The sequence below is a fragment of the Labrenzia sp. PO1 genome, assembly GCF_012273635.1.
In the GTDB taxonomy this organism is placed as follows: Bacteria; Pseudomonadota; Alphaproteobacteria; order Rhizobiales; family Stappiaceae; genus Roseibium; species Roseibium algicola.
Window position 1 is genome coordinate 564,945 of sequence record NZ_JAAXCR010000001.1, and the last position, 228,922, is coordinate 793,866.

Annotated in this window: 214 protein-coding genes, 1 tRNA gene and 2 other RNA genes (2 of these 217 only partly in view); 89 read left to right on the forward strand and 128 right to left on the reverse strand. The window is 59.2% G+C overall.

Translation table 11 applies throughout. The annotated features are described in order from the left end of the window. The 4 genes from HCG46_RS02715 to mdoH all read left to right on the forward strand — a co-directional run. Positions 1-858, forward strand: the 3' portion of a protein-coding gene (locus tag HCG46_RS02715; protein ID WP_168684494.1) for an NAD(P)/FAD-dependent oxidoreductase. Its footprint begins 252 nt before the window's first position; the window shows 858 of its 1,110 coding nt (coding positions 253-1,110); its start codon lies off the left edge, out of view; the stop codon is at positions 856-858. A gap of 199 nt (positions 859-1,057) precedes the next feature. After that, positions 1,058-2,650 carry a glucan biosynthesis protein gene (locus HCG46_RS02720; RefSeq protein ID WP_228148032.1) on the forward strand — a complete coding sequence of 531 codons (1,593 nt, stop codon included), beginning with the start codon at positions 1,058-1,060 and terminating at the stop codon, positions 2,648-2,650. Continuing rightward, positions 2,647-3,015, forward strand: a complete 369-nt coding sequence (locus tag HCG46_RS02725; RefSeq protein ID WP_023000565.1) for a hypothetical protein — start codon at positions 2,647-2,649, stop codon at positions 3,013-3,015. The genes HCG46_RS02720 and HCG46_RS02725 overlap by 4 nt, the downstream gene beginning before the upstream one ends. Position 3,016: 1 nt before the next feature. After that, positions 3,017-4,771: a glucans biosynthesis glucosyltransferase MdoH gene (gene mdoH, locus HCG46_RS02730; protein ID WP_023000564.1), complete on the forward strand. Its 1,755-nt coding sequence runs from the start codon at positions 3,017-3,019 to the stop codon at positions 4,769-4,771. A 109-nt stretch (positions 4,772-4,880) separates the two neighbouring features. Here mdoH and HCG46_RS02735 read toward each other — a convergent pair whose 3' ends face one another. The 4 genes from HCG46_RS02735 to HCG46_RS02750 all read right to left on the reverse strand — a co-directional run bounded on the left by HCG46_RS02735 (position 4,881) and on the right by HCG46_RS02750 (position 8,385). After that, on the reverse strand, positions 4,881-5,231 hold the full coding sequence (locus HCG46_RS02735; protein WP_023000563.1) for a ribbon-helix-helix domain-containing protein: 351 nt from the start codon (positions 5,229-5,231) through the stop codon (positions 4,881-4,883). A 237-nt stretch (positions 5,232-5,468) separates the two neighbouring features. Beyond that, positions 5,469-6,062, reverse strand: a complete 594-nt coding sequence (locus HCG46_RS02740) for a DJ-1/PfpI family protein (RefSeq protein ID WP_168684496.1) — start codon at positions 6,060-6,062, stop codon at positions 5,469-5,471. Between the two features lie 425 nt (positions 6,063-6,487). Then, positions 6,488-7,258: a class II aldolase/adducin family protein gene (locus tag HCG46_RS02745; RefSeq protein WP_168684498.1), complete on the reverse strand. Its 771-nt coding sequence runs from the start codon at positions 7,256-7,258 to the stop codon at positions 6,488-6,490. Next, entirely contained in the window at positions 7,255-8,385 is a 1,131-nt protein-coding gene (locus HCG46_RS02750; RefSeq protein WP_168684500.1) for a TauD/TfdA family dioxygenase, read from the reverse strand. Before HCG46_RS02750 ends, HCG46_RS02745 begins: the two co-directional genes overlap by 4 nt. Positions 8,386-8,552: 167 nt before the next feature. Between HCG46_RS02750 and HCG46_RS02755 the strand changes: the two genes are divergently transcribed. After that, positions 8,553-9,452 carry a LysR substrate-binding domain-containing protein gene (locus tag HCG46_RS02755; protein WP_075283538.1) on the forward strand — a complete coding sequence of 300 codons (900 nt, stop codon included), beginning with the start codon at positions 8,553-8,555 and terminating at the stop codon, positions 9,450-9,452. Between the two features lie 10 nt (positions 9,453-9,462). Here HCG46_RS02755 and HCG46_RS02760 read toward each other — a convergent pair whose 3' ends face one another. Both HCG46_RS02760 and HCG46_RS02765 read right to left on the reverse strand, forming a co-directional pair. Beyond that, positions 9,463-10,590 carry a transporter substrate-binding domain-containing protein gene (locus HCG46_RS02760; protein ID WP_353621806.1) on the reverse strand — a complete coding sequence of 376 codons (1,128 nt, stop codon included), beginning with the start codon at positions 10,588-10,590 and terminating at the stop codon, positions 9,463-9,465. A 143-nt stretch (positions 10,591-10,733) separates the two neighbouring features. Then, positions 10,734-11,174 carry a L,D-transpeptidase gene (locus HCG46_RS02765; RefSeq protein ID WP_168684502.1) on the reverse strand — a complete coding sequence of 147 codons (441 nt, stop codon included), beginning with the start codon at positions 11,172-11,174 and terminating at the stop codon, positions 10,734-10,736. A 270-nt stretch (positions 11,175-11,444) separates the two neighbouring features. Between HCG46_RS02765 and HCG46_RS02770 the strand changes: the two genes are divergently transcribed. The 3 genes from HCG46_RS02770 (at position 11,445) to HCG46_RS02780 (ending at position 14,720) form a co-directional block, all read left to right on the forward strand. Then, positions 11,445-12,095, forward strand: a complete 651-nt coding sequence (locus HCG46_RS02770; RefSeq protein WP_055655398.1) for a TetR/AcrR family transcriptional regulator — start codon at positions 11,445-11,447, stop codon at positions 12,093-12,095. Between the two features lie 98 nt (positions 12,096-12,193). Next, the gene (ilvC, locus tag HCG46_RS02775) at positions 12,194-13,213 is read left to right on the forward strand and encodes a ketol-acid reductoisomerase (protein ID WP_006935853.1); all 1,020 of its coding nucleotides are present in this window, start codon (positions 12,194-12,196) and stop codon (positions 13,211-13,213) included. A 319-nt stretch (positions 13,214-13,532) separates the two neighbouring features. Next, on the forward strand, positions 13,533-14,720 hold the full coding sequence (locus HCG46_RS02780) for a GGDEF domain-containing protein (RefSeq protein WP_168684504.1): 1,188 nt from the start codon (positions 13,533-13,535) through the stop codon (positions 14,718-14,720). On the opposite strand, the gene HCG46_RS02785 is transcribed toward HCG46_RS02780, so the two are convergent. Genes HCG46_RS02785 through HCG46_RS02800 form a run of 4 tightly spaced genes read right to left on the reverse strand, consistent with a single transcriptional unit; the run spans position 14,711 to position 17,815 of the window. Then, entirely contained in the window at positions 14,711-15,598 is an 888-nt protein-coding gene (locus HCG46_RS02785; protein ID WP_055655402.1) for a D-alanyl-D-alanine carboxypeptidase family protein, read from the reverse strand. The two genes, HCG46_RS02780 and HCG46_RS02785, sit on opposite strands and share 10 nt — an antisense overlap. A 36-nt stretch (positions 15,599-15,634) precedes the next feature. Beyond that, positions 15,635-16,396 (reverse strand): ABC transporter permease, encoded by a 762-nt coding sequence (locus HCG46_RS02790; protein ID WP_023000553.1) that lies wholly within the window; start codon positions 16,394-16,396, stop codon positions 15,635-15,637. Next, positions 16,393-16,884 (reverse strand): GNAT family N-acetyltransferase, encoded by a 492-nt coding sequence (locus HCG46_RS02795; RefSeq protein WP_075283540.1) that lies wholly within the window; start codon positions 16,882-16,884, stop codon positions 16,393-16,395. The genes HCG46_RS02790 and HCG46_RS02795 overlap by 4 nt, the downstream gene beginning before the upstream one ends. Before the next feature lie 7 nt (positions 16,885-16,891). Beyond that, positions 16,892-17,815, reverse strand: a complete 924-nt coding sequence (locus tag HCG46_RS02800) for an ABC transporter ATP-binding protein (RefSeq protein WP_023000551.1) — start codon at positions 17,813-17,815, stop codon at positions 16,892-16,894. Between the two features lie 245 nt (positions 17,816-18,060). On the opposite strand from HCG46_RS02800, the gene HCG46_RS02805 reads away from it, so the two are divergent. The 3 genes from HCG46_RS02805 (at position 18,061) to HCG46_RS02815 (ending at position 21,334) form a co-directional block, all read left to right on the forward strand. Further along, positions 18,061-18,963 (forward strand): pirin family protein, encoded by a 903-nt coding sequence (locus tag HCG46_RS02805; protein ID WP_168684506.1) that lies wholly within the window; start codon positions 18,061-18,063, stop codon positions 18,961-18,963. Positions 18,964-19,043: 80 nt separating this feature from the next. Further along, a complete protein-coding gene (locus tag HCG46_RS02810; protein WP_168684508.1) occupies positions 19,044-20,195 on the forward strand; it encodes a GNAT family N-acetyltransferase in 1,152 nt (383 codons plus the stop codon). Positions 20,196-20,422: 227 nt separating this feature from the next. Beyond that, positions 20,423-21,334, forward strand: a complete 912-nt coding sequence (locus HCG46_RS02815) for a PhzF family phenazine biosynthesis protein (RefSeq protein ID WP_023000548.1) — start codon at positions 20,423-20,425, stop codon at positions 21,332-21,334. A gap of 24 nt (positions 21,335-21,358) precedes the next feature. Here HCG46_RS02815 and HCG46_RS02820 read toward each other — a convergent pair whose 3' ends face one another. After that, positions 21,359-22,255, reverse strand: coding sequence for an AraC family transcriptional regulator (locus HCG46_RS02820; RefSeq protein ID WP_168684510.1), 897 nt, complete (start codon positions 22,253-22,255; stop codon positions 21,359-21,361). A gap of 175 nt (positions 22,256-22,430) precedes the next feature. Between HCG46_RS02820 and HCG46_RS02825 the strand changes: the two genes are divergently transcribed. Continuing rightward, on the forward strand, positions 22,431-23,195 hold the full coding sequence (locus HCG46_RS02825; protein ID WP_168684512.1) for an SDR family oxidoreductase: 765 nt from the start codon (positions 22,431-22,433) through the stop codon (positions 23,193-23,195). Positions 23,196-23,252: 57 nt separating this feature from the next. Here the strand turns inward: HCG46_RS02825 and HCG46_RS02830 are convergent, their stop codons facing one another. Beyond that, on the reverse strand, positions 23,253-23,423 hold the full coding sequence (locus HCG46_RS02830; protein ID WP_168684514.1) for a hypothetical protein: 171 nt from the start codon (positions 23,421-23,423) through the stop codon (positions 23,253-23,255). A gap of 505 nt (positions 23,424-23,928) precedes the next feature. Here HCG46_RS02830 and HCG46_RS02835 point away from each other — a divergent pair. From HCG46_RS02835 to HCG46_RS02855, 5 genes are all read left to right on the forward strand, one after another. Further along, the gene (locus tag HCG46_RS02835) at positions 23,929-24,432 is read left to right on the forward strand and encodes a molybdopterin-dependent oxidoreductase (protein WP_055655415.1); all 504 of its coding nucleotides are present in this window, start codon (positions 23,929-23,931) and stop codon (positions 24,430-24,432) included. After that, positions 24,429-26,750, forward strand: coding sequence for an ATP-binding protein (locus HCG46_RS02840; protein ID WP_168684516.1), 2,322 nt, complete (start codon positions 24,429-24,431; stop codon positions 26,748-26,750). The genes HCG46_RS02835 and HCG46_RS02840 overlap by 4 nt, the downstream gene beginning before the upstream one ends. Continuing rightward, entirely contained in the window at positions 26,747-27,835 is a 1,089-nt protein-coding gene (locus tag HCG46_RS02845; protein WP_077292372.1) for an HD domain-containing phosphohydrolase, read from the forward strand. The genes HCG46_RS02840 and HCG46_RS02845 overlap by 4 nt, the downstream gene beginning before the upstream one ends. Positions 27,836-28,401: 566 nt before the next feature. After that, entirely contained in the window at positions 28,402-29,958 is a 1,557-nt protein-coding gene (locus HCG46_RS02850; protein WP_023000539.1) for a 2-isopropylmalate synthase, read from the forward strand. Positions 29,959-30,094: 136 nt separating this feature from the next. Next, on the forward strand, positions 30,095-30,640 hold the full coding sequence (locus tag HCG46_RS02855) for an adenylate kinase (protein ID WP_209009290.1): 546 nt from the start codon (positions 30,095-30,097) through the stop codon (positions 30,638-30,640). Positions 30,641-30,725: 85 nt separating this feature from the next. Here HCG46_RS02855 and HCG46_RS02860 read toward each other — a convergent pair whose 3' ends face one another. Next, positions 30,726-31,142 (reverse strand): hypothetical protein, encoded by a 417-nt coding sequence (locus tag HCG46_RS02860; protein ID WP_023000537.1) that lies wholly within the window; start codon positions 31,140-31,142, stop codon positions 30,726-30,728. A 119-nt stretch (positions 31,143-31,261) separates the two neighbouring features. Between HCG46_RS02860 and HCG46_RS02865 the strand changes: the two genes are divergently transcribed. Next, positions 31,262-31,840, forward strand: a complete 579-nt coding sequence (locus tag HCG46_RS02865) for a TetR/AcrR family transcriptional regulator (protein WP_168684518.1) — start codon at positions 31,262-31,264, stop codon at positions 31,838-31,840. A gap of 22 nt (positions 31,841-31,862) precedes the next feature. Here the strand turns inward: HCG46_RS02865 and HCG46_RS02870 are convergent, their stop codons facing one another. From HCG46_RS02870 to miaA, 3 genes are all read right to left on the reverse strand, one after another. After that, positions 31,863-32,408, reverse strand: coding sequence for a GNAT family N-acetyltransferase (locus HCG46_RS02870; protein ID WP_168684520.1), 546 nt, complete (start codon positions 32,406-32,408; stop codon positions 31,863-31,865). A gap of 80 nt (positions 32,409-32,488) precedes the next feature. After that, positions 32,489-33,028, reverse strand: coding sequence for a GNAT family N-acetyltransferase (locus HCG46_RS02875; RefSeq protein ID WP_023000534.1), 540 nt, complete (start codon positions 33,026-33,028; stop codon positions 32,489-32,491). A 210-nt stretch (positions 33,029-33,238) separates the two neighbouring features. Continuing rightward, positions 33,239-34,207 carry a tRNA (adenosine(37)-N6)-dimethylallyltransferase MiaA gene (gene miaA / locus HCG46_RS02880; RefSeq protein ID WP_353621807.1) on the reverse strand — a complete coding sequence of 323 codons (969 nt, stop codon included), beginning with the start codon at positions 34,205-34,207 and terminating at the stop codon, positions 33,239-33,241. On the opposite strand from miaA, the gene serB reads away from it, so the two are divergent. Beyond that, positions 34,191-35,081 carry a phosphoserine phosphatase SerB gene (gene serB / locus HCG46_RS02885; RefSeq protein ID WP_023000532.1) on the forward strand — a complete coding sequence of 297 codons (891 nt, stop codon included), beginning with the start codon at positions 34,191-34,193 and terminating at the stop codon, positions 35,079-35,081. The two genes, miaA and serB, sit on opposite strands and share 17 nt — an antisense overlap. 463 nt (positions 35,082-35,544) lie before the next feature. On the opposite strand, the gene HCG46_RS02890 is transcribed toward serB, so the two are convergent. The 6 genes from HCG46_RS02890 to HCG46_RS02915 all read right to left on the reverse strand — a co-directional run bounded on the left by HCG46_RS02890 (position 35,545) and on the right by HCG46_RS02915 (position 40,723). After that, positions 35,545-37,032 carry a DegQ family serine endoprotease gene (locus HCG46_RS02890; RefSeq protein WP_031269138.1) on the reverse strand — a complete coding sequence of 496 codons (1,488 nt, stop codon included), beginning with the start codon at positions 37,030-37,032 and terminating at the stop codon, positions 35,545-35,547. Positions 37,033-37,163: 131 nt separating this feature from the next. Next, positions 37,164-37,349 carry a DUF2065 domain-containing protein gene (locus HCG46_RS02895; RefSeq protein ID WP_023000530.1) on the reverse strand — a complete coding sequence of 62 codons (186 nt, stop codon included), beginning with the start codon at positions 37,347-37,349 and terminating at the stop codon, positions 37,164-37,166. After that, positions 37,346-38,281 carry a protease modulator HflC gene (locus tag HCG46_RS02900; protein WP_023000529.1) on the reverse strand — a complete coding sequence of 312 codons (936 nt, stop codon included), beginning with the start codon at positions 38,279-38,281 and terminating at the stop codon, positions 37,346-37,348. Before HCG46_RS02900 ends, HCG46_RS02895 begins: the two co-directional genes overlap by 4 nt. Before the next feature lie 2 nt (positions 38,282-38,283). Next, positions 38,284-39,477, reverse strand: coding sequence for an FtsH protease activity modulator HflK (hflK, locus tag HCG46_RS02905; protein WP_023000528.1), 1,194 nt, complete (start codon positions 39,475-39,477; stop codon positions 38,284-38,286). A 232-nt stretch (positions 39,478-39,709) separates the two neighbouring features. Next, entirely contained in the window at positions 39,710-40,183 is a 474-nt protein-coding gene (locus HCG46_RS02910) for a GNAT family N-acetyltransferase (protein WP_023000527.1), read from the reverse strand. Positions 40,184-40,204: 21 nt separating this feature from the next. After that, entirely contained in the window at positions 40,205-40,723 is a 519-nt protein-coding gene (locus HCG46_RS02915; RefSeq protein ID WP_168684522.1) for a dihydrofolate reductase, read from the reverse strand. A gap of 150 nt (positions 40,724-40,873) precedes the next feature. Between HCG46_RS02915 and HCG46_RS02920 the strand changes: the two genes are divergently transcribed. From HCG46_RS02920 to HCG46_RS02930, 3 genes are all read left to right on the forward strand, one after another. Further along, on the forward strand, positions 40,874-41,248 hold the full coding sequence (locus HCG46_RS02920; protein WP_168684525.1) for a TfoX/Sxy family protein: 375 nt from the start codon (positions 40,874-40,876) through the stop codon (positions 41,246-41,248). Further along, complete coding sequence (locus HCG46_RS02925) at positions 41,245-41,928, forward strand: DUF2461 domain-containing protein (RefSeq protein WP_168684527.1); 684 nt, start codon at positions 41,245-41,247, stop codon at positions 41,926-41,928. The genes HCG46_RS02920 and HCG46_RS02925 overlap by 4 nt, the downstream gene beginning before the upstream one ends. A 107-nt stretch (positions 41,929-42,035) precedes the next feature. Then, on the forward strand, positions 42,036-43,394 hold the full coding sequence (locus HCG46_RS02930) for a GH1 family beta-glucosidase (protein WP_168684529.1): 1,359 nt from the start codon (positions 42,036-42,038) through the stop codon (positions 43,392-43,394). Positions 43,395-43,615: 221 nt separating this feature from the next. Here HCG46_RS02930 and HCG46_RS02935 read toward each other — a convergent pair whose 3' ends face one another. Continuing rightward, entirely contained in the window at positions 43,616-44,686 is a 1,071-nt protein-coding gene (locus tag HCG46_RS02935; protein ID WP_168684531.1) for a serine hydrolase, read from the reverse strand. A 162-nt stretch (positions 44,687-44,848) separates the two neighbouring features. Here HCG46_RS02935 and HCG46_RS02940 point away from each other — a divergent pair, with 162 nt between their 5' ends. After that, on the forward strand, positions 44,849-46,234 hold the full coding sequence (locus HCG46_RS02940; RefSeq protein WP_168684533.1) for a multicopper oxidase family protein: 1,386 nt from the start codon (positions 44,849-44,851) through the stop codon (positions 46,232-46,234). Between the two features lie 12 nt (positions 46,235-46,246). Here the strand turns inward: HCG46_RS02940 and HCG46_RS02945 are convergent, their stop codons facing one another. Further along, positions 46,247-47,041, reverse strand: a complete 795-nt coding sequence (locus HCG46_RS02945) for a thymidylate synthase (protein WP_023000520.1) — start codon at positions 47,039-47,041, stop codon at positions 46,247-46,249. A 156-nt stretch (positions 47,042-47,197) separates the two neighbouring features. Here HCG46_RS02945 and ssrA point away from each other — a divergent pair. The 4 genes from ssrA to HCG46_RS02965 all read left to right on the forward strand — a co-directional run bounded on the left by ssrA (position 47,198) and on the right by HCG46_RS02965 (position 48,853). After that, positions 47,198-47,567, forward strand: a transfer-messenger RNA (tmRNA) gene (gene ssrA, locus HCG46_RS02950). A gap of 174 nt (positions 47,568-47,741) precedes the next feature. After that, positions 47,742-48,317, forward strand: coding sequence for an SspB family protein (locus tag HCG46_RS02955; protein WP_023000519.1), 576 nt, complete (start codon positions 47,742-47,744; stop codon positions 48,315-48,317). Between the two features lie 17 nt (positions 48,318-48,334). Further along, the gene (locus tag HCG46_RS02960) at positions 48,335-48,613 is read left to right on the forward strand and encodes a DUF4169 family protein (RefSeq protein WP_168684535.1); all 279 of its coding nucleotides are present in this window, start codon (positions 48,335-48,337) and stop codon (positions 48,611-48,613) included. A 6-nt stretch (positions 48,614-48,619) separates the two neighbouring features. Further along, positions 48,620-48,853, forward strand: coding sequence for a ribbon-helix-helix domain-containing protein (locus HCG46_RS02965; protein WP_152506015.1), 234 nt, complete (start codon positions 48,620-48,622; stop codon positions 48,851-48,853). A gap of 246 nt (positions 48,854-49,099) precedes the next feature. Here the strand turns inward: HCG46_RS02965 and HCG46_RS02970 are convergent, their stop codons facing one another. Both HCG46_RS02970 and HCG46_RS02975 read right to left on the reverse strand, forming a co-directional pair. Next, positions 49,100-52,948 carry an AsmA-like C-terminal region-containing protein gene (locus HCG46_RS02970; protein ID WP_168684537.1) on the reverse strand — a complete coding sequence of 1,283 codons (3,849 nt, stop codon included), beginning with the start codon at positions 52,946-52,948 and terminating at the stop codon, positions 49,100-49,102. Positions 52,949-53,129: 181 nt separating this feature from the next. Continuing rightward, complete coding sequence (locus HCG46_RS02975) at positions 53,130-54,554, reverse strand: FAD-linked oxidase C-terminal domain-containing protein (RefSeq protein WP_152506013.1); 1,425 nt, start codon at positions 54,552-54,554, stop codon at positions 53,130-53,132. A 169-nt stretch (positions 54,555-54,723) separates the two neighbouring features. On the opposite strand from HCG46_RS02975, the gene HCG46_RS02980 reads away from it, so the two are divergent. Then, positions 54,724-55,176 (forward strand): thioesterase family protein, encoded by a 453-nt coding sequence (locus HCG46_RS02980; RefSeq protein WP_197923246.1) that lies wholly within the window; start codon positions 54,724-54,726, stop codon positions 55,174-55,176. Between the two features lie 75 nt (positions 55,177-55,251). Here the strand turns inward: HCG46_RS02980 and HCG46_RS02985 are convergent, their stop codons facing one another. Further along, positions 55,252-57,066: a chloride channel protein gene (locus HCG46_RS02985; protein WP_023014552.1), complete on the reverse strand. Its 1,815-nt coding sequence runs from the start codon at positions 57,064-57,066 to the stop codon at positions 55,252-55,254. A gap of 250 nt (positions 57,067-57,316) precedes the next feature. Here HCG46_RS02985 and HCG46_RS02990 point away from each other — a divergent pair, with 250 nt between their 5' ends. Further along, positions 57,317-58,981 (forward strand): chloride channel protein, encoded by a 1,665-nt coding sequence (locus HCG46_RS02990; RefSeq protein ID WP_023000512.1) that lies wholly within the window; start codon positions 57,317-57,319, stop codon positions 58,979-58,981. A 42-nt stretch (positions 58,982-59,023) separates the two neighbouring features. On the opposite strand, the gene HCG46_RS02995 is transcribed toward HCG46_RS02990, so the two are convergent. Further along, a complete protein-coding gene (locus tag HCG46_RS02995) occupies positions 59,024-60,058 on the reverse strand; it encodes a phytanoyl-CoA dioxygenase family protein (RefSeq protein WP_023000511.1) in 1,035 nt (344 codons plus the stop codon). A 69-nt stretch (positions 60,059-60,127) separates the two neighbouring features. Continuing rightward, positions 60,128-61,942: an aminopeptidase P family protein gene (locus HCG46_RS03000; RefSeq protein WP_168684539.1), complete on the reverse strand. Its 1,815-nt coding sequence runs from the start codon at positions 61,940-61,942 to the stop codon at positions 60,128-60,130. Positions 61,943-62,190: 248 nt separating this feature from the next. Here HCG46_RS03000 and HCG46_RS03005 point away from each other — a divergent pair, with 248 nt between their 5' ends. Beyond that, a complete protein-coding gene (locus HCG46_RS03005) occupies positions 62,191-62,394 on the forward strand; it encodes a hypothetical protein (protein WP_051990144.1) in 204 nt (67 codons plus the stop codon). A gap of 214 nt (positions 62,395-62,608) precedes the next feature. Here HCG46_RS03005 and HCG46_RS03010 read toward each other — a convergent pair whose 3' ends face one another. After that, the gene (locus tag HCG46_RS03010) at positions 62,609-63,499 is read right to left on the reverse strand and encodes a 50S ribosomal protein L11 methyltransferase (protein WP_023000508.1); all 891 of its coding nucleotides are present in this window, start codon (positions 63,497-63,499) and stop codon (positions 62,609-62,611) included. Positions 63,500-63,638: 139 nt separating this feature from the next. On the opposite strand from HCG46_RS03010, the gene HCG46_RS03015 reads away from it, so the two are divergent. Next, positions 63,639-64,205 carry a tetratricopeptide repeat protein gene (locus HCG46_RS03015; protein WP_168684541.1) on the forward strand — a complete coding sequence of 189 codons (567 nt, stop codon included), beginning with the start codon at positions 63,639-63,641 and terminating at the stop codon, positions 64,203-64,205. A 134-nt stretch (positions 64,206-64,339) separates the two neighbouring features. On the opposite strand, the gene HCG46_RS03020 is transcribed toward HCG46_RS03015, so the two are convergent. Together HCG46_RS03020 and ligA are read right to left on the reverse strand one after the other, a co-directional pair. Further along, positions 64,340-66,778 carry a UvrD-helicase domain-containing protein gene (locus tag HCG46_RS03020; protein ID WP_168684543.1) on the reverse strand — a complete coding sequence of 813 codons (2,439 nt, stop codon included), beginning with the start codon at positions 66,776-66,778 and terminating at the stop codon, positions 64,340-64,342. 416 nt (positions 66,779-67,194) lie between these two features. Next, positions 67,195-69,348 carry an NAD-dependent DNA ligase LigA gene (ligA, locus tag HCG46_RS03025; protein WP_168684545.1) on the reverse strand — a complete coding sequence of 718 codons (2,154 nt, stop codon included), beginning with the start codon at positions 69,346-69,348 and terminating at the stop codon, positions 67,195-67,197. Positions 69,349-69,496: 148 nt separating this feature from the next. On the opposite strand from ligA, the gene HCG46_RS03030 reads away from it, so the two are divergent. After that, positions 69,497-69,730 (forward strand): hypothetical protein, encoded by a 234-nt coding sequence (locus tag HCG46_RS03030; protein WP_168684547.1) that lies wholly within the window; start codon positions 69,497-69,499, stop codon positions 69,728-69,730. 86 nt (positions 69,731-69,816) lie between these two features. On the opposite strand, the gene recN is transcribed toward HCG46_RS03030, so the two are convergent. The 20 genes from recN to HCG46_RS03130 form a co-directional block, all read right to left on the reverse strand. Next, positions 69,817-71,484, reverse strand: a complete 1,668-nt coding sequence (gene recN, locus HCG46_RS03035; RefSeq protein ID WP_168684549.1) for a DNA repair protein RecN — start codon at positions 71,482-71,484, stop codon at positions 69,817-69,819. A 122-nt stretch (positions 71,485-71,606) separates the two neighbouring features. Further along, positions 71,607-72,455 carry an outer membrane protein assembly factor BamD gene (locus tag HCG46_RS03040; protein WP_051990129.1) on the reverse strand — a complete coding sequence of 283 codons (849 nt, stop codon included), beginning with the start codon at positions 72,453-72,455 and terminating at the stop codon, positions 71,607-71,609. Between the two features lie 228 nt (positions 72,456-72,683). Next, entirely contained in the window at positions 72,684-73,628 is a 945-nt protein-coding gene (gene lpxC, locus HCG46_RS03045) for a UDP-3-O-acyl-N-acetylglucosamine deacetylase (protein WP_168684551.1), read from the reverse strand. Between the two features lie 257 nt (positions 73,629-73,885). Next, positions 73,886-75,664: a cell division protein FtsZ gene (ftsZ, locus tag HCG46_RS03050; RefSeq protein ID WP_062491483.1), complete on the reverse strand. Its 1,779-nt coding sequence runs from the start codon at positions 75,662-75,664 to the stop codon at positions 73,886-73,888. Between the two features lie 115 nt (positions 75,665-75,779). Further along, positions 75,780-77,102, reverse strand: coding sequence for a cell division protein FtsA (ftsA, locus tag HCG46_RS03055; protein WP_023000498.1), 1,323 nt, complete (start codon positions 77,100-77,102; stop codon positions 75,780-75,782). Further along, on the reverse strand, positions 77,099-77,977 hold the full coding sequence (locus HCG46_RS03060; protein WP_023000497.1) for a cell division protein FtsQ/DivIB: 879 nt from the start codon (positions 77,975-77,977) through the stop codon (positions 77,099-77,101). The genes ftsA and HCG46_RS03060 overlap by 4 nt, the downstream gene beginning before the upstream one ends. Before the next feature lie 23 nt (positions 77,978-78,000). Next, the gene (locus HCG46_RS03065) at positions 78,001-78,927 is read right to left on the reverse strand and encodes a D-alanine--D-alanine ligase (protein WP_023000496.1); all 927 of its coding nucleotides are present in this window, start codon (positions 78,925-78,927) and stop codon (positions 78,001-78,003) included. Continuing rightward, positions 78,927-79,898: a UDP-N-acetylmuramate dehydrogenase gene (gene murB / locus HCG46_RS03070; protein ID WP_168684553.1), complete on the reverse strand. Its 972-nt coding sequence runs from the start codon at positions 79,896-79,898 to the stop codon at positions 78,927-78,929. Before murB ends, HCG46_RS03065 begins: the two co-directional genes overlap by 1 nt. A 12-nt stretch (positions 79,899-79,910) precedes the next feature. Continuing rightward, on the reverse strand, positions 79,911-81,311 hold the full coding sequence (gene murC, locus HCG46_RS03075; RefSeq protein ID WP_023000494.1) for a UDP-N-acetylmuramate--L-alanine ligase: 1,401 nt from the start codon (positions 81,309-81,311) through the stop codon (positions 79,911-79,913). Next, entirely contained in the window at positions 81,308-82,414 is a 1,107-nt protein-coding gene (gene murG, locus HCG46_RS03080; protein WP_168684555.1) for an undecaprenyldiphospho-muramoylpentapeptide beta-N-acetylglucosaminyltransferase, read from the reverse strand. The genes murC and murG overlap by 4 nt, the downstream gene beginning before the upstream one ends. Positions 82,415-82,431: 17 nt before the next feature. Next, complete coding sequence (gene ftsW / locus HCG46_RS03085) at positions 82,432-83,589, reverse strand: putative lipid II flippase FtsW (RefSeq protein ID WP_023000492.1); 1,158 nt, start codon at positions 83,587-83,589, stop codon at positions 82,432-82,434. 1 nt (position 83,590) lies between these two features. Then, on the reverse strand, positions 83,591-84,991 hold the full coding sequence (murD, locus tag HCG46_RS03090; protein WP_168684557.1) for a UDP-N-acetylmuramoyl-L-alanine--D-glutamate ligase: 1,401 nt from the start codon (positions 84,989-84,991) through the stop codon (positions 83,591-83,593). Between the two features lie 4 nt (positions 84,992-84,995). Continuing rightward, positions 84,996-86,081: a phospho-N-acetylmuramoyl-pentapeptide-transferase gene (mraY, locus tag HCG46_RS03095; RefSeq protein ID WP_023000490.1), complete on the reverse strand. Its 1,086-nt coding sequence runs from the start codon at positions 86,079-86,081 to the stop codon at positions 84,996-84,998. Positions 86,082-86,091: 10 nt separating this feature from the next. Continuing rightward, complete coding sequence (locus tag HCG46_RS03100) at positions 86,092-87,522, reverse strand: UDP-N-acetylmuramoylalanyl-D-glutamyl-2,6-diaminopimelate--D-alanyl-D-alanine ligase (protein WP_168684559.1); 1,431 nt, start codon at positions 87,520-87,522, stop codon at positions 86,092-86,094. Continuing rightward, positions 87,519-88,988: a UDP-N-acetylmuramoyl-L-alanyl-D-glutamate--2,6-diaminopimelate ligase gene (locus HCG46_RS03105; protein ID WP_168684561.1), complete on the reverse strand. Its 1,470-nt coding sequence runs from the start codon at positions 88,986-88,988 to the stop codon at positions 87,519-87,521. The genes HCG46_RS03100 and HCG46_RS03105 overlap by 4 nt, the downstream gene beginning before the upstream one ends. 101 nt (positions 88,989-89,089) lie before the next feature. Then, positions 89,090-90,802 (reverse strand): penicillin-binding protein 2, encoded by a 1,713-nt coding sequence (locus HCG46_RS03110; RefSeq protein ID WP_023014553.1) that lies wholly within the window; start codon positions 90,800-90,802, stop codon positions 89,090-89,092. A gap of 10 nt (positions 90,803-90,812) precedes the next feature. Next, entirely contained in the window at positions 90,813-91,166 is a 354-nt protein-coding gene (locus HCG46_RS03115) for a hypothetical protein (protein WP_023000486.1), read from the reverse strand. Between the two features lies 1 nt (position 91,167). After that, complete coding sequence (gene rsmH, locus HCG46_RS03120; protein ID WP_023000485.1) at positions 91,168-92,208, reverse strand: 16S rRNA (cytosine(1402)-N(4))-methyltransferase RsmH; 1,041 nt, start codon at positions 92,206-92,208, stop codon at positions 91,168-91,170. Next, positions 92,205-92,672, reverse strand: a complete 468-nt coding sequence (locus HCG46_RS03125; protein ID WP_023000484.1) for a cell division protein MraZ — start codon at positions 92,670-92,672, stop codon at positions 92,205-92,207. The genes rsmH and HCG46_RS03125 overlap by 4 nt, the downstream gene beginning before the upstream one ends. Before the next feature lie 414 nt (positions 92,673-93,086). After that, the gene (locus HCG46_RS03130; protein WP_209009292.1) at positions 93,087-94,139 is read right to left on the reverse strand and encodes an AraC family transcriptional regulator; all 1,053 of its coding nucleotides are present in this window, start codon (positions 94,137-94,139) and stop codon (positions 93,087-93,089) included. Between the two features lie 125 nt (positions 94,140-94,264). On the opposite strand from HCG46_RS03130, the gene HCG46_RS03135 reads away from it, so the two are divergent. Next, positions 94,265-94,711: a cupin domain-containing protein gene (locus HCG46_RS03135; protein WP_168684563.1), complete on the forward strand. Its 447-nt coding sequence runs from the start codon at positions 94,265-94,267 to the stop codon at positions 94,709-94,711. 94 nt (positions 94,712-94,805) lie between these two features. After that, positions 94,806-96,293 carry an NAD(P)/FAD-dependent oxidoreductase gene (locus HCG46_RS03140; protein WP_168684565.1) on the forward strand — a complete coding sequence of 496 codons (1,488 nt, stop codon included), beginning with the start codon at positions 94,806-94,808 and terminating at the stop codon, positions 96,291-96,293. A gap of 12 nt (positions 96,294-96,305) precedes the next feature. On the opposite strand, the gene rnpB is transcribed toward HCG46_RS03140, so the two are convergent. Further along, positions 96,306-96,728: RNase P RNA component class A (rnpB, locus tag HCG46_RS03145), an RNA gene on the reverse strand. Positions 96,729-97,156: 428 nt separating this feature from the next. Between rnpB and HCG46_RS03150 the strand changes: the two genes are divergently transcribed. The 4 genes from HCG46_RS03150 to HCG46_RS03165 all read left to right on the forward strand — a co-directional run bounded on the left by HCG46_RS03150 (position 97,157) and on the right by HCG46_RS03165 (position 100,890). After that, complete coding sequence (locus tag HCG46_RS03150; protein ID WP_035908842.1) at positions 97,157-97,759, forward strand: hypothetical protein; 603 nt, start codon at positions 97,157-97,159, stop codon at positions 97,757-97,759. Positions 97,760-97,771: 12 nt separating this feature from the next. Then, the gene (locus tag HCG46_RS03155; protein ID WP_168684567.1) at positions 97,772-99,457 is read left to right on the forward strand and encodes a methyl-accepting chemotaxis protein; all 1,686 of its coding nucleotides are present in this window, start codon (positions 97,772-97,774) and stop codon (positions 99,455-99,457) included. A 129-nt stretch (positions 99,458-99,586) separates the two neighbouring features. Next, positions 99,587-100,240, forward strand: a complete 654-nt coding sequence (locus HCG46_RS03160) for a 3-oxoacid CoA-transferase subunit A (RefSeq protein ID WP_077292340.1) — start codon at positions 99,587-99,589, stop codon at positions 100,238-100,240. After that, positions 100,240-100,890: a 3-oxoacid CoA-transferase subunit B gene (locus HCG46_RS03165; RefSeq protein ID WP_023000476.1), complete on the forward strand. Its 651-nt coding sequence runs from the start codon at positions 100,240-100,242 to the stop codon at positions 100,888-100,890. The genes HCG46_RS03160 and HCG46_RS03165 overlap by 1 nt, the downstream gene beginning before the upstream one ends. An 11-nt stretch (positions 100,891-100,901) precedes the next feature. Here the strand turns inward: HCG46_RS03165 and HCG46_RS03170 are convergent, their stop codons facing one another. After that, positions 100,902-102,374 (reverse strand): PLP-dependent aminotransferase family protein, encoded by a 1,473-nt coding sequence (locus tag HCG46_RS03170; RefSeq protein WP_168684569.1) that lies wholly within the window; start codon positions 102,372-102,374, stop codon positions 100,902-100,904. A gap of 84 nt (positions 102,375-102,458) precedes the next feature. Between HCG46_RS03170 and HCG46_RS03175 the strand changes: the two genes are divergently transcribed. After that, on the forward strand, positions 102,459-103,133 hold the full coding sequence (locus tag HCG46_RS03175; RefSeq protein WP_168684571.1) for a pyridoxamine 5'-phosphate oxidase family protein: 675 nt from the start codon (positions 102,459-102,461) through the stop codon (positions 103,131-103,133). An 89-nt stretch (positions 103,134-103,222) separates the two neighbouring features. Here the strand turns inward: HCG46_RS03175 and HCG46_RS03180 are convergent, their stop codons facing one another. The 3 genes from HCG46_RS03180 to HCG46_RS03190 form a co-directional block, all read right to left on the reverse strand. Beyond that, complete coding sequence (locus HCG46_RS03180; RefSeq protein WP_023000473.1) at positions 103,223-103,822, reverse strand: lytic transglycosylase domain-containing protein; 600 nt, start codon at positions 103,820-103,822, stop codon at positions 103,223-103,225. 413 nt (positions 103,823-104,235) lie between these two features. Further along, positions 104,236-105,000, reverse strand: coding sequence for an N-acetylmuramoyl-L-alanine amidase (locus HCG46_RS03185; protein ID WP_075282682.1), 765 nt, complete (start codon positions 104,998-105,000; stop codon positions 104,236-104,238). Next, on the reverse strand, positions 104,997-105,689 hold the full coding sequence (locus HCG46_RS03190) for a DnaJ family molecular chaperone (protein ID WP_023000471.1): 693 nt from the start codon (positions 105,687-105,689) through the stop codon (positions 104,997-104,999). The genes HCG46_RS03185 and HCG46_RS03190 overlap by 4 nt, the downstream gene beginning before the upstream one ends. Positions 105,690-106,055: 366 nt before the next feature. Here HCG46_RS03190 and HCG46_RS03195 point away from each other — a divergent pair, with 366 nt between their 5' ends. Continuing rightward, complete coding sequence (locus HCG46_RS03195; protein WP_209009294.1) at positions 106,056-108,260, forward strand: bifunctional diguanylate cyclase/phosphodiesterase; 2,205 nt, start codon at positions 106,056-106,058, stop codon at positions 108,258-108,260. 19 nt (positions 108,261-108,279) lie between these two features. On the opposite strand, the gene arsH is transcribed toward HCG46_RS03195, so the two are convergent. From arsH to HCG46_RS03230, 7 genes are all read right to left on the reverse strand, one after another. Next, positions 108,280-109,020, reverse strand: coding sequence for an arsenical resistance protein ArsH (gene arsH / locus HCG46_RS03200; RefSeq protein WP_187306537.1), 741 nt, complete (start codon positions 109,018-109,020; stop codon positions 108,280-108,282). Beyond that, positions 109,013-109,426 (reverse strand): arsenate reductase (glutaredoxin), encoded by a 414-nt coding sequence (arsC, locus tag HCG46_RS03205; protein ID WP_168684573.1) that lies wholly within the window; start codon positions 109,424-109,426, stop codon positions 109,013-109,015. Before arsC ends, arsH begins: the two co-directional genes overlap by 8 nt. Before the next feature lie 16 nt (positions 109,427-109,442). After that, on the reverse strand, positions 109,443-109,781 hold the full coding sequence (locus HCG46_RS03210) for a metalloregulator ArsR/SmtB family transcription factor (protein WP_152505994.1): 339 nt from the start codon (positions 109,779-109,781) through the stop codon (positions 109,443-109,445). Positions 109,782-109,848: 67 nt separating this feature from the next. Then, positions 109,849-110,403: a winged helix DNA-binding protein gene (locus tag HCG46_RS03215; protein ID WP_152505993.1), complete on the reverse strand. Its 555-nt coding sequence runs from the start codon at positions 110,401-110,403 to the stop codon at positions 109,849-109,851. A 106-nt stretch (positions 110,404-110,509) separates the two neighbouring features. Further along, a complete protein-coding gene (locus tag HCG46_RS03220; RefSeq protein ID WP_055655492.1) occupies positions 110,510-111,814 on the reverse strand; it encodes a TRAP transporter large permease subunit in 1,305 nt (434 codons plus the stop codon). Further along, positions 111,814-112,371 (reverse strand): TRAP transporter small permease, encoded by a 558-nt coding sequence (locus HCG46_RS03225; protein WP_168684575.1) that lies wholly within the window; start codon positions 112,369-112,371, stop codon positions 111,814-111,816. Before HCG46_RS03225 ends, HCG46_RS03220 begins: the two co-directional genes overlap by 1 nt. 75 nt (positions 112,372-112,446) lie before the next feature. Further along, positions 112,447-113,442, reverse strand: coding sequence for a TRAP transporter substrate-binding protein (locus HCG46_RS03230; protein WP_023000463.1), 996 nt, complete (start codon positions 113,440-113,442; stop codon positions 112,447-112,449). Positions 113,443-113,665: 223 nt separating this feature from the next. Between HCG46_RS03230 and HCG46_RS03235 the strand changes: the two genes are divergently transcribed. Next, on the forward strand, positions 113,666-115,117 hold the full coding sequence (locus HCG46_RS03235) for a glycosyltransferase family 39 protein (RefSeq protein ID WP_168684577.1): 1,452 nt from the start codon (positions 113,666-113,668) through the stop codon (positions 115,115-115,117). 2 nt (positions 115,118-115,119) lie between these two features. Here the strand turns inward: HCG46_RS03235 and HCG46_RS03240 are convergent, their stop codons facing one another. Next, positions 115,120-115,362 (reverse strand): hypothetical protein, encoded by a 243-nt coding sequence (locus HCG46_RS03240; protein ID WP_168684579.1) that lies wholly within the window; start codon positions 115,360-115,362, stop codon positions 115,120-115,122. A gap of 202 nt (positions 115,363-115,564) precedes the next feature. Between HCG46_RS03240 and HCG46_RS03245 the strand changes: the two genes are divergently transcribed. Continuing rightward, a complete protein-coding gene (locus HCG46_RS03245) occupies positions 115,565-119,149 on the forward strand; it encodes a hydantoinase B/oxoprolinase family protein (protein WP_168684581.1) in 3,585 nt (1,194 codons plus the stop codon). Between the two features lie 222 nt (positions 119,150-119,371). After that, entirely contained in the window at positions 119,372-121,126 is a 1,755-nt protein-coding gene (locus HCG46_RS03250; RefSeq protein WP_168684583.1) for a methyl-accepting chemotaxis protein, read from the forward strand. 115 nt (positions 121,127-121,241) lie between these two features. Here the strand turns inward: HCG46_RS03250 and HCG46_RS03255 are convergent, their stop codons facing one another. Then, positions 121,242-121,862 (reverse strand): DUF1062 domain-containing protein, encoded by a 621-nt coding sequence (locus tag HCG46_RS03255; protein WP_081713284.1) that lies wholly within the window; start codon positions 121,860-121,862, stop codon positions 121,242-121,244. Positions 121,863-122,201: 339 nt separating this feature from the next. Next, positions 122,202-122,966, reverse strand: a complete 765-nt coding sequence (locus HCG46_RS03260; RefSeq protein WP_168684585.1) for a DUF2470 domain-containing protein — start codon at positions 122,964-122,966, stop codon at positions 122,202-122,204. 182 nt (positions 122,967-123,148) lie between these two features. Between HCG46_RS03260 and HCG46_RS03265 the strand changes: the two genes are divergently transcribed. Further along, complete coding sequence (locus tag HCG46_RS03265) at positions 123,149-123,589, forward strand: BA14K family protein (RefSeq protein WP_062488097.1); 441 nt, start codon at positions 123,149-123,151, stop codon at positions 123,587-123,589. 170 nt (positions 123,590-123,759) lie between these two features. Here HCG46_RS03265 and HCG46_RS03270 read toward each other — a convergent pair whose 3' ends face one another. Further along, positions 123,760-124,980: an alanine racemase gene (locus HCG46_RS03270; RefSeq protein WP_168684587.1), complete on the reverse strand. Its 1,221-nt coding sequence runs from the start codon at positions 124,978-124,980 to the stop codon at positions 123,760-123,762. 73 nt (positions 124,981-125,053) lie between these two features. After that, positions 125,054-125,842, reverse strand: a complete 789-nt coding sequence (locus HCG46_RS03275) for an extensin family protein (protein WP_168684589.1) — start codon at positions 125,840-125,842, stop codon at positions 125,054-125,056. A gap of 98 nt (positions 125,843-125,940) precedes the next feature. Here HCG46_RS03275 and HCG46_RS03280 point away from each other — a divergent pair, with 98 nt between their 5' ends. Further along, the gene (locus HCG46_RS03280; RefSeq protein ID WP_023000451.1) at positions 125,941-126,567 is read left to right on the forward strand and encodes a LysE family translocator; all 627 of its coding nucleotides are present in this window, start codon (positions 125,941-125,943) and stop codon (positions 126,565-126,567) included. A 5-nt stretch (positions 126,568-126,572) separates the two neighbouring features. Here HCG46_RS03280 and HCG46_RS03285 read toward each other — a convergent pair whose 3' ends face one another. The 29 genes from HCG46_RS03285 to HCG46_RS03420 form a co-directional block, all read right to left on the reverse strand. After that, positions 126,573-127,718 (reverse strand): DUF2336 domain-containing protein, encoded by a 1,146-nt coding sequence (locus tag HCG46_RS03285; protein WP_168684591.1) that lies wholly within the window; start codon positions 127,716-127,718, stop codon positions 126,573-126,575. Positions 127,719-128,467: 749 nt separating this feature from the next. Beyond that, on the reverse strand, positions 128,468-129,067 hold the full coding sequence (locus tag HCG46_RS03290; protein WP_168684593.1) for an NAD(P)H-dependent oxidoreductase: 600 nt from the start codon (positions 129,065-129,067) through the stop codon (positions 128,468-128,470). 132 nt (positions 129,068-129,199) lie between these two features. Further along, positions 129,200-129,454, reverse strand: a complete 255-nt coding sequence (locus HCG46_RS03295; protein ID WP_023000448.1) for a hypothetical protein — start codon at positions 129,452-129,454, stop codon at positions 129,200-129,202. Further along, positions 129,451-129,678, reverse strand: coding sequence for a hypothetical protein (locus HCG46_RS03300; protein WP_205838355.1), 228 nt, complete (start codon positions 129,676-129,678; stop codon positions 129,451-129,453). The genes HCG46_RS03295 and HCG46_RS03300 overlap by 4 nt, the downstream gene beginning before the upstream one ends. A 7-nt stretch (positions 129,679-129,685) precedes the next feature. After that, on the reverse strand, positions 129,686-130,039 hold the full coding sequence (locus tag HCG46_RS03305; RefSeq protein WP_168684595.1) for a hypothetical protein: 354 nt from the start codon (positions 130,037-130,039) through the stop codon (positions 129,686-129,688). Then, the gene (locus tag HCG46_RS03310) at positions 130,039-130,503 is read right to left on the reverse strand and encodes a lysozyme (protein ID WP_168684597.1); all 465 of its coding nucleotides are present in this window, start codon (positions 130,501-130,503) and stop codon (positions 130,039-130,041) included. Before HCG46_RS03310 ends, HCG46_RS03305 begins: the two co-directional genes overlap by 1 nt. Further along, complete coding sequence (locus tag HCG46_RS03315) at positions 130,493-130,708, reverse strand: hypothetical protein (protein WP_168684599.1); 216 nt, start codon at positions 130,706-130,708, stop codon at positions 130,493-130,495. The genes HCG46_RS03310 and HCG46_RS03315 overlap by 11 nt, the downstream gene beginning before the upstream one ends. A gap of 68 nt (positions 130,709-130,776) precedes the next feature. After that, the gene (locus HCG46_RS03320; RefSeq protein ID WP_168684601.1) at positions 130,777-131,049 is read right to left on the reverse strand and encodes a hypothetical protein; all 273 of its coding nucleotides are present in this window, start codon (positions 131,047-131,049) and stop codon (positions 130,777-130,779) included. A gap of 9 nt (positions 131,050-131,058) precedes the next feature. Next, positions 131,059-133,014: a hypothetical protein gene (locus tag HCG46_RS28505; RefSeq protein WP_205838356.1), complete on the reverse strand. Its 1,956-nt coding sequence runs from the start codon at positions 133,012-133,014 to the stop codon at positions 131,059-131,061. Between the two features lie 89 nt (positions 133,015-133,103). Further along, a complete protein-coding gene (locus tag HCG46_RS03330) occupies positions 133,104-134,696 on the reverse strand; it encodes a hypothetical protein (RefSeq protein ID WP_168684603.1) in 1,593 nt (530 codons plus the stop codon). Next, complete coding sequence (locus HCG46_RS03335; RefSeq protein WP_168684605.1) at positions 134,656-135,156, reverse strand: hypothetical protein; 501 nt, start codon at positions 135,154-135,156, stop codon at positions 134,656-134,658. Before HCG46_RS03335 ends, HCG46_RS03330 begins: the two co-directional genes overlap by 41 nt. Positions 135,157-135,159: 3 nt before the next feature. Continuing rightward, entirely contained in the window at positions 135,160-137,592 is a 2,433-nt protein-coding gene (locus tag HCG46_RS03340; RefSeq protein WP_168684607.1) for a hypothetical protein, read from the reverse strand. After that, on the reverse strand, positions 137,589-138,176 hold the full coding sequence (locus HCG46_RS03345) for a hypothetical protein (protein ID WP_055655535.1): 588 nt from the start codon (positions 138,174-138,176) through the stop codon (positions 137,589-137,591). Before HCG46_RS03345 ends, HCG46_RS03340 begins: the two co-directional genes overlap by 4 nt. 21 nt (positions 138,177-138,197) lie before the next feature. Continuing rightward, positions 138,198-138,536 (reverse strand): hypothetical protein, encoded by a 339-nt coding sequence (locus HCG46_RS03350; protein WP_062488068.1) that lies wholly within the window; start codon positions 138,534-138,536, stop codon positions 138,198-138,200. Positions 138,537-138,747: 211 nt separating this feature from the next. Beyond that, entirely contained in the window at positions 138,748-139,785 is a 1,038-nt protein-coding gene (locus tag HCG46_RS03355; RefSeq protein WP_139314137.1) for a hypothetical protein, read from the reverse strand. Positions 139,786-140,163: 378 nt separating this feature from the next. Continuing rightward, positions 140,164-141,072 (reverse strand): hypothetical protein, encoded by a 909-nt coding sequence (locus HCG46_RS03360; protein WP_075282661.1) that lies wholly within the window; start codon positions 141,070-141,072, stop codon positions 140,164-140,166. A 14-nt stretch (positions 141,073-141,086) separates the two neighbouring features. Next, a complete protein-coding gene (locus HCG46_RS03365; protein ID WP_139314136.1) occupies positions 141,087-141,533 on the reverse strand; it encodes a hypothetical protein in 447 nt (148 codons plus the stop codon). 278 nt (positions 141,534-141,811) lie between these two features. Further along, positions 141,812-142,597: a hypothetical protein gene (locus tag HCG46_RS03370; RefSeq protein WP_139314135.1), complete on the reverse strand. Its 786-nt coding sequence runs from the start codon at positions 142,595-142,597 to the stop codon at positions 141,812-141,814. Positions 142,598-142,734: 137 nt separating this feature from the next. Then, positions 142,735-143,646: a hypothetical protein gene (locus tag HCG46_RS03375; protein ID WP_168684609.1), complete on the reverse strand. Its 912-nt coding sequence runs from the start codon at positions 143,644-143,646 to the stop codon at positions 142,735-142,737. Positions 143,647-143,648: 2 nt separating this feature from the next. Then, positions 143,649-143,963 carry a hypothetical protein gene (locus tag HCG46_RS03380; RefSeq protein ID WP_055655554.1) on the reverse strand — a complete coding sequence of 105 codons (315 nt, stop codon included), beginning with the start codon at positions 143,961-143,963 and terminating at the stop codon, positions 143,649-143,651. Further along, positions 143,950-145,653, reverse strand: a complete 1,704-nt coding sequence (locus tag HCG46_RS03385) for a portal protein (protein ID WP_168684611.1) — start codon at positions 145,651-145,653, stop codon at positions 143,950-143,952. Before HCG46_RS03385 ends, HCG46_RS03380 begins: the two co-directional genes overlap by 14 nt. Next, positions 145,653-145,874 carry a hypothetical protein gene (locus HCG46_RS03390; protein ID WP_006936041.1) on the reverse strand — a complete coding sequence of 74 codons (222 nt, stop codon included), beginning with the start codon at positions 145,872-145,874 and terminating at the stop codon, positions 145,653-145,655. Before HCG46_RS03390 ends, HCG46_RS03385 begins: the two co-directional genes overlap by 1 nt. A gap of 324 nt (positions 145,875-146,198) precedes the next feature. Continuing rightward, on the reverse strand, positions 146,199-148,448 hold the full coding sequence (locus HCG46_RS03395; protein WP_168684613.1) for a hypothetical protein: 2,250 nt from the start codon (positions 148,446-148,448) through the stop codon (positions 146,199-146,201). Beyond that, a complete protein-coding gene (locus tag HCG46_RS03400; protein ID WP_023000427.1) occupies positions 148,448-148,927 on the reverse strand; it encodes a hypothetical protein in 480 nt (159 codons plus the stop codon). Before HCG46_RS03400 ends, HCG46_RS03395 begins: the two co-directional genes overlap by 1 nt. A 146-nt stretch (positions 148,928-149,073) precedes the next feature. Beyond that, on the reverse strand, positions 149,074-149,544 hold the full coding sequence (locus HCG46_RS03405) for a hypothetical protein (protein ID WP_075282655.1): 471 nt from the start codon (positions 149,542-149,544) through the stop codon (positions 149,074-149,076). Between the two features lie 108 nt (positions 149,545-149,652). Continuing rightward, positions 149,653-150,141 (reverse strand): hypothetical protein, encoded by a 489-nt coding sequence (locus HCG46_RS03410; RefSeq protein ID WP_168684615.1) that lies wholly within the window; start codon positions 150,139-150,141, stop codon positions 149,653-149,655. 22 nt (positions 150,142-150,163) lie between these two features. Next, the gene (locus tag HCG46_RS28510; protein WP_286145751.1) at positions 150,164-150,289 is read right to left on the reverse strand and encodes a hypothetical protein; all 126 of its coding nucleotides are present in this window, start codon (positions 150,287-150,289) and stop codon (positions 150,164-150,166) included. Next, positions 150,289-150,759, reverse strand: coding sequence for a hypothetical protein (locus tag HCG46_RS03415; RefSeq protein ID WP_152510040.1), 471 nt, complete (start codon positions 150,757-150,759; stop codon positions 150,289-150,291). Before HCG46_RS03415 ends, HCG46_RS28510 begins: the two co-directional genes overlap by 1 nt. Positions 150,760-150,984: 225 nt before the next feature. Further along, complete coding sequence (locus HCG46_RS03420; protein ID WP_168684617.1) at positions 150,985-151,383, reverse strand: rhodanese-like domain-containing protein; 399 nt, start codon at positions 151,381-151,383, stop codon at positions 150,985-150,987. Between the two features lie 79 nt (positions 151,384-151,462). Here HCG46_RS03420 and ftrA point away from each other — a divergent pair, with 79 nt between their 5' ends. Together ftrA and HCG46_RS03430 are read left to right on the forward strand one after the other, a co-directional pair. Next, entirely contained in the window at positions 151,463-152,464 is a 1,002-nt protein-coding gene (gene ftrA / locus HCG46_RS03425) for a transcriptional regulator FtrA (RefSeq protein WP_168684619.1), read from the forward strand. Between the two features lie 335 nt (positions 152,465-152,799). Beyond that, the gene (locus HCG46_RS03430) at positions 152,800-154,416 is read left to right on the forward strand and encodes a radical SAM protein (protein WP_286185195.1); all 1,617 of its coding nucleotides are present in this window, start codon (positions 152,800-152,802) and stop codon (positions 154,414-154,416) included. On the opposite strand, the gene HCG46_RS03435 is transcribed toward HCG46_RS03430, so the two are convergent. The 4 genes from HCG46_RS03435 to HCG46_RS03450 all read right to left on the reverse strand — a co-directional run bounded on the left by HCG46_RS03435 (position 154,413) and on the right by HCG46_RS03450 (position 157,615). Next, the gene (locus HCG46_RS03435) at positions 154,413-155,030 is read right to left on the reverse strand and encodes a hypothetical protein (RefSeq protein ID WP_168684623.1); all 618 of its coding nucleotides are present in this window, start codon (positions 155,028-155,030) and stop codon (positions 154,413-154,415) included. The two genes, HCG46_RS03430 and HCG46_RS03435, sit on opposite strands and share 4 nt — an antisense overlap. Before the next feature lie 74 nt (positions 155,031-155,104). Continuing rightward, entirely contained in the window at positions 155,105-155,671 is a 567-nt protein-coding gene (locus tag HCG46_RS03440) for a hypothetical protein (protein ID WP_168684625.1), read from the reverse strand. Continuing rightward, positions 155,581-157,161: a terminase gene (locus tag HCG46_RS03445; RefSeq protein ID WP_168684627.1), complete on the reverse strand. Its 1,581-nt coding sequence runs from the start codon at positions 157,159-157,161 to the stop codon at positions 155,581-155,583. Before HCG46_RS03445 ends, HCG46_RS03440 begins: the two co-directional genes overlap by 91 nt. Next, a complete protein-coding gene (locus HCG46_RS03450; RefSeq protein WP_055655578.1) occupies positions 157,133-157,615 on the reverse strand; it encodes a hypothetical protein in 483 nt (160 codons plus the stop codon). Before HCG46_RS03450 ends, HCG46_RS03445 begins: the two co-directional genes overlap by 29 nt. A 526-nt stretch (positions 157,616-158,141) precedes the next feature. On the opposite strand from HCG46_RS03450, the gene HCG46_RS03455 reads away from it, so the two are divergent. The 7 genes from HCG46_RS03455 (at position 158,142) to HCG46_RS03485 (ending at position 165,917) form a co-directional block, all read left to right on the forward strand. Then, positions 158,142-159,356, forward strand: a complete 1,215-nt coding sequence (locus HCG46_RS03455) for an ROK family transcriptional regulator (RefSeq protein ID WP_205838357.1) — start codon at positions 158,142-158,144, stop codon at positions 159,354-159,356. Continuing rightward, entirely contained in the window at positions 159,356-160,636 is a 1,281-nt protein-coding gene (locus HCG46_RS03460; RefSeq protein WP_168684629.1) for a M20/M25/M40 family metallo-hydrolase, read from the forward strand. Before HCG46_RS03455 ends, HCG46_RS03460 begins: the two co-directional genes overlap by 1 nt. A gap of 24 nt (positions 160,637-160,660) precedes the next feature. Continuing rightward, the gene (locus HCG46_RS03465; protein WP_077292318.1) at positions 160,661-161,716 is read left to right on the forward strand and encodes a substrate-binding domain-containing protein; all 1,056 of its coding nucleotides are present in this window, start codon (positions 160,661-160,663) and stop codon (positions 161,714-161,716) included. Between the two features lie 137 nt (positions 161,717-161,853). Continuing rightward, a complete protein-coding gene (locus HCG46_RS03470; protein WP_055655587.1) occupies positions 161,854-162,921 on the forward strand; it encodes a substrate-binding domain-containing protein in 1,068 nt (355 codons plus the stop codon). Positions 162,922-162,988: 67 nt separating this feature from the next. Next, positions 162,989-163,942, forward strand: coding sequence for an ABC transporter permease (locus tag HCG46_RS03475; RefSeq protein WP_031269094.1), 954 nt, complete (start codon positions 162,989-162,991; stop codon positions 163,940-163,942). Between the two features lie 14 nt (positions 163,943-163,956). Further along, entirely contained in the window at positions 163,957-165,168 is a 1,212-nt protein-coding gene (locus tag HCG46_RS03480; RefSeq protein WP_168684631.1) for an alanine racemase, read from the forward strand. Next, on the forward strand, positions 165,165-165,917 hold the full coding sequence (locus HCG46_RS03485; protein WP_168684632.1) for an ATP-binding cassette domain-containing protein: 753 nt from the start codon (positions 165,165-165,167) through the stop codon (positions 165,915-165,917). Before HCG46_RS03480 ends, HCG46_RS03485 begins: the two co-directional genes overlap by 4 nt. Before the next feature lie 55 nt (positions 165,918-165,972). Here HCG46_RS03485 and HCG46_RS03490 read toward each other — a convergent pair whose 3' ends face one another. Beyond that, positions 165,973-170,856 carry a choice-of-anchor D domain-containing protein gene (locus HCG46_RS03490; protein ID WP_168684634.1) on the reverse strand — a complete coding sequence of 1,628 codons (4,884 nt, stop codon included), beginning with the start codon at positions 170,854-170,856 and terminating at the stop codon, positions 165,973-165,975. A 609-nt stretch (positions 170,857-171,465) separates the two neighbouring features. Here HCG46_RS03490 and HCG46_RS03495 point away from each other — a divergent pair. The 5 genes from HCG46_RS03495 to HCG46_RS03515 all read left to right on the forward strand — a co-directional run bounded on the left by HCG46_RS03495 (position 171,466) and on the right by HCG46_RS03515 (position 174,886). After that, a complete protein-coding gene (locus HCG46_RS03495; protein ID WP_023000407.1) occupies positions 171,466-171,978 on the forward strand; it encodes a tail fiber protein in 513 nt (170 codons plus the stop codon). 18 nt (positions 171,979-171,996) lie between these two features. After that, complete coding sequence (locus HCG46_RS03500; protein WP_023000406.1) at positions 171,997-172,515, forward strand: tail fiber protein; 519 nt, start codon at positions 171,997-171,999, stop codon at positions 172,513-172,515. A 10-nt stretch (positions 172,516-172,525) separates the two neighbouring features. Beyond that, a complete protein-coding gene (locus HCG46_RS03505) occupies positions 172,526-173,053 on the forward strand; it encodes a tail fiber protein (RefSeq protein WP_023000405.1) in 528 nt (175 codons plus the stop codon). 64 nt (positions 173,054-173,117) lie between these two features. Beyond that, positions 173,118-174,341 (forward strand): hypothetical protein, encoded by a 1,224-nt coding sequence (locus HCG46_RS03510; protein WP_168684636.1) that lies wholly within the window; start codon positions 173,118-173,120, stop codon positions 174,339-174,341. Next, positions 174,338-174,886, forward strand: coding sequence for a GNAT family N-acetyltransferase (locus tag HCG46_RS03515; RefSeq protein ID WP_168684639.1), 549 nt, complete (start codon positions 174,338-174,340; stop codon positions 174,884-174,886). The genes HCG46_RS03510 and HCG46_RS03515 overlap by 4 nt, the downstream gene beginning before the upstream one ends. 57 nt (positions 174,887-174,943) lie before the next feature. Here HCG46_RS03515 and HCG46_RS03520 read toward each other — a convergent pair whose 3' ends face one another. From HCG46_RS03520 to HCG46_RS03540, 5 genes are all read right to left on the reverse strand, one after another. After that, a complete protein-coding gene (locus HCG46_RS03520) occupies positions 174,944-175,237 on the reverse strand; it encodes a hypothetical protein (protein WP_031269092.1) in 294 nt (97 codons plus the stop codon). A 264-nt stretch (positions 175,238-175,501) separates the two neighbouring features. Continuing rightward, positions 175,502-175,885 (reverse strand): DUF6362 family protein, encoded by a 384-nt coding sequence (locus HCG46_RS03525; protein WP_023000401.1) that lies wholly within the window; start codon positions 175,883-175,885, stop codon positions 175,502-175,504. An 86-nt stretch (positions 175,886-175,971) separates the two neighbouring features. Further along, a complete protein-coding gene (locus HCG46_RS03530) occupies positions 175,972-176,136 on the reverse strand; it encodes a hypothetical protein (protein WP_023000400.1) in 165 nt (54 codons plus the stop codon). A 155-nt stretch (positions 176,137-176,291) separates the two neighbouring features. After that, entirely contained in the window at positions 176,292-176,708 is a 417-nt protein-coding gene (locus HCG46_RS03535; protein WP_023000399.1) for a hypothetical protein, read from the reverse strand. Further along, entirely contained in the window at positions 176,708-177,055 is a 348-nt protein-coding gene (locus tag HCG46_RS03540; RefSeq protein WP_023000398.1) for a hypothetical protein, read from the reverse strand. The genes HCG46_RS03535 and HCG46_RS03540 overlap by 1 nt, the downstream gene beginning before the upstream one ends. Positions 177,056-177,233: 178 nt before the next feature. Between HCG46_RS03540 and HCG46_RS03545 the strand changes: the two genes are divergently transcribed. Further along, complete coding sequence (locus HCG46_RS03545) at positions 177,234-177,962, forward strand: S24 family peptidase (RefSeq protein ID WP_167579577.1); 729 nt, start codon at positions 177,234-177,236, stop codon at positions 177,960-177,962. A gap of 216 nt (positions 177,963-178,178) precedes the next feature. Then, positions 178,179-178,502 carry a hypothetical protein gene (locus HCG46_RS03550; protein ID WP_168684641.1) on the forward strand — a complete coding sequence of 108 codons (324 nt, stop codon included), beginning with the start codon at positions 178,179-178,181 and terminating at the stop codon, positions 178,500-178,502. 33 nt (positions 178,503-178,535) lie between these two features. Here HCG46_RS03550 and HCG46_RS03555 read toward each other — a convergent pair whose 3' ends face one another. Beyond that, positions 178,536-179,018 carry a sigma-70 family RNA polymerase sigma factor gene (locus HCG46_RS03555; protein ID WP_023000395.1) on the reverse strand — a complete coding sequence of 161 codons (483 nt, stop codon included), beginning with the start codon at positions 179,016-179,018 and terminating at the stop codon, positions 178,536-178,538. 374 nt (positions 179,019-179,392) lie between these two features. Here HCG46_RS03555 and HCG46_RS03560 point away from each other — a divergent pair, with 374 nt between their 5' ends. After that, complete coding sequence (locus HCG46_RS03560; RefSeq protein ID WP_023000394.1) at positions 179,393-179,755, forward strand: hypothetical protein; 363 nt, start codon at positions 179,393-179,395, stop codon at positions 179,753-179,755. A 67-nt stretch (positions 179,756-179,822) separates the two neighbouring features. Here HCG46_RS03560 and HCG46_RS03565 read toward each other — a convergent pair whose 3' ends face one another. Next, a complete protein-coding gene (locus HCG46_RS03565; RefSeq protein ID WP_168684643.1) occupies positions 179,823-180,770 on the reverse strand; it encodes a helix-turn-helix domain-containing protein in 948 nt (315 codons plus the stop codon). 77 nt (positions 180,771-180,847) lie between these two features. On the opposite strand from HCG46_RS03565, the gene HCG46_RS03570 reads away from it, so the two are divergent. From HCG46_RS03570 to HCG46_RS03595, 6 genes are all read left to right on the forward strand, one after another. Beyond that, positions 180,848-182,008: an acyl-CoA dehydrogenase family protein gene (locus HCG46_RS03570; RefSeq protein WP_023000392.1), complete on the forward strand. Its 1,161-nt coding sequence runs from the start codon at positions 180,848-180,850 to the stop codon at positions 182,006-182,008. 3 nt (positions 182,009-182,011) lie between these two features. Continuing rightward, positions 182,012-184,039: an acetate--CoA ligase family protein gene (locus HCG46_RS03575; RefSeq protein ID WP_168684645.1), complete on the forward strand. Its 2,028-nt coding sequence runs from the start codon at positions 182,012-182,014 to the stop codon at positions 184,037-184,039. Next, a complete protein-coding gene (locus HCG46_RS03580; RefSeq protein ID WP_023000390.1) occupies positions 184,039-184,821 on the forward strand; it encodes a carnitinyl-CoA dehydratase in 783 nt (260 codons plus the stop codon). The genes HCG46_RS03575 and HCG46_RS03580 overlap by 1 nt, the downstream gene beginning before the upstream one ends. A 112-nt stretch (positions 184,822-184,933) precedes the next feature. Beyond that, on the forward strand, positions 184,934-185,851 hold the full coding sequence (locus HCG46_RS03585) for a 3-keto-5-aminohexanoate cleavage protein (protein ID WP_031269089.1): 918 nt from the start codon (positions 184,934-184,936) through the stop codon (positions 185,849-185,851). A gap of 1 nt (position 185,852) precedes the next feature. Further along, positions 185,853-186,617: an SDR family oxidoreductase gene (locus tag HCG46_RS03590; protein WP_168684648.1), complete on the forward strand. Its 765-nt coding sequence runs from the start codon at positions 185,853-185,855 to the stop codon at positions 186,615-186,617. Further along, complete coding sequence (locus HCG46_RS03595) at positions 186,614-188,041, forward strand: carnitine 3-dehydrogenase (RefSeq protein WP_168684650.1); 1,428 nt, start codon at positions 186,614-186,616, stop codon at positions 188,039-188,041. The genes HCG46_RS03590 and HCG46_RS03595 overlap by 4 nt, the downstream gene beginning before the upstream one ends. Positions 188,042-188,123: 82 nt before the next feature. Here HCG46_RS03595 and HCG46_RS03600 read toward each other — a convergent pair whose 3' ends face one another. Beyond that, entirely contained in the window at positions 188,124-189,707 is a 1,584-nt protein-coding gene (locus HCG46_RS03600) for a PAN domain-containing protein (protein WP_168684652.1), read from the reverse strand. A 343-nt stretch (positions 189,708-190,050) separates the two neighbouring features. Between HCG46_RS03600 and HCG46_RS03605 the strand changes: the two genes are divergently transcribed. Next, a complete protein-coding gene (locus HCG46_RS03605) occupies positions 190,051-190,461 on the forward strand; it encodes a hypothetical protein (RefSeq protein WP_077292303.1) in 411 nt (136 codons plus the stop codon). A 123-nt stretch (positions 190,462-190,584) separates the two neighbouring features. Next, positions 190,585-192,423 (forward strand): VWA domain-containing protein, encoded by a 1,839-nt coding sequence (locus HCG46_RS03610; protein WP_168684654.1) that lies wholly within the window; start codon positions 190,585-190,587, stop codon positions 192,421-192,423. Between the two features lie 403 nt (positions 192,424-192,826). Here the strand turns inward: HCG46_RS03610 and HCG46_RS03615 are convergent, their stop codons facing one another. The 3 genes from HCG46_RS03615 to HCG46_RS03625 form a co-directional block, all read right to left on the reverse strand. Beyond that, positions 192,827-193,606, reverse strand: coding sequence for a hypothetical protein (locus HCG46_RS03615; protein ID WP_168684656.1), 780 nt, complete (start codon positions 193,604-193,606; stop codon positions 192,827-192,829). A gap of 83 nt (positions 193,607-193,689) precedes the next feature. Next, on the reverse strand, positions 193,690-194,343 hold the full coding sequence (locus HCG46_RS03620) for an SH3 domain-containing protein (protein WP_168684657.1): 654 nt from the start codon (positions 194,341-194,343) through the stop codon (positions 193,690-193,692). A gap of 101 nt (positions 194,344-194,444) precedes the next feature. After that, positions 194,445-195,098 (reverse strand): response regulator transcription factor, encoded by a 654-nt coding sequence (locus HCG46_RS03625; protein WP_077292299.1) that lies wholly within the window; start codon positions 195,096-195,098, stop codon positions 194,445-194,447. A gap of 51 nt (positions 195,099-195,149) precedes the next feature. Here HCG46_RS03625 and HCG46_RS03630 point away from each other — a divergent pair, with 51 nt between their 5' ends. After that, complete coding sequence (locus HCG46_RS03630) at positions 195,150-197,177, forward strand: sensor histidine kinase (protein ID WP_168684659.1); 2,028 nt, start codon at positions 195,150-195,152, stop codon at positions 197,175-197,177. 22 nt (positions 197,178-197,199) lie between these two features. On the opposite strand, the gene HCG46_RS03635 is transcribed toward HCG46_RS03630, so the two are convergent. From HCG46_RS03635 to HCG46_RS03645, 3 genes are read right to left on the reverse strand one after another with little or no spacing between them, the layout of a single operon-like run. Next, positions 197,200-198,813 (reverse strand): 5-guanidino-2-oxopentanoate decarboxylase, encoded by a 1,614-nt coding sequence (locus HCG46_RS03635; protein WP_168684660.1) that lies wholly within the window; start codon positions 198,811-198,813, stop codon positions 197,200-197,202. Continuing rightward, complete coding sequence (locus HCG46_RS03640; protein WP_168684661.1) at positions 198,804-199,997, reverse strand: pyridoxal phosphate-dependent aminotransferase; 1,194 nt, start codon at positions 199,995-199,997, stop codon at positions 198,804-198,806. Before HCG46_RS03640 ends, HCG46_RS03635 begins: the two co-directional genes overlap by 10 nt. A 10-nt stretch (positions 199,998-200,007) precedes the next feature. Further along, the gene (locus tag HCG46_RS03645) at positions 200,008-200,652 is read right to left on the reverse strand and encodes a TetR family transcriptional regulator C-terminal domain-containing protein (protein WP_031269085.1); all 645 of its coding nucleotides are present in this window, start codon (positions 200,650-200,652) and stop codon (positions 200,008-200,010) included. A gap of 299 nt (positions 200,653-200,951) precedes the next feature. On the opposite strand from HCG46_RS03645, the gene HCG46_RS03650 reads away from it, so the two are divergent. The 9 genes from HCG46_RS03650 (at position 200,952) to HCG46_RS03690 (ending at position 211,238) form a co-directional block, all read left to right on the forward strand. Beyond that, on the forward strand, positions 200,952-201,725 hold the full coding sequence (locus tag HCG46_RS03650) for an ABC transporter ATP-binding protein (protein ID WP_031269084.1): 774 nt from the start codon (positions 200,952-200,954) through the stop codon (positions 201,723-201,725). A 76-nt stretch (positions 201,726-201,801) separates the two neighbouring features. Continuing rightward, positions 201,802-202,581, forward strand: coding sequence for a transporter substrate-binding domain-containing protein (locus HCG46_RS03655; protein ID WP_023000375.1), 780 nt, complete (start codon positions 201,802-201,804; stop codon positions 202,579-202,581). 80 nt (positions 202,582-202,661) lie between these two features. Then, positions 202,662-203,390, forward strand: coding sequence for an ABC transporter permease (locus HCG46_RS03660; protein WP_023000374.1), 729 nt, complete (start codon positions 202,662-202,664; stop codon positions 203,388-203,390). Between the two features lies 1 nt (position 203,391). Beyond that, on the forward strand, positions 203,392-204,207 hold the full coding sequence (locus HCG46_RS03665) for an ABC transporter permease (protein WP_062487980.1): 816 nt from the start codon (positions 203,392-203,394) through the stop codon (positions 204,205-204,207). After that, entirely contained in the window at positions 204,208-205,371 is a 1,164-nt protein-coding gene (locus tag HCG46_RS03670) for a M20 aminoacylase family protein (RefSeq protein WP_168684663.1), read from the forward strand. It abuts the gene before it with no gap. A 592-nt stretch (positions 205,372-205,963) separates the two neighbouring features. Further along, positions 205,964-206,557: a hypothetical protein gene (locus tag HCG46_RS03675; protein ID WP_139314270.1), complete on the forward strand. Its 594-nt coding sequence runs from the start codon at positions 205,964-205,966 to the stop codon at positions 206,555-206,557. A 20-nt stretch (positions 206,558-206,577) separates the two neighbouring features. Then, the gene (locus tag HCG46_RS03680) at positions 206,578-208,554 is read left to right on the forward strand and encodes a caspase family protein (RefSeq protein ID WP_161633241.1); all 1,977 of its coding nucleotides are present in this window, start codon (positions 206,578-206,580) and stop codon (positions 208,552-208,554) included. A 47-nt stretch (positions 208,555-208,601) separates the two neighbouring features. Further along, on the forward strand, positions 208,602-210,785 hold the full coding sequence (locus HCG46_RS03685) for a glycosyltransferase (protein ID WP_168684665.1): 2,184 nt from the start codon (positions 208,602-208,604) through the stop codon (positions 210,783-210,785). Positions 210,786-210,788: 3 nt separating this feature from the next. Further along, complete coding sequence (locus HCG46_RS03690) at positions 210,789-211,238, forward strand: hypothetical protein (RefSeq protein WP_168684668.1); 450 nt, start codon at positions 210,789-210,791, stop codon at positions 211,236-211,238. Here the strand turns inward: HCG46_RS03690 and HCG46_RS03695 are convergent. The 5 genes from HCG46_RS03695 to HCG46_RS03715 form a co-directional block, all read right to left on the reverse strand. Then, complete coding sequence (locus tag HCG46_RS03695; protein ID WP_168684670.1) at positions 211,229-212,050, reverse strand: hypothetical protein; 822 nt, start codon at positions 212,048-212,050, stop codon at positions 211,229-211,231. The genes HCG46_RS03690 and HCG46_RS03695 overlap by 10 nt on opposite strands. A 5-nt stretch (positions 212,051-212,055) precedes the next feature. Then, positions 212,056-213,183: a hypothetical protein gene (locus HCG46_RS03700; RefSeq protein ID WP_168684672.1), complete on the reverse strand. Its 1,128-nt coding sequence runs from the start codon at positions 213,181-213,183 to the stop codon at positions 212,056-212,058. A gap of 62 nt (positions 213,184-213,245) precedes the next feature. Next, positions 213,246-214,109 (reverse strand): glycosyltransferase, encoded by an 864-nt coding sequence (locus HCG46_RS03705; protein ID WP_168684674.1) that lies wholly within the window; start codon positions 214,107-214,109, stop codon positions 213,246-213,248. A 193-nt stretch (positions 214,110-214,302) separates the two neighbouring features. Continuing rightward, positions 214,303-214,572, reverse strand: a complete 270-nt coding sequence (locus HCG46_RS03710) for an autotransporter domain-containing protein (RefSeq protein ID WP_168684677.1) — start codon at positions 214,570-214,572, stop codon at positions 214,303-214,305. Between the two features lie 73 nt (positions 214,573-214,645). Continuing rightward, a tRNA-Ile gene (locus HCG46_RS03715) sits at positions 214,646-214,722 on the reverse strand. A gap of 257 nt (positions 214,723-214,979) precedes the next feature. Between HCG46_RS03715 and HCG46_RS03720 the strand changes: the two genes are divergently transcribed. Beyond that, entirely contained in the window at positions 214,980-216,047 is a 1,068-nt protein-coding gene (locus HCG46_RS03720; protein WP_023014617.1) for an AI-2E family transporter, read from the forward strand. A 150-nt stretch (positions 216,048-216,197) separates the two neighbouring features. Then, positions 216,198-216,944 (forward strand): SIMPL domain-containing protein, encoded by a 747-nt coding sequence (locus tag HCG46_RS03725; protein ID WP_168684679.1) that lies wholly within the window; start codon positions 216,198-216,200, stop codon positions 216,942-216,944. A gap of 98 nt (positions 216,945-217,042) precedes the next feature. On the opposite strand, the gene HCG46_RS03730 is transcribed toward HCG46_RS03725, so the two are convergent. Continuing rightward, the gene (locus HCG46_RS03730; RefSeq protein WP_168684681.1) at positions 217,043-217,630 is read right to left on the reverse strand and encodes a GNAT family N-acetyltransferase; all 588 of its coding nucleotides are present in this window, start codon (positions 217,628-217,630) and stop codon (positions 217,043-217,045) included. Between the two features lie 176 nt (positions 217,631-217,806). Between HCG46_RS03730 and HCG46_RS03735 the strand changes: the two genes are divergently transcribed. Further along, positions 217,807-218,307, forward strand: coding sequence for a cytochrome b/b6 domain-containing protein (locus HCG46_RS03735; protein ID WP_168684683.1), 501 nt, complete (start codon positions 217,807-217,809; stop codon positions 218,305-218,307). A gap of 63 nt (positions 218,308-218,370) precedes the next feature. Here the strand turns inward: HCG46_RS03735 and HCG46_RS03740 are convergent, their stop codons facing one another. Beyond that, positions 218,371-219,468, reverse strand: coding sequence for an FAD-dependent oxidoreductase (locus HCG46_RS03740; protein WP_168684685.1), 1,098 nt, complete (start codon positions 219,466-219,468; stop codon positions 218,371-218,373). 194 nt (positions 219,469-219,662) lie between these two features. Here HCG46_RS03740 and HCG46_RS03745 point away from each other — a divergent pair, with 194 nt between their 5' ends. Continuing rightward, a complete protein-coding gene (locus tag HCG46_RS03745; RefSeq protein ID WP_031268172.1) occupies positions 219,663-220,337 on the forward strand; it encodes a dimethylsulfonioproprionate lyase family protein in 675 nt (224 codons plus the stop codon). 22 nt (positions 220,338-220,359) lie between these two features. Here the strand turns inward: HCG46_RS03745 and HCG46_RS03750 are convergent, their stop codons facing one another. From HCG46_RS03750 to HCG46_RS03765, 4 genes are all read right to left on the reverse strand, one after another. After that, positions 220,360-221,184: a transglutaminase family protein gene (locus HCG46_RS03750; protein ID WP_168684687.1), complete on the reverse strand. Its 825-nt coding sequence runs from the start codon at positions 221,182-221,184 to the stop codon at positions 220,360-220,362. A 10-nt stretch (positions 221,185-221,194) separates the two neighbouring features. Continuing rightward, complete coding sequence (locus HCG46_RS03755; RefSeq protein ID WP_205838359.1) at positions 221,195-222,304, reverse strand: permease; 1,110 nt, start codon at positions 222,302-222,304, stop codon at positions 221,195-221,197. Then, positions 222,297-222,629 (reverse strand): metalloregulator ArsR/SmtB family transcription factor, encoded by a 333-nt coding sequence (locus tag HCG46_RS03760; RefSeq protein ID WP_022997921.1) that lies wholly within the window; start codon positions 222,627-222,629, stop codon positions 222,297-222,299. The genes HCG46_RS03755 and HCG46_RS03760 overlap by 8 nt, the downstream gene beginning before the upstream one ends. A gap of 144 nt (positions 222,630-222,773) precedes the next feature. Continuing rightward, on the reverse strand, positions 222,774-223,439 hold the full coding sequence (locus HCG46_RS03765; protein ID WP_152505863.1) for a TetR/AcrR family transcriptional regulator: 666 nt from the start codon (positions 223,437-223,439) through the stop codon (positions 222,774-222,776). 147 nt (positions 223,440-223,586) lie between these two features. On the opposite strand from HCG46_RS03765, the gene HCG46_RS03770 reads away from it, so the two are divergent. From HCG46_RS03770 to HCG46_RS03790, 5 genes are all read left to right on the forward strand, one after another. Continuing rightward, entirely contained in the window at positions 223,587-224,495 is a 909-nt protein-coding gene (locus HCG46_RS03770) for a shikimate dehydrogenase (protein ID WP_168684689.1), read from the forward strand. Between the two features lie 73 nt (positions 224,496-224,568). Beyond that, positions 224,569-225,576, forward strand: a complete 1,008-nt coding sequence (gene dctP, locus HCG46_RS03775; RefSeq protein ID WP_031268177.1) for a TRAP transporter substrate-binding protein DctP — start codon at positions 224,569-224,571, stop codon at positions 225,574-225,576. A gap of 121 nt (positions 225,577-225,697) precedes the next feature. Beyond that, positions 225,698-226,231 carry a TRAP transporter small permease subunit gene (locus HCG46_RS03780; protein WP_022997926.1) on the forward strand — a complete coding sequence of 178 codons (534 nt, stop codon included), beginning with the start codon at positions 225,698-225,700 and terminating at the stop codon, positions 226,229-226,231. Further along, complete coding sequence (locus tag HCG46_RS03785) at positions 226,228-227,502, forward strand: TRAP transporter large permease (protein WP_168684691.1); 1,275 nt, start codon at positions 226,228-226,230, stop codon at positions 227,500-227,502. Before HCG46_RS03780 ends, HCG46_RS03785 begins: the two co-directional genes overlap by 4 nt. A 17-nt stretch (positions 227,503-227,519) precedes the next feature. Continuing rightward, positions 227,520-228,922: the 5' portion of a bifunctional sugar phosphate isomerase/epimerase/4-hydroxyphenylpyruvate dioxygenase family protein gene (locus HCG46_RS03790; protein WP_168684693.1), read on the forward strand. Its footprint extends 490 nt past the window's final position; only the first 1,403 of its 1,893 coding nucleotides appear in the window; the start codon lies at positions 227,520-227,522; its stop codon lies beyond the right edge, outside the window.

Consider the following 228,922-nt stretch of genomic DNA (forward strand, 5'->3'; position numbering starts at 1 on the left):
GAGCAGATTGGAAAACTGATCGTTGCGTCCAATAACGATCAGTTGGAGCAACTGCAGTCAATCCGTCGCAAAGCGGCGGAAAACGGCGTTACAGATCTCGTATTACTGGACCAGGACAGCCTGAACGAAGCCGAACCGGAGCTTGCCTGCACCGGCGCACTGCATTCCCCCTCCACAGGCATCGTCGACAGTCACGGTTTCATGCTGGCTCTCCAGGGAGAGCTCGAGGCTAACGGCGGTCAGGTTGTGCTGAACACGAGAGTTGCGCGCCTCGAGCGCCTGGCTGATGGCGGTTACCGGGTGCATGCGGAAACGGAGGGAACGGAAACCTATGCCCTCACCTGCAAGGAGTTGATCCTGTCCGCAGGCCACGGCGCACCTGCCCTGGCTGCCGGGCTTGAGGGTGCCAATCCACCGGCCGCCTACCTCGCAAAAGGCAGTTATTTCAAGCTTCAGGGCAAGGCCCCTTTTTCCAAGCTCATCTACCCCGTGCCGGAACCCGGCGGGCTCGGTGTTCACCTGACACTCGACCTGCAGCACCAGGCACGCTTCGGTCCGGATGTCGAATGGGTGGAGGTTGCCGACTACAAGGTGGATCCCGCCCGGGGCGACAGGTTCTATGCCGCCATCCGCAGCTACTGGCCCGGCCTGCCGGACGATGCACTCCTGCCCGACTACTCCGGCATCCGGCCCAAGATCGCCGGTCCGGGTGAACCCGCGGCCGATTTCCGAATTGACGGGCCGTCAGATCATGGCCTTGCGGGTCTGGTCACGCTCTACGGAATCGAATCCCCCGGCCTCACATCGGCCATGGCAATCGGAAGTTACGTTGCCCGGCTGGTTACAATCGGCATCTGAGCGGAACTTTTTTCAAAAAAATATGAAACCAACCGGCTGTTTGGACGTTTGAAAGTCGAACGAACAAGCGTACGATGCTGCATTGCACAGGAATGCCATTTTTTGGACCGGTTTTCTCCATAAAATTGCTGCAGTGCGCGTGCTCATTCAAAAGTGAACCAAAAAGAACACTTTATTTTCAACAAGGTGGCCAATCGTCGTGATCAATCGGCGCACGTTTTTATCGGCAACGGCCCTGGCGGCCGGTGCTCTGGCAGGCGCGGACATCCGCACTGCACTCGCAGCAGAGAATACCGCACCTGCACAAACAGGCGGAGCCTTTGCGGCAGGCGAAGAGTTTAACTTTTCCGCGCTCGTCGAGCGCATGAAAGAAAAGGCCGGGAACGCATTTGCGCCCGATGTACCGGCTCTTCCCGAAATCCTCGCCAATCTCGATTATGACCAGCATCGTGCAATCCGGTTCAATCCCGAAAAGTCCGTCTGGAAGGACACCGGCAGCAACTATCAGCTTCAGGCGTTCCACCCGGGCTGGCTCTACAAGGAGCCGGTGGAACTTTATGAGATCGTCGACGGCAATATCAGCGAACTGCACTTCACCGGCGCGGATTTTGAATATCGCGAGCCGCTGGATCCGGAAAAATTCAAGGATGTGGATCTGCCGGGCATCGCCGGCTTCCGCCTGCACCATCCGCTGAACACTCCGGAATATTTCGACGAGTTGGTGGTGTTCCTGGGGGCAAGCTATTTCCGTGCGCTCGGCAAGGGCAACGTCTACGGCCTGTCCGCACGCGGACTTGCGATCGATACGGCCATCGCCGGACCGGAAGAGTTTCCACGTTTCACGAAGTTCTATCTGGAGCGGCCGACGGACGGCGCTGCCGAAATGCGGCTCTATGCCGAACTGGAGAGCGAGCGCGTTGCCGGTGCCTACCAGTTCACGATCAAGCCGGGCATCAACACGGTTGTGGAAGTGGATGCGCACATTTTCCTGCGCGACGATGTCGAACGCCTCGGAATTGCGCCACTGACTTCGATGTATCTGTTTGGCGAGAACGACCGCACCAACTTCGACGACTATCGCCCGGAAGTTCATGACAATGACGGTCTCTTGATCCTGCGCCAGAATGGCCAGCGTCTGTGGCGGCCGGCCCGCAATCCGGAAAAGCTTGCCCTGTCCTTCTTCAACGAGGAGAACCCGGCAGGCTTTGGCCTGTTGCAGCGCGACCGGAATTTCGATCATTACCAGGACACGGAAGCCAAGTATCAACGCCGCCCGTCGCTGTGGATCGAGCCGATCAACGACTGGGGCAACGGCCAGGTCATGCTGGCGGAAATCCCGGCCGAAAAAGAGATCTACGACAACCTCGTTGCCTGCTGGGTGCCGGAAAACGGCGCCAAGGCAGGCTCCGAACATCGCTTTGCCTATCGGATGATCTGGGGCCGTGAACCGGAACCGGGAACCGAGCTGGCACAGGTAATCGCGACCAGCACAGGGCATGGTGGCGCGGCTGCCTCGGATCCGGACCCGAAACTGCGCAAGTTCGTCGTGGAATTTGCCGGCGGAAATCTGGGTGACATGGGTGCGGAAGCTCCTCTGACACCGAGACTGACCCTGCAGAACGGCAAGGTGGAGCATCAGTTCGTCCAGCGGCTGGAAAGCGGCAGCTGGCGTGCCGTGCTCGATATCGCACGGGACGACGAGGAAATACCGGTCGAGTTCATTCTCGCCCTGCAACTCGACGGCACCGATGTAACGGAAACCTGGATGTATCAGTGGAGTGGGAACAGATGACATCGCATGTGAGTATCGATCAGACGACCAGTCCGACCCTTTTTGCCGACAGTAAGCTGCTTGAAGAAATCAGGACTGTCCTGAAGCGGCCCGACCTTGGCGACGACGTCCTCTTGTCCGTTCTGTCCGGTTCCGCCGCCACGCGCCGTGGTATCGACCATTTTAGCGGCACGCCGCAAGACCGGGCAGCCTTCATCAGGACATTGCCGGTGCCTGCCCCCCGTCACGGGCTGGAAATGCCCCATCACGACCTCAACCCGCCACTGGCCGTGCGCTTTGCCCCGCTTGTCGCCCTGTGGCAACGGGCTGTGCAGCCGCTTGCTCCGCAGTTGAAGCGCGTTCCGGTTCCAGCCAAGGACCGCTGACATGAAGAAGGCCAGCTCCGAAGCCTGGTCGACGGCCTTCCGGCGGCTGGCCATGGCAGTGATCGCCCTGTGCCTGACCACGGGCGCTTCGTACATGTTTGCCATTGTTGTCCAGTCGGACGGTTTCGACTGGCTGGACATCGTCCGCATCGCGCTGATGGCGGTAGCAAGCTTCTGGCTGGCCTGGGGCGGATGTATCGCCCTCTTCGGCATCCTGTTTCCGCCTGAGGAAAGGGCAACCGCAGAAGCTCTGCCTGAAGGTCGCACCGCCGTTCTGCTGCCGATCTACAACGAAGCAACCGGTCCGGTGTTCGCCCGGCTGGAGGCCATCATGAAATCGGTTGCCGCCCTGCCCGCGGCGGACCGCTTCGATTTTTTCGTCCTGTCCGACACCACCAAGGCGGATGTTGGCGAGGAAGAACAGCGTGCCTATGAGCGACTGCTTGTTCGCCAGAACGCCGGTGGCCGCCTGTTCTATCGGCGGCGCGAACAGAACATTGGCCGCAAGGCAGGCAACATTGCCGACTTCCTGACGACATCGGGCGGTGCCTACGACTACATGCTGGTGCTTGATGCCGACAGCCTGATGGATGGCAAGACCATCCTGGAAATGGTCCGGCGCATGGAAGCCGATCCGCGCCTGGGGCTGCTGCAGTCGCTGCCGCAGATCATCGGACTTTCCACCCTGTTCGGACGCCTCTTGCAGTTCGCGACCGGTCTCTACGGGCCTTACTTCGCGCGCGGCCTTGCCGCCGTTCAGGGCGAGGAAGGCACCTTCTGGGGACACAATGCGCTGATCCGCACCCGCGCATTTGCAGCTGCCTGCGGCATGGCTCCGCTTACCGGCAAACCGCCCTTCGGTGGTCACATCCTCAGCCATGACACCGTTGAAGCTGCGCTCCTGGCGCGCGACGGCTGGAAGGTCCGTCTCGACCCGGACCTGACGGGCTCCTACGAGGAAGCCCCCGCCAACATGGTCGACTACGCCAAGCGTGACCGGCGCTGGTGTCAGGGCAACCTGCAGCACAGCCGCATTCTGGCGGCCCCACGCTTCCGCTTCTGGAGCCGGATTTCGATCCTGCAAGGTGTCTTTGCCTACCTGGCCTCGCCGATCTGGTGCATCTTCCTGCTGGCAAGCCTTGCGGCTCCGCTGGTCGCTCCGCCCCCGGTCTACTTCGACGGTCATTCGCCATTCCCGGTCTTTCCGCATCCGGAAACGACCACGGCGCTCGCCCTGCTGTTCGGTCTGGTGGCTTTGTTGATCCTGCCCAAGCTGCTGCTTGTTGCCCGGGCGCTCTTTGGCGGCAACTCGGCGGACTTCGGCGGCCCGGTGCGGCTTCTGATCAGCTTTCTTCTTGAAATCCTGCTGACCTCGATCCTTGCGCCGATCCACATGATGTTTCACTGCCGCTCGGTGTTTCAGGTGCTGACGGGTGCTGACAGCGGCTGGCCGACAGCCGATCGAGACGACGGTTCGCTGCCGATCACCGCGGCGTTTTCCGCCACCTGGTGGATGAGCATTGCAGGCGCCGGCGCAATCGCCTTCTCGCACACCTATGCGCCGGAGATGTTCTACTGGCTGCTGCCTGTTGCCCTGCCACTGGTTGTCGCTCCGCTCCTGGTCTGGATGACGGCATCTGTGCTGCTGGGCAAGGTCACGAAGAAACTGGGGCTCTTCCAGGTCCCGACCGAGGCAGGCCCGGTTGCGGTCGCCGAAGACATGCGTCTGGCGCTTTCGCAAGAAGCGGCTGCCTGACAAGGCGCCGTGTCACCAGCACATGAAAAGCCATCCCTGGTCATCCCGGCAGCGTGGTGCTCGGCCGGGATGACCAAGGAAAGCTCCTGAACTCATTTCAGCGCATGTCTCAGTGAATACGGCCGGTTTCGGCTTCCAGAATACCGTCCGCATCCAGGCCCGCGATAGGCAGGCGCTTGTCGGTCGGCACATCGCCAGACAGCTGCAAGGCCAGGTACCGGCCGCAGCAAACGCGCAGGAAGCTTGTGAAATTTCCGAGATCATGACCCGCGTCGATGCTCTCGTGGTGAAGCTTGGTGATCAGTTGCACCACATTCATGCCGTCCCGTCCGGCGATCTCGTCCAGAACCTTCCAGAAGAAGGTTTCCAGCCGCACCGATGTCACCATGCCGTCAATGCGCAGCGACTTTGTCGTGCTTTCCCAAAGCGTGGAATCTGCCTCGATGAAGAGCTTGCACATGATGTTTCCTTCGTGACGGACTGGCGAGCTGAAATCGCGGAGCTGTCTCGGTATATCAACGCCCGTTATTTGTACTCAGCCTAGTCCGCTTCCCGCGTGCGGGAAAGAGGTCAGGTAGCGTGTAAGTGGCCGGCCCGGGACTTGTCGCGCCCCCTTCGGGGCACCACTCTTGCGTTTTCTCGGACAAGGCAAACGGAGTTGATGGTGCGGGCAATTTGTTGGCCCGCACCGTTTGCCTCAGGCAGCCAGGGAACCCTCGGCCGCACCACTCAGAACCGCATGGAACTGCGACAGCCATGCCGGATGCGCCGGCCATGCAGGAGCGGTAACAAGGTTGCCGTCGGTCACGGCGCCGTCGATTGCGATCTCGGCATAGGTGGCGCCTGCAAGCTCCACTTCCGGACGGCAGGCCGGATAAGCCGAAACGGTGCGGCCCTCGATCACCTTGGCAGCAGTCAGGATCTGCGCGCCGTGACAGATTGCGGCAACGGGCTTGGCCGCGTCCATGAAATGCTTCACGGCATCGATGACAGCCGCATCAAGACGCAGATATTCCGGAGCCCGCCCACCCGGGATTATCAGGGCATCGTAACCGGCAACGTCGACATCGGCGAAGGTCGCGTTCAGCGTAAAGTTATGGCCGCGCTTTTCCGAATAGGTCTGGTCACCTTCGAAATCGTGGATACAGGTGGCGACCGTCTCACCGGCCTTCTTGCCGGGGCATACCGCATCGACCGTGTAACCCATGGCAAGCAACGTCTGAAACGGCACCATGGTCTCATAATCTTCGGTGAAATCACCCGTGATCATCAGGATCTTCTTCGCGCTCATGCTCTGTCCTCCAGCTTGGCAAATTGCGATGGAGAAAGGCTAGCAGTCCGCGGGTTTGAACGGGTATTAGGTCGCTACTACAGGTGAGATTTCTGCAGTTTTGGCGGTTTATTGCAGGAATACTTGCCCGCCCGTCATTTAAGACAAGTGAGGCGGAAGCCGAACGCTGATCCGAACGCAGACATGTTTTTCGGCAAAGCCGCTCCTGCTCAAGATTGAATGATGATCAATGATCAGAAGCTCGCTGAAGCTCGCGCTGACATCTGATTTCCAGCTCACGCGATGCCGCTATGTGCCTTGCGAGCAGGCCCCGGATCTGCGCTGCGCTTGTCCGGGGCGACACCAAGAAGGATTGCCATGCTTTGCCCAAATGCATTTCGCCTCCCCGCATTGGAGAGGCGAAGGCAAGTCGGCATCGACGGATCTCAGTCGCGGTAATCCGGCTCGCTCCGGTCAAGATCACGCTTCCAATAGTCGAAATGGGCATAGCCCATGCCGACATAGGGCTCCCATTCGGCAGCCGTCTTGGCGGCCAGGTTGTCCGACATGATAGCCAGCGGCTGACCGGTCCCATAGGCTTTCAATAGCGTTTCAGCAGCCCGTTCGAAGAAATAGAGATGCTCGAAGGCTTCAGCGACAGAGACGGCGGAAATCGACACCCCGTGATTGCCCATCACAAGAACCGGCTTATCGCCGAGTGTTTCGGCAATCCGCCTGCCCTCCTCCGCCTCGTCAGCCATGCCGCCGAAGCCGAGATCAACCGCAACCTTGCCGAAGAAACGCGCGGTGTTCAGGTCGATCGGTTTCATCGACGGATCCTGCAGCGTCGCCAGCGCGGTCGCATTGGGCGGGTGACAGTGGAACAGCACCCGCGCCTTGGGATTTTCCCGGTGAACCGTGCCGTGGATGCACCAGGCGGATGGGTCTGGGGCATTTTCACCCGCCATCACGGTGTCATCATTGGCATCGAGCAGCAACAGGTCGCTGGCCCTGATTTCCCCGAAATGTCGCCATTTGGGGTTCATCAGGAATTTCGAACCATCTTCGGAAACCGCGGCGCTGAAATGATTGCCGACGGATTCGCTCCAGCCGAATTTTACCGCCAGACGAAAGGCAGCTGCGAGGTCTTCCCGCAAGGCCTGTTCGCTTTGCCGGTTCGGGTCAGCCCCGAAGCGTACATCCGTAACGACACTCATTTGAAACGTCCTTCCCCGGACAGGATCCGGTAAGTGGAGCGCAGCTCGCCCCTGTCGGTATAGCAGCCACGCAGGTGCCGATTGCCGCTGGTTGCCGAATAGGCAGCGCGACCGTGCACGATGCGGTGATTGTCGAAGACAATACATTCGCCCGCATTCAGACGGAACCGCATCAGGTATTTGTCGTCCCGCATCATCCGTCCGAAGCGGCAGAAGGCCGGGTAGTAACGGTCGAGTTCATGCTGCGGCATATCGAAGATATCGGCATGGTGCTGGCTGATCGTGACACCCGAAATATTGCCGTGCTCATCCAGCTCGATCACCCGCTGGCGAGACCGCATGTCGAACGTGTCATGCTCGCAGAAATAAGGCACATCCACGGTGATCAGAAGTTCGAAGTCTTCCGGATAGGCCTTGCGGAAGTCTTCGGCGACAGCCAGTCCGTCCACAAAGATGCTGTTGCCGCCCTCGACCGAATTGGCCCGGCAATGCAGGAACTGCACGCCCGGCGCAAGATCTTCGTCCGGCAAGTCTGTGTGAAGCGGCAGGGCCTTGGCAGTGAAGGCAAGGTTGGTCGGCTTGATGTGGGTTTTTACTTCAAACGTCAGACCGAAGTAGCTCGGACGCACATAGCCGATCAGGCCGGCCGTGTCGGTGAGCGCTTCATCCGTATCCGGCAAGCCGGTCAAAAGCGCGACACCATCCGTCAGCATCGCCTTGGCCCAGTCGCGCCGACGCGCGGTGTCGTTGGTAACCTCGTCATGGGAAAAACGGGCCATCTTCGGATAGTGGTCAGCGTACCAGGGCACTCTTTGAAGGTTGGCGATATCGGGGCGCTTTTCGCCATTGGAATAGGCATTGAGCAGGGACAGCGGCAGTCGGGAGACGTCGTTTGTGCCGGCCCAGGCGATTTCCAGATCGCCCCCCACGATGGCGGCGGAGGCTGCTTTTGGCGCTTCGTCCAGGGCAAAGATGTCGTTGACGCGTTCGCGGGTTTCCGGGTCGAAGGAACTCGGGCAATTGTCGCGCAGCCAGTAGTAATTGAAATAGGCGGTTTGCCCGTTGCTCAGCGGCACATCGAGTCCTTTTTCCTGCAGCAACACACCCGCATCACCAGTTCCAAGCATCAGATCCGTCCTTAAGTTTAGCTCATCAGCCTTGCAAACACTTCGCACAAGTCACTGCAAAGCGCTGCGTTCCAGTTACTTTCTGTGAAGTTGCTCTTGCACTGGCGATTTGGAAAGGTGATAAAATCGAAACTTAACTTAAGCATTCACTTAACTTGGACAGACAAATGCTCCGCTTCCCCCCGCTCAGACTGCTCACCGTCTTCGAGACGGTTCAACGCGCGGGAGGCACCAAGGCGGCGGCGGGCGAATTGAATGTATCCATGTCGGCGATCAGCCAGTCCTTGCGACAGTTGGAAGAACACGTCGGCACCGCCCTGATCGATCGCAGCACAAGGCCGGCCGGCCTCACTGCCGCCGGCGAGATCCTGCTGAAAGCGGTGATCGAAAACCGCGAACGGCTGAGCGAAGCCCTGAACGACATCCAGACACTTGCCGATCCCGCCAGCGCCTCTGTCACTGTTGCCTGCACCGTCGGCTTCGCCACCTACTGGCTCATGCCCCGGCTTGAGGCGTTTTATCTGGACCACCCGGAAATCCCGGTGAACGTTCACACCACGCAGCAGGAGGTCCCCCGGCTTGGCCAGGGGACCGATATCGCCATGCGCTATGGCGACGGCCGCTGGGACGACGGCACGGTCGAACAAATGTTCCGCGAGCTGGTTGAGCCCGTGTGCGCCCCTTCCCTTGCCGAGCGTATCCGCGCCGATGGCGGCAGCCTGGGGTCAGCCTTTCTGATCCATGTGGACACCAGCGATCGCCGCTGGATTTCCTGGCAGGAGTATCTTGCCCGCACGGGGCAGAAGGCTGCCGGTTCGGCCAAAGGCCTCCGGTTTTCCAACTATGTCCAGGCCACCCAGGCGGCCTTGTCGGGTCACGGGGTCATGCTCGGCTGGCGCTCGATCACCGGTGACCACGTACAAAACGGCCTGCTGGTCCCTGCCGGCCTGCCGCCGCTGCAGCCAAACAACGCCTATCATGCCGTGCTGTCGCACCGCAGCCGGAACCGGGAAACGGCCGCCATTGTCGTTGACTGGTTGAGGGCTGCCGCGCAGCCACAGCTCTAGGGAATGGCTCCTAGCGCTCATCGCCGAAGTAGCGCACGCGCAATTGCTCGATCATGTCCGTCTCATGCGCCGTCAGCAATTCAAGCGTCAACGGCCGTGTCCACGGACTGCCGTGCGCAAGGGCAAAGCCGTATTTGTCCGGTTCGAAGATCGGGCCGATCACCTCGACATTCGCCCGCGGGTGACTGTGAGCGTAATACTCAAGGACAGGCGCATCGCCCACAACGGCGTCAATCTCATCATTGCGCAGAGCAGCGACTGCACCTTCGATGTCGTCAAATGACCGGTGCGACCAACCGGATGCTTCTGCGAACTCCTCGGCCACGCTGCCGGCGAAGACGCCGATACTCTTGCCCGGCAGATCGGCAAGACTGTTGATCTGGTTTGTGAGCGATAGGGTTGTCATGACGCTGGTCACCGACGAGGTCACATAGGCCATCACCGCGATGCCGCAGACCAGCCAGAGCGCCTGCCAGATGCGGCCTGGCCAACCAAACAGGTTCTTGCGCGACGGCGCCTTGCCGGATGTCACAACGGACATGACCGCATAAAAGCTCTCCGACACGCCTTCCGGCCAGCCCCGGGGAAAGTTCTTGTCGAAACGCCGGTCGAACAGCGTCATCAGAGCCGTTGCAAACACGATCACAAGCGCCAGCCAGCCATAGGCTCTCAGGTAACCGGATTCCTGCAGGCCCGTTATCACCTCGCTGAAACTCGCTCCCTGACTGTCAGGCACGAGAATGCGCAGGCCCGCATCGAACCAGGGCTGGGTAAAGTCGATCCTGTCGGCGCGCTTGCGGGTGATCGTCAGGTTGGTGACGGCAATACCGATGGATTTGTCCGCCGCTGCATCCACCAGCTCCCGGATGGTCGGGAAGAGCCGATATTCGTAGAGAATTCCGTTTTTCTGCGCCAGTGCTTCCCAAAGGTCAACCGCCATGCCGGAATAGACACCCGGCTCTTCCTCCATGACAAAGGGCGGGCTGATATAGAGGCCGACGCTGACCGGCGAGCCCGGCAGCGGTGGATTGTCGTCCCCCTCCGCCGTCTGCCCCAATGCCGGCAGCGCGAGAAAAATCGACAGGCAGAGCACAAGGGCAGCTGACAGGCATCGGCAGAAATTCGAGCAGGCGGTCACGATGGCCTCCGCTTGGCAGAAGGGGAATCACGCTGAAAGTTTCTGAAGGGTAAGCCGCTACGCCAAAACCATGCAACCTGTGCCCACACAGGCTGCTCATGAATACGGTTGGTGGTAGCAACGGATGAATTGCCCCCCCTAACTCACCGCATGATCACGATCCTCGTGTCGGCGCGGCCGACCTTTCGCACAAGATTGAAAAGCTGAGCGGCGTTCCTGGGATGGAGCCGGATGCATCCGTGCGAGGCAGGACGGCCCAGCCGCTTGAGGTCGTTGGTGCCGTGTATGGCGTATCCGCCGAGAAAGAAGACCGAATAGGGCATGGGTGCCCAGTTGTACTTGCGCGAGTGCCAGTCGCGTTCCAGCCGGGTCGGGCGCCAGCTTCCCGTTGGTGTGCGATATCCCTTGCGTGCCGTCGAAACCGGCCATTTGTTTCGCAAACGCCCGTCGACGTACAAATAAAGCTGCTGTTCGGAAAGATCGATCTTTGCGGTTACCCGAGGTGCAGCGTTTGCGCTGGTGGCAGCCAAGACAAGAAAGGCCAGCAACAACGGCCCGGCAATGAGTTTTTTGATGGTCAACATCTCAAAGACACCCAAGAAAAAACAAGACAACAAAATTGAATACCAAAATCTAATCCGCACTTTCTTCGAGACGCAAGCCAAACTTGAAGTAAGCGTAAACGTCTACTCCGATCACGCTTTCAAGCGCACGTTCCAGAGTGCTTGCCCAGATGCGCACGTTCGCCGAATAGGTGCAAAATTACCCTTGACCTGCCCAGCTGCCGGTGCCATAACCACACCCGAACCGTACCGTACGGTTCCCTACTGACAATCAACGATCCGACCTGAGACATGACAGCGACCGCTTACGATATTGCCACCTCCCGCCCGGATGCAGCGCCCGAATTTTCGCCGCGCCAGCAGGTGGTGTTGCAACATGCGCTGACGCTGCTGGTCGAAGGTGGAGAGAAGGCGCTGACGACGGCAGGCTTAGCCCGCACGGCAAGCTGCTCGAAGGAAAGCCTCTACAAGTGGTTCGGCGACCGTGACGGCCTGCTGGCTGCGGTTGTCGCCTTCCAGGCCAGCCAGGTTCAGTTTCCTTCCGAGGCTGGTGCCACTGCCGATGCGGCGACGTTCCGGGCACATGTGACGGCCTTTGTCGAAGCCCTGCTGGGTGTCCTGTTTTCCGAAACCTCGCTGGCGTTGAACCGGCTGTCGATCGGCCAGTCCAACACCAATTCCAACCGCCTCGGCCAGCTTCTGCTTGTGCGCGGCAAACACATGATTTCCGCCCGCGCGCGCGCCATGCTGGACAGCGGCCGCCGCCACGGCCTTCTGAAATTCGACGAATCCGAAGACGCCTACCAGGTGCTTTACGGCCTTGCCATTCGGGACGTCCATATCCGCCTCCTTCTGGGTGAGACCGCCGGTCCTGCCGAGAAGGATCTGAAATCGCAGGCCGAAGTGGCCGTCGATCGCTTTTACCGTCTGTTCGGGGCCTGATCGCCGCGAACCTTCGGAACCACTGGGAAACACCAGAACCAATCAAGACCGGAAAACCGGCCTTCAAACGACAGAATGCAGACGGGAGAAAGGAACCCATGCGCGTTTATTACGATCGTGATGCTGATCTTAACCTGATCAAGTCCAAAAAAGTCGCCATCATCGGCTACGGCTCGCAGGGCCGCGCCCATGCCATGAACCTCAAGGACAGCGGCTGCACGGAGATCGCCGTTGCCCTGCGCGAGGGCTCCACGACCGCTCTGAAGGCAGAAGCTGACGGCTTCAAGGTCATGAACGTGGCAGATGCTGCTGCCTGGGCCGACCTGATGATGATGGCAACCCCGGACGAACTGCAGGCAGACATCTACAAGGACCACATCGCAGCCAACATCCGTGACGGCGCTGCAATCGCCTTCGCACATGGCCTCAACGTTCACTTCGGCCTGATCGAAGCAAAGTCGACCGTTGATGTTCTGATGGTTGCACCGAAGGGCCCGGGCCACACCGTGCGCGGCGAATACATGAAGGGTGGCGGCGTGCCGTGCCTGATCGCTGTTCACCAGGACGCTTCCGGCAATGCCCATGATCTCGGCCTGTCCTACGCCTGTGGCGTTGGCGGCGGCCGTTCGGGCATCATCGAAACCACCTTCAAGGAAGAGTGCGAAACCGACCTCTTCGGCGAACAGGCTGTTCTGTGCGGCGGTCTCGTCGAACTGATCCGCGCCGGTTTCGAAACCCTGGTTGAAGCCGGTTACGCTCCGGAAATGGCCTACTTCGAGTGCCTGCACGAAGTGAAGCTGATCGTCGACCTGATCTACGAAGGTGGCATCGCCAACATGAACTACTCCATCTCCAACACTGCAGAGTGGGGTGAGTACGTGACTGGTCCGCGCATCGTGACGCCGGAAACCAAGGCGGAAATGAAGCGCGTCCTGACAGACATCCAGACCGGCAAATTTACGTCCGATTGGATGCAGGAATACCGTGCAGGCGCTGCCAAGTTCAAGGCAACCCGCCGCCTGAACGACGCACACCAGATCGAGGAAGTTGGCGAAAAGCTCCGTGGCATGATGCCGTGGATCAAGTCCAACGCGCTCGTCGACAAGACCAAGAACTAACAAGGTTCGCCCCATCGACCCGAAACGAGACCCCGCTGGCAACAGCGGGGTTTCTTTTTGCCGGTTCCTGCTGGTCGTCAAATAGATGTCGGGGTTCTGGCGGTACAAATAAGCGGCCCACGACCACCCCCGCCCTGCCGCCCCAAAGATGCCGCATTGCCTCCGCAAATTTCACAGGTATCGTAAACGGGACCAAAGCGTTGAATTCCCTATTTGATAAAAGTTTTTTTATCGCGGCTAACCGGATTGCAAGACCCTATCCCGTAACGTAATCACTATCCTTTGTGAGATTGAGGGACCGGTTCCGGAGACTGCCTTGATGGATCTATCGACACTCTTTTCGGCAAATGTGCTTCTGCTGTCGATTTTTGCCATCTGCTTCCTGGCCATTTCCCTGCAGACCAGTCCGCGTGCTCACTGGTTGAGCTGGGCCGCTGCAAATACCCTGTTGGCGTCGTCTCTGGTCTGCTTTGCGCTCAGCAGCATGCTGCCGCCCCTGATCGCCTATCTGCTCCCCAACACCCTGTTGCTGCTCGGTTTTGGCTGTCACTGGCACGCGGCACGCCTTCTGGCGGATATGCCGAGCAAGCTCAGCAATGTTGTCGCGCCCGCCTTTGCCTACGGCATCGTCGCAGGCTGCGCGTATCTGCTTTCCAACTACGCCCTTGCGTACATGGCCTCCAACGTGGTGTTCACGCTGCTGTCCGTCGCAACCATTACCGCCTACGCTTCAAGGCCGTTCCGGGGTCTGATTTCCAATATCGGCCTCATCCTGGCGTTCTTCTTTCTGGCTGCCGAAGGTGTGCTGCGCACAGTGCACGGACTTGTTTCCGGCGGCCCGCAAGGGCCCGGCATGATCGACGACCTGATTGTCGACATTCACCTGATGTGCGCACTCGTCTTCGTCAGTCTGACCGGCGCTTTCTCCCTTGCACTGTCGTTCGAGCTCGTGGCGAACCGGAACCGGGAAGCGGCACGGCGCGATCCCCTGACCGGCGCCTTCAACCGCAGAGAGTTTCAGACACGTCTGGAAAGCCTCCTGCAGGAAACGCAGAAGGACGACTTCGGTCTGGTCCACTTCGACCTCGATCACTTCAAGCAGGTGAACGACAGGTTCGGACATGTTGCAGGCGACGAAGCGCTTGTGAAGGTCTGTTCTGAAGTGAAGGCGCATCTGCGCCAGAACGACTGCTTTGCCCGCCTCGGCGGCGAGGAATTCGCGGTGCTTCTGCCGTCCATCTCGCGCGAGAACGCCTTCCGGGTTGCCGATCGCCTGCGCGAGCGCATTTCCGACCTGCAGTTCGAATTCGCACCGCAGGACTTCAACCTGACGGCATCGGCAGGTGTCTATCACGGCGACGGCAGCCAGCTGCCGTCAGCCGAATTGCTCAAGACAGTCGATGAGAGCCTCTACCTGTCCAAACGGACCGGACGCAATCGGGTCTCGGTTGTCGAGAAGGTTTCCGGTGCAATACCAGCCGAACCTTTGCGGACCGCTCAGGAATAGGCTTCGATCAGCCGCGTCACTTCCTTGTCCCGCGCCGCCTCGCTCGCCCCACCCATGACGACGACGATCAGTCGCTTGCCGCCCCGGTTGGCGGTCGCGACCAGATTGTAGCCGGACATGCGGATATAGCCCGTCTTCAGACCATCCACACCGGCAACCTTGCCGACCAGGTTGTTGGTGGCCCGGAAGGTGCGGCCGTTGTAGTCGAACGACTTGGCCCGGTAATAGCTGCCGTATTGCGGGAACCGCCGCTTCAGGGCAAGGCCAAGCACTGCCATGTCACGCGCCGACGACACCTGCGCGGGATCCGGCAGGCCCGTGGCATTGACGAAACGGGTACGCGACAGGCCAAGAGCCCGCGCCTGGGACGTCATCTGCCGGGCGAAGGCCGCTTCGCTCCCGGCAAGGTTTTCGGCAACGGCGATGGCGACGTCATTGGCCGACTTGACCGCAAGCGCCCTTGCCGCCTGCTCGACCGTGATGGTCGACCCTGCCTTGATGCCGATCTTTGCCGGCGGCTGCGATGCTGCCTTGGCCGAAACGCTCAAAGGGGTGGAAAGCGTGTAACGCCCTTGCGAAACCGCATCAAAGAGCAGGTAGAGCGTCATCATCTTGCTCAGCGAAGCGGGATACCGCGCTGCATCCGCATCGACCGCATAAAGCTCTTCGCCGGTCGACGCATTCAGCACCAGCGCGGAGAACCCGCGCTCAACTGCCGTTTCCGGCGCATAGGCAACGGCAGGAAGAGGCGCCGTCTGAACGGCAGGCGCTGCACTTGTAACGGGCGTCGGGGCTGGCCCCTGCCCCGTCTGACAGGCGGCCAGAAACCCGGCCAGAACGAAGATCGAAGCCTTCTTCAAAAGGACAGACGCACGCATTCCCGCTCTCTTAAACTCGCGTTTCGGCCGGATACCTCAAGCCTTCAGGCGGTATCCGGTCTTGAAAATCCAATGTATGACGGCCAGTGAACCGCCGAGGAAGATCATCGTTGCCAGCAGCGACAGCCAAAGGCTGACGTCCGCCTGACCATAGAAGCTCCAGCGGAACCCGGAAATCAGGTAGACCACCGGGTTGATCAGCGTGATCTTCTGCCAGATATCCGGCAACATGTTGATGGAATAGAAGCTGCCGCCCAGAAAAGCCAGAGGCGTGACAATCAACAGCGGTACAAACTGCAGTTTTTCGAAATTGTCGGCCCAGATGCCTATGATGAAGCCGAGCAGGGCGAATGTAACGGCCGTCAAGAGGAAGAACGCGGCCATCCAGACCGGGTGCTGGATTTCAAGCGGAACGAAGAAACTCGCCGTGATCAGGATGATCAACCCGACCAGGATCGACTTCGTAGCCGCCGCCCCGACATAGGCAACGGTGATTTCCAGGAACGACACGGGCGCCGACAGCACCTCGAAGATCGTGCCCGTAAACCGCGGGAAATAGATGCCGAAAGAGGCGTTGGAGAGGCTCTGTGTCATCAGGGACAGCATGATCAGCCCGGGCACGATGAAGGCGCCGTAGCTGACACCGTCCACCTCGGAGATCCGAGAGCCGATGGCTGCCCCGAAGACAACGAAATAAAGCACCGTGGAAATCACCGGCGAGATGATGCTCTGCATGATCGTGCGGCGGGTGCGGGCCATTTCGGCCAGGTAGATGACTTTGATCGCTTCGAAATTCATGTGCCCTGCTGCCCCGAGATCAGAATGAGTTCCATTCGGGGCAACGTGCGCCCCGGGATCGAGCCGGATGGAGACCGGCCAATGGTCTTGAAGCCCATGCGGGCATAGAAAGGTTCTGCAAAAGGATCCGCATCGAGACCGATCCTCACCAGACCAAGGCTTCGCGCTCTTTCATAAAGCGCATCGAACAGCGCCCGGCCGACGCGGCGTCCCTGCCAGGCAGGGTCGACAAAACAGGTCTCCAGTTCCCCTGTTTCGCCGTCGTCTTCCATGGACAGCCGGATACAGCCGACCGGCTCACCGCCTGCGTCCTGCGCCAGCCAGAAATCGTGCTCTTCGATCCAGCTGTCGCGAACCCTGAGTTCTTCGGCGCACATGGCCATGAAAGCATCGTCATAGCCGTTCGACTGCTTGGAGCGCATGCACAGGTCCGTCAGTGCCGTGCAGTCGTCCAGTGTCGCCTTGCGAATGGTGAAACCGGTGTCCATCGCCGCCTCATCCCTGACTGACCAGACCGACGAAGATATCCTCGAGCGACGACTGATCCGTCTGCAGATCGTGAAAACGCACGCCGGCCTGGGAGAGATCGGTCAGAAGCGACGTGATGCCAGTCCGGTCAGCCTGGGTATCGTAGGTATAGACCAGGCTGCGGCCGTCATCCTCGAGCTTCAGATCGTAGCGGGCAAGACTGCCCGGGATCTCGACGAGCGGCTCCGTCAAGCTGAGCGACAGCAACTTGCGCCCGAGCTTGCGCATGAGCTCTGCCTTCTCTTCCACGAGAATGATCTCACCCTTGTTGATCACCCCGACACGATCGGCCATTTCCTCGGCCTCCTCGATATAGTGGGTGGTCAGGATGATGGTGACGCCCTTCTGCTTCAGCTCCCCAACGATGCGCCACATGTCGTGCCTGAGTTCCACATCCACGCCGGCTGTCGGCTCGTCCAGGAACAGGATCTTCGGCTCGTGCGCAAGCGCCTTGGCGACCAGCAGGCGGCGCTTCATGCCCCCGGACAAAGCCATGATGGGATTGTTGCGCTTTTCCCAGAGCGTCAGGTCCTTGAGGATGCTCTCGATCCGTGCCGGATCGGGTTTCATGCCGAACAGGCCGCGGCTGAAGGCGACCGTATCACCGACCATTTCGAAGGGAGCCGTGGGCATCTCCTGAGGCACCAGACCGATCATCTGCCGGGCAGCGCGGTACTCGCTCAAGGCGTCATGGCCGCACACGTGAATACTGCCGGAGGTCGGCCGCACCAGGCCGCAAATCGTGCTGATCAATGTCGTCTTGCCGGCGCCATTCGGCCCGAGCAACGCAAACACCTCACCTTGCTGGATATCCAGAGACACGGATTTGAGAGCCTGGAAGCCACCGTCATAGGTTTTTTCCAGGTCGCGTACGGAAAGTATCGGGGCCATCGTTTCAACCGGTTCGGAATTGGGGATTTGACCAGACGGCCAAACTGGCGTGCACACTTGCATGTGGGCGGACCGTCCGCAAGATGCAACCCTTTGGCCGTAAGCCACCGTCCGGTCGGAACCTATCCGGATAACGGGATCACTGTTTCGTCTTTCGAAACACTGCGTCTGCAGAGCCAAGACTAGGTTTTGCCCTGCGAGCCGCTATCTTTCCCTCAAAGTCAATCCGCATCAGGAACCAAGTCATGTCCATCCGCCCCGTAACCCACATCGGCAGCACACAATCAACCATGGAAGGCGCCGGCGTCCGGCTGGAGCGAGCTTTCGGATTTCAGGATCCGGAAATGCTGGATCCGTTCCTGCTGCTGGACGACTTCCGCAACGAACGTCCCGAGGACTATCTCAAGGGCTTTCCCTGGCATCCCCATCGCGGCATCGAAACCATTACCTACGTGCTGGCCGGCATCGTTGAACACGGCGACAGCCTGGGCAACAGCGGCAACCTGGGTGCGGGCGACGTCCAGTGGATGACAGCCGGGCGCGGGATCATGCATCAGGAGATGCCCAAGGGCGACGCCAATGGCCGCATGCACGGTTTCCAGCTCTGGGCGAACCTGCCGTCCTCGCTGAAGATGACCGCTCCGCGCTACCAGGATGTCGCCTCGAAAGAGATCCCGGTTGTGACCGATGACGACGGCACTTCCGCACGGGTCATCTGTGGCGAGTTCTGGGGCAAGCGCGGCCCGGTCGACGGCATCGCCGCCGATCCGCAGTATCTCGACATCCATGTGCCGGCAGGTCACAAGAAACGCTTCAAGGTCGACACCTACAAGCAGACCTTTGCCTACATTTTCGAAGGCTCCGGCACGTTCGAAGGAGCATCCGACCCGTTCGGGGTTCTGACGGAAAAGGAATTCGGCGGCGAGGAACTGAAGATCCGTGACGAGACCGGCAACCGATCTCTGGTGATCTTCGGCTCCGGCGACGAGATCGTCGTTCACGCAGGCGAGGAAGGCATCCGTTTCCTTCTGGTCTCCGGCGCACCGATCAAGGAACCCGTGGCCTGGCACGGCCCCATCGTGATGAACACCCGTCAGGAGCTGATCCAGGCGGTAACCGAACTGCAGAACGGCACATTTATCCGGTAGGGCTGAAAAGAACCTGCTGCCTTGTAACTTTCACAAAGTCTGGCTAGGGCTGTCCGGGATACAATCGATCTGGACAGCCCATGCCATTGAAACTCCGCCCGGCCACAGAGGCCGACGCCCCTGCCCTCACCGATATCCTCCATCGCGCCAAGGCCTCCTGGGGCTATCCGGAGGAAAAAATGGCAGAGTTTCGCGACTACTGGCGAATATCCGAGGCAACCATCCAGTCCCTGACGCTCACCGTTGCAGAGCGGGACGGTCAGCCCATAGCCTTTTCCGGTCTCTCTCCCCAAAGCGAAGATACCCTGCTTGTCGATTTCCTGTTCGTTGCCCCTGAAGCCCAGCGTCAGGGCATTGGCGACCTTCTGCTGAAGCGCGCGGAGGATCATGCCCACCGACAGGGATTGAGCCGGCTTTATCTGGAAAGCGACGCCAACGCGGGCCCCTTTTACGAAAAACGCGGGTTTCGGACGATGGCGACGCGACCAAGCGAGATGTCGCCCGGCAAGGAAATCCCACTGATGGAAAAACCGCTGGCACCCGCGGTTTACCGGGTGGAAGCGCTGAACATCGAGGTTTCGGACGAACCCTGGGCTTTTGAAACGAAGCATGCAGACGCGATCGATGCGTATTTCGAGGAAGCCAGGAAGCGCATTCCCATGCTTTGGAATGGCCGAACCATGAAGTTGACCGGGTTCGAGTTCAAGGATGGCACCTTTAACGGCACCTGCGCGGAATGTTCCTTTGCCGCTTTCCTGGCGTGGCGCGACTGGGGTGCGCCCGATGCAAGCTCGTTCAATCTCTTCGGCTCCGCCATCCTGAGGTCCGCCGAAGGGGCATTGCTCTATGGTGTCATGTCCCGAAAGACCGCCACAGCGGGCATGATCTACCCTCCCGGTGGCAATCTCGACCCGACCGACCTGACCGAAGATGGCAAGGTCGACGTTGTCGGGGCGATCTACCGGGAACTTGAAGAGGAAACAGGCCTCAAACGAGACGACGTCAAGCCTGCCGGGCTGCTGGTGACATTCGACGGCTGGCGAATTTCCATCGGCCAGGTAATGGATGTCCCCCGTCTCGCGGAAGAGTTGCGCACGGAGATCCTGCGTTTTTCAGAGGCGTCGGAAGAACAGGAGCTTGCCGATATGCGCATCATTCGCACGCGCGCGGACCTTGAGGACAATGCCATCGTGCCTTACGCCCGTTCGCTCGGCAAATATCTGCTGCCATGAAGAGCACTCTGCAAGACGGCCGGGAACGGCAATATTTTGTTCACCAAGAATGCGCACTAAGCACTGGCAGGACTTGCCTGAAAATGCAAAAGTCCGCTCACCTTTGAAGCCGGCACCGTGGTTTGCACGGGCCGTCCGATGCGGACAGGTTGGTTGTTTTACAACGTTTGAGCCCCTCGCCTGACTTCGTTTGAAGGTCGGCAAGCGGCGAAAGGGAGAAGAGAAGTATGAGCCGCCGCTACGCGATCCTGGATGTCTTCACGAACACGAGCCTTGCCGGGAACCCCCTGGCGGTGGTTCTGGACTCCGAGGGGCTGAGCGACGAGCAGATGCAGAAGATCGCCGGTGAGTTCAATCTTTCCGAAACGGTCTTCGTCTTCCCGCCGGAAAAGCCCGGGCATTCCGCCACCATGCGGATCTTCACTCCCAAGATGGAATTGCCGTTCGCCGGGCACCCGACGGTCGGTACGGCCATCCTTCTGGCAACGGAACGCTTCGGCGATATTTCGGGCGAGCAGGATGCCGTTGTTGTTCTGAAGCAGCAGATCGGCACCGTGCGCTGCGCGGTTATCCTGCGCGAGCACGCAGCCGCCTTTGCCGAGTTCGACGTTCCCAGCCTGCCGGAGCCCGCCGGACCGACCCACAACGTCGAACTGATCGCAGCCGCGCTCAACCTGGAGCCGAGTGACATCGGGTTCGAGAACCACGGCCCCTCCCGCTTCCGCGTAGGCCCTCCCTTCACCTTCGTGCCGGTGCGCGATCTGGATGCCTTGGCGCGCGCCAAACCGGTGCCGGCCATGTGGAACGCGGGCTTCGGCAAGAACGGCAATACGGACGCTTATGTCTATTGCCGCGAAACCCGCTCCCACGACAGCGCTTTCCACGCCCGCCTGTTTGCGCCCGACATGGGTATTCCAGAAGATCCCGCGACAGGTTCTGCCGCGGCGGCATTCGCAGGTGTGGTCGACTATTACGACGACCTTCCCAACGGCACCCACCATATCCGCATCGAACAGGGTTTCGAGATGGGACGCCCGTCCCTGATCGACCTGGAAATCGACATCGAGGGCGGCAAGATGCATGCGGTCAGGATCGGCGGTCAGGCGACGCTTGTCGCTCGGGGCGAACTGTTCCTCTAATCAAATCAGACGCTGCCCGGACGGTCAGAAGGCCGCCTGGGCAGGTTCGTTCGCCTTGTCGGCGCGCGGCGGCAGACCGAAATGCCGGGCGTACTCTCGGCTGAACTGGGTCGCGCTTTCGTAACCCACCTGGAACGCCGCGCGCGAGACGGACAGTTTTTCCGCCTGCAGCAGCCGGCGCGCCTCCATCAGCCGCAACTGCTTTTGAAACTGCAGCGGACTGGTGCCGGTAATATCCTTGAAGTGCGCATGGAAGGCTGACACGCTCATGCCTGCCTCACCGGCAAGATCGTCCACCCGCAAGGACGCCGCAATGTCCCGGCGTATGCCGGCAATGACCTTGGCGATGCGGGCCGCGTGACTGTCCTGCTCTGAAATCTGACGCAGGATAGCGCCATGTTCGGCGGTCAGCAGCCAGTAGTGGATCTCTCGCAAGATCAACGGCAGCAACACCTTGCCGGCCTCCGGCATCTCCGCAAGCTCGAACAGGCGCCGCATCGCATCGACGATCGCCGCATCTGCCCTGCCGCTTGCAACGGCGCGTGCAGCCATAGATGTTTTACCCGGCCGATCCAGCTCCGGAGCAAGTTCGCGGATCAGTGCCATGTCCAGTGGAATGGCGAGCGCGACATAGGGCTCGGCCTGGCTCGCACGCACGACCCGTGCCTGCGCGGGCAGATCCAGCCCGACAATCAGTGACTGCATGGCACCGAACCGGACGGTGTTCGATCCGAGATATGTCTGCTTCTCCCCTTGGAGAACCAGGCAAAAAATCGGTTGGTAGACGATCGGATAGATCAGGGTTGGCCGGCGTTGACGCACCAGCGTCATGCCACCAGCACCAACAGGAAAAGGATCGCCACCTGCGCCATGATCATCAGCAAATGCAACAACTTTCCGGATAAGCTCGTCTGCCTGCATGGTTCCCTCCGTCAAGAACCCAGCGATACGCCCGCCGGTTGGTGATGGCAAGCATGCAGGTTGCCTGATTTGTAGGATCAGGCAAGTCTTCTGGAGAAACCGGCACACAACACGTCTCGCTACGGACTATCTCATGGTCATCGACATCACGCCCCACAACACTGGAGCCAATAACATGACCACCTCCCCCAAGATCGCCCTCATCACCGGCGGCAGCCGCGGCCTTGGCCGCAACACTGTTCTTCATCTTGCCAAGAACGGTATCGACACGGTCCTGACATACAGGACCAGCAAGGAAGAGGCCGCACAGGTCGTTGCCGAAGTGGAAGCGCTGGGTGCCAGGGCTGTTGCCTTGCAGCTAGATACTGCCGACACGTCCGGCTTCCCCGCATTCACGGACGCATTGAAAACCGCGCTACAGCAGACCTGGCAGCGTGACAGTTTCGATTTCCTGGTCAACAACGCCGGCACGGGCATTCACAAGCCATTCGCCGAGACGACTGAGACCGATTTCGACCAGTTGATGAATGTTCACGTGAAGGGAGTCTTTTTCCTGACCCAGCAGTTGCTGCCGCTGATCGCAGATGGCGGACGCATTCTGAACGTATCGTCCGGCCTTGCCCGGTTCTCCCTGCCCGGCTATTCCGCCTACGCAACGATGAAAGGCGCGATTGAAGTTCTGACCCGCTATCTGGCCAAGGAACTGGGATCTCGACACATCGCCGTCAACACGCTGGCGCCTGGCGCCATCGAAACGGATTTCGGTGGCGGTGCCGTGCGTGACAATCCGGAAATCAACAAGGTGGTCGCCTCCATGACAGCCATGGGCCGTGCCGGCCTTCCGGATGACATCGGCGGAGCCATCACCGCGCTTTTGAGCGGCAATACCGGCTGGATGACCGGCCAGCGCATTGAAGTCTCGGGCGGTCAGAACCTCTGACACCCTAAGTCAGCAGTGTGCCGCGGCGGCCGGATCCCGGCCGCCGCTTGCATTGGCCTATTCGGCAGCTTCCATCAGGCGTGCAGGTGCCGTCATGGCCCAGCTCGGCACTGCTTCCAGCCGCTGATACCAGGCAATGATGTTGGCATGGCCTTCCAACGGCATACGCGACTGCGGGTTCAACGCCAACGCAGACAAGGCACCGACCGCAAAATCGGTTACGGTCACCCTGTCCCCCAAGCATCTAGGCCCGCTCCTCCAGGTGGATATCGAAAAACGCGGACGTACCCGCCATTGCCGTCTGCGCGGTGCACGTGGGTGGCTGTTTGCCCAAAGTCAGCGGTTCGGCGCAATCCCGTTGAAACACTGCCCGGATCGTCGCTTCTTGAGCGCCATTTCCTCGCTTCCGAATGAGACCCAAGCACTTAAACGCGCATTGCCATTGAATAGTAATAAATCACAATACTCTACCTGCTTGCAGCGAGCCATCACTGTGTCATTTCCTCGTGCTCGAATTAAATAAATTCATCACATCGCAACCTTTTAAAATATTGATTTAAAACACATAAATGACAAAAATATTTACTTTACCTGATGAAATTAACCAGATGTTTGCCCATTTAATTTGCATTTGATTAAAGGCTCCCGGTGTATCCAAGTTCCGCAGAGGAACTAACGAGAACAAGTTTACTGTTAAAAATTACAGTAACGCGCAAGTAAACAGGGAAACGCCATGAAAACCTTACTGAGCCTCCTGGCCGGGGCGCTGATGATCAGCTCTGCCGTTCAGGCTGCCAACCTTCCGAAACCAACAGGTGATGTCGTCCTCGTTGTGACCGGAAACATCAAGAACACCAACAAAGGTGACAGCGCCGAATTTGACATGGAGATGCTGGAAGGCCTTACAGAAATCTCCAAGACGCTCGAGACACCCTGGACTGAAGGCACCACTGCCTTTTCCGGCCCTCAGCTGCGCGCAGTGCTGGAGGAAGTTGGCGCACGCGGTTCCAAACTGATCGTCAAGGCTCTCAACGACTACAGTGCAGAAGTGCCGGTAGAAGATGCCGAGGACTTCGACACGATGCTGGCGACCAAAATGAACGGCGACTACATGTCCGTTCGCGACAAGGGACCCCTGTTCCTGGTCTATCCTTTCGACACGAACCCGGAACTCTTCAACGAGAAATACTTTTCCCGTTCGGTCTGGCAAATCCGTGAAGTTGAAGTGGTAGAGTGAAAAATCAGCTCGAAATAGGCGGCAAGGCCGTTGAACAGGCTGCAAGGGCGACGAAATCCGTTCTCGTCGTCCAGATCTTTCTTGTCTGTACGGTCCTTGCCATCTTTTCAATGCTGGTCAAACGCGAAGGCCAGTTGCATGACGCTATCCGTGAAGACGCAATCTGGGCTGTCTATCAGCTCGACCGCGAAACACGTGCCGTCTACGAGCTGGTACAGCACGTCAAATATCGTATCGGCGAGGCAGGTGTCGAAGCGGCGCAGGAAGCCGTAGCACCGCGAGAGCTCGTAACGCGTTATGACATCCTCTATTCGCGTCTCTCGGTCCTCGCCAACTCCAAATACAACGTCTTCTTCGAGCAAAGTCCGAACTTCAGATCCAGGATCACGACCATTCAGACCAAGATCCTGGCCATCGAACCTGTCTTCAACGAAATCGCAGCGAAAAAGAATTACACCGACATCGACTTTGCGCCTGTCGAAGAAACGCTCGAAAAAATTCGTAGCGCCACGAACGAATTTCTTGTCCGCACGAACGCGACGATTTCAGAAGCACGCGCCGAAGCCCGCAACGACGTCTTCCATGTACAGATGCTGGCCTTCCTCTTCATGTTCGCGATTGTCGTCGCCGCACTCTTTCTCGCCCTGCATATGCTTCTGCAGGTCCGCATCGTGAAACAGACGCGAGAAGGGATGAACAGGGCCGCAGCCGAATTCGAAAAGGCCTATGAAGCAGCAGAAGCCGGCAACAAGGCCAAGTCGGAGTTTCTGGCCACGATCGGACACGAAATCCGCACCCCGCTGAACGGCATTCTCGGCATGGCCGAACTTCTGGCACAAAAGCAGCTTCCGGAAGAAGAAACCGGCTACGTCCGCACCATCACGAGTTCCGGCAATACGCTGCTGGAGATGATCAACGAGATCCTCGATTTTGCGAAGATCGAATACGGATCCCTTGAGACCGAACAGATTGTCTTCCGGCTCGACGAACTGGTGCAAGAGGCGGCAGCTGTCGTGGAAGGCAAGGCGCTCGAGCAGAATGACGAGCTCAAGCTAAACATCGACCCGACACTTGAAAAAGCTTTCATCAAGAGCGACCCCACCCGGCTGAAGCGCGTCCTGCTCAACCTGCTGTCCAATGCCGTGAAATTCACCGAAAACGGTTCAATCCACGTCGATGTGGTTGCCGGAAAAGTTGTCGCCGAGACCCTGGAACTGAAGATCAGCGTCAAGGATTCCGGTATCGGCATTGCCGAAGAGGCACAAAAGCAGCTCTTTACCGCATTCCACCAGGTCGATTCCTCGATCAGCCGGCGCTTTGGCGGCACGGGCCTCGGCCTTGCCATCTGCAAACAGATCGTCGAGGCGATGGGTGGATCGATAGGTGTGTTCAGTATTCCTGGCGAAGGCGCGACCTTCAGCTTCACCTTGCCGGTTCAACTGGCACATGCCCCTGCTGCGAAATTCACCGGTTTGGAGGGTGGTTCGACCCCAACTGCATTGATCCCCCGTCTGCGTATCCTGCTCGTGGAAGACAACGTCATAAACCAGCGTGTCGCAACGAAGTTGCTGGAGAGACTGGGTCAGGAAGTCATCGTTGCCAGCGACGGCAGAGAGGCGATCAAACATGTGCAGGACGCCACTTTCGATCTCGTACTAATGGACGTGCAGATGCCTGATCTCGACGGGATCGCGGCAACACGGCTGATACGGAACATCGGCGCTCCATTCGACAAGCTGCCCATCGTTGCAATGACGGCAAATGCTTCCGACCGGCACCGCCAGGACTGCCTGGACGCGGGCATGAATGCCTTCGAGTCCAAGCCCGTCACCTTCCAGAGGCTTGCGACTATCCTGCGTGAATATGGTCCTTCGGACACTTCAGCAGAAGGCACCACCGACCTGCCGACATCCCCCGGCTCTCCGGAACCGACGGAACCAGTGCATGCGGCTCAATCCGACGCCGCGACACCAAACGCCAATGTGGTTCGCCTTGCCGGAGAAGAGAAAGGGGATGCCAGACGAGCTGAACTGCGGGAGGAACTTGGCGAGGAGATTTTCCATTCTCTGGTGAACGCCTTCTTTGAAAATGCCGACACTCTCGTTGTGCAAGTCACCGAGGCAGCAAGCTCGGGTGATGGGGAAAGCTACGACCGGCTGCTGCACACACTGAAAGGTGCGGCGGACAATCTCGGATTTACGACCCTCTCAAAAACTGCGGACGCACTTCGCACCAGCATCGAAACCTCCAACCAGGTGACACTCCTGACGGTGGAGCTGGAAAAAGCAAAAAACAAATACCGGAAGATTGCGATATGACCGACACACCGCTTGCCGACACCGATTTCCGCATCCTGCTGGTCGAAGACGATCCCACCAACCGCATGATCATGGAACGGCTTGTGGAGCGCATCCCCGGATGCCACGCAGTCAGCTTTTCCCATCCCATCGACCTGATCGCGGCACTCGACATGGTCGAATTCGATGTGGCGATCATCGACTATCAATTGCCGGGCCTCAACGGCATCGAGCTCATCAAGGAAATTCATCAACACCCCGCCCATACTGACAAGCCGATGGTCATCGTGACGGCAGACAAGGACCGGGACACGCGCATCGAGGCCCTGACCTCCGGTGCTGTCGATTTTCTGAACAAGCCGCTCGAGGTGGTGGAATTCAAGGCCCGTGTCCGGAACCTGACCAAGCTGGCCGAGGCACAGCGCAAACTCGCCACCCGGGCGGAATGGCTGAAAGAGGAAGTCGACAGGGCAACGACCGAACTCCGAAAGCGCGGCGAGGAAATCGTTCACCGGCTGATCCTTGCTTCCGAATACAAGGACCTCGACACGGCCATGCATACCCTTCGCATGGCGAACTTCTGCGAGTTGATTGCCGAAGAACTCGGCATGAGCATGGAGTTCCGGCGAGACCTCAAGATGGCTGCACCGATGCACGACATCGGCAAGGTTGGCATTCCGGACAGGATCATGCTGAAACGCGGTCCCCTCACCCCGGAAGAACGCGAGGAAATCAACCGGCACACGGAAATCGGAGCCGGCATCCTCAAGGGCTCCAGCTGCCGGCTGCTGCAGGTCGCGACCCAGATTGCCGCGACACACCACGAACGCTGGGACGGCAGCGGTTACCCCAATGGCCTGCGTGGAGAAGAAATTCCACTTGTCGGCCGGATAGCGGCCGTTGCCGACGTCTTCGACGCGCTGACGACGGAACGCCCCTACAAGTCCGCGTGGACCAACGAACGGGCCTTCAGCTTTCTGGAAGAAAAATCAGGCAGCGACTTCGACCCGGAGTGCATTGCCGCCTTTCTGAGCAAGAAGAAGGAAGTGGAGGAGATCCAGGCCAGGTTTGCCGACGAGCCCATTCCCCTGGCCAAAAACGGCTAAGGCGGTCAGTCCGCAAGACGTCTACCACAGACGCCGGCAATCGCCCTGGATTGGGTGCGATCAACGCGGCGGGAGAGGAACCGCTTTGGGCACAATGCCTTTGCCTCCTGCCTTTGCAGCGGCTCAGATCTTGTTTGCGCAAGCTATCGCCGATCCCTGAAACGCCAGGCCAAGGGGGCTCCAAATGTGCAAGCTTCGGAAAAGCTGGTTGCATCATGGTTCATCCTGACTTATGAACAGTCCCCATTAACCGTCAGGTCACGCTTTTGCGCCACGCTTGGCGGACCAGTTGAAAAGACGACCAAAGGCCAAGACAGACCCATGATCGCGGTTCGCGACATTTCTGGATCTTCTCGCAACGCGCTGGCTCAGCGCGGCGGCCTCATTCTACTTGGCGATCTCCTCCTTCTTAGATGCCCCTGAGCGTCGGCTGCTTCGCTTGTCTTTAGGCGGAACGGGCACTTAGGGGAGAGTTTTCAAAAAACCGCATCACGACCATCGGATCGCGCCACGCCTTTCCTTACCCGAGCGACCTAAGGCCCGATCCAAGCCAGGGACGAAACGACATGACTGCCACTTCCGAGAAGGACCAGGTCCGGATCTTCGACACCACATTGCGCGACGGCGAACAATCGCCCGGCGCCTCCATGACGTTGGAAGAAAAGCTGCAGATCGCGGAAATTCTCGACGACATGGGTGTCGACATCATCGAAGCCGGTTTTCCGATTGCCTCGAACGGCGATTTTGAAGCCGTCAGCGAAATTGCCAAGCGCTCGAAAAACTCGGTCATTGCCGGTCTGGCCCGCGCCATCCACGCTGATATCGACCGCTGCGGCGAAGCCGTGAAACACGCCGGCAAGGGCCGCATCCACACCTTCGTTTCCACTTCGCCGATCCATCTGAAATTCCAGATGAACAAGACCGAAGAACAGGTGCTGGAAATCATCACCGACACGGTGACACGGTCGCGCAACCTGATCGACGATGTCGAATGGTCCGCAATGGACGCAACGCGCACGCCGATCGAATACCTGTGCCGCTGCGTGGAAGCCGCAATCAAGTGCGGTGCCACCACCATCAACCTGCCGGATACGGTCGGCTACGCTACCCCGGACGAATACAAGTCCATGTTCGAGCAGATCCGTGAGCGCGTACCGAATGCCGACCAGGCAATCTTCTCGGTCCACTGCCACAACGACCTGGGCCTGGCCGTTGCCAACTCGCTGGCCGGTGTCGCCGGCGGTGCCCGCCAGATCGAATGCACCATCAACGGCCTGGGCGAACGCGCCGGCAATGCTGCCCTGGAAGAGATCGTCATGGCGATCCGCACCCGCAGCGACGTCCTGCCCTACATGACCCAGATCGACCCGAAATTCATGGTTCGCGCTTCCAAGATGGTGGCGGGCGCTTCCGGGTTCGCGGTTCAGTACAACAAGGCCATCGTCGGCAAGAACGCCTTTGCCCACGAGAGCGGCATCCACCAGGACGGCATGCTGAAAAACGCCGAAACCTACGAAATCATGCGCCCGGAAGACGTTGGCGTGAAAGCCACCTCGCTGGTCATGGGCAAGCATTCCGGCCGCCACGCCTTCCGCGACAAGCTGAAAGAACTGGGCTTCGAACTGGGCGACAATGCCCTGCAGGATGCCTTCCGCCGTTTCAAGGACCTCGCCGACCGCAAGAAACACGTCTACGACGAGGACATCGAAGCCCTGGTCGAGGACGAAATCAGCATCCTGGGCGAAAGCACCAAGGTGATTGCGCTGACGGTAATTGCCGGTACGGGTGGCCCGCAGAAGGCGATCCTGACCATGGACGTCAACGGCCAGCACGTCACCAAGGAAGCCACGGGCGACGGTCCTGTCGACGCCACGTTCAACGCCATCAAGGCAATCGTGCCGCATGAAGCCAAGCTGTCCCTGTACCAGGTGCATGCGGTGACCGAAGGCACCGACGCACAGGCCGAAGTGTCCGTGCGCCTGGAGGCCGGCGGCCGCATTGCCACGGGCAAGGGAGCGGACACCGACACACTGGTCGCTTCCGCCCGTGCCTATGTTTCGGCCATGAACAAGCTGGCCTTGCGCCAGCAGACCGGCAACCCGGGCGCGCTTGCTGCCGTCTAACGCCGGAACCACCAAAAGTTCCGGATCAAGGTGACTGTATTGTCGCCCGATTTCGGACCTGACACGAAAAGCCTCCTGAACCACCGATTTTCCGGTAAGGTTCAGGAGGCTTTGTTTTGTCGGGGAGGACAAACGGGTGGAAAGCCTTGGCACAGACGGAGAGATGAAGCGCGTGGTGATCGCCGGATGCCCGGGGGCCGGCAAATCCCGTGCGGCCCGAACCTTGAGCGATCTGACCGGCCTGCCCGTCATTCATCTGGACAGTCATTACTGGCAACCGGGTTGGCAGCGCCCTTCCCCCGAAGTCTGGCGCGCCACCATGAAAGAGCTGATCGCTCGCCCGCGCTGGATCATGGACGGCAACTACGGCAGCACCCTGGACCTTCGCCTGAAAGCAGCTGATACGCTCATCTATCTCGATTTTAAGACGTTTCTCTGTGCGACGAGAGTGCTGAAGCGCTCCATTCTCGGCCGCGGCGGCACCCGCAGCGGCGAATTGCCGGATGGCTGCCTGGAGCGCTTCGACTGGCCGTTTTTCAAGTTCGTTCTGAACTACAGGCGGACGCGGCGGGAACGTGATCTGGAAAGCATCAGGGTGTTCTCCGGAGTGAGCCATGTCTTCATCCGTCCACGCCAGTTGAAGCGATTTCTCGGCTCACTCGAGAGCGGACCGGTTTCCTGAATTCTCCCGTTACCTGCCGGCAAAAAGCCCCTGGAGCCGCCAAAAGGGCCGCAGAAGCGGCCCCTTTTCAATCCGTGTTGTGACGTCAACCCTGCGAAATCCGTTCGGAAAGCTGGCTGTTGGTCATGGCTTCGCCGTCCAGGTTCCAGGTTCCGTCCACAGTGTGCACCACGTTTGAATAGATGCGGTCCCGTGGCAAACGACCTTCTGCCGCCGCGGCGATGATGTCTGTTGCTTCCTTGAAGAACCCGACCTGAACGTCCCGCGCAGCCAGGGCAAAACTTGGCGTCTTGCATTCCAGCCAGGCCCCTTCCACCGGCTCGCCGCCGGACAGCGCCCCGTTCTTCGGCAGTGCCTGTATCTGCATGGTCACGTTGGGGGTCATGACCTTGTTGCCGCCAAGCCCGTGCCATTTCAGGAAGGCTTCGGTGATTTTCCTGCCTGCTTTCAAACCGGCATCTTCGCTCATCACGCCCTGGGTGTAATTGAGTGCAAGTGGCATTTCCGTTCCTCTCGATTAAATATAACGTTCGTTATATTTTCTAACGCACTCTATTTATGTAACGATCGTTATGAAGTCAACAAAATATATAACGATCGTTCTTTAATCGAGAGAACCGCATGGCAAAACAACAACTTCGCAAGGCAGAAACCCAAAAAGCCTTGCTCAACGCATCAAGCAGGGCCTTCCGGAGCGAAGGATATTCCGGGGTTGGTGTCGACGCGATCGCAAAGGCAGCGGGTGCTACTTCGGGTGCATTCTACGCGCACCTGGGATCAAAGGACGGGGCCTTTCATGCCGCGCTGGAACAGGGACTGGACGAAGTAATCACCACCATTCCTGACTACCGGGAACGTTTCGGCGACAAATGGGTCGAGGCATTTGCACGGTATTATCTCGGCACGGCGCATCGACAGGACCGCGCCTGCGGCTGTGCGATGACCGCACTGTCGCCCGATGTCGCACGGGCCAAGCCTGAGACCCGCAAACTCTATGATGACAAGATGCAGGAAATAGCGTCACTCGTTGCCGAGGGGCTCAAGGAAGGCACCCCGTCTGAACGGCGGAACCGCGCCTGGGTTTTTCTCAGTCTCCTGATTGGAGGACTGACCACGGCACGGGCCATGTCGGATGAGGCCCTTGCCGAAGCCGTGACAGCGGCCGCCCTGCCCGCCGCCTTGCAGGCTGCCGGCGTTTGATGGCGACCAATCGCTCAGGCGATCAACCGCCCGTGCCAGGCTCCAGAGACTGAAGATATTGCCGGCGCGTGATCCGGTAGAACCGGCAATGCAATCCGTGCTTTCGTATTTCCCGCCAGAAACGCAGTCCTGCCTTCTGCATCACCCGCTGCGAAGCCTTATGTTCCGCAACTGCATAGGCAAGCATGTGATCGTTCTGTGTCGTGTCGAAGAACCAGCCGACAAGAGCCCGCGCGATCTCGCTCGCATAGCCCTTCCCCCAGGCTGACCGTTTCAGGCTGTAGCCAAGTTCATAACCTTCCGGGTTCCTTTCGAACGAGAACCCCGCCCGGCCGATAAAGGCTCCCTCAACCGTCTCCAGTTTCCATTTGGACATCCCGGTGACCCGGTGATCGCCGACGTAATTCGCCAGCCGCCGGCGCACTTCCTCCGGATCCATGATCGCCGGTCCCGGAGACAGATAGCGATTGACCTCAGGATCTGAATGAAGGTCCTGCAACAATGGGAAGTCATCTTCGGAAAAAGGCAACAGGCGCAGCCTGCCTGTTGTCAGAATGGGTGTGTTCAAATGGGTCACTCTCAAAAAAAGGGACCGTGGCAGACACGGTCCCGACGCATTTCTCGAGGTCCCGTAAGCCCCGAAAATGCCTAAGCACTCATGAGATAGGATTGCATGGACGGGCTCAAGAGCTGAAACACGTCCGCCTGCATACCTTCGATAACTTTGCTCTCGCGGTGATAGAAACCGTTGCCCTTGACCACTTCTCGCATGGTCCGGTTGTCGGTGCGCACGACAGCGACCAGATGGGAAAAATAGGTGTTTTCGAAGAACCAGTCTGACAAGGCGGCACAAAGGCGCTTGGGCAGATCCGGGTCCTGATCCAGCACGTCGAGACGCAGGCAATAGTTCAGACTGATCTCGGAAGTTTCGCTGACAGGCGTAAACCCGGCCCAGCCCAGAAATGCCCCATCGGAAGACACCGCCTTCCACTTGGCAAACCCGAGGTCGTCCTGGTTCTGCTGAGCAGAGCGCACCAGTTCTTCCGCATCAACGACGGTGCAATTGGTGGAATATTCTGTACATCGGTTGCCGTAAGGATCGGAGTGAAGATCTTTGACGAGATGAATATCGGTTGGCTTGAAAGGGACGAGCCGCACTGAACCGCATTCGAGTATGATCGTCTGCACCGTGACCTCCCAGTCTAGGATTTCTTCAGGCCTTACAAGCGGCAGCGAATCCCGCCACCGAACGCATGTTAGCCATGTAACCCTGAATTGTGCCATTGCCATGGCAGACAAAAGTATAAGATCAATTTTGACAAAAATATATTCGCAATACCAAAGAGTTACGCTCAAACCACTGCTGCACCGCACACATCAGAAGTTGACGCTGAGCCGTCAAACCGTTCGGAGAAAGGCCTCCATCTCAATTAGGTTTGAAGGATCAACCCGTTGCCAATCCGACATCTGGTTGCGAAACCAGGTTTCCTGACGCTTTGCGTATTGACGCGTTGCAACAGTCAGCCTGTGGATGGTTTCTGCATAATCGGCTTTTCCGGCAAGATAGGCGCCAAGTTCCGGCACGCCGATTGCCCTCATCGCTGGCAACTTATCCGATAGGCCTTGTTCAAGCAGCGCCCGCACTTCATTGAAGCCTTCTTCGCAAACCATCAACCTTGCCCGTTGCTCGATACGTTCATGCAGCCAAGGCCGCGGCGGTGCCAGAACGATCCGGTGACACGCCTGCGGCTTGAGAAGAGGCGATGACTGGGCGTGCTGTTGCCACGTCTTCAGAGGGCGGCCGGTTGCCAGCAGAACCTCCAGTGCACGGGCAAGACGTTGCGGATCAACCAGCGCCTCGGCAGACTCAGGATCTCCCTCGGCAATCAGGTGCTGCCTCAAGCCTTCCACACCCTGCGTGTCGGCGATGGATCTCGCGCTGGCACGGATCTCTTCCGGAATGCCAGGCATTTCCGCAAAGCCTTCCGTAAGCCCCTTGAAGTAGAGGCCGGTGCCACCGACGAGGATAGGCATCTGGCCGTTTCCCCAGGCATCTAGCAGTTCCCGTTCCGCCAGGCGCAGCCAGTCGCCGGTCGAAAAGGCAGTCGATGCAGGCAACACGGCGTATAGCCTGTGAGGTGCTTCAGCCTCCTCCGCCACGCTGGGGCGTGCACTCACCAGTCGCAAGTCTTCGTAAAGCTGCATGGAATCTGCATTCACGATGACACCATTCAGCCTTTTGGCCAGCGTCAACGCCAAAGCGGACTTGCCGCTGGCTGTCGGCCCGGCTATCAGAATGGCGCGCCTGGCAGTTGCGGGCGTGCCGTCATCGTCGTCCAGGGAACCGTCCATGTCTTTTGTTGCCACTTTGGTATCCACTCCTGCTGCGCCTGCAGTCGACGAGGATCTGGTTCGGCAGGCATCCGACGCACTCGGCGTTACCGGAACCTCGACACGTCTTTCTGCAGGTGTCGCAGCGGATATCCGCTTTGAGGGTCTGGATGCAAGTGCCGCGGACGGTATCTTGCGCGAAGTGATCGGCCGTGCCCCCGTCGACGTCTTTGTGCAGAAGGAAGCCGGCCGCCGCAAGCACCTGCTGATCGCCGACATGGATTCCACCATGATCCGCCAGGAATGCATCGACGAACTGGCGGCTGAACTTGGCCTCAAGGATCGCATATCGGAAATTACCGAGCGGGCGATGCGCGGCGAGATCGATTTTGAACCGGCCCTGCGCGAACGTGTTGGCCTTCTCGCCGGATTGCCGGTGTCGGCCATCGAAACGGTGCTCAGCAAGCGGATCCAGCTGATGCCGGGCGGCCGCACGCTGGTCCAGACGATGAAGGCGAACGGCGCTTACTGTGCCCTTGTTTCCGGTGGCTTCACCCATTTCACATCTGCTGTCGCGACGCTGATCGGTTTTGACGAGAACCAGGCCAACACGCTGCTGGAAGTGGACGGAAAACTGTCAGGCAAGGTCGGAGAACCGATTCTCGGACGCGAAGCCAAGCGCACCCGCCTGGAATATCTCGTCGCGGAGCGCGGCCTGGAATTCGCAGATACGCTTGCGGTCGGAGATGGCGCAAACGACCTTGCCATGATCGAACGTGCCGGAGCCGGTGTCGCTTACAGGGCCAAACCGGCAGTCGCCGCCGCCGCCGACTTCCGCATCGACCACGGCGACCTCACAGCCCTGCTCTACCTGCAAGGCTACGCGGAAAGCGATTTCGTTCTGAGTTAAGGCGCGGGCCTGCGGCAATCCTGATTTGAGCGGTTTAGAATCCTCGCCTCGCGTGGGCGGTTCTTCCTGTCTTTCAAGGAATGAACCTTTCGACGGAGTATGCAGCCCATCCTTCGAGACAGGCCTCAAGCCTTCCTCAGGATGAGGGAGAGTGTGTGGGGATACCGAACACAAAACTCTTCGAAGTGGTTAGGCCACACACTGTCAATTCGCCCCACGGCACATCCAACCCGCCAAGGTCACCAGCATCCTCCAAGCCCCCAACTCCGCCCCACCACCAAACTCATCCTGAGGAAGCACGGAGCGCTGTCTCGAAGGATAGGCCCCTTGCTCCAAAGCATCCCCCTTCCCGTTCCAGACAGACCTTCAGCCATCTTCAGGAAGAGCGTGCAGGAGATTGAAAGCAGAAAAAAAGGGCGCCTCACGGCGCCCTTCTGCATTCAGCTTCCGAAGTCCGGAAGGATTACTCGTCTTCGATCCGCACCGGAACGAAGCGGACATCACCCGTCGGATTGGCCAGCAGAAGCAGGGCCGAGCGGCGGTTGTCCTTTTTCAGCTTGTCGATCTCGGCCATGACGTCTTCCGGCGTCTCGACCGTTTCCTGAGCGACTTCCTTGATGACATCGCCAGCCATCACGCGCTTTTCCTCCGCAGAGGTGCCTGGCTTCACTTCCGTGACCACAACACCGCTGACGTCTTCATCGATGGAAAACTGCTTGCGCAAGGCGTCGTCCAGAACGGCAAGCGACATGCCGAGCACTTCGCTCTTTTCGACCGGCTTTTCCGCAGGCTCTTCTTCCTCGGTTGCGCTGGCTTCGGTCACCTCGGTTTCAACGAGCTGCTCGAGGATCACGCTGATGGCGACTTCCTCGCCCTTGCGCAGAACCGTGACTTCAACTTCCTTGCCGATTTCAGTTTCCGCCACCATGCGCGGAAGTTCGCGCATCGTGTCGACATCCTTGCCGTCGAACTTGATGATCACGTCACCCGGTTCGATTTTCGCCTTGGCCGCCGGACCATCGTCGGTCACACCGGCCACCAGCGCGCCCATGGCCTTGTCCATTGCCAGGCTGTCGGCAATCTCGTCCGTGACTTCCTGAATGCGAACACCCAGCCAGCCGCGGCGGGTTTCGCCGAACTTGCGCAGCTGATCGATCACGTTCATGGCGGTGTTGGCCGGGATCGCAAATCCGATGCCGATGGAGCCGCCGGACGGCGAGATGATGGCCGTGTTGATGCCGATCACGTTGCCTTCCATGTCGAACAGCGGTCCGCCCGAGTTCCCCCGGTTGATGGAGGCATCCGTCTGGATGAAGTTGTCGTAGGGACCGGAGTTGATGTCGCGGTTTCGTGCCGACACGATACCGACGGTCACGGTGCCGCCCAGACCAAACGGGTTGCCGATCGCCATCACCCAGTCGCCAACGCGAATAGCGTCGCTATCGCCGAAACTGACGGCCTTCAGCGGCGTGGTCGGCTCCACCTGCAGCACTGCGAGATCGGTTTTCTCGTCGGTGCCGAGGAGCGTCGCCTTCAGCTTGGTGCCGTCGTTGAAGTTGGCGGTGATTTCGTCCGCCCCTTCGATAACGTGATTGTTGGTGATAATGATGCCGGCTTCCCCGTCGATGACGAAGCCAGAACCCAGCGACTGAACCCGCCGCGGCTGGTCGTCGTCCCGGTTCTGCCGGTTGAAGAATTCTTCAAAAAACTCCTGGAAGGGCGAACCTTCCGGAACCTGCGGCATCGGCACCGAACGGCGCCCCTGCACGGTTTGAGCGGTGGAAATATTCACCACTGCATCCGCGAGACCTTCCGCCAGATCCGCGACGGACACAGGTCCTTGTGCGTATGCTGCCTGGATAGGCTGAAAAGCTGCCATTCCACCGATTACGATGCCCGCCGCGACTGCGGCGATCCTGGTCATCCGACGGCGAATACTTAGTGGAGCCATAGGGCTTTCTCCTCATCCCAGCCGGTTGGACTGCAGTCAGAATGCTGACAGTCGATGGGTTTGTTCCGGTCCTTGGTTCAGAATATAGAACGGGCGGGAAGATTTTGCGCCTCCCGCCCGAAAACTTTTCGTTATCCGCGAATGATCCACACAAGAAATACGCCGATAACCGCCACGATCAGGCCAGTTGCCCGCAAGGTCTGGTCCGGTGTCTCCAGCGCGCTGCGCATGATGGACTTCATGCCACCGGGCACAAGCGCGTAGAGAACACCTTCAAGCACCAGGACCAGGCCGAGCGCCGTTACCAGTTCGCTCATTGTGCAGCGAGCGACGGATTCCGGTCGGATACGCCCTGACTACCGTTTCCATCGGCACCCGGAGCCGGCAAGATACCGGTCGGGTCCTTGAAGAAGCGGAAGAAGCTTGAATCAGGCGACAGCACCAGGCTGGTATCGCCGGACCGCAATCCTGCCTCATAGGCCTGCATGGACCGGTAGAAGGCGAAGAATTCCGGATCGGCACCGAATGCCTCGGCAAAGATCCTGTTTCTTTCAGCGTCACCGGTACCACGCATGATTTCCGAGTCACGGCGTGCTTCAGCAACAAGAACGGTCGCGTCGCGATCCGCACGGGACCGGATCCTACGGGCTGCTTCTTCACCCTGTGCACGGATTTCCGTGGCTTCCTGCTGACGCTCGGTCTGCATACGGGCATAGATTGCCTGCGAGTTGGCGTCCGGCAGATCCGCACGGCGGATCTTCACGTCGATCACCTCGATGCCGAGCTGTTCGGCATTGGCATCGATATCGCGGCGAATGTTTTCCATCACGCCGGTACGGTCGTCGCGAACAAGAGCCACGAAGCTGGTACGGCCAACTTCCGAACGCAGCGAGGACTGCAGGAACGTCGACAGGCGCCGGTTGGCGGTCTGGATATTCTGGACACGCTGATAGAACAGCACCGGATTGGAGATCTGGTACCGCGCGAAGGCATCCACGATCAGACGCTTCTTGTCCGAGGTGATCGGCTCAAGCGGCGGCATGTTCAGGTTCAGGATGCGCTTGTCGAAGTAGACGACGTTCTGAACGAACGGGATCTTGAAGTAGAGACCCGGTTCCTTCTTCGGCTGTTCGACGATCTTACCGAACTGCAGGACAAGCGCCTGCTGGGTCGGATTGACGATGAAGACCGAGAGATAGGCGACGACCGCTGCGATCAGCAGGACGATTGCAAGAATACCACTACGCATGATCAGTTGCCTCCCGCGCGCTGTGCAGGGGCGGTCTGACGCCCGTTCAGGTCATTCAGCGGCAGGTACGGCAACACGCCGGAGCCTGTCGAGTCGCTGTCGATGATGATCTTGTTGTTCGAGCCCAAAACTTTTTCCAGGGTTTCGAGATACAGACGCTCACGGGTCACGTCCGGTGCTTTCCTGTATTCTTCGTAGATCTTGGTGAAACGCTGGGACTGACCGGTTGCCTCGGCAATGGTCTGGTCCTTGTAGGCGTTTGCCGCTTCCAGAACGCGTGCTGCTTCACCGCGCGCTTCCGGAACCACCCGGTTGGCGTAGGCCTTGGCCTCGTTGCTGATGCGCTCTTCGTCGGCGCGTGCGGCCTGCACGTCGCGGAAGGCGTCGATAACCTGCGCAGGCGGGTCAACGCGCTGCATCTGGACTTCGCCGATCTCGATACCCGACTGATAGCTGTCGAGTGTCTTCTGCATCAGGCTGGCAACGTCGTTCTGGATGGAAACACGGTTTTCCGTCAGGATGGAGTCGATCTTCGATCCGCCGACCACCTCACGCATCGCGCTTTCGGCCACGGCTTTCACGGTCGCTTCCGGATCCTGGATATTGAACAGGAAGTCGGCAATACCCTCGTTGGTATTCCGGATACGCCACAGGACCTTGAAACCGACGTCGACGATGTTTTCGTCGCCGGTCAGCATCAGGCTTTCTTCCTGAACGTCGCGTGCGCGCACAACGCCGGAGCTGCTGACGTTTTCTTCGGTGCCAACAGTGGTTTCGCGCTGCAGTTCGACTTTCGGGGTGTAAACTTCACCGATCGGATAAGGCCAGTTGTAGTTCAGGCCAGGAGGGGTCTGATCCTCGACCTTGCCGAGTACCAATTCGACACCGACCTCGCCTTCATCGACAACATAAAAGCCGAAGGCCAGCCAGACGATAAGCGCCACGCCGACCACGATCCCGCCGCCGATGAAACCCAGGCCGCCGCCGCCACCGCCCGGAAGGACGTTGCGCATGCGGTCTTGTGTACGTTTCAGGAGCTCTTCAAGATCGGGTGGGTTTCCGCCTCCACGGTTGGAGCCTCCACCCCACGGGCCGTTGCCGTTACCGCCGCCGCCACCGCCGCTGCCCCAAGGGCCGCCGTTGTTTCCGCCACCTTTCCAGGGGCCACCGCCACCTGACTGATTGCTCCAAGGCATCAAAACTTCCTTCTTTGTCGTCCGGCACGTTATCCTGGACAGGGATTTTCACCCGTTCTGACTCACCGTTGGTTATAGGGAGGTTACCGTATGCTTTCAACGGAAAGCCCCACGTAAAAACCTCCCAAAACCCGCGTGTTCCCGTGCCGCAGGTGGTGGTAAACGGAGAGACTGTCAAGACCGACGGAACATTTGGCCGCACCCCGCCGGAATTTGCCCCGAAAAGACGGGCTCAGTTCACGTTGGCGGAACGGATCATGTCGACATGCAGAATACCGTCCTCGATGTATTCTTCAGACACCGTCGCAAAGCCCAGGGAGCCGTAGAAAGCCTCCAGGTAAGCCTGTGCGGAAACGTGGATCTCACACCCGGGAACCAGGGCCTCCGCCTTGTCGATGCCGGCTTGCATCATGAGACGCCCGAGCCCGCTCCCCCTGCCTGCCTTGGCAATGACCACCCTGCCGATGCGGGCACGGCCCTGCTGCGGTTCTGTGAACAGGCGGATTGCGCCCAGAAGCGCTCCGGCCTCCTCGTCTTTGATGAGGTAATGCAGCGCCGTCTGGTCCTTGCCGTCGATGTCGGCGTAAAAAGATGCCTGCTCCAGAATGAATATATCCTGGCGCAGTTTGAGCACTCCATAGAGGTCGTTGAGGCTTAGCTCATCGAAAGTGGCCCATCTGGCCGTCAGATTGGCGGGTAAACTCATGACAACGGATCCGATAGGTATTCAAGCCTTGCGGCGGTAGGAGACGAAGGTGAAATCTGCGCTGTCGCGTTCGGTGCGCTCGCCCGGCTTGCGACCGACTTCCTGCCACACCGCCGGATCGATGTCCGGAAAGCGGGTGTCTCCCGCCGGCTGAGCGTCCACCTCGGTGATCTCGAGACGGTCGGCTTTGCCGATCGCCTGGGCATAAAGCTGCCCCCCGCCGATGCACATGACCTGGTCGACACCAAGATTTGCGGCCAGTTCCACACCCCGCCGCAGCGCCTCTTCGAGGGACGTCGCAGCTTCCGCACCTTCCGGTGCATATTGCGGATCCCTGGAAACAATCACATGCGGACGTCCCGGCAAGGGCTTGCCGCCGAACGACAGAAACGTCTTGCGCCCCATGATCACCGGCTTTCCAAGCGTCAGCCGCTTGAAATACTTCAGATCCGACGGCAACCGCCAGGGCATGTCGTTATCGGACCCGATAATCCCGTTTCGTGCCACCGCGGCAATCAAGACAAGTTCCGGCAAAGCCATCTCCGAATCCGGTTTTCAATTCCTCAAACGCCTCCTAGCATGGAAACGTGAGCCAGGAAAAATCGCAGACATTTTTCTTGCCAGGCTGTCGGATAAGCGCCCCTTGGCACGTCCTTGAAACTGGACCGCCACGACCAGGAGACTTTCGGAATGTCCGACCTGATGGAAACCGTCTTGATCGAACGCACCCGCGCGTTGATCCCGGATGAAAATGTCGAGCAAAAGCGCATGTTCGGCTCCACCTGCTTCATGGTCCACGGCAACATGCTGGTCTGCGCCTCCAAACGCGGGCTGATGGCACGTGTGGGAACCGCACAGCAGGAAGAGGCGGTAGCAAGGCCCTTTGCCTCTGTCTGCAAGATGGGTGGCCGGCCCATGCCCGGCTTTATCCGGGTCGAGCCGGAGGGGATCGAAAGCGACGAAGACCTGAAGAGCTGGATCGATATGGCCAGATCCTATGTCAGCGCACTGCCGCCCAAGACTGCCAGGCCTAATAAGCCGAAAACCGGAAAGACGGCAAAATGAACGGCTCCGGTTTTCAGCCAGAAACCTTCCGCTTTCTGGAAGAGCTTGCCGCTAACAACACCAGGGACTGGTTTGAAACGCACAAGGCCGATTACCAGCGCTTCGTCAGGGATCCGGCCGACGCGGTTCGCGGCAGGCTTGCCGAAACGCTCTCGCGGCTTTGCGGACACAACCTCACCTCGAAACAATTTCGCATCAACAGGGACCTACGCTTTTCCAGGGACAAGACACCCTACAACACCCACGTCCGCATGGCCTTCTGGCCGCAGGACACCGCTTTCCAGGGCAAGGACGCGCAACCGCCCAGCTTCTTCCTGTCCGTGGAAGCCGATCATGTGCGCACCGGCGCAGGGTGCATGCGGTTTTCAAAACCGGTGCTCGGATCGTTTCTCCAGACACTCGAGACGGACAACGGCGAGGACATCGGAGATCTGATCGAGCATATGACGGCTGCCGGGTTTGAAATGTCCGCCCCAGATCTTGCCAAGGTTCCTCGCGGCTTTCCCGCGGACCACCCGCGCAGTGATCTCGCCCGGCACAAGGGCCTCGCCGTTTGGCGAGACGTCAGCGACATCGGGTCGCTTCAGGGGGCAAACGGCCACGAAGCGATTGCAAGGCTCTTTGAACCTGCACTCCCCTTCTGGCGCTGGCTGATGACACTTCACGCGCACCGGACCTGACACATTGGCTGCGGAGAATACGCAGAACGCAAGACGAAATCACTTGATCCAAAGCGCTTTGGAAACTATGACCATCGCATTCGCGTTTCCACTCCAGATGAGTTTCCATGGCACTTCCCAAAGACATTGCGCTCCGTTTTCCCGGCGACTTTCTGTACGGTGTTGCAACCGCGGCCTATCAGATCGAGGGCGCAACCAGCGAAGATGGCCGCAAACCCAGCATCTGGGATGCCTTTTCGAAGATGCCCGGCCGCGTTTACCAGAGGCATTCCGGAGACATGGCTTGCGACCATTATCATCTTTGGGAAAGCGATCTGGATCTGATCAAGTCACTCGGCGTCGACGCCTACCGATTTTCCATCGCCTGGCCGCGCATTCTTCCCGATGGCCGAGGCCCGGTGAACGAGAAGGGTCTCGACTTCTACGACCGGCTGATCGATGGCATGGTTGCCCGTGGTCTGAAGGTCTATCCGACGCTGTACCACTGGGATCTGCCGCTGACCCTGGCGGGCGATGGCGGCTGGACCGCCCGCAGCACGGCAGAAGCGTTTGCGGACTATGCGGAGATTGTCGTCAAACGGCTCGGCGACCGGATGGACGCACTGGCGACCATCAACGAGCCCTGGTGCATCTGTCATCTCAGCCATCTCTACGGCATCCATGCTCCAGGAGAAAAAAGCATCGAGGCGTTCGCAGCCAGTGTGCACACACTGAACCTGGCACATGGCCTGGGCGTTCAGGCTGCCCGGTCCGTAAAGCCGGACCTGCCGATGGGCATCGTCATCAACGCCCATTCCGTCTATCCGGTCAGCGACACACCGCAGGACAGGCAAGCGGCAGACCGGGCCTTCCAGTTCAACAACGGCATTTTCTTCGAACCGATGTTCGAGGGCAGTTATCCGGCGGATGTGCTCAGCGCCTTCGGCGACCACATGGACATTCGCGACGGTGACCTTGAAACCATTCACCAGCCTCTCGACTGGTGGGGGCTGAACTACTACACGCCGCTACGCGTGAAAGCAGACACCAATGCCAGCGCGGTCTATCCAATGGCCGAGACGGTTCCCCCAACTCCGGGGCCGGAGCTGACCGATATCGGCTGGGAAGTCTATGAAAAGGGCCTGTCGGATCTCCTGAAGGATCTCGACACCCGTTACCCGCTTCCGGACTGCTACATCACTGAAAACGGTGCCTGTTACAATGACGAGCCGCAGGACGGTGTGGTCAACGACCAGCGCCGGATCGACTATCTGGAAAAACATTTCGGTGCCATTGCCGATGCACGCGAGGCAGGTGTTCCGGTGAAGGGCTATTTCCTCTGGAGCCTGATGGACAATTTCGAGTGGGCCGAAGGCTACAAGATGCGCTTCGGTATCGTTCACGTGGATTATGGCACCCAGGTCCGTACGCTGAAGAACAGTGCCCTGTGGTACCGGGACTTCCTGGAAGCGCATCGGCAGGGGTGAAAGCGCTTCGAGCTTTCACCCTGCATTGCGGATCAGTGGAACCAGCACGCACGCTTAACTTAACCTAGCCTCCTCTCCCCTCCTCCTGAGGAGCGAGCCTGCTCGCGTCTCGAAGGATGGGCGGCATATTCAGCGTGTGGGGCCCATCCTTCGAGACAGCGCTGCGCGCTTCCTCAGGATGAGGATGTATTGGTGTCAGGATCAGGCGTTCAAAGGCAAGGCTACGCTTCCCGTAAATTCGCCAGAATGATCTCGCTCCAGACCCGGGTCGGAGGGATCCAGGCGGACCAGTCGTTGTAATTGCCGGAATAGATGACGGCCGCAACATCGGCCTTGGGGCACAGCCAGAGCCGCTGGCCACCATTACCGAAGCCCGCAAACCAGCGTGTCGGGCCGCCAAGAGCCGGAACAGGAACCTGGCCGCAAAACCAGAAATAGCCGTATCCCGGTCCTTCGCTGGTTTCGATGATTGGCTGCAGTGAAGCCCGGATCCAGGCTTCGGGAACGATCTCCCGGCCCTGCCAGATACCGTTGTCAAGAACGAGACGTCCGATCTTGAGCAGATCCGGCGCAGCCAACCTCAGCCCGGATGCCGGCGAATAGGCCCCGTCCCGGCCGATAGACCAATCGAACTGCGTTATGCCAAGTGGCGTAAACAGGCGTTCCCTTGCATAATCGGCCAGCTTCTGCCCCGTTCCCCGTTGCAGGATTTCGCCCACCAGCGCGGTGGCTCCGCCGCTGTAGATCCATCGGGTGCCGGGGTCCCCCACCAGCGGCCGCTCCAGAATGTAACGGTACCTGTCCGGGGCCATTTCCATGGCGATTTCGCTGTTTTCCGGATCGGTATAGGGACGGGTCTCGTCCCACTCCATGCCGAGCGACATGGTCAAGGCGTGCTCCACGGACCGCTCCATGCGTTTCGGATCCGCGGCAAGGTCGGCATATTCGGGAAAAAGCTCCAGGACCGGCGTATCGAGCGTCGGCACCTCGCCCCGCTCCAGTGCAATGCCATAGAGCAAGCTGACGATGGATTTGGTGATAGAACGCAGGTCGTGCAGGGTCTCGGGGCCGAAGGTTACCTCACCGATCGGACGGCCCCAGTTTTCGTCCTCTCCCTTGCCATAACTTTCCAGAACCGTCTCACCACTGCGTTCTGCAATCACGACATGAAGATGCGGCAACAAACCTGCCTCGGCACCGGCGCAGAGCTTGCGGCCAAGGGACGTATCGAACCCGCGACGCTCGGCAGCTGCCGCATGGGGTGAGAGCGAAAGACCGTCGGTTGACTTCATGGAGAGCTCCCTTGCGTGAAACCTGGAGGAAGTGTCGGCAGTTTCATCGCCAAATGCGAGCGTTATTTGAAAGGTTTATTGCCGTGCGAGGAGCTTGACCTTCCACCAACTGGAACCACCATAGTGAAGGGGAGAAGCAACTTGCGTCAGGAAGGTGGGAGAGTGGATCGGCGTTCGTTCTTGAAAGCATCGGTGGCAGGAGGTCTTGCCGCCTTGTCACCAGCCATTGCTCTGGCAAAAACGGAAGAAAGTTTCTTCGACCTTGCGGCGGTCAAGGGACAGGCCCGACTTTATGGCGAGGATGGCGGCCTCTCGGATCTCTGGCTCTACAACGACCGGCTGCCCGGTCCGCAGATACGGGTCAAGCGCGGCGAACGCGTCAGAGTGCGCTTCACCAACAACCTCGACGAACCCACCTCGGTCCACTGGCACGGAATCCGCATCGACAATGCCATGGATGGTGTTGCCGGCCTCACCCAGCCCCCCGTCGCCCCCGGTGAAAGCTTCGACTACGACTTTGTCGTGCCGGACGCAGGCACCTTCTGGTACCACGCCCACAACATGAGCTGGAACCAGGTGCCGCGCGGCCTCGCGGGCGCACTGATAGTCGAGGACGACGAGCAGTCCTTCGACCCGGATTGCGACATCACGCTGATCCTCAACGATTGGCGTCTGGACGAAAACGGTATCCTGGAAACCGCAAGCTTCGGTGCCATGCACGACTTTGCCCATGCCGGACGTCTGGGCAACTGGCTCACCATCAACGGTGCTTCGATGCCCGACATTGCGTTGAAGAAGGACCGCTGGCACCGGCTGCGCCTGATCAACGCCTCCACGGCGCGTATCCTTGATCTGGCTCCGGCGCGGTTTGGTGCGAAGATAGTCGGGCTTGATGGGCAGGCCTTTGACACCGCGCGGGAGGTCGAGGGCACTGTGCAACTGGCGCCGGCACAGCGCATGGATCTGGTGCTACGACCTCAGGAAACCGGCAAGCTGCCGTTCGAGATGATGACCGGCAAGCCGTTCACCTTCGCCAACTTCGTCGTCTCGGAAACCGAAAGCGAAGACCTGCCACTCGTGCTGCCACCGCCGAACCGGTTGCCGGAACCCGATCTGAGCTCTCCCTGGGAACTGCCATTAGTGATGGCGGGTGGAGCCATGGGCGGCATGCAGTCGATGATGAGACACGGCGTCGAGATGGACATGCGCCAGATGATGTCCGAGGGGCTCTTCTGGGCTTTCAACGGTGTGGCTGGTATGGAAGATGATCCGATGTTTTCCGCCAAACGCGGCGACACGATCCTTCTGGAAAGCCGGAACGACACGGCTTTCCCGCATGCGATCCACCTGCATGGCCATCATTTCCGCGTCATCGAGCGCGATGGCACGAAACTGGAGAACCCCGACTGGCGCGACACCTTCACAAGCCAGCCGCGCGAGACGGTCAAGATCGCCTTTGTTGCGGACAATCCCGGGAAATGGCTGATCCATTGCCACATGCTCGGTCATGCGGCATCGGGCATGATGACCTGGTTCGAAGTGAGCTGAAACAGCCGGTGGCTAGACCGCGATCGGTGCGGCAATGTGCGGGAGCGGGTCGTAGCCGGTCAGTTCGAAGTCTTCGAACTTGAACGCAAAGAGATCCGTGACATCCGGATTGATCTTCATTTCCGGCAAGGGCCGCGGCGAACGTGTGAGCTGCTCACGGGCCTGATCGAAGTGGTTGGCATAAAGATGCGCATCACCGAACGTGTGCACAAAGTCGCCGGGCTTCAGGCCGGTCACCTGGGCCACCATCATGGTCAGCAGCGCATAGGAGGCGATGTTGAAGGGCACGCCCAGGAACACATCCGCCGACCGCTGGTAAAGCTGGCAGGAAAGCTTGCCGTCAGCCACGTAGAACTGGAACAGCGAATGGCACGGCGGCAGCGCCATCTCGTCAACCAGAGCCGGGTTCCACGCCGAGACGATCAGCCGCCGGCTTTCCGGGTTCGTCCGGATCATCTTCAGCAGATTGGCGATCTGGTCGATGGACCTGCCGTCCGGCGCCGGCCATGACCGCCACTGGTAGCCATAGACCGGCCCGAGATTGCCGTTCTCGTCTGCCCAGTCGTCCCAGATCTTCACCCCGTTTTCTTTCAGATACCGAATGTTGGTATCGCCCGCGAGGAACCACAGCAGCTCGTGAATGATCGACTTCAGGTGCAACTTCTTTGTCGTGACACAGGGAAAGCCTTGCGAGAGATCGAAGCGCATCTGGTGGCCGAAGATCGAGCGCGTGCCCGTTCCGGTCCTGTCGCCCCGATCAACGCCTTCGTCCAGGATTTTCGACAAGAGATCGAGATATTGCTGCACGGCGGAAGCCTTCGCGGTCAGGAGATCTGGAGTTTGTGGTTAACTTGGCAGATTTTTCCGAAAAGACAGCCCCTCCCCCGCACTTTCCCCAACTTGGCACGTGCTGTGGAAGAATGGCCATGAGCCAAGCCGGCAAACGACATGCTTTGCCAGAAGCCTCTTTCATTTCAGGGCCGAAGACCTTATATCAAGGCTGCTGGTTCGCCAGCTATGGCAATAAATGGTCAGTGCAATAAACCTATCGGACCCGGGGGCGGTACCCGGCGCCTCCACCCAAGCCCATGGGGCTAAGCTATGGAAACTCCATGGGTTTCGGCGGGGGCGAAATAGGATCGACGAGGGCGTAAAGACTGTGCTTTTGCTCGGCATTGTACCACCGTTATCGGGCTTTCTTAATAGTTGCAAATGACAACTATGCTATGGACAACGCTGTCGCAGCGTAACGCTGCGCCGGTAGTCCACTAAGTCCTTTGAGGTAGCACTCACGGGCGGGGTTCGGAGGCACCTGGCAACAGAAGCCTCCACTTGATCTTCCCATGTATTTGCAGCGTCCTACATAGGTTGCATGACCAATGAGCGATGATTGCCGGGTTGCACACATTAATCTGGGTTCACTTGGAAAAGAGCCTTTTCTTTTTGATCTCGGCCCGTCAATGTGCTCCTGATAGTGGACTTTTCCAGCGAGATTCGACGAAAACCGATGTCTGAAGACCTTCTGCGATACGATATTCTGATCCAGGACGCGCTGCGTGGAGCGGTGAAGAAAATACTTGCCGAAGTCGGTCGTACCGGGCTGCCCGGAGACCATCACTTCTACATCGCGTTCGACACCAATGCCCCTGGCGTGCGCATTTCCCAGCGGCTCAAGGAGCGCTATCCGCAGGAAATGACCATCGTGCTGCAGCACCAGTTCTGGGATCTTGCCATCGGCGAACATGCGTTCGAGGTTGGCCTGTCCTTTGGCGGCGTGCCGGAAAAGCTGCTGGTGCCTTTTTCTGCCATCAAGGGTTTCTTCGATCCGTCCGTACAGTTCGCGCTGGAGTTCGATCCCGGCAAGACGGCGGAAGAACTGCCGGAAGAGCTGCTGGAAGCCGTGGAAGAACTTGCCAGGGCCGAGCAGGAACATGCCGATAACGAAGCCAGGCAGGACGACGGCGCAGGCGACAAGGAAGCTGCAACTGCAGACACCAAGGCGAAACCTGCCGTGCAAGCTGCCGAAAGCAGTGACGGTGGCGGCGAAGTCGTTTCCCTGGATGCATTCCGCAAGAAGACCTGAGATCGGGAGCCTTTCCCATGAGCGCGGAGATCATCAATCTGCGCATGGTGCGCAAGCAGAAGAACCGTCAGGACAAGGAAAAGACGGCCGAGGACAACCGGCGCAAGTATGGCCGGTCCAAAGCCGAACGTGAGGCGGCCCGCCAACGCCGGGAAACGCTGGATGCCCATGTCGACGGGCATCTTCTGGAAAAACCTGACGGCCCGGATGCCGAACCATCCGATAAAGCAACAACAGACGCGGACAAAACCGAAGCCGAACCTTCTGGCCCGAGCTCTTCCGGCGATCGCGGCTGACCGCCAATGGCTCTGTTAAAGCGCTCCCTCTCCCTTCATGGCCACCGCACCAGCCTCGCGCTGGAACCGGAATTCTGGGACGTCGTCGACGCCTACGCCGACGCCGCGAACAAGTCCCTCGCCGGACTGATTGCCGAAATCGACGACAACCGCGACCCCGATGATCCGCTCTCTTCCGCTGTCAGGATCTGGGCCTTGAAACGGGTCCAAATGGAAGCTGGTCTGATTTCGGAGGGATGAATGGCTGACAATCTGATTTCCAGTCCCCTGCTTTTCGCCTGCCCACAGCGCTGCTAGAAGTGCCCGGACTGCGTCCGAGCTTCAGCCCTCTTGCCGCCTCTGCAACATACATCTCCCTCATCCTGAGGAGAGATTGCTGAAACTTTGAGTGAAAAGGACTGGCGGCTTCTTTTCCGATCGCCGTTCAATGGGCTTCAGGCAACACCTGCCCAATATCGACGAGCGAAGGCCCGTCGTACCAGCCTGTCACTGCGCGCCGGGCAGGATCAGCGGCGAGCCGACGTCGCGTGTCAGAAGGTCTTCAATGGAGACCGGCGGGTCCAGGGGTGGCAGGCTGTTCGAAGGATTGGTGACCGGGGCAGTATCTGGCGCTGCGGTCAGATCTTCCAGGTCCGGCGTCTCCAACACGGCCCGAATGCGCTCGGCAAAGGGAGCCGCGGCAACAGCCGGGGCCGGTGTCGGGGCTGGCGCAGGCACTGGCGGCGGCGCGGCGCGGGTTTCCCTGCGCGGCGCATCGTTGGTCTTTTGCGGAAGGGCTGAATTTTCCTGCTTGTCCGGATCCGGCTGAGGCTGAATGTCTTCGCCGGACTGCTCTTGCTCAAGACGAAGCTGCTCCTCTTCGGCCGCCCGGGCTGCCTGACGTTCCCGGCGGGCTTCGCCTTCCCGCTGGTTTTTCAGTTCCCGTACAAGCCGGTCACGTTCCAGAATTTCCGCCTGAAGCTTCTCGACGCGTTCAACCTCCCGCTCAAAGGCACGCAGGGTGAGATAGGCGGTAAACGGTGCGATGTCGATGCGGCGTTCAGGACCCTCGACCGCCCCTTCGAACAACAGCCCGACCTGCGGTTCAGCACCGGTGACCGCGTCCTCGCCCGGATCGACTTTCAACGAGAAATCCGCATCGAGTTCGTAACTGGCGAGATTGACTTCGGCACTACCGAAGATCTCCGCCTTTTCGGCATCGACAACAACGTTACGAGCGCTCAGTCGTCCGCCCACCATTGTCAGCGTGCCGTCAACGCGCTTGAACGGAAGACTTCCCGCCGCCATGTGGCTGACGAAAACGTCACGGATCTTGTTCTCCTGAAGGTCCAGTCCCGCATCCACCGCGCGTGTCACCAGCGGGAAGGCCTGCGGATTGAGACCGCGGAAGTCGCCGTTTTCCATCGAGAACGTGCCGCCGCCGTTGAGGCCTGACACGATTGCCGAGATCGAGCGTCCCGCCCCTTCGAATTCCAGATAAAGGTCGAGCGTGCCGGAAGCGACCGCCCTGTTGTCCGGCCGCCAGGACACCTGCCTCAGATCGGCATTGTCCAGTTTCACCCGTCCGGAAGCCGCGGCCTCCGCCTCGGTCCGACGAATCGAGAGGCTGCCGTCAAGCTGACCACCGGCAAAGGCCCCCTGCAGACTGTCGAGGCGGAACAGGCTGGGAGATAGACGAATTTCGGCACTCGGACCGGTAATGGCGGTGTCTTCGTCCAGCAGCATTCTGTCTGCCTTGAACTGCATGGTCAGGTCGAGGCCATCCAGAAGCGGCGATCCGAACGGGGTTGTCGGCCAGATGCTTGAACCGTCCCCCGCCGAGAACCACTGATCGGGACCAAGGACCAGTTCCGTCATTGTGCGCAGATCGGCCTCGGACACCGTTATCTCACCGGAAAAACGTCTGTTACGTTCGCCCGGTGCCGGTTCAAGGTCGCCTTCCAGCCGACCTTCGAACGTCGTCGTTCCGAGCGAGCCTTCAGCCCTGCTGACAGCCATCGAGCTGCCAATCCCTTCGACATCGACCGAAAGCGCCGCAGGAATCGTACCGCTCATGACCGGCAGGACCCGGCCGGCCATCAACGCCAGCGGGCCAAGGTCCGCAGTCTCTGCGGTCACCGAAACAAGGTATTCCGGCGCCTCATCCTTTTTCAGGGTCAAGGTTCCGTTGGCTTCAACGCTGGATCCGCCGATCTCCGTGGAAAGGTCGGTGGCCAGCCCCTTTGCCGGGATGCCGGAAACATTCAGCGCCAGATGGCCTGTTCCGGCAGCTTCCAGAGGAATGACATCAAACCCGAGCTGCTGCAGAAGCCGGCCGCCATCCGGGCCCTTCAGTTCCACACCGACGGCAACTTCGGCATCGTGCCACTGGTCGACACGGCCCTTGAGCTCTGCATTGATCGCAGCGTCGGCGCCGCCCGCGCTCCCATCCAGGCGCAGTGTCATGTCCGTTGCTTCGCCAACCGCAGCCGCCTTCAACTCGGCATCGAACTTGGCAGGCACCAGACTTGCGGCTGCGCGCTCAAGCCGTTCAACAAAGATGGTTTCGGGAAACAACCCGCCTGCAAGCGCAACAAGACCGGAGAGGTCCCGGGCGTCGAGCGTTCCGGACACAGCTCCCTCAGGTGCTGAAAAGAGATTGCGGATATCGCCGGAGACATCGAGCCGGGCGCCTGCAAGGTCGTTTGCAAACAGCCTGTCGATCCTGACGCCGCCGTCCGAATACTCTGCCTCCAGCGCCAGACCTTCGCCCTCCACACCGCGTGCCACCACCTGTTTGGCACGAAGGCGCAAGGACACATCGAGGCCTTTGGGGTCTGCCGGTTCCCGCCCTTCGACAGCCTGAGGGTGAAGCAGGGCAGCCAGGTTTTCGATCTGGTCCAGATCGAGCCGGTCTGCTTCCAGAGAGAGCGAGAATTCCGAATTTCCGCTGCGTGGAATGCGGTAAGCCAGGCCACCGCGAGCTTCGGAACCGGCAATGGTCAGACGCAGATTGTCCAGCGCCGCTCCTTCAGGCACCAGGTTCAAGCGCCCTTCCAGGGAGACTGGTTCGATAGTACCGACGCCGGCTTCCTTCTGCCGCCACCAGCTGAGAAGCGACCCCGGCTGGTCCGAGCTGATAGACACCGCACCGCGATAGGTCAAAGACGGCTCGAGGCCGAGGTCGCCCTGGGTGGCAACCGTCGTGCGGCCCGGCAGGCGTCCGGCAAGGCGCGCGACGCGCCAGCCGCCCAGCATGGTTTCAAGATCCAGGCGAACATTCTGGATGATGCCGCCACCGGCCACCAGCGCCGGAACATCCATGGATACGGCACCGTCGATGGACGGCAGCGGCACGACACGCAGGGCTCCAATCAGCCGTGTCGCCGCCTCGTTGATGTCGACGGGGGATTGCGGTCCGCCGCCCAGCAACCTGTCCAGATCGACCTGCTTCGACTTCGCACGGATTTCAAAACGCTTTTCGCCGGCATAGATCAGATCCGCATTGCCGGTCATGCTCAGGCGCCGGTCTTCGGGCCCATAGCGGAACTCGAATTCGGGAACCGCCACCTCGGCGATATCGGCAGTGAACTGCCCTTCCGCCTGCCAGATGTTCGGATCGTTTTCTTCCAGCGCAACAGAGGCGATGGTGAAGCGGCCGTCGAATTCAGGCGCGGCGTCGGCCACCTGAAGCTGACCGTCGAAAGCAAAGTTCACCGGCCTGTTGGTGGGCGTGACTTCGCCTTTGACACGCAGTCCGGCGTTTTCCTGTGCGCGGCCTGTCGCAAGACTGACCGTATAGGGCGCACCATTAAGCGTGAGACTGCCGGCGCCCCGGAACGGGCCTTCCAGCGAGCGAGCGGACACGACCAGATTTCCGTCATCGATCCGGTTGATTTCGCCAGACCGCGCGTCAACGATCGTCAATGCGCCGTCACGGATCGTCACCTTTTCGAAGGACAGGTCATCCGGTGCCAGTTTGGCTATGGCGCCGCTCGACGTCATGGCCGTCAGCCAGTCCAGTCGACCAGCCTCATCAAGTGAAAGTGACAGGTGCGGACGGTCGAGTTCCATGTCGAGAACCCGAATCTCGCCCTTCAGCAGCGACGGAAGCTCGATGCGCATGTCGAAGCGCGAGACCACCAGCAGTGGATCTTCGGCACCACCGACACGCACGTCGGAAAAACTGATGGAGGGCGCAGGCAGAAGCCGCAGGTCCGCCTCCCCCAGCACAGTCACTCTGTGCCCGAGCGCGCGCTCCGCATAGCTTTCGAAAGTCGACCGATAGACGGTCCAGTCGATAAAGAACGGCCCGACCAGCGCTGCCACCAGCACCAGAATGACTGTTACACCCAACGTGATGTAGACGGAGTTCAGGCCTTGTCTCCTTGTTCTCCAAAGTCACCGGATATCGTACCGGATAGATGTAGCCGATCCCTGCTGCAGTGCAAACACAGGATTTCCGGCGCCGGCCGGATCGCCGCCCTGCGGCGTCCGGCGGAGCAAAACGAGCTTATTGAACTGATTCGATACAATATCATGACTGCGGCAGGATCTTGCCGGGATTCATCAAATTGTGAGGATCGAGCGCCTGTTTGACAGCGCGCATCACATCAAGCGCCTCGCCATGTTCCTTGGCCATGTATTTCTGCTTGCCCTGGCCGACACCATGTTCGCCGGTGCAGGTGCCCCCCATGGCGATCGCCCTGAGCGCAAGCCGTCCGACAAAGTCTTCCGTCCGCTGCTTTTCTTCCGGATCGTCCAGGTTGACCAGGATCTGAACGTGGAAATTACCGTCACCCACGTGACCGACGATCGGCGCCAGGAAACCTTCGTTGCGGATATCCTCGGCCGTGGCGGCAACGCAGTCCGCAAGCCGCGAGATCGGCACGCACACGTCCGTCACCATGATGCTGGCTTCAGGCTTCAGCGACTTGCCCGCCCAATAGGCGTCATGCCGGGCTGCCCAAAGTTTCGTCCGGTCTTCGGCCGCTGTCGCCCATTTGAATGGCCCGCCGCCAAACTCCTCGGCAATCGCCGAAAAAGTTTCCGACTGCTCTTGCACCCCGGCTTCAGATCCGTGGAACTCAAGGAAAAGCGTCGGAGTTTCAGGCAGATCCAGCTTGGAATAGATGTTGCAGCCGCGCACCTGAACTTCATCCAGAAGCTCGATACGCGCTACAGGCAGACCCATCTGGATGGTGGTGATCACAGCATTGCAGGCGGACGCCACATCCGGGAACGGGCAGACGCCACCGGAAATGGCTTCCGGTTGACCGTTCAGGCGCAAGGTCAACTCGGTGATGATGCCGAGCGTGCCTTCAGAGCCGACAAAAAGCCGGGTCAGATCATAACCCGCCGAGGACTTCTTCGCCCGTCCCCCCGTCTTTATGATCCGTCCGTCCGCGGTCACCACGGTCAGGCCGAGGACTGCGTCTTTCATCGTGCCGTATCGAACAGCGTTGGTGCCCGATGCACGGGTGGCCGCCATGCCGCCGATGCTGGCATCCGCCCCCGGGTCGATCGGAAAGAACAGGCCGGTGTCGCGAATAAAGCTGTTGAGCTGCTTGCGCGTTACCCCGGCCTCGACCCTGCAATCCAGATCCTGCGCATTGACCTCCAGAATGTTGTTCATGCGGGACAGGTCTATGGAAACGCCGCCGAACGGTGCATTCACATGCCCTTCAAGCGAGGACCCCGTGCCGAACGCGATCACGGGAACCTTGTGAGCTGCGCAAATCTTGACGGCTTCGGCAACTTCCTCGGTCGTCTCCGCAAAGACAACTGCATCGGGCGGCTGATTCTTCAACCAGGTGGTGGTGTGGCCATGCTGTTCCCGCAGAGCCATGGACGTGGAGCAACGGTCCTTGAACAGGCCCGTCAGCTTTTCGATGGCAGCACCGATCGCGCCATTCTTTTCAAGGACTTGCGCTCCGTCGGACGCGGTTGCCAATTCCGGCATTCTCTTTCCTCCTGGGGCCGCGCTTTTGTCTGCGCGGTAAAAAACCGAATATGTTAGCCCCGGCCCGAAAGGTCAAAGCCTAATGGGCATTTCCCGCAAGGTTGGACACAATGGCGCAAGGAGGATTGTGAAGGTGACTTGGGACGCAAAGCCGGTGGAAAGCGAAATCATGACGGTTAGGGACGACTGGATCGATTACAACGGCCATCTGAACATGGCCTATTACAACGTCCTGTTCGATACGGCTGTCGATGAGGTCTTTCACCGTCTCGGCATGGGTCCCGACTATGTGAAGACCCGTGGTGGCTCGTTCTTCACCGCAGAGGTGCATGTGTGCTACCTGCGCGAACTCAGCGCCGGCATGAAGGTGATCGCGACGCTTCAGCTTGTCGATTTCGACGCCAAGCGCGCGCATTTCTATCAGGAACTGCGCCACGCAGAGGAAGGCTGGCTGTCGGCGACATCCGAACAACTCAGTCTTCATGTCGACATGAACGCCCGCAAGGTCGCTCCCTGGCCAGAGGACATTGCGGCCAACCTGACGGCCCTGTCGCAAGCTCATGCCAGTCTGCCGCGCCCGGAACGGGCGGGACGCCATATCGAGATCCGCAAGAAGCCCTGAGCAACTGATCGACGCAAAAACAAAAGCCCGTGGAGCGGCAAACCACTCCACGGGCTGACATCCGAACCGATGGCCTCAGCCGTAGTGGTTGGAGACGACGACGCCGGCGATTTCCTTGGAATCGACCACCCCGACCACATCATCCGGACGCGGAATACGGCCATCGCCCGACACGATGATCGCGCAACTGCGGTTGCGGTTGTTCATGCGCGTGATCACCGAATTCATGATGTTGGTTGCCGGTGCAATCACGAAATCGCTTGAGAGGATCGCGCGCAGCGTTTGCCCGGCGAAGCGGTCGGCCTGATAAGGAATGGTGCCGAGGCGCACAAAGCCGGCAATCCGGGGCCCGTCGGACGCGATGATGTGAGATCCACCATCGGCACTCACGGCGGAAATCGCTTCCTGGACAGGTGTATCGAGCGGCAGGATCACGAAGTTCTTTGCCATCACTTCCTTGATCGGCTGCACCAGATACATGTTGGTGTGCCGGTTGAGCGGAATCGGTTTGCCGCGATGGCGCAGCTTGACCGTGTAGATGTTGTCCTTGATCAGCCAGCGCCGGACACCGACCGCAATCGCGACCGCCAGAACCAGCGGTACGATGACGTTATAGTCCCGGGTCATCTCGAAGATCATCACGATGGCAGTCATCGATGCGCCGGTTGCACCGCCCACGAGCGCTCCCATGCCAACAAGGGCGAATTCCACCGCCGTAAATCCGCTGTCCGGGAACAGGTAGGAACACAGGACACCGACCATTCCGCCAAGCGTCGCACCGATAAACAGCGACGGCGAGAAGACACCGCCGGATGCCCCCGCACCAAGGCTGATCGATGTCGCGATGATTTTCGCAATGAAGAGAACAGCCAGCAGTATGAACGTATAAGGGGTCGAGTTCAGGATATCCTGGATCGTGGCATAGCCGACGCCTGCGGTGTGGTAATGCCCCGTGGTGAGCATCAAAACATAGCTGAGCGTGCCGATGATCAGCATGCCGATGATGTTCTGGGTGTAATCATTTCCCGGGAGCTTGGGGAACAGGTCCTCGCACCAGGCGAGCGTGCGAATGAAAGCCCAGGAGGCAATGCCGGCCAGGACGCCGAGCAGTGCATAGGCGCCCAGCTGGATCGGTGCGATGGCTTCAATAGCCTCTTCCGCGGAGATCGGCACGATAAAGGCCGGGTCGAGACCAAAGGCAATCCGGCCGACGTATGTGGCTGTCGCCGTGGCAACGACCACGGGCAGGAATGTCCGGTTGCTGACCTCGGGCAACAGCATCTCGACAGCAAAGAGCACCCCGCCAAGCGGCGTGTTGAAGGTAGCGGCAATCCCCGCCCCTGCCCCAGCAGAAAGCAGCGTGATCTTTTGCCAGCGCGGCAAATGCAGCGCCCGGGCGATCGTCGAACCGAAGGAAGCTCCGATCTGGATGATCGGCCCCTCACGGCCGACGGATGCACCGGTTCCGATGGAGATCGCCGAGGCAAAGGATTTCACCAGCGCCACCACGCCCCGAACGTCGCCCTTCTTGTGGTAGACCGCGAACATCACCTCCGGCACGCCGTGTCCCTTGGCCTCCGGAGCGAAGGTCTTCACCAGAAACACCACGATCAAACCACCGACGACGGGTACGAGAATGACCAGAGCGCCAAGAGGACTGGCATCGGCAAACTGGTTGGCGTCGTAAACGGTCGAAAATTTTCCGTAGTAGAAAAGATTGTGAACGACCGAGATCAGATATCGGAAGAAAACCGCGCCAATGGCCGCGACGATCCCGATAAAGAACGCCACAAGACACAACATGGGCACAGAAAATACGCGTTCTTCGCGCGCGTCTGGGGGGCCGTCACCGGACAGTGACGGTGTATCGGACGGTTCAACAACGGACATGGCAGGCCAACACTTCTTGGCTGAGAGGGCTACTTCTGGCGATTTGCCGGAGCCCAAAACAGCCGGTCTAGGCGACCGGGATGGCGACATGGCCTGAAGGCTTCGACCCCCTTTCCTTAAACCTGAACACATGAAAATCAAGGGACAAGCCGGATTTTTTCAATTTTGACGGTGAAGTGACGCGGTTCCTCCGTAAAATGGGGCCGTAATTCAGATTGGCTTTTAATCTCAGTTGAGTCACGCCGACCAAATGCCAGACCGATTGAACTTTCTTTACAGGCTCGCCCCTTCCATTCGTTCCGGCATCGCCGGGCTTCTCGCTGGCATCGGGTTCAACTTCAGGGAATTTCTGCGCCAGAAAAGCCATATCGTCTGGCTGCTTGCCCTTCTGATCGGATCTTTCGTCTCCTGGGCGGCCATTATCTTCCGTGAGATCATCAGCCTGGTGCAGCTGCCCTGGCTTGGCACGGCGACGGAACGTGTCGTCAGCGCCGCCGCGACACTGCCGTGGTACATGATCGTTGCCGGGCCCACCATTGGCGGATTGCTGGTTGGCCTGCTGCTTCAGTACATGCAACCGATGCAAAGAACGTTCAGCGTGGCGGACGTGATCGAGGCTCGTGTCAAAGGCGGACGCGGGCTGCCGTTCTGGCCGGGCATATCATCAGCCCTAATCACGGCGTTGTCGCTCGGCTCCGGCGCCAGTGCCGGGCGTGAAGGCCCCGTCGTGCACCTGGGAGCAACCATCGGTGCATCGGTCGGACGCCTGTTTCAGCTGCCGGATTCCGCGCATCGCATTCTGCTGGCCTGCGGCGTTGCCAGTGCGGTATCCGCCTCTTTCAACGCGCCTATCGCAGGCGTTCTGTTCGCACACGAAGTCATTCTCGGGCACTATGCGATGTCGGCCATTTCGCCCATCGCGATTGCCGCCGTTACGGGAACCGTATTCTCCCGGCTCTGGTTCGGTGACGTTGCCGCCTTCGTCATCCCGGGACACCAGATTACCTCCTATTGGGAATTTCCCGCTTTTGCGCTTCTGGGCCTGGTTTCCGCCCTCGTGGCAATCCTGTTCCAGTTTGCATTGATCGGAACGGATTGGGTTGCCCGGAACATTTCGATGCCGGTCTGGCTGCGGCCTGTTGTCGGCGGTTTCGCGGTCGGGCTCATTGCTCTGGTCTTTCCCGACGTGCTTGGCGTCGGCTACGAGACCACGGACGCCGCCCTCAAGGACCAACTGCCCCTTGCGATGCTGTTCGCTCTGCTGTTTGCGAAAACAGCCGCGACCGCGATCACTCTGGCGTCCCGTTTTGGCGGCGGCATCTTCTCGCCATCGCTCTATCTCGGCGCAATGACCGGAGGCGCCTTCGGGCTGATTGCCGCCTCCGTCTTTCCCGAACTGGCTTCAAGCGAGGGGCTATACGCGATCCTGGGAATGGGGGCCGTTGCAGCAGCAGTTCTCGGCGCGCCCTTTTCAACAACCATGATCGTTTTCGAATTGACCGGCGGCTACACGCTCTCGATCGCCCTGCTGCTGACCGTGTCGATCGCAACGGGCCTGACGCAGGCCGTTCATGGCAAATCCTATTTCCACTGGCTGCTTGGCTTGCGCGGCTATTTCGTGAATGACGGCATCCACCGCTTTCTGGGAGAAACGGTCAAGGTGAAGGATTTCATGGACCCTCCCCCGGCCAATGAGGAGGATTGCATTTTCCGGCCCGGTCAGGACGGCAGCTACCTTCATGATACAGACTCGCTTGAAAGCGCACTGAAAAGCTTCGATTCCTGCGGAGAAGCATTGCTTCCCGTCGTCAGCACCAAAGATGCAACCAGGATCGTCGGACAGGCGCGCCACGTAAAGGCGCTCAATCACTTCAACTCGGAGCTGATCAAGGCCAACGAGGAAGAGCACCACTAACGGAGACCTGCAGGAATTCCGCCTAGAGGATAGTCCGCAAGGTCAGAATTTCGAAGGTTCCGTTACCAGGATCTTGCCCGCATAGCGATGCGATGCCTTGCCTTTCAGACGGAATTGCAGATCCTTCTGGGCCATGTAGAACCGGGCCTGGCGCCCCCTGATGCCTGGCAGATCGAACGGGTCAAGCCCCGCCCACGGCAGGAATGGATTTCGGCGCAGCGAGCCATAAATGCCCACGCGTACCGACGGCCGCTTACTGGCGGCACGGGCATGAAAGCCGTGGGTATCGGCAACGACCAGCGTGTTGCCGGGAACTGCGAACCTCACCGGCTCGGGATATTTCAGCCGACCCAGTTCTTCCGGAGCAAGGCGGAAGGAACCGCGAGCATGCAGCGTGTTCTTGTCGCCACAGGCCGACAGGCTCTGTTCACGTTCCCATTCCAGCCGTTCCGGCGTCAGCCGGTGCGATCCGGGAATATACGTGAAAGGTCCCTCGGCATCATCGATGTCATAGAGAAAGAACCACGATTTCGCGGTCTGGTGGAAGGTGTCGGAATGGAACGCCGTTTGCGGGTCGGCCTTCCGCTTGGTGTCCGGATTGGTCATGACGATATGCAGGTAGACCAGTGGATCACCATTGGTCGAACCGACATAACGCAGACCGTTCTGGAACGGCTTGCTCCAGACAAAGGCCTTCAGATGAGGCAAATCTGCAAGCACACTGGGCGGCAGGGGAACGAACCGCGTGACGGCATTGCCCTGGCGCATGTCCCAGGCATCGAAGCGCGTTGTTTCGACTTCCTTGCGCAGCGCCGCCAGTTCATCTTCCGGCAGAAGGTTGCGGGTGGCGATAAATCCGTCTCTTGCATAAGCAGCACGATCAGCTTCCGGAAGCAGGTGCTCCAACCTGCGGCGGCGCGAATCCGCCATGGATTCCGCCAGCTTGATGCGCTTGGCGTGCAACCCGGCCTCGTTCAGCCGGCGGCTGCCAATCAGCGGGTTGTCCCGAAACGACTTGGCTCCGGTTGCCAGCTCGGCAGCATAGAGCGGCATCTTGAGAACATCCGCGGCGCGCATTGAAAACCTCAGCTCGATAAACAAGAATTCAAAATAGGAAGGCCGGTCGAAACCGGCCTCCAGGATCTTTTAGATCGCTTTTGTCGCCTGTTCCAGCCAGATCCGCTCTTTCGCGCCTACAAGCGGACCGATCTCGGCGCGGACCCTCTCATGATACCGGTTCAACCAGTCGCGCTCGGCCACCGTCAGCAGAGCAGGCTCAATCAACCGAAGATCCATGGGTACAAGGGTAATCGTTTCGAAGCCGAGCATCGGGCGTTCCCCACCCGGCAAATCACGCGCAGGCGTGACGACTTCCAGGTTTTCGATCCGGATGCCGTATTCGCCCGCCGGATAGTAGCCTGGCTCATTCGACAGGATCATGCCCGGTTTCAGCGGCACCGTGCCGGTTTTGGCAATGCGCTGTGGTCCTTCGTGAACACTGAGGTAGGCACCGACGCCGTGACCGGTGCCATGGTCGAAATCAAGACCGGCCTTCCACAGATCGATCCGGGCAAGCGTATCGAGCTGCGCACCCGTGGTGCCTTCCGGGAACTTTGCCGTCGAGATCGCAATATGTCCCTTCAGCACCAGCGTGTAGTGCTTCTTCATCTCCGTGCCGACCTCGCCGACCGCAAGTGTGCGGGTGATGTCGGTGGTACCGTCTTCGTACTGGGCACCCGAATCGATCAGGAACGGTTTGCCGACCGGGATCTTGAGATTGCTGGACCGGCTGACCCTGTAATGGCAAATCGCCCCGTTCGGGCCCGCACCGGAAATCGTATCGAAGGAAATATCCTTCAGAACGCCGGTTTCCTGGCGGAACTGTTCAAGCTTTTCCGCAGCGGCGATCTCATCGAGATCGCCCTTTGGGGCAACTTCGTCAAACCAGCACAGAAAATTGACGAAAGCAGCTGCATCGCGGACATGCGCGGTGCGAGCGCCTTTCAGTTCCGTCTCGTTCTTGATCGCCTTCGGCAGCAGGATCGGGTCTTGCGCTTCCAGCAAGGTTCCACCTGCGTTGGTAATGGCGTCGGCGATGCCGATCCCCGCCAGGCCCGGATCAATCATCACCCTGGCACCAGCCTTGCCGAGACCCTCCAGCCCCGGCTTGAAATCAGCCGGTTCACTGAGGTCCGTCAGATCGGCGAGTGCATCGCGAACGGAATTGGACAACTTGCGGCCATCAATGAACAGGGACGGCTTGCCTTCTGCCGGAACCGTGGCGAAGGAAAGCGGCAACGGCGTATGGGTGACGTCAGACCCACGGATATTGAACAGCCAGGCAATCGAGTCGGGCTGTGTCAGCACGCAGGCATCCGCCTTCTTGTCTGCGAGGGCCGACTGGATTTCGGCAATCTTGTCCTTCGCACCGCGTCCGGCAAGCTCAACCGGATAGAGCGAAACCTGACCAAGCGGCGGCTCCGGACGGTCCTTCCAGACACTGTCAACCGGGTTGTCGTTCAGCTTGATCAAAGTGGCTCCGGCCGACTCACAAATCTCCTCGAGACGGCGAACCTCTCGCACCGTGTGCAGCATGGCATCGATGCCCAGCTTCTGCCCCGGCTGCAGTCGTTCGGCCAGCCAGTCGGTCACGGGCTCATTGACAAGATGGCGCGCCGGAAAGACCGCCATGTCGACCTGGTCACGCACCTGAATGGTGTATCGGCCGTCAACGAAAATAGCGGCTTCTTCCCCCAGAACCCCCGCCATGCCGGCAGATCCCGTAAAGCCTGTCAGCCACTGGAGGCGGCAATCATGCGGCGGCACATATTCGCCCTGATGCGCATCGGCGCGCGGCACGAGAAAGCCGTCGAGACCACGGCGGGAGAGTTCGGCTCTGAGAAGCGCCGCATGCGGCGCGCCACAGGAAGGATCACTGAGATCGTCAAAGGTCTGGAACATGGCCGCAAGATAATTTCGCGGCCCCATCCGATCAAGCTGGATAATTATTCCGCTTGAATTGGTTCAGCAGCATTATCTTCCTCATATTTTGCATTGCAGCAAAATCTTTCGCATATGCGAAGAGCGCAAGGCTGGCATGCGTTTCGAGGCCTACCTGAGGTCCCGGCAAAAGCGCATATAGGGTTCAGACAAGAAAAAAGACGTTTCTCCCTAGGGAAGCTCTTAAACTTCAAATGGGAATGACCACGATGACCATGAAAACAACCACCTCGACCCGCGCCGGCGGCAGCTTCATGCGCCGCGCTTTCGACCGCATGATTGAAGCCCGCTCCATCCAGGCACGCCGCTATGTCAACGGCTACCTGCTGTCACTGGACGACGCGACCCTGGCCTCCCACGGCTACGACCGCGCCCAGCTCGAGCGCGAAGGCACCTCTACCAGCGCGTTCTAAGGGGCTCAGGACGGTTTAAGTAAAAACCACTGTGCACAAGAAAAGACCCGCCGAAAATTTCGGCGGGTCTTTTTGTATCTGCAGTCAAGATTTCCAGGCACCAGAATAAAAGAAACGGCACTCCCCTTCTCTCATCCTGCGGAGCCTGGCGACGACAAGCGCCTTGCAGGCGAGGACATGATCATCGCTGTTTCCTGGCAGATGGCGGACGCAGTCAGGCCTGTTTACGTCCCCGCACAAGTGTAAGCGTCAACCAGCCGTCCTTTTCGCCGCGCCTGTCCAGAATGAACCCCTGACAGCCGTAGGCGAACAGGATCCGGGGACCGTCTTCCACCCTGAGACCGGACAGCACGAGGGTTGCGGTCGGCGTCATGCGTTCACCAATGGACTTCGCCATCTTCATCAGCGGCCGCGCCAGGATGTTGGCGATTACCAGATCGAACGGACCAAAGAGACGGAAGCGGCGGTCTTCAATTCCGTTGGCGGTAAACCCACGAACAAGATGCCCCGCACCGTTGAGCCGGGCGTTTTCCAGCGCCGTTTTCGTCGCAACAGGGTCGATATCGGTTGCAAGTACCAACTGGCGGGATTGAAGCGCAGCTGCGATTGCAAGCACGCCTGTTCCCGTTCCAAGATCGAGAATGCTGTCATACGCGCGCATGGACAAAAGCCTGTCGATTTCCTCCAGGCAACCCGCGGTCGTGCCATGGTGACCGGTTCCGAAGGCAAGCGCAGCTTCGATCTCGATGCCGATGGCCCCACCTGGAACCTTGTCCCTATCGTGGCTGCCGTGAACAACGAAACGACCGGCCTTTACCGGCTTCAGGCCTTCCAGGCTCTTCTCGACCCAATTGATATCCGGCAGTTCTTCTGCTTCCAGCGGCGCGGCAAATGCATCGGCGCCGACACGGTCGCGCACCGTCGCAGCCGCCTCTTCCGGCTCCATGTCGAACAGAAGAATTTCAGCCGCCCACAAACGTCCGTCCGGCGTTGCTTCGTAGATGGTCACCGGATTGCCGTCGTCCTCAAACGCCCGTTCAAGGATCTCGGAGATCCGCTTGGCTTCCAGTTCTTCAGCCGTGATCCGTACCCGGATGGTTTTCATCGCCGCTCGCGCCTGTGGTTGTTGGGGTCAAGGCGTGCGGTATAGCGGGAAGCGGCCAGCGATGCCAGCTTGAAACGGCCCCGGGACTGGGCAAACCGGGCCTCTGCCCCATTTCATTGGGAAATGCGAGGAAACACCCATGACTTGCCCCCGTTCGCGCCTAAACTGGCTGCAAGTGACCGGATATCTGGTTGCAGCGCTTCTTTGCCTCCAGCTTCTCATCCTCCCCGCCTGGGCAACGTCCGAGCAGGATCAACTGTTTGAAGCCTTGAAGAACGCTCCGAATGAAGAGGAGGCCAGCAAGATCGAGGATAGCATCTGGCACACCTGGCTGGATGCCGCCCCCACCCCGGAAATCCGGCAGAAGGTGGACGAGGCCATGCGTAAACGAGGGTCCTATGACTTTCAGGGTGCGAAGGAACTGCTCGACACGGTCGTGGAAGAAGCACCGGATTACTCGGAAGGCTGGAACCAGCGTGCCTTCATCCTCTTCCTGCAGGGTAATTACGAAGCCAGCCTCGAAGATATCGAACGCGCCCTTGCCCTGGAACCACGGCACTTTGGCGCCTTGTCCGGCAAGGCAATCATCTTCATGACACTCGGCAGGGTGCAATTGGGCCAGGAAGTGCTGCGCGAGGCCGTCGGCATACATCCCTTCCTGAAGGAACGCGACATGCTGATCAAACCGCAAGGTGTCGATCTCTAGTACGCCCCCAGGCTCAAGGTGTCTCAGGCTTTGGGCCAACCCAAAAACACATCAGGCGCGAGACCCTATTCCCGGTTCTATTGGAGCGTAGTCGTCGGAAGCAGCTCACCGGACTGGTTTCTGCAACCAGCCGGTCAGTGCCGTTCGACAAAACTGTCGATGACCTTCTTCACCCCTGCCTTTTCAAAGTCGATGGTCAGCTTGTTTCCCTCGATCGACTTGATGGCGCCATAGCCGAACTTGATGTGGAACACGCGTTCACCCAGAGAGAATTGCGATGGCGTGTCACTGACGGATTTCGCCACCAGCTCCCCTTCGATGGTCAAGGGCCCCTGACGCTTTTGCCGCGCGGACTGATACCCACGGCCACCGCCATCGGAAAATCCGCTGGAGGACTGTTTGGCACGCTGCGCACGTTGCCAGCCCGGCGTGGAGTAGCTGCCCTTGTCGAAGGGATCATGACTGTCGAACCGGGACGGTCCGTAGCCGCCACCGCCATAGCCGCCATAGCTGGACGAAGCTTCGGCAATCTCGACATGGTCCGGCGGCAGCTCATCCAGAAATCGTGAGGGAACGGTTGACTGCCAGAGGCCGTGAATGCGCCGGTTGGAGGCGAAATAGAGTTTTGCGCGCTTCTTCGCTCGGGTGATGCCGACATAGGCCAGCCGGCGCTCTTCCTCCAGACCGGCGCGACCGGATTCATCCAGCGCGCGCTGGTGGGGAAACAGCCCCTCTTCCCAGCCTGGCAGGAAAACCGTGTCGAATTCCAGCCCCTTGGCCGAGTGCAGCGTCATGATGGAAACAGCGTCAGTCGCATCCGCGCTGTCCCGGTCCATGACGAGGGAAATGTGCTCCAGGAAACCGGCCATGGATTCAAATTCGTCCATCGACCGGATCAGTTCCTTCAGGTTGTCGAGGCGTCCCGGCGCTTCCGCCGAACGGTCCTGCCGCCACATCTCGGTGTAGCCGCTCTCATCGAGGATGATTTCCGCCAGTTCGGTGTGTTTCATCTGGTCGAGCTGACGCCGCCAGCGCTCGAAGTTGTCGAGCACGGACTTCAGCGCGTTGCGTGGCTTCGGCTTCAGTTCTTCGGTATCGATAAGCTGGCTTGCCGCCTGCATCAGCGGAATGCGCTCTGCCCGGGCAACGCCATGGACCAGTTTCAGCGTCGCACCGCCAAGACCGCGCTTGGGCGTGTTGACGATGCGCTCAAACGCCAGATCGTCCGCAGGCTGCGCGACACAGCGGAAATAGGCCATGGCGTCGCGGATTTCCATGCGCTCATAAAAGCGCGGACCGCCGATGACCCTGTAGTTAAGCCCCAACGTGACAAACCGGTCTTCGAACTCGCGCATCTGGAAGGATGCCCGCACCAGAACCGCCATTTCATTGAGCGAATGACCTCGCGACTGAAGCGTCTCGATCTCGTCGCCGATGGTGCGCGCTTCTTCTTCGCTGTCCCAGACGGAGGCCACCGACACCAGGTCGTGGTCGGGTTCCTCGAAATCCGTGAACAGCGTCTTGCCGAGACGGCCTTCGTTGAAGGCAATCAGGTGGGATGCGGCAGCCAGGATATGGCTGGTCGAGCGGTAATTGCGCTCCAGGCGAATGACGACAGCGCCCTTGAAATCATGCTCGAAGCGCAGGATGTTATCGACTTCCGCGCCGCGCCAGCCATAGATCGACTGGTCATCATCACCGACACAGCAGACATTGGGGTTGCCCTGGGCCAGCAGGCGCAGCCACAGGTACTGCGCGATGTTGGTGTCCTGATATTCGTCCACCAGCATATAGCGGAAGCGGCGCTGATATTCCTTGAGGACATCCGGCTGGGTCTTGAACAGCTTGATGACATGCAAAAGCAGGTCACCGAAATCGGCCGCGTTCAGGATCGACAGGCGCTCCTGATATTCCTCGTAGAGCTTTCGCCCCTTGCCGTTGGCAAACGCCCGCGCCTCGCCTTCCGGGATGTCTTTCGGCCCAAGAGCCCGGTTTTTCCAACCATCCAGCATCCCGGCAAAGGCCTTGGCCGTCCAGCGCTTGTCGTCCAGCCCTTCGGCCTGGATGATCTGCTTGATAAGGCGGATCTGGTCGTCGGTGTCGAGGATCGAGAAGGACGATTTCAAGCCGACAAGTTCGGCATGCTTGCGCAGGATCTTCACACAGATGGAGTGGAACGTGCCGAGCCACGCCATGCCTTCCACATTGCCGCCGACAAAACCGGCAATGCGTTCCTTCATCTCGCGCGAAGCCTTGTTGGTGAACGTGACAGCCAGAATTTCGGACGGCCGCGCCAAGCCGGTTGCCAGGATATGGGCGATGCGTGTTGTCAGAACGCGGGTCTTGCCCGTGCCGGCACCAGCCAGCACCAGAACCGGCCCTTCGGTCGTTTCCACCGCCAGCCGCTGCTCCGGGTTCAGCCCCGTCAGATAGTCCGGTGCCCGCCGTGCCGCCATCGCCCTGGCCGCGATCCCTCCTTGCGGCCGCACGGGAGCAGGCGCGGACTCCGCCCGCGTGCCGATAGGCTGGAATGGATCGTCAAAGGAATCGTCGTACCCGTCCGGGTCGGTCATGGTTTACTGGTCCGGTTTCAAGCGCTTGTTTTGAGAACAATATAGCAACATACCTGCGCTGGCGAGGCAGGAATGACCGATTTGGTGGGGACAAGAAGCGGGCTTTTCTTATTTGAACCGGCAACTGCGTGAGGCCGCCTCCTTTGACAAAGCCGCGACAGATTTCAGGAACCCCAGAGGTTTGCGGTTCCAGCGAGCACAGGGGTTACTGGATCCCGGTCTTGCCGCTGCGCGTCAAACCGGGATGACAATGGATGGCGGGGTAATGTGAAATGAAAACAGAGCCCACCTCCCCATTTTGTCATCCCCGCGCAGGCGGGGATCCAGTAAACGCAGGCACCGGTGGAACAAAATGCCTCTGCCTCGGGCCTTTCGTCAAAAAAACCCGGATGACAAAACACGAAGGGAATACCCGCTCAGGCCCCCACCAGATCGAACCAGTCATCCTCGGAGATAACCTCGATCTCCAGCTCCTGGGCCTTTTTCAGCTTTGAACCAGCACCAGGACCGGCCACCACCAGGTCGGTCTTTTTCGAGACGGAACCTGCCGTCTTGGCACCAAAGCGTTCGGCCATGGCCTTGGCTTCGTCGCGGGTCATTCGTTCCAGCGAGCCGGTGAAAACCACTGTCTTGCCTGCGACCGGCGAGCCGGAGGCGTTGATCTTTTCAGCGTCCTTGGGTGACACCTCGACCAGAAGCGCGTCGAGTTGGTCGAGATTGTGTTGCTCGGCAAAGAACTCCGCCAGCGCCTCGGCAACGATATGGCCGATGCCGTCGATGTCATTGAGCTCTGTCCAGGCTTCACCCGCAGTGTCATGCGCCGCCTTCATGGCAGCGTAGAACATCGCCCAGGAGCCATAGGCACGTGCCAGAAGCTTGGCGTTGCCCTCGCCCACGTGACGGATGCCAAGGGCGAAGATGAAACGATGAAGGTCAATCTCTCGCCGCGCGTTGATTGCCTCGAAAAGGTTCTTCGCCGAAACGGCCCCCCAACCTTCCCGGTTGCGCAACTTCGTGAGAGAGCGTTTGTCCCGCTCCTCCAGCGTGAAGATGTCCGCCGGCGCCATCACAAGGCCTTCCTTGTAGAAGGCGTCGACCTGCTTGTCGCCGAAGCCTTCGATGTCGAAGGCATTGCGCGAGACGAAATGCTTGAGCTTTTCCGTTGCCTGGGCCGGGCAAATCAGACCGCCGGTGCAGCGGCGCACCGCATCGCGGCGCCCGGTTTTTTCCTTTTCCTCGCGCACCGCGTGGCTGCCGCAGGCGGGGCAGACAGTCGGAAACTCGAAGGCTTCCGCCCCATCGGGGCGTTTGTCCAGATCGATGTCGACAATCTGCGGAATGACATCGCCGGCACGCTGGATCTTCACCGTGTCACCGATACGAAGATCCTTGCCGCCGCGGATCGACTCTCCGTCCTGGCCAATGCCCTTGATATAGTCTTCGTTGTGGAGGGTCGCGTTTGAAACGACGACACCGCCCACCGTGATCGGCTCCAGCTTGGCAACCGGCGTCAGGGCACCTGTTCGGCCAACCTGGATCTCGATGTCGTTGAGAATGGTGTAGGCCTGTTCGGCCGGGAACTTGTGAGCGATCGCCCACCGGGGTGACCGCGAGACAAAGCCGAGGCGTTCCTGCAGGTCCAGCCGGTCGACCTTGTAGACCACACCATCGATATCATAATCGAGCTGGGCACGGCTTTCCTCGATGCCGTGATAGACCCCGAGAAGCTCTTCCACGGTTTCACAGCGTTTCATCAGCGGATTGACCTGGAAGCCCCAGGCTTCCAGTTGCTTGACCATGCCGAACTGGGTGTCTTCCGGCAGCTCGCTCATCTCGCCCCAGGCATAAGCGAAGAACCGCAGTGGGCGGGAGGCCGTGATTTCGGATTTCAGCTGGCGCAACGAGCCCGCCGCCGCGTTGCGCGGGTTGGCGAAAACCTTGCCGCCATTGGCTGCCATGCGCTCGTTCAGCGCCTGAAAATCCTTGTGCGCCATATAGACTTCGCCGCGCACTTCAACGACACCCGGCACCGTGCCGGACAGATTCTCCGGAATATCCTTGATCGTCTTCGCGTTCTCGGTGACGTTTTCACCTGTGGTACCGTCACCTCGCGTTGCGGCGTAAACCAGAGTGCCGTTTTCATACCGAAGAGACAGCGACAGACCGTCGATCTTCGGCTCCGCGGTAACCGCCAGAGCCCCCATCAGCGGATCGAACTTCAGAAACCGGCGCACGCGGCCGACGAAGTCCCGGACGTCGTCATCGTTGAACGCATTGTCCAGCGACAGCATCGGCACCCGGTGAGTAATCTTGCCGAAACCGGACGCTGGGGCCGCCCCCACCTGCGCAGAGGGACCGTCTTCAAGAATGAGATTGGGAAACCGGGCCTCGATGGACGCGTTGCGCCGGCGCAGCGCGTCATAGTCCGCATCCGAGATCACCGGGGCATCTTCCTGGTGATAGCGGCGGTCATGCTCGGCGATTTCCGCCGCCAGCCGTTTCAGCTCGACCTGTGCTTCCTCCTGCGTCAGGGCGTCGATGTCGGTTTGGGCGAAGGAAGTGTCAGTCATGATGTCTTCACGAAATGTGTCAGCGGGACAGGCCGAGTTGATGACCGGATTAAATCGGATACCGGAACCGAATGGCGGGCTCAAGCGTTGATAGCACATCGAACCGGCAAAACTCGATGCTGGTCAATGTTGGAATGAGGAGACACGAATGGCTTATCAGGACCGTGAAACGCATTATGTCGAGAAGACGAACGGCAACAGCGCTGGCTGGTTCATGGCCGGAGCGCTTGTCGTCGCGCTGATCGCAGGCGGCCTGCTCTATGCCAATGGCTTTTTCACGAGCGACGAAGAGCTGAGCATCGAGCTGAATGTCCCCAATCTGGGAGAAGGTGAACTGAAGCTGCCTGACATGAAGGAAGCACCGCTCGTTAAGGAGCCGTAAGACCATTTCTCATTTGAAAACTGCACCACAGGGCGGGAGCTTCGGCTAACCCGCCCTCTTTTTGTCCACCGCGCCGGTCCTATTTCCTATTCAGCAGCCGTCAGCAGCCTGCGCGCCGCGGCACGGGCTTCTTCCGTGATAACGCTGCCGGCGAGCATCCGGGCGATTTCCTCGCTGCGGTGGTCTTCATCAATACGCTGAACGCGCGTTGCCACCCGGTCCTTCTTGGTCGCTTCCTTGGCGATCAGGAAATGCCCTGCAGCGCGAGCTGCCACCTGCGGGGCGTGGGTAACCGTCAGAACCTGAACGCTGCCGGCAAGTCGTGCCAGACGCAGGCCGATGGCCTCGGCGACGGCACCGCCCACCCCTGTGTCGATCTCGTCAAAAACCAGCGTCGGGGCCGAGCCCTTGTCGGCGAGAGACACCTTCAGTGCCAAGAGGAAACGGGAAAGCTCACCACCGGACGCGACCTTCATCATCGGTCCCGGCTTCGTGCCTGGGTTCGTCTGGACATGGAACTCCAGCTGATCGATGCCCGAACGGCTGCGGCTTTCCGGATTGCTTTCCACTTCGACGATGAATTTTGCCCGCTCCAGCTTGAGGTCGGGCAACTCCATTTCAACAGCCTTTTCCAGTGCCTTGGCTGTCTTTCGCCGCTTGTCCGAGAGGCTGGCTGCCTTCTTGTCGTATTCGGCACGGGCCTTTCCAGCAGCGCTCACCAGCGCCGCCAACTTGTCTTCACCCGCATCGAGATCGGCCAGATCACCGCTCATGCGGGAACACAGGGCGGACAGCTCGTCGACCGGCACCGAGAACTTGCGGGAGGCAGCACGAAGCGCAAACAGCCGCTCTTCGACAGCTTCCAGTTCGCGCGGATCATATTCGGTCTCACGCAATGCGCTTTCCAGTCCGCCGCGGGTTTCTTCCAGAAGATCCATCGCCTCGGCAAGCGTGCGGACGGGCTGGCCGAGAAGATTGGGCACCTGGTCGGCCTTGCGTTCCAGACGCCGCAGCAAGCTGGCCAGTTCCGGGATAGGCGACGCAGTGCCGTTCAAGGTTTCAAAGGCTTCGTTCAGATCACCGGCAATCTTTTCGACCGCCATCATGTCCGTCCGCCGGGCGGCCAGGTGCTCCTCTTCGCCGGTTTCCGGCTTGAGGGCCGACAGTTCATCGACGGCAGCACGCAGGAAATCAGCCTCGTTGCGCGCGGCTTCTATACGTTTCTCGTGATCGGTCACTGCCTTGTCGGCAGCGCGATAGGTGGCAAAGGCCTGTGCTACGGCCTCGGCTTCGGCCGTCAGCCCTCCGAAAACATCAATGAGGGCCCGGTGGCTTTCCGGGTCAACCAGGGCACGGTCATCGTGCTGTCCGTGGATTTCCACCAGGAGCGCGCCCGCCTGGCGCAGCAGTCCTGCACTGACGGGTTGATCGTTGACGAAGGCCCGGGTGCGGCCGTCGGAGGTCTGGATACGGCGCAGGATGATGTCGCCATCGTCATCGACATCGTTTTCGCGCAGGAACATGCGAACGGGATGATCCGCCGCCACATCAAAGACAGCCGTCACCTGTCCTTGTGTCTCGCCATGACGCACGAGATCGGCATCACCACGCGCGCCGAGTGCCAGCGACAAGGAGTCGAGAAGGATGGATTTGCCCGCACCGGTTTCGCCGGTGAGAACCGACATGCCGGCGGCAAATTCGAGGTCAAGACGGTCGATCAGAACGATGTCACGGATAGACAGCGCGACCAGCATGAAGGGATGCTCCTTAAAGTTCGGCCCACCATATAGGAGGACCGAAGCGTCTTGAAAGAGCCTGTTTGGGCCTTTTCAACCTCATTTGCGAGGCTGAAGCCATTTCGGGATTAAACCAGGCGTCAGATGCTCTTGAAGGCGCGGCTGATCCAGCTGCCGCTGTCTTCGGAAGGCTCGTACCCACCCTTGTTGAGCAGCGAATAGGCATCCTTGTACCACTGGCTGTCCGGGTAGTTGTGCCCGAGCACGGCTGCGGCCGTCTGCGCTTCGTTGACGACACCGAGCGCGTAGTAGGCTTCGGTCAGGCGGAACAGAGCTTCTTCCACATGCCGCGTGGTCTGGTAATCGACGACAACCGTCTTGAAGCGGTTGATCCCTGCGATGTAGTTGCGCTTTTTCAGGTAGAAGCGACCGACCTGCATTTCCTTGCCGCCAAGCTGGTCATGCACGATGCGCAGCTTGCTTTCGGCATCCGGCACATATTCCGATTCCGGGAAGCGCTGGATCAGCTCGTTGAACGCACCGGCTGCCTTGCGGGTCACGGCCTGGTCGCGGGTGATGTCCGGCATCTGGCGGAAATAGGCCTGACCGGCGAGATACAGCATGTAGGCTGAATCCTCGTCCCCCGGATAGAGCGTCACGAACCGCTTCGCCGCAGTTACGGTTTCCGTGTACTTGCCGCGCGAGTAGTTCAGGAACGCCAGGTTCACCAGCGACTTCTTGGAGTATTCAGAATAGGGATAGAGCTTGTCGAGCTCTTCGAATTTCTGGGTCGAATCGCGCAGTTTGCCTTGCGCGCGCAGGGACAGGCCTTCGTTGAACAGAACTTCCGGCGGCGTATCGTTGAGTGCCAACTCATCGAGATCGTCCTTGCCACCGCATGCGGCAAGCGCAAGCGGTACAGCCAGAACGGCCAATCTCAGGAAGGTTTTCATGTGTTTGGCTCTGTTCACTTCAGAACCAGTATCCATTCCGTTCACGCCTATACTCCCGGACCTTTCCGGCCCCTAAGGCCCATGTCATGCGGCCTTGCAAATTTATCGACAGGAGTGTTTAGCGGAAATCACCGGTCCCCGTCACGTCCTCATCGGCCATCTGACGGTTTTTTTGAGCAATTTTATGGCAACCGGTCCAAATAGGTTCCGAATTCCGCCGAAAAGAAAACGGCCGCTTCATCAAAGCGGCCGATCAAAATTATATCAGGAGACGTCAGGTCCGAAAGCAGCAGCGGCTGCGATACCGCCCTTGTCGACCTGGCCGACCTTGCGGAATGCAGGCGACTCGACGATTTCGAACGCGCTCGGATCTTCGAACAGCTTGACCAGAATCGCGTGGTTCATCTTGTGCCCGCCCTTGTAGGAGCGGTAGAGACCCAGGATCGGCAGACCGGCAAGAGCCAGGTCCCCAACCGCGTCCAGCGCCTTGTGACGTGCAAACTCGTCCGGCCAGCGGGTGCCTTCCGGATTGAGAACCTTGTCCTCGGCAATCGCCACGGAATTTTCCAGCGACGATCCCAGAGCAAAACCCATCTTCCAAAGCTGCTCGACATCCTTCACGTAGCCGAAGGTGCGCGCACGGGAAAGCTCGTCACGGAACACCTCCGGGGTGATGTCGGAAGAGAACTGCTGGCGACCGATCAGCGGCGTATCGAAGTCGATGGTGATATCGAACTTGGTGCCGTTGTAGGGGTGCAGCTCGCACCATGCCGTGCCGTTGTCGACGCGAACGGTCTTCTTCACCTTCAGGTACCGGCGTCCCCGGTCCAGGCGTTTCAGGCCGATCTGCTCGATTGCTTCGACAAACGCAACGCTGCTGCCGTCCATGACCGGCATTTCCGGACCGTCGATTTCCACGATCAGGTTGTCGACACCCATGCCGAAAAGAGCAGCCATGAGATGTTCAACGGTCGCGACACCTTCACTGGAAGGATCGCCGAGAACGGTGCAAAGTGCTGTTGCGGATACCTTGTTCCAGAGTGCCGGAACTTCGGTGGAGTTTTCCTGGTCGGTGCGGGTGAACACAATCCCCACACCAGCTTCGGCCGGTACGAGAGTGATCGACGCGGGTTTGCCCGAATGAACGCCAATCCCGGTCAGGGTCACCTGATCGGCTAGCGTCGTCTGTCGGTCAACATATGCGGTCATAAAACCCTGCCCTTCCGGTTTGCGGCGGAAACAAGCCCTCTATTTGCCCTTAAAGGGTTACGGACTTTTAACGATCCCGCGTTGGCTGGGAACATAGTCCCGAACCCCAATTGGGCGAAATAAAGCTTTATTACGATTTGTAACGATTCACAGGCTTTCAAATCACTGAATTAAAACGGGAATTTGTTCCGTTACGGAAACAGCCCGGAGCGTGAACTCCGGGCTGTAACGATCAGGGAAGATGATCGGGTCTCGAATCAGTTGGCCTGGCGGCGAAGAAACGCCGGAATTTCCAACTGTTCGTCTTCTGTTGCAGTTACCGGCTTCGGCGTTGCCCGCCCGGTGTTGTCCAGCTGGCCTGCAGCGCCATGGGCTGCGGGACGTTGCTGGGGCGCACGCGGGGCGGCCTGCTGGGCCGGCTGCATCTGCGGAGCAGGACGGGCAACCGGTGCGGCAGCCATGTCATGTTCCTGATCTTCTTCGTGATGACGGCCAAGGCCGCTTGCAAGGCGACGCAGCAGCCCCATCGGGCGGCGGTCGTCTTCGACGTGCTCTTCATAGCTCGGTGCCGGAGCAGGCTGCTGAGGACGCTGCTGGGCAACGGCCTGCTGAGGCTGGGCTACATTTGCAGTCTGCTGCTTTGCCTGAATTTCACGCTGAGCGATCGGCGGGAAATCCTCCACCCGCGGCATGCGCGGTGCAGGGTTATGCTCGGCGGCAACCGGCGGAATGTAAGGCTGGCTGACCGGCATGTCTTCTGCGACAGGTGCCCGGGCTTCGTCTTCGATGTCGAGCATCTGCGGCTTGGCTGCAAGCGAACCTGCTGCCGGCTGCACCTTCTTGATCTCGACAGCCGGATCGCTTGCGACGGCGACCGGCTGCGGATCCGGAATGGCAAGTTCCCGTTCCAGATTGGCAACGGCCTTGGCAGCGGCATTTTCGGCGTGAGCCTTTTCAGCCAGAGCGGCCGGGCGCTGAGTGTTGATTTCCGGTGTCCGGCTTACCGCCGGAGCTTCCGCCTTTACAGGCTGAGATGCTGTTCCGGGAAACGTGTTGGCCGCAAGGCCTTCCTCCCTGTCAATGCCGGTTGCAACGACGGACACGCGGATGAGACCATCCAGCGTCTCGTCGAAGGTCGCGCCCAGAATGATGTTGGCGTCGGCGTCAACTTCCTCGCGGATGCGGGTAGCCGCTTCATCCACTTCGAACAGCGTCAGGTCGTTGCCGCCCGTAATGGAGATGAGCAGGCCTCTTGCGCCCTTCATCGAGGATTCGTCGAGCAGCGGGTTGGCAATGGCAGCTTCCGCCGCCTGCTGTGCACGCTTTTCGCCACTGGCTTCGCCAGTGCCCATCATGGCCTTGCCCATGCCGCGCATCACGGAGCGAACGTCGGCGAAGTCGAGGTTGATGAGACCTTCCTTCACCATCAGGTCAGTGATGCAGGCAACACCCGAGTAGAGCACCTGGTCGGCCATCGCGAATGCGTCGGCGAAGGTGGTCTGGGCATTGGCAATCCGGAACAGGTTCTGGTTCGGAATGACGATCAGTGTGTCGACACTCCGCTGCAGTTCCTCGATACCGGAATCGGCGATCCGCATACGGCGAGCGCCTTCGAACTGGAACGGTTTGGTCACCACACCTACCGTCAGTATACCCTGCTCGCGTGCCGCCCGTGCGATAACGGGTGCGGCACCGGTGCCGGTTCCACCACCCATGCCGGCGGTGATGAACACCATGTGCGATCCGGACAGGTGATCGTTGATTTCGTCGATCACTTCCTCGGCGGCTGCGCAGCCGACTTCCGGCTGGGAGCCTGCGCCAAGACCTTCAGTCACGGCCACGCCCATCTGGACGAGCCTGTCTGAATGGTTCATGGCCAGTGCCTGGGCATCCGTGTTGGCAACGACGAAGTCGCAGCCCTGGAGACCTGCAGTGATCATGTTATTGACGGCGTTTCCGCCCGCGCCGCCGACGCCGAAGACCGTAATGCGTGGCTTCAGCTCCTGAATGTCGGGCATCTTCAGGTTGATGGTCATATTATCCTCGCGACCCACTGGCGCCCCCGGTACGGGAGTAGCCTCTTCTTCCCTAATCTCCTCTGCCATTTCTGGCAGCTCAACTTCCTGGATGTCGTCTTCTTGGCTCATGTCGTCAGAAGCTTTCCCTGATCCATTGGCCCACGCGGGCCAGGTAACCAGATTGCCCGCCCCACCCTGATCTCCGGTTCTTGTGTTCGAACTGTTCGATCTGAGCGACCTGCGGATAAATCAAGAGACCGACAGCGGCGGCAAAAGCCGGACCTTTGGCAGCCTCGGGAAGACCGGCGACGCCTAGAGGCCGGCCAAGACGGACGTTGCGCCCCAGGATGTGACGCGCAACTTCTCCAAGACCCGTGAGCTGACTTGCGCCCCCGGTCAGAACGATCTGCTTACCGACACGCCCGGCAAAGCCGGACGCCGTAAGCCGATCCCTCACGAGTTCAAGGATTTCTTCCACGCGCGGCCGGATAACCCGGGTCAACGCCGAGCGTGGGATCTGGTTCGGCAGGTCGCTGTCGCTTTCCAGCGGCGGTACCGTGAGCATGTCACGATCGTCCGAGCTGGACGCCAGCGGCGAGCCGTAAAGGGTTTTCAGGCGCTCCGCATCCTGCAGACGGGTTGCGAAAGCGCGGGCGATATCGGTGGTGACGTGATTGCCGCCAACGGCAATCGCATCCAGGTGCACCATGTGGCCATCGACGAAGACCGACAATGTCGTCGTACCGCCGCCCATGTCGATGCAGGCGACGCCAAGCTCGGCTTCGTCATCCACGATGGTGGACAGGCCACTGGCAAACGGCGTCGCCACCATGGTTTCCACATGAAGGTGACCGCGGTTGATGCACAGTTCCAGATTGCGCACAGGCGGAACTTCCGCCGTCACCACCTGCATGTCGACGCCCAGCTTGTGGCCCATCATGCCACGCGGATCGCGGATGCCGCGGCTACCGTCCAGCGAATAGGAGATCGGCAAGGCGTGTGTGACGGCCCGGCCGTCGGTCACCGAGTGGCTGGAGCCGGCGGAAAGCACCCGCTGGATATCGGCTTCAGACACACTGTCGCCTGCCAGCGGAACGTTGGCGCTGTAGATCTCGCTCTGCAGGCGTCCGCAGCTGATGTTTGCGATCAGCGACTCGACCGTCACGCCGGCCATGCGCTCGGCACTGTCGACTGCCAGACGGATGGCCTGTTCGGCAGCATCCATGTCGACAACGACGCCGGACTTGATCCCGCGCGAGCGCTGGTAACCGTACCCCAGCACTTCCACCTTGTGGGAGCGGCTGGAAAGAATTGCCTTTTCTTCCTGCGGCACCAGTTTGGCGATCAGGCAGCAGACCTTCGTGGAGCCCACGTCCAGAACCGACATGATGACGGCACGACGGCTCGGCAGCGGCCGCATCTTCGGCAGGTAGAGGTTGTTGTCGGAGCGGCTCATGTGTCACGCTCCTTTTTGCCTGAGCGGCCCTTGCCGCCCGTCATGACCTTGCGCTGTTCGGCAGCCTCGTCGGAGAGGCGCACGGTCACGCGGTCTGCCAGACGCATGTCGATGGCAACGATATCCCGGGACAGAAGCCCGCTTTCTTCATCCATTTTCACCAGATCTGCCAAGGCGGCGTCGATGTTGTCTTGGGGCAAGCGGATCGAAATCCCGTTCTCAAGCTGCAGGTCCCAGCGGCGATCGCTGATCAGGAACGCCGCGCGCACGCGCGGACGCAGGCCCGGGACCTTCTCCAGCGCGGTGTTGATCTCGGATGCCCGGCGCTGAGCACCGTGGTTCACGACAAGCAGCAGATTGGCATAACGCCCATCCACCTCGTCGGTGATCACGTCACCTGATTCGTTTACGATCGAGACCATGTCGCCGCGCTGCCACAGCGCATAGGGCACCCGTTCCTCGATGTTGATCTGCAGCGTGCTCGGATAGAGCTTCATCACCGAAGCGCTCTTCACCCAGGCCATCTCGTTAAGACGCTCGCGAGCGCTATTGGCGTCGAACAGGGCGAGCGAGGAACCCTCGTGAATTTCCAGCGCTTCCAGGATCTGGAACTCGTTGATTTCACGCTGGCCGGACAGCTTGACGGCCTCGATGCCGAAACCAGCAGCGGACAGGAGACTGTCGGCAACAAGCCGGCCGTGCCCCCCTATGACTATTCCATAACCAATTGTTAAGGTTAAGAAAGTCAGCGCAGCAGCAGATCCCGACCAGCGTGGCAGATCTGCCAGGCGCCCGGCCGAACGCCACACCGGCTGGCGGTGCAAACGCGGCACACCGCGCCCGCGCGGAGCCAGTTCAGCCTCCAGCGGGGTCATAGCGTCCCGGTAATGTTTGCGCCTTATCGACAGCAACTCGCGTCCTCAACCATCCAGCTGACCAGGTCCTTGAAACTCATCCCCTTGTGGGCCGCCATTTCGGGCACAAGAGAAGTCGGCGTCATGCCTGGCTGCGTGTTCACTTCTAGGCAAATCAGCTCTCCGGATCCGTCTTCCTTTTCATCGAATCGGAAGTCGGCGCGGGAAACACCGCGGCAACCCAGAGCCTGATGCGCCTTAACTGCTAGTGTCTCTATGGTTTGGTAAACAATCGGTGAAATTTTTGCAGGAAGAATGTGTTTTGAACCGCCTTGTGCATATTTTGCGTCGTAATCGTAGAAGCCGTGACCCAACGGCACTATGTCGATGACGCCCAGAGCCGTATCATCCATGACGGCACAGGTCAGCTCCCGCCCGCTGATGAATTTTTCGCACATCAGAACGTCAGGGTAAGGCCAGTCCTCCCGACCCAGTTCCTGTGGCGGAAACTCTTGATCTTCCTTGACAATCAGCACCCCGAAGCTCGATCCCTCGTTGATGGGTTTCAGCACATATGGCGGCTTCATCGGATGCTCGCGGGTGATCTCCCGGCGGTTGACAACAAGGTGTTCCGTGACCGGAATTCCGGCTGCATTCATCACCGCTTTTGCCTTCACCTTGTTCATTGCAAGGCTCGAGGCGAGCACACCGGAATGTGTGTACGGGATGTTAAGAACTTCTAATATTCCCTGAACGCAGCCATCCTCGCCGAAGGGACCGTGAAGAGCGTTAAAGACCACATCGGGCTTCAAATCTTTGAGAACAGCGGAAATATTGCGGTCAACGTCGACCCTGGTGACCCGGTAGCCGGCTTCTTCCAGCGCATCGGCGCAGCCCTTGCCGCTGGCGAGGCTTACAGGACGCTCGTTAACCCAGCCCCCCATCAGAACAGCGACATGTTTGCTTGCCATCAGGCAGCCTCCCCTTCCTTGCCCAGAAATGGCTCGATAGCCCCCTGTGAACCGAATTCACCCAGGCGCTTGATCTCCCACTCCAGGCGGATGCCGCTGTGCGCCAGCACGCGCGCGCGCACGGTTTCCCCCAGCAGTTCGAGATCATGTCCGGTGGCCGTTCCGGTATTGATCATGAAGTTGCAATGCATTTCGGACATTTGCGCTCCACCGACGGTCAGGCCACGGCAGCCTGCTGCGTCGACCTCTTTCCATGCCGACGTGCCGGGCGGGTTCTTGAAGGTGGATCCGCCGGTCTTTTCACGGATCGGCTGCGCCCGTTCACGGTGGGCGACAACGTCGGCCATTTCCTGTCGGATCGAGGCTTCGTTTTGCGGCACGCCTTCAAAGACGGCGGAGGTAAAGATCAGGTCTTTCGAAGCCTCCGAGTGGCGATAGGCATAGCCCATGTCCTCATTCGTCAGAACATGGCGGTTACCGTCCCGGTCGACCGCGGTCAGCTCCACCATGCGCTCGCGGGTTTCCGTGCCGTGAGCGCCCGCATTCATGCGCAGCGCACCGCCCAGACCGCCAGGAATACCTGTGTAAAACGCAAAACCGCCGAGACCGGCCTTGGCCGCAGCTTCCGCCAGACGCTTGTCCGGCACGGCCGCCCCTGCCCTCAACCTGTTACCGCCGACTTCCTCGATGGAACCGAAGCCCTTTGCACTCAGGCGAATGACAACGCCCTTCAGGCCGCCGTCACGGATCAGCAGGTTGGAACCCAGCCCTACCGGCAGCACCGGAACATCTTTCGGAAGCTTTTTCAGGAAGGCAGCAAGGTCGTCTTCATCCGCCGGCTGGAACATCAACTGCGCGGGACCACCAGTGCGGAACCACGTGACCGCAGACAGTGGCTGGTTGGCCGTCAGCTTGCCGCCGATACCTTCGGCAAGCTCCGGATACTGCTCCAGCAGATCGGGAAACGCCATGTGACGTCCTCCTTAAAGCTCTTCCAGCTGTTTCGGTAGTGCGTATGCCCACTGGGTGATGTTGCCGGCCCCGAGGCAAACCACGAAGTCGCCCGGCTCGGCCAGTTCCTTGACAAGCGCCGGCAGCTCTTCCGGGCCCTCGATCGCCCGAACGTTCCTGTGACCGCGGGTCTTCATGCCCGAGACGAGATCGGTATGTGCCGCTCCCTCGATCGGCTGCTCCCCCGCGGCGTAGACAGGAGCGATGATCACCGCGTCCGCATCGTTGAAGCAGTTCGAGAAATCATCAAACAGGCTGTGCAGGCGCGAATAGCGATGCGGCTGCATCACCGCGATTACCTTGCCTTTTGTCGACTCGCGCGCCGCATGGAGCACGGCCTTGATTTCAACAGGGTGGTGGCCGTAATCGTCGAATATCTGAACGCCGCCCACCGTTCCGGTGTGCGTGAAGCGCCGCTTGACGCCGCCGAAGGCCGCAATGCCTTTTCTGAGGTCGTCCGCCTCGACGCCAAGCTGTGAGGCAACCGCGATTGCCGCGGTGGCATTCGAAACGTTGTGAAGGCCCGGCATCGGCAGCGTCAGGTCGTTCAGTTCGATCACCTGCCCGCTGCGGCGGTCACGAAGGGTCACGGAGAAGATCGACTTGCCACCATCCATCGACACATCGGTGTAGCGAACGTCGGCCTGCGGATTGGCGCCATAGGTGACGACACGCCGGTCTTCGATGGTCCCGATCATCGTCTGGACTTCGGGATGGTCGAGACACATGACGGCAAAGCCGTAGAAGGGCACATTTTCAACGAACTGCCGGAAGGCAGCGCGTACGCCGGCGAAGTCGCCGTAGTGATCCAGATGCTCCGGATCGATATTTGTGACGATGGCGACATCAGCCGGCAACTTGACGAAGGTGCCGTCGCTCTCGTCTGCCTCGACAACCATCCAGTCACCCTCGCCCATGCGGGCATTGGTGCCATAGGCATTGATGATACCGCCGTTGATCACCGTCGGATCCAGACCGCCGGCATCGAGAAGAGCGGCCACCATCGATGTGGTCGTGGTCTTGCCATGTGTGCCGCCAACGGCGATCGCCTGCTTGAAGCGCATCAGCTCGGCCAGCATTTCCGCCCGCCGCACCACAGGGATCAGCTTTTCACGGGCCGCGACCAGTTCAGGGTTGTCCTTCTTGATGGCGGAAGACACGACCAGCACCTCGGCATCGCCGAGGTTTTCTGCGGCATGGCCAATGGAAACCTTGATGCCGTTGTCACGCAGGCGCTGAACATTGGCGTTTTCCGCCATGTCCGAGCCTTGCACCGTGTAGCCGAGGGTCTTCAGCACTTCGGCAATCCCGCTCATGCCGATACCGCCGATGCCGACAAAATGAACCGGTCCGATATCCTGCGGCATCTTCATGGCCGTTCTCCTTGTTTTGCTGCGACCTTCTCGACGAGGTCGGCAAGTCTTTTCACCGCGTCAGGCCTGGCGACGCTGCGCGCCTTTTGCGCTGCTTCGCCAAGCATTTCGGGTGCATTCATGAATCGGGTGATTTCCTGGGCCAACCGCTCCGGATAAAGGTCGACCTGACGGATCGGCCAGGCCCCACCTGCTTTTTCAAGCACCTTGGCATTGGCAGCCTGGTCCTGATCAATGGCTCCGGGCAACGGTACCAGGATGGAGGGACGGCCAAGAACGCTGAGCTCGCTGACCGACGACGCACCGGACCGGCAGATCACCAGATGCGCCTGGGCAATCCGCTGTGGCATGTCCTGGAAGAACGGCGCGCATTCGGCCTGAACGCCCAGACTGTCATAAACTGCCTGTACCCGCTCCATGTCCTCCGGACGGCACTGCTGCACGATCCGCAAACGGGTGCGGATGTCGGCAGGCAGTTTTTCAAGCGCCGGCGGCAACAGGTCGGAAAAGAAGCGTGCGCCCTGGGATCCGCCGAAGACCAGCAGGTTGAACGTTCCACCAGTGAGCGGTGCCGAGTAGGGCAACTCCGCAGCCGCGAGGACGGCATCCCGAACAGGGTTGCCCGTTTCAGTCAGCTTGGCCTTGAAATCCGCCGGCAGATCTTCGATCGGCACGCTTGTGGCAATGGCGGTCACGCCCTTCGCCAACAGGCGGTTGGCCCGCCCCATGACGCCGTTTGCTTCGTGCAGAATGGAAGGCGTGCCCGTGAGCCGGGCAGCATACATCGGCGGAAACGTCGGATAACCACCAAACCCGGCCACGACATCCGGATTCAAGGACTTGATAACCTTGCGTGCCTGCAGCGTTCCAAGAAACAGTTTTACTGCAGTCTTCGCCAGCAGGAAAGGATTGCGCCCCCGGATGGTCTCCGAGGCGATGATGTGAACCTTGCGAGCGGGAAAGGCGCTGCCGTATTTGTCGGCCCGTTCGTCGGTTGCAAGTTCCACGGTCCAGCCGCGCCGGATCAACTCGCTGGCCAGCGCCTGTGCGGGGAAGAGGTGGCCGCCCGTTCCGCCGGCCGTCAGTAAAACAGTTTTGCTCATGAGTGCGGCTTGGGGCCTTACATCAGGGAAGAGGGTGAAAGCCGGCTCACCGTGACGACATCACCGCGCGACGGCTGCGGCCGCCTGCGCGTGAGCGCCAGAATGGCACCAGCGGTCATGGCGGACGACAAGAGCGACGACCCGCCGTAGGAAACGAAAGGCAGGGTCATGCCCTTGGACGGAATGAGGTGAAGGTTCACCGCGAGATTGATCGTGGCCTGCAGGCCGAACAGCACGGTCAGTCCTGCTGTGGCAAGACGACTGAAAGCATCCTGATCACGGCTGGCGTGACGCAGGCCTCTCAAGACGATGAATGCAAAGACGGAGACAAGCAGCAGACAGGCGATTACGCCGAACTCCTCGCCGACAACGGCGAAGATGAAGTCTGTGTGACTGTCAGGCAGGATCCGCTTGACGGTGCCCTCCCCCGGACCACGGCCCAGCCACCCGCCTGCAAGAAAGGAATCCTTGGCCGTATCGATCTGGAAGGTGTCACCGGAGCTTGGGTCGAGGAACCGGTCCACGCGGTTGGTCACGTGCGGCAGGAAGGCATACGCGGCAAACAGGCCGACGATCCCGATGACGCCAAGCGCCATGATGATGAGCCAGGAAATCCCGTTCAGAAAGAACAGCCCTGCCCAGACCAGGCCGAGCAGCATGGTCTGACCGAAGTCCGGCTGGGCGATCAGGAGAGCCGCGCAAACCGCAAAGAGTACAAAGGCGAAGAGCACTCCAGGCACCTCGCGCCGGCGGCCGCTTTCCGACAGAAGGAAGGCGATCAGGATCACGAAGGCAGGCTTCAGGAATTCGGACGGCTGTATCGACAGCCCGGCGATATAGATCCAGCGCCTCGCACCCTTGGCCTCAAACCCCAGGAACAGGGTGGCAACCATCATCAGCAGTGACACGATGAACAGGATGAGTGCCGCCCGCCGGACCATGCGCGGCGTCATAAGCGAGCCGGCAAGCATGATCGTCAGGGCCGGTATCAGGAACATGGCCTGTCGCTTGACGAAATAGAAGGTTTCAACGCCGATGCGTTCGGCAACCGGCGGACTGGCTGCAAACGAAAGCACCACACCGCCAACCATCAGCAGGCTGAAGGCGGCAAGCAGATAGTGGTCCACTGTCCAGAGCCATTCCGCAAAGCGGCTGCGATCGGCGCGCGAAACCATATCAGGCGACCTCCTGGGTATTGCCGGAATTGGGCAAGGCACGCACCGCATCTACAAAAGCAGCGCCCCGCAGTTCAAAATTCGGGAATTGGTCGAAGCTCGCACAGGCGGGCGACAAAAGTATGGCGATTTCAGCCGCACCGTCCTCCGCCGCCTCGGCAGCGGCATCCTGCACGGCCTGGGTCAGCGTTCCGCTGATCTTGAACGGCACGCGGCCATCCAGCGTCTTGGCGAAATCCTGAGCCGCCTCTCCGATCAGGAAGGTCTTGGCGATCTTCGGGAAATATTCGTCCAGCGAGGAGATACCACCCGCCTTGGCCCGGCCGCCCGCGATCCAGTAGATCCGGTCGAAACTTGCCAATGCTCTGGCCGCAGCGTCAGCGTTGGTAGCCTTGGAATCGTTGATATAGAGAACCCGGCCCTTCTTCTCCACCACTTCCATGCGGTGATGAAGTCCCGGGAAGGTCTTGAGGGCTTCGGCGATCTGCGCTGCCGGAATTTCCAGCGCACGCAGAGCCGCGAAGGCAGCCGCCGCATTCTGGCCGTTGTGGTCACCGCGGAGGCTGTCGATCCCGCCAAGCAGGGCTACTTCGATCTGGCTACCGTCATGCGCCTCGATCAGTCGCCCGTGGCGAGCGTAGATACCGTTGGTGAGTTCCTTTTCACCAGCGATCCGGCACACGGGCTTGCGTGCAAGTTCAAGCCTGTCGGCAATTGCTGAGGACAACCGGTCGTCAACTCCCACAACCGCGACCTTGGCACCGGCAACAAGCCGCTCCTTGATAGCGGCGTAGTTTTCCATGGACCCGTGACGATCGAGATGATCCGGCGACAGGTTCATGTGAATGCCGACCGTTGCATCCAGGGTCGGCGCCAGATCGATCTGGTAGGAAGAGCACTCCACCACATAGTGCCGACCGGGTTGCGGAGGATCCAGCTCCAGAACCGGCGTCCCGATGTTACCGCCGAGTTGCACGTCCCGGCCGAGTGCCTTCAGGAGATGCGCGATCAGGGCGGTGGTCGTCGACTTGCCATTGGTACCGGTAATCGCAATCAGCGGCGCGGACGGGCATTGTTTGCGCCGCTCACGGCAGAAAAGCTCGACATCGCCGACAATCTCGACGCCCGCTTCACGCGCCAGCTCCACCGACCAGTGCGGCACCGGATGGGTCAGCGGCACACCGGGAGCAAGAACCAGTGCGGCAACGTCCGACCAGTCAAGGTCCCGAAGGTCTTGCGTTGCAAGCCCCTCGCCGGCAGCTTGTGCGACCCGGGCTTCGTTATCGTCGTAACAGACCACATCCGCACCGCCAGCCCTCAGCGCACGCGCTGTTGCAAGCCCGGACCCGCCGAGCCCGAACAGGGCAACCTTTCTGCCGTCGAATGTGGTGACCGGGATCATGCGCCTACCTCAGCTTCAAGGTTGCGAGGCCGAGCAGGGCAAGCACGACGGAAATGATCCAGAAGCGGATCACCACCTGGCTTTCGGTCCAGCCCATGATCTCGAAATGATGGTGGATCGGCGCCATGCGGAAGACCCGCTTGCCGGTCAGCTTGAAGGAGAACACCTGCACGATGACCGACACGGCTTCGAGCACGAAGAGGCCTCCAATGATGGCCAGAACAATCTCGTGCTTGGTGGCAACCGCGATAGCACCGATCATGCCGCCGAGAGCAAGTGATCCCGTGTCACCCATGAAGATGGCAGCCGGAGGGGCGTTAAACCACAGGAAGCCGAGACCCGCGCCGATCACGGCACCGCAGATGACGGCAAGTTCGCCTGTGCCGGCAACGTGGTGGATCTGGAGATAGCTGGCAAAAACCGCATTACCGGAAAGATAGGCAATCAGGCCGAAGGAAGCGCAGGCGATCATCACCGGTACGATTGCCAGACCATCGAGACCGTCGGTCAAGTTGACCGCGTTCCCCGCGCCAACCATCACGAAGGCCGCGAAGGGAATGAAGAAAAGACCGAGATTGAGCGTCAGATCCTTGATGAAGGGAAATGTGATCGCTTCCGAGTATTCGGACACATCCAGAAGGGTAACCGCGAAGGCCGCGCCGCCCGCGATCAGGAACTCCAGGCCCAACCGGGCCTTGCCGCCAAATCCCTTGTGCGAAGACTTGGTGACCTTCAGGTAGTCATCATAAAAACCGATGCCGCCGAACCCGAGGGTGACGCCGATGACCACCCAGACGTAAGGATTGGAAAGATCCGACCAAAGCAATGCCGCGACCAGGGCCCCTGACAGGATCATCAACCCGCCCATGGTGGGCGTACCCTTCTTGGTCAACAGATGGCTTTCAGGTCCGTCGGCGCGGATCGGCTGCCCATGCCCTTGCCGGATCCGAAGACTGGCGATGATTTTCGGTCCGAACAGGAAAACGAAAAACAGCGCGGTCATGATCGCGCCACCGGTTCGGAAAGTGATGTAACGGAACACGTTCAGCGCTGAAATCTGATCCGCGAATTGCCCCAAGAAATAAAACATCCAATGCCCCTTACGCCGCTGCGGTGTCGTCCGCAGGCGGATATTCTTTTTTCAAGGCCTCGACAAGCGGGCCCATCCGGGTTCCGAGCGATCCCTTGATCATAACAACATCACCGGAACGGACGTCGCCCAAAAGCACGTCTTCCAGATCTTTTGCTTCTTCGCAGTAGTGTCCACGCAGGTCATGCGGCAGCAGCTTCCAGAGCGCATGCATGTGCGGGCCCGCGCAATAGACCGCGTCGATATCGGCGTCGGTAATCGGCTGGAGCAACTCCGCATGCAAACGGTCGGCATCGGTCCCCAGTTCGCGCATGTCTCCAATGACGGCAATACGGCGACCCGGCCTTGTGACAGGCGCCTCGCCCAGCACGGCAAGTGCTGCCTTCATAGAGGCGGGATTGGCGTTGTAGCTCTCGTCGATCAGGTTGAACTCGCCCTTCTGCATGGGCAGACGGGTCACCTCGCCGCGACCCTTGGGTGCGCGCATGGAATCGAGTGCCAGTCCTGCTTTTGCAAGATCCGCCCCCAGATCCACGACCGCGGTCAGAACCGCCAGGCTGTTCTTGACGTGGTGTTTGCCCGACGCCCCGATCTTGTAGGTGATTTCCTGGCCTAGAATGCTGGCATCGACACTCGATCCGGCCGGATAGGAGACTGCCTTCTGGAGATGGCTGTCTGCCGAAGGGTCTTCGCCAAATGTTTGGATTTTGGAAACACCGGCAGCAGCCGCCAGAAACTTCAGCAGGTCGAATTGCAGATTGTCCTTGTTCAGGATCGCAATTCCACCAGGCTCCAGTCCGTCGAAAATTTCGGCCTTTGCCTTGGCTATCTGCTCGACGCTGTCGAAGAATTCCAGGTGTACCGGCTGAACGGTGGTGATGATCACCACGTGCGGGCGCACCATCTTTACCAGCGGCGAGATTTCGCCCGCATGGTTCATGCCGATCTCGAAGACACCGAAATCCGTGTCGGCGGGCATGCGTGCCAATGTCAGCGGTACGCCCCAATGGTTGTTGAAAGAGGCAACCGAGGCATGAACCTTGCCGGATTCTGTCAGTGTCAGGCGCAGCGCTTCCTTCGTGCCGGTCTTGCCGACAGAACCGGTAACCGCGACAATGCGGGCATTGCTGCGGGCCCGCGCTGCGACACCGAGCTTGCGCATGGCTTCAAGCGGATCATCCACAACCACGTAGCGGCCATCTTCGGGCAGATCGGGCAAGCGATCCTCGCCAACCAGCGCCACCGATGCGCCGGCTTCCAGTGCGGCGGCAACATAATCGTGCCCGTCCAGACGGTCACCGGTGATCGCGACGAATGCATCACCCGGCTCCAGCGTCCGGCTGTCTATGGATATACCGGTAATTTCAGCGCCAGCATCACCCTGAAGGCGGCCACCGGCGGCTTCAACAAAGGCATCAAGGGTCCAAAGCGGGTCGCTCATGTGTTTCCTTCAAGACTGATGGCGCGCTTTACGGCTTCGTGATCGGAAAAGGGAATCACTGTGTCGCCAACAATCTGGCCCGTTTCGTGACCTTTTCCGGCCACACACAGGATATCGCCATCCTTTAGGCGGCGAACTCCCTCTGCGATCGCTTCATACCGGTCGCCAATCTCCATTGCATCGGGTGCGCCACTCAACACTGCCTTGCGAATGGTCGCCGGATCTTCCGAGCGCGGGTTGTCGTCCGTGACGATAACCAGATCGGCCCTGCGAGCCGCGACTTCCCCCATCAGCTCGCGTTTTCCGGGGTCCCTGTCGCCACCGGCGCCGATGATCACGGACAGCTTGCCACGGGCAAACGGCTTCAAGGCCGCAAGGGCGTTATCAAGCGCGTCCGGCTTGTGGGCGTAATCGACAAAAACCAGCCCGCCTGCTGGCGTCTTGCCGGCAAGTTCAAGACGGCCCGGAGCCCCCTTCAGGTTTTCAAGGGCCCGCAAGGCAGTTCCCGTGTCGATGCCAGCGGCAATCGCGAGACCGGCAGCAATGAGTGCGTTGGAAACCTGGAAGCGACCGATCAGGGGCAGCGTCACCTTGTATTCGCCGCGCGCACTCTGGATCGTCAGTTCCTGCCCTGCCCCCATCGGTTTCAGGCCGGTCAGGGTGAGGTTCCGGCCGGTTTCTCCGACCGTGAAGAGCGGCAATCCTCGCTCCTGCGCGACCGCCATGACCCGGTCAGCATATTTCTCACCCGGATCGCAGACCACTGTGCCGCCTGACGGAAGCAACTCCATGAACAGGCGAAGTTTTGCATTCAGGTAATGCTCGATCGTCGGATGATAATCCATGTGATCGCGGCCAAGATTGGTGAAGGCGGCCGCCGTCAACCGAACTCCGTCCAGCCGATACTGATCGAGACCGTGCGAAGAGGCCTCAAGCGCCGCGTGATTGACACCTTCTTCTTCCAGCTCTGCCAACTGCTTGTGCAAGGCAACCGGGTCCGGCGTTGTCAGGCCGCCGTAGCTTTCTCCATCCGGCTTGATAACGCCCAGTGTACCAAGACTTGCGGCAGGATGGCCTGCAGACTGGAAAATCTGGCGGGCGAAATGAGCAACGGATGTCTTGCCCGCAGTTCCGGTTACGGCAACGATTGTGTCGGGTTGAGCTCCGTAGAAACGGGCCGCCATTCTTGCAAAAACCTGACGAGGCTCTGCGGCACTGACAACGGCAACCGTCTTCGGCACCTGTGCACGCACTGCATCTGCGGCCTCTTCAGCACACAGAATGGCAATTGCCCCGGCCGCTGCTGCGTCCGGGGCGAATTTTGTCCCGTCGACGGAAGCCCCCTTGAAGGCGGCAAACAAGAAGCCCGGCTGAACTTTGCGGCTATCAGCCGTCAGCCCCGTAATTTTCCGAGCCTCTGCCGCTTCGGGCAAGGTCAGCCCGGCAGCTAAATACTCAAGATCCATCTCACCCGATCATCCGGTTTGTGCGTCGTCATTAATGAGCATTTTCGGAAAACCGGTTTTCGGCTGCGACCCCGCCGGTTTTCAAAGCTCAGCTCGTCTCCTTAATAGGAAATCTCGATTGGTTCATCCCCTTTGCTGAACCGCGGCATCACACCAAGCATGGGAGCCGAGCGGCGAACGATCGCGCCAACCATCGGCGCAGCGTTCAGACCAGCCGTCGCGCCAATGCCGTCGCGTTCCGGTTTCGGCTCGTCGATAACGACCAGAACCACGTAGCGCGGGTCGTCCATCGGGAAGGCCGACAGGAACGAGTTGCGGCGCTTGTTGTTGACATATCGACCGTTCTCGATCTTCTCCGCAGTGCCCGTCTTGCCACCGACCGTGTAGCCCGGGACATCGGCCCGGCGGCCCGAACCGGAGAGCACGTTCAGCCTGAAGAGATAACGCATCATGCGGCTCGTTTCCGGAGAAACGACTTGTTTGCCAAGCTTTTGCACGTCTTCGGGGCTTCTCGGCAGGAAGGTTGGCGGAAGCAGGACGCCACCATTCACCAGCGCTGCGGCGGCAACGGCGGTCTGCATCGGCGTTACCGAGATACCGTGCCCGAACGAGATGGTCATCGCCGCCAGCTCGTTCCATTTCGGCGGCAACAGCGGCGCTGCATTTTCCGGCAACTCGGTCTGCAGACGGTCAGTCAGGTGCAGGCGCTTCAGGAAGTCCTGCTGGCGCGCAATACCGGTCGCCAGCATCATTTTTGCGGTGCCGATGTTGGATGAATAGATGAAGATTTCAGGCACCGACAGGATGCGGTGTTTCCCGTGGAAATCCGAAATCGTGCGGCCGCCAGCCCTGATCGGACGGGTCGCATCGAAGCTGTCATTGATCGAGACAGCCCCCGAATCCAGCGCCATTGCGGTCGTGAAGGTCTTGAAGACCGATCCCATTTCAAAGACACCACCGGTTGCCCGGTTCAGGCGGTCCTTTTCCAGGGCCTGGGCCCGGTCGTTCGGGTCGTAGTCCGGCAGGGAGGACATGGCGACCACTTCGCCGGTCTTCACATCCAGAACGATACCGGCCGCAGCGATCGCCTTGTAGCGTTCCATCGCCTTCACGAGCTCATCGCGCACGACATGCTGGACGCGCAGGTCGACGGACAGCTTCACCGGCTCCATCGTACGGTCCGACGTGAAGCCAAGCGATTGAAGGTCCCTCAACCAGGAGTCATCGATGTATTTTTCGATCCCGGCGAGGCCCTGATTGTCGACGTTTACGGAACCAACGATATGGCCCGCGGTCGGCCCACCCGGATAGAAACGCTGGTTTTCCGAAAGGAAGCCGATACCCGGCAGGCCGAGATTGTGAACTCTTTCTGCCTGCTGCGGTGTCATTTCACGTTTCAGCCAGACGAAGCCGGCGCCGCTTTCCAGGCGGCGACGCACGAGCCCCTCGTTCAGATCCGGCACGATACGGATCAACCCCTCGACCGCCTCGTCCACATCCATGATGCGGCGCGGTTCAGCGTAAAGCGAAGCCGTCTTGATGTCGGTAGCAAGGATCTCGCCGTTCCTGTCGATCAGGTCCGGACGAGAGGCGGCAACGGAATCCTGCGCCGAAATCCAGGCATGGGACGGCGCCTCTTCCATTTGCGCCAGCATGACCAGCCGGCCCGCGATCGCAACATAGACGCAGGCAAAGGCAAGCATGGCCACATAGACACGGGATTTGACCGCGCTGGCGGAGACGGAGTCCCTTGTCGCCCGCGGATGAGCCCGTCTTACCTGAAGGAAGCTGGCCGGTTCACTAACCATCGTCATGACCGCACCCTCACTGGATCACAGCAGACGAGCCGGCATAGCCGCCCATCTGACTGCCACCGATTGGCTCCAGCATCACAGGACGCGCCGGGAGATCTTCCGTTGTCACGATCTGCTTCACATCAAGCGGTTCAAGAAGAAGATAATCGTTATAGCGTTCGACAAGGGACTGCAGCCGGTCCGGCTTGTTGAGAAGGCTCCACTCCGCCTTCAGATGACGAATAGAGTCGCGCTCCTCATCGATCTGCCGCTTCAGATCGGCAACCTTCTCCGCAGACTTCGTCGCCGCGAGCTTCATGTCATAGACCGTCGCCGCGCCGATCACGACCGCCAGTATGAACACGATGTTCAGCGTTCGAACCATATTAGCCCCCTAGCCCATGGAAGGCTGCGAGACGTGGGACACCCGCCTGATGGATGTCCAGCTCTCGCGCCTCAGCTTCGGTCCGCCGCCCGGCCCGAAGCTTCGCGGATCTTGCCCGCGGATTGATGTCCGTTTCAGCGTCGGCAGCTTCCACCGCCTTGCGCGTCAACAATTCGAATGTCGCCGGAGGCACGTCTTCCTCCGGCATATGTCGTGATCCGCCACCGCGGGTCCGGGTCCGATCCTGGAAGAACCGCTTGACGATACGGTCTTCGAGGGAATGGAAACTCACCAGCACAAGGCGTCCGCCCGGCTTCAGAATCCGCTCGGCCGCGCCCAGCGCTTCAGCCGCCTGATGCAACTCGCCGTTCACATAGATCCGCAGCGCCTGGAAGGTTCGCGTTGCCGGATGGATCTGTGCCTTCTTGGGTGACCGGCCAAGCACCTTTTCGATCAGGTTCGCCAGCTCCAGGGTCCGAGTGAATGGCTTTTCCTTGCGGGCCCTGTCGATGGCGTGCGCAACTGTCGTCGCCCGCTTTTCCTCGCCCAACAGACCGATGACGCGGATCAGATCCTTCACTGGCAACTCATTGACGACATCCGCAGCCGATGGCCCGGCCTGCTCCATACGCATGTCCAACGGCCCATCGCGCAGGAAGGAAAAGCCGCGATCAGCCTCATCAAGCTGCATGGAAGAAACGCCGAGATCGAGAACCACACCGTCGACACCATCGAAACCGCAACCGCGGGCATGCGTTTCAAGACCCGCAAATTGACCCGGCACGAGCATCAGCCGGCCTTCGGAAGCTTTCACAAGCTCCTGCCCGCCGGCGATCGCGTCCGGATCCCGGTCGATACCGATCACATGGGCACCACGTTCCAGAATTGCGCGGGAATAACCTCCGGCACCGAAAGTACCGTCGACAATCACCTCGCCGGGCTGCGGTGCAAGCCACTCCAGAACCTCTTTCAGGAGAACCGGCACATGGCGCTCGGGTCCGCCAGCGTCAGGAGCAACGTCTCTGTCGCCGAGTGCCATCATACCGGCTCTCCCTGAGAGGATGCGGAGCTTTGCCCCGACAGCATCGCGAGCGCACGCCGTTGGGCCTCTGCGCGGTACTCGCGAAACTTTTCAGGTTCCCAGATCTGGAACTTGTAATTCATGCCGACGAAGGTGACCTGGTCGGTAATTCCGGTGTGTTCGCGGATCATGTCGGAAATGGTCATGCGGCCATCCCCATCGATCCTCGGGTTTTCACTGGCACCGAACAGGGCGATCGCCAGTGCATCATGATCGGGAGAGAGCTTTGCAAAGGCTTCCGAGCGCTTGTTGATTTCAGCAAGCAGATCGTTCCCGCCCGCGTCGACAGCCGCGCAGTGTGAAGAAGCAATGCAATATAGGCCTTCAAATCCATCTCTCGCCAATACCGTACGGAAGGGCGCCGGGATCGACACGCGACCCTTGGCATCCAGCCGGTTGGTAAAGTGAGAAACAAAGCCGGCCATTCATCCCCTCGAAACGGGTCCCCACCCGTTCAAATCCCAAGTTCACCCGTAAATGAGAGGAAGGCCGGCAACTTGCCCGGACACGCAATTTGCAAAAACGGCACTTTCAGAACCGTTAAATCGATGTCCATGACCCTACTGAGATGGGCCCGCGCTCCCCATTCTGGGTATTTATGGGATACCATGGGAAATCATGGGCGGTCAATGGAATCTCATGGATTCCGGCTCGATTTGATCGCACACGACCCCGTCGAGAGACCTTAAGGCAAACATGCTTAATGAAGCCTTGACACAATTGGAGAATCGGATTCGCAGGAATACGGAGGTTTTCCGCATCGAAGCCCGGAAAACCGGCAATTTCTGCCTATCTGGAAAGACTTGTGGAGAAAGAAAACCGCCTTCGTGGCGAGTGTCTCAACCGAACCTGAGCGCCCGACCCGTGGCCCCTGGTGTCTCGCCGAACCGCTCCCGGTAGGCAACCGAGAACCGGCCCAGGTGCCGGTGGCCGGACCGGTAGGCCACCTCTGCCACGGGCAGACTGTGCCCCTCCGACAACAACAGGTGCCGTGCGTAACTCAGCCGGACGCCCTGAAGGTACTGAAGCGGAGTACAGCCGTATTCCTGCCGGAACTGCAATTGAAGGTTCCGGGGCGAGGTTCCTGCGTGGGTACTGATATCCAGAAGACTGATGTCGTCGGCAAAACGCTCGCCGATCAGGCTGACCGCACGCTTCAGGATGGCCGGTGACCTGCCGGTCTCCCGCCGTTCCAGCAGCGGCGATGCGGTGTTCGGCTGAAATTCCAGCAGCGCTCCGACAAGGGCTTCTTCCAGGTGGCGTTGTTCCGGGCTCCCTCCCCCCTGAAAAACCCGCCCTTCCTCGACTGCGCCCAGAACACCGCGCAAGCGACGGCGCCAGGCAGCACCAGCGCGAGACAGAAGATTGAATTCGGGTTCGAAGCGAACCTGACCAACACTCACACCGGCCATTCTGCTTGCAACTTCCTGCAGGAAACCGGTCTCGATCTGAAGAAGGATCTGCTGGCAGCCGGCATGCCAGCGCATGGCAGTGTGCCGGTCCGGATTGAGAATGGAGGCAACCCTCGGCGTGGACACCATGGAACGACAACCATTGCGGACCTCAGCCATGCCGGCAATTGGAAGCTGGATCAGGTAAAACTCGGCAAGTTCTCCTGGCTCGATCGCCACATCAGCGCCATACCGCAGGTAGTTGAGGGAAAGATGCTGCCCACGCACCCGGTTCTGGCAGGCATCAAACCTGTCGGATGCCGAAAAACGCCCCAGGCGATGATTGCAGAAGTGACGGGCAACGATTTCCCTGGCTTCGTCCACATCCGTGGTTTCGAAGCATTTGAAGCGATCGAGCGGCGTTTTGCTTTCTGCCTGAGACAACATTGTGGAAGCATGCCGCTGCTGCGAGGCCCTTTCAAGCGCCACCTTGTGTGCCATGCGTCATTTTACTGCATCCGGCCAAGTAATTTCGCTTTCTGGATAAAGAAATCCATCGAGCCGCGCTTAGCCTTTCACCTGTCGAAAGACCAAAGCGCACCAAATGAGCGATGAGGGGAACAATCATGCAAGATGGCGCAGGCATTACCGCAGCTAACGCGGGACTGGACAATATCAGCTGGAATGTGGTCGGGCACACCTATACGCCGAAACTCCTGAGCGGCAATGCCTTCATCTGGCATGCGCAAATCCCGGCGGAGACCTTTGTCCCGCCTCACATACATCCGACCCAGGACGAATGGATCGTGATGCTGGAAGGGGAGCTGGAAGTCGAAATGGGTGGTCAGACCCACAAGGCAAAGGCGGGCGACACGATCCGCATGCCGATGGGTGAAGCCCACGGCATCTTCAACAGGTCTGGCAAGACGGCCACCTGTGTCTTCGGTGTTGCGCCGTCCCGTAAACTCTTCGAACTCTTCGGCGCGCTCGACGGCGTGACAGATCCGGCTGAACTGGTCCGGCTTTCCGCCTTGCACGAGGTCGACTTTCTGCCGCCTCCCGATCAGGCCTGAGCCAACACGGCCTGATCCAGCTTTTGACGTGACGGGGTGGATTGCCGGCAGATACCACACTGCCGGCGCCCCCTGAGGCGAGAGGACATCGAGAATGACGAAACGCAAGACTGTCGCCGTAATCGGCGGCGGCGTGAGCGGGCTTGCGGCTGCAAAAGCCTTTGACGAACGCGGGCACCGGGTGATGGGCTTCGAGCGAAGCCACGATTTCGGTGGTGTCTGGGAACTGTCGCGGTCCTATCCGGACGTGCAGACCCAGTCGCCCAAGGACCTTTACCGCTTCACCGACCTGCCCATGCCGGACGACTATCCTGAATGGCCGAAAGGGCCTCAGGTACATGCCTATTTGCATGCCTATGCGACAAAACACAAACTCGGCCGCCTGTTCCGGCTGAACACCAATGTCCTGTCCATGGATCGCCGCAAGGATGGCAATCCGGGCTGGACGCTGACACTTGAGGCGGCCGGCAGAACCTGGTGCGAAGATTTCGACTTCGTCGCCATCTGCACCGGCCAGTTTTCGGACAAGAACGTCATTTCCCACCCTGGGCAAGAAGCCTTCGAGGCCGCCGGCGGCCAGGTGCTGCACAGCTCGGACTATACCGACAGCAGCATGGCGCGGGGCAAACATGTGATCGTCCTCGGCGGCTCCAAATCCGCGACCGACCTGGTGGTCAACGCCGCCAGAAACGGTGCGAAATCGGTTACGCTGGTTTACCGGGAACCGGTCTGGCGCGTGCCTTATTTTGTAGGTGGCATCAATTTCAAACGCCTGCTCTACATGCGCGCCCAGGAACAGCAGTTCAACGGCTGGGGCCGGACCGGCCTTGCAAAAGCGGTCTCTGTTGCCTTCAAGCCATTGATCTGGGCAAATTTCAGAGGGCTGGAAACCCTGCTCAAGTTTCAGCTAAAGTTGAAGAAATGGGACATGGTTCCGGATATCCCGATCGAAAAGGACGCCTCTTGTTCGTTGCCGATCGTGACACCGGGACTTTTTGAAGGTTTTGAAGCGGGCAGCATCCGCCCGGTTCGGGGAACCTTCGCGCGCTATGAGAATGGCCAGGTCATCCTGTCCACGGGAGAAGCACTGCCCTGTGATCTGGCTGTGCTGGCCGTCGGCTGGAAACTCGGCATTCCATATCTGGCGAAGGAATACCGGGACAAACTGATTGAGCCCGACGGGCAATACAGGGTCTACCGTCTGTCGGTGAACCCGGACCTGCCCGACATGGGCTTTGTCGGCTTCAACTCCAGTTTTTGCACCGTGTTGTCGGCGGAAATGATTGCCAACTGGCTGGTTCGCTATGCCGACGGGCAACTGGCCCATCAGCCGACGGATAGGGAAATGCGCAGCAACATCGACCAGATGCTCCACTGGCGTCGGCGGGAACGGCCGGCTGCCCAGGTCTATGGCGGTCTTTGCTCTGCCCCCTTCCACTTCCGGCACTTCGACGAACTGCTGGCGGATATGGGGGCTGCCAAGCGGAAACGCGCGAACCCGTTGGCGGAGCAGTTCTCCTATCCGAACGCAGAAGCTTACGGAACATTTCTTGGCAGCACGCCGCAATATGCAGCGGGCTGAACAGGGAAGGTAAGAGCCAGCCGGCCTGTAAGCCGGGTTCTGTATGGCCCGGCCAGATACGAGACCTGACGCGGACGTGACAGCCATTCATCTGTGACGTCTGTTGCCAGACGCCTATCGCAACCAACCCGGACAACTGGCCTGGAAACCGGCCTGAACCGGATCGCTCCGGTTCGCGCTGTCCCTATTCGGTTTTGCTCCCGGTGGGGTTTACCATGCCGCCGCTGTTGCCAGTTGCGCGGTGGGCTCTTACCCCACCCTTTCACCCTTACCCCGGGAAAATCTCTCGATCTGTCCGGGGCGGTTTGCTTTCTGTGGCACTTTCCCTAAGGTCGCCCTCGCCGGGCGTTACCCGGCACCGTGTTTCCATGGAGCCCGGACTTTCCTCCCCCGCGGCCTTTCGGCACTTGCGGCAGCGGCTGTCCGACCGACTGGCGCATGGGACTTAGGAGGCTTTGCGGACAAGGTCAAGCGACAGTCGATGCCGTGCAGCGCGAATTCCCGGGATAGCGTCCCCGTCCTGTGTCATTCCGCCAACCTGCCGTCCACTGGCGGCTGCGACTTCGCGCCCCGCCTCGCCCGTTCGCACACTTCACAATCCTCACGCAAGCTAGCTCTTGCAGGGCTATAGGCTGGCAAAACTGTCAAGGTGCCATCGGGCCAGACACCCAAGAGCCTGCGGCAAAACCCGCCAACCCCGGAACGGCGAAAAGAGGAAAGTAATTCTAATTACTGTAAAAATTATCAATATAAATTTTTACTAGATCTTCGAATGATAAAAACTTTTTCCCGCCATTGCCCAAATATTAAGCAATAAGAAACTCATGTGACGGAAGGTAATGGGAACAAACATGGAGCTAAAAATGCGTCAACTGTGCGTCTTCCTGCCTGCGATCATGCTGGCAACTGCAGCCCAGGCTGCGGAAACACCGCCCGATGCGAAAGCGTTGATCCAGCCGGAGATCGTGGAAGCCGTTGCCGAATGGCTTTCCAACCCGATTGTCGCCTTGTCGATCAACGCACAAAACAATTTGCGCGGGTCTCTTTCCCAGGCAGACATCGACGCACTGGACGCCCAATGGCGACAGGAACGCGAGGCAGCGGACAAGCCCCTGATTTCCGCGACCCTGTCCGCCCCCTTGTCGATCTATCTCCTGCGCGTTCAGGCAGGGTCCCTCGGCCTCTATCCAGAAATCTTCGTCATGGACGCGAACGGTCTGAACGTCGGGCAAAGTGCGATTACCAGCGACTACTGGCAGGGAGACGAGGCCAAGTTCCAAAAGACCTTCCCGAACGGCCCTGAAACCGTTTTCATCGACGAACCGGAATGGGACGACGGAAGCAAGATCTGGCGTGCCCAGCTCAACATGACGATCACTGACCCCGAAACCAAGAAAGCCATCGGGGCCGCAACAGTCGAATTCAACCTGACCGAACTGATGCGTCGTCAGGGTACGGGATCCTAAGCGGGAAATACCATGTTCAAAAATCTATCCGTCAGCAAAAAGATCGCCGCAGGGTTCCTGACGCTCGCATTGGTCGGCGCAGTGGCCGGTGGCATGAGTGCCTATCAGACGCATTCGGCTCTGGATGAAGTCAAGACAGCAAACAACCTGTCGGATCTCAACGTGGAAACGGCTGAACTCACGGAAAAGATCGCAGCGCAGGCTTTGTCGGTGAAATCCTTTCTGCTCACCGGCAACCGTGATCTTCTCACCCGGTCCCAGGATCTGAACGATGAAATTCTGACAGGGTTTTCGGAAGTCGGCTCACTTGTCGACGCGAGCCTGCCTGAGTTTCAAAGCCATCTCTCCGAACTGAAATCAAGTTGGGAAACCTGGTACAGCCAGATTGCCGCACGCCAGATCGAACTGATGCGCACACCGGAGACGGTCGACATGGCGCGTGCGATTGACCTGACACCGGAAAGCTCGGGTCTTTTGTCAGCTGTTCAGCAGCAAAGCCGACAGCTTGCCGACGCAGTTGATGCGGAACGGCAGAAATCGGTTATTGCCCAGAACAGCTCACTGAACACGGTCCAGATCGTCTCGCTCTCCAGCACACTGATCCTCACCGTGCTTGCGATGATCCTCGGCTTCCTCAATCACATCGCGATTTCAGCGCCGCTATCGAGACTGTCCGTCATAACCGACAAGCTGTCGGCCGGAGACACGTCTCAGACGGTTGATATCAGCGACCGTAAGGACGAAATCGGTCTTCTCGGCCGCGCGCTCGGCGTCTTCCGCGAAAACCTGATCCGCACACGCGAACTTGAGCAACAGGCTGAAGCGGAACGCATCAACGCCGAACGCATCAAGCGCGAGGAAATGGAGAAGGTTGCCAGCGACTTCGAAGCAACTGTCCTCAACATCTGCGACGGGATGATTACACGACTGGATGCGCTGACCAGTTCCGCCGGATCACTGTCAACGATTGCCAACAACACCACGGACCAGGCCCTGGCCGTTTCGGCAGCCGCCGAACAGGCAACCACCAACGTGAATACCGTGGCCAGCGCGACAGAGGAACTTTCAGCTTCCATCCGTGCAATCACGGAACAGGTGCGATCATCCTCGGAAATCGCCCAGGAAGCGGAACATGAAGTCGGGCGATCCAACGAAGCCGTAGCGACGGTGCAGCAGGTGGTTTCGCGCATCGGTGACGTTACGAAGCTGATCACCGATATTGCCGAACAGACCAACCTGCTCGCCCTCAACGCGACCATTGAAGCTGCCCGTGCCGGCGAGGCCGGAAAGGGCTTTGCCGTTGTTGCATCCGAGGTCAAGGCACTCGCGGAACAGACATCCAAGGCGACAGAGGAAATCGACCGGCAGATCACCGAAATGCGCCAGGCCGCGGATGCGTCGACAGAAGCAACCGAGTCTGTTGCCGGTCTCGTCCAGAAGATTTCGGAAAACACGCACGCCATGTCCGGTGCAGCGGAAGAACAGAACCTGGCAACGACCGAAATCGCCAGCAGCGTCTCCGAAGCCGCACAGGGTACCGAAAGCGTTTCGAGATCCATTTCCGAGGTCAGTGGCGCTGCCAGCGAAACGGCAAACCTGAGCTCGGACATGAATGCGGCTGTCGGCGAATTGCATGAACAGTCCAATACACTGCGCCACGCCATGCAGGACTTCCTGGGCAAGGTGCGGGCAGCGTAACCAGCCTTGATCGAGCCCTGTAACGGGTTCACGGTCTCGGTAATAATACTGCGTCGCACAAACTTCATTTCTCTTGTGCGACGCCAACGGCTAACGTCCCCTTAGGATTTCATTCCGGGGGACGTTTTCGTGAAACACGCGATCAAGACGCAGGAAGCTGCGGACCTCATTCCAGACGGAGCCACCCTGCTGGTGGGAGGTTTCATGGGGGTGGGTTCGCCCCACCGGTTGATTGACGCCATCGTGGCGAAAGGCACCAGAAACCTGACGATTGTGGCCAATGACACGGCCATGCCGGGTCGTGGCATCGGCAAGCTCGTCAGCGCAGGTTCGGTTTCAAGGGTGATCGCTTCGCACATCGGCCTCAACCCGGAAACCCAGCAGAAGATGATATCCGGCGAGATTGATGTCGAACTGGTTCCCCAGGGAACCTTGGTCGAACGCATCCGGGCGGCCGGTGTCGGTCTGGGTGGCATCCTGACCCCGACCGGCATCGGCACGCTCGTCGAGGAAGGCAAGCAGAAGATCACCGTCGACGGCAAGGAATATCTTCTGGAAACTCCCATCCATGGCGATTTTGCCCTTTTGGCCGCCTACCGGGCGGACTACGTCGGCAATCTGGAGTATTCCCTCACCGCCCACAATTTCAACCCGACCATGGCTCTGGCGGGCAAGACCGTTATCGCGGAACCGCACACGATCGTACCCGTGGGTGTGATTTCGCCAGATAGCGTGAAAACACCCGGCATTCTCGTCGATCATCTTCTGGAAAGGGCCGCCTGATGGACGACAAGGAAATCATCGCCCGGCGCGTGGCACAGGAAATCAAGGCCGGTACGCTGGTCAATCTCGGCATCGGCCTGCCGTCTCTGGTGGCCAACTACCTGCCGAAGGAAGTGCATGTCTTCTTTCAGGCCGAAAACGGTGTGATCGGCCTGGGTGCCCGCCCGCCGGAAGGGATGGAAGACCCCGACCTCACCGATGCCGGCGGCGGTTTCGTGACCGCCGTTCCGGGAGCTGCCTCCATCGACAGCGCCATGAGCTTCGGCCTGATCCGCGGCGGCCATCTGGACATGACGGTTCTCGGCGGCTTGCAGGTGGACGAACGTGGCTATCTCGCGAACTGGATGATCCCGGGCAAGATGGTTCCGGGCATGGGCGGTGCAATGGATCTTGTGGCCGGCGCCAAACAGGTGATCGTCGCAATGGTTCACACGGCCAAGGGCCACCCCAAGATCCTGAAGGAATGCACACTTCCCCTGACAGCTCGCCGTCGTGTCAGCCTGATCGTGACGGAAATGGCCGTGATCGAACCGACGGACGACGGCCTCGTCTTGCGAGAAACGGGTCCCGGCCTGAGTGTCGATGATGTCATCTCCGCAACAGAAGCCTCGCTGATCGTTCACGGGGACGTCCCGACCATGCGGCTTTGAAGCAAGACTGGTCAATACGCGTGTCCAGTACCAAGCAAACCGGCAAGGGTGTCCACGCCCTCCTCGATCTGCCGTGCATTTGCACCGGCAAAGCCGACAATAAGCCCCGGCCGCCCTCCTTCGGAAAGATAACAATTGCTGAGTGGTGAAACGGCAAAGCCACGGTCCTGCATGGCGACTGCAAGGGCAATATCGTTGACGGGCTCCCGGAACATGACCGTCAACTGCACATTGCCTGTAAGAGGCGCAACTTCAACACGATTGCCCAGCCTCTGCCGTAACGCGCCGGCGAGCATCGTCCCCCGCTCCAGATAAACTGGCCGGATCTGTTTCAGGTGCTTCTGATAGGCCCCGCAATCCATGAAGTATGCGAGTGCAGCCTGGGCCTGAACATTGGCAGAACAGCCGATATTGCGCATGGTTTGGGTGAGCGGGGCTACAAGAACCTCTGGTACGACGCAATAGGCAATCCGGAGCCCGGGGAGCAGGCTCTTCGCGAATGTGCCCATGTAGACAACCTGTCCCTCATCCGCCAGTCCGTGCAGCGCAGCCACAGGCCTGCCCTCGAACAGGAACTCGCTGTCATAGTCGTCTTCCAGGATCACCGCGCCGCAGGTACGGGCAACATCAAGAAGCATCAGACGCCTCGCCAAGGGCATGCGTGCCCCAAGGGGATAGTGATGGGACGGTGTGACATAGATGAGCTTCGGCGGCTGATCCAGATGAGCCATCTTCGACGCGTCCGCGCCCTCGCCGTCGGTCGGCAGTGGCCGGATCGTCAGACCTGCCCCGGAAAAGGCCGTCCGCGCGCCGAGGTAGCCGGGTTCTTCCAGCCAGACGTCGTCACCCGGATCAGTGAGCACCTGGCTGAGCATCGTCAGGCTGGCCTGTGTTGAGCTCGTGACAAGAATCCGATGAGGGTCAGCCCGAACCCCGCGTTCGGCCGCAAGGTGCCGGGCGATCTGCCGCTTGAGCACCTCAAGACCGGCAAAATTCTGATAGTGGAGATCCGCGCTGCGCTCGAGCCGGGCGGCCCTGCGCAGTGATCTTGCCCATTCCTCGTAGGGAAACAGATCAAGTGCCGGCGCACCCGGTTGCAAGCCTCCTTGGCGATAGGCCCACCCCTCGCCGCGCAAGTTGGCACTCAATGTCCTGCCTCGTTGCGACAGCTTCAGCCCGAATGCTTCCGCCTTGCGCTGCGCCTGCACACCTTCCAGCACCAGCCCTTCGGTAATGCGGGGAGCAGCGCCGGTGCGCACGGTGATCACGCCTTCGGCTTGCAGAAGGTCATAAGCCGTGTTGACGGTGTTGCGTCCAACGTTGAGCGACGCCGCCAACCGCCGCGTGGATGGCAACTTTGTTCCCGACCGCAGCAAGCCTGTGCGCACGGCGTCACGAAAGCCGCGATAGATCTGTTCCGCCAATGGCACGTCAGCCGACCGCTCAAGAGACAGGATGCCTTCAGGAAAAACTGGTTCTGTCATTTTCCAAAAACCGGACCTTCTTTGGAGCCAATTTATCGGACAAACAGCACAACACAAGACAAACAGTCAATTGGAGACGAGACCATGTCCACTCTGGAAAAACGCCAGGCAGCGGATCTGCCCCGTTATGCCAAGATCCGCCAGATGAACCGCGGCGGATACGACAGGACCGTTGCCTACGACATCCTGGATGCGGGCCTTGTCGCTCATTGCGGCTTCATTCACGAAGACCGACCGATGGTGATCCCGATGGCATATGCCCGGATCGACGACCGCATCTATATTCATGGAGCGAGCACCACCCGCATCATCAAGTCAAACGCGGACGGCGTACCGGCGAGCCTTACCGTGACACTTGTAGATGGTCTGGTGGTCGCGCGTTCCGCTTTCCATCATTCCATGAACTATCGCTGCGCGATCGTGCATGGCACGGCGAGGCTTGTCGAAAGCGAACAGGAACAGATCGATGCCCTGGCCGCTATCACCGACCATCTTCTGCCTGGCCGCTGGGATGAATGCCGCGAAATGATGCCGAAGGAACACAAGGCAACCGGTGTGCTTGTCATGGATATCGACCATGTCAGCACGAAGGTCCGCACGGGCGGACCGGTGGACGACAAGGAAGATCTCGGGACGGATATATGGGCTGGTGTGGTGCCTGTGGTGACCGCACTCGGCCAGCCTCTATCGGCACCTGACGTGCCTGCCGAAACGCCGGTTCCCGCCTCGGTTCCAGCCGCTCGCAGGAAGTTCGCGTAAGCTGACAGCCTTCAGTGCACAAAAAGAAAACCCCGCCGGAAATCCCGGCGGGGTTTTCAGTTTGCCCACGGCTGACCGCCCTGCTGCTTTTAGCTGGAGGCCAGGATCTGCTTGACCTTGGAACAGTAGCGCTTGCTGACCGGGTTCATCCGCTTAGCGAAATGGCCGGCATTGTAGCGCAAGATGGTGCCACAAACGTCGCCGCCCGCCTTCTTGTGCGCGCCGGCAAGGTATTTCATGCCCCATTCCAGATTGGTTTCGGGGTCATAGAGCGCCTTGGTCGACCCGCGGTAGCCGATGCCACGCGCGGTTGCCGGCTTGATCTGCATCAGACCGACTTCACCGGCGCTGCCGCGTGCACGCGGATTGAAGTTGCTCTCCACCTGGACCACTGCCTTGGCGATCTTGACCGGCACACCATGTTTGGCGGCGGCCTTACGGATGAGCTTGGCGTATTTGTCGTTGCTGACAACAGCCGTCCGCTTCGGGGACACCTTGCGCGTCAGGCTTGCAGTTCTTGTCTTCTTGGCAGGTTTTTCCTGCGTTTCCTGCTTGCTCGATTCAATGATGTGCAGGATCGGTTTGGAACCAGAGCCGACCGACGGCTTGGCTTCGGCAGGTTCGCTCTTCTTGTCCGGGTCGATGATATGGAGGATCGGCTCCGACCCGGAACCCGTACCTTTAGCCATTGCAGCCGGTGCTGCAAGAGTGGTTGCATAGGCGAAAAGGCACAGCGCCCCAGTAAGTGTCTTGAATGACCGTAACATTCAGTCCAGCCCTTTTGGTTTTCGTTGCGTTGAAATCAGGCGGGAGAAATGCCGGAGCTATTGGACGAAAATGGGCGCTAATACATCACGAATTATTTCAAATTATTACATAAAATTACAGGAATTTAATGCTGTTCTTAGTCATTTTCTGTAGTTTGTGGCCAAAATTAGCAAGCAATTCGGCAATGGATGGGCCATCAGAAGAAATTCTGTGACCACTCGTGGCGCAGAGCCGCCTAAAAATGCTGCGTTGCGGGAACTAATTTTGTTGACTGCGCGTTTATTCCGTTGGTCCGAACTCGTAACCGCACAAGAAAACCATACCGACCGTTCGATCAGGCCGACAGGGAAGGCAGCTTGCGCAGCAGCGCATGCAACGTTTCGATGGTCGATTGATCGACGACACCGTCAACCTTCTCTGGTCGGAAATGGCGTTGAAACGCGGCAACCACCTGGCGTGTCTTCAAGTCGAAGTCCCCGGTGATGTCCAGCTCGTAGCCGTAGAGTGCGAGCATCGACTGCACCGCTTCAACAGGCTGGCCGCTATCGCCCTCCTGCATCAGCAGACCCGCCCCGAGTGGAAACGGTTTTACATATAAACCGATGCCGGCTTCTGACAGGCGATCCCATGGGAACAGTTCACCCGGGTCCTCCTTCCGGGCAGGAGCAATATCCGAATGCGCCAGGACCATCCACGGATGGATCCCGTGACGGGCACAGATATCGCCAACGAGCGCGACAACGGCTTCGATCTGTGGCTCCGGAAACGGCTGATAGCCGTGCTCGTGCCCCGGATTGACAATCTCGACGCCGATCGATCGGGAATTGATGTCGGTCTCGCCTTTCCAGAAGCTCCGCCCCGCATGCCAGGCCCTACGGGATTCCGGCACGCATTGCAGGATGCTGCCATCCTCGTTGACGATATAGTGGGCAGAGACTTCCGAACGAGGATCACACAGGCGCTGCAAGGCTTCTTCGCCGGTCGGCATGCCGGTGTAATGGAGCACGACCATATCCACAGGGGCTCCCTGCGCCCGCTGTCCGTGGTTGGGAGACGGATGGACCCTGGCCTTCACACCGGTATCAGTCGCAACGCTCATATGCCTCTTTCCGCGCAGATCTTCGCCCAGGCTTCGTTCAGCGCCGCAAGACGATCATTCGCAATCCTGACGAACTCCTCCGGAACGCCTCTTGCGATCAGCCGGTCGGGATGCGTTTCCTGGACCTCTCGGCGGTAATGGGACTTGAGTTCCCCGTCACTTGCTTCCGGTCCCAAACCCAGCACCTCGTAGGGGTTGCCATCATTGCGCACATGTCTGGCGAGTATCCTGGAAAACTCCCGGTCATCGATCCCGAAGACCTCCGCCACTCTGGAAAGGTAGCCTATTTCGCTTTCGTGGACGACGCCGTCAGCTTTCGCAATGTGAAAAAGCCCATCCAGAATGTCGAGCAGCGTCTTGCGGTCGTATGGGAACAGATCCGCCAGTTTCTTGGCATAGACCTCGAAGCCGGCAATGTCTTCCTGCGCCAGATTGAACAGGCGGGCGACATTGCGTTCTTCGTTGGGCGGTACATCGAAAAGTTCGCGGAAAGCGATAATTTCATCGGTGGTCACCACACCATCGGCCTTGGCCATCTTGGCCGACAGCGCAATCATCGCAACGGTGAAGCCGACACTGTTGGTCCCCTCCGGCCGCGCAAGCACGAGCTGGACCAGGCGGTCGACGATCTGCGCCCCTCCTGTTCCGATCGAACTTACAATAGCGCCGAGGCTACTCCAGACACTCACACTTCAGCTCCCGCTGGGCCGGTGGGAAAAGGCAGGCAGGAAAGCTTGCCGTGAACCGCATGAATCGATGCGTTGCAGACTCTTATCGGCATGGGCCGGATTTGACCAGATCAACGCTCGCCTGTCCCCATTGGTGCTTCAGCTGGTCGCGCCCCAGTACGAGCGAACACCGAGTTCCCGAGCGCTAATGTTTTCGACCTTCGAATGGACCACTGCAACGCAGCTCCGCAGATTGCGGACAGCCAGGCCTACCCCTCCATTTTCCGCGGGTTTCCCTTGGGTTTGAGCAACCTTGTGATTCATGATGGTTAAAGGAATTACGCTTAGCCTTTCGCGACTCGTGTTCGCAAGATGGTTCCTCGCCGGATGGCAGTCCCCCTGGGAAGAAGCAACATTGTCATTTTTTTCATTTCCATGTCGCTGGTGCTGACGCTGGCGCTGGGTGTCTACGCGAGCAATCGTCTTCTAACGCATTGGCTGGTCGTCCGGGGTCTTGAGCAAGCTTTCCTGCCACAGGAAAAGACTTTCAACTCGATCCTGCAGGCATTGGCGAGCCGGATCGAAACCGAACCGGCAGCCGACATGTCCGCATTGCGGCTGACCAAAGAGGCTTCTGCCGACAGCCGCAGGTCGAACGACCTGGTTGGCGAATTGCAACGCAATGCCGGCCAGGCTCTGGACACATCCAAGGTACTGGACGCGGTCGCGATCTTCCCTGCGCCAACCGGATCCAGCCTCCAGCGCCCCTCACCGATGCAAATTCACTGGCATAGTGAAGGGCGGCTTCGTACCAGCAATACGATCTCGCAGGCCAGGGCCGCTCTGAACGGCAACAGCCCGCTCGTTGCCATCCCGGACATGTCGTGGCACGGAACGTTTGGGGCGAATGCACTGATTGCCTACCGTCCCGAAGGAGCCTCCCCGGACTTTCCGGGGCTCTTGCTGTTGGTGACCCAGTCGGAAATCCTGAACGGCCTCACGCCGCTGATCTGGTTGATCAGTGCCGCGATTGGCGGTCTTTGCCTGGCCTCCTTCATGTTTGCTGGCATTCTCCTCTGGTTGCGCTTCTATGACCAGCTCCAGACCAGCAGAGACATTCAGTATCTGGCGCATCACGACACGCTGACAGGTTTGCCGAACCGAGCCGTCTTCAACGCGCGCCTGACCGAGGCGCTGCGCCTTGCACAGGCCAAGGCCTCCAATATCGGTGTCATGCTGATCGACGTCGACAAGTTCAAGGAAATCAACGACACCTATGGTCATGGCATCGGCGACGTTTTTCTTCAGATCGTGGGGGAACGCCTGAAGGCGGTTTTCGGCAACCACCTGGTTGCCCGCCTTTCAGGCGATGAATTTGCTGTCATGCTGACATCCTTGTCCGACCCCGCCCGCATGACCCGACTTGCAACGGACATGATTGCGGCAACCGAAGCTCCCTGCACGATCGACGGCAAGGACATCAGGATTTCGCTGTCCATTGGTCTAGCAAGGGCAACCGACGGCTCCTGGCGCTCCTCTCGTTTGCTTCATTGCGCGGACCTTGCTCTATATCGGGCCAAACACAGCGGGCGCTCCACCTTCTCGTGGTACACACAAAGCCTTGATGCAGAGGCGCAGAAACGCAAGGAAGTGGAAGAAGGACTCGCCAAAGCGCTCAAGTTCAACCAGTTCAAGTTGCTCTATCAGCCGCAATATGCGCTGAAGGACGGAACACTGAAAGGCTATGAGGCGCTGATCCGCTGGGACCATCCCACCAAGGGTATCATCCGGCCGGACGATTTCATCCCGATAGCAGAAGACACGGGCCTTATCGAGGAAATCGGAACATGGGTCCTCAACCACGCCTGCCGCGAAGCAGCGGTATGGCAGGACCGCTCGCGCAAGGTCGCAGTCAATGTTTCTCCCGCTCAGTTCATTGCCGGCGAAACCCAGAAACGCGTTGCCCAGGCGCTTCAGAATTCCCGTCTAGACCCCAAGCGGCTTGAAATTGAAATCACCGAGAGCCTGCTGATTTCGAACACGGACGCAGTCATCGAGACACTTCAGCAGATCCGCGACATGGGTGTTTCTATCGCCATGGACGATTTCGGAACCGGCTATTCATCCCTGAGCTACCTGAGCCTGTTTCCCTTTGACAAGATCAAGATCGACAAGGCCTTCATCCAGAACCTCGGCAAGGATGCCAGTACCGACGCCATCGTGACGTCGATCGTGGGCCTCGGCCGCTCGTTGGATGTTACGATTACCGCGGAAGGTGTCGAAACCGAGGAACAGGCCATTCTGCTGAGCGCGGCCGGATGCGATCTCGTCCAGGGTTTCCTGTTTGGCAAGCCTGATACAGTTGCAAAACATGAGGCCGCGTATCCGGTGTTTCCACTCAGCCCTGCCGGTAGACGCTGGTTCCCCCGAATGCAGCAACAAGCGACGTCGGCCCAGGTGCCGCCGCGCATTCGCCTTGCTCCCAAACTTGCCAAGAGCGTGAGGCCCGCTGCCCCGCAACAGACAACTGGTGGGAACAGCGAAGACCCGACGCCGCAGATTGAGCAGGTCCCCTTGCAGACTGCAGGCTGAAAACCGCGATAGCAGGTTTTCAGAGGCTGACCCCGGCCGCGGCATCCTGAGCGGCCGACTGCCGTTCGCGGTCTGCCTTGCGTTCGGAGTAACGATCGACGAGATAGTCCGATCGGCCACGAACCAGCAGCGTGAACTTGACGAGCTCTTCCATGACATCGACCACCCGGTCGTAAAGGGCCGATGGTTTCATCCGACCATCGTCGTCAAATTCCTGGTAGGCCTTGGGCACCGACGACTGATTGGGGATGGTAACCATCCGCATCCAGCGGCCGAGGACACGCATCTGGTTGACTGCATTGAAAGACTGCGAACCTCCCGAAACCTGCATCAAGGCCAGTGTCTTGCCCTGTGTCGGCCGGATTGCGCCAAAACTCAGCGGGATCCAGTCAATCTGCGACTTGAGTACACCGGTCATTGCACCATGGCGTTCGGGAGAGCACCAGACCTGTCCTTCGGACCAGGCACATAGATTTCTCAGTTCGGTGACTTTGGGATGATCGGCACCGCTGTCATCGGGAAGCGGCAGACCTGATGGATCATAGATCCGGGTCTCCGCACCATAAGCCTGCAGCAGCCTTTGTGCTTCGTGCACGAGGAAGCGGCTGTAGGACCGCTCGCGCAGGGAACCGTAGAGCAGCAATATCCGCGGTGGATGCGACGGCCCCGTTGGAACCTGCAACTTCTCCCGGTCGATTTCCTGAAAGTCTGCCGCCGTCACGTTCTTCAAGTCTGCATGCGAACTTTTCGGCTCAGGCATCTGGCGCTCCGGACGAAACCACTTCGCCGTCTTCCTTGGTGAAAGACCCGATATCCTTTGGCAACAGGTCCAGCACCTTCTCGGACGGACGGCACAGGCGGACGCCTTTTTCCGACACCACGATCGGCCTGTTGATCAGGATCGGGTGTTCCATCATGAAATCGATCAGTTGGTCGTCCGTCCACTTGTCCTCACCGAGACCCAATTCATCATAGGGCGTTCCCTTCTGGCGAAGGATGTCCCGCACCGGAAGACCGGTGCGCTTGATCAGGTCAACGAGTTCTTCGCGGCTCGGCGGCGTTTTCAGATATTCGATAACCTGCGGCTCAACGCCGGATTTACGGATCATTTCCAGCGTGTTGCGGGACGTGCCGCATTTCGGGTTGTGATAAATCGTCATGCTCATGTGAGGTATCGTCCTGTCAAAGTCCCGAAGGTTTCTTAAAATCTGCTGCCGGAAAACAGCAGACAGCGGGATCGTTGCCGCAGCAGTCTTCCATCAGAAAACCCAGAAGGTTCCGCATGCGGTCATAGTCGACAGCATAAAGAATATGCCTGCCCTCCCGGCGGGTCGTCAGCAGCCCGGCCCGTTCCAACGTGGTCAGATGAAACGACATCCTGGTTGGCTGTATGTCCAGTCGCTCGGCAACCGAGCCGGACGGCAAGCCATCTGGCCCGACCGTCATCAGCAACCGAAACGCCGCCAGCCGATCTTCCTGTGCCAAGGCGCCCAACGCAGAGACTGCTTCCTGATCTTTCATAATTCGATACTACAAGAAATTTTGGAATATTCAACAAATGAACGCGAACATTCCCCTGTGTGCGATATCACATGGCTGCAGCGGCGCGAGCGGCCTGATCGTAGTTGCCGGACACCAGTCGCAATGTAGCGGCAAGTTTGGAGAGTTCGTTTTCGTCGAGGCCCAGCGCTTTCATTGGCTTGACCAGGAGAGCCTCGCGCAGACGCCGGTACTCAAGGCAGGCAGTTTCGCCTGATTTCGTGATTTCGGCGGTCTTTTCCTTGCCCCGACGGCCAGATGAAATGAGGCCAGCCTTTTCAAGCTTCTTCAGCGCATAGGTAACCGTGTGAGTGTCTTCGATGTTCAGCACAAGACAGATGTCTGACAGTGTCTTGGCTCGGCCACGGTGATTGACCGAATGAAGCACAAGCACATCCAGAGGTCCAAGTCCCTGCGACCCGCTGGCCGCCATACAGCGTACCATCCATCGGTGATAGGCATTGACCATCATGGTCACCGCGAATTCGATCTCCGAAAGCGCAGGCATTGCACCGGAGGCAAGATGCGCTGCAGAGACAACAGGCCCGATGGGGGCATCGCTTCTGGAGTCGGGATTATCCGTCACATCTGATCTCCGGCACATTTTGGTTTTTCAGCGGGCCTCCAACCGAAACCGGTCGAAGGCCCTTTTCTGATCGTTTCAAAGGTGTGCGTACATCCGCCCCTGTTCGTTCACGGGAAGAAATGCACTAGTTGCTCAACATCGTCTGCGGCAACCAAAGAGCCAAGCCCGGAAAGGCCACAATCAAGACGATTGCCAGGATCATCAACAGGAAGAACGGCAAGGCCATGCGGGCAACCTTGAAGATGTTGTACCCGGTCATGCCTTGCAGCACGAACAGATTGAACCCGACAGGTGGCGTGATCTGGCTCATTTCGACAACCAGCACCAGGTAAATACCGAACCAGATGAGATCGAGGCCAGCCTGCTCCACCATAGGAAGGATCACGGAGGTCGTCAGAACCACCACCGAAATGCCATCCAGAAAACACCCGAGCACCACGAAGAACAGCGTCAGGGCAATCAGGAGCGCGTAGGGTGACAGGTTCAGCGAGCCGATCCAGGCAGCCAACTCACGCGGGATGCCGGTGTACCCCATGGCAACGGTCAGGAATGCTGCTCCGGCCAGAATGAACGCGATCATGCAGGATGTCCGCGTTGCGCCCATCAACGCTTCAGCGAAGCTCTTGCGGTTCAACGTTCCGCTTACCCAGGACAGAAGCAAGGCCAGCATGACGCCGATGGCCGCCGCCTCTGTGGGCGAAGCAAGACCCGCATAGATCGAGCCGATCACACCCACGATCAGACCGATCACCGGAAACAGCCTGCGCGTTGCAAGAAGTCGCTCGATGAAGGGAATGACTTCCTCCTTCGCAGGCATCTTGTCCTTGTTCAGCAGTGCCCAGATCGCGACATAGCCCATGAACAGGAGGCAAAGCATTGCGCCTGGCAGAACGCCTGCCATGAACAACCGGGCAATCGACTGCTCGGTCGCAGCGCCATAAACAATCAGGATGATCGATGGCGGAATGAGCAGGCCCAGTGTGCCCGATCCTGCCAGTGTGCCGATCGCCATGCGTTCGTCATACCCACGCTGCTTCAGTTCGGGCAGAGACATACGACCGATGGTGGCGGTGGTAGCGGCAGAAGAACCCGACACGGCGGCAAAGATACCGCACCCGAGAATGTTCACATGCAGCAGCCGGCCCGGCAGATTGCGCATCCAGGGCGAAAGACCGGCGAACATGTCCTCCGACAGACGAGATCGGAACAGGATTTCACCCATCCAGATGAACATGGGCAGCGCCGTCAGATCCCAGGAGTTCGATGCCCCCCAAACCGTCGTTGCCAGAACGGGACCGGCAGGCGCAGATACAAGAACCATCATTGCAGCAAGCGCGACGGCAAACAGCGCAACGGCTACCCAGATACCGGTTGCAAGCGCCGCCAGCATTCCAATGCCGAGCAGGAGGGCGACAAGGGAGAGATCCATTATTCTTTCCCCTCTATCGGATCGGCCTTCACGACCGATTCAAAACTCGGCGCCTTGCCAGTGAGCGCCATGATCAGGTCGTCCAGCAAAGCGATTGAGAATACCAGCAGTCCGAAAGTCATCACCGACTGCGGAAAGACGAGCGGGATCGGAATGACGCCGTAGGAGGTTTCGTTGAATTTGAAGCTGTCGAGCGCAAGCTGTCCGGCGTTCCACGTAAAGAATGCCGCCAGCGCAAGAGCCACCGCAACCGCCCAGACATTCAGGATACGCGCCCCGACTTTGGGCACGGACTGCAGCAGGATCGCGACCCTGATGTGATCACCGTTGCGCAGCGTCCCGGATAGGGCAAGAAAGGACGCCCCTACCAGCAGAAAACCTGCAATTTCAGCAAGTGAAGGAACCTGCAGCCCGAGTGGCTCAAGACCAAAGACCGTTCGAGACCAGTCGAATATGCGTCCAAACACCTGAAGAACAACGAGACTGGCAATGACAACGAGACAACACGCAGCCATAGCCGTTGACGCTTGATAAAGCGTATTCAAAGCCTTTCGCATCGGCTTCCCCTACCGGATGTGCAGCTGATATTAAAAAAACGCCGGACTTGTTAGGTCCGGCGCTTCTTTAGCTGTTTAGTTTTTATAGGCTTCGAGAACGGCTTGGCCGGTTTCACCGGCTTCCTCTTGCCATTCGGCAGCCATCGTCTCGCCAATTGCTGCGAGATCCTGGATCAGCTGGCTGCTCGGCTGAACGACAGTGATGCCGTTGTCGACCAGTACCTGGGTCTGCGTCTTGGTTTCTACCTTGGAAGCTTCCCAGCCGCGCTTCTCAGCAACATCGGCGGCTTCAAGGACAGCTGCCTTTTCGTCGTCGCTCAGGGCGTCGAAAGCACCCTTGTTGACGAACACCATGTTTTTCGGCAGCCAGGCCTGGGTGTCATGATAGTGGCTCAGGAAGTCCCAGGCCTTGGAATTCGCACCGGTGGACGGTGACGTGATCATGGCTTCGACACGACCGGTGGAAAAGGCGGTCGGAATATCCGGCACTTCAACCTGCGTCGGCACGGCGCCAGCCAGCTGGGCCAGGCGCTCAGTTGCTGTGTTGTAGGCACGGAACTTCAAACCCTTGAGATCATCACCCTTGGTGATTTCCTTTTTGGCGTAGATACCCTGGGGCGGCCACGGCACGGCATACAGCAGCTGCAGTCCCTGCTCGCCGAGCTTTTCTTCCAGTGCAGGCTTCGACGCCTGGTAAAGCTTCCAGGCCTGATCATAGGACGGAGCCAGGAAAGGTACGGAATCCACTCCGAAGACCGCGTCTTCGTTGGAAAGGCGGGACACCAGAATTTCGCCGATCGGGGCAAGCCCCTTGCGGACCGAGTTCTTGATTTCCGGATGTTTGAACAGCGATCCCGCAGAGTGGATCTGGATGACCAGCGAGCCGTCAGTCTTTTCCTTCACTTCTTCAGCGAAGGCGGCAATGTTCTGTGTGTGAAAGTTGCTGTCACCATAAGGTGTCGGCATGTCCCACTTGGTCTCAGCGGAAGCAGCGGTGAAACCCGCAAGGCCGAATGCGGCGGCAGCAGCCAGATGGATTCCGGCACGTGTCAGGGAACGAGATTGCAGCATGATTTTCTCCTCTAGGAAGCGGGGATTACCCGTCGGGATGCTGCTCGAGGTGCATTCTTCGAACACCTTGTGGAGCACATCTTCACAAACACTAGACTCAAAAACCGTCAACATCAACAATTTATCGATAAATTGTGATTGTCATCTTCAAAACCAAAGCGTCCTTCCCTCCGCGAAAAGGATTGGCTAGCGTTCCGGCCAGACAACCTGGAAACCTGAATTCGTGCCAAACACCAACCAACGCCTCTTGAATGGCAACAGCGCCAACCGCCTGATTTTGGCGCTCATTTTGGCAGTGGCGGCCTTGCTACGCTTTCAGAACCTGGACAGGACGAGCCTTTGGTACGATGAAGCCGTCAGCTGGAGCCAGTCCAAGGGAACCATCGCCGAGCTGTTGACCGCCGTTGCAGCTGACAATTATCCGCCGCTGCATAATATTTTGCTCTGGCTGACGATGCCCTTGGCAGGTGACAGTGAAACAGCATTGCGCTTGCCATCCGTGCTGTTGGGCGTTCTTGCCGTCTGGCTAATCTATCTGACTGGCAAGACGCTGGCCGGAAACACCACTGGCCTGCTTGCTGCCGCTCTCCTGACCGTCTCACCGTTCCACATCTGGTATTCGACAGAAGCCCGCATGTATGCCCTGCTGGCAACATGCGGGCTCGCCTTTCTGCTTCTGGTTCTGAAAAACCTTGAAAGGCCATCGGCCTGGCGGCTGGTGGCGCTTGGAGTGGCTGGAGCCCTGTTCCTCTACAGTCACATCTACGCCCTTCTGGGCTTCGCATCCGTTGGTGTGGTCTGCGGCATCCTGGCATTGACCAGCATTTTGAAATCCGGCCGCATCAGTCTCACCAATGCGGTTCTTGTCTGCCTTGCAATGGCAGCGAGCGCGCTTGCCTTTTTACCTTGGTTGATCATCCTGGCGATGCGAGCAAGGTCGGTAGCCGAAGAAGGCTTCTGGATTGCTTATCCTGATCCGACGTTTCTCATCAACATCGCTTTCAGCATAGCCGGGTCGCTGCCATTGTTCTGGGTGCTGGCAGGTTTGGCTGTCGCCAGTCTCCTGACCGTCGTTCACCTGCCAGGCAGGTACTTCGGCAAACCGCAAAGTGCGGACGCAATCCTCGTTTGCTTTGCCTACACCGTTGGGCCACCGCTTTTGGCCTATCTCTATTCCATAAGCGTGCAGCCGATCCTTTTTGATCGATACCTGATCGCGGCATGGCCAGGGCTTGTCCTGCTCGCCTCGGTAACAGCCCAGCGCCTGGCGCCACAGGTTGCACCGATCGCATTGTTTGCTGCCGCGATATGGTTGAGTTTCCCCGAATTGAAATTCACGCTGCTGGAGAGAATACGCCCCGAATGGCGCCTGATCGCACGGGACTATCTGGAACAGAAAGCCGATGGCGATCATCTCTTGCTGTTCAAGGGATTTGCCGCACCGGCCCTGTCTTATTACCTGCGCGACCCCAACACCTTCACGCCAGTTGATACAATTGCCGAAATAAACAAGGGCACCGCTGATGCCCGATGGCTATTGATCGTCCACACAAGCAGTGAGGAACTAAGCAAAGCGCAAGAAGCCTTTGCCCCGCGGGAAGGCACTCCGGCAGCCAGGCGCTTTGGCTGGGGAGCCAGTGGCCTGACACTTTTGGAGCGAGGCCCTGTCGAATAATCTCACCCGCCTGGATGCAAGTCGCAAAACAACCAGAAACAGACAGCAACAGCCGCAAGTACCCCTGCACCAATTGCAACTTCCAGCAAAAGCCCAAGCAGGGAAACGCCGAGAAGCAGGGCGACAAGCAGGAAGATGCCAACGAACCAGAGGTCTGCTGTCAGTATACTGATTGTGAAGTCGACAGCCTCCGCCAGACGCAGCAGAAACGGATCCCGTTCTTCTGATTTATCGTTTTCCGACATCTCCTGCTTTCAGTTTTCCCTTTTACCACAAGGTCATATGGGGGTACCGCAAGCGATAAAAAGATCAAATAACAACCCATTCAGATTTTTTCATCGACATTTTATCGATAAAATGTCAGCATAAATTCACTTGCTATCAAAACGCTAATTATCGGCATGGAATCGCGTGTTCCTTAAAGCCGGCAGCATCAGAGGGAAGATCATGACAGCCAAGTGGGATTTCTGGATCGACCGTGGCGGCACCTTTACCGACATCGTCGGCAGGTCACCGGACGGCACGCTGCATCCGCACAAGGTGCTCTCCGAAAATCCGGAAGCCTATCGCGATGCCGCCATTCAAGGCATCCGGGAATTGCTTGGTGTGGAAAAAGGCGCGACTATTCCCTCGGACAAGATCGCGACCGTAAAGATGGGCACGACCGTTGCCACCAATGCACTTCTGGAGCGCAAGGGTGAGCGAACAGCTCTGTTCATCACGAAAGGCTTTCGGGATGCACTCGAGATCGGCTACCAGGCGCGACCGCATATTTTTGCCAAGGAAATCATAAAGCCTGAGCTACTCTATGAGAGCGTCCACGAGATCATCGAACGTGTCCGCGCCGATGGCGAACTGGAACTCGCGCTGGACGAAGGACAGGCCCGTAGTGCAATGCAGGCCGCATGGGATGACGGCATTCGCTCCATCGCAATCGTGCTGATGCACGCTTACGCCTATCCGGCCCATGAACAACTTCTCAAAAAGATTGCTGAAGACATAGGCTTCCCGCAGATCTCTGTGTCCCATGAAGTGTCACCGCTGATGAAGCTGGTGGGACGCGGCGACACCACTGTGGTCGACGCCTATCTGTCACCCATCCTGCGCCGCTATGTGAACCAGGTACAGGAAGAACTGGGCGAAGGTCCTCGGCTGATGTTCATGCAGTCTTCCGGAGGTCTGACCGCTGCAGACCTCTTCCAGGGCAAGGACGCGATCCTGTCCGGCCCGGCCGGAGGTGTTGTCGGCGCAGTCGAAACCTCACGCATGGCCGGTTTCGAAAAGATCATCGGTTTTGACATGGGCGGCACGTCGACAGACGTCTGCCACTACGACGGCGACTACGAACGCGCATTCGAAACGGAAGTCGCCGGTGTGCGCATGCGCGCTCCGATGATGATGATCCATACGGTTGCAGCCGGCGGCGGTTCGATCCTTCATTATGCCGACGGCCGCTTTCAGGTGGGTCCCGATTCAGCCGGTGCAAATCCGGGTCCGGCCTGCTACCGACGTGGCGGGCCTCTCACCGTTACAGACGCCAACCTGATGACAGGCAAACTGGCACCGGAATTCTTTCCGAAGATCTTTGGCCCGGACCAGGATCAGCCGCTTGACGGCGATGTAGTTCGCAAACGTTTCACGGATCTGGCTGTGCGCATTGGCGATGGACGCACCCCGGAAGATGTTGCAGACGGCTTCTTGAAAATCGCCGTTGAGAACATGGCCAATGCCATCAAGAAGATTTCGGTCCAACGCGGCTACGACGTGACCGAATACGCGTTGACCTGCTTCGGTGGCGCTGGTGGCCAAACCGGCTGCCGCGTTGCTGACAGTCTCGGCATGAAGACCGTCATTCTGCACCCGTTCTCGGGCATCCTGTCGGCATACGGCATGGGACTGGCCGATATCCGCGCAGACCGGCAACAGGCCGTCGTCAAGACACTTACGGACGACTTGATCCCTGAACTGCAGGCGCTTCGTGATCAGCTTGCCAGCCAGACGGAAGCAGAACTCGACAGGCAGTCGATCACTGCCGCCGCGCGCCGCACGACCGCAACCGCGCATTTGCGTTACGACGGCACGGACACGCCGCTACCGGTCCCCCTCGGGTCCGTCTCTGAAATGCGAGCAGCCTTTGAGGATGCACACAAGAAACAGTTCGGCTTTGCCTATGAGAAAAAGCCGGTCGTCGTTGAAGCCCTGGAAGTCGAAACGGCCGGTGGCGGCGCCGGTCTCACCGAGCCGGATCTGACATTGGCCACAGGGACGCCCTCCCCGGCAACCTCCACAAGCATTTACTCCGAAGGCACCTGGCACAAGGCCGGTATCTTCAAACGCGACGTGCTGAAACCGGGCATGAAGGTGACCGGACCTGCGGTGATCATCGAACCACATGCCACGATCGCGGTTGAAGACGGCTGGCAGGCAGAGATCAATTCAAAGGATCACGTGATCCTGAAGCGTATCGTGCCGTTGAAACGCGCAGAAGCCATCGGAACGCACGCCGACCCGGTCATGCTCGAAGTGTTCAACAACCTGTTCATGTCTATTGCGGAACAGATGGGGGTCACCCTTCAGAACACCGCATACTCGGTCAACATCAAGGAACGTCTTGATTTCTCTTGTGCCGTCTTCGACGCAGACGGTGCCCTGGTTGCCAACGCACCACACATGCCGGTTCATCTGGGGTCCATGGACCGTTCGGTGGAAACGGTCATCAAGCTCAACAAGGGCAAGATCAAGCCGGGCGACGTGTTTGCATTGAACGCCCCGTACAACGGTGGCACGCACTTACCGGATATCACAGTTGTGTCGCCGGTCTTCGATGACGAAGGCAAGGAGATCCTTTTCTGGTCGGCGTCCCGTGGCCACCATGCTGATGTTGGCGGCTCCGCCCCAGGCTCCATGACGCCGCGCGCGACCAACGTGGACGAGGAAGGTGTTCTGTTCGACAACTTCAAGATCGTCGACGAAGGACGTTTCTGCGAACAGGAACTGGTTGAGCTTCTGACCAACCATCCCTACCCCGCCCGCAACCCGCATCAGAACGTCGCCGATTTGTCTGCACAGATCGCCGCAAACGAAAAGGGTATCCAGGAACTTCGGAAGATGGTCACCCACTTCGGACTGGACGTGGTCCAGGCCTATATGGGGCACGTCCAGGACAACGCGGAAGAAAGCGTTCGCCGCGTGATCGAAGCGCTGAAGGACTCCGAATACGAGTATCCGACTGACCAGGGCTCCGTGATCAAGGTCAAGATTACCGTCGACAAATCAAAGCGCGAGGCAACAGTCGACTTTACCGGGACCTCCGGCGTCAAGCCAAACAACTTCAATGCGCCGGAACCTGTGACCCGTGCGGCAATCCTTTATTGCTTCCGGGTGATGGTAGACGGCGACATTCCGATGAACGCCGGCTGTCTCAAACCGATCAACATCATCATTCCGGATGACTGCATGTTGCGGCCTTCCTATCCGGCTGCGGTCGTGGCGGGTAACGTGGAAACGTCCCAGCATGTCACCAATGCCGTCTTCGCAGCTCTTGGTGCCATGGCCAATGCTCAGGGAACGATGAACAACCTGACATTTGGCAACAACACATATCAGTACTATGAAACCATCTGTTCCGGCTCGCCGGCAGGGCCTGGCTTCAATGGTACGGATGGTGTCCATACCCACATGACCAACTCCCGGCTAACCGACCCAGAAGTATTGGAGTTCCGTTTCCCGGTTCTCCTGGAGGATTTCCATATCCGCAAGGGGTCCGGTGGCAAAGGCAAGTGGTCAGCGGGTGACGGCACCAGGCGGACCTTGCGTTTCCTTGAGAAAATGGACTGCGCGATCCTGGCATCTCACCGTACTGTTCCGCCGAAAGGATTGGACGGTGGCAGCGACGGTGAACTCGGCCGCACCGAAGTTCGGCGGCTGAATGGCGAGATCCAACAACTGGAGGGCTGTGATCAGACGGTTCTTGAGGCAGGAGAAGCGGTCACCGTCATCACGCCCACGGCGGGTGGTTGGGGCCACGCCTGATCCAAATACTCGGTAGATCGAAGAAAAAGAACGGCCATCTGATTGGGTGGCCGTTTTTTGTTATTTCGCTGCAGATATACACATCGTCACTTCTACCTATACGAGAATTATTCTTTCTCTCCGGGACAAAGTTTACCGTTTTTTCAATCTGAGTCCGCCTAAACTGACACAACCTCAACTCTGGCGCTGCCTATGGCGCTGAGAAACTCGGGCTTTTGAGAAATGTTTGCATCAAATCCCATTGCAACTTCGGTTGCGGCAAAAATTCTAGCATTGGTTGCTTTCCTCAGTCTTGGCCTGCTTGTTGTGGCCGCAGTTGCCATCGTTCAGATGGGAATGATCGGGAAGGAACTTCAAAACATTGCGGAAAAGGATATTCCACTCACGCAAGCAATCAGTCAGGTTGCCAATCATCAACTACAGCAGGCAGCGGTGATTGAACGGATCATGCGCGTATCCGGCCTGACCTCCGGCGAAGATGCTGAATCAACCGCTGCCTTGAAATCCACTTTGGCCGCTCTGAACGAACAGGTTTCCGATGAAATTCTGAAAGCGGAAGCACTCGCCCTCTCGGCGCTGGAAAAGTCGGCATCCGATACGCAAAAGGACGAGTTTTCCCAAACGCTCACACAGCTCAAACGCATCGAGAACGAGTACCAAACCTATTCTGCAGAAATAGCTGGTATCTTGGCGAAGATCGAACAGAACAACCTCTCTGATGCGAGCACCCTTCTCGTTGAGTTGGAAAAGGAACAAACTCGCCTCGACAATGAACTGGTGTCGCTACTCACCGAGATCGAGCGTTTTACGCAAACAGCTGCGTCATCTGCAGAAGAACATGAGAAACAGGCCTTTCAGCAAATCGCGATCACCGCGGCGCTGACTTTGATTTTGTGCCTTGTCGGCTCAGTCCTTTTCGCCAGATATCTGATTTCCCGTCCCTTGCACCAGGTCACCGCAGGCCTTCTGGAGCTCGCTAGAGGCAACACGGATGTGGAAGTCAATGTACGCACGAATGACGAAATCGGTCAGGTGGCAAGCGCATTCGAAACCTTCCGTGAAAACACGATCGAGATGAAGCGCCTGCAGGAACAGGCTCGCGAAGAAGAAATGCAGGCAGAAGCGGATCGTCGCGATACAAGATTGCGGTTGGCCGACGAGCTTGAAAGGCTCCTGATGACCAGCTGCGACACAGCGGTTTCTGCATTGAGTGAACTTGCGTCCGGTGCCGACGAATTGGCGCGCAACAGTCATGAGACCATTGAAAGGTCCAACACGGTTGCCGCTGCAGCCGAACAGGCCACAGCATCGGTCCAATCTGTTGCATCCGCGTCTGAGGAACTGGCGAGTTCAATTCACGAAATCAGCCGCCAGATTACACTCGCGAATTCCTCCACCTCTCGTACATCTGAACAGGCTGAAGTTTCCGGAGAGACAGTCGGAAAACTGTCTACATCGGCAGAGGAGATCACGGATGTCCTGAAACTGATCAGCGACATTGCTGCCCAGACCAATCTGCTGGCCTTGAACGCAACTATCGAAGCAGCGAGAGCTGGCGAAGCAGGCAAGGGATTTGCCGTCGTGGCTTCTGAAGTAAAGGCGCTTGCCACGCAAACCGGACAGGCAACCGATCAGATTGGTTCACAGCTGAGCGGTGTCCAGTCCGGGGCGGCAACCTGTTCTGATGCAATTACCACGGTTGTCAAAGCCATGATGGAAATTCGCGAACAGATTTCCGGAATTGCCTCTGCGATTGAAGAGCAAAACGCAGTTACGTCAGAAATAGCCAAAAACGCGCATCAGGTCGCGCAAGGCAGTGCCGACATTACCTTCAATATCTCCGAAGTGAACCAGGCAGCGCAGGTATCCGGCGACAGGGTGCAGGAAGTCGTGGGAGGCATTCAGAACATCTCCTCCCAGATAACGACAATTCGCGACGGGTTGGGCGATTTTCTCGGTCACCTGCGCGCAGCTTGACAACTGCTCGCCACGCTCTCCGGAACACCTGCCAAAACGACTGACCGCTGCCCCGTGTCCGCAACGCGGACACGGGGATCTGGAGCCATCCGGTTTCTAACTCCCGCTCCTGCGGTTAATTCATGCAGACCAGATAATTCCAAAAGACCGATCTGTCGCTTGCCGGACCAATGAAAAGTTCGATACAGATCTTGTCGGGAACCCGTCTCTTCAAGATCTTCACATTGTTCATGGGAAATCTCAGCGATCCTTGCTCCACCAGGAGCAGAACGCGGTTGCGCGAGAGACCAAGCCCTTTTGCAAGGACCTTATCCAGACGAACCTGGACGTGATCCGAATTCAGGATTGTCAGTGCCACAGTGCAGGCATCTGCACAATCGCTGGCAACCATTCGTCGTTTCAGGCTGAAATCAGTGCCCCCCTTGCCTCCGCCTCTCCCTTTGGTGTTGCAGGCGAAGGTGCTCGCCACTCCCTCATCGTTCCGCTGCAAGGCTTCGATGAGTTCTGCCGAAAGGCTGCTCACGGCTCGACGTTCAAAAATGGCCCTGTTCCATCTGCTTCCACAGACATCGCAACGATAGATCAGCCAGGCGTCAAGCTGGCTTCCATTCGCGTTCAACCGGAATTTGCCCGTCGAACCAAAAGGTTGCACAAACCCGCATCGTTGGCAGGGACGCTTTATTCTAGGTGTCTGAGAACGGACAACGGACCATTCCATGTTCAATATAGACGACATTCCGTGGGTCTTCCTCGCACGGGAAGTCCGTCACAGGCAGTCGGGACGGCCGGACAGCGTCAGCTATCGGCACTCAGTCTGGCTGGAAGCTTTTTCGAAATGTATGCAGTGAACCGAAACAGGATCAGATGCGCATGGCCAAGCCACACCGGCCCCGATCCGCCGCCAGGACGAACAAAGTTCATGACGCATTCGAGCGAATGCATGGCGGGATCGATGACCGGTCAGAGTGTTGGCAAAACAAACGTCCAAATTGAAACAGATGAGCCTCGATAGCGCTTACGAAAATGACAAGCAAGCTCAACCTGGAGTTTCGACGAGACGTCGTTTGAATTGTGTTCAGGTGTTGCGCGCCTGCAAAGCCAGAGCGACCAATGCAGGCCTCAGTTCAGACGGATCTTCCAATGGATCTGCAAACCAGAGACGTTCAACCTTATCTCCAGCCACAAGATCAACGCCTTCGGGATCCAGACAGGCAAGCCGCCAATTGGCCTCTCCGGCCTTCAGCAAATTCTGCGCATAAAGTTTCACCGCATCCCTATGGTCTGCGTTCATATGCGCAACCGCTCCAGCTTCCATTGAAGACCAGTCATCAGGCGAACTTACTGTTGCCAACAAGTCCTCTTTCTCCAATTCAAAAGCCTTGCCAAAGCCTCCATTCAGGCTGGCCCTGGAGAGCTCCAACCTGAAAAAGGAAAAGTCTCCAAAATCGACATAAAGTTCGGCTTTGGGATGACGAGAGAGGTAACGGTTGCGCAACCGCTCATGATCTGAACTTCCTCTCGATATCTTTACTGCCTTGCAGAAAAGAGAAATTCTCGGATGAGCGAGCGGATCGCCTTTTCCAGGTTCGCCCAACAATAGCGAACATGAAGGGTTCTCCAAAATTGCCGCCGTGTGTCCGGACAATGTACTGGTGAGGATGACAGGTGCACCATCCAAATCGGTCGCCACCGCAACCCGACTGGCAAGTGGATGCCGCGTTTCGGCTTCGAGCACCGCCAAAGCACCAAACCTCGCGGTTCTGATCAACTCCTTAGCCAATCTTCTGGCTTGATCATCGGTCGGCCGGATTACTGATTTCGGTTCTTTTTCCAGGCTCACGGCCCCTCCAAGTTCTGTTTTCTGTCGGCGCAGACAAGTTGCATTCCACGGTTTTCGCCTTCACCCGAATTCTGAACGTCAGATGAACAGACATCTCAGAACCGGTTCAGGGCGCCTATGCGATTGTCTCACCATCAGATACGGCGCCAATCGAGAACAGCGCCTGCCTTTGGAGAAAACCAATGAAGACCATGAGCAAACGTCTTGTTGCCGCCGCCCTCACGGGCGCCCTTCTTTTGCCGACCTTCGCGGCTGCTGAAGCCGGCTCGCGCAACGGTTGGCGTGACCACCGTGGCGGCCACCACCATAACCAGAGACACAATAATCGAAATCATAACCGACACAAAAACAATGATAATCTTGGCGCGGCTGTCGCGGCAGGTGTCATCGGCCTCGCTGCAGGAGCAATTCTGCTGGGAGCGACCCGCCAGCCGAGCTACGCAGGCCCGCCGCCGGTAAATCACTACCCGCCGGCTCCCTATCCCGGTCGCGTCAACACGGCCATCGGTTATCAGCCGTGGAGCCCAGCCTGGTACCAGTACTGCTCTTCGAAATACCGGTCGTTCAACCCGTCGACCGGTACCTATACCACCTACCAGGGTGAACAGCGTTTCTGCCAATAAGCTTGCGCCCGCCTGGTGGTACTGAAGAACTCGTGGCAACAAACGACCGACCGGCCGAACCGGTCACCCGTTTGTTGTCATTCTTTTCAGAAGGGTCATGCTCCAAGGGAACTGAACAGCCTCGGTGGGCAAGTGCAACCAGGTTGTTTCGTTCAATCAGCCTGTTTGCATCAATCCGCCATGGTTTCAATTGAAGCGAAGCCTTCCGGCGCAGCACCGAAATCGAACGGCGTTTCGACCTCAATGACCTTGTCGGGATAAAATCCATTGAACCTTGTGCGAAGCGACAAGCTGTAGGCACCTATATGGCCAATCTCGATCCAGTCTCCCGTGTCGACAGTCTCTGGCAGCCAGAAAGGCCTGGAAAGAATATCAACGCTGTCGCAGGTTGCGCCGCAGACCTTGAAGGGAACAATCTTGTCGGGCTGACCAGCCCGTGTTTTGCGAGCCGGGTCCGGAATGAAACGAGCCGGCAGCGTGATCTTTCCGGTCCAACTGTCGGAAAGAGACGCCCAGATGCCATCATTGATGTAAAGGCGCCGCCCCTTCTTCAACAGCACTCTGACAATGAGAGAGATCGATCGGGCCACAATCACTCTGCCTGGCTCGGCGACAAGCGGCAGGTCATCAAATTGCCAATCAGCGATATCGGCTTTCAACTGCCCCATCAATTCCACGAGCGAGGGCATCTCAGGCGCTTTACGGCGCGGATCGTGACCATAAACGGCCGGAAACCCTCCCCCGACATCAAGCTCCACAACGGGAACGCCAGCACGTGACCTGATCCAATCGGCAGAAGCCAGCGCTCGCTCATAGGTTTCCGGTTCTTCGATCTGGCTTCCAACGTGAAAACACAATCCGCATTTGAACCCGATACGGTCGATCCGTTGCAGCAACTCAACGGCGTGACCTGGAGCCGCGCCAAACTTCTTCGACAACTCGTAAGCAGCATGCCCCTTGGTGGTGATACGAACGAAGAGTGTGATCGTTCCAGGATCTATATCAAGGGCCCTAACAACACGCAGGATCTTCGCGACTTCGTCTTCGTGGTCGAGCGAAAGGGTTCGAATACCGTAGGTTTCCAAAGCTAGCCGAATGTCCGACTGTGCCTTGATAGGATGCATGTAAAGCATCTCAGCCTTCGGCGCTGCCTCTTTCACCGCGGCGAACTCTGCAGGCGATGCGACATCGAAACAACTGATCCCGGCCTTTGCCAGTGCCTCAAGGACAAATGGCTCACCATTCGTCTTGACCGCGTAAGCCGTCTTGCCGGGGAAGAGCGACTGGAATTGCTGTGCGTCATGCCTGAGCACGTCCGGCCGGAAACAATACACAGGCTGATCGGGACGAAGATCCAAGGCGGCGTCAATAGCTGTTTTATAACGTTCCATCAGTCCTTCCGGCGTTAGAAGTCATCGAATAGAAAGGAACAAGCTTGAGGCTGATTTGCAAGCCGGGATTGGGTTATTGGCAGATAATGTAATTACAGCTCTTGCCGTGGCATCCGATATCGAGGTGGAAGTGAGACTTGTGATTTGGGTCTGCATCGGGGCCGAGAACGGTGGTGAACCTTTTACAGGCAGCCTTGTGTATGGCGGACAGGAAGCTTCCGCTCTGCGTGTTGCGCGCCCAATCCTTTTCAACTGAAATCTCAGTACCGTCACTTAATCGGAAGGCCACAATATCAATGGCTTTGCCAAGCGCATGTTCGGAGAGCTTTCCATCTGGAAGATTGTTTCGTCGGCGACACTGATAACCAGGGCCTGTGAGAAACTCGGACACTGGTTTCCCGAACTGTGCTTGTGCAATGGGCAAGACATCTTCGATCACCCACGCTGTAAGTGACGTCGCAAAACCGCACGATAGCGTGGCTTTCATCGGGAAGGTCACTTCGGCATCCTCGCCACGTAACCCAGAAAGGTTGACAGGTACGGTGATCCCGCAATCCTCATCAGGTTGATCCCCTTGCAAGGGAGCAAGTTGTTCAAAAGTAGCACCCGGAATATCGCAAGCTGACGGTGTGGAGGATTCGCCCGCAGAAGCTTTTCTGCCACTGTCGTCAGGTCCTGCCAAAGGCCCTTCCGGAAGAGTAGCTGGCTTGATCGCCGGCACATCCACCCCCTCGATGAATCGCGAACTACCGAGGCCAGGAAGCGGCTTTTCCTGCGGCAATGGAGGATTTGCGTAAACATCTAAAGGCAGCAGGCAACACAACGCGAGAGCAGTACAAATCGACACGAGGTTTAAGTGCATTCCCAACTCCGCACATTGTACTTGCCAGCGACCCTCATGATTGATCAACGCTTGTCCTGCGTCTATGGTTGCATGACCCAAAAAGTGGATGGCTCCCCATGACATTAGAACTCTTTTTCGCCTATGTGATTGCCACATTGATCGTCCTCGCCATCCCGGGTCCGACGATCATGCTTGTTGTCAGCTATGCTTTGACCCAGGGACGCAAGTCTGCGGTTGCCAGCGTATTGGGTGTTGGCTTGGGGGACGCGACAGCAGCAGCTGCGTCGCTGATGGGTCTCGGTGCCATTCTGGCGACGTCTGCAACAGCATTCACCGTGCTCAAATGGGTAGGGGCGATCTACCTGGTCTGGCTTGGCCTGAAAATGTGGAGAAGCCGGCCAACTGCACTTGGGCCGCATCAGGTTGCCGATGTTCCCCCCAGAAAAATATTCTGGCATGCATATGTGGTCACAGCGCTCAATCCAAAAGGCATTGTTTTCTTTATGGCTTTCCTGCCACACTTCATCGCACCTCACGCCCCAGTTGTCCCGCAGCTCGCACTTTTGGGAACGACCTTCGTCGCATTGGGTGTTTTGAATGCAGCTGTTTACGCCTATGCAGCAGCAGCCCTCGGACAAAAACTGAGAAGTCCTTCCCTGCTTAGACTGGTAAACAAGGTGGGCGGCGCATTCCTGATCTCCGCTGCGGCGATGACGGCAACATTGCAGAGATCTGCGAACTGAAAAAATCAGCGACTTGATGCGAAGGGAATGTTCTTTTTTGACCGTACGGCTTCCGCTTCGGTTTTTTCTTCTTCAGTTTTCAAACCGAAATTGGCACCGGATTGCTTCAAGGTTTCAAGTGATCTGCGAGCGCCATCTTCACTAAGCGCTGCATAACGCTGGATGGCGGCATTCAGCTCCAATCCGCCAATGCGCAACCGCCTGGCCCTCATCGTGAGAATATCCTTGTAGGCTTCGGCTGTAACGCCGTTCGCCTTGCAAAGAATTATCAATGGCTTGTCGCTTGCGCTGAACAAGAGCTGGGATACCGCACTGGGCGGCAGATTGCTTACCTTGGCAAGCAACATACCCAGCTCCGCTGTTCGATCCGAACGGGCGAACAAGGTCACGGCATCATCGATTTTGGTCTTCTTGCTCACCACGTCACGGATCAATGCGTTGGATTGTTCACGTGCCTCTTCAAGCTTGTGCGCACGAGCGGCCACTTCGGTAGCGGCACGTTCAGCCAGGAGCTGAACAAGCGTGCTGTCGGCACCGAGTGCACTGACCCTTTCTTTCAACTCTTCCGTCAAGAAAGGCAGCAAGGCATGAGCAGCTGCATCCGGCAAGTCGGTGCGGTTGATCAAGGCAGCCTGGATTGCTTCACTCGATCGGGCTTTTTCCACCAATTTCAGGAAGGATGCATTAGCGAACTCTGCACCCTGGTTTTCAGCGACTTTACTTAAAACCGCCGTATCCCCCCGATCCACCAATACAGTGGTAACTGCCTTGTCGACGGTTTCACGCCCGGCAATTGCCCCCAGATGCTCCATCGACGCAGAACATGCGATCTCGACCAGGTCTTCTGAGGTGAGTGCAGGTGAGTTTTCCAGGACCGGGCCGGCAACCGGAAATTCATCCTGTGCCAATTTCACCATCAGTTCACGAGGAGCATCTTTCTCCTTGCAAACTCGTTTGGACAGAATGATCCTGGTTTCTTCCTCCAGCTGTCCGAGAACTTTGAGAACGATGTCGCCAAATAGCAGGCTGATCTGCTCGTCACGGTCGTCACCGGAGTTCACGAATAGGTCCGTCAGCATGCTGACCAGGCTTTTGCGCCCTCCAGCGCTTGTGTCCCTCGCCAGATCAGCAAGTTTTGCAAGATTGATCATCGACACTCCGGCGCGACAGTCGCGTAAGCCTCGACATTATCAGCAGGCCCTTAACATTAAGCTACCGTTGATCGCCGCATAACCTGGAGAAACGGCCAGCAGCAGGAAGGCCTCCCCACAATTAATTCGACGCGCCAAATAACTATTTGCAACCCTGGATCGCACACCCAGGACAAATTAGTTCTGTTTTTTTCCCAAAAGGCAGTGAACGTTTCCAATCAAGGCTTTACTTAATGCTTCCTCAACAAACACAACCCTGGAATGCAATTCTCCGCTGCGCTGCAGCATCTTTTTTGCTTCGCTTCGGCATTATGCTGACTTAGTATCACCCCGTCAGAAAGAGGTAATCGGGAGCGGACATATGACCCTTGTACGGAACCTGAACATGATTGCCTTCCTAGCAGCCTTTGCGTTTTTGGCTGCAATTGTAGTTGGTGCAATCTGAACCAAACGGCAAGAAATCAAAGAAAACGAGCTGCGCCGAGCAGACAGCAGGACAATTCAACGAACAATTTTAGATTCCCGGCGTAGTCGGCTGCACCAGAAGGTGCAGCCGCCAAAGACGCTGTGCTGATTCCAGAATTGATCGCCCGTTCGGGTGTCGAGGGTGAGAAATAGCGCCCGATCGTACTGAAGACTGGGCAATTGCCGCAGCTGCCCAGACACAACCAAAAATTTCACTTCGCAGGAAGCCTGTTGCATTCCGCAATTTCAAATACTGGAATATCAGGCCTCAACACAAATTCCGCTCATGCGGCCAGCTCTATCGTTTGAGCCAGTGCCGCGTCACGGTTTTCCGGTTCGATCATCAATTGATCTGCCGCGATCATTGTCACATCGGAGATGCCGATAAAGCCAAGAATATGCTTCAGGTAGTTTCCGGCAAAGTCGATCTCTGATCCTATTTTGGTTCCACCAGAGGCAATGATGACGTAAGCCTTTTTACCCTGAAGCAGACCGACAGGTCCGTTCTCAGTGTACTGAAACGTTTCTCTTGCTCGCGCAATCATATCAACCCAGGCTTTTAGCGTAGCCGGAATAGAAAAGTTGTAAACAGGCGTCCCAATTACGATGGTGTCTGCCCCCTTCAATTCTCCAACAAGCGTGTCGGACAGAGCAAGCACCATTTTTTGTTCTGCACTCCGTGAAGCAGGATCTGTAAAAGTCGCGCCAATCCACTCTTCGCTCAGGAACGGTACCCCTTGGGAAACATCGCGAGTAAGGACTTTTGCATCTGGTGATTTTGCCAGCAAACGAGTCACGAAGGTCTGCCCAAGGTCACGCGTCACTGAACCGGCGGTACGTGCTGAGGCATTGACATGCAGAATTGATTTCAACGGTGAGGACATCTTGATCTCCAAAGTTTCAAAACCGGCATCGGCGTTTGTTCGTTAATTGGAGATAGTTTTGATATTTTCGAATAACTAGCATTAAAATAGTGAACAGTATGTCAAGTTAACGAACAGTGCCTTTTTGAGAATTCAAGCCCCCCATCTAATTCCCGACAGAAGCTTGTAGAGGCCAGCCAGCGCCAAGGCCCCTACAACGGTATTGATCACCTTGCCTTTAACGCTGGACGTTCCTTTTCGCAGATCACGCAAAAAGTGCATGTCCTTCTGCGCTTCGATGGTGTTCTCGATATCGACGCCGAGCGCCTTGAGCACTTCTTGGGCAGCCTCCCGGCCGCCTTCTTTGCCGCCTTCGCGGGCAATTTCCCGCATCTGATCTTCGTTCACTGCACACCCCCTGCGTAGCCCTGTTTGATTTCGTCGTACCACCGGCTGCACCGCATCACGCGGGCATTGGCACGGCCAAGCGCCTGGTCGGTCCGGATCAAGGCAACGTCCAGCGGCTCCCCGATCCGAACGCCGGACGCTTCTTTCCGCCGGCAGTCCTCCGGATAGCCCGGCAACTCTTTCGAGGCTTCCACCTGCGCCGAGAGTGCGGCGGCAGTTCGCAACCGCTCGTCATTGGTTGCGCAAGCGCTCAAAAAGATCAGGCTGCAAAGTGCAGCCATCCCCAACGGTCGAAACATAGTGTTCCAACTCCTGTGCTGCGGCTTCCGCTTCCGCGTTGGCCTGATCGATAAGGGAGAGAAAACGCCGGTTTGCCCGTTCAGTAACAACCTTCCGGCGTTTCAGTTCATCAAGCTGCACCCGGGCTGCGGTCAATTCCGCGTCGGCCACATACTCGACAACGGCCCGGCGAACCGCGCTCGACTTGTCGACCTTGTGCCAAACAAAAAAGCCGCCCAGAACAGCGGCAATGGCGAGGGCAGCACACGCGGTGCGGCTTTGGAGCATCCAGGCGATCACCGGCATTACCTCAGCCCTTCCAGGCAAAGCGAATGCTCGGCCGCGCGGCGGTTCACAAGTCCTCGGATCGTCCGGCCGCCTGCCTTGTTGAACCATTTGGCTGCGTTACAGGCGCCGCGCACGTCCCCGGCATCAAGACGTTTGCGCGCAGTCGACCGGCAAAAGCCCCCTACCCCGATGTTGTAGGTGAGACTGACGAACGCGACATAGGACTTTGCGGGAATGGCATCCGGCCGCTTGAGGCACTTTCTCATTCCGGCTTCATGCCGCTGCAACGAGGCCAACAGCATTGCGTCACACTCGGCCTTTGTGTGCTTGTCCCCAAGCTTCACCCCGAGCGTTTCGCCGTAACAGACGGTTGGAACACCTACAACGTCCCGGTATGCCGTCAGGCGCAGACCTTCCCAGGCACCGACCAGCGCGATCGCAGTCGCGCCTATGCCGCCGACAAGGCGGGTTTTACGTCCCATCTTTCATGTTCCTTTGTGCGAGAAGCCGGGCCACGAACGCGGCCGACACGGTGAACGCCGACAGGGCAGCGAGTAAGCCCGGCGCAATGAAGTCGCCCAGAAAGGGCAACGCCACTTCCGCGCCAGAGAGCAGCGCAGCAAGCAGCATAAGGCGCACGCTCCAAGCCCTTTGCAGGACCGCGCGCCAGTCTGAAACCAGTTTCATTGGACTGCCTTTCAGGCATAAAAAAACCGCCTCAAGGGCAGTGCGTGTTTCGGTCGGTTTGGCCGAGTTTATTCAGACGCAGGCGGAACCCATTCCGGAATGAACCCGCCGGAATTTCGCCAGGCCTGCGCTGCCTGGATTACCTTAATGCTCCACCCGAAGTTTTCGCCTGGCCGCAAGCCGGTTTCGAGTGTTTCCGTGTACCCATTTGCGTGTTGCACATCATAGGAGCACGCGCCGACGATCTTGGACATATCGGTTAGATTGTGGTCGGTTTCGTGGCTTGGAAAGAAGCCATGGAAATTGGTGATGACGGTTGTCTTGACGTTGATTTCTGTCATTCCTTTTCCTCACGCGACACGCTGATAGATGGCGACAGCACCGGCTTGCCCTCGGCATCGCCACGTGCCCGATAAGCCGGAAGATCTGTTACCGTCCGAACTGTCGGCATAGCCCGTTGATGCTGTGTGCAAATAGCAGGCTCGTGAAGCGTTTCTGTTGATCCCGGCGGGTGCAGATGCCCAGATGATGTGCCCAATTGGAAAGATGGTTTCGTTTACATTTGAGCCGTCGTAGACCATCCCAACCTTATGAAACCCACCGTCGTTCTCTTCTGCGACGAGAGCGTTGGCGCTGTCATCCCAGCCAAAGTACCTGTCCGTATTGCTGTTCGCGTCTCGGAAAATCAGCCAGTTATCACCGGCCCCGGCACGGCCAAGATAAATATGGTTGTTCGACAGAAGCTGCCCGGTTGCCGTGAGGTTGCCATTTATCGTCCCGCTTACATCAGACCGCAGAAGCTGGCCCGACGTCAGACCGCCGACGGTCCCAGCGTCGTAGCTGGTTGAACCTTGTGGCCCTTCCGGACCCGTTGCACCAACCGGACCCACATCACCCTTGGCAGCAAGCAGGCCCCAATCATCCGAAGATACACTCGGGTTCTGACCGATATTCACCCGCAACGAGATATACGAAGATCCGTTGTAGGTGACCGTTTCGTCAGAATTGTAAGTGTCGCCAGAAGACCAGAAGCCGCGATAGATCAACCCGGGATCGCCCTGCGGGCCTTGCGGACCTTCCGCACCCGTCGACCCCTGCGCACCGGTATCACCTTTCGGGCCTTGGATGCCTTCCGGGCCTTGCACACCCTGCGGCCCTTCCGGTCCCTGAATGCCCTGCAAGCCCTGCAGGCCGCGTTCCCCTTGGGTGGTGACAATGTCCCACTCGGCGGCAGCGTTTTCCGGGGTGATGCCGGTATGAGCTGACACGCAGATGAAGTAAGACCCGTCATGGCTGACCGTATCCCGTTCAACGTAAGCGGTTGCCGCGTTCCACGTTCCGCGGTGGTTCAGCCCGACAGGACCGGCCGGGCCTTGAATGCCCTGCGGCCCCTGCAAGCCTTGCGGCCCACGACCGAAGTTGACGCCCGTCGACCAGACACCGACCGCGTTGGAGAGCTTCCAATAAACAATTCCGGCCTCGTTATCGAGAAAGGACGTGTCTTTCGGTTCGGCGTCATAGGCTGCACGGTCAACGGTCAGGCCGGTGTAATCCGGGTCGAATGATTTCCCAATCGGCCCCTCTGGACCCTGCGGGCCTTGCGGTCCAATCGGTCCTTGTGAGCCAGTCGGACCGGATGGCCCTTCGGGACCGCGCGGGCCTTCCGGGCCTTGATAGCCGGTTGGGCCTCGCGGACCTTCATAGCCGAGCGGGCCGCGTTCCCCCTGTGGTCCCTGCGGACCGGCAGGGCCTTGCGGACCAGCCGGACCCGTGGGGCCTTGGTTGCCGACCGGCCCTTTCGGCCCTTGCGCGCCTGGTAGCGAGGCGATTTCAAGAACCTGCTGCAGCGTCGGCAAGTCCTGATTATCGGCCGCATCAAGCGCGTTGATCATCCGCCGGCCTTTCAGGTCAAAGCCGCCGTTGACCTCGATCAGCGCCCGGGTGGCGACCGACTGCATGTTGATCGCCGTCCGGTCCATGGCGCGTTCCATGACCGCCGGGTCAATCTCTCCGCCTGCCAGGCTGTAAGGCTGATCGTACTTGCTCACCAGCAAAACCGTCAGCGTTTCGCCTGCCTGCAAGGCGCTGGCGTCAAAGAGCACGGTACCGGTGCCGAAGTTGCCACCGGTAAAGTGCCAGTTGCCAGGGCTTTGCTGATACTGCCAAACGGTAATCACGCCGGTTGCAGTCCGGTGCGATACCTGCAGGTTGTTCTGGTCGACAAACTGGAATGGCAAGTCGACACGATCCGTCACGCCGTCGCCCGTGATCTGGGCGCGGCCTTCGGTCAAGGCTGCTACTGTCATGGAGTTCCCTGGTAAAATTTGAGATCAGAAATTGAGCCACGGTCACATTGGCGGCTCGAAAAGGCTCTCGCCGGATTGACCTGTTACGTTTATCCGCCAGATCCTTCTGGAAATCTTGTATCTGCAGGTGTCAGCAACTCTCTCAAGGTCTGGCTGCCGAGGTCTTTCCCTTCCCAAGCAGGAAACTGCCGGTCAAAAGCCTCCTCCAGATTGTGCGCAGAACCAGAATCATTGCCTTTCGCCAGCGTCTCCGCAGCTTCCTCAGGACTCAGCCCATAGCCTTTTGTCAAAAGGGTCCACTTTTCAAACCTGTCGACAAGATTGCGTTCTCTTTTTGCCAACACCGCCGACTGCGGTGCCAACGCCAGAACCTTTGCGAGGTTTTCGTACGCTCGTAAAATGACCTCGGGTTCGTTGCTCCGAGTTCCCTTGCTCAAGGCGGCGGCATAACTCTCCGGAACAACGCCCTTCGTTTCCACAATCTTGAGTGCAAGTGTGTCCCGGTCGATTTCGCCATTTTCCAGAAAGGTGAACGCCCGGTTCGCGTTCTTCTGGCGCTGCGGTCCCCGATCCCCTTCTTCAGAAGACAAGAGCCAATTCGCAGCTTCAATGTTCGCGATATGCTCCTTTTTTGCCACTTCAAGCTGGCCGATCAGTCGTGTTTTCTGCCTTGGGTCGAGCAAGCCGTTTGCTTCGATCTCGGATTTGTCGAACTGGCCAAAACTCGCCTCGATGCGGCGTTCGATCTTGCCAACTTCCCCAGCAGCAATCGCCGCTCTGCTTTTAACGGCATTTGCCTGCATTCGGCCCAGTGTTTCACCAGGCAGCAGTTTCAGCCGTTCTGCCAGAACCTGGCTTTCGTCCGCAAACGCCTCCGGCCTGTCGGGGCCATTGACGGTCTCACCTACCCGTTCGAGCTCATTTCCTAAACCTTCCGGTCCTGCAAACTCTCGCCTTGCAAGTTCGTCGCCGATTGCTGGTAGCAGTTCTTCAAGCGGTCTTGTCTCAGCCCACGACTCTGCCAGTGTCTCGCTTATTTTCGCATAGGCTGCCTTTTTGCCTTCGGCCGGCAAGGGAGCAGCCGACAGCAACGTTCTTGCCTGTTCGAATGCTTCTTCGAGACCATCCGGGTTCTCGCGCACCTCTGATGCCAGCCGGATACCTTCTTCTTCCAAACCCTGCTGGAAATAGCGTTCGTTTTCCCCCGCCTCAATTGCAGCAAAGCCGTTGATATAGCGGTCACGCTGCGCCTCCACGTGGCGGTTGAACGCGTCTCTTGAACCTGCAGGCAGTTCCTTGAGCGCCTGCTCTCTAGACTTTTCAAGATGAGCCATCATGGCCTCGGTGAAGCCGAAGCCGCCTGGTTGCGCCTGCTGCTGTTCCTCCGCAGCCCTTTCCTTCAACCTGGCGTCAAATTCCCGTTGAGCCATTTGAACTTTAAAGTCCTCAATTCGCCTGCGTCTTTGAGCAGCGGTCCCGGCAAGATCACCGAAAGCCCCTGCCGAACGGCGGATTTGTTGTCCCAGCCCTGCCGCAGCTTGTCCAACCGCGGTGTCAGCGACAACTTGCGGACTGCCAAAGCCCGGAAGGCTGTCGGCACCATTGAATTTCTGCAATCTCGCCATTGTCAGTACCGTTTTGTCACCTGAATTTGAAAGCACCGTTGTAGGCGGCATTGCCAAGCGTCGTGAAAGCCTGGGTAACACCACCCAACATGGCACCGGTGGCGTTGATACGCCCCGCGCGGCGGCTCGAATGTGCCCGCTCCCGGGCCGTTTTCGCCTCGAAGGTCAGATTGTCCCGCTTGCCTTCCGCGCCATACCGAATTGCCTCGATGCTTTGTGCCGCTTCAAAGGCATTGTCGTTCGCGACGTCATTCAGCGAACCGGTTTGCGATAGCCCGCGTTCGGCTCCGGCAGCCCGGTTGAAGCCGAGTGCCCTTTCGTATTTGTCCAGGGTTCGTTTTCGCTCAAAAGAAGCCTGGGTCTGGTTGACCGCCTTCTGGCGGTCGGCCAGTTCTGCACGGCGCTCTTCCGCCTTTGCCTGGGCATCTGCCTGCTGGCGCGCGCCCTGCGCTTGCACAGCGCCGCCGGCCAGCGATCCCGCAACGGAGACCGCAGCCAATATTGCTGGGTGACACATGAATTAAGGCTCCGCGTCTCGGCCGAAATTGACGGCCAGGATGGTGCAGGGTTTGCCGCCGCTGGCTGCCAGCGTAAGCTGCCCCCCGTCTTCCCATCGCGTTTCGATTGGCTGGTCGAGCACCCCAGTGCGCAAGGGCGCCGGCTCTCCGGCAGGATCTCCCGCACGGTAATAGATCAGCTCGTCCAGAAAGGTTTCGTCTGACCCGGCCTTCAGGGTTCCGGTGTTCAGAACCGCGATGCTGCAATTGTCCACGCGCATCTTGCGGCCCATGGCTGAGCCATCCTGCGCATTAATGGGAAACGGCAAGGTCTTCGCCCTCGCCGAAACATTCAGCCCGACCAGGATCTTTTCCGCTGTTTGGCCATTCGGCAGGCTCGCTTCTCCGGCGGTCACAGTTGCCGGATAGTCGGTCCCATCGGCATAAAGGATCACCTCTTCGCCTTCCAGATGCTGAAGTCCCGAGACCGTGTTTGCCGGCAGGCCTTCGTAGCGCGCGCTGCAATCGAGATGCCACGCATCCTCGATTGCCCCGCCCGGAAACGGCCGCTGCATGATTTCGATGTACCGCCGCACCTGTCCGTCGATGGTCCGTTTCACGACCATCCAGACGGTGTCCGCTCCAGCGCCCGAAAGGTCTGCCATACATTCCACCACACCACCGAAATCGTGGCGCTGCATGCCATAAACCTGCTGCTGGCGTTCATAGGTGAAGCCGATCCCACGGCCTTTCTGGTCCCACTGCCAGATGACGCTATCGGGATATTGCTGGTAGCAGGCCCCGGCGATACCACTTTGAAACAGATGCGACTGCACCTCGCTCACCGCCTGAGACACCCGGCCATCGGAGCCGAAGTCATAGGCCATTTCGCGCATGTCGGTTCCATAAGGGCCGTAGTAGATCAGCACCGACCCCACCTTGATCGGGCTGACGTCATTGGCGCCGAAATTCGTTTCAGGCTTCTGGTCAACATTCTCCGGCCCATAAGGGTCCTGATCCGTCGCCTTGCCGACGGCACGCACCGCCCGGGTCGTGCCGACAATCAGGTCGTTATCGTCGACCAGCCACTGGATCCGGTTCACTTGTCCGGAAAGAATGCCCGCGGTCACCGCGTCAGATGCCTTCAGGACATGGGATACGGAAAAATTGGTGAAATCCTCCGTCTGGCTTTCCCAGATTTTCTGTGGTTCCTCGCTGGTGCCCGCGAAGGCGAGCCTGTTCTTGTGCCAGCCGATCGTTTCCGGCCATCCCGTCGTGCCGGACCATGCCCCCAACCGCCAGATGCTTTGCGCCTTCGTGTCCTGCAGTGCCTGACCGAACAGCTGCACCTTGACAGAGGTTGCCGACTGGCGGCTGTGGATCCGGAACCAGCGCCAGAAGCCGTCCGACCCGCGAAATCGGATGTGCCGCCCCACGTCAGACGCCTGAAAGCCGGCACCGCCATTGATCCCCGCAGTGCCTGATGCGGTCAGCGTGAAAGGGCTCTGGTCGTTGCCTGCCTGGTGAAACACCAGTTGCCCGATTGCGGAATTGTCCGAAGCAGATCCGCCTCCTTGCGTGAAGCTCAGCCGGTAATGAGTAAAGGCGGTTTCGTTGTGAAAATCATATTCCCGCCATTCGTTGGAGGCCCAGGTATCCTGACCGTCCTGCGTATCCAGAATTGTCCAGTCGGAGCCATTGTTCGACGCCTCGATGTTCCACTGCCAGGGCATGTCGTCATTCTGGCTGTTGTCGTTCGGTGCCTGCAGCATGCAGGCGTCGATCACGACACTGCTGGGGAACTGGTATTGCACCCAACCCGTTGCCCCGGATGAAAGCACTGTCTTGCCCTCCGAGCGGTTGAAAACCTGCCACGCCGAAGCGCTGCCGTTGGAGGCAGACACCGTCCCGCTCGGGGCTGTATTTGATGTCATTTTCGGAACGGCATTGCCCGTGCCGGCCGGTTTCAGGTTCGTCGGCGAGATATTGACGTCCAGATAGGGCCCGTCCCTGAACGACATCGGTTCGATCGCCCAGGAAAGTTCCGACAACCGCTTGAGCGCCTGCGGGGCAACGCCGCCACCAGCGATGAACAGCGTGTCGGTCGACTGTACGAATTTCAGCCGTGGCAAAACCTCGGAGGAATAGGGTGTCGCAACCTCCACGGTGCCGACCCGCCCCTCGCTGGTGAATATTCGAAACATGTGGTCGCCGAACTCAAGCATGTAATATTGACCGTTTCCGAACTCGAACGGGATCAACCAGCCTTGCCGACTGCTGTCCTTGAGTTCCGCAATAAATTTGGTGCCGCCGCGCCGGCGCAGGCCGCCGCGTTTCAGTGTCAGAAAATTCCGGCATTCGGCCAGGGAGGACCGGAACAGTTCCAGGTCCGAACGATAGATCAGCTCCGGGTCGAGTTCCCCCCTGCTGAACGTGGCTTGAAGGTGATAGCTCATCTGTTTGCAATGATATCCAGGTCAATCATGGGCAGCGGCGTGCCCTGCAGGGCATCGGATGTTCCGGCCTGGTCGAAGGCTTCCCGCGCCGCCTGGCGCAAGGCTTCCGCACGGCTGTTCTTTCCGGTGATCGAATGGGCGCAGCCCGCCGCCAGAAACAGGGCGAACCCGTTCACGAACAGCGGGGCGAATTCGGCCTCCCGCACCACCCGGCGCACATGGCGGAGCGGAAACGGCGGCGGATGATCCGACATGATGCGCTGGCCCACCACTTCGAAGGGAATGATCGTCCCTCCCGGCGATCCGCCAACACTCTGCTGCGGAATGCGAAGCGTGTCGGCCGGCAGCTTGTACTGGTAGGCCCAGCGAAACGGCGGTTTTTCGGTTTCCGCAGGCAGGTTCACCAGCTCGATGGCAAAGTCCCAGTCGTGCATGGCCAAATAGGCATCCCGGTGCGCTGCATAATGGTTCCTGAACCAGCGCGACGCCACGGAGGAAAAATCGAAGTCGCGGATGGGCGCTTCCTTCAGATGCGCAAGCGCAAGGTTCGCCATCTCAACGGCTGTGTTGACGGTTCCCGACATGAAATAGTTTCCTTGAAAGGGTCAGGCGGCGGCAAGGTCGCCGGCTTTGGCCTCATAGGCAGCAAGCGCCTGAACAGCCTCGTATTTGTTGGCGGCCTTCACGCCGGCATAATCCGCGGCCATGGCCTGCTGGGTCTTCCAGTGCTCCTTGCGCCAGCCTTTGGGCAGCGGCTTTTCGGCCTGTGGCTGCCTTGCTGCCCTTTGCTTGCGGTTCCAGTCCGCGGCCAGCGCATCCGCCAGGTGTTCCTGCCGCTTTTCGGCCTCGGTTTTGGGTGGGGCGCACCGGGCCAGAAAATCGGCTTCGTGTTGTTCTTCCAGGCGCTGGAGATGCCGCAAGCGGCGCATGATGATCTCGTCCATGTCTGGCCTCTTTTTCGAGAAAATGAAAAAGGGCGGCAAACGCCGCCCGAAGAAGTTTGGCAGGCCCTGACTTGATCAGGCCCATGAGGGGTCGAACCGACCAAACAAAAAGCCCGCAGGAAAGGCTAAGGGCAGAAACGTCGATCGGTCCAAAAACGTTGGGGTGGATGTCTGCGGTCGCTCGCCTCCAGACTGCCCGCTGGGTACGCTGTCAGATGTTCACCTTCAGGCAGGCCAGCTTCACGTTCTTGCGGTTGTATTTCCGGTCCCAGTTGGCCGCGTTGCGCAGTTCGGCCAGGCTCGCTCCCTGGGATTTGGCAAGAGAAGACGCCGTGAAATCCATTCCGGCCGGATGGATCAGCTCGAAACGGCGGGTGGTCAGATAGTCGGCACCGCCGCCGTCGCCAATGTCCGGATCACGAGTGATTTCTGTGCCTTCGTTGCCGTAGATCGTCGAGCGGCTCGGCACTTCGTCGATATGCATGAAAGCACCCGGCGCGAACAGGAAGCAGGAATATTCGTCCGAATTGGCCCCGGCCGTCACCGGCATCATTTCCGAATGCACCACCATCATGCCAGCGTAGTAAGGCACCTCGAACGGCGCTTCGGACGGTTTCTTGAACTCGATCTTTTCGTCGTCCAGAAGCGTGCCGTAAACGAAGCTGTGCATGGCGATCACGCGCAGGTCGTCCAGGTTCTCACCCATGGTCAGGCGCGCCCGGTTGATCGCCTGATAGCTGATGCGGTTGGCGGCCGTCGGCGAACCGACATCGGAATAGATGGAATAGACCATGTCGCCGCTGTCATTGGCCACATTGTCGGCGATCACGCCTTCTGCCGTCGCGATGATGCGCTCTTCCTTGCGGCGCCCCCAGTAGGCGCTGATCCGTTCGGCCACCCGGTTCATGGCGCTGTCGCCTCGCCCCGTTGCGGCATAGCTTGCCACCGTCTTGGCACCGTATTTCTTGGCCAGGCGGTGCTTGTAGGCCTTCATGTCACTGGCGGTGATCTTGCTGACACCGATCTTGTTATCACTGTCGTCGATCACCGTCGGCTCGGCATCGTCGAGGTCTTCCCAATAGGGCACTTCAATCTGGTTGCCACCGGCCTTGAAGCGCTTGCCGATTTCCGGTGCCGGACCGGCCAGAATGCCGGATTTTTCCAGCATGATCAGCTTGGCCGGCTTGTTCTCCGCCATATAGGGGGTGAACACACGCGGGACGACGATGTCTGAAATTTGAGATGTCATTGAATTTCCTTTGATTTTGACAATTTTCCGGCTCTAACGGACTGCTGTCGATGGCGCACGTTTCCTCGCCATGGCCGCAGGCAATTTGCCAAAAAGTCGCCCCTTCCAATTTTGAAGTAGCTGAAGCAACGTTCCGGTTGAAAAAAGAAATACGCAGTTTTGGAGGACTTCCGTTTCCTCGATTAACGGGGCAGAAATCGCTCAAAGCGGGTAAGATCGCTCAGCCGAGGTGGCAATATCGCGATGACAGTCACAGGCCTGCGTTGCTTTGACGGCAAAGCGCACAAAGGACTTCGCAAGTGAGCAAGGATCTGGCGTCTGATGGATCCGATTTGTGAGGTAATGCATCGGACCACGTAAATTTGAGGGGTCGTTCAGTTAAACGACAACACCCTTGAACCCGAACAACTCCGGGTTTCGTCCAGCAGAAAGGATAAGCTGCTTCGCCTTCGTCGGCTGATGGTCCAAAAGGAAGGCCTGCTGTTTGAGGTCGGGTTTTCTCACGTCGAATGGATTTGCATTCTTCAGATTATCAGGCTGGAGCATAGAGCGAGCTCTACTCGGTTTGGCGCTCGGAATGGGACCGTTCTCAAAAGCCTCACCGCTCTTCGGTTCGCTCAAGGATGGCGGCGGAATATCACTTTCGCCACGCAACGCGGGCTGACTATCCCTCGAACGGTTGTCATCCGCTGCCAAATGAGGTCTCGGCATCGGAAACGGAGCAGCAACATGGTTTCGTAATCTGTTGCCATGCGCCGACTGACCATCCAATTCAGGATCTGACTGCGCCGATCCTGCAGGTAAGACATCTTTGTTGCCGATCAGATCTTCGGTAAAGCCTGGGACTGGTTTTTCAAATTGATGCCTTGTTGAATTCAGCAATTCCTGTGGCGAAATCCCGAAAGACTTCAGGACCGTCCCCGCCACGCTGTTGCTATTTTGGTTGTCGATTCTGTAATCAAGGTTTTGAGCATTGATCCGATCAATAGCCCTGCGAGCTCTTATCCTGTATGCCTCGATTTCAGCCGGCGTCCCCGCGATAATTGTTGTCTGGTTGTCGACGAGATGCCCCATCCTTGAAAAATTATCCAAGTGACCTTTGATCGTATCGCTTCCGTCCCAGGGTTTTCCTATTGGAATTATATTATTTTGCCTGTCATGTGAAAGTCCGTTGACTTCCCAGATCTGCTTGCCGGTTTCATCATGAGCTGTGATGACAATATGTGAGGCAACTCCAAACAGCTTGTACTCACCGATACGTATCGTTTGCTGTCCGTGATTATCCATTACTTGGCCCTTATCTAAATGTTGTCAGACCAACCGCCCTTTTCGCAATACCATTTCGGTGCGGAAATCAACGAACTTTCCGAGCCCTCCCGACTGAGGCAAAGCTCACCTTTTCGGGATTTTTTTTGCGTATAAATATACGGGGGAGGCGGTGGAAAACCGAGAAATGCGGCGGTTCTTTTGTCGGCATATTCTTGCTTCACGACATAAGTCATATCTTGAGTTTTGTCGCAAATTCTCACTATTCGAAAATATTCGTTGTATACGCGAGAAATCCTCTCCTGATCCGCGCCAGCAAGACCGGTTTTCATTTCTTTCTCAAGCCGTTCGAAAATCGGTCCGGGATCACAGGCCGAAACCACCGTTTTCCCGTTTGCACCTGATAAATTTCTCTCTTCATCTGACGCACAGGCAACGAGAAACAGGCCCAACAAAATGCCCGATAGTCTTGATAGTTTCACAATCGAACTCTCCGATTTCGATCTTTTGATACCGGCATATTGTTCAAGATATGTTCCAAAAAACAACCATTAATTGCATCCGGTTAGAAAGCCAGGCCTTCGCACCGGAGACTGAAAAGATCGCCAGATTTTTCTGCCGGGGTGTCTGACCTGCTCCACAGACGGATTGCTGGCATCAGTTGGCACGATTGCTCATGGCACAGCACGACTTTGCAGGCAGGTGTCAGCTTGTGCAGGTTTATGGAAATGCGCTATAAACCGACACCTGCCAGCGAGTTTCATCTCTCTTCGAGCGCTGTGGAAAGTGGTAGGCTCGCAGGCCGCAGGAAGACCAAAGACTGCATCTTCAGGCACTGGAGCTGGTCGGCAGAACCGGGTTCGGCGCCGGAATAGACAACCATGGTATTTTCCTGTCCGCCGTCGTCAGACCCGGCGAACTCGAAGACCGATGTGCAAGGCGTTTCGAGAACCTTGTCCCGAAAGGAAAACTCGAAATCGCCGAACTTCGTCATTGGCGGCCCGAATTCGACGAGGGTGCCTCGACCGTCCGTGACCTTCATCAACTCAAAAATCGATAATCCGAGCGACTGAAAGAACTCTCCTTTCGGTGCAAGGACTTCAGTCAATTCCGTGCTGTTCTCGCCACTACCTTCTCCCGACCCCGGCTTCTTGGCCAGATCGACATTGAGAACGGTAATCGTGTTGGAAAGCTGGTAATCCAACACATCCACCGGAATGCTGTAATAGTCATTCCGTCCATAGGGCAGGTGCGAAATGCGATGCCCCGGGACATCCGGAAACTGCTCCGCATTTTGGTCGATTTCCTCAGGCGAGAAGCCCAGATAAACCACGCGGACGTCCTCCGCGACCCGCACCTTGAACGTGGCGGGATCGAGGCTTGATTTGACATAGCCCTCAATCTCCGATCGAAGAATTTCAGGCTGCTGTTCCCACGGGATGGCGGAACCATCTGCAGCCAGGCAAACCGACGGGAGAACAATGATCCCGGTCACTTTGAGAATTGCCCCTAATCCTTTGAAACAACGAAAGGTGCTTGTTTTCATTCCGGATCCCTCAAAATATGATCGCTCGCGAAGAAAAGCGTCGAAACGCTGAACAATCAGAATATGTTCATTATTTGTTCCAGATCAACCCTTAATTGAAATCGGCACGAAAACCTCTTCCGAAATCGGCGGCATTTTCAGAGACCGAACAATCTGGGATCCCGCCCCGCTGCGACGATCATCTGCCGTGCCCGCAAGGGGTTGTTTTCCAGAAGATCCGACTGCTGCCTGAGGTCCGGATTGCCGGTCTCGAAGGGATTGCCCCCCTCCCCGCCCGCGCCGAAACCGTTCAGGCCGTCTTCCGAAAAGGCGCTGTCGTGGATGAAGGCGAGCAGCTTCACCGCCACGGGGTCTGTCACCTGCTGCAAACCGTCGCTGCCTGCCGTGGTCAAGGCGCTTTTTTCCGCAAACCATCCTGTCAGGTCCACCCCGGCCGTCTTCAAGGTGCTCAGCGCCCGGTCGGCCTTGGCAATTGCGTTCTGATAGCCGTCGCTGTCCGGTTCGCCATATTCCCTGACCAGGGACAGGTGCGCTGCCTCGGCCGCCTGGCCCTGTTTCTGCGCGGCGTCAAAAGCCGCTTCCTCATGGGCGGAAAACTGCTCTGCCATCTTGCCCACCCACCGGTCGTGCAGCTTTTGCGCTGCCTCCGGGTGAAGCCCCGCCTCCTTGAACCAGTCTCCGGCTTCCTGCGCAAAGGCCTGGTCGTAGGGAAAGTTTTCCGGCAGCGTCTCGGGCATCTTGAAGCGATAGCCGTCCTTCGGTGTCCAGCGGCTGGAAACATCGGCATAAAAGGCAGCCTGCTCCTCGCTGCCGGCCTCCTCGCCCGGAACCCGCAGCGCCCCGGACAGTCTGTCTTCCAGCGAGCGATAGCCTTCCAGAATGCCGGCGGCATCGCGCCAGCCATAGCTGGCGGCCATGTCCCGGTCGGCATCGCTCAGGCCGTCGATGAAACCTCCCCCCTCCGAAGGGTGATGCCCCATACCATCGTGTCCAGAACTGTCGTGCCCGCCGGCCTCCGGTCCTGCTGCCGGCTCAATCGCGTCGTACATCGTCAATATTCCTCGTCAGTTTCGAACTCGGGCAGCATTTCCAGCCGGGCAGCTTCCTGCAGCGCGGCGTGCTCTTCCGGCGGAATGCGGATCATCGACAGGATGCGGGCATAAAGTGCCTTGCGCCCGTCCAGATAACCGCCCGCCCTCGGCTCCAGGTTCACCGGCGGCGCCTGGTAGATGCCGCATTCGGCGGCCAGGTCCGCCAGCACGATTTCGCCGTCCGGGCACAAAAAAACGGACCGATAGGCCCGTTCCAGCATTCCAGCCCGCTCCCGGCGCCGCCGGGCGGCTCGTTTGAGGCTACGCCAGACCATCCATCCCTCCCTCGCCGCCCAGGGCCTGCAGAAGCGGCGCCCCGTCGCGGGCGATCCGCGCCATGCTTTCGCCGGTCGCAAGCTGCTGCTGTTGCTGCTGCTCGGCCGCCCGTTCCTGCCGCAGTGCCTCCACCTCTTCCGGCCGCCGCTTCAGCTTGGCGGGCAGCCCCAACGCGCGGCGGGTCAGGTCGTATTCGGCTTCCCGGTCGTGCAGATCCAGAATGGAGGGATCGGCCCCCGCTGCGATGCCGAGATACTCCTGGAAGCCCATGATCGCCTCGAAATGCCCGGCCTCGCGCATCTGGTCGATGGGCGCCGTCGGCGTCAGGGTCACATCGCCCTCCAGCACGCTTTGCGGCGGGGCAAGGGGCGAACCGGGGGCAAAAGCGCCCCTTCGTCCCAGAATGCCGATCTCACGTTCGAACAAGGCCTCGTTTCCGGCCATGATGTTGGTGGAGAACGGCCCGATCATGTCGGCCATTTCCTTGCGGCGGATATTGGCTTCCGTTGCCGTGCGGCCATTGCCTTCCAGCAGCGTCTGCCACAGGTCGCCATAAAGCCCCACCCGCAGCTTCTCGCGGATGGTCTCGATCTGCGCATCCGCCGCGCCCGGGTTCACCGTGTCGATCATCGGCCGGAACAGCGGCCGGCCCTGTTCGTCGATCAGCCCGGGGTTGATCCGGCCGGGGTTGAGGTCAAGCTGGCGCTCCTGCGCATGGGTGGCGATCGGCGGGCGCACCGCCTGCGAACTGGCAATCAGCCCGTCTCGTGCCAGGCTCTGCAGGCTCTTGATGTCGCTCATCAGCTTTGCCTGCGGCGGCGAGCCATAGGGCGACAGCCCGTCCCGGTCCCACCGGCTGATCACCAGCGGATATTCGAAGAAGCCGCCCCGCCGGCAGATATGCCCGCTGTCTTCCTCGAAGTGGATGCTCTCGAACCGGGATTTCCTGGTGTCGGTTGCCTGGGCGTGACCGCCTTCGCGCACAAAGCAGGCATGCACGAAAGTGTAGTCCGTGTTCTTGCGCTTCGCGTCGGCCGCGTCTTCCTTCACCTTGGGCGACACCTTGCCGGCGTATTCCTTCACCGCCTGCCACGCCTTCAGCGTGCGCACCCGAAAGAACCCGCAATCGTTGCCCTGGGCATCGATGACCAGGTAAATCTCGTAAAGCGGCACATAGCGGTAGTGAACCGGCGTGCGGATATCAGCCAGGCTGTCCTCGTTTTCGACCGGAAACAGCACACCCGTCCCCAGTTTCACGGTGGACAGCAGACGCGAGCGGTTGGCCAGCGCAAAGCCGGAACGTCCCGAATACCGCACACGAAACAGGTGATCGCGCACCAGTTCGAAAAACTCCTCGTCCGCCTGGCTGGGCGCCGGCGCAAACGGATCGCCGAAACCGACCCCATGCCAGGGAAAGCCTTCGGGCATGGTCAGCGAGCCGATGCCGGAAGCAAGCCTGTCCAGCAGCCAGACAGCGGTCGGGTCGTACAGCTTGCGCGACCGGTCCCGGGCGGCAGACCCGCGCAGGGCGCTCATGCCATCCCGGGCGCTCACGCCGCCGGGCCGGTTGAAGGCCCGCTCCATGTCCGGCGCCGTATAGGTGACATAGTCCTGCCAGTCCGCCTCCACCCATTGGCGCTCCGCCCGGGCCGATTGCAACTCGGTTTTCAGATCGTCGACAACTCCCATCACGCACGCCCCAAAAGTGTGACACCGGGCCGCGAGGCACTGCCGTAATCGGCAACGCCCAACGGGCCGGTCAGGTTGGTGGCCCGGGTGTTATAGGCGGCGGCCCGGCGCCGGCGCCCGTTTTCCTGCAGGTTGCGCGCCTGCCGCTGCGGGTCGGGTTCGCGCGGCGGCGGCGGTGTCGGTTCCGGGTCCGGCTGCTTGGAGCCTCCCCCACCAAACATGCACATGGGTGGTCCCTTTCTCTCAATGTCTTGAAAACGTGTAATCGGCGCCGCCTGCCGGCACGGCGGCAGCGCCTCAAGGCCGGTCCGCGCAAGCGGCCGGAAAAAGATCGAACGGACGTATCCGGCTGCGCCAAGGCGTTCCTGCCGGCCAAGCCGCAATTTTCCAAAGTACCGGTATGAGGTCTGTTTTAGCCCTGTTTTGACGAAGCGTCCAGCAAGGCCAGATGTCTGAACCTGTTGTTCAGACACGCATTTCCGGAAAGCTCTTGCCACTCAAAGGCTTTTTGAAGCTTCCCGGTTGTGCGCCCGAGGCGGTGTTTTTCACCGCGCCCCGGAGGAAGCTCCATCCACCGGCGCAGCTTTACCGGGCGCTGCGGCAGCCAGCGCCGCCGGAATGTTTCCAGCCGGTGCGGCAGGGGCCTGCCGCGCGGCCCGCCTGCTGTTGTTTGGGATGTGCGCCTGCCACGCCCTGTCCCGAACCCGGCCGACATTTGCCTGAAAGTCTTCCGTCAGCAAATGGCGCTGTCCGGTCTCGTCGTCATAGGTCAATGTCATGCGCGGGCCGTAGCCGTCCTCGTCCGCCGGGGCCTGCTGCCTGTCCCGGCCGGTCTTGTCATTTGGCATCAGATGCCATTTCGCGGCGCGCACACCCTGTGCTTTCAGCAGGTCCTCAACGTCCTTGCGCACGTAACCATGGCCGTCTTTTTCAAGATCCGGATAGGCTGTCTCGACCGGATATTTCAATACGGTTCCTGCCGCCTCCGGCGCGAAGGCCGAAAGACCCCACATCTGCTTGAACCGGTAAATCGCATAGTCCCTGGCAGCCTCCTTGTGGCCGCCCAGTTCGACATAGCTTTGCCTGAACAGCCTTTCGTAATCCGCAAGCGCTTCCGCCTCTTCGGCGGCAGTTCTGCCGATCTGCCGATATCGGTCATAGGAACTTTTCCGGGCCAGATCAGCAGATGCAGCCAAACCGGCCGAGGCGTCAGCAACATCGGCCGCCGTTGTGGCACTCACGCCGTCCAGCTTGCCGGTGCCCACTTCGGCCCCAACTGCGCCGGCTCCAGACACGCTGCCCTCAGACACGCCGTTTTGGCGCGCCTCCTCAAAACCGGGGGCCAGAATGGCGGAAGAGCCTGGCAGAACCGGCTTCTCGCCCAATGGCACTTGCCCGCCATCCATCAGGATGGTTTCAGAAGAAAGACTGTCATCCTCCAGCCGCGGTGCCGTAAGCGGCGCATCTGTCGCCGCCATCGGGGCCGCCGACAACAGTTGCCTGACCTGTCCACGGCGCAGCTCTGCGTCTCTCGTCAGGGTGTCAGTCAATTCTTCGCGTGTTGCGCCGCGGCTTGCGGCCTGCTCCACGGCTCCGCCGGCCTCAAGCGCGTTCTGTATCCCCTGCAGCGCCTGTAAGGCCTCTTCCTCATCCTCGCTGCCGGCAAACGCCCAGTCGATTGCGCTGCCCACCGCGCCTGTCAGCGCGTCCCGGCCATAAACGTACGCCCCAAATGCCTCCGAACCTTCCACTGTTGTAGCAATTTCGGCCATTTTCCGGATCACCAGGTTGTCCGGATAGGCTTCGCCATAAAGCTGGGTCAAGGCGATAATGTCGTCCAGATTGCCCAGAACGTCCCAGGCCTTTTTCAACGGCCAGACAGGCGTCAGCGAAACGGCCAGGTCGAGGCCCGCCTCCGCCGCCATGGACTTCAGATCGTCCTCTGTAAACTCCAGCCCCAGCTCTCTTGCCGCCTGCGCAAACGGTATGTTCCGCTCGTCCGCACGTGCCTGAACCTTGTTGAATATCACCGGCGCGGCAAGGCCAAGAACGAAAACCAGCGCGCCGTTCTTGACCAACTTCTTAAACCGCTTGCCAACGTTGAGTTCAATCGGTCGGTGAGCGTTCTTAATCTCGAGCGCTGCCTCGAAGCTTTCAGGAATCTTCGGGTGACTTTGCTCTAGATTGTGAAAAGCACCAAATTTTTGGCTAGTCGAGTTCGCTGCGTGAACAATTGTGTCGTGCTGTTGCGGTGTCAGCGGTACATCCGGATGGGTGAGCATCGAGATCATCAGGGATTTGAAACTCATCCGTCTGAATTTCATGCGCTCAAGTGCATTGTCGGCATTGAATTTGTTATCTAGAAAAGCACCGTCCGCACTAATAACGAGAAAATCGTACTTCTCTCTGTTGTTTCTATTCAGCATGAACTGCCGGACATCCATATCCCAGCCTTCATACCCCCCTCTGGACGAGTTTCGCCTATTATCCGGATCGAATTTCTTCTTGGCCCGCTCGGATTTCACCTCGGATGCTGTGAGGATCTTGTTGTTGTAAGTTCTTTTTTTCAACCAGCCATCGAAATGCGGCAGATATTCAATCGCAATATTGTTTGTGAGTTCTGTTGTTCCAACGCTTGGTACATAGAGAACCTTGTCGCCCAATCCAGCAACGGCATCAAGAACAGAAAATACTTTGTTCCTTATTTGTTCTTTTGGTAATTTTTTTTCGACAGTATAGGCGAGCAACGTCCCGACCTTGGCATGGTCGAGTGCAACGACTGTTTGCTTGCTCATCACAAGCCTCCTTCGTCTTGCTCGATGTAACCACTATCTAGCAAAAATTCGACACACGCCTTTGACCGAACAGATTCGTATTTTCCCGCAAGGACATCGCAGGCAGTAAACATACCAAAACTATACAGGTGCCTGGCTTCGTGAGGATACCCGGATTTCAGGCAGTACCATTCGTAAAAGTCTCCCATGAGTATGTGAGCCTCTAGTGGCCGGTTGTCCCATTCCGGATCCCCCCTGCCAACGGCTCCCCCATTGGCGTCAACAACTTTCAACCACTCCATTTGCTGAGCAGTCGCATCTCTAAGTTCCGGGTCTTTTAGCAGAAGTTCAGCAAAACGCTGCACTTGGGAGAGCCTGGTACTCACAAGGAAGACCTCTGGATCATGTCGATAGATATAATCGACCGCCTCTTGCCCCCCTTCTTCGTAATATGCCTGCAATTCTTCCCGCCAGCCGGTAATATCTTCAAAATCCGCCATGGGTGCTGTGTCCAAATTATCTCAAATGTTACTAATTGTTCCGAAACTCTCTCAGCCCCGCTTTGCGGTGGCGATCAATCCTTCCAGCCCGAAGTTTTTCATGATCGGGCTGATTTCATTGGCATCTATCGCAACAATCTTCTCCATCACGCCTCCTCCCCCGGAAAGGAGACAAAAGACGCATAGTTTTCCTTGATGAAGTCTCGGGCCTGTTCAGTTCTGAGTGATGTCAGCCTGCCCTCCTCCAAATCGATGGCCAGCCATGTCGCAACGATCATGTCCCTTTTGTCAAAGCGAACCGGAGCTTTCATCAGGTACCATTTCCTGAAATCGATAATGGTGTCATGAGCCTCGAGCGGGTTCAGCTCTACAAACTCATCATCGTGAACCTCCAGATCATGCTTTTCGGCATAGGCCGCAAACCAGATTTTCTTCCGTAAAGCCTCGTGCAGCTCTTCATCCCCGCGGATCAGTTCAACCATCTGCACGACGTTCTCATATGGAACTTTAATGCCACCGTAGCGCTTGTTGCCGGCAAAGAAGGCCCTGCCTTCTTCCGTTTTCTCAAATGCGGCCAGCTCTTCCCGCCAGCCGGTAATGTCGTCAAAATCCGCCATGGGTCCTATGTCCAAATCCATACCAAATGTTCATCAATTGTTCCGAAACACTCTTGCACACGACAGAAGCACTGCGTCTGCTTACGTCCGGAAAAATAACCTTCTCTCTCATTTCGCCCCCTTGTCTGAAAAGGCGATATCCGTCGAATGCTCTCTTTCAGCGTAAGCCCGGGTCTCCGGAGCCGCCAGGGATGGAAGCTCTCCGGTCGCAACCCTGTAGGCTAAGCGCCGGCCGGGATCGAGGTTACCGTCATAGGGGATCTGCGTTTTCATCGCATACCAGCGTTCGAAGTCGTAGATGGTTTCGTTGTCCGCCCACGGGCAAAGCTCATCAAACCCCTCATCATCCCGGCCGAAATCCGGATTGGCATTCAGATAATCGCGCCAAGCACCTGATTTCTTCAGTGCCTCAAGAACTGCCGGATGCCTGAGGAATAACTCTGCGAAATGGAGGATTGTTTCATATGGCAATTTGGGTGCCCGGGGTCTTGTTGGGCTCCACGAACTGTATTTGTCGAAAAAGGCCCTGCCTTCTTCCGTTTTCTCAAATGCGGCCAGCTCTTCCCGCCAGCCGGTAATATCTTCAAAATCAGCCATGGGTCCTGTTTCCAAATCCCTCTCAAACGTTCACTAATTGTTCCAAAGCTGTTTCAGCCCGTTTTGCGGTGGCGATCAATCCTTCCAGCCCGAAGTTTTTCATGATCGGGCTGATTTCACTGGCATCTATCGCAACAACCTTCTCCATCACGTCTCCTCCCCCGGAAAGGAGACGAACGGAGAATATTTTTTCCTCGTGAAATCCATCGCTTCCTCTGTTCGGAGGTCGGTCACATTCCCGGCCTCGACGTCATCCGCCAAATTTGCAGCGATCAGTAGGTTGCTTTTGTCTGCGTGAATCCGGGATTTCGTCAGGTACCAACGTCCGAAGAAAATAATGGTATCGTAAGCGTCAATAGGATGAAGCTCCTGATACTGCTCGTCATAGGCCTCAAGGTCATGTTCCTCGACGTATTGAGCAAACCAGAGTGTCTTCTTCAAAGCCTCGTGCAGCTCTTCATCACCACGGATCAGTTCAACCATCTGCACGACGTTCTCATATGGAACTTTGCGGCCACCGTAGCGCTTGTTGCCGGCAAAGAAGGCCCTGCCTTCTTCCGTCTTCTCAAATGCGGCCAGCTCTTCCCGCCAGCCGGTCAAATCTTCAAAATCCGCCATGGGTCCTGCGTCCAAATTCCCTAAAAAATGTTCATTCTTTGTTCCTGAGAGGATTGTGGTTGATCCAGTGAATTTTTGCAACCTGCCGCTGGAGCTTTCCTGAAGGCTTCCCTTGCCGCGGCCCTGGCTATCGTTTCTCTTCGACCGATGCTGCTGGTAATGCCCCCGCCTGACCGGCCAAAGCAGGCAGGGTCAGGCAGGCAGGGGCTCTTGCTGCGGCTCAGCTCATGAATTACCGGTTGCCAGCTCAAAACCTTCGTCGATCCAGCCGGTCACGCCACCTGCCATGATCTTCACCGGGCGTCCCAGTTCCGCAAGCCGCAACGCCCCCCGTGCGGCACCGTTGCAATGCGGGCCGGCGCAATAGGTCACGAACAATGTCTCCTCCGGCCACCTGGCCATCTTGGAACGGATGATCTTGCCGTGGGGAAGGTTGATCGCGCCGGGCACATGGCCTTTTTCGAACAGCGCCGGACTGCGCACATCCAGCAACACAAAGCCAGGCTCGCCCTGAAGGGCGTCGTGCACATCCCAGCAATCGGCCTCGAAGGTAAATTCAGCGGCAAAATGTTCCCTGGCGAGATCGCTCGGTGCGGCCGGAATAGCGGTGACATTGTTGGTCATGAAGGTCTCCTTTCCCGCTGTTTGTCGCCGTCTGAACGCCGATTGGCAATTGGCGTGATTGACTATATACGTAAATATCATGACAAAAGACACAGCCCCTCAAACCGCGGCCCCCTCAGCTCTGGAAGGCCCGCTTGTTGTCGCCCTGCTGTACGATGGGCTCTGCACGTTCGAGTTCGGTATCGTCGCCGAGATATTCGGTCTGGCCCGCCCCGAATTCGGCACCGACTGGTACCGCTTCGCCAGTTGCCCGGTCGAGGAAGGCCCCTTACGCGCCCATGGCGGTTTGACACTCGTGCCAGACCATGGCCCGGAACGCATAGCCGAGGCGGACATCATCGTCGTGCCCGGCTGGAAAGGGGCGGATTACCCGGTTCCCCAAGCGCTTGCCGACCGGCTTTGCGAGGCCCACAGCCGGGGCGCGCGGCTCGTGTCCATCTGTTCCGGTGCGTTCGTACTAGCAGCCACCGGTCTGCTCGACGGTCGCTCCGCCACCACCCATTGGCGCTACGCGGAAAAGCTGCGCGAGCGGCACCCTGCTGTCACCGTCGACGAGGCCTCGCTCTACCGTCAGGAAAACCGGATCTACACGTCTGCGGGCAGCGCCGCCGGCATCGATCTGATGATCGAAATCATTCGCCAGGATTACGGAGCCGACAAGGCCAACTCCGTTGCGCGCCGCCTCGTCGTTCCCGCCCACCGCACCGGCGACCAGGCTCAGTTCCTGGAACGCCCCGTCGCTCATCGCGAGGGCAACGAAATCGCACCGATTCTGGAGCGAGTCAGGCAGGCGCTGCAGACGGCCTGGACCATTGAAACCATGGCGGCCCTCTGCCGCCTCAGCCCGCGCACCTTCCAGCGCCGCTTCACCGAAGCAACGGGGCTGACACCGGGCGAGTGGCTGGTTCAGGAGCGTCTGGAGGCCGCCAAGGAGATCCTCAGCCGGGGCGACGACGACATGGAAACGATCGCGGCCCGCGTCGGTTTCGGCAGCGCCCACGCGCTCCGCCACCACTTCCGCAAGAAACTCGGCCTGCGCCCAACCGACTACCGCATCCGCTTCGCTGCCCGCACGGCCTGATGCCAGCGGCCTTTTCCCAGGAGTATTGTCCCAGCAGACTTATCAAAGCGGCGGACCATGGACATATTTCCCGAATGCGAGAACCTTCCCAAACGTAATCTAAGTATTTCCTCCGAACCGGATCCTTGTTAGCCTGATTTTGAATAATTCAACCGGCGGGGAAAGCCATGAAACCGGATATTTTTCACCTGGTTCTTATCAGGCCAACGAAATATGACGACAACGGCTATCCGATTCACTGGCACAAAACTTCGATACCGGCCAATTCACTTTCTTGTCTTCTCGGAATTTCCAGGGATTGCGAACATAGGCAGGTTCTGGGGCCTGAGGTGGAAATGGTCATCCAGGCAATTGACGAAGGCAACACCCGCATCCGACCGGATCAGTTGATCGCCGGTATTCAGCGGCGGGGCGGTAAGGCCCTCATCTGCTTCACCGGCGTCCAGAGCAACCAGTTTCCGAGAGCTGTCGATCTTGCTCGCCCATTTCTCCTGGCCGGCCTCCCGGTTTGCATCGGCGGCTTTCACATCACCGGCTGCATGGCCATGCTGCCGCAGATGCCTGCCGATATGCGCGAAGCCGCGGATCTCGGCATCAGTTTTTTTCTGGGCGAGGCCGAAGGCGGCCGGTTCGACCCGGTCCTGCACGACGCCTATGCAGGCAAACTGAAACCCATCTACGATCACCTGAAGGACTTGCCGTCCCTGCCCGGTGAGCCGGTGCCCGTTGTCGATCGGGCGCAGGTCGAAAGATCTACCCTTGGCTATGGCAGTTTCGATCTCGGCCGTGGCTGCCCCTTCGAGTGCAGCTTCTGCTGCATCATCAATGTCCAGGGGCGTGGCAGCCGGTTCCGATCGACGGAGGATCTGGAGAATATCATCCGCGACCACGCAAGAATCGGGGTCACCAAGTTCTTTGTCACCGACGACAATTTCGCCCGAAATCGCAACTGGGAAGCCTTTCTCAACACGCTCATCCGCATGCGGGAAGACGAAGGTCACACATTCACGCTGATCATCCAGGTTGACACCCTCTGTCACAAGATCCCGAATTTTATCGAGAAATGCGTACGTGCCGGTGTTGATCAGGTTTTTATCGGCCTGGAAAACATCAATCCGGACAATCTGGCAGGCTCCAAGAAACGGCAAAACAAGATCACCGACTACCGGGAGATGTTCCTGGCCTGGAAGAAACACCCGGTCATCCTGACCGCCGGTTACATCATCGGCTTTCCCAACGACACCCGCGCCTCGGTCCTTCACGATATCGACGTCCTCAAGCGGGAGCTTGCCGTCGATATCCTGTCGCTCTCCATCCTGACGCCCTTGCCCGGCTCGGAGGATCACCGCGATGCGGTCGCCGCCGGCACCTGGATCCATCCGGACCTCAACCGGTACGACCTCACACACAATGTCATCCGCCATCCGAACCTGCCCGGGGAGGAACTGGACAAGCTCTATCTGGATGCCTGGGCCAGCTTCTATTCACCGGACCATTGCCGCACGATTCTGCGCCGGGCTGCCGCCCTCGGCAGCAACAAGAAGATCGCCACCATGAATCGGCTGATCATTTACGGAACCGCGTCCCGGCTGCACAATGTGTTTTCGCTCGATGGCGGCTTTCTGCGACTGAAATACCGCAAGGACCGCCGCCAGGGTCTGCCTCTGGAAAATCCGTTGGTCTTCTATCCGAAATATTATCTCGAAACCCTGCGGAACCTTGCCATCCTGACTGCCACCCGCTGGCGCTATCTGCGTTTCATCAGGAAACTCTGGTCAGATCCGAACCGCTTCGCCTATTCCGATCAGGCAATTGCATCGGTGGAAAAGGCCGAGTTCGAAACGCTGGAACTCTACACCGCGACCCGCGGCGGCCGTCAGGCAGTTGCCACCCATCGGAAAATGGAAGGCATCAAGCAGCGCGCGCGCGGAACGAAGGTGGCAAAAGCTTAAATCGTCTGCAGATACTTCTGCAGTTTCTCGCGTTGCGGATAGTCCGCGAGGAAGTTGTCCGAGTTCACCTGAAACATGCCGTCCACGGTCACCACCGTGCCGCCCGGTTTGAAATGCGCCGCGCAGAAAAACGGCAAGCCGGGCTTCTTCAGGTCCCACTGCAGAAAACCGCCGCCCATCGGATATTGATCGCGCGGGGCCATATGTTCGTCATGCCGGATCGTGGGCATGACCTTCACCAGACGCTTCGGCCCGGTCACGGTTGCAAGGCTCAGGGCGCGGGTCTGCAGATCGCGGTATCCCGCAGCGCCGCGGTCCGCCAGAATGCCGTCATGCACGGTCGCGCGCCGCCTGTCCGCCTCCTGCGTTTCCTCCGGCAGGCCATACCGCCCGCCTGATCGCAAGGTCGTGCCCTGAAACTCGAATACTTCCGGCAACGGCAAGTGCTTGAGGACCAGCAGCTTGAACCCCTGGTCCAGGCGGCCCTTGTGATAACCGATGTTTTCCTCGGTCCTGCGATAGTCGGACAGAACGATGGCATTCAGTTGAGAGATATTGCCTGCGAAATGTTTCGTCATCTGCCCGACAGGCAGATCATCCTTGGATGAAGACAAGGCTGAGCCTCCAGATAAAAACGTCAAAATAGCAATGGCCGGACGCTACCAGCCTTCCCGGTTTCGAACAACGCTCATGGCCGCTTGTCCCCCCTTACCCAGGCATAGACATAAAAGTCCTCCCCGCCCCGGCCATAGGCTCTAAGCCGCCCTTCGCGTGTTGCGCCCAGCGCCTCGATCCAGCCATGGGCAATGTCATGATTTTCCAGCGTAATTACCTGCAGCCGCCGGCAATCCCGTTCCACAATCTGCCGGATATCCAGCAAGTGCCGTGTGATCGCCGGCACACATCGGCGGAATCGGTCCGTGCCGAAGGCCCAGGCCTGCCAGTGGTCCGGATCGAAGGCGGACGCCCGGCTGAAGCCATAGGCCGCCGCCGGCTGGCCGTCGTACCAGAGCGACCACACCATGCCCGGCACCGCCGTCTGCAACGCGCAGGCCGCCAGCGCCCTTGTGTCCCATTCCTTCCACAGACAGGCGATCTCGCGCAGGTCCTGATCGCGCATGTTGGCCGCGATGAAGCTGGCATCCCGCAGGCAAAGGTCGCGGATCAGAAACCGTCCAGCGGGTCGCCCAGTGGCGCCATCCGGCTTTCGACCCCGGTTCTCAGAACCTTCTTCAGCTCCGCTTTCTGTTTCCATCCCAATGCCTCGACAATCGCATCCGCCTCGTCCGGGGAAGAGCCCAGCCGGTCCTTGATCTCTTCCTTGCTCTCGATCAGGATTTTCCCGTTTCGCATCTTCCAGCGATGCGCCGTCAACTGCGCCTTCACCGTTGCCGATCGCCGGATTGCCAGCCCAAGCCCGCTCTTGGGGTGCAAGGCCTCGCGCAAGCGCCAGTAAAGTTCGGCGCGCAAGTTGTAGAACGGGATCCTGCTGTCCTTCGCACTCTCGCCCGACTGGGCGGAGAAGACGCATTTTTCCGCCGGAATGTTGTTTTCCCGCTTCAGGAACCCAACCGTATCGCCGCCCCAGCCGCCGGTGCAGTCCACCACGATCATCGCATTGTCGCGCCGCTCGCGGATGATCAGCGAACCGACATCCGCACCATCCTTCGTGTCGGTGCCCTTGCGCACGATGTTGGTTTCAAAGCGCCGGCCATGCAGCGGCTGCAGCACCGTCCTGTCCTTCCCGCCCTGGGCAACGTCCACCGCCAGCACCGTCATCGGTTCGTCCCGATCGATGCCCTGGTCGTATCGCTCGAAGGCAAGGTCCACCCAGTCGGACGGGATCACCTGCCACTCGTGGTCCTGCCGGGCCGCCAGAAAGTCTCCGGTCTTCAGCGCCGTGCGCATCGGCTCGGGCATCTGGTCGAGCTGGGCATCGTAATCCGTTCCAAGAAAGCGGTTGTCCTGCCGCCGTGCCGGAATGAAGGTCCGGCTCTTGGGGGTGCGGACTTCGCCTTCGATCTCCACCGGCTCCGGCCCGTCCACCCACACCGTGCGAATGGTATCGCCGTCGTCAATGAACACCGCCCACAGGATCTCGCCCGGCTGCACCTTGCCGTAGAGCGGATGCAGCGGATCGAGCCAGGGCGCGAACCAGTCGCTCAGGTAGTCCCCCTGCCCACCCAGCGGCGGATTGGTGGCGATCAACCCGCGGCAACGCTGGCCCTTTCGCGTCGTGCGCAGCCAACCGAGCACGAAGATGATCTTGCGCGGGTCCATCTGCGCGCCCTCGTCGAAGGCCTTCAGGTCATGGTCGCGCCCCTGCCAGTCCTCTTCCGCCCCCGGCAGCCCCAGGTGGCCGAATTCGATCAGCCGCTCGTCGGGCCCGGTCCACCTTGGCGGATTGCCGGAAATCTTGCCCATGCCCGCCTGGCGCATCAGCGCGTTCATGCGTTCGCTCAAGCCCTTCAGGGACTTGAGCGACTGACGGAAAATCGCTGCCTTGTGGTGGGCAAACAGCGCCAGCCCGGCAATCAGGTCCGTCTTGCCGCCGCCCGCCGCGCCGCCGTAAAGCGTCAGATCGGCTTTTGAGAAATAGCCTTCCGTTTGCGGTCCAACCTGAGGCCGCCAGACGGAAAACTGGTCCAGCACTCCCGCCTCATCCAGTTGTTTCTGCAAGGCAACCCGCTCGTCCGCGGGCATCCGGTCGATGTGGTCAATCAGCGTTTCGAGGGCCGTCGCCATTCTTTGGCATGTCCTTTCCGGTCAGCAATGCCATCACGCCCAGAGCGATTTCCTCCGAGCTGCGCGGTTTCAATGTCTCGAGTGTCTGGCTGTCTTCCGGCCCGCTCCAGACCGGCCATGCTTCCGGCTCCGTCCGCTCCCGCCAGCCGGCACGGTTCTTCATGGCAAAGGTCCAGGCACTGGCGTTGAATTTCGCCAGCTCTCCCCTGGCGCCGTCCTTGCCGATCCGCTCCCACTCCAGAAGGCCGCGCCGGGCGGCTTCTTCCAGCCTTGCGGGCGGAAAGTCCTCGGGAAACTGTTCAGCGTAATAGCGGATCGTCCGGCGGTCGGCGTCCGGAAAACTGTCGATCGAATATCCGGCGGCAATATGCGCGCAAAACTCCGCGCACACCTTCCGGCGCGCTCTGGCTGTCGGCCACTTCAGCGCGCTGCCGCCCCCTTCTGGCAAAGTCATGGGTCGCACTTTCCTGCAAGTCGTCTGGAGGTCAGTTCAAGACACGGTCCGCAGCTTCCCCATCGCCGGTCCTTGGCCCCGGCGCTCGAAGCACCAGATGCAAAAGCCTGCGCCTTGCTGAAATTGTCTTTGGTTTTGGGAAGAAGCGTAAAACCGGTACCGGGCCTCTTGGGCACACTGATCCACGGTAAAATAAGGAAGCCCCTTTTTGCCCGGTTTTGTCGAAGCTGTCCACGTCGCCCCAATGTCTGAAGCCACTGTTTAGACGGCATTTTTCAAAAGCACCCTTGCAAACAGGAACTTGGTGACTGCCTCCGTTGTGCGCATCGGAACATTTTTTTCGGCTCTTGCCGCCCCACCCGCGACTGCCTTCACTCGCTTGTCTTTTCGATTACTCAGACATCGTTTTTCTCTCGCCGCCCCCCTCAACCTGCTTTCAATCTCTCCCGATTTTTCAATGCACCGCTTGACTCGTGTCTCAAAATCTAATTAGTTCGGTGACAGAACGAACTAATGGAGCGTAGCCTTGGCAGACCCCTCGAACATCTCCAGACGCATGTCCTTGAGTGCCATCGTCCAGGCGATTGCCAGCTACAGCCCGATCTCCCGGGCGAGCGTCTCCAAGATCACCGGCCTGTCGAAACAGACGGTTTCGGAAATCGTCGGCAATCTGGAAGAAGAAGGCTGGGTGCGCACGGTTGGCCAGACCGAAGGCCACATCGGCCGCCGTGCCGTGGTTTATGAAATCGTGCCGGATGCGGCATCCGTTGCCAGCGTCGATCTCGGCGGCACCAAGATCCGTGTTGCCATCTGCAACCTGACCGGAGCCGTCGTCTCGGAGCTGGTGGAGCCGACCGACAGGCAGGGCGGCATTGCCGTCGTCAATCAGGTCGCGGACCTCATCCGCCGGGCAGCGACCGAAGCCAGCCCCTCGCTCAAGCTGCCTCGTGTCGCCGTCATTGGCGTACCAGGCGCTCCGGACCCGGCTACCGGCCACATCCGCATGGCCCCGAACATCCCCGGCATCGGCGACATCGACGCCCCCGGTCTTTGGCGCGAGATCCTCGGCATCGAGGTCTTTATCGAAAACGACGTCAACCTTGCTGCCCTGGGCGAACACTGGCTCACCAAACGCGGCGACAAGGACGACCTGATCTACGTCTCCATCGGCACCGGTATCGGTGCGGGCATCGTCATCGGCGGCCAGCTCCACCGGGGCATGAACGGCGCTGCCGGTGAAATCGGCTACCTGCCCTTCGGCGCTGATCCGTTCGAACCGGAAAGCCTGGAAGTCGGTGCCCTGGAACGTGTCGCCGCCACCCACGCCATCACCGATCTCTATAAAAGCAAGACCGGCAGAACACTGGACGTGCCGGACATCTTCGACGCCGCAAACACAGGCGACACTGCCGCCACAGAAACGCTGGAAGAGATCGCCCGCCAGGTCGCCCGCGTCATGGCAGCGCTGGCAGCGGTCATGGACCCGTCCTGCATCGTCATCGGCGGTTCCATCGGCACGCGGGATGAGCTTTTTGGCAACGTTCGCAAGTTCGTGTCCAGATGCTTCCCCCGCCCGGTGCAGATCGAGAAGTCGACCCTCGGCAATCACGCAGCCCTTGCCGGCGGTGCCTCCGTCGCCCTCTCCCGTCTGCACCTGTCGCTGTTCACCGAAGGCCTCAAGGGCGTTGAAATCGCCGTTCCGCCGCCGTCCATCGAAACCTTCAAGAAGGGAGCGGCCTGATGGTTTCCTCAAACCTGCATGAAAAGCTGCTGGCCACGCAGGACCGGGACGCCGACATCGACCTGCTTCGCGGCGCCCTATCGATTGACAGCGTCACCGGCAACGAAACCGGCTTTGCCACCTTCCTGAAATCGCAAATGGAAACGCTCGGTCTTGAAACCGGCTCCGGCGAATTCCTGCCCGGCCGCCTCAACGTCTGGGGCCAGCACCAGCCGGTCCCCGGTGACGATGCCCCCCGCCTCCTCTTCGTCGGCCACACCGACACCGTGCATGTGCGCGGCTGGCAGGAAGCCTGGCAGGGCAAGCCTCAGGAAAGCCCCTTCGGCGGCGCCTTGATAGACGGTGAGATCTGGGGCCGTGGCGCCTGCGATCTCAAGGGCGGCATCTGCGCCGCACTTGGCGGTCTCAGGCTCTTGCAGAAGGCGGGCTACCGTCACGCTGGCGGCCTCTCCTTCGCTTTCATCGGCGATGAGGAAAGCGGCGAACCGGGCACCGGCGTCAGCGCCGGCGCGCACGATCTCGTCAAAAGGGTCAAGGACGGCACCATCGCAAAGCCGGATTTCGCGGTCTATGTCGAACCGACCAGGCTGGATGTCTATACGGCCCAGATCGGATTTTTCATTGCCGATATCACCATAACCGGCAAATCCGCCTATTTCGGCACGCCGGAGCTGGGCGTCGATGCCCTGAAGGCAACCCATACAATTCTGGGCAACCTCTGGCAACATGAGGCGGAACTGGCAGCAGGACCGAAGCACGATCTGGTCGGCGCTTCCTCCATCCTCGTCACGCATATCAATGGCGGCGGCTATATTGCCGTTCCGGGCGAGTGCAAGCTCTCCCTGATCCGCAAGCTCCGCCCCGGCGAGAACCTGGATGAGGCGGTCGCCGCCTTTGAAGCGGTCGTCCGTTCGGCACCGGTCGCGGACGGCATCGGCGTCGGGATTGCGTACCCCGCCGGCCGTGATCACCGCTTCGGCGGCTCACCCGTCGAGATCTCCCGCGAAACCCCCGCCGCCCTGCAGCTGTCCCGCTGCGTCGAGGTTGCCACGAACGGCCAGAACCTTTCCGGCGGCGCCATCGGCGGTGCGCCTTACTGGTCGGAATCTCCCTTTCTTGTCAACGAGATCGGTTGTCCCGCGGTCTACTGCGCACCTGGGGACATCAGCGTCGCACACACATTCGAAGAGCGCATCGAGGTGGAAAGCTATCTGGCAGCCGTCAGGGCTTTCGCGCTGTTCGTGGCCGACTATTGCGGCCTGGAAGAAGAAGCAGACTGAACCAAACATAACAGAGGGTTAGAAATGAAACTGCTAGTCAAACATCTGGCGACATCCGCCCTTCTCGGGCTGATGTCCGTCTCCGCCATGGCCCAGACGGTCGGTCCCAAGGGCGAAGCGGCGACGCTTTCTGCTGAGGTGACGGTTCCCGACGATGCCGTCGCCGCCATCAAGGACGCGAAGTACAAGGCCGCCCTGCTCTGGCACGACCAATCCGATTTCGTGAACGCGGTCTCAGCCGGTGCAACGGACGAGTTCAAGCGCCTTGGCATCGAGGTTGTCGCAACCACCAGCGCCGGCTTTGACGCCGCCAAGCAGCGCAGCGACGTTGAAACGGCCATGGCCAAGGAACCCAACATCATCCTGTCGCTACCGCTTGACCCGGTCACATCCGCCGCCGCTTTCAAGGAAGCCCGCGATGCCGGTGTTTCCCTGGTTTTCCTGTCCAACCTGCCCGCCGATTATGAGCACCCGCGCGATTATGCGGCCATCGTGACCGACGATCTCTACCAGATGGGCAAACAGGCTGCCGACGCGCTCGCCAGCGCCATGGGCGGCAAGGGCACCGTCGGCTGGATTTTCCACGACGCCGACTATTACGTGACCAACCAGCGTGACAACGCCTTCAAGTCGACCATCGAAAACGACTATCCGGACATCAAGATCGTTGCAGAACAAGGCATCAGCGACCCGGCTCGCGCCGAGGAAATCGCCAACGCCATGCTGCTCAAGAACCCGGATCTCGGCGGCATCTATGTGACCTGGGCCGGCCCGGCCGAAGGTGTGCTCGCAGCCCTGCGTGCCAACGGCAACAAGGACACCAAGATCGTCACGCTCGATCTGTCCGAGCCGGTGGCTCTCGACATGGTCCGCGGCGGCAACGTTGCAGCCATCGTTGCGGACGAAGCCTATGAACTCGGCCGCGCCATGGCAGCTGCCGCAGCCCTGCGCCTCGTCGACAAGGACGTTCCGCCCTTCATCGCGGCACCGGCCATCACCGTGACTGCAGACAACGTTGCCGAGGGCTGGAAGAAGTCCCTCAACATCGACCCGCCGGCAAGCGTTACCTCCGCGAATTGACCCGGCATTCCGGCAGGCTGCCCCATCACAGCCTGCCGGCCAACAGGTCCTCACAACAATTCTAAAAACCCGCACGGACCTCCGAGAAGCAACACCGTCTTTCCGACGGTTAATACCGAACCTTACGGAGAAGTCGCATGTTCAAGTTACAGACACTCCTGGCGTCGACACTGCTGGTCGGCATGACCGCATTGGCCTCGGCTGCTGACCGCCCGCAAACGGTTGGCCCCAAGGGCGAAGCCCCGACCCCGGTCGCAACGCTCGAGCTGACCGATGCCGAAGTCGCGAAAGTGGCCGAAGGCAACTACACGGCCGCCTTTGCCTGGCACGAGCTCTATGACTGGTCCAACGCGGTCGCACGCGGCGCCAAGGACGAGTTCGAACGGCTCGGCATCAAGGTCGTTGCCGAGACCGACGCCGGCTTTGACTCTGCCCGCCAGAAGTCCGACGTCGAGACGATCATGGCCAACCAGCCGTCGATCATCGTATCCCTGCCGATCGACCCGACCACAGCACAGACCGTTTACGGCATCGCCCGCGATGCCGGCGTGAAGCTTGTCTTCGTCGACAACGCCGTCGACGGCTTCACCCATGGCAAGGACTATGTCACCGTCGTCTCCGCCGACCTGGTTCAGATCGGCGAAAAGGCCGCCCGGGCACTCGCTGCGTCCATGGGCGAGACGGGTACCGTCGGCTACATGTTCCACGATGCGGATTTCCCGGTCACCAACCAGCGTGACCAAGCGTTCAAATGGACCATCGAAAACGAGTTTCCGAACATGGAAATCGCCATCGAGTCCGGAATGACCGATCCCGCAAACGCCGAAGACATCGCCCGGGCAATGCTGTCACGGAACCCGGATCTCGGCGGCATCTATACGCCGTGGGCAGAACCTGCCCTTGGCGTCCTCTCGGTACTGCGCCAGCAGGGCAACGACACCACCAGGGTGGTCACCATCGACCTCAACGAGCCAGTTGCCCTCGACATGCTGAAGGGTGGCAACACCGCGGCAATCATCGCGGACGAAGCCTACAGCATCGGCGTCTACGCGGCCCGGTCCGCTGCGGCCAGCCTTCTCGGCAAGTCCGTCGATCCGTTCCTGGTGGTCGACGCCATCACGGTTGGTACGGATAATGTCACCGAAGGCTGGAACAAGTCCATGAAGATGGATCCGCCCGAAAGCGTTGCCGAAGCAGCCAAGTAAATCCCTTTCCGTGCAGGCCGCGCCTTGCGGCCTGCCGTCACCTACCTCTTCGAACTTGAGGCAATCCATGACCCAGGCGGTTTCGAGACTAAGACAACTCGATTACAAGCAAGGCGTGATCTATTTCGGGTTTCTCGGAATCTTTCTTTTCTTTGCTCTCACCCTTCACGACGTCGGCTTCCTGTCGCCCCGCAACCTGACCAACATCGTTCTGCAGACCGCACCGGCAACGATCATGGCCATCGGTCTGGTCTTCGCGCTGTCCGCCGGGGAAATCGACCTCAGCTTCGGCTCAGTCGTTGCTGTCTCGGCTCTCGCCGCCGCGCTTGCCCTGCAAAGCTACCCGCTGGTCGTCGGCGTCATCGCCGGCATCGGTGCCGGTGCCTTGATCGGCGCCATGAACGGCGTTCTTGTCGCCTATCTCCGCCTGCCGTCCTTCCTGGTGACGCTGGCCACCATGGGCCTCTTCGCCGGTATCGCCCGCTCCATGACGGACCTGCGCTCGATCCCGGTCCTCAACGACACCTTCGCAGGCATCTTCGGCTCCGGCAGCCTGTTTTCCATCCCCTCACTGGTCATCTGGACCATCGCTGCCGTCGTCATCGGCCATATCGTCTACCGCAACACTCGCTTTGGCGCCCATGTGGTGGCAACGGGCGACAATCCTCGCGCCGCCCAGGTTTCCGGCATCAAGGTTCCGCGCATCCGCCTCAGCGTGCTGACGCTGTGCGGCGCCATGGCCGGGCTTGCCGGCCTGCTCTACGCCGGCCGCCTTCAGGCTGCCAAATACACGCTCGGCGAAAGCGACCTGATGACGGTCATCGCCGCCGTCATCGTCGGCGGCACCGCCCTCAACGGCGGCAAGGGCTCCGTCATTGGCGCCCTGCTCGGCTCGCTGCTGATGGGCATGCTCAACAACGGACTGATCCTGATGGGGCTCGATGTCTCCGACCAGATGATCGTCCGCGGTCTCATCATTCTCGTCGCAGTCGCCGTCTCCCTGCGCGACACCAGCCGGTAACCTGGAGGACCACGATGTTTCTCGACGTTCTCATGCGCCGCAATCCGGCCTTCATCGAAGCCGCCATGGCGCTGCATCAGGCCGGCAAGATCCCTGCCAATGCCTATGTTCTCGATCTGGATGTGGTCGAACGCAACGCTCGCCTTTTCAAGGGCGAGGCCGACAAGCACGGCCTGAAAACCTTCGCCATGACCAAACAGGTCGGACGCCATTCCGGTTTCTGCCAGGCGGTCATGCGCGGCGGTATCGAAAGATCCGTTGCTGTCGACATGGCCTGCGCTCTCGCCTGCGACCGTGCCGGCCTCAAGACCGGGCATCTCGGCCACCTGGTCCAGGTTCCGAGGCAGGAAGCCGCTTTTGCCGCTGCGAAGCTGCAACCGGATTACTGGACGGTCTTCTCGTCCGAGAAAGCACAGGAAGCCGCCGCTGCCGCCAAGTCCGCCGGCAGGACACAGAACCTGCTCGCCCGGATCCAGACCGAAGGCGACACCTTCTATCGTGGCCATGAAGGCGGCTTCGACGCGCAAGACATTGTCGCCGTGGCAGAACAGCTTGATGCCCTGGAAGGTGGAACCTTTGCCGGCATCACGACCTTCCCCGCGCTGCTTTTCGATCTGGAAACGCGCAAGGTCAAACCGACACCAAACCTGTCGACCCTCGCCCGTGCCGCCGAAGCACTGGCAGCTGCAGGTCGCGGCCGTATCGAGATCAACGCTCCTGGCACCACGTCCTCCGCAGTGCTCGGTGCCCTTGCCGAGGCCGGTGCCACCCAGTGCGAACCGGGCAACGGTCTCCACGGCACGACACCTCTTCATGCAGTGGAAGACCTGCCGGAAGATCCGGCCGTGCTCTATCTGTCGGAAGTCTCACACCACCACGGTGGCAAGGCCTACTGCTTCGGTGGTGGCCTGTACATCGATCCGGTCTTCCCGAAGTACCCGGTCAAGGCCCTAGTCTCCTCGGAGCCGACTTCCCGCCAGTCTGATCTGCTTGAGGTCGAAATACCTGACTATTCCGCCATCGACTATTACGCGATGATCGACGCCACCTCGCCCAAACCCGTGCGCGCCGGTGACACGGTGGTCTTCGGCTTCCGCGGTCAGGCGTTCGTCACACGGGCGCTTGTCGTCGGCATTTCCGGCGCCAGCACAGGCACGCCTGCCGTCACCACAATCGAAAATGGCTTCGGAGATGCCGTCTCCTGGCCGGGAGCGTTCCAGCAATGACCGCCGACAATCCCGTTCTGTCCCTGAAGAACATCCACAAGGCGTTCGGTGGCGTGGTCGCCATCGAGAACTTCTCACTCGACCTTCACGCGGGAGAGATCGTTGCTCTTGTCGGCGACAACGGCGCCGGCAAGTCAACGCTGGTCAAGATCATCTCCGGCGTCCATAAGCCAACCTCGGGTGACATCCTGCTGGACGGCACGCCGGCATCTTTCTCAGACGCCAGCTCGGCCCGCAGTCTCGGCATCGAGGTCGTCTACCAGGACCTTGCCCTTGCCGACCAGCAGCCGGTCTACATGAACATGTTCCTCGGCCGCGAACTGACCAAGCCGCCGTTCGGGCTGCTCGACAAGAAGCGCATGCGCCGGGAATGCCAGGAGCTGGTCGACGAACTCGATGTCCGCATCCCCTCCGCCGGCTCTGTCATTCGAGACCTCAGTGGCGGCCAGAGGCAGGGCATAGCCATTGCGCGGGCCACCCACTGGGCCAGCAAGCTGGTTCTGCTGGACGAACCGACGGCCGCCCTGGGCGTTGCGGAAACGGCCAAGGTCGAACAGCTGGTCGCATCGCTGAAGGAAAAGAACCTCGCCATCCTGATCATCAGCCACAGCCTGGATCAGGTCTTCCGCCTCTCCGACCGCATCTGCGTCCTGCGCCGTGGTCAGCAGATCGGCGTTCGCAAGACCGGCGAGACAGACAAGAACGAAATCGTCTCCATGATCACCGGCGTTTCCGGCCAGGCAGCCTGAACCTTCAGCCAGAACAACCAGCCTCCGGCAACTGCCGGAGGCTGGTCTGTTCACATCAGAACGGAATGGTGACGTTAAGCGTCGCACCATACGAGCGGAAGTCGGACGTCCCGATCCCGTCGTAAAAGCCCTCCCCGGAAATCTGGATGTTACGGCCAGGCACCAGCAGGCCCGCGCCGGCTTCCACACGTGCCCGCAGATCTTCATCGGAAGAGGCAAGCGTCGCATCCGTCGGGGTATCGTCCTGCAACTTGTTGAAGTCGTAGATCCCGGAGAGCGACAGGAACGGCGAGAACAGCAGCTCGTTCAACTGCAGGTCCCAGGAGACCTTTGGTCCGAACTCGAGCCGCCCCAGATCGAAATCCTGCGACGGGATCAGCCGCCCCAGTGTGTCCGTGTAGCTTTCCTGTTCTTCGTAGTAGTAGGTGATGCGGGCAAATGGGCTGACCCTGGTCGTTTCACTGAGCTTGAAGTCGCCTGTCAAACCGCCCTGCAACAGAAACCGCTGCGTTCTGAAATCATCTTCGAAAAGCCCAAGCGCGTTCACGGTGTTGTAGGACTGGCCATACGTCGCCAGACCATCCAGATAGAAATTCTGATGAACCCGGAGAACAGCATAAGGGCCAGCCATCCAGCCGACGCCGTCGGCGGAAGTATCGGCGGCACCGTTTCTTTCCTCGGTCAGGTCGAGCTGCCCCAACAAGCCCAGGACGGCCCGGTCCTTGTAGCGATAGTCGACCCCGGCAAAAAACAGCCCGGTCTTGCTGTTGCTGCTGTTGTTGTCGGTAATTGCATACGTTCCCTGGGCCCAGAAGTCCCATCCCGACTGCCACTCGGCACTGCCCTCGCCGCCTGAAGGCGCATCTCCGTTGGTGCCGCTCAGGATCGCGAGGGTATCATCCTGCATCACCTGCGGACCGACGGCCGTGTAACTCATCGTGCCGGAGGAGGTGAAATTGTCGAAGACCGCGTACCGTTCCGGCTCGGCATTCGCCGCGCGAACGCCGCTCCCGGCTCCTGCCATTGCCGCATTGTTTCCAGTGCCACCACCTTGTTGAAGAGAATTGGCAAAGGCGCGCAGGGAGAACTGGAAGTTTCCGGACTGCGAGGTAGGCGTAACGTCGAAATTGAACCCGTTGCGGCCACGCTGCCGCCCAAAGGGGCCGCTGGTCAGGCGCGAGACGATATCAGGCTGTCCGGACACGATCGCATTGGCCCGGCTTGTCACGAAGGAGGCAATCACTTCCTTCGTTTTCTGGATATCGGCCGATGCATCCCGGTCATTGGTGAGAGAGAAGCTGACGCTGCTCAGCCCCGTGGCACTCGCCGTCACCGAATATGGCGTGAGAGCACCACCGCCGTTATAGGACGAGGCAACCGCGTTTGCGGTCATGACGGAACTGGTCGCGGTTCCGTCCGCAGCCGTGGTCACCGTTTCCGTGTTGGTTCCCGTGCTCGCAAATGTCAGTGACGCGCCACCGGCCGGTGCAGTGAATGTTACGCTGACACCTGCAGCAGCGTTGTTGTTGACGTCTGTCGCTCTCGCGACGAGAACTGCCTCGAACCGGGTTCCGACTTCGGAACTTTGCCCGGATCCCGACACGACCGACAGCGCCGCCGCCGCCCCGCTTGCCGTCCCGTTCACCGATACGTTGAAGGGGTTTTCGTCCGCATCGTCATTGGCGAAGTTGAAGTCGAACCCAAACGCTCCAGGCGCTGTTGGCGTATAGGCCACAGCCAGCGTCGCCGTTCCGCCACCGCTGCTTACGGTGTTGGAACTCAATGTGAAGCTGTTGACCGTGACGTTGCTTGTGCCGGTAACATTCGCACCAACCGTTGGAGTTGTGAGGTTGAGGACGGCCGACCCGGTGTTCGTGATCGTGTAAGTGATGGTCGACGTTGTTCCCGGCATGACAATTCCGGGAACGGTGTCTGTCCCCCCGTCCGATACGGCATTGCCTGTCGACGATGAAACCTCGATTTCCGGACTGCCAATCGCAGTACCGCTCACCAGAATGTCATACGTGGGTTCGTCGGCGTCATCGCTGAGAATATCGAGTTCGAACGAAAAATTGCCAATTGCAGTAGGCGTGTAGAGAACAGTGAAGGTGGTCGATGCACCACCCGCGAGTGTTGTGAGCGCCGGCGCGGAGATTGAATCGACCGAAACATTGCCTGCCGAGGCACTGGTTGGCGTTCCGGTCAGGGTGAGCGTCGCGGTACCCGTGTTTTCGATCGTGTAGACCAGTGTTTGCTGGTCTCCCACGTTTACTGTTCCCTGAGCATCCGTTCCGTTATCCGCAATGGAGTTTCCTGCAGGACGCTGCACGTCGATTTCGGGAGTAGCAACCGTCAGAGTGCTTGAAGACGTTCCGGAGTTTCCAAGGCTGGAGGTCAGGTCTCCAGTTGTGTTCGCGAAGGAACCATCTGTGGAGCCGGTAACGTCCGCACTCAAGGAACAGCTGCCCCCGGCCGCAACGGTGCCTCCGGTGTAGGAAATCACACCAGAACCTGTCGTCGCCGTTATCGTTCCCCCGGTACAGGTGGTTGAGGCGTTTGCAGGCGAGGCAACTGTCAATCCTGCGGGGAGATTGTCGGTGAAATCCAGCGAGGTCGCCGCGACCGCGTTGGCGGAGTTGTTGATGACGAAGGAAACCGTCGAGGTTCCACCTGACAGAATGGTCGCTGGAGCAAAGGACTGCGTGAAACTCGGCGTGGACGTTCCCGTGCCCTGTACCCTGAATGTGTAGGTTCCCTCGTCGGCATCGTTGGAGGCAATCGTGATCGTCGACGTTTGGGTTCCCAGCGCATTTGGATCAAAAGTGACCGTGAACGTCACCGACCCCAGGGCGGCGATCGAACCGTTCGTCGTGCCGGACACCGCAAATTGCGTATTGTCCGATGATGTCACGCTCGTCAGCGTCAGCGTGTCCGTACCCGTGTTCTGGATCGTGAAGACATTCGCATTGGTTCCGCTGGACACTGAAACGCTACCGAAGTCGGTGTCGTCCGCAGCCGACGGCGTCGTATCACCACTGGCGATACTCGTGCCGTTCCCCTGGACGTTGATCTCCGGTGCCACACCCGTGCCTTGAACAGTAAACGTGTATGTTCCTTCGTCGGGATCGTTAGATTCAATCGTGATTGTCGACGTCTGCGTTCCCAGCGCATTGGGATCAAAAGTGACCGTGAACGTTGCAGACCCCAAGGCGGCGATCGAGCCGCTGGTCGTCCCGGATAATGCGAATTGCGTGTTGTCGGAAGATGTCACGCTCGTCAGCGTCAGCGCATCTGTTCCGGTGTTCTGGATCGTGAACGTATTTGCGTTGGATCCGCTCGCAACCGAAACGTTGCCGAAGTCGGTATCATCCGCTGCGGACGGCGTCGTATCGCCACTGACGATACTTGTCCCGTTTCCCTGGACGTTGATCTCCGGTGCGATACCAGTCCCCTGTACCGTGAACGTGTACGTCCCTTCATCGATGTCATCGGAAACGATGGTGATCGTCGCAGTCTGGTTCCCACCGGCGTTGGGATCAAAAGTGACGGTAAAGGTCGAAGACCCCAAAGATGCGATCGAACCGCTTGTCGTACCGGAAATGGCGAACTGCGTGTTGTCCGACGACGTTACACTTGTAAGCGTCAGCGTGTCGGTTCCTGTGTTCTCGATGGTGAACGTATTCGCCACAGATCCGCTCGAAACCGCAACACTCCCGAAGTCGGTATCATCCGCCGCACTCGGAGACGTATCCCCGTTGGCAATACTGACACCGTTTCCCTGGACGTCGATCTCGGGTGCAATGCCTGTTCCTTGAACCCTAAATGTATAGGGACTCTCGTCCGCGTCGCTCGAAACGATCGTAATCGTTGACGTTTGCAAGCCCGTCGCGGACGGATCGAAGGTGACCGTGAAGGTTACAGATCCCAAAGACGGTATCGAACCGGCCGTTGTCCCCGACACAGCGAATTGTGCATTGTCAGAGGACGTCACACTGGTCAGTGAGAGCGTTCCATTACCCGTGTTCTGGATTGTGAAGGTATTTGGATTTGTACCGCTCGAAACAGAGACGCTGCCGAATTCGGTATCATCTGCCGCCGAAGGGGTCGTATCCCCACTGGCAATGCTTACCCCGTTGCCCTGAACGTTGATTTCAGGAGAGGCAACCGTCAGCGTGGCAGATGACGTCCCGGAATTTCCCAGCGATGATGTGAGATCACCTGTGGTGTTGACGTAACTTCCGTCACTTGCAGACGTCACATCGGCACTGACTGTACAAGTCGCACCCGCCGCAGCGGTTCCGCCAGTGTAACTGATTACACCCGATCCGATGGTCGCCGTGAGTGTGCCACCGGTACACGTCGTGGCAGCGTTCGACGGAGAGGCAACGGTCACTCCCGAAGGCAAGTTGTCGGTGAAATCGAGAGATGTCGCGTCCACACCGTTCGCAGAGTTGTTGATCGTGAATGTGACGGTCGAGGTGCCGTTTGCCACGATCGCACTGGGGGCGAATGCCTGGGTGAATGTTGGAGGCGTCGTCGGTGGAGTAACTTCACCGCTGGAACCGGCATCAAGATAGGTGAAATTAATGCCTGTAGCACCGTAGGATCCGGTGATTGTGCATGTCGTGGTACAATCGATCGTCTGAATACCAGGCGACGTTACGTTGATGGTATCCGTTCCATTGGTAACGGAATACGAGAGTACATTCCCCGGGTCGTTTGGACCATTGTTGATATCGAAATTGGTGAGACTGCTTCCAGAACCCTGATCCTGGATCAATATCCAGTCGTCGTCCGCCGTCGTAGGTCCGATGCCACTTTCCCGCGTGCATTCATCCAGCGTGAGGTTCAACACGAGAGGATCGAGCGGGACAGAATTGCTTGGACAGTCTGTGTAGGCCGCCTTCGCGTCGTCAGGTACGGCTCCCAGAAAAAGCATCAGAAACGCCAGCTGTACAAAGCGCAACAAGACGCCTGCGCGCGCGGCTTTGCTGAGCCTGGTTCCCCATACGTCACAAATCATCAAATCACCACAGAGCGAACCACGGTCGCTGCACCCCAAAAAGAAAGAGCCAAGGCTCGAAGGCCCGGTTTTTGCTAGCTGTCAAACACAACTATAACGTGATTTTTATCAAAACAATCTTTGGTTTAAATTCTACTACGCTCAAACTTAAATAGAATTCAAGCGCAAATCCGATCACATTTTTGACTGACCACATCTGCGTCAGGAAAAAGGATTCAATTCTGACAAATTCTAACTATGGTTGAAAGATTTGGTCAGAATTGGCTTTCATCCTCTTTAAGGCGAATAATTCCCTTAAAAATTGCAGAATTTGGCGATCTTTAACACTATCTCCAGTAACGAACACTCAACAATTCAGGAACTGATTTCAAAATTTTATAATTGCATTTTGAAATACATGTGTGTGAAGGTTGCAATGTAATTTGAGTCCTATTTCTCTTTCATGCAACCTGTGATTCGCAAGAGCAGGAAATCCAGACAACATCTGCAAGACCGAAACTTCCTTCGGAAGCAACGGGAGGAAACATGTCAGAACCATTTCTCGCCGAAATACGGATTGTCGGCTTCAATTTCGCGCCACGCGGCTGGGCTTTTACCGACGGACAGATTTTGCCGATCAATCAGAACCAGTCGCTCTATTCGCTGCTGGGCACGACCTATGGCGGAGATGGGCGGACGACATTCGCCCTGCCCGACCTGCGCAGCCGGACGCCGATCCACGAGGGCGCCGGATATCAACTCGGCCAGAAGGGGGGAGCGGAAACCGTCACACTTACGGCAGCTGAAATCCCGGAACATTCCCACCCGGTGAAAGCGGTCTCCACCGCAGGAAACAGCAGAACGCCCAACATGGCCCTGTTTGGATCCGAAATCGCACCGGACAAGGCCTATCGGCCTTACGAAGTCGGCACGATGACGCAGATGAGATCAGGGACCGTGACCAACGCAGGTGGCGGGCAGGCGCACAACAACATGCAGCCCTACCTGACGCTCAATTTCTGCATCGCCCTTCAAGGCCTGTTTCCGTCCCGCAACTAATCTCCGAAAGGACATAGAATGTCTGAACCTTTCGTCGGTGAAATCCGCATGTTTGCGGGTAATTTCGCACCGCGCGGCTGGGCCTACTGCGACGGTCAGCTGCTGGCAGTTTCCCAAAACGATGCCCTGTTTTCACTCCTTGGAACCATCTACGGCGGAGATGGCCGAACCACATTCGGTCTGCCGGACATGCGCGGACGAATTCCGCTGCACGCGGGCACCGGCCCCGGCCTCAGTCCGCGGCGGCTCGGCTCCAAAAGCGGGTCGGAAAACGAAACGCTCACGGTCAACCAGCTTGCCAGTCACTCGCACGGCTTCAATGCCAACACCGGCCTGGCCGACCAGACGTCGCCGGCGATGCATGTTCCGGCAGCCGGTGCAGGCGTGAGTTTCTACGCCGATGCCAGTCAGGACATTTCCATGGCGCAAGACATGATTTCAAACTCTGGCGGCTCCCGGTCGCACACCAACCTGATGCCGACAATATGCGTGCATTTCATCATCGCGCTCTACGGCGTTTACCCCAGCAGGCATTAGGAGGCGAACCATGTCGGAACCCTTTATCGCTGAAATCCGAATTTTCGCAGGCAATTTCGCCCCTCGAAGCTGGGCCTTTTGTGACGGCCAGCTCCTTCCCATCTCCCAGAACACGGCGCTGTTCTCGCTTATTGGAACGACCTACGGCGGCGATGGACGCAGCACCATGGGTCTGCCGGATCTGCAGGGCCGTGCCCCGATGCATCCAGGCAGAGGCCCTGGCCTCACGTCCCGCAGACTGGGGGAAAAGGTTGGTGTTACGACCGTCACCCTGACGGAAGCGCAGATCCCCTCACATTCACATACGGCACGAGCAACCAGTGGCAGCGGCGGCGTTCCCGGCCCCTCGTCATCGACGTCCTTTTCCAGCTCCGGCCTGGATTCGCTTTACCACACGGACACTCAGACGAACCAGGTCGACATGGCCATGGAAACACTGTCGGCCACCGGCGGCAGCCAGTCACACGACAATGTTCAGCCGTATCTGACGCTGAACTTCATTATTGCGCTCCAGGGGCTTTACCCCTCCCGCGGCTAACCAATGCAGGACGTTGCCGGACAGGCCAGGCCGCCGGCTTCAGATCAGCAAGAGGAAACGCATCATGTCAGTCGAAGAAGCAGTTCCCGAGGAATTTGAAGGGAACGTGACGGCCGATCCGGTCTATTTCCGGATTTTCTTTGCCGCAGTCACACCGGACGGAGCACTTGAATACAAGGATCAGACGTCCGAGAACGGCGCTTTCAGTGCCTCCTTTACCCAACTTACCAATGCAAGCTTTGCCACGGAACGGCTCAACGCATCCGTGACCCAGGAAGGCTACGTTGCCCTGCTTGCACAAGACAGCGGGCCCGGAAACCTGGCCTATATCCGGGAAAACCGGGACGAAAACGCACCACAGCGTTTTGCTGACCCGCTTGATCTCGGCAAACCGGCCGGCGTTCCAGGTTTCAATGATACGCTGCTGATCAACGGCGTCACCGGTCGGCAGAACGTTTTCGTCACAAGTTCGGCGCCGGACAACGCCATCTGGTGGCGCTTCCAGAACAACAACACCGTACAGATGGAAACCATCACGGTGGTCCCGCCGGGCACGACGACACCAATTGAAGTTACAGTGCCGGTCGAAATTCCACCGAGCCAGCCCTGGGCGGACTGGCAACAAATGGCAGGGGCACTGCGGAGCCTCGCCGCAACCCAGAATGCCGATGGCCGCATCATTCTCACCGGCATCAATTCGGACAGCGTGCCTTATCTGAACTTCCAGTCCACCGACAGGCCGCTTCTGCCGGAGGGCTGGGAAGGTTGGCAAGATATCAGTGGCGGCCTGACCGGCTTCGAACAGCTTGTCCTTTGCATCGACGGCAATGCGCTCGTTCACATCTTTGCCCGCATCGGAAACAAGATTTACATGAAAGCTCAGGACGAAGTCAGTTCACTCGACTTCTCCGACTGGGCACTGTTTGCAACGTTTGATGCGCCTGTCGGCAGCATGGCCGCTTCCAACTCCTCCAACGGAGGAATTTATCTGGTTGCGCTGACTGTCTCCGGATCCGACAGTCCGGTCTACGCAAGCTACCAGACCAGTTCCGTGGAAACCTCCTGGACGGCTCCACGGGTCATTGCCCATGCGGATGGCGGCAGCACGCTCAAACTTCAGCCGAACGCCAATACGCTCCTGAGCCTTTTCGCCCTCGATCCGGCGTCAAGCATGGCTTCCTACCTGCCTCAGATATCGCTTGATCACTGGTCGGCAACCTGGACTTCCCTGGGCGGACCGCTTTCCGTAAGCGCACTGACCCGGGACGTCACGCCGAACACCCAATGACGACCGCGCTTGCGATCGATCTGCCGATGCCGCAGACAGACAAGTCCCTGGCCCCGCGCGCACGCGCGGCGGCCCGGGGCATCACCTACCGGGCCTTGCATTCGGGCGATCTTCCGTTTCTGGCAAGCCTATACCGTTCGACGCGCGAGGCCGAGCTTGCGCGCACTCCATGGACGGAAGCCGAAAAGCAGGCATTTATCGCAATGCAATTCGAGGCCCAGCACAGACATTATCAGGAGCATTATCCTGATGCCCTCTGGCTGGTGATAGAACGAGACGCCAGACCTGTTGGCAGACTTTACCTGGAACGCTGGACCCGCGAACACCGGATTATCGACATCGCCTTGATACCCGAAGTACAGGGACAAGGCCTTGGCAGCGCCATTTTACAGGACCTGATGGATGAGGCGCGAGACGCTGGAAAAGCGCTTTCCATTCATGTCGAAAAGGAAAATCCTGCCATGCGGCTCTATCACCGCCTCGGCTTCGAAAAGCAGGAAGACAAGGGCGTGTATGACCTCATGGAACACCCCTGCCAAACCTGAAGTTCCGAGCCCGGCCACCAGACTGCGGCGGCCACCAGCCTGTCAGACAGTATGCGATCAGGTGAACACGGCTTCATACTGAATGCCGGCTTCCTTCTGCGCGACCGGAACCAGAAACACGTCCTGCTCGCCGAAATCCGGCCGATAGAGCCTGTAGATGGATTGCTCCAACAATGGCTCCTGCGGACCTTGCCACAACGTGGAAAAAGCCCCTCCCTGCCGCTCGCCGGAGCCCATCAATTTGACCTCCACGAGGGACAATTGGATATCAGCCGGAACCGACCTGACCTCGAACACCTGATCCAGCAGCTTTTCAAAGTCGTGAAGGGTCAGTGTTTTCAAGTCGGTCATCAATTTCTCCAAACCATCTGTCCAAATGTCCCGGCGTCGACGCGGGGACGAGCAATTAAAAAGTTGTAGTTCAAACTTCCAACAACCGTAAAGGGGCGATTGCAAAACCTGTTGCATACCTTTTGAGAACAAGGGCGAAGCCCGTCATTCAAGCCGTGCATTCCTCCTGCATTGGCGCAACGCAGGAGGAATGACATCTTCTTTCAAAAGCCAATTCCCGGATCAGCAAGGCACCAGCCCGCCTCCGGTTTGACGTCGTACCGTTCAGTGATCGACGGGGCTTTCCTCACCAAGCCTTTTCGCCAGCCGGCGCAGAACGGCCTTGTTGCGGCTGGTAACCGTCGAGCGTTTCCAGCCGTATTTTTCGCAGATCCGGGAAAACTTGCCGCCGCCCGCCTTGCACATCACTTCGAACTGCAGGGCGCGGCGCGCATCCGGGTCCTCGATCAGGGAGAACCAGGTGATCGCCTCTTCAGCCCGGCTGATCGCCCGGGGCGGGTAGGTGCGCCGACGCCGGGCGATCTTGCCCTGGCATTCGGGCCAGCTGGCCAGGACCGCTCGAGGTCCGTCACCCTTGCCGGTCACCGCAATCACTTCGACAGCCTCCGTCAACCGGGCCAGGATCTGGTCAGGTACGCTTGTTTCCATATCGTCTCTCTTGAAACTGTAGTGGGCACAGAACCGCGCGGCCACTCAAACGGCCCCGCGGCATCAAAGATGCAGACCTGAGGCGGTTATTTGCCCTGGCCCTCACGCTCTTTCTGGTAGCCCTCTTCCCACAAACCGAAGTAATCGGCCTTGGGCGGATAAGGATTGTCCTCACGGGACTTGCCTTCCCGGCACGCGGTCGCTCCGCGTTCGAAGGCAAAAATCTGCGCCTTCGTCAGGTAACCGTTCATGTTCAAAACCCCCTCTCTCAAAATACCGGTGAAAGATCCGTCCGGCGCCGCCTCCCCCGAGCGCGGCAAGCCAAGCGTGCAATCCCTGAGCGACTCAATACAGCCGATGATTGACGGCCGCAGTGTAATCAACCGACACCAACTGACAATAGTACTCATGCAGCGATCCCCTCCCGGCCCGTTTCCAGGAGTTTGTCAAGTTCGTAGGAGAGCAGAACGGCGAGCGTAAGGGTCGGAGCGGATGGGTTTATATGCCTTGCACTGCCAAGCAACGCCTCCAGATCAATCCTGTCGAACTGGTCCAGAAAACCTCGCCGCTCCACCCAGTCCGGCTTGTTCAAGACAAGCCAGGAAACGGCAGTAAAGCATGGCGCTGACCAGTTCCCCCGGTTCTCCGCGGTGTTGATCAGACCGAAGACGAGGCGCAGATGTTCCGCCCCGTGTTTCGTCAGCAGGGTCTGGCAAGTTCTGCGGGCCTTCGACTGGTGCCGCCCTTGCACCCGTCTGGTGTGGCTGATGAAATGAACGCCATACTCGGCAGCGATCCTGTCGACCAGTCCTCCCGAAGCCATCAGACCCGACCTTTCTTTTCCGCCGCGATACCTTGCACCGCTGCAAAAGCCGCTTCTGCCTTTTCCCTGGCCGTACGCGGCAAATGTTCACTATTTGTTCTTTTTGCGAAGGGCGCTTGCCTCATGTGCTGCCTGCTCCCGACAACACCCGGATTGCCCTTCGGGCTGGAACTGCCGCGCACGTCCCTGCCCTGCTTCAGGTTCCGCAACTCCAGAGTCAGCAACCTGTTGCGCGCTTTTTCCAACGCGAACTCGTCTTCCAGCCGGGCACTCGGTCGTTCCGCCCTGATCCTCAGATGCGCGACCTTTGCCTGCGCTTCTTCAATTTCGTCCTTCAGGTCCCTCATCGGCCGGTCTCCTCTGCCATTTGTCGAAGGATTGTCTGAGCTTCCATCGTCACTCCCACGCATTCACTTGATGACTCAAATTTCGTACGCTTATTGCGTACGTATGTCAACTGGACTCCGTACGTTTTTACTGCTAACACGTATGCATCTTACGTGACCTGGTGACCGAATTATGGATATGGACGAACAATCTGCAGTCTCCCGCCAGCTTGTGGACCTGAAGGACCGCAGTGGCCTGTCGATCCGCGCCATCGCACGGGCCATGGGCTATCAGAATGCCTCTTCCATCCAGCGCTACTTCAGCGCCGACTACCTGAAACCTGCACTGCCGTCGGATTTCGTGGCGAAGCTTCTCCCTGTCCTCCTGGGCAAGGGCGAGCAACCGATCACCCGGGAGGACATTCTTGCGCTCGCCCCCGATTCCATCACCGATCTGGATGCCTCCAGCGCACCCTCAAGAGCCGCCACACCTCTGGAGATCAAGGGCCAGGTGGCTGCCGGCCTCTGGATGGAGTCCGGACTGTTCGAGACGGACGCCACCAAGAAAACCAGTTTCGCGGGAGACCTTCGCTTTCCGAGCGAAAGCCAATATCTGTTGCAAATCAATGGCGAAAGCCTCAACCGGATCGCCTGGAGCGGCGATTTGATCCTGTGCGTCGACTATCTGGAAGCCGGCATCGAGATCAAGTCGGGAGACCTTGCCGTCGTGGAGCGGACCAGAGATGGTGGCCATACCATCGAACGCACCGCCAAGCGGATCATTCGCCGGAACGGCCAGATAGAACTGCAACCGGAATCCAATGATCCGCGCTTTCAGGAGCCGGTCATCTTCAACGAGCACGATGAAGAAGCAACGGAAGTCCGCATCATAGCCAAGGTATTGAGCGTCATCCGGCAGGTCGTCTAGCGCCGCTGACCCCGTCTCCACTTCTTCTCAGGCCGAAATTCGGCCCGCCCCCCCTCGCGCATTTCGCGCAACCGGTCTACCGCGACCGATCACGTCTTGACGCGACGCCAACACTTCATGGCGGTCATACGCTTTTGTCATATAGCCGATTAACGAAGATTTGACATGTACGCAATTTGCGTATACGTTTTCAACGTATTTCAGATGGAGGCTTTTTTGGCTTTGAACCTCGACATGTCGTTCTATTCAGTGATTTGCGAACTCGGAAACTGCTTCTATACGCCGGAAACCGATCTGGCAGACATGAGCCTGCACAGGATCATCGAGGATCTTCAGGCCGGGCAACTCGAGAAGGTTCAGGCGGTTCTGGAATTCAATCCCGCAGAAGGCTGGTGCAACGACATCACCAGCGCGGTCCTGTCCGCCGCCTTCCCCGAGATCGGGGAAGACGATGAGGAAATCGCGGAAAACTGGTCGGACTATCGAACCGAACGTCTGACCGCCCGGCTTGCCGGTGTCACCGCCAGGGTCGCGGCCTGACGCCGAAAGACAAGGCGAAGCGCCTGCCGGTGGTCAGACGGCAGCAAGCAGGTGCCGCGCCCTGGAGAGCCGGCTTTTCACTGTCCCGACGGCCACACCCGTCTGCTTGGCAATTTGCCCGGTGGACAGGCCCGAAAACACCCGCAATTCGAGAGCATCCCTGTCTTCCGGCCGAAGTCCGGCGATGCCCCTGGCAACGTCTTCCAGCTCCAGATGCTTTTCCTGAGCGGGCGCTGCCTGGGTTTCCTGAAGCCAGTCCTCGATGGGCAGGTGGTCACCCCGCCGGGCAAGCCATTTTCTTTCGTCGCGATAGGCATTGCGGGCAATCGTGAACAGCCAGCGGCGCAGCTGCGTACCGCAGTGGAAGCTGGCGTGATGCCGCAGCGCCTTTTCCAGCGAGGTCTGCATCAGATCATCGCCGGCTTCAGGGTTTCGCGTAAGAGAGCGGGCGTATCTGCGCAGATGCGGGATTTCGCTCTGAAGGTCTCTGGTGAAGTCGTCCTTGGTGCAGGCCATCGTGACATTCCTGTTCTGCTGTTTCTGGACGAGATGTAAGACGTGACGGTGTTGGCAGAAGCGCGCTCAAGACCTTGTCATCGCGGTTTGAAAAACAGATGCAAAACGGCCTCTCCAGCTCCCACGCCTTTCACGGGTCGGTGAGCCGGGCACCGCTTGCCGAATGATCATGATGAACGCGTGCGTGGAGTGAAAACACGCACCTCGCAAGGCCTGAACCCTCTCACAGGGCCTCATGTTTTTGTGTTGAGTTTATTACCGCCACCGCCGCAACCGATCAGCATTCGTGTCGTTGTTCCCGGCATGAACAGCCTGCGGGGCAAACAGCGCTCTGCAGTCATTCATGAGTTTAAACAGACACATGGAGCAAGATCATGCGTACTTCCAAGAAAATTCTGTCGACCCTGCTGACCGCAGCCTTTGTATCCGGCGCGCTGGCCGGCAACGCCTTCGCCATCGACCCGGACGACACCCGCGGCGATCTCAACGGCGACAAGCCTGTTTCCGTCCGTATTCAACAGACCGTCAATGCAAAGGCTCTGGCTGAAGCGCGCAGTGGCAATCTGCTGATCCTGCCGGTTGTCGGCAGTTACAATGGCGAAGAGCGGCTGACAGTTGCCCAGCAGCAGGTCGCCGGTGCAAGGGCACAGGGCGCCAGGGCGAAGAAGCCGCTGCATATCCTGCCTTTCCAGGGCGACTGGAACGGTACTGCAAAAGCCGGTTTCCCGCACAAGTAAGGTCTTTTCAAACCTTCCAAGAAAGGGCCGCGCGTCTAGCGCGGCCTTTCTCGTTTATCAGCCGGGACTATCTGCTTCGCCGGTGCTCGCGCGGCGACTGGCCGAATTCCTGCCGGTAGGCCCGGGTCATTGCACTCGCGTTGCGATAGCCGCAACGCTCTGCAATTTCGGCAATCCCCAGCATGGTCAATTCCACAAGCCGGCGCGCCTCGCGCAGGCGGATCGCCTTGTAGACCCCCAGTGGCGTCATCGACATTTCCCGCTGGAACCGGTGTTCCAGGGTACGCTGGTCCACCTTCAGCTGCCGGGCAAGATCTTCAATCGGCATCGGTGCCTCGATGGTTCGCCGCATCAGCGCAGTCGCGCTGCGCACCAGGGCATCCGCCGACAGGCGCTTGTGCGGATCGTGCATGTCCAGCTTGTCGCCATACATGAACAGGGCTGCCACCTCGAGCGCGAACATCGGGCTGTGATGCCGCTTGATCAGTTCCAGCGCCAGTTCGAACGTTGTCGACGCCCCGCCGCAGGTGCAGATGTTGCCATCAAGCACAAAACGGTCCTCCACTGCATCGACATCCGGAAATCTTTCGGCAAATCCCGTCAGTTCATCCCAGTGGATCGTTGCCTTGCGTCCCTCCAGCAATCCGGCGGCCGCCAACAGCCATGCGCCGGTATCCATGCCGACCAACGTGCCGAACCGTTGCCTTGCGGCCTTCAAGGCGCGCACGGTTGACTGACCTGCAAAAGCCTCGAAACCGTAGCTCGGCATGATGAAGAGATAATCGCCACCAGGCTTTGCCTCCGGCCAGGCAGACGTCGCCACCGGCAGACCGCTGGACGACGTGACGGTCCCTCCGGCAAGGCTCACGTGCTGCCAGGAATAAAGCTGCTTTCGGGCAATCGTGTTTGCTGCCCGGAACGGCTCGATCGCATTCGCCAGGCAGTGGTTCGAAAAGCTTTCGAACAACAGTACGCAGATTTTTCGAACCGAATTCGATTTTTGTGAAATCGGCATGATTTCAAACCAAAATTGCACAATGGAGCAAGCCCGTTTGTCTCACTCTCATCGGCCTGAGGCAAGAGGAGATTCCGATGCATTTTGGGCTGAGCGAAGAACAGGAGATGATCGTCTCCACGGTCCGGTCCTTCGTTGAAAACGAGATTTACCCGCATGAGGAACTTGTCGAGAAGACGGGCCAGGTGCCCGCCGAACTCGGCGAGGAGATCAAGCGCAAATGTATCGATCTCGGCTTCTACGCCTGCAACTTCCCGGAAGAAGTGGGCGGTGCCGGCCTGAGCCATCTTGATTTCACCCTGGTGGAACGGGAACTGGGGCGCGGATCGATGGCGCTGAACCACTTTTTCGGCCGTCCCCAGAATATCCTGATGGCCTGCAAGGGCGAGCAGATCGAGCGCTATCTGCTGCCGGCCGTGCGCGGTGAGAAGATGGACGCGCTGGCCATGACCGAACCCGATGCCGGCTCGGATGTGCGCGGCATGAAATGCCAGGCAGTACGCGACGGAGGAGACTGGGTGGTCTCCGGCTCCAAGCATTTCATCTCCGGCGCCGAACACGCGGATTTCTTCATCGTGTTTGTGGCGACCGGCGTTGACGAAACACCAAAAGGCCCCAAGAAGCGCATCACATGTTTTCTGGTCGACCGGGGTACACCCGGCTTCGAGGTGCGCGACGGCTATCGCTCCGTCAGTCATCGGGGCTACAAAAACTGCATTCTCTACTTCGACAATTGCCGCCTGCCGGACAGCCAGGTGCTCGGCGAAGTCGACGGTGGCTTTGAGGTGATGAACGAATGGCTTTATGCCACCCGTCTGACGGTTGCCACCATGAGCGTTGGCCGGGCCCGCCGCTGTTTCGACTATGCGGTGAACTATGCCGCCGAGCGCAAGCAGTTCGGCCAGGCGATCGCCAAGTTCCAGGGCGTCAGCTTCCAGGTCGCCGACATGATCACCGAGATCGATGCTGCCGACTGGCTGACGCTTGCCGGAGCCTGGCGTCTCGACCAGGGTTTGCCCGCCAACCGCGAGATTGCGAGCGCCAAGGTTTACGCGACCGAAATGCTGGCGCGCGTCACCGACACGACGCTGCAGATCTTCGGCGGCATGGGTCTGATGGACGACTTCCCCATTGAACGTTTCTGGCGCGACGCCCGCGTGGAACGGATCTGGGATGGCACCAGCGAGATCCAGCGCCACATCATCAGCCGCGACATCTTCCGCCCGCTCGGAGCCTGATCCATGCGCTCACTCGAACGCTTGCTCCGGCCACGCACGGTCGCTGTTATCGGTGGCGGTTCCTGGTGCCGGAACGTGCTCCGGGAATGCCGCAAGGCCGGTTTTGAGGGTGATCTCTGGCCGATCCACCCGAGCCGTGAAGAGATCGACGGCTGCAGGGCCTATGCCACCGTGGAAGATCTTCCCGCGGCCCCCGACGCGGTCTTTATCGGCGTCAACCGGCACGTGACGGTCGAGATTGTCCGCTCGCTTTCGCGCCTCGGTGCCGGTGGTGCCATCTGCTTTGCCTCCGGTTTCAGCGAAGCAATTCGGGAGCTTGCCGACGGCGCGGATCTTCAGGCCGCCCTGATCGAGGCGGCAGGCGAGATGCCGATCCTCGGTCCCAACTGCTATGGCTTTCTCAATGCGCTCGACGGCGCGGCCCTGTGGCCGGATCAGCATGGCCTGACCCCGGTCGACCGCGGCGTTGCGATCATCGCGCAATCGTCCAACATCGCGCTGAACCTGACCATGCAGACACGCGGCCTGCCGATTGCCTATCTGATGACCGCCGGCAACCAGGCCCAGACGGGCCTGTCCGCCATTGGCAGCGCCCTCCTGGACGATGACCGGGTCACCGCCATCGGTCTGCACATCGAAGGACTTGACGATCTTGCCGCCTTTGAGGCTTTCGCACGCAAGGCGCACGCACTCGGCAAGCCGGTCGTGGCCGTCAAGGTCGGCAGATCCGAGGCCGCCCAAGCGGCAACGGTCTCCCATACGGCCGCCCTTGCCGGTAGCACGGCAGGTTCCGACGCTCTTTTCAACCGGCTGGGCATTGCCCGGGTCGGCAGCCTGACAGCCCTTCTGGAAACCCTGAAGCTGGTCCACGTCGCAGGTCCATTGCCGAGCGCCAACATCGTGTCCATGTCCTGCTCGGGCGGTGAAGCCAGTCTGATTGCCGACACCGCCGTCGGCCGTCGGATCACTTTCCCGCCGCTCGGTCCCGCGCAAAGAACCGCGCTGTCAGAGGCCCTCGGGCCCAAGGTCGCTCTCGCCAATCCACTCGACTACCACACCTACATCTGGGGTGATGGCGAGGCCATGACCCGGTGCTACACTGCCATGATGCAGGCGGACATCGCCCTTGGCATCGTCATTCTCGATATTCCGAGAATGGATCGCTGTGACCCGGAAGACTGGTTGAAGGTGATCGAGCCGGTGGAAGCGGCGATGAAAGCTTCCGGCAAACCGATGGCGATCCTGAGTTCGCTCCCCGAAACCATGCCGGAAACCTTTGCAGCCGATCTGATGAAGCGTGGTCTCGTGCCTCTCTGCGGGCTGGACGATGCACTGACGGCCATTGAGGCGGCTGCCTTTCTGCCAAGACCACTTTCGCCGGAACCGATCCGGGTTCCTCAAGCTGTCGCGGATCCCCGCCTTCTTTCCGAGCACGAGGCAAAAGCCTTGCTGCAAAAGCATGGCCTCAAGGTTCCCGCGAGCACTTTTGCAGAAGGTCCGGAAGCGGCAGCACGGGCTGCCGAAGATATCGGATACCCGGTGGTGCTGAAGGGCACCGGCATTGCCCACAAGACCGAAGCCGGAGCAGTCGCCCTCAATCTGCAATCGGCATGCGAGGTCCACTCCGCCGCAAGCGGGATGCCGGCCTCGTCGTTTCTGGTGGAAGAGATGATCACTGCCAGCCTTGGCGAACTGCTGGTCGGCATTGTGCGGGATCCGGCTCACGGCTACGTCCTGACGCTCGCAGCAGGCGGCATCCTGACCGAACTTCTGGAAGACAGCACCTCGCTGATCGTTCCAGCAGGCGAGGACGAGATCAAGAAGGCCCTTGAAAATCTGAAGATCGGCCGTGTCCTGACCGGATATCGCGGCAAGCCGCCTTGCGATCTGGAAGCGATTGTTGAAGCTGTGCAGGCAGTGCAGAGCTTTGTTCTGTCGGCACCGGTCGAAGAAGTAGAAATCAACCCGTTGCTCTGCGGTGCGGACTTTGCCGTCGCCGCCGATGCACTGGTAAGAATGGGAGCGAACTGATGGAAAACCCCATCAAGACCGAAAGACGCGGCCACATACTGGCTGTCACGCTCGACCGGCCAAAGGCCAATGCCATTGACCTGATGACCAGCCGGATCATGGGAGACGTCTTCACCGACTTCCGGGACGATCCAGACCTGCGCGTTGCCATCGTGACCGGTGCCGGAGAAAAATTCTTCTGCCCTGGCTGGGACCTGAAGGCGGCCGCCGGAGGCGATGCCGTCGACGGCGACTACGGCAAGGGTGGCTTCGGCGGCCTGCAGGAACTGCGCGGCCTGAACAAACCGGTCATAGCAGCCGTCAACGGCATTTGCTGTGGCGGCGGGCTCGAGCTTGCCCTGTCTGCCGATATTATCCTGGCGGCGGAGCACGCCTCCTTCGCCCTGCCGGAAATTCGCTCAGGCACCGTGGCCGATGCCGCCAGCATCAAGCTGCCGAAGCGCATTCCCTATCACATCGCCATGGAGATGCTGCTGACCGGCCGCTGGATCGAAGCAGAGGAAGCCGCTCGCTGGGGCCTGATCAACCACATCTATCCTGGAAAGGACCTGATGGCAGAAGCCTGGAAACTGGCCGAGCTGCTCGCTTCCGGTCCCCCGCTTGTCTATGCGGCGCTGAAGGAAATCGTGCGCGAGGCAGAAGACATGAAATTCCAGGACGCGCTCAACCGCATCACTGGAAGCCAGTTCGAAACGGTCGAAAAGCTCTATCGCTCTGAAGACCAGAAGGAAGGCGCCCGCGCCTTTGCCGAAAAACGAGACCCGGTCTGGAAGGGCCGCTAGATCATCCTGCTTCGGCATGAACGCCAACAAGATGACCTGACACGCTAAAAACAATCAGTTTCCGGCAGTTCAATCGGTTTTGGTTGAACTGTCGCTGATCCAGGAGAACCAAATGCCATTGACCATGAACCGCGAAGTCTTCATCACCTGCGCCGTCACCGGGTCGGGCGGTACCCAGGACAAGTCTCCACATGTGCCGCGCAGCCCCAAGCAGATCGCCGACAGCGCCATCGACGCCGCCAAGGCGGGGGCAGCCGTCGTGCATTGCCACGTGCGCGATCCGGAAACCGGCACCCCCTCCCGCCGGCTTGACCTCTACCGGGAAGTCACGGATCTCATCCGCGCCGCCGATGTGGATGTGGTCCTGAACCTCACCGCAGGCATGGGCGGCGACATCGTGTTCGGGTCCACGGAAAGCCCGTTGCCGCTGGTTGAAAAGGGAACCGACATGGTCGGCGCAACCGAGCGCATGGCCCATATTCGCGAGTGCCTGCCTGAAATCTGCACGCTCGACTGCGGCACCATGAACTTCGCCGAAGCCGACTATGTCATGACCAACACCCCCGGCATGCTGCGCGCCATGGGGGCCATGATGACCGAACTTGGCGTGAAGCCGGAAATCGAAGCCTTCGACACCGGCCACCTCTGGTTTGCCAAGCAGCTCGTCAAGGAAGGCACGCTTGCCTCTCCGGCATTGGTGCAGCTCTGCATGGGTGTGCCCTGGGGCGCGCCGAACGACCTCAACACCTTCATGGCCATGGTCAACGCCATTCCGGATGACTGGGCCTGGTCGGCCTTCAGTCTCGGCCGCGATCAGATGCCCTATGTGGCGGCCTCCATCCTGGCCGGTGGCAACGTGCGTGTTGGCCTCGAGGACAACATCTTCCTCGAAAAAGGCGTTCTTGCCACCAATGCACAGCTGGTCGAGAAGGCCGTCGGCGTTGTTGAAGGCATGGGTGCCAAGATCATCGGCCCGCAGGCCGTTCGTGAAAAGCTTGGCCTGACCAAACGCGCGCCGGTGAGCGCCTGACATGAGCCGCAGGGTCCTCGTCACGGCCGGGGCGTCCGGGATCGGCCGCGCCATTGCGGAACGCTTCCTGGCAGACGGAGACGAAGTCGCGATCTGTGATGCGGATCCTGTAGCCGTTTCCGCATTCTCGGAAGCAAATGGCAACGCGATCGCTGCTGTTGCCGATGTCACCAGCGAAGCGGAAATGTCCGCGTTCCTGAACGACCTAGAACACCGCTGGAAAGGCATCGACGTGGTTTGCGCCAATGCCGGCACCGGCGGTCCTGCAGGGGCGATCGAGACGCTGGACTACGCGGAATGGCAACGCTGCGTCGCGACCAATCTCCACGGAGCCTTCCTGACCTGCCGCTGGGCGGCCAGAGTGCTGAAAGCTCAGGGGCACGGTCTGATCACGCTCACCTCGTCGACCGCCGGACTTTACGGTTACCCGTTCCGCTCGCCCTACGCCTCCGCCAAATGGGCGATTGTCGGCCTCACCAAGACGCTCGCAATGGAGCTCGGCCCCCACGGCATTCGCGTCAACGCAGTTTGCCCGGGCGCGGTGGAAGGGGAGCGGATGGATCGGGTCGTCGCGATGGAAGCAAGGGCGCGCGGCGAGACCGAAGAGGCCATTCGAGAGAGCTACGTCAAGGGTGTTTCACTCAAGACCTGGGTCACTGCCCAGGATGTAGCAAACACCATTCACTTTCTGGCGTCCGAAGCAGGCGCCCGCATTTCAGGACAGATCCTGGCCATCGACGGCCACACGGAGACACTTGCACCATGACCCAAAAAGCATGCATCGTCGGCGGCGGCGTGATCGGTGGCGGCTGGGCCGCCCGTTTCCTTTTGAACGGTTGGGACGTTGCCGTCTTCGACCCCGACCCGGAAGCCGAACGCAAGATCGGCGAAGTCATCGACAATGCGCGCCGCAGCCTGCCCGCGCTTTATGACAAGCGCCTGCCGGACGAAGGCAAACTGTCGTTCCATTCAGATCTTGCCGAGGCAGCCGCTGGTGCTGACTGGGTGCAGGAAAGCGTTCCCGAACGCCTTGACCTCAAGCACAAGGTCCTGGGCAGCCTGACGGAGCTCGCGCCCAAGACCGCCGTCATCGGCTCGTCGACATCCGGCTTCAAGCCGTCCGAACTGACCAGCGAAGGCGCGCGCGCCGTCGTCGCCCACCCGTTCAACCCGGTCTATCTGCTGCCGCTGGTGGAACTTGTCGGTGATGCTGCCGAAACCGCTCGCGCGGCCGAGGTCCTGCGCAGCATCGGCATGTTCCCGCTTCATGTCCGCAAGGAGATCGACGCCCACATTGCCGACCGCTTCCTGGAAGCTGTCTGGCGCGAGGCGCTCTGGCTGGTGAAGGACGGCATTGCCACGACCGAAGAAATTGACGAGGCAATCCGCATGGGCTTCGGTCTGCGCTGGGCACAGATGGGCCTTTTTGAGACCTATCGTATCGCCGGCGGGGAAGCCGGCATGAAGCACTTCATGGCCCAGTTCGGTCCATGCCTCTCCTGGCCCTGGACCAAACTGATGGACGTGCCGGAGTTCACCGACGAGCTGGTCGACCTGATCGCCGGTCAGTCCGATGCCCAGTCCGGCCATCGCTCCATTCGCGAGCTGGAACGCCTGCGCGACGACAATCTCGTCGGCATGATGCGAGCGCTAAAGAAAAGCGGCAGCGGTGCAGGCGGCGTTCTCAACACCCATGAACGGGCTTTGGCGGCACCGGCGGAGGCTGAACTGCCGATCACGGGAGACCGCCAGATCCCGCAGAGCTGGACCGACTACAACGGCCACATGAACGAGGCTCACTACCTGGAAGCAGGTGCTGCCGCAACCGACCGGTTCATGGAGCTGATCGGCGCGGATGCCGACTATATCGCGTCCGGCAAGAGCTACTTCACCGTTGAAAATCACCTGCGCTACCTGGACGAGCTTCTGGCGGGCGAACGCCTGACGGTCACGACCCAGGTGCTCCAGGGGGAAGGCAAGAAGATGCAGCTGTTTCACTTCCTGAAAAACGCTGATGGCAAACTTGCCGCGACCATGGAGACCCTTCTGCTCCATGTCGATCTCAACACACGCGCCAGCTCCCTGCCGGGAGCGGAAGTCGGCGAAAAGCTCAAGGCCTTCGCCCATGCGCACAAGGCCCTGCCTTTTCCGGAAGGTGCCGGCCGCTTCGTCGGACAGAAGGCAGTCTGATCAGACACCGTCCGCGGTCAACGGAACCGCGGACGGGTCTGTTTTGTTGGGCGGTCCTGCTGGGCGGTCTTACTGGGCGGTCCTATTGGGCCGGCTGAACCATGAACCCGGCCACGATACCTTCGGCGTCGGAATAGACACCCGGCCGCGCGAACAGATCGCATCTTCCCGACCCGGCAGACCAGTTGAACCCGAGGCATGTGCGTTCCGTGCAGAGCGTCTCGCACTGGCCGGCCGATCCCGCCTGCAGGCTTTCGTCCGGCTGTCCGGGAAAGCCCTTGTTCTGTTTGGTGAACGTCTGGACTGGCACGCTCAGATTGGGTTTGAGAGACCCGGCGGCAGCCCGCTGCACATAGGTGTCGGCCTTGGAAAGAAGATAGAGCCTGCCATTGCTGTCACCGACGGACTTTTGAATGCAGATCCGGTTCCACCGGTCGTGGGTCACGGCATCACAGCCGCTTCTGGCGCGACAGGACGAGACACAGTCCTCCGCGCTCATGTTGCGGAGCACGCCATCCGGCAGATCTCCGCCATAAAGATCATAGCCGCTCAGGCGAACGAAACCGCCCTCGCCTGACGCAGCAGGTGCAGACGCGGGCGCATTGTCATTCTGCCCGGCAACGTTTCTTTCTGCCTGCTGGTCAAGCTTCAGGGAAGCCGGCAGCAGATACCAGTAAGGCGCGGAAAATTCCTCGGCCTCCCCGTCACCGAAATCGTCACCAACGGAATACTGCTCGAAACGGACGCTGAGCGGGCTGTAATCGGTATCCCAGAACCGCTTCCAGTCGTCGGATATCCGGACCAAACAGCCAAGCGCAGAGAATTTGCTCGGAGTATCATAATTGAAGACCTTGCCGATCAGGTCCTCTCCCTGCCTTGTCAGCACCACTTTCCGGTCGCCATCCGGATCGCCGATCAGGATTTCGTCGTAGTATTGTGAACTGGTCGTATATCCCGGCCGACCATCCATCAGATTGGCCGCATAGGCGTTGTCGCAGATATTTGCGATTTCCCGTTCCGTAATCGAGGCTGGTGGCGTCAGTCCGGTAACGGTGATATTGGCCAGCACCGCATCGCCGATGCTCTCTATGTGGAACATGTTTTCGGGGCGCGTGCCGAGGATCCGCTGATAGAGGAAATCCGTCATCGCCTCGACGTCGTGCTCTTCGCTCAGCTTGATATCGAAAAAGGATTCGGCAGCCTTAAGCGCAATCGCAAAGGCTGTCTGGACTTCGCTGGCAGGGTAACTGTTCTCGTTCGGCAGGTTGAGGCTGGGCGAATGGAAACCGAGCTTGCCCCCTGGACGCAGAGAGCGCATCTGAAAGCGGATCACGGCTGTCCCGATCCGCATGCTGCCGCCAAGGAAAGCCAGCGAACAGGCGGATTCGCACCGTTCGCCCGAACGCACCATGGTTGCGATATCCTGGTCCCAGATCGTGTCGAACAGCCGCTTTCCTTCGGCAAAGCTGCCCCCGGGGCTATCGAGGCACAGCGTGATGCCTTGCGAGTTGATCGGCAGAACCTTGAGCTTTTCGGCATCCCCCGAGACGATCTGACCCCGCAAATGATAGTCGCAACCTTCCGCGTTCGACGGAAACACGTCGGCCGCTTTCGCCACCGTTGCGGCAAGACAGAACAGGATAAACACCAGGCATCTCGAAATCATGGGCACTCCTTCTCCAGGCAGTCCGTTTAAATAGTTTTGGCAGGGCTGATCGGGCGCCCGAAAAAACCGGGGCCTCAGGTCGACCGGTACGGCCGGTCCGGGAATGAAATCGTCATCTCGAAATCGTTTTTCAAAACAGGCGACGAAGCAGCAATAGACCAAATATCGAAGCGTGTCTTCAACCCGCCGGTTGCGATGACCGGTCCGCTTTCAGGTACCTCACCAGACGCGCGATTGGGGTATCGACCCCATACTGACACCCCACCCGTTCTGGCACCTTTCTCTCATCGAAAGATCGATACCCCCTCCGAAAGGAGATTATTCAAGAGAAAGGAATTGACCAATGAAAGCCCTTGCCAAAACCGCAGCAGCCGCCAGCGTTCTTGCCATTGCAGGCGTTGCCTCCCTCGGAGCCGTGACCCCGGCCGCCGCCCTGTTCGACATCTGCAAGAAGGTCAACATCACGGTGAAGAACAACACCGGCCAGCCGATCCAGCTTTACGATCTCGATTACCGTGACCTCGGTTCCAACCGCTGGCGCTCGGAAAACATTTCCAACCGCGTCATCGCCCACGGTGGCACCTACAAGGTCACCCGGAACCTGGAAGGCGTGAACAACGCCAGCACCTTTGTCCGGGTCCAGTTCCGCAAGCTGAAGTCCAACGGCCGCTGGAACCTCCTCAAAACCTGGTACGCGGACTCCAGCACCTCGGTTTGCCGCAAGGGCGCAAGCTACCGCATCGTGTTCCGGTAACACCCGGCAAACACACCAAGGCCGCGCCGCAAGGGCGCGGCTCTTGCCCGGCACATTACCCAACCTTTCCCCATCATCCCGACACCCGGACCTTTCCTCCGGGCGACGAAAAGGATTTGTCTCATGTTTGGCAAACACATGCCCAGAACCTTGCTGATCAGCTCCGCTTCGCTGATGACAATCGCCTTCGCCGGCATCGCCTCGCAAACCATCGATTGGCAGGAGCTCGGGAAAAAGCTCACAAGCCCGGCGGAAGAAGCCGGCCGGATGACCATTGCAGGTGAGCGAGACGATGATGCCTCGGTTTCGACAACCCAGCGCAGGAAACAGGAGGAAAGCCACTCCGTCATCGCGGACATCTCCCGTCCGGCCGTAGCCCCGCAGCCTGCCCCGGCCCCGGCCCCGGCCCCGGCTTTTCAGGACAGACTAATGATTGGCTCGGAGGCAGCCACCGGTGGCTTGATGTCGCTTTCCTCCGGCAGTGGCGGCTCTGCCCCGAGAAAGGTGGCTCAGTCCGAACCACCGGCAATGCCAGCCGTTCAGCCTGCAGACCGGGAACGGTTTGCATCCGCGGAAGTCAATCCGCTGAAACGCACGAGCGCGGACCCGGTATCGACCTTCTCCGTCGATGTCGACACCGCTTCCTATTCCTATGTCCGCAGCACGCTGTCCGGCGGGCGATTGCCGAACCCGGATGCCGTGCGTGTGGAAGAAATGGTCAACTACTTCGATTACAGTTACCCCGTGCCCGAAAAGGGCGGTCACCCCTTCTCCACCAATGTTTCCGTGGTCGACACCCCGTGGAACGAACACACCAGGCTGATGCAGGTCGGCATCCAGGGCTACAAGGTGCCGCTCGATGACCTTCCCCCGCAGAACCTGGTGTTCCTGATCGACACCTCCGGCTCCATGGCCGATGCCAACAAGTTGCCGCTGCTGCAGCAATCCTTCCGCCTGCTGCTGTCCACGCTGCGCGACGAGGACGAAGTGGCGATCGTCACATACGCCGGCAGCTCCGGTGTTCTACTGGAACCGACCAAGGTTACCGAAAAGAGCCGGATCCTGGAAAAGATCAACGCGTTGACCTCCGGAGGCTCAACGGCAGGTCATGAAGGTCTGAAAGGAGCCTACGCCCTGGCCGAAACAATGACCGGCGACGGCGAGCAGACCAGGATCATCCTGGCCACCGACGGCGACTTCAACGTCGGCCTGTCCGACCCGGACAACCTGAAACGCTATGTCACTGAACAGCGGAAAAACGGCACGGCGCTTTCCGTTCTCGGCTTCGGCCGCGGCAACTACAACGATGAACTGATGCAGACCCTTGCGCAGAACGGACAGGGCGTTGCCGCCTACATCGACACGCTGTCCGAAGCCCGCAAGGTGCTGGTGGACCAGGTGGTCAGCTCCATCTCCATGATCGCCCAGGACGTCAAGATCCAGGTCGAGTTCAACCCGGAAACTGTCGCCGAATACCGCCTGATCGGCTACGAGACCCGGGCGCTCCGAACTGAGGATTTCAGGAACGACAAGGTAGATGCGGGAGATATCGGCGCGGGCCACAACGTCACGGCCCTTTATGAAATCACCCCTGTCGGCTCGCCGGCGGAAAAGTTCTCGGACCTGCGCTACGGCCCCAAGGAGAAGATCGAACCCGTTCGCGCTTCCTATTCGGGTGAACTCGCCTTCGTGAAGCTGCGCTACAAGCTGCCCGGAGACAAGGAAAGTACCCTGATCGAGACACCGGTCATGGCAGATACAAGCGGCATACCGATGTCGGAAACTCTCTTTGCCGCGTCAGTTGCCGCCTTCGGGCAGAAGCTGAAAGGCACCGATCACCTGGGAGATTGGGATTTCAAGGCGATTGAAAAACTCGCCAGTGAGAACAAGGGCGCTGATCGCTTCGGCTACCGGTCTGAATTCCTGAGCCTCGTCCGTCTCGCGGACGTCGCCGAGCGTTAAACACCCCTACCACCCGCATGGAAACCGGCAGCCCCTCCTGCCGGTTTCTGCTTGTTACTCTCCCCAGGTTGCCCGTCGCTCCATCCGCCTCCCCACCAATGGTCATCCCGCCGTTGATCATCCCTCCTTTGGTCATCCCTCCTTTGGTCATCCCGGACGCAGCGCAGCAAAGATCCGGGATCGGGGAGCCGAGGGTCGTCGAAATGGGCACCTAAAAAGGATCCCGTTCCTCCCCGATCCCGGCTCGCGCTGCGCTTGGCCGGGATGACGATGGAGAAGGTCCTCGAATGTCATCCCGGGCGAGCAACACGAGAGCCGGGATCCACTCATTCCCAGAGCCCAACGAACGACTGACAAATTCGAGAATAAATCTGGTGGCTGCGCGATTGCGCTGTCGGGCCGGTTACCGGTCCCGCAGCCAGTCCAGGGACACTTGCGTCCCATCTGCCTCGACCAGATCGAGACGGCTGGAGAGGATCAGCGACAGGGCACCCAGGTCGTTGGTCTTCCAGAGATAGATCGTATGGCGTGTCGGCTCGAAGCGGGCACAGGCCGTCGCGCCGACATCGGCAACATAGCGCGGCGGACCATCTCGCCGGATATCAAAGCCCTTGGCGCCGCTGGCATCGTCCGGATTGGTCAGGCAGACCGTCACCAGCCGCGCGGAAATCGCATCATCGGCATCTGCGGCTTCCTCCAGTGGAGCCGGTTCCTGAGCACGCCTTGCGGCGGACTTTTCGATGGCAGAGTTCAAGCCTTGAGCGTCCGCACCAGTGGCTTCCCGTTTTTGCGAATTTTGCTTCGGTGCTGCAGCCGGCGCAACCCGTTCCCTCTGGGGGACAGTCCGGTCGATGGCCCGATCTAACTCCGGACTCATGCGGTCGGTCCAGGATGGGGCGTCGGAGGGTGCAGGTGCATGCGCCGGTGGTCGTGGCCGTGGCTGCGCTGGCGGTGGAGGGGCAATCTCGGCAGCAGCCCCCTCGCTGTCCATCAGCCGGTGCTCGGGCGCACGCATCTCGGCAGGTTCTACCGGTTCCGGAGCGGCTGACGGGGCGGCCTCCAGCGGAACCGGTGGTGCAGGCACCTCGCCTTTCTGAAAGCGGATCAGGTCGTTGCTGCCGCTTTCCAGGAATGTCGGCTCCGGCAAGCCGCTGGCCAGAACCGCGGCAGTTGCGCAAGACATCAGCAAGCCTCCGATGAAAAGGCTTTTGGCAGATCTGCGCTGATGCTGATTTCTGACCGGCATGGGGCTCGTCGATATGTCTTTCAATTGGCGGGCTCAAGGTAACGGGTATTCACCCATCCGGACACCGCGCCCGAACGGATTTCACACCAGCTTCCCTCACAGCTCTCGGAAAGTTCCACATTACAGGTTCCCGCCGCAAGAGCGCCGGTAACGGCATGCCGTGTTCCGGGGCCCTGCCGTACATTCAGAACATCGTCCTGCGCAATGCTGACGCACATCAACCGGCCGTCAACGGCACCGGAAGACCGGAACATGGCAGGTGGTGATGCGGATGCGGTGCATATCCCGCCGACATTCACACCACGTGCGCACAAGGGTTTGACCTTCATCTCCAGAAGCTCCCATTCGCCCGTCGCCGTGTGAACAACGGTGCCCCTGTAATGCTCACCGGAAAGGCTGTCATCAAGATATCCCGTCATGACGATATCGACACTGTAGCCGCTGTCGGCCTTGCGCACCTTCAGGTCGAGCGCTGCATTGCCTTCGTCACTCTCCGGATGGCCTTGCAGAAACGGCATCAGCACATCCATGAAATTGGCGGCGACCGCCGTGCCGGGAGCAACACGGATCTCGCGAAAACCGTCATCCTGCGCCTGGACCGAGCCCGTGATCAGCATGCCGGCAACGGGTATCGCGGCAAGCGAGGTGGCTGAAAGTCTGAAATAGGGGCGCATGGCACAATCCTTTTGCGGGTCACTTGCAGCAGTAACGCATGGCGGCTGGCCACCGGCCATGGGGCCGATCCCCCATTCCGGCCAGAACAGGCATTCTCCGGTCAAAGTTCCCGCGATGGATCAATCATGCCTTCCTTCAGCGCCTTGGCCATCAACTGCGGCACCGAATGCACGTTCAGCTTCTGCATCAGGCTGGTGCGGTGCTTGTCGACGGTCTTGACGCTGATGCCAAGTCCTTCGGCAATTTCCTTGTTGGACCGCCCGGCGAGGATCAGGTTCAGCGTTTGCCGTTCCCGGTCGGTCAGCACAGGTGGCGCGGGCGTCTCTTCCAGGATCTTCAGAAACACGTCCGAAATATGCCGCTGTCCGCGCAGGATACCCGGCAGTTTCTGGTAGAACTCGGCATTGTCCGACGCCTTCGAGAACAGGCCATCAACCCCGGCCTCGATGAGATCCGATATCAGCCCGACAGCGGAAATGCCTGTCAGTACGACCACCCTCGTTTCCTTCGACCAGCGCCTTGCCTCGATCAGCACTTCCACGCCGCCTGCCATCGGCATGGAGACATCCAGCAACAGGAGGTCTGGCCGCTGCTTGCGCACTTCGGCTATCGCGCTGAGGCCGTCGCCGGCTTCCGCCAGCACGTTGATCCCCTCCGGTTCGATCAGGCCCGGTTTTTCCAGAGCGTCGCGCAAACCCGAGCGAACGATTGCGTGATCGTCTGCAATGATGGCACTATATCTTTGATCTTTCACGGCTCTCGATCCAGCAGCTGCAGTCCTTCTATCTGACATGCCTTTGGGGAAATGACCAGAATTCTGCACCTGTGGGCCCTTCTGTTTTTCAGCCTTCTCGTGACCGGCATCGCCCGGGCAGAAACTGTGCGCCTCGAGCCCGGCCAGGGGATTGGCGACCTGAAGCCGCATCTGGTCTATGAGAGCGATCCGTCAGCATCTCTTGCCGACATCCTGAACCGGTTCCGCACCGGCAAATTCTCTCCGACCCTCAAGGCCTCTCTGCTGGAAACCAACTATGCGCCGGAAGCCTGGGCCGCTGTCGAGATCGTCAACGCAACACTGAACGATGGCCGTGCGCCGGATCCTTTCGTGCTGACGATCGACCTGCCGCTGGTCAGCGAACTGGATGCCTATGTCATCCGCGAAAGCGGCTTTACCGAAAGCCTGATCAGTTATTCGATTTTCGACCCCTTCGCACCGGAAGACCACTCGGTCACAAGGTTGCGCACGCCTGTCTTCGACATCGCGCCGCAAGAGCGGGTTACCCTCCTGGTCAATTTCAAGTTCGGGCCTTTCCAGTCCTTCAAGATGGCGCTCGAAACACCGGTGGAGCTTGAAGCCTCAGCCTTTGCGTCCGGCATCACCCATACGGCGTTCTACGCCTTCACGATCTCCTGCCTGATTTTCTTCTTCGGCTTTCATCTGGCCATGAAAAACTGGATCGGCATGCTCTATGCCGTCCAGTTCGGGCTCGGGCTTGCTTTCATCGCTTATATTGACGGCCTCTGGTTCCGGTTCTTCTTTCCCGACAGGCCTGAACTCCAGTCTCCGACAGGCTTCTTCCTGCTGTTCTCCCTATCCGGCCTCGGCTTCGTCATTTCCGGCCGCTCTGTCGCCACCGCGGGCCGCGAGACAAGGCTTTCCATCGGCCTGACAGCCCTTTCCGCCCTATCGATCGCCGGTTTCGGGTTGTCTTTCTTTTCGCCCGGCACCTATGTCGCGTTTTTCGGCTATGTGCTGCTGGCGCTGATGTTCATTTCCGTTTTCCTGGCAGGCCGCAGCTGGCGACGCAGCGAAGGCGCGGCACATGTCAGCTCGGAACTGGTTTCAGCCTTTGGCACCGTGCTGGTCGTTGGGCTGATTGCCTTGATGGTCGTTGGCCTCGAGACTGAAATCCTGCCAGTTGCGAGCACGGTCAAGGGTATTTTCTCCTGCCTGCTGATTGCCACCATGACCGGTTTGACCGCCCATATCGTTGCCTTGCGCCACAAACACGCAAATGCCGTTCAGGCCGAAATCGCTGCCCTTGAAGCAGAAGCAAGGCGCAGTCGGGAGCTGCTCGTGGCCGAGCGCAATTACACGCGTGCCCGCGATCTGGCCAGCCTGCGACAGCGGCAACTGGCGACCGCTTCCCATGATCTGAAACAGCCGATCACTTCACTGAGGCTCAGCTTCGACCATCTTGCCGACCATATGGAACCGCCGGTTCGCCAACGTCTTGCAGAGGCATTCGACTACATGGAGGCCCTGTCGAATTCCTATCTGGCGGAAACGGCACCGCGGAACGATGGCACAGAGACAGCCGAAAGCTCCGACCCAACCGGCGAAGAAGACCACGCCCAGAAAGACATCGCCATCACCCGCGCAGAACCGGCGGAAACCGAGAGCTACGAACTTTCGCTTGTTCTCGACACGGTCCAGCAGATGTTTGGCGAGGAAGCGATCTCAAAAGGCCTGAAGTTGCGACGGGTTACATCAACCCGCAAGACCGCCGTGCCGCCCATGGTCCTGATGCGCATCGCCAGCAATCTGGTCTCCAACGCGGTCAAATACACCGAAAAAGGCAAGGTCCTGATTGGCGTCCGTAACCGTGGACAGGCCCTGGAGCTTTGTGTGCTCGATACGGGACCAGGCCTGACCGAGACAGAACAGCAAACCTTCCTGAAAGCGTACCAGAAAGGCAGCACGTCCAGCGGACATGGCCTTGGTCTTTCGGTCTGTCACGACCTTGCGCGTGAACACGGGCTTGCGTTCACCTGCCAGTCTGCAAAAGGCAGGGGAACGCAATTCAGGCTGTCCTTGCCGGCCTCAAGCTGAGCAAAGCCCGCAGGGCCTCACGTCAGGCGGTCGCCCCACGCGTGCCTGTTTCGTGGATTTCGATCAGGCTTGGTCCGGGCAGGTCTGAAAACCGCTTCAGAGCAGCCCCCAGCTCCGAGACGTCATCAAGACGCACGGACGGCAAACCATAGGCGTCGGCGATCTTGCCAAAATCGGGTGCTGATGGCGTCACGCCTTCCGGTTCAATCCCGCAATCCAGCATGTAGGTGCGGATTTCGCCATAACCGTCGTTGTTCCAGACCAGGAAAATCACCCTGGCTCCGCAATCCCTGGCTGAGCCGATTTCGGCAAGCGAGAACTGAAGCCCGCCATCACCCACAAGGCAGATCACAGGCGTTTCAGGTTCGCCGATGCTGGCACCTATCGCGGCCGGAGGACCATAGCCAAGTGCACCGAACCCTGTTGCCGCGTTGAACCAGCCGTGCGGCCGGCCTGCTTCAAACGACAAGTTGCCGGAATAGATGGCCTGCGTGCTGTCGCCGACGATGATGCAGCCGGGCAGCGTTTCGCGGATCGTCTCCAGAACGCCGATTTCCGCCTGCATCTTGGGGCTCAACCAGGTTGAAACCGCCTCTCGGCAAGCCTTGGCCCGTGCAGCACCGTCCGCCTCCGTACCGGGACCTTCAAGCAGCGGCAGAAGGTCGTCCAGCAACTGGTCGACACTGGAGAGGACCGGCAGCGCAGCCTCAGGCCCCCGGGCAAGCTGGTCTGCATCGATGTCCACCCGCACCAGATCGGCAAGCTCCGGAAAGCCGCCATCGGCATACATGTCGTAATCCGTCTGTCCCATCTGCGTGCCGAGCGCAATCACCAGATCGGAGGCTGCAAGCAGGTCGCGGACGGCGGCAAGGCTTGGGCTGGCCGGAACGGAGAGCGGATGTCCCGCAAACATGCCCCGCGCATTGACCGTAGTGATCAGCGGCGCATCAATTCGCTCCGCCAGCAAACGGATCTTGTCTGCGGCAGCAACAGAACCGCCACCGCACAGGACCGCCGGGCGCTGGGCCTTGCGACATTTCTCGACAAGCTCCAGCACCTGTGCCTGAGCCGCCCGCGGGCCGCAGGCCTTTGAGGGGCGCAGGTCGCCAACGGCAATCTTTTCCACCATCACATCGGTTGGAATTTCGATATGGACCGGCCCTGGACGCCGCGACTGCAGGATCGCGAAGGCACGCTCCATGACAGCCGGAAGGTCCGAGGGCTCCAGCAACGTGTGTGTCATCAGCGCAAGCGGTGCCATCATGGCGCGCTGGTCCGGCAGCTCGTGCAGCTTGCCCCGGCCATGGCCAAGGCTTGCGCGTGCATTGACGCCCGAGATCACCAGCATCGGCACGGAATCCTGATAGGCCTGCGCCATCGCGGTGATCGTATTGGTCAGGCCCGGGCCGGTGATCACCAGTGCGACACCGGGTTTCCCGGTTACGCGGGCATATCCGTCCGCCATAAACCCGGCCCCCTGTTCGTGGCGCGGGGTGATGTGGCGGATTTCGGAGGCAGCCAGCCCCCGATAAAGCTCGACCGTGTGCACGCCGGGAATGCCGAAGACGGCTTCCACGCCATTGGCCTCAAGAATATCGATCAGGGCCTCACCGACCGTTTTGGTCACTACGCCCATTTGCGGCTCTCCTCGTCGTCGAGACTGTCCGCAAAGGCCGCGATGCGGTCTGTTGCTTCGGAAAGCGTTTCATCGGCTACCGTCAACGACAACCGGATGAAATTCGTCGCCTGATCGCCGAAGGAGGCCCCTGGCATCACCGCGACCTGCTTTTCCTCCAGCAGCCTTTCGGCAAAGGTGGCACCGTCCAGTCCCGTTGCACTGACATCCACCAGCAGGAACATGCCGGCTTCCGGCATCATGGGCTTAAGGGCGCCATGTCCGGACAAATGCCCGATGATGAGCTTCGCCCGCCGCAGATAACTCTCCCGCATGCGCTCGGCGGTGTCGAAATCCCCGGCAATCGCCATGGCCGTCATGTCCGCGATGAACGGCTGTCCGCCGAAAAGCATGGTTTCGGACACCGCCAGCAATCGCGTGCAGAATTCTTCCGGACCGATTGCCCAGCCGGACCGGAAGCCGGGGGCGGCGTGAGATTTGGAGATAGAGGACACCACGATGGTCCGGTCCGCGAGCGCCGGCTGGTCGAAGGGGGAAGCGAAACTTCCCTCGAAGATCAGCTTTTCATACACCTCGTCGCAGACGATCCAGAGGTCGTGCTTGATGCAGACCTCACCGATGGCGGCAATTTCCTCAGCCGTCAGCGTCGCCCCGGTCGGATTGTGCGGCGTATTGAGCAGGAGCACCCTGCTGTCCGGAGTGACTGCCTTTTCAAGATCTTCCGCCTGAAGGTGAAAACCCTTTTCAGGGCGGAGCGGCACCGGCACCATGTGCGCACCGGTCGCGGCAATAACGCCTTCGTAGGTGGCATAGAGGGGATCACCTGCCAGAACGGCGTCGCCGGCCTCCACAAGGCCCAGCATCACCGCAAAAAGGGCAGTCTGCGTGCCTGGGAAACACAGGACATTCTGCTCGTTCACGTCAGGCCGGCGCTTGCGATATTTTTCCGTCAATGCAGCAACGATACCGGGCTCGCCCCGACCGTTGGAATAACGGATACGGCCGGCCCTCATCGCCCGGTTGGCTTCCTCGAACAAGGCTTCGTCGGGCAGGATGTCCGGCTCGCCGATCGTCAGCTCGATGACGGGAACGCCCGCAGCCGCCATTTCGCGCGCCTTGATGTGGACAGTCCATTTTCCCGAGCCCAGGTGGGCAAGGCGGTCGGTGATCGACGCATAACGCATAGTCGGTCTCTCAGTTTGAGTGTGGTTTGGCGGCAAGGCTTATTCCGCCAAGCAATGCCTCGACGGACCGGATGGCAACGCCCGGAAGGGGCGTTTCGGAAAAGAGGTGACCCACCAGCGTGCCTTCGATCCACAGACCGTCGATCACGCCGTTGATCGCAATTGCCAGCTCCCGGCACCGCTTTGCATCGGGTGGCTCACCCGATTCGGCCAGCACCTCGGCGACGAGGGTTTCCAGCACAGACCGAAACGCGAGATAGCTCTCAAGGTGAATTTCGGCAAAGGCCGGATCGACGCGCACATGACTGATGAACGCAGCCCAGAGCGACAACGTCCGTGCGTTGGCAACCGGCGGCGTCAGGTTGGCCACGATGAAATCGTGCAGGCGTGCCCTGGGGCTCTGCTGATCACCATCGGCAGCCGCCGCCACAGTGGACGTCATTCCGGTCATGACTTCCCGATAGGCATCCTGCAGCATCTGGTCCTTGCTGGAAAAATAATGGCGGATCAGGCCGGGGGTGACACCGGCGCGTGCCGCGATTTCACGAACGGTCGCGCCGCGCAGACCAAATTCGGAAATGCAATCCAGCGTCGCCCGGATGAGATCCTGACGCCGCTCGGCCTCACTTGCGCGATGGAACGGACGACGGCTCATGACAGGCTCCGGACCGGCAGAATCCCGCGCACTGACGGGTTCGCAGGCGAAGTCAGGCACCATGCTGCAGCCATCGCTTTCGCCTCCCGCGCCATTCTTGTGTCCTCCGCCATGATCTCCGGTCGCCTGACGCACCGGCATCGATTTTTTCGTTATTATACGGTTGAATAATTACGAGACAAGTGCAAAGCTGACAACACTTACCGGGCGGAGAGCTGACGCCGCACCGGCAAAAAAGACGAGGTCAGCGGGGAACAGAAACAACAGTGCACCGGCTCAGGCCGGGCAATGGCGGTAGGATGGAACCAGCGGCGCCAGCCATCGAGGTATGCGACCTCTTTAAACGTTTCGGAGCTCTTGAGGTGCTCAAGGGTGTCTCGCTCACGGCCCGGCAGGGCGACGTGATTGCGATCATCGGCGGATCGGGCTCCGGCAAATCAACCTTTCTGCGCTGCATCAACATGCTTGAGATGCCCAGCGCCGGGTCGGTCACCATCCATGGTGAGACAATCGACCTGAAAAACGACGGCCACCATGGCCTGCGCCCTGCCAACCGCAGGCAGATCGAGCGCATTCGCAGCCAGCTTGCGATGGTTTTCCAGAGCTTCAATCTGTGGCAGCACATGACAGTGCTTCAAAATGTGATTGAAGTGCCTATCCACGTTCTGGGCATGAAACGCGACGAGGCCGTCGGCATCGCCGAAACCTTGCTGCGCCGTGTCGGACTGCACGAGAAGCAGGATGCCTATCCGGCCTTCCTGTCCGGTGGTCAGCAGCAGCGTGCAGCTATCGCCCGTGCTCTTGCCGTCCAGCCGCTCGCCATGTTGTTCGACGAGCCGACATCCGCTCTCGATCCCGAACTGGTCGGAGAGGTCCTCGGCGTCATCGGCGATCTGGCCCGTGAACAGCGGACAATGATCCTGGTTACCCACGAGATGAAATTCGCTCGGGAAGTCGCCAGTCACGTCATCTTTCTGCACAACGGCATCATCGAGGAACAGGGACCGCCGGACCAGGTGTTCGGCGACCCGAAATCGGAGCGGCTGAAGAAATTCATCAGCTCGATCAACTAGACCCTCCCGCAGACGTTTCGCGGGGAGGTCCTGCCGGAAGGTCCGGCACGAGAAGTCTAAAAAACAGGGGAACAGCATGAAACATATTCTGAAGACAGCATTCGCAGCCGCCGCACTGGCCACCACAGCGTTCACCGGCGCCATGGCTGAGGAAGTAAAGGTCGGCGTCGCAGCCGAGCCCTACCCGCCGTTCACCTCTCCCGATTCCAGCGGCAAGTGGATCGGTTGGGAAATCGAATTCATGGACGCGATCTGCGCGGAAGCCAAACTCGACTGCGTCGTCACGCCAGTTGCCTGGGACGGCATCATCCCGGCCCTGACATCCGGCAAGATCGACATGATCATCGGCTCCATGTCCATCACCGAAGAGCGCCTGAAGACCATCGATTTCTCCGACAAGTACTACAACACTCCAACCGGCATCATCGGTGCCAAGGGTGACGATTTCGACGCGACTCCGGAAGGCCTGTCCGGCAAGATCATCGGCGTTCAGGTTTCGACCATTCATGCCGACTATGCCGAGAAGTATTTCGGCGAAGGCGCTGCCGAGATCAAGCAGTACCAGACCCAAGATGAAGCCAACCAGGATCTCGCCGCTGGCCGCCTCGACGCCGTCCAGGCGGACGCCATCGCGCTCGACGCCTTCCTGAAGTCCGATGCGGGTGCCTGCTGCGAACTGAAGGGCAACGTCCAGGACGATCCGGCGATCCTCGGTGCCGGCGTTGGCGTCGGCCTGCGCAAGGGCGACACGGAACTGAAGGACAAGGTCAACGCCGCGATCAAGGCGATCCGCGAGAACGGGACCTATGAAACGTTCTCCAAGAACTGGTTCGACTTCGACATCTACGGCGGCTAAGCGGCCGGATCACCCTTAGGAAACCGTCCCGCGCCCTCGGGCGCGGGCGGACAGTTTCAAAGCAAGGTTGACCGCTGCCGATGGCTGCCCCTTCCGGATTTCTCAATCTCGATCTGCTCGCCCTGTCGCCACCGGGCTGGGGCGGAGTTCTACTCGCCGGCTTCGCAGCCTCGCTGCAGCTCGCCGTCGGCGGTTTTGGCCTGGGTCTGCTGATCGGTATCGGCGGCGCCTTCGGAAAGCTTTACGGTGGCCCGATCCTGCGCGACCTGCTTGAGGTCTACACAACCGTCATTCGAGCCGTTCCCGAGCTTGTCCTCATCCTGTTGCTTTATTACGCTGGAACAGACGCAGTGAATTCGCTGCTGATGCTGGTCGGTCTGCCAAGGGTCGACATCAGCGGCCTTGCCGCCGGCATCTTCGTCATCGGCGTCGTCCAAGGCGCTTACTCGACCGAAGTCCTGCGTGGTGCCATCAAGGCAGTACCGCCCGGACAGATAGAGGCAGCCCGTGCCTACGGCATGTCGCCCTTCAAGACACTGCGCCGCATCACCTTGCCGGCCATGTTGCCCTATGCCATTCCGGGTCTTTCAAATCTCTGGCTCATCGCCACCAAGGATACTGCCCTTCTGGCCGTGGTCGGCTTCTCGGAACTGACGCTTGTGACCCGCCAGGCAGCCGGCAGCACCAAGGCCTACATGCTGTTCTATTGCGCCGCCGGCGTGATGTATCTCACGCTGACGCTGGTCTCGAACCGCGTCATCGCCCATATCGAAAAACGCGCAAGGCGCGGCATAGCGGGGCCTGTGTGAGATGAGCGAAACCAAGATCACAATGCCCGCCTATGTTCCGCCGCCGCCACGCCGGCTGTTGGAACCGCACAGGATCTTCCTGCTTGCCGTCTTCGCAGGCATCGTCTTCTGCGCGATCTGGTTCCTGCGGTGGGACTGGTTGCCCAAATACCAATGGAAGCTGCTCCACGGCATCTGGGAAACACTGTTTCTGCTGTTTTCGACGGCAGCCGTCGGCTTTCTCCTTGCCATAGGCCTGGGCCTCGTCCAGGTCACCGGACCAAGACCGCTCGCCTGGCTGGCCCGTGGTTTCTGCACATTGATCCGCGGCACGCCGCTGCTTCTGCAACTCTGGCTGCTCTACTACGGCCTCGGCTCGGTGTTCGCGCAGTATCCGGAAATCCGGCAGTCGATGTTCTGGCCCTATCTGCGCCAGGCCTGGCCGTATGGCTTCACGGCCCTGATGCTGTCATTTGCCGCCTATGAGGGGGAAGTGATGCGCGGAGCGTTTGCCGGTGTGCCAAGGGGCGAACTGGAAGCCGCGCGTGCCTTTGGCATGGGCCGCTTCACCATGTTCCGCCGCATCTGGCTACCGCGCGCCATCTACCGTGCCTTGCCGACCTTGAGCGGCGAAACCGTGCTGCAGCTGAAATCGACACCGCTTGTCGCGACCATCACGGTGGTCGATGTCTATGCGATCATTTCAAGAGTTCGGCAGGATACGTATCTCACATATGAGCCTCTGCTGCTGCTTGCACTGATCTATATGTGTCTCACCGGGATTCTGGTATTGCTGTTCCGCTTCCTGGAAAACCGTATCCCCAGCCGTGGTGCGTAAATGACCGTTCAGTCGTCCAACTTCCTTCCCGAAATCGTCGCCACAAGGCGCCATCTGCATACGATCCCCGAGATCGGCCTGTCGGAATTCAAGACCTCGGACTACGTCGCCAGTGAACTGGCTGCGATGGGCTACGAGGTTACGCGTGGCCTGGCAACAACCGGCATTGTCGCAACCCTGCGCAATGGCACCTCGCAAAAGAGCATCGGCATTCGTGCGGATTTCGACGCCCTGCCGATCCTGGAGGAAACCGGGGCGGACTATGCCAGCACCCATCCCGGCGTCATGCACGCCTGCGGCCATGACGGCCACACGGCCATGCTGCTCGGCGCCGCGAAAATCCTCTCGGAACGCAGGCAGTTCGACGGTACGGTGCATCTGATCTTCCAGCCGGCGGAAGAAAACTTCGGCGGTGCAAGGCTGATGATGGGCGACGGGCTGTTCGAGCGGTTCCCCTGCGATGCCGTATTCGGCCTTCACAATGACCCGAGCCTGCCCTTCGGCCAATTCGCCTTCCGGGACGGCCCGATGATGGCAGCTGCCGACGAGTGCAAGATTACCGTTGTCGGCCACGGAGGCCATGGTGCAGAACCGCAGGCGGCATCCGACCCGATCGTGTGCGGCGCCAGCATCATCATGGCACTGCAGACCATCGCCGCGCGCAACATCCATCCGCTGCAGTCTGCCGTGATCACGGTCGGTGCCTTCAACAGCGGTATCGCCAGCAACGTGATCCCCGAGCGGGCGGAAATGAGCCTGACCGTTCGAGCTTTGGAACCGGATGTGCGCGACGAGCTGGAACGGCGTATCCGCATGATTGCCGAAGGACAGGCTGCCAGCTACGGCATGCGGGCCGAGGTCGATTATGAGCGCGGTTATCCGCCGATGATCAACCACACGGCCGAGACCGGCTACCTGCGTGACCTTGCCAGGCGCTTTGCGGGCGAGGAAAAAGTCACAGACCTTACCCGTCCGTTCATGGGCAGCGAGGACTTTGCCTATTTCCTGGAAGAACGGCCCGGCTGCTACTTCATGCTCGGCACTGCCAGAACCGATCGCGACCCGCCCCTGCATCACCCCAAGTATGACTTCAATGACGACATCCTGCCTATCGGCACGAGTTTTTGGGTGGAGCTGGCGGAAGATTTCCTGTCGAGAAAGTAACACACGGGAACTCACCACAATTTGAACCAGCCTGCAAACGGAGCGTCTGGTGAAATTTCACCGGCCATACGCCTTCATATTGCAACTGGACGACGTTTCCCGAAATAGTGGGCAGGCCACCTGGCCTGCCCTATCCTGTTGTTTTGCGGCAGGAAACCCCTTCTCGGCCGGAGCATTACGCTTCACCTGCGAAATTCAATCGCACACACGTCGGGTCACCACCGCTTCAAAGCTCTCACAGCAGACCATTGGAAGGGAAGCCCGATCGCCAGGCAGGCGGTGGCGCGAATTTTTGCTTCACTAAACCTCTGCACTTGATAGGATGTAGTGAGCCGCCGACAATGCAAATTTTATCAATTATCTGATGAAAGTGTCATAGAACGCTAAGTCAGTTTAAAAAATTCGGTGAAGTATGGCAGAGATTACCAAGCGTAAGATGCTCGGTTTCCTATCATTTATTGCGTCTATTTTGGTGGCCTGGCTAACAGGCGCGACAAGTTCGGCCAAGGCCGGCAACCAGGTCCTGAACGATCCTGTTAAGAATACGTCCTGGCAGCTTTCGAACGCACAGCAGATTTTTTCAAGGAGCACGATGCTGCCCTTTGATGAGTCATTTGACCCGTCAGCCGCAGGCAGCAAGCTGGAAAATCCAAACGGCAAGCCGATCACCATCGCCGCTTACGAAAGCGAATCCCCAAGCGTCAAGGCAGGCTCAGGCAAGGAAGCGGTCAGACCGTTTTTCTTCATTCCGAAAGGCGATGGAGAACCGACAACCGTGGCCCGGGAACGAGCCATTCTCGAGCGGTTCCTGAACAACCGTGTTCGGGTCAACAACGCTTGTGAACGCTGCAAGCAGAAGGTATTGCGCGGCATCGAACCGGTCCGATGCATTACCGAAGTCCTGCAGGATCTGGAAAATCGGCTGGCGCGGGAAGCGGAAAACGGAAGCGCCGTTGCACAGTCGGCCCTGCCGATTGTTCGCGAAATGGTCGTCAAAGTCGAGCAGGCCGAAAGTGGCGAAGCAGCTCTTGAAGCCGTTCGCGAAGGTATCAGCAAGGTTCAGCGTATTCAGATCGTCCGGTCCCAGGACACTGTGATCACGAACCTGCAGCAGCAACAGCGAGCTGTCCTGACCGAGACCATCGCGGCGGTCGAAGTCAATCTGGCGTCCATGATTTCAATTTGAGCGGAATGCGGTTCCAAACCATGAAATTGCATTTGGTCCGGCAACTTCTCGAGAAGGTCCTGCTTCTGTCAGGCCTGATACTCGTTGTCTCGGTTTCCTTACCTGAAACCTCACGAGCCCAGCAACTTGTACCCGACACGCGTATGGCGCTGATCGTCGGCAATTCCAACTACAATGGCGAGAAACTCCCCAATGCACGCAATGATGCGGAGAGTATCGCGGCAACCCTGCAGACCCTTCGCTTCGACGTCACCTTGATCCTGGATGCAACGCAGGAGGACTTCTTGAAGAAGGCCGAAGAGTTCTCCCAGGCAACCATCCGGCGCAACGCGAACGTCGTGCTGGTCTATTACGCCGGGCATGGCGTTCAACTGGCGGGCAAGAACTATCTCATTCCGGTTGATTCACGGATCAGTGACATCGATACGCTTGTCAGCGACAGCATCCATTTCGATGAGTTGCTCAAGCTTGTCGGGCGCAGCAGCGCCTTCAAGATGGTCTTCCTGGACGCCTGCCAGAACAACCCGTTTCAGGATCGCATCAAGAGCCTGGAAGTGGGCCTGGCACCACCGCCGGATGTCAGCGGGTTTCTGATCGGCTACGCCACGCAACCGGGCAAGGTTGCCTATGATGGCGCGGGTGACAACAGTCCCTACGCGACGGCGCTCCTGTCCTACATGCACTCCTCCGGCCGCGAGGTCCTGTCCGTGCTGGCGGATGTGAACCAGAACGTACGCAAGGAAACCGGTGGCGCCCAGGTGCCTTACGTGCAGTTCTCGGTCAAACCCGATTTCTATTTCAAGCCGGGCCCGGAGTCGGACGGCGACCTTGAAGCGGGCCTGTGGAAGCTGTCGGTGCAGCAGGAAGATCCAAGGCTGATCCAGCTGTACCTGCAGCGCTATCCGGAGGGCAGGTTTGTCGATGAAGCGCAAACGATCCTCGAAAGAGCGCTGAAGGACACGAACGGCGTCCTGCCGACGCCATCGGTCGGCCTCGCAAGTCTGGAAGAGGAAATCTGGTCCAACGCCCTGGCCTCCCGTAACCGGGCCCTGCTGCAGTATTACATCGAGCGATTTCCGGACGGGCAGTATCTGGAGCAGGCCAAAACGCTTGTTACCCAGATGATGCCCGACAATCCGAACAATCTGACGCAATCCGAACTGTGCAGGCGGTTCGCCACACACCCGAACGATTCAACCGTCATCTACCGGGGCGTCTCTCTCAACCTTCTGGCAAAGAACTCCGGGGCGGCCATTCATTCCTGCGAGCAGGCCGTCAAGGACTATCCGGATGTGCCGCACTACAAGGCCCTGCTTGCGCGGGCACGGGCAGCTGCCGGCGATACCAAGATTGCCGTCGACCTCTATCAGCAGGCAGCAGCTGCAGGCGACACAAGGGCACTCGTCAGCCTTGGCCTCCTCTACGAACTCGGCCAGGGGCTGCCCAAGGACCTGTTGAAAGCCCGCGAATTGTTCGAACGCGCCTATGCCAACGGCAGCGCCGACGGGGCCATCAATCTTGCAGTTTCCCTCTATAACGGCACAGGTGGCGCGCGCGATGTTCCGCGTGCAATCACCCTTCTGGAATATGCCTCATCGGAAGGCGCCGCCAGAGCGACCTACAATCTGGGCGTCTTTGCCAAGGAAGGCATTTACAAGACCCCGGAAGACGCAGCGGCCTATTTCGAACTGGCCGCGCAGCAGGGATACGCGGAAGGCGCCCTTGCCGCCGCTGCAATTTACGACGAAGGATTCCACACCGACAAATCACCACAAAAGGCATCGGAACTGTTGCTGTCCGCATTGACGGTGGACAGCGGCGAAACACTTGCGAAGATTTCCTCCGACGCCCGCAGCTGGTCGCGCGATACCATCCTTGAAATCCAGACCAGATTGCAGTCTGCCGGATACTACGAGGGCACGCTGGATGGTGTTCCTGGCCCTCTGTTCAACCGCGGACTGGAGTCCTGGCGGCTCTATGGTGGCTCCCCATCGTGATTTCCGGCAAGATCGATTGATGGATTTCCTGGGGGGCCGACCGGCACATGGAATTTGACGTCCTTTACCTGGCCGACCTGCGCTTTCCCGGCGGGACGTCCACATCGCTCAAATATGATCTTCGCGCCTGCAAGCAAGCCGGGCTGAAAGCCGGGATCATACCGCTGTGTTCCCCCTTTTTTTCCCGAAACCGGACCTTGAACGCATCCGTACTCGCCGAGATCAGGGCTACCGGCACCATCATTGTTCCGCAGAACGAAAGACCGCGGTCCAGGGTCGCGCTTTTGTATCACCCGACCTTGCTGGACAAACAGGTGCAATGCCGCACCCGTTTCGATGCGGATGTCTGTTACCTTGTCGTGCACCAGACGATACGAAACCGGGACGGACAGCGTGCCTTTCCGGCAGATCACTGGTCGGCGCTCATCTCCGACTGGTATGGCCACTCGCTCAAACTCCTGCCGGTGAGCGAGATCGTGCGCGAAGACCTTGTGATGAACGGCCTGTCCCATGCCGTTCACCAGGGTAGCTGGGCCAATCTGATCGATCTGGCCGACTATCCGGAGAAACAATCCCGGGAACCGAAATCTCCTCTGGTCATCGGCCGCCACAGTCGCCCCAGCGCTGACAAATGGCCGTCTCTATCGGTCGCCACAACCTGCTATCCGCAATCCACTGACTTTGTCTTCCGCATGATGGGCGTGCCGCAGAGCTTCGTGGACCAGTTCGAGGAGCTGCCGTCCAACTGGCAGGTTCTGCCGTTCTCGAAGGGACCGATTTCCGGATTTCTTCAAGGGCTCGACATCTACAGCTATTTCCATTCCAAAGCGCTGATCGAGGCGTTCGGATATTGTGTGCTCGAAGCCCTTGCCACCGGACTGCCCTGCGTCGTTCCACGCTATATGGAAACCAGTTTTTCCGATGCCTGCCTTTATGCCGAGCCGGACGAAGCACCACTGGTCTATGAGCAGCTTCGTAAAGATCCTCAGCTTTATGAAACGACCTCCCGAAAGGCACGCACGTTTGTGGAGGAGCGGTTTGGCCTGGACCAGTTCACCGCGAAATTCGAAAAAATCGCCGAACCCTCCGTCGCCGCCCTGCCCGCCCCGAAAACACGCAGCCCCGCCCCTGCCCCGGTCGTCCTTACGATCACTTCCAACGGCGTCGGCCTCGGGCATCTCTCCCGGCAGCTTGCCATCGCCAGGGCGATCGGCCCGCGTGCGAATGTCGTTTTCTTCTCGCTTTCCGAAGCAATCGAAATTGCAAGATCCATGGGATATCTAGCCGAATTCCGGCCTTTCCGGCAGAGACTGGAATTGGATTTCAAAGCCTGGAACAGCTATTTCTTTCAGGAAATGCGCGAGGCGCTCAGCCACTACCAACCTTGCCTCACACTGTTTGACGGCAACTTGCCGTACGCAGGTTTCGTGGACGCGGTTGAAAGCTACGGCCGCGCCACCAGCGTCTGGATCCGGCGCGGCCTCTGGCGCACGCCCCAGCCCAACAGCATCTCCCGGGAAGGCTTTTTCGACGCGATCATCGAACCCGGGGAACTCTGCGCGCCTCTGGACGAAGGCTATTCACGCCCCAACCCCAACAGCGTCACCCGGGTCGACCCGGTGTTGATGACGCCAAGAGATCAGCTCTTTGACAGAACCACCGCAAGACGGGCGCTGAACCTGCCGGACGACGCGATCCTTTGTCTCGTGCAACTTGGCTCGGAGGCAAATTTCGACATGTCCCTTCCCCGGGCACGTCTGCTGGCGTTTCTGGACAGGCACCCGAAGGTGATCGCGGTCGACGTCAGATCCCCGCTTCATTTCGAGGAACACGCGGATTTCCATGAGCGCCTGGTGATGCGTAAGGTCTATCCGCTCGGGCAGTATCTGAAAGCCTTCGACTTTGCCGTCTGCGCGGCTGGATACAATACCTTTCACGAAAACATTGCAGCCGCGCTGCCGTCGATCTTCATTCCGAACAGCAACCCGATCATGGATGTGCAGGAGGCCCGCGCAGAATATGGCGCGCGCGCAGGGTGGAACCTCACCTCACCTGCCGAGGATCCATACGCAATCGGAGAGCAGCTTGTGCAGATGCTCGATCCCGATTTCCGCCAATCGCTGGCTCGGTCGTGCCTCAGAAAGTCCGGCTGGTGGAACGGTGCGCTGCAGACTGCGCATCTGTTGCAGGCGATCGCTCAGCTTCCCGCAAATCCGCTGGAGGAGCGTTGAACCGTGTCTTTCAAACGCAGCCTTCGCAACATCGGACTACGGGTTGCCCTCGGCAGCATCCGGAAACTTGAAACCAACACCAAGAACAACGCAGCCCTTTTGTCGGAACACCGCAGACAAGGAACGGTCGCGCTTGTCTGGGCGCTCGATGAGGCAGACGATCACCTGTCCAACGCGCTGAAAGCCCAGTTGGAGAAGCTCGCGGAGTTTGAAACGATCGTCGTCGTGTGCCCGCCCAGGTACTTCTCCGCACTCAGAAGCAGAGGCCTCTTTTTCGAAACCCTGCCGATGTCGTCGGATCTTCCCCGATGTGGTGCCTCGGCCAACTGGGACCTCTATCTCGAACGCCGGATAGCCCGCATCCGGGAGAGCTGGTCGCCGGATTTCGAGTTCACCATCGGCACGTCGCCGGAAGGCTATGTTCAATCGCTGCCGAAAGGGGATCAGACATAACCATCCGCTGAAAAGACGGCGGGCTCGGCAAAGGCATAATCGAGCAAGGAAGCTTGATGAAGTGCGTCCCCCATATGCTCGCCGTTGCCAATCGACCGGAAAGGATCGGCCTCCCGTTCCTGCTTGAAATCCGGGATCAGGCTGAAATCGAAGGCGGATAGCTCGCAGATGCCTTCATACTTCCGCTGCAGGCTGTAAAAGGCGGTCAAGGCTGGTTGGTTGAGATCAGCGCCATAGGAAAGATGCCGAACGTTCAGCCCCGCAGTCAGCGCCCTCTCTGACAGGAACAGAAACCAGTCGTCAGTGGAACGGGCGTCTTCCAGAAACCCTTCCATCGTTATTTCCGGTTTCAGGGACGTGGTATCGACCCACTTCCAGGTCCCGAGCTGCCGCGCCTTTACGAGAGAGACATATCTGGCAAACCTCTGCCTTGTGAGAAAGGTGCAGGAGCAGTCAAACCGGAACAGAATGTCTTCGATCGGCCTGCCGGCCAATTGCTTCGGCAGGATCGAGTAGCACAGATAGTCCTGTCCAAGGCGGTCGCAAACTCTGGCGAGGGCACTCAGCATGAAGACCGGATCGTCCCTGAAAAAGTTGGCCAGCGCTCTAGCCTTGCCCGGGTCGACCTCAATGCCGCTTTCTTCTTCCAGCATTGCGATGAAGTCAGGCGTCTGGGCTTCAAGACCAAACGGGCACGACGGGTTGAACAGCTCGCCAAGAACGACAGCCTTTTCAAGTCCGTTCCGCATCATGGTCTGGTGCAGATGCGTGCCGCTTCTTCCCGATGAAAGCAGGATGAGATGATGCACCATGGACTTCAGCCTTGCCGAACCTGATCAGGAGTTGCGCCTGAGCACGCTGCCCCGGAAACGTCCCTGTGCCGTGGGGCAAGTTTCAGATCAACCAATTCGACGTCCTGCGCGTTCAGAACCGGGTCTTCGAGGATCGACTGCAACGCTTCATGATCAAAATGGCGAGGGTCCGCTACGTCGACCGCAGGACATTCACCTTCCTCCCGAACCTGCTGATCGCGAACCCGTTGGAACAAAACACCTATTGCCCCGACCCGGCGCGCAAGACGGACAAAGTCCGGCATCTCTGTGTAGTTTTCTTGCCGGACGACAAACTTCATTTGGAAGGTGTCTATGGCTTTCAGCCTGCGCAAATGGCCGAGAAATGACAGATTGGGCATGAGCTGAACCAACTGCCTGCCTGGCCGCAGTTCATTATAGGTTTCCGGTGTCGCGGCATCGACGGACACATGAACGCTGCCGACATGCCCCCAAAGATCGAGCCGGTTCCAGACAGCTTCCGTCAGCAGCAGGCCATTGGTGTGGAGGTTCAGCGCCTTTCTCGGCTCTGCCACACGACAAAAATTCTTCAGAAAGTTCAGGAAATGCCTGCTTGCAAAAGGTTCGCCTTCACGGCCGATGGTTATTCGGTCGGCTTTGGACAGAAAGCGTGCGTACGGTTCGTTGAAGATCCAGTCGAGCCGGTCGGCATCGTATTTTTTCAGTTGAACCGGTTTTGTCGCCCGGGAAGGACAGGCGGTGTTGCTGCTGAGGTCGTGACCGAGGCTGGCGCACGCTGGGGGCTTGTCCAGTCGGGTCCTGCCAGTCTTGATGATCTCCCTATAGTAGGCCACCGCAGGAGACGGGTCTATTTCCGACAGGATCTCCTCGCGCGCCGGAAGATCACGCCCAGTGATACGCGGACATTCCAGATGGCAGCAATGCGAGAAGTCACCCTCAAGGATCGATCGCCGTATTTCCTGGGCCTTGGGGGAGTTCCAGGCGGTTTCAGGATCGTCAGACAGACTGCCGATTGCAGCCGGTTGCCAGGCTGCGGGACAGAAGTGAATGTCCTGGTTCGGCTGGGTTTCGATCCGCTCGAACGGATTGGAACAAAAGCGCTGGCTCAGCCAGGTGTCGTCAGGCCTATCCATGCAGTTTGCCCTGAAAGGTCTTGATCGCGTTCCCGCGTGCGAATGGCGCATTCGTTGACGTGTCAGACAGCATCCGCCTTCTCAACCTCCTTGAAGGCGACGGCAACCCGGTCCTTGTCGATCCCCTTGAACGCAAGATACCTGTCAGAAAGCTGAAGCTTCTCCACCTTCTGCAACCGCTGCCGGTCGTCTCCGGCATAGTCGTGACGCATCACTGCGCCGGGCTGATACAGGAACTGCTTCGCATCCGTCTCGCCCAGCATCCGGCAACAAAGATCCATGCCTTCGTGCCCCGCCAGAAGCGGATCAAATCCGCCGTATTTTTCGAAGGCCGACGCCCGCCAGGCGGAAAACCCCTCCGTTGTCGGCGGTGCCGGTTTCAGACTGTCACCGAGATTGTAGTGGTTGCCCGTCAATCCGGCACCGGACTTCGGCGCAATGCGTCCGCGCACAGCCATGGCCCCGCGCTCGATACAGGTGCCGGCAAGCAGATCAAGATCTGCCGCGCCCGTCGATGCATCATCGTCCAGAAACAGAAGGCAGCTCCCCCGCGCGACATAGGCACCGACGTTTCGCGCCGCCGAACAGCCGATATTCTCCGGCAAGCCGAATACCCGCGCCTTGTCCGCATACCGGCCGGATGCCTCTTCAGCGGCTCCGGGCCCGTTGCCGACGAAAATCAATTCAACGTCCGGACGGAGGATAAAATCTTCGATGTCCCGGCCAACCTCGCAGGCCTCAAGGCCGCTCCGATGGGAAACGACAATCACCGAAACCTTCGTGCCATATATGTTTTGAAGGTTTTCTGTCAGGACGAAGCGATGAATATTCGCGTAGATCTCCTGCAGGCAGGCGGAAACGGCATGCTGCGCCTTTGCAAATTCGCCGTTCTCGAAATGCCCTGTTGCCTGCGTGTAGGAAGCCAAACTCACGTTCCCGTTCATGCCCGATCATGAAGCCCGTCGAGTGTGTACACATCCGTTCATCGTTGCAGCACGTGGCTGACTTGATCGACGATGTGGCCCACGTGGGGCTCCCTCAGGCCGTCCGAATAAAGCTAAGCGCCTAACATGGCCTCGTCCAGCATCGCGGGGCATCTTTCGTTCCCATCAGCCATTTCTATCGGGATCGACAAGACCGCATAAACCCATGCCTGCCTCCTTGGAACCTTGCCCTGAGTTTCGCCGCGAAAGTCTGGTCCTGCAGGCGCTCACCGAAGGAGCCGATGTAGTCGGCAGTGATGTTGAGGTTGTCAGTCACGCCGAAATTCAGCCCCGCATCGACAAGCGCCACATCCCGGTCCAGCGCCGCACCGGTGATCGAGAACGGCGAACTGCCGGTCCTCCCCAATGCCGCAACAGTGCCAGGCAGACGCCGGCGATTGAGCAAATCCGGGACTTCACATCAGCAGAAGAGAACCAGCTTTCTTCGGCTGCCAAATACGAGTGGGAGAAAAGAAAAATGGTGGGCCCGGAGGGACTCGAACCCCCAACCAATCCGTTATGAGCGGACGGCTCTAACCAATTGAGCTACAGGCCCACGGCAGGGCGAAGCCTTTGCAAGGCCCTGCGTCTGGTTCCCTATACCATGGCCAATCTCCGGGGCAAGTGCTTTGCAACGGCAGGGTGAAAAAGGTTGGGAAACTGGCGCGGTGGAAGCGTTTCTCAAGAGGTCTGGATCGCCTTGATGGAAAAAGCGGTTCCGTTCGCCTGCGCCATCGGGTCTAAATGAAGCAGCCGGGCCTTTGACGAGTCGCCCGGGGAACAGACCTGCCAAACTCGCCCGCCGGAGCCACCATGCGATCACCGCTTCTCACCGCCACGCTGAGTGTCCTGCTTGTGTGCATGATCGGCTGGCTGCTGGTGGTCGGGCGGTCCCTCATCCTGCCGTTCGTGATCGCGCTGATCGTCTGGTACATGATCAACTCGCTGGCACATGTCTTTGCGCATATTCCGCTTGGCCGCTGGCGCCTGCCCCGTTTGGTGTCGTTTTCACTGGCGTTGCTGACGATCTTCTTTGCCAGCACCGTGGTGCTCGACATCGTGACCGTCAATCTCACCCAGCTTGCACTGGACGCACCAACCTATCAGCGGCGGCTGGAAGAACTCTTCACCCAGGCATCCACCCAACTGCATCTTAATGATCCGATCGAGTTGAAGGACCTTCTGCCCGATTCCATCGTACCGCGCATGGTGACCGCGGGGGCGAGCCTTGTAACGACGCTGGCCGGGTCGGCCAGTCTTGTGTTCATCTATGTCCTGTTCCTGGTGCTCGAGCAGTCGACATTCGACCGCAAGTTCGAACGCCTGTTTCCTTCGCCGGAGCGGGCTGAAGCCGCGTTTGCCATGCGGGCCGAGATCAACCGCTCGATCATGCATTATTTCTCGATCAAGACCGCCGTCTCCGTTGCCACGGGCGTTTTGACCAGCCTTGTTCTGATCGCCATCGGCCTGCCTTACGCGGCCTTGTTCGGCTTCATCGCCTTTCTGCTCAACTACATTCCAACCATCGGTTCGCTGATCGGCGTGATCTTTCCCAGCCTCCTGGCGGTGGTCTATTACGACACGTTGGGTCCCTTCATCGCGATTGCGACGGGCCTCGGCCTCATCCAGTTCACCATCGGCAATCTGGTCGAACCGCGCCTGATGGGATCCAACCTCAATCTGTCAGGCCTCGTCATCATGTTGTCGCTGGCCTTCTGGGGGGCGATCTGGGGTGTTGTCGGCATGGTTCTGTGCGTCCCGCTGACGGTGATGATCGTGATCGTCTGCGCCCGTTTCGAAGGTTCCAGGCCGATTGCGATTCTGTTGTCGCAGACCGGTGAGGTCGGCGGCCTGTCGGGCAAGACCGGCACCACGGGTTAGGCCTCCGGGGAAGAATTTCAAACGACTTTCGAGGACATCTGCCGGGTTTTGCCGATGAACGGCAGATGAACACAACCGTCATTACGCCGCCGCAATCACAAGCGAGTGTCCGGCCATCGAACAAACTGTTTCCATCAAGGATAAGTTCATATGAATGCCCCTCTTTTCCCCTCCGTCTCCCTGCTGCGCAAGGCTGTTCTGGCCGCTGGCCTCAGTGCCGCGCTCGTGAGTGCCGCACCGGCTGTCGCGCAGGATTCCCCGGCACCGGCCGGCACGATCACCATGCAGGGCCGCGGTGCAGTTTCCGTTGCCCCCGACATGGCCGTCATTTCCGCAAGCGTCGTCACCACCGGCAAATCCACTGCCGACGTTCTGGCTGAAAACAGCGCCGCAATCGCCAAGGTCATTGAAGCGGTGAAAGCAAACGGCATCGAAGCCAAGGACACCCAGACCAAGGGGTTCGGCATCTACCCGCGCTACGATCACTCCAAGAACTCCAGCAGCCAGCCGGATATTGCCGGTTATGAGGTTCGCAACGGCGTTGAGGTCAAGATCCGCGATCTGGCCAAGCTTGGCGGGCTGTTGACGCTTGTCGTCGAAAGCGGTGCAAACTCGGTCGATTCCATCCGCTTTGAAGTCAGCAATGCCGACGAGATACTGGATGAAGCCCGCAAGAAGGCCGTCGAGGACGCTCGGCACAAGGCAGGCATCTTTGCAGCCGCTGCCGGTGTCGATCTCGGCACCATTGCCGACATCACGGAAACCGGCACCGAAATGCCCCGTCCCTACATGATGCGCGCCGAGGGCATGATGATGGCCAAGTCCGCCGATGTGCCGATCGAGGCGGGCGAGGAAACCATCAGCGCGAATGTCACCATCCGCTGGACGCTGAAGTAACCACGCGCCGGAAACAAAAAAACCGGGGCCTGGTTTCCAGGCCCCGGTTTTCTTTTGTCCAAAACTTCGTTCACCGGTCAGCGGGCTGCCGGGTTCCCTCAAAGGTTCCGGTGCCAAACCTGCATCGGCTTGTCGGTTTCTTTGTTCTCGCCGACATCGCGCCAGGGAAACGTTACGACGACACCCTCCAGCTTTTCGTAACCGCGCTTGCGCCAGAACGGATCGAGCGGGGCGTAGTCTACCGGCTTCAGCGGGTGCGTGTCCGGGCGGATCACCGCACAGAAGGCTGCTTCACCGAAACCGAGCCGCCTGGCGTGTGCTTCGCGCTCGTCAAAAAAGCGATGGCCGATGCCCTGGCCACGGTAGGCAGGATCCAGAACGGATTCGGCCATGTAGAAGACGTTTTCCGGATCCAGTCCCTGCTTGAGGAAAGGGGTCTTGAAAGCCTCCAGTTCGGCACCGAGCGGCTCACCTGTCGCCGCGCCAACCAGCCGGCTGCCGTCATATGCACCGACAATCACTGCTCCCTCCGTCCGGGCATATCGTTGCAGGTATCCGGCTTCGTACTCCAGAGACCCCTCATAGAGATATGGCCAGCTGCGGAAGACGGATATCCTCAGGCGCGCAAGATCGTTCAGCGCAGCTGTCAACTCCTCGCCCGTCAGCGTTCTGATGTCAGCTGGCATGATGCCTCCCGTCCTTCAAAAACCGCCTGACCGCTGGGCACAGGTCCGTTTGTTTCAATTGTCGCAAAACCGCCTGGACCTGTTACCAAATAGTACAAATCCCCGATACCTCTGCCTGCCCTGGCATGGCACTAATATTTGGCATTTCTTTTCTTTGCGAGGAGCCAAAGCGCGCCATGTCCACGACACAGCCAGCGTCCTACAGTCCGATCCATATCATTCTGCATTGGGTGATTGCCGCCCTGATCCTGTTTCAGCTGATCTTCGGCGAAAGCATGGGCGATCTCAAACACGTGCTGCGCGACGGCGGCGTGCCGGATGCGGCAACCGCCTTTCTGGCAAATGCCCACATCTGGGTTGGCATTGCCGTTCTGGCCTTGACTGTCATCCGTCTTCTGGTGCGGGCAAAATTCGGCGTCCCTGCCCCGCTCCTCACTTCAAGAGCCCAGGAACTGGCCGCCAGGGGTGTCCACGGCCTGCTCTATCTGCTCATGTTGCTGGCACCGATCACCGGACTTCTGGCCTGGTACGGCGGCATCCACACTGCGGAAGAAATCCACGAATTGAGCAAGCCGTTCTTCATCGTGCTGATCGCACTGCATGTGCTGGGAGCCCTCTACCATCATATTGCCCTGAAGGATGGCATCATGATGCGGATGGTATCTTCCCGGCACTAGCCGAAACAGAAAAGGCTCCGGCAATCTCGCAAGCCGGAGCCTTCTTTTTTTGCGCCAGATGACTTAATCGCGTGCTTCCAGCCAGACGCGTGCAGCGTCCATGTCGTTGCCGGTAAAGCCTTCCGCCAGTTTCTGCCCCACGACGGCACCAAACTTGTAGCCATGTCCGGAACAGGCCGAGACGACAGTGGTCTTGCCTTCGCTCATTGCGAAGAAATGCTCGTCTGAGGTGAAGGTGTAGGCACATGTGACGACGTCATCGACGCGGTATTCCTTGATCCGGCCGAACGGCGGAGAGAAATAGTCGCGCAGGGTCTCTCCTTCGCCTGCAACGGGTATCCGATCCTGGTTCGGCGGAGCCTTGTACTTGTGAATACCCGCCCCGAACTTGAGGCCGGTTCCGGCGACCGGAGGCAGGATGTAACCGTCGATCGGCCCGCCCGGATCGAGAATCGCCGGCGATCGTTCCCAGGCCTCGCGCAGATCTTCAGGCGGCGTCAGATAGACAACCGCGGTCCGGTAAGTCGTCAGGCTGATGTCCAGCTTCGGGAAGAGCCCCAGCGTCCAGGCACCGGCCGTCACGATCACATGCTCTCCGGAGACCGTGCTGCCATCGGCAAGGCTCACCGTGCCCGCGGATGTGTCGACGGCAGTCACCTGTGCGTTTTCGCGCACATCAGCTCCCTTGGCGATCAGCCAGTCGCGCACCCCGGCTGCAATTTTCTGGCACAGCAGAACGCCGCCCTCGTCGCTGACTGCGCCATAACGGATCGTCGACGGATCAACGAAGGGAAACCGTTTCGCCGTTTCTTCCGGTGTCAGGTCCTCGAACGGATAACCGCCCTCGACCAGACCGTCCCGATAGACCTCGCCGCCATCGCCCGGTTCCTGCGACAACAGCATGAATCCCGTTTCGGCGAGGTGCTTCTCACCCAGGTCGTCCCACATCTCGTCCCATGCCGCGTAGGCATCGCCGATGCGGCGCTGATAGCCGCCCTGGCCGCCATAGGCCCGGCGGATGATACGGTGCTGGTCACCGGAGGCCGAAAGCGGGTTGGGGATTGGTCCCTGCTCCAGAAGCGTGACCGGCACGCCTCGTTTTGTCAGGGCCCAAGCGGTGGAAAGTCCGGAAACACCGGCTCCAACAATCACAACTGTCATGAATTCTGTCCTGCGGAATGGAGGGCCAGATTATCTGCCTGTCCGGCGAGCGCAAGAGACGTTCTGACGCAAACCGCGCATGACGGTTATGTATTTTCGGTTGCCGTAAAGAGAGAAGCCGCTACGCTCCGTTCCGATAGGCTCAGGCCGATCTTGATCAGGGTGCGGGAGGACAAGCCGTGCTGGAAAATAACATGTCGGAAGAACAACCTCTGGCCAGCCGCCGCCTCGCCGAGTTCCCGGATTGGGGCTATCTTTTGCGGGAATTCTACGAGGCCTACCGGTTCCTCTCGTCCGGTGGCAGCGACAAGATCCGGGCTCATCAGCGCGCGGTGCGCGAGGCAATTGGGCGGGTGCTGAAATCAGATCCGGAGATGCGCTTCGATGCCCCGGCCCACAAACCCGTGACGGCACATCTCCGGCGTGCCCTTGACGAGGGCAAGCAGGAGCGAACCGCTCCACTGGTGCGCGCCATCGAAAGTGTCCGGGACCATCTCATCTGGCAGTATGGCTACGAGAAAGTGCCGCGCGGCCTCGACAAGACGTATGCCTACGCGGAAATCTGCGGACCGAACGGACCGGTTCTGACGACGGACGTCATTCTGGGCCTGGTCCTGTTCGCACCGGGCTGTACATATCCGGCCCACGCGCACAGCGGCATATCGGAAAGCTACATCTGCGTTTCAGGAGCGGTTTCGGAAAATCACCAGGGGGTCTATGCCCCCGGATCGATGATCTTCAACCCGCCGGAGCATATGCACCGGATCACCGTATCCAAACTGGAGCCGGCACTTCTGGCCTGGGCCTGGATCGGCCCGCCGGAACGCCTCGCCAACCAGAAGATGGTCTTCAGCCGCAAGAAGGGGTGAGAGACCTCCTCCCCTGTCGACGTCAGACGATATCCCGTCGGATCGTGATCTCCGCCTTTTCCGGCCCGTCCGGCGAAAGCCAGACGGGCTCTGCAATCAGTTTTTCGCAGAAGATCCCCAGTTCGGGAAATGTCAGCCCCATGGAATGGGCCAGCGCAACCCGGTCACCCGGCTTCGGGTTGAGCCCGCAACAGATCTCTCGTGTGCCCATCTTCAGGTGATGGGCAATGTCCCACTCCAGCACCACACCCTGATGCCGTGTCACCACCCAGCAGTGCATGTCGTCGCAGCAGCCGTTCTTTTCTTGCGGAAAAAAGTATCCGGTCACGTAACCGGCTTCGAAGCCGGCGGCACGCAGGCTGGCGATCAGGTAGGTGTTGATGTCGACGCAGGACCCTTCGGTCAGCCCGCACGACAGATAGGGCACTTCTTCACACCCCTCGTTGAAACGAACCTGAGGATGGGCATAGCGGAACTTTTCGGCCGCCGCGTTGACGAGCGACTGAATGGCGGCGTGACCGTCGGGCTGACTGTCGGCAATGTTGATCGCATCATAGACGAGATCTTGAGCTGCCCGGGTAAAACGGTTGCGCAGTGGCGCAAACACTGCATCAGGATAGCCCGGCCCTTCGTCGCGGTATTCGTAATTCACCACAACGTCTTCCCCGGGTTCCACCGACACCACGGCCACCATCTGGCCGGTAGTGATTTCTCCGGCCAGGCCCAGCTTTCCGCCCTTGACCTCGAAACCGACCGGCATCTGGTGTGGCGTCGGCAAGCCGACCGGCACCAGCAGTTTGTGGCGAGCCTCATCCGCTCTGACCGTGACAGAAACGTTCGTACGCATTGTCACTCCCTCAAAAGATCAGCTGGAAAACAAGACCGGACAGCACCGCACCCGCAAATCCCAGACCGATGTAAGCGGCAAAGACCTGCGGCCTGACCAGTGACCAGACGGCAGCCATTGCCGGGATCGAGCTGACAGCGCCCGCAATCATGAACGCCATCGCGGCCCCGGCGCTCATCCCCTGGTCCATCAGACCAGCCAGAAGTGGCGGTGCCACGTAGCTGTTGAGATAGGCAGGCATGCCGATCAAAGCGGACAGAAGAATTGCCCCCAGCCCGTCGCCGCCAACAGCCTGCGCAATCAGGTCTGCGGGGACATAGGTGACGAGAGCTGCTTCCAGCACATACGCCAGTGCCAGCCACTTGATCAGAAACAGTGCATTGGCTTTCAGTTCGACCCGGAACTTGTCGGTGCGCTCAGTCTCTTTCCAGATTTGCCAGACCGGCCGCCCTGTCTTCGCAGAAGCGCCACAGCCGCAGCCACCGGTCGCCGCCCCGATTTTCACCGGATTGGCCAGAAAGCCGCTACGCAGCGCAAGTGCGACGGAAAAACCGCCGAAAAGACCCAGCGCCACCGCAAAGACCGCCTTGCCGACGGCAAAGGGCCATCCCAGTGCACCAGCAGTGATCAGCAGTGTCGGCGGGTCAATCAAGGGAGAGGACAGCCAGAACGCCATGATGGCTGACAACGGCGCACCAACCGCCAGAAGACCGGCAATGAACGGGATGACTTCACAGGAACAGAACGGTGCAAGACCACCAAACAGGGCTGCGAGAAAGATTGCCTGTGTCTCGCGTCCCTCGAACGCACGTCCGACAAACGCCTCTGCGCCGGCCGCCTTTAGCCAGGCGATCAAAGCAACGGCAAAAGCAATATACGGCAATGTTCCTGCGAAGGCGGAGAGCGCGAAGGTTACGAAAGCGACGAAGTGCGGCTGGTCCAGCAACAGCACCAGCAACGGACCGCCGACGACAATCGTCCAGGTCGACAGAAGGTATTTCGAAACGGCGAGAGACTTCAGGGACCATTTCGAAGCCGGCGTGCTGCAGCAGGCGGTCTTCGGAGCGCAACAGCTTGCGCCGCCGCCACTCGGCTGAAGGTTGTTCATCGCATCAGACATCGGCGGGCTCCTTTTGCGGGGATGGGCACTCACAACCCTTTTCGTCCACGCAGCACTCTTTCAGGATATAACCGGCAAGGTTTTCCAGATGGCCATAGGCTGCCCGGTTGATGACCGAGCGGCCGTCCTTTTCCTGGGACACCAGGCCTGCCGAGGCGAGAAACTTCAGATGATGCGCAAGCGTTGACGCAGGCATGCCCGTGCGGGTCTGAATATCGCCGACCGTCAAACCACCCTGCCCGGCTTTCACCAGGGTCAACACCACCTGCAACCGGGCTTCCGAGCCCAGTGCCGCGAACCCTTGCGCTGCAATTTCCAGATCCATCTGCGCCTCATCTAATATAACTATATTTCTAGTTATATAGTTTCTTTAGCGCTGTCAATTGCCGCCACAGGCTGAGCAGCCTCCGGATCAGGGGAGGAAACTAGAAGGTGGGTACAGAAGAAGAGCCTTGCTGGCGCTCGAACATCAGGCAGCGACGAAACGCATTACCGTTTCGCAGACATCGCCCTTGAGGGAAACCTGACCGGATGCCGACTGCAATTCCGAACCGAACAGCATGGAGAAGGTCGTCGCATTGGAGACGTTGAAAAAGCTCATGGCCGAGATCAGCCAATGGATCCTCAAAGGCGTCAGGCCATCGCGGAAGACGCCTTCGGCCACCCCTTTTGCATAAATGCCGGCAATTTGGGAAATCGCCGCTTCGTTCAGGCTTTTGATCTCGTCCGACTGCTCGAGATAGCGGCCATGATGAATGTTTTCGATCATGACCAGACGGATGAACGCAGGGCTTTCGCGATGATGATCGAAAGTGAAAGCCACAAGCCTCGACAGTGCATCCCTTGGCGGCAAATGGTTCAGCTCCAGCTGTTCTTCGCCTTTGCGCACCTTCTTGTAGGCCGCTTCCAGAGCCTTGAGGTAGAGGCTCTCCTTGTCGCCGAAATAATAATAGATCATGCGCTTGGATGAGCGCGTCTTGGCCGCGATTTCATCCATGCGCGCACCGGAAAGACCGTTCGCGGAGAATTCCTCCAGGGCGACGGCCAGGATATTCGCACGCACTCCCTCCGGGTCCTGCTTCCAGCGACCCCGCGAAGAATTTTTTTCCGGCAGCTCAGACTCATTGATCGACATGCCTTTTTCTAAACCAGCCCGGAACGGGTTACCAGCCCAAATTAACTGGGCGGTACATTTCGCTTGACTGAATTAACTGGTTAGTACATTTTGAAACTCAGGAGATGCGGTCTCCAGGCATACAGACCCCGAAAACGGGGCTGCCAAATGAGGTTTCTGGGAGGAACCTGGGTGGAAGCAGCAAGCAACATCGTACTGGCCGGACTGATCGGAAGGGGTATTGCCCGTTCCAGGACGCCGGAAATGCACATGGCCGAAGCAGCAGCCCAGAGCCTGCGCGGCGTCTATCGCATTATCGATGTCGATACGCTTCCCGAGGACGAACAGAACCTGAAAGCTATTGTGCACGCGGCCGAAGTGACCGGTTTCAACGGTCTCAACGTGACCTACCCGTTCAAGATGGAAGTGATCCCGCTGCTCGACCAGCTATCGCCCAACGCGGCGGCTGTCGGCTCGGTCAACACCATCGTGTTCCGGGATGGAAAGCGCATTGGCCACAACACCGACCTATGGGGATTTGCCGAGAGTTTTCGTCAGAACATGATCGGCGTGTCCCTGAAGAAGGTGCTTCTCATCGGCGCTGGTGGAGCCGGCGTTGCAGTTGCCCACGCGCTGGCGGATTGCGGTGTCCAGCACCTGAAGATCTTCGACGTCGACACCGTGCGCGTGGAGCAACTTGCCCGGCAGGTCCGCTCAAATCGTCAGGGACTGACCGTGGAACCGGTCACGACCGTTGATGCTGCAAGCTGCGCCAACCTGTCCGGCATCGTCAACGCAAGCCCGGTCGGCATGACCAAGACACCAGGAACACCGTTCCCGCTCGCGCTGCTCAAGCCCGACATGTGGGTTGCGGACATCGTCTATTTCCCGCTCGAAACGGAACTCCTGGCTGGCGCGAGAAGGCTCGGCTGCCGGGTGCTCCCCGGGTCAGGCATGGCGGTGTTCCAGGCTGTACGGGCCTTTGAACTCTTTACCGGTCGGCGTGCCGATCCGGTCCGAATGAAGGCGACGTTCGACGCCTTCGACGAAATGCCGCGGGAGACCGCGGACGCTTAACCCCTTCCGGTTTCGCATCATCACGAAAGCGGAAATGGTCATTTTGAAAATGTTACGCAAACGGGAGGAAGTCATGCGTTTCAAATTCTCATCCCTGGCAGCTACTGCCCTTCTCACAGTCGGCCTCGCCGCCGCGGCCCAGGCTCAGACTATCCGTCTGGCCCATGTCGACCCGGACGAATGGACCGCCTCCAAGAAAGGTGCTGCCGCTCATATCTTCAAGAACATCGTTGAAGGCGAAACCGATCTGACGGTGGAACTGTTCCCGGCCGGTGCGCTGGGCAACGAAGACGAGCTGGTCGCCCAGGCCCAGGACAACCTGACCCAGGTCGTGCTGGTGTCCGGCGCCATGTCCAAGGCTTGCCCAGCCGCGTCCGTTCTGGACATTCCCTACACCTTCTCTTCGGCAACCATTGCCTGGGACGTGCTGGATGGTGACTTCGGTGATGCACTTGCCGAACACTGCCTTGCACAGACCGGCCTGCGCACGCTGGCTTATGGCGAAACCGGCTTCAGGAACTTCACCAACGGCACTCGCGAGATCCGGACGCCTGCGGACATGGAAGGCCTGAAGTTCCGTGTACAGCCGATCCCGCTTTACGTGGAAATGGTGAAAGGCCTCGGCGGTGAGCCGACCCCGATCGCCTGGACCGAACTGCCCAACGCGCTTTCCACCGGTGTCGTTGACGGCCAGGAAAACCCGGTCGGCGTGATCTACAACAACGGTCTGCACAAGCTGCAGAAATACATGACCCTCGACGGCCACGTCTATGCAGCCGACTTCATCCTGATCTCCGACGAGTTCTACCAGTCGCTCACTCCGGCTCAGCAGGCCGTGGTTGCCCGTGCGGCGCGCATTGCCGGCAACATGGGCCGTTCCATCCAGCAGTGGAGCACGGCTGAAGGCGTCAACAAGGTTCAGGCAGAAGGCATGCAGGTCTATTCTCCGACCGCTGACGAAATCGCAGCCTTTGCCGAAAAGGCACAGCCGGCGGTTGTTGAATATCTGCGCGGCGAATTGGGTGAAGATGCGGTCTGGATCGACCGCCTGCAGGAATCCGTTGCTGCTGCGAGCCAGTAATCCGGCCAAGACCCCGGGCGGTTTGCCGCCCGGGGTTCTGGAATGTTGGAAAAGATCAGCTTTTGGCTGTTCAATCAAAGTCAGTTGAATAGCCAAAAGCTGAACAAGCAGGACCTGGAACATGAAAACGGTCAATGAATTTGCCCGGCGCCTCTTTGCGCTCGGAGCCGGCCTGTCGATGGCCCTCGTCTTTGCCATCATCTTCGTCAATTCGCTCCGCCGCTACACGGTCGGTCAGTCGGTTTCCTGGGGCGAGGAACTGCCGATCTATCTGACCATCTACGGTGTCATGTTCGGTCTCGCGCTTGCCTATCTGCAGGACAGGCATATCCGCTTCACGGTGCTGACCGATTTTCTCTCCGTCTCCGTTCGTGAAAAACTCTTCGCGGCCGTCGACCTGGTCAGTTTTGCAACCGGAGTTGCCCTCGCCTTCTCCGGACATGCCTTCGCCGTTCGCCGAGGCAACCTTGACGCTTCGGGCCTGAAATCAGCCGGCAACTGGCTTGCGGAAACCACAGGCATCGACTCGCTGGTCTGGGTCGCCAAGGTCGGCACCTGGCAGTATGCGATCGCCATCGGCGGCGCATTGCTGGCCGTGGCCGCCGCTCTCAAGTTCTTTGAACGCATCTCGGCCATCAAGGCGGTGCAGGCATGATCTACGCAATCCTTCTCATCGGGCTCGCCACCGGCGTTCCAATCGCTCTCGCCATCATTGCAGCCTTGCTGGTGTTCATGGGTTATGGCGAAGCGCCCTATTCCCTGCGCGTGGTCGCAACGGAAATGTTCAAAGGCATGAACTCCTTCCCCCTGCTTGCCATTCCGCTGTTCGTGCTGGCGGGCGAAGTCATGAACGAAAGCGGCATCACCGGCCGCATCATTGCCTTTGCCAATGTTCTGGTCGGCCGGCTGCGCGCCGGTCTGGCGCTCGTCAACATCTGGGCGTCGGTAATCTTTGCCGGTCTTTCCGGGTCCGCGGTTGCCGACACATCCGCCATCGGCCGGGTCTTCATTCCCGAGATGGAAAAACACGGCTACTCCCGCCCCTTCGCGGCAGCATTGACGGCGGCCTCATCCGTGATCGGGCCCATCATCCCGCCATCCATCCCGGTGATCATCTACGCGCTGATCGTCTCCGGCGTTTCGGTGCCGGCTTTGTTCCTTGCCGGCATCATTCCCGGCATTCTGCTGGCGATTTTCCTCTCCGTCTTCGTAATGCTGACCGTGAAGGTCGATCATGGCGATCAGGCGGTAGGGCTGACCGCGGAACCGGCCAGCAAGGCCATTCTCGGCGGGATACTGCCATTGCTGATGCCGGTGTTCGTGGTCGGCTCCATCCTGCTCGGCGTCGTCACACCGACAGAGGCGGCAAGTTTCGCTGTCGCCTATGCGCTTTTCCTCGGCATCTTCGTCTATCGAAACATCAAACTGTCTTCCCTGCCACGACTTTTCTCCGAAGCCATGCGCGACAGCGCGGTCATCCTGATCATCATTGCCGCGGTCTCTGCCGCCAACTGGTTGCTGACCTACAACCGCGTTCCGAACATGCTGACCGACTGGGTGCTGTTGAATGTGGACAGCAAAACCACGTTCCTGATTGCCACCATTCTCCTGTTCCTGTTCGTCGGACTGTTTCTGGAAGGCATCGCCGCCATGCTGGTGCTGGTGCCCATCTTGCATCCGATTGCGGTCGGCATGGGCGTGGACCCGGTCCACTTCGGCATCCTTGTCATCTTCAACCTGATGATCGGCCTGATCACCCCGCCACTCGGCCTATGTCTGTTCGTCGCCGAAGGCATCGCCCAAGTCGGCATGGCCCGGCTGACCATGGCCATCCTGCCATTCTTCTTCGTTGAAGTGCTGGTGCTGCTCCTCCTCACATTTGTACCGGAAACGGTCATCTGGCTGCCCCGCATAATGGGCTACTGAACCCACGGAAGGTCCCCATGAAAACCGCCATCGCCACAGTCTCCATCGCAGGCGACCTAGCCGAAAAGCTCAGCGCAATCGCGGCTGCAGGCTTCGATGGCGTCGAGATCTTCGAAAACGACTTCCTGGCGTTTGACCGCAGTCCGAAGGATGTCGGCCAGATGGTCCGCGACCAGGGCCTGGAGATCTCGCTGTTTCAGCCCTTCCGCGACTTTGAAGGCATGCCCGAGCCGCAGCGCAGCAGAACCTTCGCTCGCGCCGAACGCAAGTTCGACCTCATGCAGGAAATGGGCGCGGATCTTGTGCTGATCTGCTCCAACGTATCTCCCATCGCGCTTGGTGGCATCGATCGTGCCGCCGATGATCTTGCAGAGCTGGGTGACCTTGCTGCCAGGAGCGGTATCCGCATCGGCTATGAGGCCCTCGCCTGGGGCCGTTTCGTCTACGATCACCGCGATGCCTGGGAAATCGTTCGCAGGGCCGACCACCCCAACGTGGGCCTGATCCTGGATTCCTTCCACACGCTGTCGCGCAAGATAGACCCAGATTCGATCCGGGCCATTCCCGGCGAGAAGATCTTCTTCGTCCAGCTGGCCGACGCGCCGAACTTCAACATGGACCTGCTCTACTGGAGCCGCCATTTCCGCAACATGCCAGGCGAAGGTGATCTGGACGTGACCGGTTTCATGCGGGCCGTTGCGGCAACAGGTTATGACGGCGTGCTGTCGCTGGAGATCTTCAACGACCAATTCCGTGGCGGTTCGCCGAAATCCATTGCGGTCGATGGCTACCGCTCCCTGCTCTACCTGATGGACCAGGTCCGGCGAACCGAACCCGGCATCCGGATCCCCGTTCCCGAAATGCCCGACAGGGTACCGGTTGCAGGTATCGAGTTCGTTGAATTTGCCGCCGACCGCAAGGAAGCAAACGACCTGTCGGCCATGCTGACGACGCTCGGCTTCCACAAGGCCGGCAAGCACGTCTCCAAGGAGGTCGAACTCTGGCGGCAAGGCGGCATCAACATCGTCATCAACACCGACCCGCGCGGCTTCGCCCATGCGTCCTACATCTCGCATGGCACCAATGTCTGTGACATCGGCCTAAAGGTTGCGGACGCTTCGGCAACTGTTGCCCGTGCCGAGACCCTGGGGGCCAAAACCTTCGAACAGCCAGTCGGGCCGGGCGAATTGAAGATCCCTGCGATCCGCGCTCTCGGTGGCAGCGTCATTCATTTCGTCGACGACAGCAAGGATCTGTCACGGGTGTGGGAAATCGAGTTCGAACCGGTTGGTCACGGTGGGGCGACAGGCGATGCCGGCCTTATCCGCATCGACCACCTCGCCGAGACGATGAACTATGACGAGATGCTCACCTGGCTTCTGTTTTACCGGTCTATCTTCGACACGGAGAAGACTGCCAT

Excerpts from the sequence above, each read along its gene's own strand:
- HCG46_RS02725 (WP_023000565.1), top strand. The coding sequence starts at position 2,647 with ATGACATCGCATGTGAGTATCGATCAGACGACCAGTCCGACCCTTTTT.
- mdoH (WP_023000564.1), top strand. The coding sequence starts at position 3,017 with ATGAAGAAGGCCAGCTCCGAAGCCTGGTCGACGGCCTTCCGGCGGCTG.
- HCG46_RS02735 (WP_023000563.1), bottom strand. The coding sequence starts at position 5,231 with ATGTGCAAGCTCTTCATCGAGGCAGATTCCACGCTTTGGGAAAGCACG.
- HCG46_RS02740 (WP_168684496.1), bottom strand. The coding sequence starts at position 6,062 with ATGAGCGCGAAGAAGATCCTGATGATCACGGGTGATTTCACCGAAGAT.
- HCG46_RS02745 (WP_168684498.1), bottom strand. The coding sequence starts at position 7,258 with ATGAGTGTCGTTACGGATGTACGCTTCGGGGCTGACCCGAACCGGCAA.
- HCG46_RS02750 (WP_168684500.1), bottom strand. The coding sequence starts at position 8,385 with ATGCTTGGAACTGGTGATGCGGGTGTGTTGCTGCAGGAAAAAGGACTC.
- HCG46_RS02755 (WP_075283538.1), top strand. The coding sequence starts at position 8,553 with ATGCTCCGCTTCCCCCCGCTCAGACTGCTCACCGTCTTCGAGACGGTT.
- HCG46_RS02765 (WP_168684502.1), bottom strand. The coding sequence starts at position 11,174 with ATGTTGACCATCAAAAAACTCATTGCCGGGCCGTTGTTGCTGGCCTTT.
- HCG46_RS02770 (WP_055655398.1), top strand. The coding sequence starts at position 11,445 with ATGACAGCGACCGCTTACGATATTGCCACCTCCCGCCCGGATGCAGCG.
- ilvC (WP_006935853.1), top strand. The coding sequence starts at position 12,194 with ATGCGCGTTTATTACGATCGTGATGCTGATCTTAACCTGATCAAGTCC.
- HCG46_RS02780 (WP_168684504.1), top strand. The coding sequence starts at position 13,533 with ATGGATCTATCGACACTCTTTTCGGCAAATGTGCTTCTGCTGTCGATT.
- HCG46_RS02785 (WP_055655402.1), bottom strand. The coding sequence starts at position 15,598 with ATGCGTGCGTCTGTCCTTTTGAAGAAGGCTTCGATCTTCGTTCTGGCC.
- HCG46_RS02790 (WP_023000553.1), bottom strand. The coding sequence starts at position 16,396 with ATGAATTTCGAAGCGATCAAAGTCATCTACCTGGCCGAAATGGCCCGC.
- HCG46_RS02795 (WP_075283540.1), bottom strand. The coding sequence starts at position 16,884 with ATGGACACCGGTTTCACCATTCGCAAGGCGACACTGGACGACTGCACG.
- HCG46_RS02800 (WP_023000551.1), bottom strand. The coding sequence starts at position 17,815 with ATGGCCCCGATACTTTCCGTACGCGACCTGGAAAAAACCTATGACGGT.
- HCG46_RS02805 (WP_168684506.1), top strand. The coding sequence starts at position 18,061 with ATGTCCATCCGCCCCGTAACCCACATCGGCAGCACACAATCAACCATG.
- HCG46_RS02810 (WP_168684508.1), top strand. The coding sequence starts at position 19,044 with ATGCCATTGAAACTCCGCCCGGCCACAGAGGCCGACGCCCCTGCCCTC.
- HCG46_RS02815 (WP_023000548.1), top strand. The coding sequence starts at position 20,423 with ATGAGCCGCCGCTACGCGATCCTGGATGTCTTCACGAACACGAGCCTT.
- HCG46_RS02820 (WP_168684510.1), bottom strand. The coding sequence starts at position 22,255 with ATGCAGGCAGACGAGCTTATCCGGAAAGTTGTTGCATTTGCTGATGAT.
- HCG46_RS02825 (WP_168684512.1), top strand. The coding sequence starts at position 22,431 with ATGACCACCTCCCCCAAGATCGCCCTCATCACCGGCGGCAGCCGCGGC.
- HCG46_RS02835 (WP_055655415.1), top strand. The coding sequence starts at position 23,929 with ATGAAAACCTTACTGAGCCTCCTGGCCGGGGCGCTGATGATCAGCTCT.
- HCG46_RS02845 (WP_077292372.1), top strand. The coding sequence starts at position 26,747 with ATGACCGACACACCGCTTGCCGACACCGATTTCCGCATCCTGCTGGTC.
- HCG46_RS02850 (WP_023000539.1), top strand. The coding sequence starts at position 28,402 with ATGACTGCCACTTCCGAGAAGGACCAGGTCCGGATCTTCGACACCACA.
- HCG46_RS02860 (WP_023000537.1), bottom strand. The coding sequence starts at position 31,142 with ATGCCACTTGCACTCAATTACACCCAGGGCGTGATGAGCGAAGATGCC.
- HCG46_RS02865 (WP_168684518.1), top strand. The coding sequence starts at position 31,262 with ATGGCAAAACAACAACTTCGCAAGGCAGAAACCCAAAAAGCCTTGCTC.
- serB (WP_023000532.1), top strand. The coding sequence starts at position 34,191 with ATGTCTTTTGTTGCCACTTTGGTATCCACTCCTGCTGCGCCTGCAGTC.
- HCG46_RS02890 (WP_031269138.1), bottom strand. The coding sequence starts at position 37,032 with ATGGCTCCACTAAGTATTCGCCGTCGGATGACCAGGATCGCCGCAGTC.
- HCG46_RS02895 (WP_023000530.1), bottom strand. The coding sequence starts at position 37,349 with ATGAGCGAACTGGTAACGGCGCTCGGCCTGGTCCTGGTGCTTGAAGGT.
- HCG46_RS02900 (WP_023000529.1), bottom strand. The coding sequence starts at position 38,281 with ATGCGTAGTGGTATTCTTGCAATCGTCCTGCTGATCGCAGCGGTCGTC.
- hflK (WP_023000528.1), bottom strand. The coding sequence starts at position 39,477 with ATGCCTTGGAGCAATCAGTCAGGTGGCGGTGGCCCCTGGAAAGGTGGC.
- HCG46_RS02910 (WP_023000527.1), bottom strand. The coding sequence starts at position 40,183 with ATGAGTTTACCCGCCAATCTGACGGCCAGATGGGCCACTTTCGATGAG.
- HCG46_RS02915 (WP_168684522.1), bottom strand. The coding sequence starts at position 40,723 with ATGGCTTTGCCGGAACTTGTCTTGATTGCCGCGGTGGCACGAAACGGG.
- HCG46_RS02920 (WP_168684525.1), top strand. The coding sequence starts at position 40,874 with ATGTCCGACCTGATGGAAACCGTCTTGATCGAACGCACCCGCGCGTTG.
- HCG46_RS02925 (WP_168684527.1), top strand. The coding sequence starts at position 41,245 with ATGAACGGCTCCGGTTTTCAGCCAGAAACCTTCCGCTTTCTGGAAGAG.
- HCG46_RS02930 (WP_168684529.1), top strand. The coding sequence starts at position 42,036 with ATGGCACTTCCCAAAGACATTGCGCTCCGTTTTCCCGGCGACTTTCTG.
- HCG46_RS02935 (WP_168684531.1), bottom strand. The coding sequence starts at position 44,686 with ATGAAGTCAACCGACGGTCTTTCGCTCTCACCCCATGCGGCAGCTGCC.
- HCG46_RS02955 (WP_023000519.1), top strand. The coding sequence starts at position 47,742 with ATGTCTGAAGACCTTCTGCGATACGATATTCTGATCCAGGACGCGCTG.
- HCG46_RS02960 (WP_168684535.1), top strand. The coding sequence starts at position 48,335 with ATGAGCGCGGAGATCATCAATCTGCGCATGGTGCGCAAGCAGAAGAAC.
- HCG46_RS02965 (WP_152506015.1), top strand. The coding sequence starts at position 48,620 with ATGGCTCTGTTAAAGCGCTCCCTCTCCCTTCATGGCCACCGCACCAGC.
- HCG46_RS02975 (WP_152506013.1), bottom strand. The coding sequence starts at position 54,554 with ATGCCGGAATTGGCAACCGCGTCCGACGGAGCGCAAGTCCTTGAAAAG.
- HCG46_RS02980 (WP_197923246.1), top strand. The coding sequence starts at position 54,724 with ATGACGGTTAGGGACGACTGGATCGATTACAACGGCCATCTGAACATG.
- HCG46_RS02985 (WP_023014552.1), bottom strand. The coding sequence starts at position 57,066 with ATGTCCGTTGTTGAACCGTCCGATACACCGTCACTGTCCGGTGACGGC.
- HCG46_RS02990 (WP_023000512.1), top strand. The coding sequence starts at position 57,317 with ATGCCAGACCGATTGAACTTTCTTTACAGGCTCGCCCCTTCCATTCGT.
- HCG46_RS02995 (WP_023000511.1), bottom strand. The coding sequence starts at position 60,058 with ATGCGCGCCGCGGATGTTCTCAAGATGCCGCTCTATGCTGCCGAGCTG.
- HCG46_RS03000 (WP_168684539.1), bottom strand. The coding sequence starts at position 61,942 with ATGTTCCAGACCTTTGACGATCTCAGTGATCCTTCCTGTGGCGCGCCG.
- HCG46_RS03005 (WP_051990144.1), top strand. The coding sequence starts at position 62,191 with ATGACCATGAAAACAACCACCTCGACCCGCGCCGGCGGCAGCTTCATG.
- HCG46_RS03010 (WP_023000508.1), bottom strand. The coding sequence starts at position 63,499 with ATGAAAACCATCCGGGTACGGATCACGGCTGAAGAACTGGAAGCCAAG.
- HCG46_RS03015 (WP_168684541.1), top strand. The coding sequence starts at position 63,639 with ATGACTTGCCCCCGTTCGCGCCTAAACTGGCTGCAAGTGACCGGATAT.
- HCG46_RS03020 (WP_168684543.1), bottom strand. The coding sequence starts at position 66,778 with ATGACCGACCCGGACGGGTACGACGATTCCTTTGACGATCCATTCCAG.
- ligA (WP_168684545.1), bottom strand. The coding sequence starts at position 69,348 with ATGACTGACACTTCCTTCGCCCAAACCGACATCGACGCCCTGACGCAG.
- HCG46_RS03030 (WP_168684547.1), top strand. The coding sequence starts at position 69,497 with ATGGCTTATCAGGACCGTGAAACGCATTATGTCGAGAAGACGAACGGC.
- recN (WP_168684549.1), bottom strand. The coding sequence starts at position 71,484 with ATGCTGGTCGCGCTGTCTATCCGTGACATCGTTCTGATCGACCGTCTT.
- HCG46_RS03040 (WP_051990129.1), bottom strand. The coding sequence starts at position 72,455 with ATGGATACTGGTTCTGAAGTGAACAGAGCCAAACACATGAAAACCTTC.
- lpxC (WP_168684551.1), bottom strand. The coding sequence starts at position 73,628 with ATGACCGCATATGTTGACCGACAGACGACGCTAGCCGATCAGGTGACC.
- ftsZ (WP_062491483.1), bottom strand. The coding sequence starts at position 75,664 with ATGACCATCAACCTGAAGATGCCCGACATTCAGGAGCTGAAGCCACGC.
- ftsA (WP_023000498.1), bottom strand. The coding sequence starts at position 77,102 with ATGAGCCGCTCCGACAACAACCTCTACCTGCCGAAGATGCGGCCGCTG.
- HCG46_RS03060 (WP_023000497.1), bottom strand. The coding sequence starts at position 77,977 with ATGACCCCGCTGGAGGCTGAACTGGCTCCGCGCGGGCGCGGTGTGCCG.
- HCG46_RS03065 (WP_023000496.1), bottom strand. The coding sequence starts at position 78,927 with ATGGCAAGCAAACATGTCGCTGTTCTGATGGGGGGCTGGGTTAACGAG.
- murB (WP_168684553.1), bottom strand. The coding sequence starts at position 79,898 with ATGGCGTTTCCCGATCTGCTGGAGCAGTATCCGGAGCTTGCCGAAGGT.
- murC (WP_023000494.1), bottom strand. The coding sequence starts at position 81,311 with ATGAAGATGCCGCAGGATATCGGACCGGTTCATTTTGTCGGCATCGGC.
- murG (WP_168684555.1), bottom strand. The coding sequence starts at position 82,414 with ATGAGCAAAACTGTTTTACTGACGGCCGGCGGAACGGGCGGCCACCTC.
- ftsW (WP_023000492.1), bottom strand. The coding sequence starts at position 83,589 with ATGGTTTCGCGCGCCGATCGCAGCCGCTTTGCGGAATGGCTCTGGACA.
- murD (WP_168684557.1), bottom strand. The coding sequence starts at position 84,991 with ATGATCCCGGTCACCACATTCGACGGCAGAAAGGTTGCCCTGTTCGGG.
- mraY (WP_023000490.1), bottom strand. The coding sequence starts at position 86,081 with ATGTTTTATTTCTTGGGGCAATTCGCGGATCAGATTTCAGCGCTGAAC.
- HCG46_RS03100 (WP_168684559.1), bottom strand. The coding sequence starts at position 87,522 with ATGAGCGACCCGCTTTGGACCCTTGATGCCTTTGTTGAAGCCGCCGGT.
- HCG46_RS03105 (WP_168684561.1), bottom strand. The coding sequence starts at position 88,988 with ATGGATCTTGAGTATTTAGCTGCCGGGCTGACCTTGCCCGAAGCGGCA.
- HCG46_RS03110 (WP_023014553.1), bottom strand. The coding sequence starts at position 90,802 with ATGACGATGGTTAGTGAACCGGCCAGCTTCCTTCAGGTAAGACGGGCT.
- HCG46_RS03115 (WP_023000486.1), bottom strand. The coding sequence starts at position 91,166 with ATGGTTCGAACGCTGAACATCGTGTTCATACTGGCGGTCGTGATCGGC.
- rsmH (WP_023000485.1), bottom strand. The coding sequence starts at position 92,208 with ATGATGGCACTCGGCGACAGAGACGTTGCTCCTGACGCTGGCGGACCC.
- HCG46_RS03125 (WP_023000484.1), bottom strand. The coding sequence starts at position 92,672 with ATGGCCGGCTTTGTTTCTCACTTTACCAACCGGCTGGATGCCAAGGGT.
- HCG46_RS03130 (WP_209009292.1), bottom strand. The coding sequence starts at position 94,139 with ATGGCACACAAGGTGGCGCTTGAAAGGGCCTCGCAGCAGCGGCATGCT.
- HCG46_RS03135 (WP_168684563.1), top strand. The coding sequence starts at position 94,265 with ATGCAAGATGGCGCAGGCATTACCGCAGCTAACGCGGGACTGGACAAT.
- HCG46_RS03140 (WP_168684565.1), top strand. The coding sequence starts at position 94,806 with ATGACGAAACGCAAGACTGTCGCCGTAATCGGCGGCGGCGTGAGCGGG.
- HCG46_RS03150 (WP_035908842.1), top strand. The coding sequence starts at position 97,157 with ATGCGTCAACTGTGCGTCTTCCTGCCTGCGATCATGCTGGCAACTGCA.
- HCG46_RS03155 (WP_168684567.1), top strand. The coding sequence starts at position 97,772 with ATGTTCAAAAATCTATCCGTCAGCAAAAAGATCGCCGCAGGGTTCCTG.
- HCG46_RS03165 (WP_023000476.1), top strand. The coding sequence starts at position 100,240 with ATGGACGACAAGGAAATCATCGCCCGGCGCGTGGCACAGGAAATCAAG.
- HCG46_RS03170 (WP_168684569.1), bottom strand. The coding sequence starts at position 102,374 with ATGACAGAACCAGTTTTTCCTGAAGGCATCCTGTCTCTTGAGCGGTCG.
- HCG46_RS03175 (WP_168684571.1), top strand. The coding sequence starts at position 102,459 with ATGTCCACTCTGGAAAAACGCCAGGCAGCGGATCTGCCCCGTTATGCC.
- HCG46_RS03180 (WP_023000473.1), bottom strand. The coding sequence starts at position 103,822 with ATGGCTAAAGGTACGGGTTCCGGGTCGGAGCCGATCCTCCATATCATC.
- HCG46_RS03185 (WP_075282682.1), bottom strand. The coding sequence starts at position 105,000 with ATGAGCGTTGCGACTGATACCGGTGTGAAGGCCAGGGTCCATCCGTCT.
- HCG46_RS03195 (WP_209009294.1), top strand. The coding sequence starts at position 106,056 with ATGGCAGTCCCCCTGGGAAGAAGCAACATTGTCATTTTTTTCATTTCC.
- arsH (WP_187306537.1), bottom strand. The coding sequence starts at position 109,020 with ATGCCTGAGCCGAAAAGTTCGCATGCAGACTTGAAGAACGTGACGGCG.
- arsC (WP_168684573.1), bottom strand. The coding sequence starts at position 109,426 with ATGAGCATGACGATTTATCACAACCCGAAATGCGGCACGTCCCGCAAC.
- HCG46_RS03210 (WP_152505994.1), bottom strand. The coding sequence starts at position 109,781 with ATGAAAGATCAGGAAGCAGTCTCTGCGTTGGGCGCCTTGGCACAGGAA.
- HCG46_RS03215 (WP_152505993.1), bottom strand. The coding sequence starts at position 110,403 with ATGTGCCGGAGATCAGATGTGACGGATAATCCCGACTCCAGAAGCGAT.
- HCG46_RS03220 (WP_055655492.1), bottom strand. The coding sequence starts at position 111,814 with ATGGATCTCTCCCTTGTCGCCCTCCTGCTCGGCATTGGAATGCTGGCG.
- HCG46_RS03225 (WP_168684575.1), bottom strand. The coding sequence starts at position 112,371 with ATGCGAAAGGCTTTGAATACGCTTTATCAAGCGTCAACGGCTATGGCT.
- HCG46_RS03230 (WP_023000463.1), bottom strand. The coding sequence starts at position 113,442 with ATGCTGCAATCTCGTTCCCTGACACGTGCCGGAATCCATCTGGCTGCT.
- HCG46_RS03240 (WP_168684579.1), bottom strand. The coding sequence starts at position 115,362 with ATGTCGGAAAACGATAAATCAGAAGAACGGGATCCGTTTCTGCTGCGT.
- HCG46_RS03245 (WP_168684581.1), top strand. The coding sequence starts at position 115,565 with ATGACAGCCAAGTGGGATTTCTGGATCGACCGTGGCGGCACCTTTACC.
- HCG46_RS03250 (WP_168684583.1), top strand. The coding sequence starts at position 119,372 with ATGTTTGCATCAAATCCCATTGCAACTTCGGTTGCGGCAAAAATTCTA.
- HCG46_RS03255 (WP_081713284.1), bottom strand. The coding sequence starts at position 121,862 with ATGTCGTCTATATTGAACATGGAATGGTCCGTTGTCCGTTCTCAGACA.
- HCG46_RS03265 (WP_062488097.1), top strand. The coding sequence starts at position 123,149 with ATGAAGACCATGAGCAAACGTCTTGTTGCCGCCGCCCTCACGGGCGCC.
- HCG46_RS03270 (WP_168684587.1), bottom strand. The coding sequence starts at position 124,980 with ATGGAACGTTATAAAACAGCTATTGACGCCGCCTTGGATCTTCGTCCC.
- HCG46_RS03275 (WP_168684589.1), bottom strand. The coding sequence starts at position 125,842 with ATGCACTTAAACCTCGTGTCGATTTGTACTGCTCTCGCGTTGTGTTGC.
- HCG46_RS03280 (WP_023000451.1), top strand. The coding sequence starts at position 125,941 with ATGACATTAGAACTCTTTTTCGCCTATGTGATTGCCACATTGATCGTC.
- HCG46_RS03285 (WP_168684591.1), bottom strand. The coding sequence starts at position 127,718 with ATGATCAATCTTGCAAAACTTGCTGATCTGGCGAGGGACACAAGCGCT.
- HCG46_RS03290 (WP_168684593.1), bottom strand. The coding sequence starts at position 129,067 with ATGTCCTCACCGTTGAAATCAATTCTGCATGTCAATGCCTCAGCACGT.
- HCG46_RS03305 (WP_168684595.1), bottom strand. The coding sequence starts at position 130,039 with ATGCCGGTGATCGCCTGGATGCTCCAAAGCCGCACCGCGTGTGCTGCC.
- HCG46_RS03310 (WP_168684597.1), bottom strand. The coding sequence starts at position 130,503 with ATGGGACGTAAAACCCGCCTTGTCGGCGGCATAGGCGCGACTGCGATC.
- HCG46_RS03315 (WP_168684599.1), bottom strand. The coding sequence starts at position 130,708 with ATGAAACTGGTTTCAGACTGGCGCGCGGTCCTGCAAAGGGCTTGGAGC.
- HCG46_RS03320 (WP_168684601.1), bottom strand. The coding sequence starts at position 131,049 with ATGACAGAAATCAACGTCAAGACAACCGTCATCACCAATTTCCATGGC.
- HCG46_RS28505 (WP_205838356.1), bottom strand. The coding sequence starts at position 133,014 with ATGACAGTAGCAGCCTTGACCGAAGGCCGCGCCCAGATCACGGGCGAC.
- HCG46_RS03335 (WP_168684605.1), bottom strand. The coding sequence starts at position 135,156 with ATGTGTCACCCAGCAATATTGGCTGCGGTCTCCGTTGCGGGATCGCTG.
- HCG46_RS03340 (WP_168684607.1), bottom strand. The coding sequence starts at position 137,592 with ATGAGCTATCACCTTCAAGCCACGTTCAGCAGGGGGGAACTCGACCCG.
- HCG46_RS03345 (WP_055655535.1), bottom strand. The coding sequence starts at position 138,176 with ATGTCGGGAACCGTCAACACAGCCGTTGAGATGGCGAACCTTGCGCTT.
- HCG46_RS03350 (WP_062488068.1), bottom strand. The coding sequence starts at position 138,536 with ATGGACGAGATCATCATGCGCCGCTTGCGGCATCTCCAGCGCCTGGAA.
- HCG46_RS03355 (WP_139314137.1), bottom strand. The coding sequence starts at position 139,785 with ATGACATCTCAAATTTCAGACATCGTCGTCCCGCGTGTGTTCACCCCC.
- HCG46_RS03360 (WP_075282661.1), bottom strand. The coding sequence starts at position 141,072 with ATGGATAATCACGGACAGCAAACGATACGTATCGGTGAGTACAAGCTG.
- HCG46_RS03370 (WP_139314135.1), bottom strand. The coding sequence starts at position 142,597 with ATGAAAACAAGCACCTTTCGTTGTTTCAAAGGATTAGGGGCAATTCTC.
- HCG46_RS03375 (WP_168684609.1), bottom strand. The coding sequence starts at position 143,646 with ATGTACGACGCGATTGAGCCGGCAGCAGGACCGGAGGCCGGCGGGCAC.
- HCG46_RS03380 (WP_055655554.1), bottom strand. The coding sequence starts at position 143,963 with ATGGTCTGGCGTAGCCTCAAACGAGCCGCCCGGCGGCGCCGGGAGCGG.
- HCG46_RS03385 (WP_168684611.1), bottom strand. The coding sequence starts at position 145,653 with ATGGGAGTTGTCGACGATCTGAAAACCGAGTTGCAATCGGCCCGGGCG.
- HCG46_RS03390 (WP_006936041.1), bottom strand. The coding sequence starts at position 145,874 with ATGTTTGGTGGGGGAGGCTCCAAGCAGCCGGACCCGGAACCGACACCG.
- HCG46_RS03395 (WP_168684613.1), bottom strand. The coding sequence starts at position 148,448 with ATGAGCAAGCAAACAGTCGTTGCACTCGACCATGCCAAGGTCGGGACG.
- HCG46_RS03400 (WP_023000427.1), bottom strand. The coding sequence starts at position 148,927 with ATGGCGGATTTTGAAGATATTACCGGCTGGCGGGAAGAATTGCAGGCA.
- HCG46_RS03405 (WP_075282655.1), bottom strand. The coding sequence starts at position 149,544 with ATGGCGGATTTTGACGACATTACCGGCTGGCGGGAAGAGCTGGCCGCA.
- HCG46_RS03410 (WP_168684615.1), bottom strand. The coding sequence starts at position 150,141 with ATGGCTGATTTTGAAGATATTACCGGCTGGCGGGAAGAGCTGGCCGCA.
- HCG46_RS28510 (WP_286145751.1), bottom strand. The coding sequence starts at position 150,289 with ATGGAGAAGGTTGTTGCGATAGATGCCAGTGAAATCAGCCCGATCATG.
- HCG46_RS03415 (WP_152510040.1), bottom strand. The coding sequence starts at position 150,759 with ATGGCGGATTTTGAAGATTTGACCGGCTGGCGGGAAGAGCTGGCCGCA.
- HCG46_RS03420 (WP_168684617.1), bottom strand. The coding sequence starts at position 151,383 with ATGACCAACAATGTCACCGCTATTCCGGCCGCACCGAGCGATCTCGCC.
- ftrA (WP_168684619.1), top strand. The coding sequence starts at position 151,463 with ATGACAAAAGACACAGCCCCTCAAACCGCGGCCCCCTCAGCTCTGGAA.
- HCG46_RS03430 (WP_286185195.1), top strand. The coding sequence starts at position 152,800 with ATGGTCATCCAGGCAATTGACGAAGGCAACACCCGCATCCGACCGGAT.
- HCG46_RS03440 (WP_168684625.1), bottom strand. The coding sequence starts at position 155,671 with ATGGAAACAGAAAGCGGAGCTGAAGAAGGTTCTGAGAACCGGGGTCGA.
- HCG46_RS03445 (WP_168684627.1), bottom strand. The coding sequence starts at position 157,161 with ATGGCGACGGCCCTCGAAACGCTGATTGACCACATCGACCGGATGCCC.
- HCG46_RS03450 (WP_055655578.1), bottom strand. The coding sequence starts at position 157,615 with ATGACTTTGCCAGAAGGGGGCGGCAGCGCGCTGAAGTGGCCGACAGCC.
- HCG46_RS03460 (WP_168684629.1), top strand. The coding sequence starts at position 159,356 with ATGGTTTCCTCAAACCTGCATGAAAAGCTGCTGGCCACGCAGGACCGG.
- HCG46_RS03465 (WP_077292318.1), top strand. The coding sequence starts at position 160,661 with ATGAAACTGCTAGTCAAACATCTGGCGACATCCGCCCTTCTCGGGCTG.
- HCG46_RS03470 (WP_055655587.1), top strand. The coding sequence starts at position 161,854 with ATGTTCAAGTTACAGACACTCCTGGCGTCGACACTGCTGGTCGGCATG.
- HCG46_RS03475 (WP_031269094.1), top strand. The coding sequence starts at position 162,989 with ATGACCCAGGCGGTTTCGAGACTAAGACAACTCGATTACAAGCAAGGC.
- HCG46_RS03480 (WP_168684631.1), top strand. The coding sequence starts at position 163,957 with ATGTTTCTCGACGTTCTCATGCGCCGCAATCCGGCCTTCATCGAAGCC.
- HCG46_RS03485 (WP_168684632.1), top strand. The coding sequence starts at position 165,165 with ATGACCGCCGACAATCCCGTTCTGTCCCTGAAGAACATCCACAAGGCG.
- HCG46_RS03490 (WP_168684634.1), bottom strand. The coding sequence starts at position 170,856 with ATGCTTTTTCTGGGAGCCGTACCTGACGACGCGAAGGCGGCCTACACA.
- HCG46_RS03495 (WP_023000407.1), top strand. The coding sequence starts at position 171,466 with ATGTCAGAACCATTTCTCGCCGAAATACGGATTGTCGGCTTCAATTTC.
- HCG46_RS03500 (WP_023000406.1), top strand. The coding sequence starts at position 171,997 with ATGTCTGAACCTTTCGTCGGTGAAATCCGCATGTTTGCGGGTAATTTC.
- HCG46_RS03505 (WP_023000405.1), top strand. The coding sequence starts at position 172,526 with ATGTCGGAACCCTTTATCGCTGAAATCCGAATTTTCGCAGGCAATTTC.
- HCG46_RS03510 (WP_168684636.1), top strand. The coding sequence starts at position 173,118 with ATGTCAGTCGAAGAAGCAGTTCCCGAGGAATTTGAAGGGAACGTGACG.
- HCG46_RS03515 (WP_168684639.1), top strand. The coding sequence starts at position 174,338 with ATGACGACCGCGCTTGCGATCGATCTGCCGATGCCGCAGACAGACAAG.
- HCG46_RS03520 (WP_031269092.1), bottom strand. The coding sequence starts at position 175,237 with ATGACCGACTTGAAAACACTGACCCTTCACGACTTTGAAAAGCTGCTG.
- HCG46_RS03525 (WP_023000401.1), bottom strand. The coding sequence starts at position 175,885 with ATGGAAACAAGCGTACCTGACCAGATCCTGGCCCGGTTGACGGAGGCT.
- HCG46_RS03530 (WP_023000400.1), bottom strand. The coding sequence starts at position 176,136 with ATGAACGGTTACCTGACGAAGGCGCAGATTTTTGCCTTCGAACGCGGA.
- HCG46_RS03535 (WP_023000399.1), bottom strand. The coding sequence starts at position 176,708 with ATGGCTTCGGGAGGACTGGTCGACAGGATCGCTGCCGAGTATGGCGTT.
- HCG46_RS03540 (WP_023000398.1), bottom strand. The coding sequence starts at position 177,055 with ATGAGGGACCTGAAGGACGAAATTGAAGAAGCGCAGGCAAAGGTCGCG.
- HCG46_RS03545 (WP_167579577.1), top strand. The coding sequence starts at position 177,234 with ATGGACGAACAATCTGCAGTCTCCCGCCAGCTTGTGGACCTGAAGGAC.
- HCG46_RS03555 (WP_023000395.1), bottom strand. The coding sequence starts at position 179,018 with ATGGCCTGCACCAAGGACGACTTCACCAGAGACCTTCAGAGCGAAATC.
- HCG46_RS03560 (WP_023000394.1), top strand. The coding sequence starts at position 179,393 with ATGCGTACTTCCAAGAAAATTCTGTCGACCCTGCTGACCGCAGCCTTT.
- HCG46_RS03565 (WP_168684643.1), bottom strand. The coding sequence starts at position 180,770 with ATGCCGATTTCACAAAAATCGAATTCGGTTCGAAAAATCTGCGTACTG.
- HCG46_RS03570 (WP_023000392.1), top strand. The coding sequence starts at position 180,848 with ATGCATTTTGGGCTGAGCGAAGAACAGGAGATGATCGTCTCCACGGTC.
- HCG46_RS03575 (WP_168684645.1), top strand. The coding sequence starts at position 182,012 with ATGCGCTCACTCGAACGCTTGCTCCGGCCACGCACGGTCGCTGTTATC.
- HCG46_RS03580 (WP_023000390.1), top strand. The coding sequence starts at position 184,039 with ATGGAAAACCCCATCAAGACCGAAAGACGCGGCCACATACTGGCTGTC.
- HCG46_RS03585 (WP_031269089.1), top strand. The coding sequence starts at position 184,934 with ATGCCATTGACCATGAACCGCGAAGTCTTCATCACCTGCGCCGTCACC.
- HCG46_RS03590 (WP_168684648.1), top strand. The coding sequence starts at position 185,853 with ATGAGCCGCAGGGTCCTCGTCACGGCCGGGGCGTCCGGGATCGGCCGC.
- HCG46_RS03595 (WP_168684650.1), top strand. The coding sequence starts at position 186,614 with ATGACCCAAAAAGCATGCATCGTCGGCGGCGGCGTGATCGGTGGCGGC.
- HCG46_RS03600 (WP_168684652.1), bottom strand. The coding sequence starts at position 189,707 with ATGATTTCGAGATGCCTGGTGTTTATCCTGTTCTGTCTTGCCGCAACG.
- HCG46_RS03605 (WP_077292303.1), top strand. The coding sequence starts at position 190,051 with ATGAAAGCCCTTGCCAAAACCGCAGCAGCCGCCAGCGTTCTTGCCATT.
- HCG46_RS03610 (WP_168684654.1), top strand. The coding sequence starts at position 190,585 with ATGTTTGGCAAACACATGCCCAGAACCTTGCTGATCAGCTCCGCTTCG.
- HCG46_RS03615 (WP_168684656.1), bottom strand. The coding sequence starts at position 193,606 with ATGTCTTGCGCAACTGCCGCGGTTCTGGCCAGCGGCTTGCCGGAGCCG.
- HCG46_RS03620 (WP_168684657.1), bottom strand. The coding sequence starts at position 194,343 with ATGCGCCCCTATTTCAGACTTTCAGCCACCTCGCTTGCCGCGATACCC.
- HCG46_RS03630 (WP_168684659.1), top strand. The coding sequence starts at position 195,150 with ATGACCAGAATTCTGCACCTGTGGGCCCTTCTGTTTTTCAGCCTTCTC.
- HCG46_RS03635 (WP_168684660.1), bottom strand. The coding sequence starts at position 198,813 with ATGGGCGTAGTGACCAAAACGGTCGGTGAGGCCCTGATCGATATTCTT.
- HCG46_RS03640 (WP_168684661.1), bottom strand. The coding sequence starts at position 199,997 with ATGCGTTATGCGTCGATCACCGACCGCCTTGCCCACCTGGGCTCGGGA.
- HCG46_RS03645 (WP_031269085.1), bottom strand. The coding sequence starts at position 200,652 with ATGAGCCGTCGTCCGTTCCATCGCGCAAGTGAGGCCGAGCGGCGTCAG.
- HCG46_RS03650 (WP_031269084.1), top strand. The coding sequence starts at position 200,952 with ATGGAACCAGCGGCGCCAGCCATCGAGGTATGCGACCTCTTTAAACGT.
- HCG46_RS03655 (WP_023000375.1), top strand. The coding sequence starts at position 201,802 with ATGAAACATATTCTGAAGACAGCATTCGCAGCCGCCGCACTGGCCACC.
- HCG46_RS03660 (WP_023000374.1), top strand. The coding sequence starts at position 202,662 with ATGGCTGCCCCTTCCGGATTTCTCAATCTCGATCTGCTCGCCCTGTCG.
- HCG46_RS03665 (WP_062487980.1), top strand. The coding sequence starts at position 203,392 with ATGAGCGAAACCAAGATCACAATGCCCGCCTATGTTCCGCCGCCGCCA.
- HCG46_RS03670 (WP_168684663.1), top strand. The coding sequence starts at position 204,208 with ATGACCGTTCAGTCGTCCAACTTCCTTCCCGAAATCGTCGCCACAAGG.
- HCG46_RS03675 (WP_139314270.1), top strand. The coding sequence starts at position 205,964 with ATGCTGCCCTTTGATGAGTCATTTGACCCGTCAGCCGCAGGCAGCAAG.
- HCG46_RS03680 (WP_161633241.1), top strand. The coding sequence starts at position 206,578 with ATGAAATTGCATTTGGTCCGGCAACTTCTCGAGAAGGTCCTGCTTCTG.
- HCG46_RS03685 (WP_168684665.1), top strand. The coding sequence starts at position 208,602 with ATGGAATTTGACGTCCTTTACCTGGCCGACCTGCGCTTTCCCGGCGGG.
- HCG46_RS03695 (WP_168684670.1), bottom strand. The coding sequence starts at position 212,050 with ATGGTGCATCATCTCATCCTGCTTTCATCGGGAAGAAGCGGCACGCAT.
- HCG46_RS03700 (WP_168684672.1), bottom strand. The coding sequence starts at position 213,183 with ATGGATAGGCCTGACGACACCTGGCTGAGCCAGCGCTTTTGTTCCAAT.
- HCG46_RS03720 (WP_023014617.1), top strand. The coding sequence starts at position 214,980 with ATGCGATCACCGCTTCTCACCGCCACGCTGAGTGTCCTGCTTGTGTGC.
- HCG46_RS03725 (WP_168684679.1), top strand. The coding sequence starts at position 216,198 with ATGAATGCCCCTCTTTTCCCCTCCGTCTCCCTGCTGCGCAAGGCTGTT.
- HCG46_RS03730 (WP_168684681.1), bottom strand. The coding sequence starts at position 217,630 with ATGCCAGCTGACATCAGAACGCTGACGGGCGAGGAGTTGACAGCTGCG.
- HCG46_RS03735 (WP_168684683.1), top strand. The coding sequence starts at position 217,807 with ATGTCCACGACACAGCCAGCGTCCTACAGTCCGATCCATATCATTCTG.
- HCG46_RS03740 (WP_168684685.1), bottom strand. The coding sequence starts at position 219,468 with ATGACAGTTGTGATTGTTGGAGCCGGTGTTTCCGGACTTTCCACCGCT.
- HCG46_RS03745 (WP_031268172.1), top strand. The coding sequence starts at position 219,663 with ATGTCGGAAGAACAACCTCTGGCCAGCCGCCGCCTCGCCGAGTTCCCG.
- HCG46_RS03750 (WP_168684687.1), bottom strand. The coding sequence starts at position 221,184 with ATGCGTACGAACGTTTCTGTCACGGTCAGAGCGGATGAGGCTCGCCAC.
- HCG46_RS03755 (WP_205838359.1), bottom strand. The coding sequence starts at position 222,304 with ATGTCTGATGCGATGAACAACCTTCAGCCGAGTGGCGGCGGCGCAAGC.
- HCG46_RS03760 (WP_022997921.1), bottom strand. The coding sequence starts at position 222,629 with ATGGATCTGGAAATTGCAGCGCAAGGGTTCGCGGCACTGGGCTCGGAA.
- HCG46_RS03765 (WP_152505863.1), bottom strand. The coding sequence starts at position 223,439 with ATGTCGATCAATGAGTCTGAGCTGCCGGAAAAAAATTCTTCGCGGGGT.
- HCG46_RS03770 (WP_168684689.1), top strand. The coding sequence starts at position 223,587 with ATGAGGTTTCTGGGAGGAACCTGGGTGGAAGCAGCAAGCAACATCGTA.
- dctP (WP_031268177.1), top strand. The coding sequence starts at position 224,569 with ATGCGTTTCAAATTCTCATCCCTGGCAGCTACTGCCCTTCTCACAGTC.
- HCG46_RS03780 (WP_022997926.1), top strand. The coding sequence starts at position 225,698 with ATGAAAACGGTCAATGAATTTGCCCGGCGCCTCTTTGCGCTCGGAGCC.
- HCG46_RS03785 (WP_168684691.1), top strand. The coding sequence starts at position 226,228 with ATGATCTACGCAATCCTTCTCATCGGGCTCGCCACCGGCGTTCCAATC.